Raw genomic sequence first — 217,738 nt, 5'->3', positions numbered from 1 at the left:
ACCGCCACCGAGCCCGAGTCGGCGAAGAAGACGCGGGTCAGGGGCGCGGGCGTGATCTCCACCAGGCGCCGCCCGAGGGCGACCGCGGGCGGGTGGGTGATGCCGCCGAACATGACGTGCGCCATGGCCTCGAGCTGCTCGCGCAGGGCGGCGTCGAGGACCGGGTGGCGGTAGCCGTGGATCACGCACCACCACGAGGCCATGCCGTCGATGAGCTCGCGCCCGTCGGCGAGGCGCAGCCGCACCCCCTCGGCCGCCACCACGGGGTAGACCGGCGGCGGGTCGGTCATGGTGGCGTAGGGGTGCCAGAGGTGTTCGCGGTCGAAGGCGAGGTCGTCGGCGTTCATGGGGGCGTCCCGTGCATCACAGGCGGGCACCATGCCCGCCGGGGCATTCTGCCATCTCCGCGGTGCGGTCAGTGGAAGTCCCGCGAGGCCACGGGCAGGGCGCCGAGGAGGGGGGAGAGGTCCTCGATGCGGCGTGCCAGCAGGTGGACGACCTCGCCCTCGCGCTGGATCTTGCCGGAGACGGCGAGGAGCCGGGCGCCGAGCACGGCGCGGCGCTCGCGCTCGACGAGCCGCGGCCGGAGGATGACGTTGGCCTGCCCGCTCTCGTCCTCGAGGGTGAGGAAGACGACGCCGGAGGCCGAGCCGGGGCGCTGGCGGGTGACCACGAGGCCGGCGATGCGGGCCGGGTCGCCGTCGCGGAGGAGGGCGAGGGCGGCGGTGCGGCGCCAGCCGAGCCGGCGCAGCCGTCCCCGCAGCAGGGCCAGGGGGTGGCGGCGCAGGCTGAGGCCGGTGGCGGCGTAGTCGGCCACGATCTCCTCGCCCTCGGGGGCGGGGGCGAGGGGGGGCGGGGGCGTCGCCCGAGGCGGCGCCATGGGGGGGGCGTCGGGGTCGGCGCCCAGGATCTGCCAGCGGGCGCGGCGGCGGTGGCCTGCGAGGCGGCGCAGGGCGTCGGCCTCGGCCAGGGCCGCGAGGGCCCGGCGGTCGAGGCGGGCGCGGCGGGCGAGGTCGTCGACGTCGGTGAAGGGGGCCTCGGCGCGGGCGGCCTCGATGCGGCGGGCGGCGGCCTCGCCGAGGCCCTTGACCAGGCGCAGGCCGAGGCGGAGCGCTGGGCCCCTCCCCGTCCCTCCCCGCGATGCGGGGAGGGGGGCGAAGGAACGGTGCTGGTTCTGAGGTTGGCCCCTCCCCGTCCCTCCCCGCGATGCGGGGAGGGGGAAGCCCCTCCCTGGCCCTCCCCGCGATGCGGGGAGGGGGGTGCCCTTCTCCGATCCTCCTCGTGGGGCGGGGAGGGAGGTGCCCCTCCCTGACGCTCCCTGCGATGCGGGGAGGACGGGGCTGTGCTCCGCCCTTTCCTCCGGCGCCGGGAGGGTGGGGTTCTGCTCCGCCCTTTCCTCCGGCGCGGGGGGGTCCTCCAGGGTGCAGTCCCAATGGCTGGCGGTGACGTCCACCGGGCGGACCTCGACGCCGTGGCGGCGGGCGTCGCGCACGAGCTGGGCGGGGGCGTAGAAGCCCATGGGCTGGCTGTTGAGGAGGGCGCAGAAGAAGGCCGCGGGGTGATGGCGCTTGAGCCAGGCGGAGGCGTAGGCGAGCAGGGCGAAGCTCGCGGCGTGGGACTCGGGGAAGCCGTACTCGCCGAAGCCCTGGATCTGGCGGAAGATGCGCTCGGCGAACTCCGGCGCGTAGCCGCGCTCGCGCATGCCGGCGAGCAGCCGCTCGCGGAAGGGGGCGAGCTCGCCCTTGCGCCGCCAGGCCGCCATCGCCCGGCGCAGCCGGTCGGCCTCGCCGGCGCTGAAGCCCGCGGCCACCATGGCGAGCCGGATCACCTGCTCCTGGAAGATGGGCACGCCGAGGGTGCGCCCCAGCACCCGGCGCACCGCCTCCGAGGGGTAGTCCACCGGCTCCAGTCCCTGCCGGCGCCGCAGGTAGGGGTGGACCATGTCGCCCTGGATCGGGCCCGGACGGACGATGGCGATCTGGATCACGAGGTCGTAGAAGCAGCGCGGTCGCAGCCGGGGCAGCATCGCCATCTGGGCGCGGGACTCGATCTGGAACACGCCCACGGTGTCGGCGCGGGCGATCATCTCGTAGGTGGCGGGGTCCTCCGGGGGGATGTCCTCGAGCCGCGCCGGTCCGCCGCGCGCCGCGGTGAGCGCCAGGGTCTTGCGCAGGGCGGTGAGCATGCCGAGGGCGAGGACGTCCACCTTGAGCAGCCCGAGGGCGTCGAGGTCGTCCTTGTCCCACTGGATGACGGTGCGCTGCGGCATGGCGGCGTTCTCCACCGGGACCAGCTCCGGGAGCGGGCCGCGGGAGATGACGAAGCCGCCCACGTGCTGGGAGAGGTGCCGGGGGAAGCCCACCAGCTCGTCCACCAGGGCCAGCAGCCGGCGCAGCACGGGGCTTGCGGGGTCGAGGCCCACCTCGGCGATGCGGGCCGTCATCCCGCGGCCCCGGTCCCACCAGGCGAGGTTCTTCGCGAGGCGGTCGATCTGGGCGCGGTCGATGCCGAGGGCGAAGCCGAGGTCGCGCACGGCGCTGCGCGGGCGGTAGGTGATGACGGAGGCGGCGAGCGCGGCCCGGTCGCGGCCGTACTTGCGGTAGATGTACTGGATCACCTCCTCGCGCCGCTCGTGCTCGAAGTCCACGTCGATGTCGGGGGGCTCGTCGCGCTCGCGCGAGACGAAGCGCTCGAACAGCGTCTCCATGCGCGCCGGGTCCACCTCGGTGATGCCGAGGCAGTAGCAGACCGCCGAGTTGGCCGCCGAGCCGCGTCCCTGGCAGAGGATGCCGCGGCCGCGGGCGAAGCGGACGATGTCGTGGACGGTGAGGAAGTAGGGCTCGTAGCGGAGCTCGGCGATGAGGGCGAGCTCGTGCTCGATCTGCCGCCGCACCCGCTCGGGGATGCCGTCGGGCCAGCGCCGGCGGGCGCCCGCCCAGGTCAGGCGGGCGAGGTGGCGCGAGGGCGTCTCGCCCGGCGGCACCAGCTCCTCGGGGTACTCGTAGCGCAGCGCATCGAGGGAGAAGCGGCAGCGGGCGGCGATGCGCACGGTCTCGGCCAGCAGGGGCGCCGGATAGAGCCGGGCGAGGACCTCGCGGCGGCGCAGGTGGCGCTCGCCGTTGGGGGCGAGGGCATGGCCGAGCTCCGGCAGCGGCCGGCGCAGCCGGATGGCGGTGAGGGCGTCGGCCAGCGCGCGGCGGGCGCGCACGTGCATGATCGCGCCGCCGGCGGCCACCAGCGGCAGGCCGGCCGCGGTGCCCAGCCGCTGGAGGGCGGCGAGGCGTGCCGCGTCGTCGCCGCCCAGGTGGAGCTCCACCGCGATCCAGGCCCTGCCCGGGAAGGTGGCGGCCACCCACGCCGCGTGCTCCGGCTCGGGCGGATCCTCCGGCAGCAGCAGGACGAGGCAGCCCGGCAGGCCGTCGGCGAGGTCGGCGCGGGCGAGGCGGTAGCGGCCCTTGGGGGCGCGGCGCCGGCCGCGGGTGACGAGGGCCGAGAGACGGCCGTAGCCTGCGCGATCGGTGGCCAGGATGACCAGGCTCGGGCCGTCCTCGAGGGCAATCTCGCTGCCGACGATCAGGTGCAGCCCGTGCTCGCGGGCGGCCCGGTGCGCCCGCACCACTCCGGCCAGGGAGCACTCGTCGGTGATCGCCAGCGCCGCGTAGCCCAGCGCCGCGGCGCGCGCCACCAGCTCCTCCGGATGGGAGGCGCCGCGCAGGAAGGTGAAGTTGCTGAGGCAGTGCAGCTCGGCGTAGGGCGGGGCCACGACCGCTCCCGGACGGGGTGGAACCTGTTCATTTGAACAGGCATCGGGCGGAGAGGGCAAGCCCGCGCCCTTGTGCCTGTGCCGGCGGGGGGCTAACGTCGGCGGGGCGGAAGGGAGGTCGGGATGTCCGCGATCCACGTCGATGCCGACGCCTGCCCGGCGCCGATCCGGGAGATCCTGCTGCGGGCGGCGGTGCGCAGCGGGGTGGCGCTGGTCTTCGTCGCCAACCGCCCCCTGCGCCTGCCGCGGGGGGTGGAGATGGTGGTGGTGCCGGGCGGCCCCGACGCCGCCGACCGCCACATCGCCGCCTCCGTGCAGCCGGGCGATCTCGTGGTCACCGCCGACATCCCGCTGGCGGCGCAGGCCGTGGCCCGGGGCGCGCTTGCCCTCGATCCCCGCGGGACCCTCTACACCGAGGACAACATCGGCGAGCGCCTGGCCACCCGCGACCTCCTTGCGGGCCTGCGCGAGCAGGGCACGATCCGCGGCGGCGGCAGCGCCCCCGGGCGGCGGGAGCGCCAGGCCTTCGCCGCCGCCCTGGACCGCTGGCTCGCCCGCCGCTCAGCCTGAGACGCGCCGCAGCCGGCTCTCGTCCGTGTGCTCGAAGCGCCGGCCGTAGATCGCCAGGTGCGTGGTCTCGCGGTAGTGCAGGCGGTCGCCGTGCACCGTGACCCGGTGCTCGAAGGCCACGGTCCGGGCCTGCTCGCGCATGAAGGGCGACTGCACGATGCCCCAGTCGGCATCGTCCAGTGCGGCGCGCACCTCGATCACCGTCGCCCCCTCCGGCGTGATCTCGAAGCGTCCGCCGGCGAGCAGGCACACCGCCCGCGGGATGGCGACGGACTGCATCACCAGCCCCCGCTCCGCATCCCACATCCAGTAGCCCACCTGGTCGTGGAAGACCTCGCCGTCGGCCTTGCGGCGCACCACCTGGTGATAACGCACCACGGCGAGGGTCTGCCGTTCGGCGTTGGTGACGGTGCCTGCGGCCTCGAAGGTGAGGGTCTCGAAGAACGGGTTTTCCTCCTGCCCGTCGGGCTCCGGGGCGACGTCGAGCCCCTCCTCGCCCTTCCAGGTGCCGATGAGCCCCGCCAGCGGTCCGTAGTCGATCTCGGCGTCCATGGCCACCTCCCCCGGGTCGGTCTCGTGACGAGGGAAAGGGTAGCACCGCGGGGCGGATGGGCGGGACGCCGCCCATCCGGGCGCCGGCCGCGCGCCGGGTCACCAGGCGGTGGGGATCTCGCCCATCAGGCGCAGGGACTCCTCGAACGGCTTCATGTAGCGCATGGCCGTGATCATGGAGCCCTTGAACTTGAGCCGCTTGGAGATCATCGCCGCGCGCGGCCCGATGCCGCCGGTGGCGAGCTGGCGCCAGTGCTCGGGGGTCGCCCACATCTCGAAGTCGTAGCGCGCGCGCCCGGCGGGGCCGGCGGAGATGGCGTTGCCCTCCTCGACCCCAGCTCCACCGCCTCGCCCTCGCGTCCTTCCACGTAATACTTGATGGCGGCGCTGAAGTCGCGGAGGCTGCCTGGGAGGCTGGGATGGCGGTTCCAGGCCTCCCGATAGGCCTCCATCCAGGCCGGGCTGAGAAACGGGTTCATGGGACATCCTCCTCTGCACCGCCGCCCGGCCCGCGGCGGGGCCGGGCGGCGGCGTTCAGGCCGCGCGCAGAGCGGCGAAGATCTCGTTGAACGACGTCTCGCTGTTGCGCACGAAGACGCCGACGTTGCCCATCACGCACACCGAGAACTGCGGGCCGGTCAGCGCCCAGCCCTGGAGCGGCGTCCACTCCTCGCCGGAGAACGCGGTGTAGCCGTCGCACTGCATGCGGGCCATGGCGTTGTTGGCGGCGCACATCTGCGCCGCCATCGCCGCCTGCTCGTCGGTGATCTCGCCCGCATAGGCCAGCAGCGTGCCGTCGTCGCCGAACTCCCCGGCGGCGAAGACGCCCTTGATCTTCAGCAGCTTCTCCAGATCGGCCATCTCTTCGTCCCCCTTCAGAGGTAGCGGGAAAGCGTCGCGAAGGTGCGGTCGAAATCCGCCTTCTCGGTCTCCAGGAAGACCCCGTACCGCCCCATGATGCAGGCGGTATAGCGGCCTCCGGAGACGGCGAAGCCGAGCACGGGATAGAAGCCGCCCTGGCCGGTGTAGGCGCTCCAGCCCTTGGCCTGCATGTTGCCCATGAGGCGGTTGGCGGCGCACATCATGGCAGCGATCTCGGCCGCCTGCTCGCTGATGTTGCCCTGGTAGCCGAGCAGCCGGCCGGTATCGCTGAACTCGCCCGCCGCGGTGGCGCCGGGCAGCGCCAGCAGCTCGTCGTATCTGCTCAAGGTCGGCATGGCTTCCTCCTTCCGTGTCGCTTCCACAGGATGTCCAAAGGCCGGCCCGGGGCCGGCATCGGAGGAAAGGCAGGAAGCGTGCCAACGCTTAAGTGACTGAAAATATTAGAATGTAATATGTGTCCAATGTTGCATCACCCCGAGGTGCATGCAACGCCTTGAGGAATTTTTCTCGGATCTCCCGTGCGTTATCTGCGCGCGTTGCGTGGTGCAACGTCAACGCAGGCCGAGCCGGCGCATGCGCCGCCACAAGGTGGTGCGATCGATGCCGAGCAGACGTGCCGCCTCGGCGCGACGGCCCCGGCAGCGGTGCAGGGCCTCGAGGATGCGGCGCCGCTCCGCCTCGGGGTCGGCGGCGGGCCGGGGGGGTGCGGGGGTGGAGGCCGCGGGCATGGGGGTGCGCAGATTCTGCGGCAGGTCCTCCGGGGTCACCTCGCCGCCGTCGGCGCAGATCAGGGCGTGTTCGACGGCGTTCTCCAGCTCGCGGATGTTGCCCGGCCACGGGTAGTCCAACATCCGGCGCAGCGCCGGGGCGGTGAACCGCGCCGGGGTGTAGCCCCGGGCGGCGAGGCGGCGGGTGAAATGCTCGATGAGCAGCGGAATATCGCCCTTGCGCTCGCGCAGGGGCGGAAGGGTGAGGGGGATGACGCTGATGCGGTAGTAGAGGTCGGCGCGAAAGCGGCCCCGGCGCACCGCCTCTCGCAGGTCGAGGTTCGTGGCGCAGATCACGCGGGCGTCGCTGCTGCGGCTGTGGCTCGATCCCACCGGCTCGTAGGTGCGATCCTGCAGGACCTTGAGCAGCTTGGCCTGGAGATGGAGCGGCAGCTCGCCGATCTCGTCGAGGAACAGGGTGCCGCCTTCGGCCGCGGCGAAGCGGCCCTCACGGTCGGTGACGGCGCCGGTGAAGGCCCCCCTGACGTGACCGAAGAGCTCCGCCTCGATGAGGGTCTCCGGGATGGCGGCGCAGTTAACCGCGACGAACGGGCCGCGTTTGCGCCGGCTGCGGGTGTGGATGAGCCGGGCGATCACCCCCTTGCCGGTGCCGGACTCCCCCTCCAGCAGCACCGTGGCCTCGGTGGGCGCGACCTGTTCGATGCGGCGAAGCAGAGCCAGCATCTGCGGGTCGCGGGAGATGGGGCCGTCCGTGCTCTCGCCGAGCACGCGTTCCATCCGTCGCACCGGAGAGCACCAGCCCTTCTTCGAGCTGCTCGGCGACGGCAGCAAGGAAGGGATCGATGCGCGGTCTGGCCATCCGCATCCCTCTCTGACGGCCGGCGCCCTATGGTAGCCCGTCCCGGCGGGCACCTGCCCCCTCCCGATGGGCGATGCGGCCCGGTGGCGAAAAGTGCTATGTTGACGCCGCAGTGGGGTGACTCAGGCGAGGCAGGCGATGACGGGCGAGGACGGACACTGGATCTGGGACCCGGCACTGGATACGGGGATCGCCGAGATCGACGCGCAGCACCGGCGCATCGTCGACTACATCAACGAGCTGGGCGATGCCATCGGCGCCGGTGACGGTGCCGCCATCGCGGCCACGCTCCACGATCTCGTCGACTACACGCTGACCCACTTCAGCTTCGAGGAGCGCCTCATGGCGCGCGCCCGCTATCCGGCCTTCGAGGAGCATAGGGCGCTGCACGAGCACTTTCAGCAGGAGGTGCGCGACTGGCGCGAGCGCTTCCAGCGCGGCGAGGACGTGGCCGCCGAGGTGCGGGCGGAGCTGCGCACGTGGCTGCTGCGCCACATCCAGGTGGAGGACCACAAGTACGCCCCCTGGGTGCGGGCGAGCCTCGAGCAGGGCCAGATCGAGAAGGGCTGGCTCGCCAAGACCCTCGACCGGCTGTTCGGCGAGGGGGCCTGAAGAAAGTTCGTGCAAGGCGGCGTCCTTTCCTGTACAGTCCGCCTTGCCTCTTGACGCGACCTTCCGTATCTCCCGCGCCGCCGCAGGCGGTGCCGGCCGACGAAAGCCCCCGCGCCTCGAGCAAGGGCCCCGCCCAGGGGCGAATCGTCCCGGCCGGTTCGAGGGCTGGCCGCCGGGATCACCGGATCAAGCAGCCCGCGAGAAAGAGAGATCGCATGAAACTGTATGTCGGCAACCTGCCCTATAGCACCACCGAGGATCAGCTTCGGGAGACCTTCAACGCCTACGGCGAGGTGGAGAGCGTCAGCCTCATCACCGACCGCTACACCGGCGAGTCCAAGGGCTTCGGCTTCGTCGAGATGCCCAACAACGCCGAGGCCGATCAGGCCATCAAGGCCCTGAACGAGACCTCCTACCAGGGCAGGACCATCAAGGTGAACCAGGCGCGCCCCCGCGCCGGCGGCGGCCGTCCCGCCCGCCGGGCGTTCTGAGCCGCCCGGAGCCGGCCGCGCCCTCGACGGCGCGGCCGCGCCCCGAGGGACCGCCGGCCCGCAGGCCGGCGGTCCCTTTTTGTGCCTGCGGGAATCAGTCGCGCTCCAGGCGCAGCAGCGGCGCACCCACGGTCACGCGCTCGCCGGGCCGCACCAGGATCTCGCGGACCACTCCGGGATCCGGGGTCGGGATGTCGTAGGCGGTCTTCTCCGCCTCCAGCACCACCACCGGTTCCCAGGCCTCCACGCGCTGGCCCGGGGCGACGAGGATCTCGGCCACCTCCAGGGCGTCGGCGGCGCAGTTGCCGCAGCTTTCCCAGCAGTCGGGCATTCCCGGCACCACCACGTCCACGATGGCCCCCACCACCGTCCCTCCGCTGCGCACGCGGCGCGCATTGTCCGCCCGGGCCGCGCCGCCCGCAAGCGCCCCGCTCAGTCCCCGCCGCGGACCTTCTGCAGCAGCCGCCGCAGGGCCAGGGGGGCGGCGAGGGTGGTGGCCGCGATCACGAGGACGAGGGCGGCGTAGTGGTCTGCGCCGAGCAGGCCGTGCACGCGCCCCAGCTCGGCGAAGACCAGCCCCACCTCGCCGCGCGGAACCATCGCCGTCCCCACCACGAGCCGTCGCCGCAGGTCGCCGCCCGCGAAGAGGCCGGCGGCGAGCTTGCCGGTCACGGCGACGGCGAGGAGGGCCGCGGTCAGGCCCCAGATCGTCGGATCCCCCCAGGGGACGGCACGCAGGTCCAGCTCGAGCCCCACCACGACGAAGAAGAGGGGGGTGAACAGACGCACCACCGGGCGCATCTCGTCCTCCACGTGCCGGGAGAAGCGGGGATCGGCGCGCAGGGCGGCGTGGAGCGCGGCCCCGAAGGGCAGGAAGAAGCGGCGCGAGAGGGCGAGGCCGGCGGCGAAGCCGCCGAGCAGTGCCGGCGCCCCGAGGACGTGGGCGAGCCAGCCGAACAGGAGCACCAGCGACACCATGGCGGTGGGGATCAGGCCGGGCAGCTCGCTGCGGCGCTCGAAGCGGTGCAGGAGCTCGGCCATGAGCTTGGCCGCGAGCGGGGCGAGGAGGAAGAAGGCGCCGATGAAGGCGAGGACACGCACGACGGCGGCGGGGGACATGGCGCCGCCGACGGCGTGCTGGTAGAGGAGGGCGAGGAGGACGACGCCGAGGATGTCGTCGAGCACCGCGGCGCCGAGGACGATCTGCCCTTCGCGTCCCTCCTGGGAGCGCAGGTCGCGCAGCACGCGCACCGTGACGCCGATGCTGGTGGCGGTGAGGGTGCCGCCGACGAGGGCCGCGGTGATGGGGGCGAGGCCGAAGAGCCGGGCGGCCACGAGATGGCCCAGGAGCAGCGGCACGAGGAAGCCCACCAGGGCCACCGCCGCGGCCCGCGGCCCGGCGTGGAGGAGGCGGCGGCCGTCGGTCTCGAGGCCCACCTCGAAGAGGAGGAGGATGACCCCGACCTCCGCCAGGACCTCCAGCAGGGGGGTGGGCTCGACGAGCCCGAGCAGGCTCGGCCCGAGGAGGACGCCGGCGGCGATCTCCCCGATCACGGGCGGGATGCCCAGGCGCAGCGCCGCCTCGGCGAGGGCGCGGGCGCTCGCGAGGATGAGGAGCATCTGGAGGAGGAAGGCGTGGCTTTCCATACCGGGACCCGCGGGTGTCGGCGGGCAGTGTATCAGGCGGGATCGCACGGGGCGTGCCGGCCGCTGTTGCAGACGCGGGGCTTGTGGGCGATGCTGGGGTGGGGGGAGAGGCCCGGATGGACGTGGGGATCGTGCGCAGCATCGACTTCAACGCCGCCGCCAACCTGGCGGCGGCGGTGTTCTTCCTCGCCGTTCCCGTGGTGGTGGTGCTGGGGTTGGCGTGGTGGGGCCGGCTGCGGGTGCGCCGGCCCGCCCTCGCGCTCGCGGCGGTGATGGTCTACGAGGCCCTGGTGCTCTACTCCGCCGTGTGGGGCCAGTTCCACCGCATCGACGTGGATGCCGAGGGGCGTTGGCTGCTGCACTACTGGCTGCCGGCGCGGACGGTGGTCCTCGGCCCCCGCAACGTCGCCGCCGTGCGGGCGGCACCCGGCGACCCCTGGACCTGGCGCACGGTGCGGGTGGTGGTGGAGACCCGGGACGGGCGCCGCCTGCGCAGCACCCAGTTCGGGCGGGAGCGGACCCAGGCGCTGGTGCGGGAGCTGCGCGCCCTGGTGCGCTGAGGGCCGGCGGCTCAGGCGAAGAGGCCGTGCAGGTACCAGCGGCCGCTGCGGCGGTCGCGGAAGACCCAGCCGCGGCTGCCGGCCCCGTTCTCGGCGAGGTAGTAGTCGCGGGCGATGTCGCCGCCGTCCCACCAGCCGCTCTCGATCCGCTCCGGGCCGCGCCGCAGGCGCCAGCCCCGAGGCAGGCGGTCGGCGCCGGCGGGAAGCGCCGCGGGCCGGGGCAGCAGCCACAGGGGACGGGGCGCCCGCGGGCGCGCCTCCTCCCCGTCATCCTCCGAAGGGCCGGCCTCCGGGGGCAGGAGCCGCCAGGCCCGCTCGGGGCGATGATCCGCCGCAGGCCCCAGGACCTGCACCGCCCCGGGGCCGAGGCGGGCGGTGAGGCGGTCGAGGAGGACGGGCCACCCGGCGTCCCCCCGCCGCGGCGGCGCGAGGAGATCGCCGCTGCGCTCCGGCAGCGGCTCCAGGGCGGTGCAGCCCAGCGCCAGGGCGCACACCGGACGGTCGAGGCGGAGCCGGTGCAGATGCGCGCGCACCACGCCCTCGAGGTGGGCGGGATCCCTCCCGGGGGTGGCGAGGCCGACGCGCAGGCGGGTCGGTTCACCCTCGCGGTGGCAGAGGGCGAGACCGATCTCGCGCACCCCGAGGGCGCGTCCGCGCAGCAGGCCGCAGAGCTCGCCCAGCAGGCGCCGCAGGGCGAAGCGCAGGGCCTCCACATCGGCCGTCTCGGCGGGCAGCTCGATCTCGCCGTGGTAGGCGGGCGGGGGCTCGTAGGGGGCGCGCGGGTCGGGGGCCCGCCCCAGGAGGCGGTCGAGATGGTGCACGGCCGCGGGGCCGATGCGGCGGGCAAGGCCGTCGCGCGGCAGCCGCAGGCAGCCGCGCAGGTCGCGCACGCCGAGCCCGCGCAGCGCCGCCACGGCCCCCTCCGGCAGGCCGAGGCAGCCCAGGGGGAGGGGGGCGAGGCGCGCAGGCAGGAGCCGCCGGTGCAGGACCGGGGGCTCGGTGCCGAGGCGGGCCAGGGCCTCGGCCGCCGCCGGCGTGGGGGCGACGCCGATGCGGACCCGGTAGCCGAGGGCGGCCGCGCCCCCGCGGACGCGCCCGAGCAGCCCCTCGAGACCGCCCCAGATGCGGAGGCAGCCGCCGATCTCCAGCAGCACCATGGCCGCCTCGGTCTCCAGGCTCACCCGGGGGGTGAACTGCAGGCACCAGGCGGCGAGGCGGCGGCGGGCGTCCGCCTCCGCCCGTGGATCGCGCGGGCGCACGAGGAGCCCGGGGGCGAGGGCCCAGGCCGCGGCCAGGGACATCCCGGGGCGGATCCCGGTGCGGGCGGCAGCGCGGTTGCGGGCGAGGACCCGGCCACGGCCGCCCTCGCCTTCCACCACCACCAGGGGGCCCTCCTCGCCGGCGCCGCGCGCGGCCACCTCGAGGGCGAGACGGGGCAGGTGGAGGCTAAGCCAGAGCACCGCGCCGCTCCAGCACCACGGGGCCTGCCGGCCAGCGGCCGCGGCAGCGCGCGATGCGCACCTCGAGCCCGTTGCCGGCGGGGCGCAGGAGCAGGCGCAGCGCCGCCGGCGTCGGCGGGTGGTCCGGGGGCAGATGCGTGAAGCAGGGGGTGCCCCCTTCCTCGGCGGCGAGCTGCAGCCGCCGCGCCTCGCGCGGCCCCACGCACCCCGGCCACAGGAGGACCGCGCCGCAGTCCTCGCAGCGCAGCGCCTGCTCCGCCGCCCACAGGGCCTCCCGCCCCTCGGCCCGGACGAGGAGGCTGCGCCCCGGGGCGATGCCGCAGGCCGCCAGGGCCGGGGGATAGGGGAGGCGGGGCGGTCCGATCCAGAGGAGGGGCCGGCCCCACGCCGCGATGGCGGCGAGCGCCGGCATCAGCAGGCCGAGCTCGCCGATGCCGGGGGCCGCGGGGAGGATCTCCACCACCCCGCCCTGCGGCCAGCCGCCGCCCGGCAGAAGGGCATCGAGGGGCGGCCAGCCGCTGGCCAGGGCACGCCCCGCCGGGAGGCCCTGCCGTCCCCGCCAGACCCGCCCCTCGGCGATGAGTCGCTCCACCGGCATACTGTTCATATAAACAGTTTCCGGCCCGAAGGCAACCATCCCCATGCCGACCGCGGGATGGGATCATCTTATGACAAAAGATGAGAAAGTCGCCGCAAGACTTTGTGATTTCGCGGCTTCAGCCTGCCTCCGAGGCCGGCCGGACCAGCCCCTCCTCGGCCAGCCGCCGCAGCAGGGCCGCCACGTCGCCCTCGATGCGCGCCCGCCCCGCCTCCGGGAAGGCCTCGGCCAGCACCGCCGCGATCTCGGCCGCGCCCACGGGCCTCTCCAGCAGCCGCCACACCGCCGCCCCCACGGGGTCGAGCCGGTGGATGCGCCCGCCGGCGTCGTCCACCAGATAGAGGGCCTCCCCCACCGCCTCCACGGCGATGTCCGCACGCCGTACCCACCGCTCAGCCGGCACGGTCCAGCACCTCCCGCGGCGCGAGGGGGGCGAACCGTTCGGCCAGCAGCGCCGCCCCCTCGGCCGCCTCCCCGTAGCGCAGGCGGTAGCAGGGCACCGCGGCCGCCAGCCGCCGCAGCCGCAGGAAGATCCGGCTCGGCAGCGGCCCGCGGGCGAAGTTGCGAAGCAGCAGATGCTGGAGGGCGTGGTCGGCGTCGCCCTCCATCAGGGCGGGCGCCGCCCCTTCCGCGCGCTCGAGGGTGACGATGGCCGCCACCGGCCGCCGCGTGCCCCGGGGGGCGAGCCCCGCCGCGTCCAGGGCCAGGTAGCGGTAGCGCGCGCTGGTCGGACCGGGATGCGCCGCCGTCAGCGCCTGCGCCGCGGCCCCGAGGCCGGCCGGCAGGGGCAGGCGCAGGCGCGGCAGCATCCCCAGCGCCTCCACCTCGCCCGCGGGGCCGAGCGGCGCCACGTCGTCGGAGAACAGCCGTGCCCCGCGCGCCGCGAGCGCCGTCGCCAGGGTGCTCTTGCCGCTGCGGTAGGTGCTGGGGATGAGGAGGATGCCGGAGGCGGTCTCCACCGCCGCGGCGTGAAGACAGAGCCGCTCCGGGCGGGCGGCGACGTAGGCATGGACGAGGTCCACCACCAGATCGCAGACCGCGTCCACCGGATCACGGAACCGCCGCGGGGCCTCGGTCCACGGCGAGCATCGCTCGTAGGCCCCCTCGCGGTGCCGGATGGCGATGCCGGGACCGGGCGGGGTCCCCTGCACGGGTACGACGGACCAGTCGCGAAGCACCGCCCGCAGGGGCGCGATGAGCGCCCCGGCACCCCGCAGGACGAGGTGCGCAGAGAGCTCCGGTACGGCCCAGGTCTCCGGCCCGGAAGGCCGCAGAGGGGCGCGCACGTCAGCCGCGGGAGGCGCCGCCGGCGGCCTCGCCCTCGGCGCCGGATCCCCCGGAGGAGCCGCCGCTCGCCGCCTCGTGCCGCGCCCCCGAGCCTGCCGACGAGGCGCCGCCGTCCTCGCCGCCCGTGCGCTTCTTGTTGCCGGTGGAGACCCACTCGCTCTTTTCGCCGCCGCTGGAGGCGCCGCTGGCGCGGGCGTCGCTCAGGGTCAGCAGGGTGGGGGTGACGTAGGCCGCGGCGACCCCGAGGCCGAGGCGGGCGAGGGCGCGGCGGCGGCGCAGGTCGGTGGTGCGGATGTCATTGCTGCTCATGGTGCGGTCTCTCCTTCCCCGTGTGGTTCGAGCCGTGCTCGAGATTAGGAATCGCTGAAGGCAGGGGGGGATGCTAATGCAAAACGGAATGATTCGCAATAGCTGTCCAACGCCCGGGGCGAGGGCGGTGGGGGTGGTCAGAGGGGGCGGCCGCCGCGGACGACGCCGACGCCGACGCCCTCGATCTCCAGCCGCTCCCGGCGGGGGTCGACGACGATGGGCGGGAAGTCGGGGTTCTCGGAGAGGAGCACGATGCGCCCGACCTCGCGCCGCAGGCGCTTGACCGTGACCTCGTCGCCGAGGCGGGCGACCACGATCTGGCCGTCGCGGGCTTCGGGGGTGCGGTGCACGGCGAGGAGGTCGCCGTCGAGGATGCCGGCGTCGCGCATGCTCATGCCGCGCACCCGCAGGAGATAGTCGGCACGGGGCTGGAAGAGGCGGGGGTCGAGCAGGACCCGGTCCTCCACGTGCTCGGCCGCGAGGATCGGCACGCCGGCGGCGACGCGGCCCACCACCGGGATGCCCGGCCCCTCGCGGAGGCGGATCCCGCGGGAGGCGCCGGCGACGAGCTCGATGGCGCCCTTGCGGGCGAGGGCCCGCAGGTGCTCGGCGGCGGCGTTGGCGGAGCGGAAGCCGAGGGCCTGCGCGATCTCGGCCCGCGTCGGCGGCATCCCCTCACGCTCGATGTGGGCGCGGATGTAGGCCAGGACCTCGCGCTGGCGGCGCGTGAGCGGCTCTGCAGGCATGCTCCTCCCCTCCGCCGCCGGCCATGATCACCGGGCGGGGCCGGCAACGCAAGGCGGCGGGCCCGCTGCACGGGCCCGCCGCCCGGCCTAGCCTTCGCCCCCGTTGCGGGGCGTGAGGGCCGCCGCGCGCTGCTGCAGCCTGCAGCCGAAGGCGAGAAGGAAGCGCAGCGCCGACTGGGCCTCGGGATTGGCGAGCATGCGCACGGTGCCGAGGAGGCCGCCTCCCGCCGGCACCTGCACGCACTCCTCCAGGGCCTCCTCCATGGCGCGGCGGGTCTGGTGCGCCAGCTCGGCCATCTCCTCGTTGGCGAGGTTGTTGACCATCTGCTCGATGAAGACGAAGCCGCGCTCCACCATGGAGTCGGTGGCGGCGTCGCGGGCGGCGTGGACGAGCCGCACGAGATCGAACAGGGTCTGGGTGGCGCCGAGCCGGTGGAGCTCGCCGAAGGCCTGGATGGCCTCCGCCATGGCCTTGCGGTTGACCTCGTCGTTGAGGAGGTCCGCGAGCTCGCCGAGGTTGCCGAGGGCCGTGACCAGCCGCTCCACCATGCTGTCGGTGAGGGCCTCGCGGGCCCCGTGCAGCAGCCGCACGAGGTCCAGCGCCCCCTGCAGGGCGCCGAGCCGGTGCAGCTCCGTGAGCCCGTCCAGGAGGGCGTGGATCGCGGCGCGGGTCTGCTCGTCGTTGAGGCGGTCGAGGACCTCCATGGCGTTGCCCGCCGCCACCGCGGCGCGCTCCACCATGGAGTCGGTGAGGGCGTCGGTGGTCGCCCGCGCCAGCCGCTCCAGCTCCTCGCCCATCGCCGGCGGGGCCTGGGTCGTGTCGTTCATGGCTTGCCCCCCGTCACAGCAGGCCGCGGGCCGAGAGCCAGTAGAGCCGGTTGTAGGCGAGCTTGAACCAGTGGATCATCCGCGAGGGCGGCCCCGGGTTCGGCGGGGTGGTGTAGTTGAACCAGACGTAGGTGCCGGTGTCGAGGCCGGTCTCCACGAAGCAGAAGACCTTGCCGTCGTAGTTGCGCGCCCAGCGCCCCTCCTTGATCAGGGAGGTGATGTTGTCGATGACGGTGTCGGCCTCGAAGTGGGCGGTGGAGCCGGCCTTGGAGATGGGGATGTTGGTGGTGTCGCCCACCACGAAGACGTCGGTGGAGCCCTCGCGGTGCAGGGTCTTCGGGTTGGTCGGGACCCAGCCGCCCTTGCCGAGACCGGAGTCGTCGATCACCTGCGCGCCCTGGTGGGGCGGGATGGTGATGAGCAGGTCGTAGGGCAGGGTGACCCCCTCCTCGGAGGTGATGGTCTTCTTCTCCGGATCCACCTCCTTGGTGTTGAAGAAGGTCTCGTACTTCACCCCGAGGCGGTCGAACTCGGGCTTGGCCCAGTTGGCGACGGGCTCGAGGGCGTGCAGCCGCCCGATGGGGTAGGTGTAGGTGATCTCGGTCTTGTCCAGCACCCCCTTGGCGGCCAGGAACTCGCGCAGCATGAAGACCACCTCCAGCGGCGCCACCGGGCACTTGTGGGGGGCGTTGACGTTGACCACCACCTTGCCGCCCTCGAATTCGGCCAGCGCATCACGCAGCTTGCGCGCACCGTCGAGGTCGTAGAACCAGTGCGCGCCCTCGGCCATGCCGGGGATGTTCTGGGGCATGATGCGCGAGCCGGTGGCGATGACCAGGTAGTCGTAGCCGTAGGTCTTGCCGGACTCGGTGGTGACCTTCTTGCCCTCGACGTCGATGCGGGTCGCGGGATCGACGAAGAAGTGCACGAGGCGGTTGAGGACCTCGCGCTCCGGACGGAAGAGCTCCGACTCGCGGATGCGGCCGAAGGGGACGTAGAGCAGCCCCGGCTGGTACATGTGGGTGTCGGTGGCGCCGAGGACGGTGATGTTGACCGCGCCCGAGCGCAGCTCCGGGGCGAGCTGGCGGGCGAGGCCGTTGGCGACGATGGTGCCGGCGAGTCCCCCGCCGACGATGAGGACGGTCTTGGCCATGCCGGTTCCTCCTCCCTTGTCGATGCCGGGCGCCTTGCGCGCCCCATCCTCCCGAGACGTGCAGGGGATCGCCTCCCCTGCGTACGGTCACCCCGCCGTCGAGCGGGGCGATGAACCTGGATTCTTGTCGTTTTCGTCGCCGGCGTCCCATGCGGCCGGGGGCATCGCATCCGCGGCCGTCCGGCGCGGCTACTTCGTCTTCTCGACCACGATGCTCCAGTAGCCGTCCTTCTCCTCGATGCCCACGAGCCTGTGGCCCACCTTGGCCACCCACTCGGGGATGTCGTTGGCCGAGCCCTTGTCGGAGGAGAGGACCTCGATCTCGTCACCCACCTCGGCCAGCTTGATGGCGGCGATGAGCTCCATCAGGGGACCGGGGCAGAAGGCCCCGCGGGCGTCGATGGTCTGTCGCTGTCCCATGGTGTCCGCATGCCTCCCGTCACAGGGTGATGAGCTCGCCCTGCTCGGCGTCGCTCAGGAACTTGGTCAGGCCCAGCGCGCCGTCGAACAGATCCGGCACCAGGCGGTCCAGCTCCCAGCCCAGCACGTCGAGGGCCATGGAGCAGGCATACATCTGCATCTCCCCGAGCATCTTGCCCTGCTGGAAGAGCTCGATGGCGTCCGGCGCCTTCTTCTCCAGCATCAGGCGCGAGAAGGTCCCGCCCTGGTAGCGCTCCTCGGGGCTGCGGTCGCGCTCGAAGACCGGGACCGCGTTCATGCTCACGAAGACCTGCGCGGGACGGCCGGAGACCGCGGCCACAGAGGCCATCATGGCGGCCATCTGCACCTTTTCGTGCTCGCCGGAGCAGAGGAGGATGTAGAGGGGCTTGCCGTCCATGCCGCTCACTCCCGGGTCATGTCCGTCTGGACAGCGAACCTACGGACCGGGTGTGTCTGACACAATATCCCTTCGGGTCAGGCAGGTGAAGCCCCGGCGCCGGCGAGGTGGCGGCTCCAGAGCAGCGCCGCCCCGGCCACACCGGCCGGCATGGCCACGATGTTGACCAGCGGCAGGGCGTAGAGGCCGTAGGCCACGAGCCCGAAGCCCCAGGCCGCGGCGCGATGGCGGCGGAGCACGTCCCGGATCTCGTCCACCCCCATGCCCTCGTTGGAGAGGGGGTAGTCCAGGTGCTCGAAGGCGCTCGCCCACCCGGCGTAGAGCAGCCACAGGAACGGTGCCGCCACCTGCAGCCCCGGGATCACGAACAGGAGCAGGAAGGGCAGCGCCCGCACGCCGAGGTAGAGCAGCTTGCGCGTCTCCTCCCAGGGGGCCTTGACCAGGCCGCGCAGGTCCGTCGGGCCCGCCGGCGGGGGGCGGCCGCAGGCGCGGGCCACCTCCGCGGCGAGCCGCGCGTTGAAGGGCGCACCCACCACGTTGGCGAGCACGCCGAAGCCGGCCGCCCCGAGGAGGAGGGCCGGGATCACCGCCAGCAGCCACACCAGCCACTCCACCGCGCCCGCGCCCCAGGCGAGCCAGGCGGGGAGCCAGGCGGATGCGGCCTCGGCCGCCGCCTGCGCCTGTGCGCCGATGACCCCGAACAGCCACCACATCCCCCCGCCCACCACGACGAGGGAGATGGCGAGGGGCGCCGCCACCCAGCGCCGCAGCCCCGGGCGTGCGATCCAGCGAAACCCGGCGAGGGCGCAGGAGGCCCCCGTCAGCATCCCTCCGGCGGCGGTCATGCCTCGCCGCCGCCAAGGTCCGCGTTTCGCCGGATCTGCTCGCGCACGGTGCCGACGTAGTCGGCGAGGGCCAGCAGAGCGGCGATGGCGAGCACGACCCAGAGCGGCACCGAGTGGACGCGGTAGGCGTAGTAGCCGACGAAGAGGAGGAAGAGTCCCACCCCCACCAGTCCGGCGATCACGTCCCGCATGGCGTCGTCTCCTCCGTCGTGGCGGCGAGCCGGCCCTCGAGCCAGCGCGCCGCGCGCAGCAGCCGCACGTCGTCGCCCCGCGGCGCGATGAGCTGCACCCCCATGGGCAGCCCATCGGGGCCCGTCATCGCCGGCAGCACCACCACTGGCATCCCGAGCAGGGTCCATGGTGCGGCGAAGGGGGCGTCGAGGGGCTGCTCCTGCCGCGGCGGCGCCTCGCCCGCCGCGGCCGGGGCCACGAGGACATCATACTCGTCGAAGGCCTCGCGCACGATGCGGTAGAGGGCGGCGGCCTCGCCCGCCGCCCGCAGGTAGTCCACGGCGGCGTGGCGGCGGCCGCGCGCGACGAGCTCGGCAAGCGCCGGCGAGACCCGGCCGCGGCCGACCTCCTCCTCGAGGCGCAGGGCGAGGTCGGCCTCGAGGACCAGGCGGGCCTGCGCCGCCGCCTCGCGGAAGCGGCCGCCGAGGCCGATGCGGCCGGCCTCCCCGCCGAGCATCTCGGCCAGCGCCGCGAGCCCCTCCGCCGCGGCGGGCCCGGGCCGCATCCACTCCGGCCCCTCCACGAGACCGAACCGGGGCGGCAGCGGGGGCGGGCGCAGCGCCTCCTCGGCCAGGGCCGGGCGGGCGAGGGGGCGGGTGTCCGGGTCCTCGGGGTCGTCGCCGAGGAGCGGCCCGGCGACGAGCGCGAGATCCTCCACCGCGGCGGCCAGCACCGCCACCCCATCGAGCAGCCGCGAGCGGCGCAGCATCCCGGGACGCGGGATCCAGCCGCGGCTCGGCCGGTAGGCGTGGACCCCGCACCAGGCCGCGGCGGGGACGACGGAGCCTGCGCAGTCGGCGACCAGCGCCGCCGGGGCCATGCCCGCGGCGAGCGCCGCGGCGGCGCCGCCGGGCCCCATGCCCACCGCCCGCGCCGCGTCCAGGGGGTGGCGGGTGGGCGGCGGCAGGCCGCAGCCGAGCTCGGCGGTGGCGGCCTTGCCGAGGAGCACGGCCCCCGCGGCACGCAGCGCCCGCACCGCCCAGGCGTCCTCGAGCGGGCGGCGCCCCTCGTGCAGGGGCGAGCCGTCGCCGGTGGGCATGTCGGCGGTGTCGAAGACGTCCTCCACCGCCACCGGCAGCCCGTGGAGGGGGCCGAGGGGGCGCCCCTCCCGGCGCAGCTCGTCGCAGATCGCCGCCTGCCGCCGCACGTGGCCGGGGTCGTGGAAGGCCCACGCGCCGATGGCGGCCTCCCGCGCGGCGACGGCCTCGAGGCACTGCCCGGCGAGCTCGGCGGCGTCCAGGGCGCCTTCCCGCAGGGCCGCGACGAGCACGGCGGCCGGGCCGCGGCGGTGCGGCGCGGTCTCAGCGTCCATAGACATAGTTCGGCAGCCAGAGGGCGATGTCGGGGAAGTTGTAGAGCAGCACCATCGCCAGGACGACGATGAAGAGGAAGGGGAACGAGCCCTTGAAGATGTCCACGAGCTGGACCTCGGGCGGCGAGACCCCCTTGAGGTAGTAGGCGGCCATGGCCATGGGCGGGGTCATGAAGGAGGTCTGCAGGTTCAGGGCCACGAGGATGCCGAAGAAGAGGGGATCGACGCCGAAGGGCTCCAACAGCGGCAGGAAGATGGGCACGAAGATGATGATGATCTCGCTCCACTCCAGCGGCCAGCCCAGGAGGAAGATGATCACCTGGGCGAGGATCAGGAACATCACCGGGGAGAGGTTCAGGCCGAGGACGAACTCCTTGATGATCTCGTGTCCGCCGAGGTAGGAGAAGACCGAGGAGAAGGTCCAGGAGCCGACGAAGAGCCAGCACACCATGGCGGAGGTGCGCACGGTGAGATAGACCGAGCTCTTGAGCATCTCCCAGTCGAGGGTGCGGTAGGCGGCGGCGAGGAGCAGGCCGCCGAAGGCGCCCAGCGAGGCCGCCTCCGTGGGCGTGGCGAGGCCGAAGAGGATCGCCCCCAGCACGGCCAGGATCAGCACCGCCAGCGGCACGAAGGAGGTGAGCATCATCCACAGGACCTGCCGCATGGGCATCTCCGTGGCCTCCTTCGGCGGCTTGGGGGCGAGCCTCGGATTGAGCAGGGCGCGGCCCATGACGTAGATCATGTAGAGACCGGCGAGCAGCAGCCCCGGGAAGAAGGCGGCGGCGTAGGCCTGGACGATGGAGACCCCGGCGGTGGCGGCGTAGAGGATCAGCATGATGCTCGGCGGGATGAGGATGCCGAGGCAGCCGCCGGCGCAGATCACGCCGGCCGCGAACTGGCGGTCATAGCCCGCCTTGAGGAGGGCGGGAAAGGCGAGCAGCCCCATCAGCGTCACCACGGCGCCGATGATGCCCACGGCGGTGGCGAAGATGGCGCAGGTGCCGAGGGCCGCCACGGCCATGGAGGCCGGGACCCTGCGCGCGGCGATGTTGAGGCTGAAGAAGAGCTTGTCGACGATGTTGGCGCGCTCGACGATGTAGCCCATGAAGAGGAACAGGGGCACGGCGACGAGGACGTCGTTGGAGATCACCGAGTAGGTCTGGTTGACGGTGAGGTCGAAGATGGTGTTCTCGAAGAAGGGGACGTCCGGGCTGTAGTAGGCGTAGAAGCCGAAGCCGATGCCCATCGCCAGCAGCGTGAAGGCGATGGGGAAGCCGAGCAGGATGGTGGCGACGAGGAGGGCGAGCATCAGCATCGCGACCTGCGGATCGCTCATCGCCGCGCCTCCCCGTCGGTGCCCTCCCCGGCGTCCAGGTGCAACCCGTGCTCGAGGGCCCGCTCGCGCTGGGCGAGCAGGGCCACCTCCGTCTCCTCCACGTCGTGCAGCCGCTCCGGCCAGCGCCCGCTGCGGATGCACATCAGGCAGCGGATCACCTCCGCGATCCCCTGCAGGAAGAGGAACATGGCCCCCACCGGGAGGACCGTCTTCAGGGGCGAGATGGGGACCCCGGCGGGGGAGTTGATGCTGACCTCGCCGCGCGGCCCCTGCGGCCCGTAGGGCATGTAGCTCCAGGACTCGCCCGCATAGTCCCACCCGGCCACCACCAGCGCCGCCACCGCCGGGAAGAAGAAGAGGAAGTAGAGGACGAGGTCGACGCCCGCCTGCACCCGCCGCGGCCACAGCCGGTAGATGACGTCGCCGCGGACGTGGGCGTTGCGCGCCAGGGTGTAGGCGCCGCCCATCATGATCAGCGCCCCGTAGGTGGTGTAGCTCATGTCGAACGCCCAGTCCGTGGGGTTGCGGAAGGCGTAGCGGACGAAGACGTCGTAGCTCGTGCCCAGGGTGCCGATCAGGAGCGACCAAGCGAAGGCCTTGCCCACCCAGGTGCTGAGGCCGTCGATGAAGAGCAGCAGGCGGTCCATGGATCCTCCGGTGCGGATCTGCGCGCGCGCTCGCACCGGGGCGGCGGCGCCCCGGTGCGCGGGCGGGCGGTGCGCCCGCCCGCTCGCCTCATCAGAAGCCGAGCTCGCCGGGGAAGTAGTGCTCGAAGGCGAGCTTGTAGTCGGCCTGGTTCATGAGGTCGTAGAAGGCCACGCGGTGGGCGAAGGCCCGCTGCGACTCCACCACCTTGCGGAAGAAGGGGTCCTGCATCAGCTGCTCGAGGACCCGGTCCCAGGCCTTGAGCTGCTCCTCCAGCACCGACTGCGGCGTGCGGTAGACCTTGACCCCGTGCTGCCGGATCAGGGTCTGCAGGTCGCGCGAGTAGCTGTCCATGGCGAGGTTGAAGTTGGCGGTGCTCGCCGCCTCCGCGGCATAGCGCAGGATGGCCTGGAACTCCTTGGGCAGCGACTCGAACTTGCGCTTGTTGAAGATGATCTCGAAGAACTCCGCGGCCTGGTGGTAGCTGCCCATCATGTAGACCTTGGACACGTCCTGCGCGCCGAAGCGCATGTCCGAGGTCGGGTTGTTGTACTCGAAGGCCTCGATCACGCCGCGCTCCAGGGCCGGGATGATCTCGCCGCCCGGAAGCTGCGTCACCTTCACCCCCATCGCCGCCATGATGTCGGTGGCCAGGCCCACGGTGCGGTACTTCAGGCCCCGCAGCTGCTCCGGCCCCGTGATCCGCTCCTTGAACCAGCCCAGCGGCTGCGTCGGCATGGGCATGGCGAAGAAGCCGACCAGATTGAGCTTGAGGACCTTCTGCAGGAGCTCGTGGTAGAGCTCGAGGCCGCCGCCGTTGTAGATCCAGGCCAGGGTGTGGTGGGCGTTCTGGCCGAAGACGGGACCGGTGCCGAAGAGGGAGGCGGCCTTGTGCTTGCCGTACCAGTAGGCCGCCACCTGATGGCCCGCGTCGAGGATGCCCTTGTGCACCGCGTCCTGCACCTGGAACGACTTCACCACCGCGCCGGAGACCAAGTAGTCGATCTTGAGCCGGCCGCCGGACATCTCGTTGACGCGGTCCACGTACTGCATGGCCATGTCGTTGAAGATGTCCTTCGCCCCCCAGGCCCCCTGCATCTTCAGGGTGACGGTCTGGGCGCGGGAGATCATGGGAAAGCCCAGGGTCGCCGCACCCGCGGTGGCGGCGCCCGCCTTGAGGAAGCGGCGCCGGCCGCCGTCGGTCCGCGCTTCCGCCTTGTTCGGGGTCTGCCCGCTGGTCATGGGTCCTCCTCCTTCTATTTGGTAGTGGCTCGCCGGTGCCCTTGTCCCTGGGCGCTGCGACGGGGCGCCGCAGCCTTCCACAAATCGGAAGTGTAGATCACCATGCGGTAGACGCGAGGGGCGAGGCTGGTGGTCGTCGCCGCCCGGTGCTACACCTGAGCAAGGGTAGACGACGTCCGGGGGAGCGCATGGAGCAGGTGGTCCCCGAGGCGCCGCTGGAGCCGGCCTGCGCCCTCGCGCCGGCCCTGGGGGCGGAGCTTGCCGCGTACGCCGCGTGGTGGCGCGAGGAGGGCGAGGCCCTCTCGTGCGCCGTCGACCGCGCCGGCACCCCTTGGCTTCGGACCTGGGACCGGCAGGGGCGGCGCGAGGACGGGGTGCTGTGGAGCGGCGGTCGTGACCGCCTCCTGCACCGCGGCTACGCCGCCGGTGTCGTCTCGCGGGCGCTCGCCGGCGCGGGGCTGGGGCCCTTCTTCGCCCTCGGCTGGATCACCGCCTATCATGACCCCGGCCTCTACTGCCCCTACACCGTCTCCCTCGCCACGGCCCTCGCCCTCGAGAAGTACGGCGATCCGGCATGGGCCGCACCGCTCCTCGATCCCTTCCGCGACCCCGCCTCGGGCTGGGAGGGGGCGACCTGGATGACGGAGCGGGCAGGGGGGTCGGACCTCGGCGCCGGGGTCGAGACCGTCGCTGCACCCGAGGGTGGGGCCTGGCGGCTCACGGGGGAGAAGTACTTCGCGAGCAACGTCGGCGCCGACGTCGCGGTGGTCGCGGCGCGTCCGGCCGGCGCCCCTCCGGGGGTGCGGGGGCTCGGCCTCTTCGCGGTGCCGCGCCGGCGCCCCGACGGCGGCCTCAACTACCGGGTGCGCCGCCTCAAGGACAAGATCGGGACGCGCTCCGTCGCCACCGGGGAGGTGCTGCTGGAGGGCGCCGTCGGCTGGTCCCTGGGCGGTCCGGGGGAGGGGATCTACCGCATCCTCGAGGTCCTGAACCTGTCCCGGGTGGCCAACGCGGTGGCCGCCGCCGCCCTCGCCCGCAGGGCCCTCGACGAGGCCACGGCCTATGCCCGCGTCCGGGTGGTCTTCGGCCGGCCGCTGGCCAGGCACCCCCTCTTCGCCGCCGAGGCGCGGAGCATGGCGGCGGCGGTGGACGGCGCCGTGGCCCTCGCCCTCGAGGCCGCGCGCTGCCTGGATGCGGTCTGGCGCGTGCGCCCGCCCTACGACGACGCCTATCACCGCTTCCGGCTCCTCGCCCACCTCGCCAAGTACCACACCGCGGAGGTCGCGGTGGCGGCGGCGCGCTGGGCCATGGAGGCCCACGGCGGCCTCGGCATGCTCGCCGAGCAGGGCGTCGAGCGCCTGCTGCGGGAGGCCCTGATCCTCGCCACCTGGGAGGGGACCCCCCACCGCCAGGCCCTCGACGGCATCGAGGTCTGCCAGCGCAAGGGCGCGCACCGCCTCCTCGCGGCCCACCTCGCCCCGCGGCTGCGGCGGGGCGAGGCGGAGCGCATCCTCCGCCCCGTCGAGCGGCTGCTGGCGGGGGCGGAGCCGGAGGCGCGGGCCCGTGCCGTGTTCGCGGCCCTGGCGCGGCGCGTCGCCGCGGTCCTCGCCCGCGGGGCCTGAGCCCGGCCGCGCCTCACGCGGCGAGGAAGGGGAGGAGGACCTCCGCCACCGCCTGCGGCCGTTCCATGTGCAGATGGTGCCCCCCGGGCAGGAGCTCGAGGCGCAGGTCGCGCAGGCACGCCATGCGCGCGCGGGTCGCGGCGCGGCCGGCGAGCAGGCCGTCGCGGCCGAGGATCAGGAGGGTGGGGGCGGCGATGGCGCGCAGAAAGGCGCGCACCTGCGCCTCCGTCAGATAGATCGGGGAGCGGAAGGTGAGGCGCGGGTCGGAGCGCCAGGTGACGCGCCCGTCGCGGTCGCGCCGCGTGCCGCGTGCGGCGAGCAGCCGCGCCGCCTGCAGTGAGAGACCGCCGGCGCGGGCGCGCGCCGCGGCCGCCTCGTCGAGGCTCGCATGGCGCGGCCTGCGCTCGGGGTCGTGGCGCCGCATCTGCGCCACCGCCGTGCGCAAGCGCCCGGGCTCCTCCCGCGGGCGGCCGCTGGTGGGCCCCAGGCCCTCGACGAGGGCGAGGCGGCGGACGCGTTCCGGTGCCGCGGCGGCGACGAAGGCCGCCACCGAGGCCCCGAGGGAGTGCCCGAGCAGCGCCACCTCCTCGAGCCCCAGTGCGTCCAGGGCGTCCACCACGTCCTGGACGAAGTCCACGAAGTGGTAGGGCAGGCCCGGCGGGCGGTGGGCCGAGTGGCCGTGGCCGGGAAGCTCCAGGGCCACCAGCCGCAGCCGTCCCGCGAGATGCCGCGCCAGCGGCTCGAACGAGGCCGCGTTGTCGAGCCAGCCGTGCACCGCCAGCACCACCGGCAGCCCGGGCTCGCCCCAGGCCAGTGCCGCAAGGCGCAGCCCCCGGGTCTCCACCCACAGCTCCTCGTGCGGCATGCCTCCTCCGTTTTTCCCGTCGCGACGGGCCGATATAGTATTCCGCCGGCCCCGGATCGGCCGCCGCCGACCGCAGAGAAGCACAAGAACCGCCCGGGTGAGGGGGCCGGCACCCGCACCAGGGGAGACCGTCCGCATGCTGCCGCTGCGCGAGCACCCCCAGCGCCGCGCCCTCGCGCGCGAGGCCCACGCCCGCCCGTACGAGAGCCTGCAGGCGCCGGTGCGCGTCTCCCACCTCGCCCTGGTCACGGGGGAGGGCGGGGCCGGCGCCGACCACGCCCACCTGAGCACCCTCTGCGAGGCCGAGGGCGTGCCCACGCCGCCGCGCGAGGCGAAGCACCACGCCGTGGATCTCGGCTGGGGGCGCCTGCGCTGGGAGCGCCACACCGAGTTCTCCACCTACACCTTCATCGTCCGCGGCGGCTTCCGCGATCCCTTCGGCGAGCCGCCCCTCGCCGCCGTGCCCCGGGACTGGCTCGCGGGCCTTCCGGGCGAGCTCCTGGTCGCCCTCCACCTCGCCATGCGCCCGCGCACGGCGCCGGTCCCCACCCTCGAGGAGCTCGGCGAGCATCTCGCCCCCACCGCCATCGCCGGCAGCCGCGTCGCCGGCGGTGCCGCCTACGTCTGGAGCGACTTCCGCCTCCATGCCGACGGCTTCGGCCGCATCCTGGTGCACGACCGCGGGCTGCGGGGCCGCCAGGCCGGGCGCCTCGTCCAGCGGCTGCTCGAGATCGAGACCTACCGCATGATGGCGCTGCTGGCCCTGCCGCTCGCCCGCACCCACGGCCCGGCCCTCGCCGAGCTCGACGGGCGCCTCGCCGAGGTCACCGCCCGGCTCGCCTCGCCGGGCAGTCTCGAGGACGAGCGGGCGCTGCTCACCGACCTCACCGCCATGGCCGCCGCGGTGGAACGGATCGGCGCCGAGACCGCCTACCGCTTCGGTGCCGCCGCCGCCTATCACGACCTCGTGCGCCGGCGCATCGCCGAGCTGCGCGAGGAGCGCATCCCGGGCCTGCAGACCATCGAGGAGTTCATGACCCGCCGCCTCGAGCCCGCCATGGCCACCTGCCGCTCGGTGAACGCGCGGCGCGAGGAGATCGCCGAGCGCATCGCCCGCGCCGCCAACCTCCTGCGCACCCGCATCGACATCGCGCTGGAGGAGCAGAACCGCGATCTGCTGGCCTCCATGGACCGGCGGGCGCGCCTGCAGCTCAGACTGCAGGAGACCGTCGAGGGGCTCTCCGTGGTGGTGCTCAGCTACTACCTCGTGAGCCTCGTGGGCTACGCCGCCAAGGCGGCCAAGGCCGCGGGCCTGCCCCTGGATCCCGCCCTCGCCACGGGGTTCGCGATCCCCGTGGTGGTGGGCGCCGTGGGGTGGGGCATCCAGCGCATGCGCAGGCGCCTCATGCGCGAGGAAGGCCGGCGCCATCCCTGAGCCGCCGCGCGGCCCCGGGCCTTCCGGGGTGCTTGCAGGGCCCCGGGGTGCTTGCAGGGCCGCGCGCGCCATCACCGGCGAACTTTACATAATTGACATTATGCGCAATGCACGGGATGCGCCCGGCGCCGTGCCTTCCGTTCCCGCGCCTAGCCGGCCTCGTCGCGCGGGCCGCCGCTCGCGTGGGCGAGCGCCTCGATCAGCGGGCACGCCGGGGAGCGGCCGGCGCGGCACTGGGCGAGCATGGCGTCGAGGACGGTCTCCATGCGCCGCAGGTCGGCGATGCGTCGGCGGACGTCGTGCAGGTGCCGCTCGGCGAGGGCCTGCACGGCGGCGCAGTCGGGCCGCGCCTCGTCGGCGATGGCGAGGAGCCCGCGGATCTCGTCGAGGGAGAAGCCGAGCTCGCGGGCGCGGCGGATGAAGGTCAGGCGCGCGCGCGCGGCGGCGTCGTAGAGGCGGTGCCCGCCCTCGGTGCGGCTGCGGGGCGCAAGCAGCCCGAGACGCTCGTAGTAGCGGATGGTCTCGACGCGGACGCCGGTGGCGCGGCCCAGCGCGCCGATGCTGAGGAGCCCGCGGGGATCTGCGCCCATGCCGCCCCCTTGAACCTGTAGTCGCTACAGGTCCTATCCTGCCTGCACGTGGGGTGAAGAGGCAAACCGGAGGCGGCGTTCATGGCGGCGACGAACGAAGGGCTCGAGGCGCGGCCGCAGGCCGCGGCCGGCGACCGCGGGGCGCGGGTGGCGGCGGCGGGCAGCGTCCTGGGGGCGGTGGCGGCCTCCTCCTGCTGCATCGTGCCGCTGGTGCTCTTCAGCCTCGGGGCGACCGGGGCCTGGATCGGCAACCTCACCGCGCTCGCACCCTATCAGCCGTATTTCGTCGCCGCCACGGTGCTGTTCCTGGGCCTCGGTTTCTGGCGTGTGTACCGGCGTCCGGCCTGTGCCGGCGGGGGCTGCGCGCCGGCGCGGCGCAGCCCCTGGGTGGTGGGGGCGCTGTGGGCGGCGACGGTGCTCACCGCGGCGGCCCTGGCCTTCCCCTACGTGGCGCCGCTGTGGCTGGAGGGCTGAGGAGATGGACGGACGGCGGAAACGGGTGGGACGGCTGGCGCTGGGGCTGTGCCTGGTCGTGGCGCTGGGGCTTGCGTGGAGCGCGCAGGCGGCGCTGCGGACGGTGACGCTGGCGGTGGAGGGCATGACCTGCCCGAGCTGCCCCTACATCGTGCGCAGGACGCTGGAGCGGGTGCCCGGCGTGCGGGAGGTGCGGGTCTCCTACGCGGAGCGCAAGGCGGTGGTGACCTACGACGACGCGAGGGCGCGGGTGGAGGATCTCACGGCGGCGACGGCGGCCATGGGCTACCCCGCCCGCCCCCTGACCGGGACGCGGCCCTGAGGGCCGGCAGGATGCGAGAAACGACCGCAATGAACGACCGCAAGCTACTGAAATGGGGTTCCGCAGGGACCATCATCGCGGCGATCTGCTGCTTCACCCCGGCCCTGCTGATCCTGCTGCCGGCGCTGGGCCTTGCGGCCTGGCTGGCCTGGGCGGACTACGTCCTGTGGCCGATGCTGATCGTCTCCGCGGGGGTGACGCTGTTTGCGTGGCTGCGGATGCGGCGGCGCCGGGCGTGTGGGGTGCCGGAGGCCGGGCGATGAGCGGCCCGACGGTGGCCGTCATCGGCTCGGGGGCGGCGGCCTTCGCCGCCGCCATCCGGGCCTCGGAGCGGGGTGCGCGGGTGGTGATGATCGAGCGCGGCACCCTCGGGGGCACCTGCGTCAACGTCGGCTGCGTGCCCTCCAAGATCCTGCTGCGGGCGGCGGAGGTGGCCCACCTGCAGGCGGCCCACCCCTTCGCGGGGCTCGGTCGGTACGCCCCGGCGCTGGACCGCAGGGCCCTGGCCGGGCAGATGGCCGCGCGCGTGGAGGCGCTGCGGGAGGCCAAGTACGAGGCGGTCCTCGCGTCGCTGCCGGGGGTGACCTTCCTGCAGGGCGAGGCCCGCTTCGAGGATGCCCACATTCTGCGCGTGGCGCGGGCGGACGGGGGCGTCGACCGCCTGCGTCCGGACGCGGTGCTGGTGGCCACGGGGGCGCGGCCCGCCCTGCCCCCCGTCGCGGGGCTCGCCGAGACCCCCTACTGGACCTCCACGGAGGCGCTCGCGAGCGAGGAGACGCCGCCGCGCCTGGCGGTGCTCGGGAGCTCCGCGGTCGCCCTGGAGCTTGCGCAGGCCTTCGCCCGCCTCGGCTCGCGGGTGACGGTGCTGGCACGGGGACGGCTGCTCTCGCGGGAGGCCGAGGACGTGGGCGCGGCGCTCGCCGAGGCCTTCCGGGCGGAGGGCATCGAGGTCCGCACCGGGGCCCGGATCGAGGCCGTGGCCTGGGACGACGGGCGGTTCCGCATCGTCGCCGGGGACGGCGTGGTGGAGGCCGAGCGCCTGCTGGTGGCCACCGGGCGCCGGCCCAACACCGACGGGTTGGGCCTCGAGGAGGCGGGAGTGGCGGTGGAGGCGAACGGCGCGATCCGGGTCGACGAGCGGCTGCGCACCACCCGGCCCCACGTCTTCGCCGCCGGCGACTGCACCCCCCTGCCCCAGCTCGTCTACGTGGCGGCGGCGGCGGGCAGCCGCGCGGGCGAGAACATGACCGGTGGCGACGCGGTGCTGGATCTCTCGGTGCTGCCGTGGGTGATCTTCACCGAGCCGCAGGTGGCGGCGGTGGGCCTCGACCAGGCCGCGGCGGAGCGGCGCGGGATCGCGGTGGAGGTGCGCACGCTGCCGCTCGCCGAGGTGCCGCGGGCGCTGGCGAACTTCGAGACCCACGGCTTCGTGCGCATCGTCGCCGAGGCGGGGAGCCTGCGCATCCTGGGCGTGCAGGCGGTGGCGCCGCACGCCGGCGAGCTCATCGAGGCGGCGGCGCTGGCGATCCGGGCCGGGATGACGGTGGACGCCCTCGCGGGCGAGCTCTTCCCCTACCTCACCTGGACCGAGGCGCTCAAGCTCTGCGCCCAGACCTTCCGCCGCGACGTGGCGAAGCTCTCCTGCTGCGCCGCCTGAGAGGGGTGCGGCCCGTTTGCGCGGGCCGCCGCGCCCGCCGATACTGGGCCCATGAGCTGGTGGGCGGAGGAGTTCGCGGACCTCGAGGTGGTGCACCTCAACCACGCCGCGGTGGCGCCGTGGCCGCGGCGCACGGCGCAGGCGGTGGCGCGCTTCGCGGCCGAGAACGCGCGCCGCGGCAGCCTCGCCTACCGCGAGTGGCTCGCCGTGGAGGCGCGCCTGCGCGCGCGCCTGGCGCGGCTCGTGGGCGCGCCGGACCCCGCCGACATCGCGCTGGTGAAGAACACCTCCGAGGCCCTCTCCTTCGTTGCCTGGGGGCTCGACTGGCGCCCGGGTGACCGCGTGGTCACGGCGCGCGAGGAGTTCCCTTCCAACCGGGTGGTATGGCAGTCCCTGGCGCGCCTCGGCGTCGAGACCGTGCTCGTGCCCCTCGCCGAGGCCGTGGATCCGGAGGCGGCGCTGCTTGCGGCCGCGGCCCACCCGCGGGTGCGGCTCCTCGCGGTGAGCGCGGTGCAGTACGCCGACGGGCTGCGCCTCGACCTCGGCCGCCTCGGCGCCTGGTGCCGCGCCCACGGGCGGCTGTTCTGCGTCGATGCGATCCAGGCCGTGGGCGCCGTGGCGGTGGACGTGGTCCGCGACGACATCGACTTCCTCGCCGCCGACGGGCACAAGTGGATGCTGGGTCCGGAGGGCATCGGGGTCTTCTACTGCCGGGCGGCGCTGCGCGAGGCCCTGGCGCTGCACGAGTACGGCTGGCACATGCTGGCCCGCCGCGACGACTTCGAGGCCCTCGCCTGGGAGGTCGCCGCCGACGCCACGCGCTTCGAGTGCGGCAGCCCCAACATGGTGGGCATCCACGGCCTCGAGGCCAGCCTGTCGCTGCTGGAGGCGGTGGGGATGGCGGAGGTGGAGCGGCGCATCCAGGAGGCGGTGGCGGTCCTGTGCGAGGGGGCGCGGCAGGCGGGCTGGCGGCCGGTGCGCGTCCCGCGCCCGGACCTGCCCTCGGGGATCCTCGCCCTGCGCCATCCGCGCGGCGACGAGGCGGCGCGGCTGCAGGCGCTGCGCGCACGCGGGGTGTTCGCGGCGCACCGCGCCGGGGCGCTGCGCCTCTCGCCCCACTTCCACCTGGACGAGGCGCGCCTGGGGCGGGCGGTCGCGGCGCTGGAGGCGACGGCCCGCCCGTGACCGCGGGCGCGATGTAAACCCGGGCCCGCTCCGGCCGGTCTATGTTTTCAGGGAAGGTGATGGGAGGCGTGCGAAATCGATGATCGGCTGGCTGCGCGTGCGCGTGATCCGCTGGCTCAACGAGGAGAGGCCCCCGCAGCCCTTCCCGCCCTGCGACTTCGAGCGCCTCTCCTACGAGATCCGCCCCGGCGACGTCCTGCTGGTGGAGGGGCGCACGCGCGTCGCCGAGGTGATCAAGGTCATCACCCAGAGCCGCTGGTCCCACGCCGCCCTCTACATCGGCCGGCTCTACGACATCGAGGATCCGGACGTGCGCGAGCGGCTGCTGCGTCACCATGCGTGCGATCCGGACGAGCAGCTCGTGGTGGAGGCGCTGCTCGGGCACGGCACGGTGGTCTCGCCGCTCGCCAAGTACCGTCACGACAACCTGCGCATCTGCCGGCCGCGGGGGCTGTCGCCCGCGGACGCGCAGAAGGTCATCGCCTTCGCGGTCTCGCGCCTCGGCACCGCCTACGACACCCGCCAGATCCTCGACCTCGCCCGCTTCCTCTTCCCGTGGACGCTGATGCCGCGGCGCTGGCGCTCGAGTCTGTTCCAGCACAACGCCGGCGGCGCCACGCGCACCGTGTGCTCGACCATGCTCGCCGAGGCCTTCGCCGAGGTGCAGTTCCCGGTCCTGCCCTTCGTCGCCCGCGACGCCGACGGGCGGCTGCGTCTGCTGCGGCGCAATCCGAAGCTCTTCACGCCCAGCGACTTCGACTACTCGCCCTACTTCGAGATCATCAAGTACCCGATGCTGGGGATCGACGACGTCGGCCTCTACCGGCGCCTGCCCTGGGGGGCCGAGGGCATCGTCTGCAACGAGGACGTGCTGGACTGCGCCGAGCTGCTGGACCCGGAGGACAGCGCCCGCCTCGCCCAGGCCACGGCCCAGGCCCTGGAGGCCGACCGCGGCGACGAGGCGGCCGGCTGAGCCGGCCCTCAGGCGCTGCGCCGCGCCGGATCCCCGCCCGCCGGCGGCTCCTCCACCTCCCCGGGCGTGTTGTGCTCCACCCAGCGCTCGCCGTCCGGGAGGCGCTCCTTCTTCCAGAACGGGGCGCGGGACTTGAGCTCCTCGATGAGGTGGCGGCAGGCGGCGAGGGCGTGGGCACGGTGCGCCGCCCACACCCCCACCACCACGATGGGATCGCCCGGGCGCAGCTCGCCCACACGATGGACGACGAGGGCGTCGTCGATGGCCCAGCGTGCCCGCGCCTCGGCCACCAGCCGCTCGAGGTAGCGCTCGGTCATGCCCGGGTAGTGCTCGAGGGTCATGGCCTGCACCGGGTCGCCCTCGTTGTGGTCGCGCATGGTGCCGATGAAGACCGCGGTCGCGCCGCAGGCGGCGCGCCGCCCGGCGCGCCGGGCCTCGTGCTCGGCGAGCAGCCGGTAGGGCTCGATGGGCTCGGCGGTGACCGCCACGTGCATGGTCAGCCCCCCGTCACGGGCGGGAAGAAGGCGACCTCGTCGCCGTCCTGGACCGTCCAGTCGAGCTCGGCGTGCTCAAGGTTGACGGCGGTGAGGAGGTTGGGGGGCAGCTCGCGCCCGTCGGTGGCGAGCGCCCAGAGCTCGCGCACGGTGAGCGGGCCGTCCACCCGCACCTGGACCTCCTCCTGTCCCATGCGCTCGCGCAGGCTGGCGAAGAAACGGACACGGACCGGCATGGGCGACTGACCTCCGGCGGCTTCCCGCCCCCTAGCCTACCACCGCCCGGCGGGCTGCGGGAGCGGCGCGGCTCAGGCGCCGGCGGCGGGCTCACCCTCCCCCTCCCCCGCCGCTTCCGGCTCTGGACCCCCGCCGCGGGTGATCTCCTCGTACCAGAGGAGGTGGTGCTGGCGCGCCCAGTTGACGTCCACACGGCCGTGCACCATGCCCTCGAGGGCCCCCTCGGTGCCGAGGGTGCCGATGTAGATGTGGCCCACGGCGAAGCCGAGCATGAAGATCGCGCTCGCGGCGTGCACGATCTGGGCGGTCTGCATGGTCTCGCGGGTCTGGCCGAGGCCGGGGAAGTCCAGGATGATCCCCGTGACCGAGACCGTCAGCCCGCCGAAGACGACGATCCAGAACCAGAGCTTCTCCCCCGCGTTCATGTTCCCGGCGGGCGGGTGGCGGTCGCGGAACAGGATCCCGCCCCCCTCGGCCAGCCAGCGCAGGTCCACCCGCGCCGGCAGGTTGTTGCGTGCCCACAGGGCGGCCATGAGGATCACCCCCACGGGGAAGAGGGGGCCGAGGTAGTTGTGCAGCACCTTCGCCCCCTGGGCGTAGAGACCGAAGACCTCCTTGCCGAAGAGCGGCAGCACCACGGCGCGGCCGTAGAGCAGGCTGAGCCCGGTGAGGGCGAGGATGAGGAAGAGGACCGCGGTGTACCAGTGCAGGACCCGGTGCGGCAGGCGCCAGCGCTCCACCGTCCGCCCGGATCGCCCGCCCTCGATGCGGATGCGCCCGCGCCAGAGGAAGATCAGCGCCACGCCGCCGGCGGCGGCGGCGAGCCAGTAGGCGCCCCAGGTGCGCAGCGGTCCGTTGCGCAGCCGCCGCCATTCCTCGCCGGCGCTGGCGATGAGGACGCCGGCCTCGGGCGCCTGCACCTGGGTCTGCCCCGCCGCACCCTGGCGCAGCTCGCGCCAGAGGCGGTTGGTGGGATCGATCCGCTGCGTCGACTTGGGGTCGCCGAGATAGGCCCAGCCCTGCGGGATCAGCGGCGCCGCCAGCACCGCCATGGTCAGCGCGGCGGCCAGGACCGTGCGCCACCCGCACCCGGGACGTGCTCGCATCATGGGACCTCCTCCGCCGGCGCGGGGCGGCGACGGCCGCCGCCCCGCCCCCGTTCACTGGCGATTGGCGTTCTGCCGCTGGCGCCGCCCGTAGGCGAGGTCCCAGCCCCACGCACCGGCCCCGGCGCCCCGCCAGACCACGCGCTGCCGGTAGATGTCGGCGATCTCGGCGCCGTCGCCGGCGAGTAGCGCCTTGGTGGAACACATCTCCGCGCACAGCGGCAGCTTCCCCTCGGCGAGGCGGTTCGATCCGTACTTGCGGTGCTCGGCCGTGGACAGGTCGGGCTCGGGGCCGCCGGCGCAGAAGGTGCACTTGTCCATCTTGCCGCGCGAGCCGAAGGCCGCCGCCGCCGGGAACTGCGGCGCCCCGAAGGGGCAGGCGAAGAAGCAGTAGCCGCAGCCGATGCAGATGTCCTTGTCGTGCAGGACCACGCCGTCCTCGGTCTGATAGATGGTGTCCACCGGGCAGACGGCGATGCAGGGGGCGTCCGAGCAGTGCATGCAGGCCACCGAGATGGAGCGCTCCCCCGGCTCGCCGTCGTTGATGGTCACCACCCGCCGGCGGTTGATCCCCCACGGGACGTCGTTCTCGTTCTTGCACGCGGTGACGCAGGCGTTGCACTCGATGCAGCGGTCGGCGTCGCAGAGGAACTTCATTCGTGCCATCGTTCGTCACTCCTCAGCGGTCGGCGCTCACGCAGCCCGGATCCGGCACAGGGAGACCTTGCTCTCCTGCATCTGCGTCACCGAGTCGTAGCCGTAGGTCATGGCCGTGTTGGCCGCCTCGCCGAGCACGTAGGGGTCGGCGCCCGGAGGGTACTTGGCGCGCAGGTCCTCGCCCTGGAAATGGCCGGCGAAGTGGAACGGGAGGAACGCCACCCCCGGCGCCACCCGCCGCGTCACCAGGGCCATGACCTTGATCCGCCCCTCCGGGGTCTCCACCCAGACCTGCTGCCCGTCGCGGATGCCGTTGTTGTTGGCGTCCACCGGGTGGATCTCCACGAACATGTGCTGCTGCAGCTCGGCAAGCCACGGGTTGGAGCGCGACTCGTCGCCGCCGCCCTCGTACTCCACCAGCCGCCCGCTGGTGAGGATGATGGGGAAGTCCCTGGAGAAGTCGGTCTCCTGGATCGAGCGGTAGCGCGTCGGCAGGCGGTAGAACCGCTTGCGGTCCTCGTAGGTGGGGTACTTCGCCACCAGGTCGCGCCGCGGGGTGTAGAGGGGCTCGCGGTGCACCGGGATGGGATCGGGGAAGTTCCATACCTCGCAGCGCGCCTTGGCATTGCCGAAGGGGGCGCAGCCGTGCTGGATGGCCACCCGCTGGATGCCGCCGGAGAGGTCGGTCTTCCAGTTCCTGCCCTCGGCCGCATTCTTCTCCTCGGGCGTGAGGTCGTCCCACCACCCGAGCTGCTTGAGCAGCTTGTCGGTGAACTCCGGGTAGCCGTCGCGGATCTCGGAGCCGACGCTGTAGACCCCGTCGGCAAGCAGCGAGACCCCGTTGCGCTCCACCCCGAAGCGGGCGCGGAAGGTCAGCCCGCCCTTGGCCACCGGCTTGCTCATGTCGTAGAGGATCGGCGTGCCGGGATGGCCCAGCTCGGGCGTGCCCCAGCACGGCCACGGCAGGCCGTAGTACTCGCCGTTGCAGGGGCCGCCCTCGGCCTGGAGCGTGGTGTAGTTGAAGGTGCCCCAGTTGCGCTGCTGCCGCTTCAGCCGCTCCGGGCTCTGCCCGGTGTAGCCGATGGTCCACATGCCGCGGTTGAGCTCGCGCAGGATGTCCTCCACCAGCGGCTCGTCGTTGCGGACCTCGATGTGCTTGGTCAGCTCCGCGGCGAAGCCGAGCTTCTTCGCCAGCTTGTACATGATGGTGTGGTCGGGCAGCGACTCGAACATGGGCTCGATGACGCGGTCGCGCCACTGCAGCGAGCGGTTCGAGGCCGTCACCGAGCCGTAGGTCTCGAACTGGGTCGCCGCCGGCAGCAGGTAGATCCCGTCCTTGCGGTCGGGCAGCACCGCAGTGAAGGTCGGATAGGGGTCGACCACGACGATGAGGTCGAGCCGCTCCATCGCCTTCTTCATCTCGACGCCGCGGGTCTGGCTGTTGGGGGCGTGGCCCCAGAAGATCATCGCCCGGATGTTGTCCCTCTGGCCGATGTTCTCCTTGTCCTCGAGCACGCCGTCGATCCAGCGCGAGACCGGGATGCCCTTGTAGAACATGGGCTTGACCGGCTTGCCGTTGTCGCCCGCATACTCGTTCTGGTCGAAGCGGGCGGCGATCCAGTCGAAGTCCAGGTCCCAGACCCGCGCCCAGTGCCGCCACGCCCCCTCTGAGAGGCCGTAGTAGCCGGGCAGGGTATGGCTGAGCACGCCGAGATCGGTGGCGCCCTGGACGTTGTCGTGGCCGCGGAAGATGTTGGCGCCGCCGCCCGCCGTGCCCATGTTGCCCAGCGCGAGCTGGAGGATGCAGTAGGCGCGGGTGTTGTTGTTGCCGATGGTGTGCTGGGTGCCGCCCATGCACCAGACGATGGTCCCCGGGCGGTTGTCGGCGAGCATCTTGGCGACCCGGCGCATCTGCTGCTCGGAGACGCCGACGACGTTCTCCACCTCGCGCGGGTGCCACTTCTTCACCTCGGCCCGCACCTTGTCCATGCCGTAGACGCGGGTGCGGATGAACTCCCGGTCCTCCCAGCCGTTCTCGAAGATGTGCCAGAGCAGCCCCCAGATGAAGGGCACGTCGGTGCCGGGACGGATGCGCACGTACTCGGTCGCCTTGGCCGCGGTGCGCGTGTAGCGCGGGTCCACCACGATGATGGCGGCGTTGTTGCGCTCCTTGGCGCGCAGGATGTGCTGCAGCGCCACGGGGTGGGCCTCGGCCGGGTTGGATCCGATCAGGAGCACCGCGCGCGAGTTGTGGATGTCGTTGTAGGAGTTGGTCATCGCGCCGTAGCCCCAGGTGTTGGCCACGCCCGCGACGGTGGTGGAATGGCAGATGCGTGCCTGGTGATCGACGTTGTTGGTTCCCCACAGCGCGGCCATCTTGCGGAAGAGGTAGGCCTGCTCGTTGCTGTGCTTGGCCGAGCCCAGCCAGTAGACGGCATCGGGTCCGGACTGCTGGCGGATCGCGAGCAGCCGCTCGCCCACCTCGTCGATGGCCTGCTCCCAGGAGATGCGCTTCCACTTGCCGTTCTCGAGCTTCATCGGATACTTGAGCCGGCGCTCGCCGATGCCGTGCTCGCGTACCGAGGCACCCTTGGCGCAGTGCGCGCCGCGGTTGAAGGGGTGGTCGAAGGCGGGCTCCTGGCCCACCCAGACGCCGTTCTGCACCTCGGCGATGATCCCGCAGCCCACCGAGCAGTGGGTGCAGACGGTGCGCACCGTCTCCACCTTGGCCCCGCCCTCGGCGGCCTCGGCGCGCCGCATCATCGCCCCCGGCGCGAGGCCGGCGAGGGCGGCGCCTCCCGCCGCCAGCCCCGAGGTCTTGAGGAAGGTGCGCCGGTCCATGCCGCCCGTCGCCGCCGAAGCGCCCGTCTTCTTGATCAGTCTCATGGCCCTCGCCTCGTCGCTGGGGACCGCGTCAGATGCGCGCGGTCTCGTAGTAGGTCCGCACGTGCTCGGTCTCGCGGTAGCCCGCGCCGCGCGCCGGTCGCGCCGCCTGCACCCCCGAGCCGGGCGGCACGAGGGCGGCCTGGGCGACGCGCACCGCCGCCACCGCGCCGGCCCCCGCCGCCATGCCCTTGAGGAACTCGCGCCGCGTCCTGCCGTCCCGCCTCTCTTCGCTGCTCATGGTCTCGCTCCTCCTTCCGCCCGCCGCGCGGGCGCGGTCACGACACGAGCGCCAGGTAGCGCTCCTCCAGCTCGAGAAAGCACCTGCCGAGCTCCCCGGCGGCGCGGTAGAGGCGCGCCGAGGGGGCCTGCCGCAGGTCGTCGAAGAGCCGTCCCATCCACGGCCCGATGTGGGCGTCGAAGAAGCGCCGCTGGGTCGCCTCGTCGGCGCCGTCGGCGATGAGCAGGGCCATGGTCTCGCACAGGGCCGCGGCATGGTCCTCCGGCTCGCGCACCTCCTCGCGGCGGGCGTAGCCGAGCCGGGCGAGGTCCTCGCGCAGCCGCGCCAGCGGCCGCTCCATCAGGGCGCCCGTGAGGTACCAGGAGGCGAAGGGCAGCACCTCGCCGCGGCCGAGGCCGATGAAGAGGGCGTGGTACTCCTCCTCGGCCGCCTCCGGATCGGTCGCCCGCGCCGCCGCCGCCAGCGCCTCCCAGGCCCGCGCCAGGGCGTCCTCCCCGGCCCCGCCGGCGCCACCGAGGCGCGCCAGCAGAGCCGCCTCCGGCGGGCGGGCAAGGAGCAGACCCAGCAGCCCCCAGGTCGCGCCGCGCAGCCGCGCCGCCTCGTCCATCGGCATCCCCGGCTCCCCCCGCGCCTCCATGGCTCAGCCCTCCAGCCGCCGCAGCTGCGCCTCCAGGGGCAGCGCGGCACTCCGTTCCAGCTCCTCGCGCGTGATGTCGCGCACGCGGCAGTCCTCGCACATCTCGAGCCTGCGGCCGGCGGCGCCCGCGAACATGGGATGGCCTGCGACCCGCTCGCGGATGCGGGCGATGACGCTCGCGGTGGCGAAGGGCTTGCCGCAGACGACACAGCAGAAGGGGGCCTCCTCGTGGAGCACGCGGGGCGCGTTGCACGCCGCCGGGTCGTAGAGGTAGCGCGCCCGCAGGGTGATCGCCTGCTCCGGGCAGGCGCCGGCGCAGATCCCGCACTGCACGCAATTGGCCTCGATGAAGCGCAGCACCGGGGTGTCGCCGCCGGCGACGAGGGCCGAGGTGGGGCAGACCGAGGTGCAGGCCATGCACAGCGTGCAGCGCCCCCGATCCACCCGGACCTCGCCGAAGGGGGCGTGGGCCGGCAGCACCGCCTCCGCCTCCCCCGGCGGCACCTGCACCCGCAGGTGGTCCACGGCGAGACGCAGCGCGGTGCGCTTGTCCTCCACCGCGGCGTAGGCCGCGGGGGCGAGCGCGGGCAGCACCGGGTCGGTGAGCGCGGCGGCCTCGGCCGCGCCCTCCAGCAGGCCGACCCGTTCCTCGCCGAGGCCGAGCCCGGCGAGGATCGCCGCCGCCACCGCCACCTCCCGGCGCAGCGCGTCGCGCACCGGCGCCGGGGCGCCCTCGGGCAGGGCCAGTGCGACCTGGCCTGCGCCGTAGGCGAGCGCGGCTAGCCAGGTCTCCATCCCCACCGCCCCCACCTCCTCCACCGGCAGCGGCAGCACGTGCGGCGGCAGCGCCTCGGCCTGCGGGGCCTCGCCCTCGGCCACCACGAGCAGCGTCGGGGCGACGCCGCCGGCCTCGCGGTGAGCCTTGAGCATGCGCCGGATCGCCTCGCGCAGCTCCTCGCTGCGGGGGCTCTCGTGGCGGATCGCGCCCCCCGGGCAGACGGCGGCGCAGGCGCCGGCGCCCTGGCAGCGGTAGGGATCGATGTCGACGCGCTCGGCGAGATCGGCGATGGCCCCCGTGGGGCAGGCCTCGAGGCAGCGCGTGCAGCCGCTCTGGCCGCTGCGGCCCCGGGCGCAGCGGTCCGGGTCGTAGAGGGTGTAGACCGGCTTCTCGAACGTGCCCACGAGCTCCGCCAGCGCCTGCACCGCATCGGCGAGGGCGGCCCCGTCCCCCGGGGGCAGGTGCCGGTAGCCCGGCGGCGGCAGCGGGTCGGAGACGCCGGGCCGCGCCTGGCGGTCGAGCACCAGATCCGCGCCCCCGTCGAGGCCCAGCTCGGCGGCGAGGTCGCGCCCCTCGGGCTCGGCGACGAGGGCGAAGCGCCCCAGGTGCCCCACCACCCGGACCCGCCCCGCCCGCGCGGCGTGCACCCCGGCGGGCGGTGTCCCCTCGGTGCACACGGCGCGCACCGCAAGGTCCGGCGCCGTCGCCGCCCAGACCCGGCAGACCTCGGCCACGGCCTCGCCCGGGCCGATCACCACCAGACGGCCGCGGCTCGTGTACGCCACCGTCGCAGGCGGCCGCGTCCCCGCCTGCGCCCATGCCGCAAGCGCCGCCTCGCGCGCCGCGCGCTGCACGGCCGGCTCGGGAAGCGCCACCGCCGGGGTCGCATCCGTCATGCCGCCCCCTCCCCCGCTCCGCCGCCCGGCGGCGCATCGGCCTGCCCCGCCCGAAGGGGCCCCTCCTCCTGCGCCACCGGCTCCGCCGCCTCCCGCCGCCGCACCGGTCCGGCGTCGTCGGCCGCCTGCCTCCCGTCGCCGCCGAGGCGCGCCAGCATGTGGCGCATCTCGTGGGTGACGAGCTCGCCCAGCGGGTCGAAGCCGGTGAAGTCCTCGCAGTAGTCGTCGAGGCCGTCGGCGACCTGGAACTGGGGCAGGTGGAAGAGACGGCGCAGGGCGCGGCGGCGCAGCGCCTCGCTCACCCGCGGCGAGAGGTAGTCGCGGAAGCGCTCCGAGTCCGGCGGCAGCGTCTCGGGGTCGGGAAGCTCCGTATCCGTCGGGGCCGGCCGCCTCGGCGCCTCCGCCGGCGGCGAGGCAGGCTGCGGCGCCGCGCCCTGCCGCGCCGCGCGCTTGCGGCGCGCCCAGCGGTGCAGGAAGGTCTCGTCGCCGCCGACGGGCGCGCCCCGCCCGGGGGCGTTGCCGTTCGATCTCATCCGCGTTCCCCCGCGTGCCAGGGCCGACGCCGGCGCTTGGCGCGCGGCGCCGGCCGGTAGTGATCGAGGACGTAGCGTTCGAGGCGCGCGCCGATCTCGGCCGGCATGGGGACGGCGAACACCTCGGCCTCGGCCTCCAGGTAGGCGCCCGCCTCGTCCTGGCTCGCCGAGACCAGGATCGGGCGCAGCGGCGGCAGCGCCGCCTCGTCGAGGTGGCAGACCACGAACAGGCTCGGCTGCGGCGAGCGCAGGTTGTGGTCGTAGCTCTCGGCCTCGTCGACGTGGAGCTCCAGGGCGAGGCCGCACCAGAGCACCTGCGTCACCTGGCCGCTGCCCTCCTCGCGGACCGCCGCGTGCGGTCCGGGGGCGTCCCGGGTCGCGGCCTCGCCGGTGACCACCCCGGTGGCCTCCCAGGTCTCGGTGCGCCACGGGCCCCGCCCCACCTCGCGCCGGCGCATGAGCACCGCCACCGGCATCGCTCGCTGCTCGGCCGTCCCGGTCATGGGCCGCCTCCCGTCGTGGCTCTGCGAGGAGGAGGCGAGCAAGCGGCGTGCCAGCCGCGGGGGCGCGCCGGCGCGGGCGCCGCCGCGGGCCCGGTGGGTCAAGATGACCCGGTGGGCGCCGCGGGCGGGTCAGGATGTCCCGGCTGGCGGTCCCGTCGTCCTCTGGGCTATGCTCGCCCCACGGTCGGGAGAGCCGTCCGTTTCCGGCACGCCTCTTGCAGAAGGCGGCCCCGAGGAGGAGAGGAGCGCATGCGACTGCTGCCCCCAGACCAGCCCCTGCCGGAGCGGCTCGTGGACCGCTTCGGGCGGCACGTGACCTATCTGCGCATCTCGGTCACGGACCGCTGCAACTTCCGCTGCCTCTATTGCATGAGCGAGGAGATGACGTTCCTGCCGCGGGCGCAGGTGCTCACCCTCGAGGAGATCCGCGAGATCGCCGCCGCCTTCGCCGAGCTCGGCGTGCGCAAGATCCGCATCACCGGCGGCGAGCCCCTGATCCGGCGCAACATCCTGTGGCTGTTCGAGGAGCTGGGGGCGCTTCCCGGCCTGCGCGAGCTGGTGCTGACCACCAACGGCGCGCTGCTGGCGCAGTACGCCGAGGGGCTGCGCCGCGCCGGCGTGCGCCGCATCAACATCAGCCTCGACAGCCTCGACCCCGAGCGCTTCCGCCGCATCTCGCGCACCGGCCGGCTCGCCGACGTCCTCGACGGCGTCGAGGCCGCGCGCCGGGCCGGGTTCGAGCGCATCAAGCTCAACGCCGTGATCCTGCGCGGCTTCAACGAAGACGAGATCCCCGCGCTGGTCCGCTACGCCCTCGCGCGCGACCTCGACATCACCTTCATCGAGGAGATGCCGCTCGGCGAGGTGGACGGCCATGACCGCCTCGGCAGCTACTGCTCCAGCGACGAGGTGCGCGCCGAGATCGAGCGCCACTGGCGGCTCCTGCCCACCACCGAGACCACGGGCGGTCCGGCCCGCTACTGGCGCATCGACGGCACCGGCTGCCGCGTCGGCTTCATCTCGCCGCACAGCCACAACTTCTGCGCCACGTGCAACCGCGTCCGCCTCACCGCCGAGGGCCGGCTGCTGCTCTGCCTCGGCCAGGAGCACTCGGTGGACCTGCGCCACGTGGTGCGGGCCCACCCGGGGGATCGCGACATCCTCAAGCGCGCCATCGTCGCGGCCATGGACATCAAGCCCCAGGGGCACGAGTTCGACCTCGCGGCGCGTCCGGCGATCCTGCGCCACATGAACGTCACCGGGGGATGAGATGGGCGGGCGCTACCGGCCCGAGATGACGCGCGCGGGGCTCGCCCCCACCCACACCGTCACCGCCGTGGACGAGACCGGCGCCCGGCGCGAGGTGCGCATCGCCGGCGAGCGGCCCCTCACCCTCTACGTGGACAAGCGCGAGATCGTCACCCTCATGACCCTCGGGGCCCACCCCGAGGCGCTGGTTCTCGGCTACCTGCGCAACCAGGGCTTCGTCGAGGACCTCGAGGAGATCGTCGCCGTCCAGGTGGACTGGGACGTGGAGGCCGCGGTGGTGGTCACCCGCGGCGGCACCCGCGGCTGGGACGAGCGTCTCGCGCGGCGCACGGTCACCACCGGCTGCGGCCAGGGCACGGTCTTCGGCGACCTGCTGGCGCGGCTGCGCCCCGTGCCCGAGGTCACCGTGCGCCAGTCGCGCATCTACGCCCTGCTCGAGCGGCTCGCCGGCCACAACGAGGTCTACCGCTCCGCCGGCGCCGTCCACGGCTGCGCCCTCTGCCGCGACGACGAGATCCTGCTCTTCATCGAGGACGTGGGCCGGCACAACGCCGTCGACGCCATCGCCGGCCACATGTGGCTGGAGGGGATCGGCGGCGCCGACAAGGTCTTCTACACCACCGGCCGGCTGACCTCGGAGATGGTGATCAAGGTGGCCCAGATGGGCATCCCGGTGCTGCTGTCGCGCTCGGGGATCACCCAGATGGGCCTGGAGCTCGCCCGCCGCACCGGCGTCACCCTCATCGGGCGCGCCAAGGGGCGGCACTTCCTCGTCTACCACGGCGCCGAACGGGTGATCCTCGACGCCCCGCCGGCGCGGGCCCGCAGCGCCTGAGCCCCGCCGGGGTCAGGCCCCGGCCTGCGCCCGCGGCACCCGCCCCGCCCCGTCCGCGGCCGGGAGCCAGACCGAGAAGGTGCTGCCCTGGCCCGGCGCCGACGCCACCGTGATCCGCCCGCCGTAGTGGCGGACGATGCCGTAGCTGATGGACAGCCCCAGCCCCGTGCCGTCGCGCCGCGTGGTGAAGAAGGGGTCGAAGATGCGGCCGAGGTGCTCGGGGGCGATGCCCTCGCCGCTGTCGCGCACGTGGACCACGGCACCGGCGCCCTCGCCCGGACGCGCCCAGTCCTCGGTGGCCACCTCCAGCACCCCGCCGCCCGGCATCGAGCGCAGGGCGTTGACCAGGAGGTTGACCAGCACCTGCTGCAGCTCCTGGCGGTTGCAGGCCACCGGCCGCGCCGCCGCCAGCCGCTGCCGCATCTCGATCCCGGCGCGCGGGCCCGCGTGCCGGACCAGGGGCAGCGTCTCGCGCACCACCTCGTTGAGGTCGAGGGTCTCGGGCTCGCCCACCACGCCCGAGGGGCGGGCGTAGCGCAGGAGGTTGCCGACGATGCCCTGGATGCGCCGGGCCTGCTCGCCGATGAGATCGAGCTCGGTGCGCACCGGTGCCGACGCCTCGCCGAGCTCGGCGAGGGCGACCTCGAGGTTGCCGAGGATCACCGCCACGGGGTTGTTGATCTCGTGGGCGATGCCGGCGGTGAGCTCGCCCAGCGCCGCGAGCTTCTCGGCCACCACGAGCTGGCGCCGGGTCTCGGCGAGGAGGGCGACGGTGCGCTCGAGGCTCGCGTTCTTGGCCTCCAGCTCGCGGGTGCGCCGCGCCACCTCGCGCTCGAGGTGCTCGGCGGCGTGGGAGATCTGGCGGTTGCGGCTCTCGAGCTGGTCGAGCAGGCGGTCGAGCCGCCGCGCCAGCTCGCCGATCTCGTCGCGCGCCCGCACCGGGCCGATGCGCCGGTCCTCGCCGCGCGCGTGGGCCCGCACCACGTCCGCCATCACCTCGATGGGGCGGAAGATGCTGCGCGCCCCCACCACCGCCACCGTCACCGCCAGCAGCAGCATCCCGAGCACCGCGAGCGCGAGCCACGCCACCGCCTGCCGCCCCGCGGCGCGGTAGGGGGCCTCGAGAAACCCCGCGTAGAGCATGCCGACGCGGTTGCCGTAGACGTCGAAGAGCGGCTCGTAGCCCGAGATGTACCAGTCGTTGACCACGAAGGCACGGTCGATCCAGGTCGCTCCGAGCCCGAGCACGCGGTCGCGCACCGCCTGCGAGACGCGCGTGCCCAGGGCCCGCTGGCCCGGACGCAGGGGGACGTTGGTGCTGATGCGCACGTCGTCGAGGAACACCGTCACCGTGCCGAGGCTCCCCTCCGGGAGGCTGCCCGGGCCGTAGACCAGGTCGCGGATGGCATCGACGAAGGCGAAGTTGCCGTTGAGCAGCACGCCGCCGTCGAGCAGGGCCACCACGCGCCCCTCGGCGTCGCGCAGCGGCTGCACGACCCGCACCACCAGCCCCCGGTCCTCCACCGTGCGCTCGGTGGGCGCCGCCTGCGGCGTCGGCACCAGGGGCAGGCGCACGCGTTCGGCCAGCGCCGGGCGCTCGCGGGCGAGGTCGGCGGCATCGAAGACCTCGATCCCGACCCCCGGGCGGCCGGCACGGGCGGCGGCGAGCAACGGGCTCGGCCGGCTGCGGCCGATGCCCGCCTCGTCCTCCTCCAGCAGCCACCGCCCGAGCGGATCCGTCAGGTGCAGGAAGGCGAAGCCCGCACGCATCCGCACCTCGGCCAGATGCGCGCGCACCGCCGTCACGTCGCCGCCGCGGAAGGCCGAGAGGAAGCCGTACGAGGCGGCGAGGGCCGCGAGCTCGCGCAGGTAGTCGGCCTGGAGGCGGCGGAAGACGGCATCGGCCACCGCAAGGTCGGTGCGCACCCGCATGAAGAGCTGGTCGTAGCTGAAGCGCTGCCCCCAGTAGACCGCGAGCCCCAGCAGCAGCGGCATCACCGCCACCGGCAGCAGGACCAGCACCAGGAGCTTGCGCCGCAGCGACGAGGTGACCGAGACCAGCGCCCGGCGCAGCACGCTCAGGCCTCCGCCGCCCCCTCGCCGCGACGCCGCCAGGCGGCGAGCTTGCGCTCCAGGGTCTTGCGCGAGATCCCGAGGCGCCGCGCCGCCTCCGACTTGTTCCCCCCGGCGGCCTCGAGCACGTGCAGGATGTGGCGCCGCTCCACCTCGCGCAGGGGCAGGCCGGCGTCGTAGCCCCCCTCCCCGGTCTGCGCCGCGCCCGCGCCGAGGGCCTGCGCCGGCAGGGTCCCGAGGAGCAGGCAGCGCTCGATGAGGTTGCGCAGCTCGCGCACGTTGCCCGGCCAGTCGTGGCGCTGCAGGGCCTCGAGGTCGGCGGCCGCGAAGGGGATGGGGTCGAGGCCCAGCTCGGCCGCGAGCCGGCGCGAGAAGTGCTCGGCGAGCAGCGGGATGTCCTCGCGCCGCTCCCGCAGCGCGGGCAGGGTCAGGGCGACGACGTTGAGGCGGTAGTAGAGGTCCTCGCGGAAGCGTCCGCGGTGCACCTCCTCGGCGAGGTTGCGGTTGGTGGCGGCGACGATGCGCACGTCCACCGGCACCTCGCGGTCCGCCCCCACCGGGCGGATGCGCCGCTCCTCGATCGCCCGCAGGAGCTTGGCCTGCATCGCCAGCGGCATCTCGCCGATCTCGTCGAGGAAGAGGGTGCCGCGGTCGGCGACGCTGAAGAGGCCCTCGCGCGCCTCGTGGGCGCCGGTGAAGGCCCCCTTGGCGTGGCCGAAGAGCTCGCTCTCGAGCAGTTCGGAGGCGATGGAGCCGCAGTTGACGGGGACGAAGCCGCCGCGCCGCCCGCTGGCGCGGTGGATGGCCCGTGCCACCAGCTCCTTGCCCGTGCCCGACTCCCCCTGCAGCAGCACCGTGGCCGGCGTCGGCGCAATGCGACGCACCAGGGTGTCCAGCTCGCGCACGGCCCGGCTCGTCCCCACCAGCTCCTCGAGCGCCCCGCGCCCGCCCTCGCGGCGCAGGACGAAGTTCTCCCGCGCCAGGCGCCGCCGCTCCAGGCAGCGCTCCACCGCCGCCAGCACCTGCTCGATGCGGAAGGGCTTGAGGATGAAGTCGGCCGCCCCCGCCCGCAGCGCCCGCACCGCGGTGTCGAGGTCGGCGTAGGCGGTCATGAAGATGATGTCGGCGCGCACCCCCTGCGCCCGCAGGCTCTCCGCCCACTCCACCCCGGAGCGGCCGGGCAGGCGGATATCGGCGAGGATGACGTCGAAGTGGCTGCGCGCCCGCAGGGCCTCGCCCTCCTCGGCGTCCACCGCCGTCTCGACCCGCACGCTGTGCCGCTCGAGGGCGCGGCGCAGGAAGTTGCAGATCCCGGGCTCGTCGTCCACCACCAGCAGCGCCGGCGCGCCGGCGGCCGCGGGCTCCATCATGCTCGCCATGGCCTCCTCCATCCGTGACCCGCTGGGTCGTTCTGTCCCACCGGAGCGCCCCGGCGGCGGGTCGTTTTGACGCAGTATAGTCGGCGGCGGGCGGCCCCCGCCGGGCCGGCCGCCGGCACGGGCGGTGCGCAAGCAAGGGCCGTGCCGGGGCCGTGCTTGAACGCCACCGCCGTGGGGGCGGACAATCGGTGGGGATGCGAACAAATGGGACCGGGGGCGCGATGATGCACAGGAGATCGGAGACGCTGCACGGGGCGCGCGGGGCCGCGCGGCGCCTGCTCGCCTTGCTTGCCGCCGCGCTCCTGCCCGCCCTCGTGGCGGCGGCCCCGCCGGGCGGCGAGGTGGTGCGCCTCGCCACCACCACCAGCACCGAGAACTCCGGGCTGCTGCGGGCGATCCTGCCCGCCTTCCAGGGCCTGACCGGCTATCGCGTCGACGTCGTCGCGGTGGGCACGGGCAAGGCGCTGCGCATGGGCCGCGACGGCGACGTGGACGTGGTCCTGGTGCACGCCCCGCCGGCCGAGGCCCGCTTCGTGGAGGCCGGCTACGGCGTCAACCGACGCGCCGTGATGTATAACGACTTCGTCCTCGTGGGACCGGCGCGGGATCCTGCGCGGGTGCGAGGCCTCATGGATGCCGCCGAGGCCCTGCGCCGCATCGCCGCGGCCGGGGCGCCGTTCCTCTCCCGCGGGGACGACTCCGGCACCCACAAGAAGGAGCGCGCGCTGTGGCGCGCGGCCGCGGTGGCGCCGCAGGGGCGCTGGTACCGCGAGACCGGCCAGGGCATGGGCCGGACGCTGCAGATGGCCTCCGAGCTCGGCGCCTACACCCTCGTCGACCGCGGCACCTGGCTGTCCCAGAGGGCGCGCCTGGCCCTGGAGGTCCTCGTGGAGGGCGATGCGCGCCTGCGCAACCCCTACAGCGTCATCGCGGTCAATCCCGCGCGCTGGCGTGATGTCAACTATCTGGGGGCGATGGCCCTCATCGCCTGGCTCACCTCGCCCGAGGGGCAGGCCCGGATCGGCGCCTACCGCATCGGCGGCGAGGTCCTGTTCCACCCGGTGGCGGTGCCGCCGAAGGAGTAAGGCCCATGGAGGAGACGAGCCTCGCGCAGGCGAGCCTCGAGGCCCTGCGCATGCTGGTGACGGGGGATCCGGGGCTGTGGGAGATCATCGGCGTCTCCTTCTCCGTCTCCCTGCGCGCCATCGCCGTCGCCGCCCCGCCCGCGGTGCTGCTGGCCTTCCTCCTCGCCTACGCCCGCTTTCCCGGGCGGCGCCTGCTCATCACCCTCTTCAACACGATGCTGGCGCTGCCGGCGGTGGTGGTGGGGCTGACCCTCTATCTGCTGCTCTCCCGCGCCGGGCCGCTGGGCGAGTGGCGCCTGCTCTTCACCCAGACCGCGATGGTGATCGGCCAGGTCGTCCTCGCCTTCCCCATCGTCGTCGCCATGGGCCACGCCGCCATCCAGGCCGCCGACCGCCGCGCCTGGGAGACCGCCCTCACCCTCGGCGCACCGCCCTGGCGGGCGATGCTGACGGTGCTCGGCGAGGTCCGCTTCGCCCTCGTCGCCGCCGTGGTGGCCGCCTTCGGGCGCATCATCGCGGAGGTGGGCTCCTCCATCATGGTGGGCGGCAACATCCTCCATTACACTCGCAACATCCCGACGGCGATCGCGCTGGAGACCAGCAAGGGCGCCTTCGCCGAAGGCATCGCGCTGGGACTGGTGCTGATGGTGCTCGCCCTCTCCCTCAACCTCGCCGTCACCCGCCTCCAGGGGCACGGGGAGCTCGGCGCGTGAGCGGCCTGGAGCTGCGCGGCCTGCGCCTGCGCCTGCACGGGCGGCTGCTGCTCGACATCGAGCGGCTGCAGCTGGAGCGCGGCGCCTGTCTCTACCTGAGCGGCGCCAACGGCGCCGGCAAGACGACGCTGCTGCGCATCCTCGCGGGCCTCCTGCCCCCGGACGAGGGGCTGCTGCTGGCGGACGGGGCGTCGCTGCGCTGGCCGCGGGCGGCGGCGCGGCTGCGCCGCGACGTCGTCTACTGCCATCAGGCGCCCTATCTCTTCCGTGGCACCGTCGCCGACAACGTCGCCTACGGGCTGCGCCGGCAGGGGGTTCCCGCCCCCGAGGTGGCGGCGCGGGTGGCGGAGGCGCTGGCCTGGGCGGGCATCGCCCATCTCGCCGGGCGCGATGCGCGGCGCCTCTCCGGCGGCGAGCAGCAGCGCGTGGCCCTGACCCGCGCCCGCGTGCTCGCCCCGCGCTACCTCCTCCTCGACGAGCCCACCGCGAACCTCGACGGCGAGGCCCGCGAGCAGACCTACTTCCTGCTGCGCCGTCTCCGCTTGGAGGGCATCGGGCTCGTCGTCACCAGCCACGAGCCCCGCGCCGTGTCCCGGCTCGCCGACCGCCACCTGCTGCTGGAGGGCGGGCGGCTGCGGGAGCTGCCGCTGCAGGGCCCGCGCAGCGGACCGGGGCTGGCCCGTCCCGGGGGCGGTCCGTGAGCGCCGCCGGCGTCACCGGCGCCGTGCTCGCCGGCGGACGGGGGCGGCGCATGGGGGGGCGCGACAAGGGCCTCCTGGAGCTCGCCGGGCGCCCCCTCGCGGCCCACATCCTCGACGCCCTGCGCCCGCAGTGCGAGGCGCTGCTCATCAACGCCAACCGCAACCGCGAGGCCTACGAGGCCCTGGGTGTGCCGGTGGTGGGCGACGCCCTCGCGGGCTTCCAGGGGCCCCTCGCCGGCTTCGCCGCCGCCCTCGCGGCGGCGACCACGCCGCTGGTGGCCACCGTGCCCTGCGACTCGCCGCTGGTGCCGCCGGACCTCGTGGCCCGGCTGCGCGCCGCCCTCGAGGCGGCCGGGGCCGAGATCGCGGTGGCCCACGACGGGCGGCGCCTGCAGCCGGTGTTCGCCCTCCTGCGCCGCGAGCTCCTGCCGAGCCTCGAGGCCTATCTGGCCGCCGGCGACCGCAAGATCGACCTCTGGTATCCTCGCCACCGCACCGTCGAGGTGGACTTCTCCGACCGGCCCGAGGCCTTCATGAACGCCAACGAGCCCGAGCAGCTCGCCGAGCTCGCCGCCCGCGTGGGCGCGGGGGGGCGCCCGTGACCGCCCCCGTGCTCGGCATCGCCGCCTACAGCGGCACCGGCAAGACCACCCTGCTGGTGCGGCTGGTGCCGCTGCTCAAGCGTCGCGGCCTGCGCCTCGGCGTGGTCAAGCACGCCCACCACGACTTCGAGATCGACTATCCGGGCAAGGACAGCTACGAGGTGCGCAAGGCGGGGGCCGAGCAGGTGCTGGTGGCCTCGCGCCACCGCTGGGCCCTGGTCACGGAGATGGGCGACACCGGGGAGCCGCCCCTGGATGCGCTGCTCGAGCGCCTCGACCGCCACCGCCTCGACCTGGTCCTGGTGGAGGGGTTCAAGCACGGGCGCTTCCCCAAGATCGAGCTGCACCGCCCGGTCCTCGGGCGGCCGCTGCTCTGCCTCGAGGACGAGACCGTGATCGCGCTCGCCACCGACGCCCCCCCGCAGCGGGCGGTGCCGGTGCCGGTCCTGGACCTCAACCGCCCCGAGGCGATCGCCGAGTTCATCTGCGGGCGGTTCCTGCCGGATCCGAAGGCCATTCTTCAGGAAAGGCGTGCAACATCTTGAAAGAACGAATGGAGTGACCCCATGAGCGAGCATGCGACCGGATCGCACGACTGCTGTGCCGGGCCCGCGCCCGGCGGGCTGCTCCCGGTGGAGGAGGCCCGCCGGCGCATCCTCGAGCAGGTCACGCCGGTGACCACGGTGGAGCGGGTCGCCCTGCGCGACGCCCTCGGCCGCGTCGCCGCGCGCGACATCCTCTCCCCCATCGACGTGCCCGCCCACACCAACTCGGCCATGGACGGCTACGCCGTGCGCGGCGCAGACCTGCCCGCCGAGGGGGAGAGGGCCCTGCGCGTGGTGGGGACGGCGCTCGCCGGCGCCCCCTTCGACGGCGTCGTGGGTCCCGGCGAGGCGGTGCGGATCATGACCGGGGCGGTGATGCCCGAGGGCGCCGACACCGTGGTGATGCAGGAGGCGGTGCGGCGCGAGGGGGAGACGGTCATCCTCGGCCCCGGCCACGAGCCCGGCGAGAACGTCCGCCATGCCGGCGAGGACCTCGCCCGCGGCGGGGTCGTGATCGGCGCCGGCACCGTCTTCCGTCCCGCCGAGCTGGGGGTGGCCGCCTCGGTGGGCCTCGCCGAGGTGCCGGTGCTGCGGCGGGTGCGGGTGGCCTTCTTCTCCACCGGCGACGAGCTGCGCGGCATCGGCGAGCCGCTGGGCCTCGGCGACGTCTACGACAGCAACCGCTACAGCCTCTACGGCATGCTGCGCCGGCTGGGGGTGGAGCTGCTCGACCTCGGGGTCATCCGCGACGACCCCGAGGCCATGCGCGAGGCCTTCTCCGAGGCCGCCGCCCAGGCCGACGTGGTGATCACCTCCGGCGGCGTCTCCGTGGGCGAGGCCGACTACGTCAAGCAGACCCTGGACGCGCTGGGCGAGGTGCGCATGTGGCGCATCGCCATGAAGCCGGGCAAGCCCCTCGCCTTCGGACGCCTGGGCGGGGCCTGGTTCTTCGGCCTGCCCGGCAACCCGGTCTCGGTGATGGTGACCTTCTACCAGTTCGTGCAGCCGGCGCTCTGGCGCATGGCGGGGGCGCGGGTGACGCGGCCGCCGGAGCTGCGCGTGCCGTGCGTGTCGCGGCTGCGCAAGGGCCGCGGCCGCACCGAGTTCCAGCGCGGCATCCTCGAGACCGACGCCGAGGGGCGCTGGGTGGTGCGCAGCACCGGGCCCCAGGGCTCGGGGATTCTGAGCTCCATGGCCGCGGCCAACTGCTTCATCGTCCTGCCCGCGGGGAGCGAGGGCGTGGAGCCGGGCGACGAGGTCACGGTGCAGCCCTTCCACGGTCTGGTCTGACGGCGGCCCCGCCTGCGCCGCGGGGTGCAAGCGGCTACAATGCGCCCCCCATGGCCCGCGAGCACGTGAGCATCCTCGACCCGGTCCTGCCGCGCGGGTCCGCGGGGCGCGTCGTCTGGGGCGGCCTGCACGGCAGCGCCGCGGCACTCGCGCTCGCCTCGGCGGCCCGCCGGGCCGACGCCCCGCTGCTGGTGCTGGCGCCGGACGGTGCGGAGCTGCAGCGGCTCGAGGCCGAGCTCGCGGTCTTCTGCGACGCGTCGCTGCCGCTGCTGGTCTACCCGGACTGGGAGACCCTGCCCTACGACGCCTTCTCCCCGGCGCCGGAGGTGGTCTCGCGCCGGCTCGAGGTCCTCGCGAGGCTGCCCGGGCTCGGGCGCGGCATCGTCCTCGCCGGGCTGACGGCGGCCATCCTGCGCACCCCGCCGCCGGACTACGTCGCCGCCCACAGCCTGCTCGTGGAGACCGGACAGCGCCTGTCGCTGGGCGCGGCCAGGGCGCGGCTGGCCGCCGCGGGCTACCGCGTCGTGCCCCAGGTGACCGAGCACGGCGAGATGGCCGTGCGCGGCTCCATCCTCGACCTCTTCCCCATGGGCAGCGAGCTGCCCTATCGCATCGACCTCTTCGACGAGGAGATCGAGTCGATCCGCACCTTCGACCCCGACAGCCAGCGCTCGCTGGATCGGGTGGAGCGGGTGCGGCTGCTGCCGGCGCGGGAGTTCCCGGCCGACGACGTCGCCATCACGCGCTTCCGCCAGCGCCACCGCGCCCTCATCGACGCCGATCCCACCCGCAGCCGGGTCTACCGCGAGGTCAGCGCCGGGCGCCTGCCCCAGGGCATCGAGCACTACCTGCCCCTCTTCTTCGAGGAGACGGCGACCCTGTTCGACTATCTGCCGGCGGAGGCGCCGGTGGTCACGCCGGCGGGGCTCGCGGAGGCGGCCGACCGCCTCTGGGCCGACATCGGCGCCCGCCACGCGCTGCGTGCCGCCGACCCGGAGTGGCCGCCGCTCGCGCCGGAGCACCTCTACCTGAGCCCCGGCGGCCTCACCGCGCGGCTCGCGCTCCATCCGCGCATCGAGCTCGGCGGGCTCGCCGACGACGCCGTGCGCTTCGCCACGCGGCCGCCGCCCGCGGTGCGGCTCGAGCCGCGCGCCGCCGACCCCGCCCGCGCCCTGCGCGCCTTCCTCGAGGGCTTCCCCGGGCGGGTGCTCTTCGCCGCCGACTCGCCGGGCCGGCGCGAGGTGCTGCGGGCGCAGCTCCGCGGGCACGGGATCGAGACCGTGCCGGTGGACGGCTGGGCGGCGTTCCGCGACGGCGAGGTCCGTTGCGCGCTGGCGGTGGCGCCGCTGGAGGAGGGGCTGGTGGCGGACGAGCCCGCCCTCGCCGTGATCACGGAGCGGCAGCTCTTCGGCGAGCGGGCGGCGCAGCCGCGCCCCCGCCGGCGCCGCGCCGCGCGCGACCCCGAGGCGGTGGTGCGGGACCTGGCGGAGCTGCGCCCGGGCACCCCGGTGGTGCACGAGGACCACGGTGTCGGCCGCTATCAGGGGCTCGAGCGGATGCAGGCCGGCGGCATCGAGGGCGAGTACCTGGTCATCGAGTACGCCGGCGGCGACCGCCTCTACGTCCCCGTCACCTCGCTGCACCTGGTCAGCCGCTACACCGGCGCGGCGCCGGAGAACGCGCCCCTGCACCGGCTCGGCGGCGAGCAGTGGAAACGGGCGCGGCGGCGGGCGGCGCAGAAGGTGCGCGACGTCGCCGCCGAGCTGCTCGAGATCTACGCCCGGCGCGCCGCCAGCGAGATCCCCCCGGTGACCGACCCGGGACCCGACTACGCCGCCTTCTGCGCCGCCTTCCCCTTCGAGGAGACGCCGGACCAGGCGGCGGCGATCGACGCGGTGCTCGCCGACCTGCGCTCGCCCACCCCCATGGACCGGGTGGTCTGCGGCGACGTGGGCTTCGGCAAGACCGAGGTCGCCATGCGCGCCGCTTTCGTCGCCGTGCAGGCGGGGCGGCAGGTGGCGATGCTGGTGCCGACGACCCTGCTGGCCCAGCAGCACTACCTCAACTTCTGCGACCGCTTCGCCGACTGGCCGGTGCGCATCGAGGTGCTGTCGCGCTTCCGCAGCGGCCGCGAAACCGCGCGGGTGCTGGATGCGCTGGCCGAGGGCCGGGTGGACATCGTCATCGGCACCCACAAGCTGCTCGAGCGCAGCGTCCGCTTCCGCAACCTCGGCCTCGTCATCATCGACGAGGAGCACCGCTTCGGCGTGCGTCAGAAGGAGCGCTTCAAGGCCCTGCGCGCCGAGGTGGACGTGCTCACGCTCACGGCGACGCCGATCCCGCGCACCCTCAACCTCGCCCTCTCGGGGCTGCGCGACCTCTCCATCATCACCACCCCGCCGGTGAACCGGCTCGCGGTGCAGACCTTCGTCACCGAGTGGAAGGACACCCTCGTCGCCGAGGCGATCCGCCGCGAGCTCCACCGCGGCGGCCAGGTCTACTTCGTCCACAACCGCGTCGAGAGCATCGAGGGGGTGGCCCGGCGGGTCCAGGCCCTGGTGCCCGAGGCGAGGCTGCGCATCGCCCACGGGCAGATGCGCGAGCGTGAGCTCGAGACCATCATGGTGGACTTCCACCACCACCGCTTCGACGTCCTGGTCTGCACCACCATCATCGAGAGCGGCATCGACATCCCGCGCGCCAACACCATCCTCATCGACCGTGCCGACCGCCTCGGCCTGGCGCAGCTGCACCAGCTGCGCGGCCGCGTCGGCCGCTCCCACCACCGCGCCTACGCCTACCTGCTGGTGCCGCCGCGCGCGGCCATGACCGCCGACGCGGTCAAGCGCCTGGAGGCCATCGAGTCGCTGGAGGCGCTGGGCTCGGGCTTCCTCCTCGCCAACCACGACCTGGAGATCCGCGGCGCCGGAGAGCTCCTGGGCGAGGAGCAGAGCGGCCAGATCCAGGAGGTGGGCTACAGCCTCTACATGGACATGCTGGCGCGCGCCGTCGCCGCCCTCAAGGCCGGCCGCGAGCCCGAGCTGCTGGAGGGGGGCGGCCGCGGCCCCGAGGTGGAGCTGCGCGTGCCGGCGGTGATCCCGGAGGACTACCTCCCCGACGTCCACACCCGCCTCGTCCTCTACAAGCGCATCGCCGGCGCCGCCGACGAGGCGGCCCTGCACGCCCTGGAGGTGGAGATGGTGGACCGCTTCGGGCTGCTGCCGCCCGAGGTCAAGAACCTCTTCCGCCTGACGCGGCTGCGCCGCCGCGCCGAGGCCATGGGCATCGCCCGCATCGAGGCCGGCCCCCGCGGCGGGCGCATCGAGTTCGGTCCCGCGCCGCGCATCGACCCCCTGAAGCTGGTCCAGCTGGTGCAGGGCGAACCCGGCCGCTACCGCCTGGAGGGGCAGGAGCGGCTGCGCTTCCAGGCCGAGCTGCCCGACCCCGAGGCGCGCTTCGCCCTGGTGGAGTCGCTGCTGGGGCGGCTCGCCCTCGCGGAGGCGGCCTGATGCGCGCGGCCCTCGCCCTCCTGTTCGCGCTTGCGCTGGCGCCCGCGGCACCGGCCCAGGAGGTCCCCACCGAGCGGTGGTACCAGGTGGAGGTGGTGGTCTTCGCCCGCGACCGCATCGAGGGCGGCGAGCGCTGGGCGGCCGATCCGGGGATGCCCGATCTCGACGGCGCCCGCAGCGTGCCCGAGGGGGCGCCGCCCGCGGCCGAGGACGGCGCCGGCGTGCCCGAGGCGGCACCCCCCGCGGCGGGGGATGGCGCGCCGGTGGATCTCGAACCCCTGCCCGGCGACGGCCTCGCCCTCGCCCCTCTGGCCGCGCGCCTGGCAGCGGCCCCGGGCTACCGCGTCCTCCTCCACACCGGCTGGGCGCAGCGGCGCGAGGTCACGGACCCCGTGCGCATCGCCTGGCCGCCGCCCGCGGCCCCGGAGGCGCCGGCCGAGGCGCTCGCGCAGGCGGCCCCGGGCGGTCCCGCCACGGGCGAGGCGGCGGCGGAGTCCGTCGCCGGGGACGGCCCCGAGCTCCTCGGCACGGTGCGCATCGACGCCACCGGCCTCTACCTCGTCGCCGGCGTGGACCTCCTCCTCACCGAGCCGGTCCCGGCGCAGCCCCTGCTGCCGCCCCTCGCCGCCGACGACCCCCTCGCCGGGCTCCTCGCGGTGCCGGCGCGGGAGCGCATGCGCATCCGCGAGGCACGGCGCGTGCGCATCGGCGAGCTGCACTACTTCGACCACCCCCGCTTCGGGATCCTGCTCCAGGTCCGCGCCGAGGACCGCCCCCTGCCGCCCCCGGAGGTCCCGGCGGCGGGCGCCGTCAGCCCTCCTCCGGCGCCTCCATCGCGCTGAGGAAGCCGTCCGGCAGGCGCCCGGCCTCGTCCAGGGCGGGATAGGGACGCCCGGTGCGCCGGCACCAGGCCGCCACCTGCGGATAGGCCCACTCCACCAGGAGGCGCTGATGCAGCGCGGGATCGAGCCGGGGGGCGTCGTAGAGACCCGCCGCCTCGCGCTGGCGCAGGGCCTCGTAGAGGATCACCGCGGTGGCCACGGAGACGTTGAGGGAGGCGGCCATGCCGTGGAGGGGGATGACGATGCGCCCGTCGGCCCCGCGCGAGGCCTCCTCGGAGATGCCGTCGAGCTCGGCCCCCACCACGATCGCGGTGGGCCGGGTGTAGTCCACCTCGCGGTAGTCGCGCGCATCCGCCGAGAGATCGGCGGCGAGGATGGCGAAGCCTGCGCCGCGCAGCGCCGCGTAGGCCTCGGCCACGCTGCGGTGGCTGCGTACCGGCACCCACTTGTGGGTGCCCATGGCCACCTTGCGGCTGAGGCTGACCGGGCCCTCGCGGCAGATGGCGTGCACCTCGAGGACGCCGACGGCGTCGCAGGTGCGCGCGATGGCGGCGAGGTTGTGGGGCTTGTGGACGTTGTCCATGACCACCGTGAGGTCCGGCTGGCGCCGGGCCAGGACCTCGCGGATGCGCGCCAGGCGCCGCTCGGTGGGCACGGGCCGCCTCAGAAGCGCTGCGCGGCCTCGGCGAGCCGCGCCTGCACCGCCGGCTCGAACCAGAAGTCGAGGAAGGCGCGATCGGCCTCGGCGCCGCCGCCGGCCTCGTAGGCGGCGAGCACGCCCGCCGTGCGCTGCGCCTTGAGCTGCGCCAGCGCCGCCGCGGGCAGCGCGGCGAGGGCCTCGGCGCGCTGGTGCGCACGGGCCACCGCCCCCTCCACCTCCGGCACCACCTCGTCCACGATCCCGGCGGCGCGCGCCGCCTCGGGGGTCAGGAACTCGCCGTGGTAGAGAAGCTCGGTGGCGCGGCGATCGCCCGCCACCTGGCGCAGCACGAGGTCGGCGAGCAGCGGCACCGGCAGGCCCAGCCGGACCTCGTTGAGGCCGATCAGGCGCCGGCCCGCGGCCATGACACGAAAGTCGCAGGCCAGCGCCAGCACCGCCCCGCCCGCGGTGGCGTGCCCCGTCACGGCGCACACCGTCGGCCGCGGAAAGGCGTAGAGGCGGCGCACGAGGGCGCAGAAGCGCATCCAGAAGGGCTCCATCTCGGCGCGCCCAAGCCCCAGCAGCTCCGGCAGCGCCAGACCGATGGAGAAGAACTTCTCGTTGCCGGCGAGGATCACGGCGCCGGCGTCGACGCAGCCGTCCAGCGCCTGCTCCAGCGCCTCCACGAGGGCCGGGCCGATGGCGTTGACGGTGCCGTGGGCGAGCCGGATCGCGGCGACGTCGCCGCGCCGTTGGATCTCCAGCATGGACATGGATCCGCTCCGTGGCGATGGGCCGGCGGGCGATTATACCGGGGCCGCGGCCTGCGACCCGGCCGCGGGGGCAGGCGCCGCGACGACCCGGTTCCGCCCCTCGGCCTTGGCCCGGTAGAGGGCCTCGTCGGCCCGCCGGATCGCCGCCTCCATGTCCTCCCCCGGCGCCCGCAGCGCCACCCCGGCGCTGACGGTGACCGCGATCTCGCCCTGCGGCGTCGCGATCCGCATCTGCTCCACGTGGCGACGCAGCCGCTCGGCGCATGCCACCGCACCCTCGAGGTTCGGCTCCGGCAGCCACACCACCATCTCCTCGCCGCCGAGTCGCACCTGCACATCGGTGGGCCGCGTGTCCTCGAGGATGACCCGCGCCACGGCCTTGAGCACCTCGTCGCCCGCGGCGTGGCCCCAGGTGTCGTTGACGCGCTTGAAGTGGTCGATGTCGAACAGGACCACGGCGAGGCCCTGGAGGCGCCGGCGCTCGCAGGCCTCGATGAGGACCTTCACCGCCTCTTCCATGTAGAGGCGTGTGTAGAGCCGCGTGAGGGGATCGCGGATCGCGCGCTCGTAGAGCTCGCGCAGGTAGCGGGCGCGCTGCACCAGGTAGAGGGTGCCGAGCACGATCACGCCCCAGAGCGGCAACGCGAAGCCGAGGCTCTGGACGAAGAGCGGCCAGCGCTCCGGCACCGGCTGCAGGGTGAGGGTCTGCCAGCGCGTGCCCGGGACCGGCGCCGCCGAGACCACGAGCCGGTGCCCATGGTCCGCCCCGCCCCCTGCGGCCGCGCCGCCGCCCTCCGCGGCGGCATCGTCGTGCGCCTCGGCGGCCCGTGCCCCGTCCGTGCCGTGCGCCTCCTCCGCATCGCCGGGCTCGGCTCCGTGCTCCGGCTCGTCGCCGTGGTCGTGGCCGTGGAGGGCGTCGAGCTCGGGCAGGCGCTGCGCGAGCTCGAGGATCACCGCGCCCTCGTGCTCGATGCGGCGGCGCACCGCCAGCGGGTCGGGCAGACGCCCGCCGTAGGGGGACTCGGAGAGGATGCGCGCGCGCACGGTGGGGTCCAGCGTCCCGAGGGTGTGCAGGCGCAGGCTGGACGCCGTTCCCGCCGCGACCACCCCGTACTCGTCCAGCAGGGCCAGCACGCTGCCCGGGTGGGTGGCCGCCAGCTCGGCGCCGGACAGCATCTCCACCGGGTACTCCAGCACCGCCAGCACCGCCTTCCCCGACCCGCCATCCAGGGCGGTGGCCATGTGGATGACGAGCTCGTCGCCGCCGTCCTCGGTGCCGATCCAGTTGGCGTGGCCGTGCTCGAGCGCCCGCCGCAGATAGGGACGGGGCGGATGGGTGGTGCCCGGCCGCACCCGCTCCGGGTCCGAGGAGGCGAGCACGAGGCCGTCCGCCGTCAGCAGTTCCGCCCCCTCGGCGCCCACCGTGGCCACGAAGCGCTGCAGATAGGCGACGGCGCGGATGCGCGCGCGCAGGTCGGTGGGCCGCGCGGCGAGCTCGCGCATGGGCTCGGCCAGCGCCATCGAGCGGGCGAGCGCATGCATCAGCCCGATGCGCCCGGAGACGTAGGCCTGGTAGGCGCCCGCGGCGTGGTGCTGCTGGTGGGCGGTCTCCTCGCGCAGGCGCTGCTCCGACCACAGCCACGCCCCGACGACGACGGCGACGCCGGCGACGGCGAACCAGAGCAGGAGGACCCATCGCGGCACGGGCAGCCCGCGCGGCTGGGCATGAAGCACGGCGATCTCCCCCTGTCGGTGCCCCGCGTCCGCGGGGCGGGCGACGGACCGGAGTCTACAGGCGCGGCATCAGCGCCTCAAGCAGCCGGCCCACGTGGCCCATGCCGGTCTCGAGGTTGCGGCGGATCTCGTCCATGCCGATGGGCCCCTCGCCGCGTCCCGCGGCCCAGTTGGCGACCACCGCGCAGGCGGCGTAGCAGAGGCCCGCCTCGCGGGCGAGGGCGGCCTCCGGCATCCCGGTCATGCCCACCATGTGGCAGCCGTCGCGCTCGAGGCGGTCGATCTCGGCCGCGGTCTCGAGGCGCGGGCCCTCGGTGGCGGCGTAGGTCCCGTGCGGGCTGAAGGGCACGCCGGCGGCCTCGGCGGCCTCGATCAGGCGTCGGCGCAGCGCCTCGCAGTAGGGCTCGGTGAAGTCGACGTGGACCACCTCCTCCAGGTCGTCCTCGAAGAAGGTCTGCGCCCGCCCGTGGGTGTAGTCGATGATCTGGTCCGGGATCGCGAGCCGCCCCGGCGCGAGGTCGCCGCGGATGCCGCCCACGGCGGCCACCGCCAGCACCCGCTCCACGCCCGCGTCCTTCAGGGCCTGGATGTTGGCGCGGTAGTTGACCCGATGCGGCGGGATGGTGTGGCGCTCGCCGTGGCGGGCGAGGAAGATCACCTCGCGCCCGTGCAGCCGCCCGAGGAGCAGCGCCGAGGAGGGGCTGCCCCAGCGGGTGTGCACCACCCGCCGCTCCGTGAGCTCGAGGCCGGCAAGCCGCGTCAGCCCGGTGCCGCCGATGATCGCCAGCGCGGCCACGGCTCAGTGCCCCCCGTCGATGGCGCGGATGCCGCCGAGCCCGCGCAGATAGCCCTGGTAGTCCATCCCCTCGCCGAAGACGTAGCGGTCGGGGACGTCGAGCCCCACGAAGTCGACCCGCATCCCGTGCTTGCGCTCGTGCCGCTTGTTGACCAGGACCGCGGTCAGGACCTGCGCCGCGCCGGCGGTGCGGCAGTGCTCGACGATGGCGCGCAGGGTCAGGCCCTCGTCGAAGATGTCGTCCACCACCAGCACCGTCTCCCCGGCGAGAGGGGTCGTCGGCTCGGCGAGCCAGTGCAGCTCGCCGCCGCGGGTGGCGCCGCGGTAGCGGGTCGCGTGCAGGTAGTCGAGGCGGTAGGGGAAGTCGAAGCGGGCGATGAGCTTGGCCGTCGGCACCAGCCCCCCCATCATGACGCACAGCACCAGCGGGTCGCTCGCGCCGATGCGCTCGCGGATCTCCGCCGCCATGCGGTCGTAGGCCGCCTCCACCGCGGCGGCGTCGTGGATGAGCTCGGCGCCGCCCAGCGTCGCCTCCAGCGCCTCTCGCGAAAGGTGCATGCCGGTCCCCCGCGTCGTGCCGAAGGCGGGGCATTATAGACGCAGATCGCCGACGCCGCCCGCCGCTTGCAGCAGGTGCGCGGGGCAGCCGCGGCGGCAGTCGCTGGCGCCGAAGCCCGCCACCGGCACCGCGAAGCCGCCCCGCGCGAGCAGGGCCTGCACCAGCGCGCACTCGTCGCCCTCCGGGACGAGCAGCGGCTCGTGCCAGCGGCAGGCCGGGTGCAGCAGCAGCGCGTCCACGTGCCAGTGCCGCCGCCCCGCGCCGGCGAGGGCGAGCCGGCGGTGCCGCGCGACGCGCGCGGCGAGCCCGCCCCGGGCGCTGCCGGCATAGACGTAGCCGCCCGCCGGCAGCCTGTGCCGCCCCAGCCGTCCCACCGCCACGGTCACCGGCACCGCAAGCTCCAGCCGCAGCAGGTAGGCGCCGCCGCTCACGGACGCAGCAGGTCCGCGATCGCCGCCCCGGCCCGGTCCACCGCCTCGCGCCCGGCCGCCACCGCCTCGGCGGCGCGGTGGAACTCCATCAGCGCGATGCCGCCGACGCGCGGGGCGAGCAGCAGGTCCGGCGGATCCCCGGCCATGCGGCTGCGGGTGATGCGGTACTGCATGATGTGGATGCTGCGCAGGACCACGTCGATCAGCGACGGCCCATCCTCCCGCTGCAGGCGCCGCCGCAGCTCCTCGGCGCCGAGGCGCAGCAGCGCCCGCAGCCGCCCGGTCTCGCCCTCCTCCTCGTCGTCCCCCTCCGCCGCCGGGCGCTGCGGCGGCCGGCGCATGAGGTCGGCGTTGAGGTCCACGGCGATGACGAGGTCGGCGCCGAGGGCCCGACAGAGGGAGACCGGCACCGGATCCACCAGCCCGCCGTCCACCAGCAGCCGCCCGTCGCGCGCCAGCGGCGTGAACAGCCCCGGCAGGGCGATGGAGGCGCGCACCGCCTCCAGCAGCGAGCCCTCGCGCAGCCACACCTCGCGTCCGCTCTCGATGTCGGTGGCGGTGGCCCCGAAGGGGCGCTCCAGCGCCTCGATGGGGCGGTCCTCGAAGTGGCGGCGGAAGAACTCGAACAGCCGCCGCCCGCCGATGAGGCCGCCGTTGAAGGCCGGGTCCAGATAGCCCACCACGTCCTGCCAGCGCAGGGTCTCCACCCAGCGGTGCAGCCGCTCCAGCTGGCCGGCGGCGAAGGCGCCCCCCACCAGCGCGCCGATGGAGGTCCCGGCGACGACGTCGGGGACGATGCCCCGCTCGGCGAGGGCCTCGAGGACGCCGATGTGGGACCAGCCGCGGGCCGCCCCGCCGCCGAGGGCGACGCCGATGCGGGGCCGGCGCCTCACCGCTGCGCCCCAAGGCCGAGCCCGGCCAGCTCCACCGGCTCGGGCACGTGCACGGTGGTGGTGGGGAAGGCCACCTCGGCGCCGTGGCGGCGGATGATGTCGTGGATCCGGAGCAGCACGTCCTCCTTGACCTCGTGGTAGCGCACCCACTGCGTGGTCCGGGTAAAGCAGTAGACGAAGAAGTCCAGCGATGAGGGTCCGAACTGGTTGAAGTGCACCATCAGGGTCTGGTCCTGCGCGATCTCGGGGTGCTCGCGCAGCATGCGCCGGATGTCCTCTAGGATCGCCGGCACCTTGTCCACGTCGTCGTAGCGCACGCCGATGGTCTCGTGGATGCGCCGGTGCGTCATGCGCGAGGGGTTGACCACGGCGATGCTGGTGAAGGTGGCGTTGGGGACGTAGATGGGCCGCTTGTCGAAGGTGCGGATCTGGGTCAGGCGCCAGCCGATGCGCTCCACCGTGCCCTCGATGTCGCGGTCGGGCGAGTAGATCCAGTCGCCCACGGCGAAGGGGCGGTCGAGATAGACCATGAGGCCGCCGAAGAAGTTGGCCAGCAGGTCGCGCGCGGCGAAGCCCACGGCGATGCCGCCGATGCCGCCGAAGGCGAGGACGCCCGAGATGCTGAAGCCCAGCGTCTGCAGCATCACCAGCGCCGCGGTGATCACCACCGAGACCCGCAGCAGCTTCGCCACCGCGTCTACCGTGGTGCGGTCCACGCCCTCGCCGCGGGCGAGCCAGGCTTGCTCGAGCCCGTTGACGAGCCGGATGAGGAACCAGGCGAGCGCGCCGATGACGCCGATCTCGCGCAGCGGCTCGGCGGCGTCGAAGATCACCGCGCCCGTGGCCTCGCGCACGATGCGCGCGGCGAAGGCGAGGCCCACGACCCAGATCGCCAGGCTCAGCGGCCGCCGCGCCGCCTCGATCATGGCGTCGTCCCAGAGGTTCTCGGTGCGCTCGAGGCGCGCGGCGAGCCGCGCCAGCAGCCGCCGCTGCACGAAGTTCACCACCATCACCGCGAGGACGACGACGAAGACCTGGCCGATCCAGCCCCACTGTCCCTCGAGCACGCGGAATCCCCGCAGGATCTCCATCGGGTCCATGGCCCCCCCTTTTCCGCCTCAGCCGTCGAGCTCCAGCTCCGGCGCCTCCACCAGCGCCGCCAGCGCCGCCCGCGCCGCCTCCCGATCGCCCGTCCACGGGCGCACCGGATGCCCGTGCAGGCGCGCAAGACGCAGCCGCGCCGCCGGATCCGCGTGCCCCTCGAGCGCCCGCGCCGCGGCCCACTGCGCCTCGCGGTCGTTGGCCACGATCACCAGGTCGCACCCCGCCGCCACCGCCGCCCGCGCCCGCGCCGCCGCATCCCCCGCCCACGCCGCCGCGGCCATGGAGAGGTCGTCGCTCACCACCGCCCCCTGGAAGCCGAGCCTCCCCCGCAGCACGCCGCCGATCCAGCGGCGCGAGAAGGTGGCGGGCGCATCGTCCACCGCCGGGTAGCGCACGTGCGCGGTCATCACCGCGGCGAGACCGTGGGCGGCCAGGCGCTCGAAGGGCACGAGGTCGGCAAGCGCGAGCTCGGCGAACGCGCGCCGGTCCTCGGGCAGCTCGCGGTGCGAGTCCGCGGTCACGCCGCCGTGTCCCGGGAAGTGCTTGGCGACCCCCTCCACCCCTGCGCCGCGCAGCCCGCGCAGGAAGTCGCCCGCGAGCAGCGCCACCGCCTCCGGATCGGCGGCGAAGGCGCGATCCCCGATCACCCCGCCGGCGTGGCGCCCGAGATCCAGCACCGGCGCGAAGTCGAGGCCGATCCCCACCGCGCGCAGTTCCTCGCCGGCGATGCGCCCGGCGGCCTCGGCGAGCCGCCGCGCCCGCGCCGGCTCGCGCCGCCACAGCGCCCCCAGCGCCGCCGCCGGCGGCAGCGCCGTGAAGCCGTGGCGGAAGCGCTGCACGCGCCCGCCCTCGTGGTCCACCGCCACCAGCAGCGGCGGGCGGCGCACCGACTTGATCTCGGCCACCAGCGCCGCGAGCTGCCCGCGGTCGACGTAGTTGCGCCCGAAGAGCAGCACCCCGCCCACCGCGGGATGGGCCAGCAGCTCGCGCTCCTCCGCCGCGAGCGCCGGCCCCGCCAGGTCCACCATCACCGGCCCGGGTCCCATGGCGGGGATTATGCGGGCCGGGCCGCGGCGCCACCAGCGCGCAGGCGCACGTCCAGCGCGTCGCGCAGGGCGTCGCCGAGGCGGTTCACCGCCAGCACCACGAGCGCGAGCGCCGCCCCCGGGGCGAGCACCAGGTGCGGCGCCACCAGCATGTAGCGCACGCCGTCGCGGATCATCGCCCCCCACGAGGCCTGCGGCGGCTGCACCCCGAGGCCGAGGAAGGACAGCCCCGCCTCCGCGATCACCACCGCGGCGACGCCGAAGCTCGCCTCCACCAGCAGCGGCGCCAGCGCCAGCGGCAGCACGTGCCGGAGCAGAATCCGGGCGTGCCCGGCGCCGAGGGCGCGCGCCGCGGCCACGTGTTCGCGGCTGCGCAGCGACATCGCCTGCGCCCGCACCAGCCGCGCGTAGCCCACCCAGCCGGTGGCCGCGAGGGCGACGACCACGTTGGCGAGCCCCGGCCCGAGGATCCCGGCCAGGGCGATCGCGAGGAGGATGCCCGGAAACGCGAGGAAGACGTCGATCAGCCGCGCCAGCACGAGATCGATCCAGCCGCCGGCGTAGCCCGCCACCAGCCCCACCGCGGCGCCGACGACGGCGGAGAGGGTCACCACCGCGGCGGCGGCGAGGAAGGAGGTCCGCGCCCCCGCGACGAGCCGGTCGAGCACCGGGCGGCCGAGCTCGTCGGCGCCGAGCAGCCCCGCCTCCCCGCCCGGCGGGGCGAGGATGCGCGCCAGCTCGATGCGGTCGGGCTCCAGCGGGAGCCACGGCGCCGCCAGCGCCGCCAGCGCCCACAGCAGCAGCACCGCGCCGGCGAGCGGGGCCTCGCGCAGGGCCGCGCCGGCGCCCCTCATCGCCCCTCCCGCACGCGGGGGTCGATCCAGGCGTAGGCGAGGTCGGTGAGCGTGTTCACCGCCACGTAGGCGAGGGCGATGACGAGGACGCAGCCCTGCACCAGCGGGTAGTCGCGCCGCCGGATCGCCTCCACCGTGAGGCTGCCGATCCCCGGCCAGGAGAAGACCGTCTCGGTGATCACCGCCCCCGCGAGCAGCGCACCGAGCTGCAGCCCGAGCAGCGTCGCCACCGGCAGGAGGGCGTTGCGCAGCCCGTGGCGCAGGATCACGGCCCGCTCGGGCAGCCCCTTGGCCCGCGCCGTGCGGATGTAGTCCTCGGCCAGCACCTCCAGGAGCGAGGCCCTGACCATGCGCGCCAGCACCGCGGCCAGCCCTGTCCCGAGGGTCAGGGCCGGAAGCACCAGCGAGGCCGGCCCCTCGCGTCCGCTCACCGGCAGCCACCCGAGCCGGAGCGAGAAGAGCAGCATCAGCAGCGGCCCGAGCCAGAAGTTGGGGATGGAGATCCCGGCGAGGGAGAAGGCCATCGCGGTGCGGTCCGGCCAGCCGCCGCGCCGCACCGCCGCCACCACCCCCAGCGGCAGGGCCAGCAGCAGCGCCACGGCGAGGCCCGCCGCGGCGAGCTCAAGGGTCGCGGGGAGCCGCTCGGCGACCAGCTCGGCGACGGGACGGCGGGCGTAGAGGGAGACGCCGAGATCGCCCCGCGCGAGCCCGCCCAGATAGGCCGCAAGCTGCTCCGCGAGCGGGCGGTCGAGGCCGAGGTCGCGGCGCAGCGCGGCGCGGTCGGCCGCCGTCGCGCCCTCGCCCAGCATCGCCTCCACGGGGTCGCCGGGCACCAGGTGGATGAGGAGAAAGACCACCAGCACCACGCCCGCCACCACCACCGCCGCGCTCCCAAGCCGCGCCGCGATCATCGCCCCTTCCCCCCGGCGTCCATGGGGCGGATTCTACCAGCGGGGCTCAGGCCGCCCGCGGCAGGCCCGGACCGGGCGCCCCGCCCGCGCCGCCCTGGCGGCGCAGCCAGTCGAGGACCGCCGGCCCCGCCCGCACCCCGAGCCGGCGCAGGCCCTCGTTGCCGAAGAGGACGTTGAACTCGAGCAGGAAGGGATGCCCGTCCACCCAGGCGACGTCGAAGCCCGCGTGGTCCACCCCGAGGGCCCCGGCCACCCGCGCCACCAGGGCGAGGGCCTCCTCCGGCACCCCCGTCCCATCCACCGCGGCGCCGCGGGCGACGTTGGTGGGCTGCCCGCGCTCGCCCACCCGCCAGTAGGCGGCGAGCACCCGGTCGCCCACCCACACCACGCGCAGATCCCGGTCGATGGGCAGGTACTCCTGGGCGTAGAGGGTCTCCTCCCCCTGCGCCCAGGCCAGGAGCTCGGCGCGACGCGCCACCACGCGCACGCCCTCGCCGCGTGCCGAGCGCGGCCGCTTCACCACCAGCGGCAGCCCCAGCACCTCCAGCGCCTCCTCCACCGCCTCCGGCCCCGCGGGGCGGATCAGGGTGCGCGGCACGTGGGCCGGGGCGACCAGCTGCAGGGCCCGCGTCTGCACCACCTTGCTCGCCCCGAGGCGGTAGGCCGCCGGAGCGGGGAAGACGCGCGCGCCGAGGGCGTGCACCAGCAGGTCCACCATCCACCCGGGCGGGAACAGCACCCAGTCCGCCCCGTCGAGGCAGGCGGGGTCGCGCAGCACCGCCTCCGGCTTGACCCAGCGCACGCCGGGAAGCTCCAGGGCGCGGAACGGATCCAGCGAGACCAGCTCCATGACCGGTGGCGCCGATGGCAGGCACGACGGCGCGCGCATTGTACCCGCCGCCGCGCGCGGGGGAAGCGGGACGGCCGCATCCGGGTATCATCCGCGCCATGCACCGGGAACCGGCGCTCCAGGACGCCCTCTGGTGGGCCACCGCCCCGCCCGCCCCCGCCGCTCCGCCCCTGGAGGGCGAGGCGGAGGCCGACGTGGCCGTGGTCGGGGCCGGCTACACCGGCTGCTCGGCGGCGTTGCACCTGGCCGGGGCCGGGTGCTCGGTGGTGCTCCTCGAGGCCCGCTGCATCGGCTGGGGCGGCTCCGGGCGCAACATCGGCCTCGTCAACGCCGGCCTCTGGCTCGACCCCGACGAGGTGGAGCGGCGCGCCGGGCCCCGCCACGGTCCGCGCCTGGTCGAGGCGCTGGGGGCGGCGCCGCGGCTCGTCTTCGCGCTCATCGAGCGGCACCGCATCGCCTGCGAGGCCGAGCGGCGGCCCGTCGCCCGCGCCGCCCACGACCGCCGGGCGCTCGCCCGCCTGCAGGCCCACGCGCGGCAGTGGCAGCGCCGCGGCGCGGCGGTGGAGGTGATCGACGCCCGCCGCACCGCCGAGCTCACGGGTGCCCGCGGCTACGCCGGCGGCATCCTCGATCACCGCAGCGGCACCGTGCAGCCGCTGGCCTACGCCCGGGGGCTCGCCGCCGCCGCGGCGCGCGCCGGCGCGCGCGTGCACGAGGCGACGCCGGTGCTGCGCCTCGCCCCCGCGGGCGACGGCTGGCGGCTGGAGACGCCGCGCGGCACGGTGCGCGCAGGGCGCGTCCTTCTCGCCGGCAACGCCTATGCCGAGGGCGCCCTGCCGGGGCTCGACCGGGCCACCGTCCCCGTGGGCTGCTTCGCCTGCGCCGGGCCGCTCCCGGCCGAGGCCGCGGGCATCGCCGCCCACGCCTTCTACGACACCCGCCCCGCGATGCTTTTCGCCCGCCGCGACGCCGCCGGCCACCTCCTCCTCGGCAGCCTCGGGCGGCTGCCCGCGGACGGGGCCGAGGCCTGGCTGCGGCGCGCCTGGCGCCTGCTCTTCCCGGGGCTTGCGCCGCCGCGCTGGCGCCACCGCTGGGCCGGCACCCTGGGCTTCACCCCCGGCAACCTCCCGCGCCTGCACCAGCCGGCGCCGGGGCTCTACGCCGTGCTGGGCTACAACGGCCGCGGCATCGGCCCCGGCACCCTCTGGGGCCGGCTCCTCGCGCAATGGATCCTCGGCGCGTGCGGGGCCGACGACCTGCCCCTGCCGGTGACGGCCCTGCGGCCGGTGCCGGCGCGCGCCCTGCGCGCCGCCGCCTGGGAGTTCGCCTTCCGCGCCGCGCGGCTCGCCCACCGGCCGCGCTAGGGCGCCGCGGGCGACGATCCCTTGCCCGCCGCGGGCCGGGGGCCTAGGCTTGGCCCATGCGGGGTGTGGTGGTGACGGCGGTGCTCCTTGCCTGTGCGCCCGCGGGGGCGGCACCCGGTGGCGAGCGCATCGCCGCGGCGCGCTATGCCGAGGTCCTCTGCCTCGAGGCCGCCGCCGAGGCGGAGCTGCTCTCGGCCCGCATCGCCCGGGACGCGGGCCTCGCCGGTGCCGACGCCGTGGCCCGCCCGGCCGAGCGCCGGCGCCGGCTCGGGCACCTCGAAGGCGCGCTGCGCCGGGCGCTGCCCGGCGCCGTCGCGCCGCTTCGTCCGTACCTCGAGCGCCGCGCGCGCAACCTCGGCCGCGCGGCCTGGATGGCGCACCTGCGCGGCGGGGAGGGGGCGGGCGCGCCTGCCGCGGCGTGCGGCTCGGATGCCCGCGCCCTCTACCGCAGCGGCCGGGCCTTCCGGCTCCTGGCCGAGGGCGGCCTCACGCCCCCGCCGGCGGTGACCCTGGAGGCGGTGCGCGCCGCCGCCGAGGCGCGCATCGGCCGGCGTCCCGGGCCGCCGCCGCGCGGTGCCGGGGGCCCGCCGTGATCCCGCGCCTGCGGCGCCTCGCCCTCGCCTCGGCGGGCGCGCTCCTTGCCGGTTGCACCGGCCTGCACGAGCGCTACGGCTACGGGCGCGTGGCCCCGGCCGACACCGACATCCCGGAGCAGGACATCGCGGTGGTGCTGCCGCCCGGGGCGCCCTCCATCAGCCAGCGCTACCGCCCCCTCGACCGCTACCCCGGCCTGCGCGAGGGCGGCGCGCCTCACGAGGGCATCGACCTCTTCGTCCTCGACGGCACGCCGGTGCTGGCGGCGGCCCCGGGGACGGTGGCCGACACCGGCCTCTCGCCCATGTACGGGCGGACCGTCGCCCTGGTCCACGGCCCCCTCGCCGAGGCCGGCGACGGCGGACACCTCTGCACCCGCTACTACCACCTCGGCCGCATCGACGTGCGCGCGGGCGAGGCGGTGCGGCGCGGCCAGCCCATCGGCCGCTCCGGCCGTTCCGGGCTGCTCGCGGGCGGCTTCCCGCACCTGCACTTCGAGGTCCGCCGCTGCGACGCCCGGGGCCACGACCGGGGCCATGTCAACCCGCAGCGCTTCTGGGTCGACGGCGTCGGGCGGGTGACCTGCTTCGATCCGCGCCGGCGGTGGCCCGAGGCCCCGGTGCGGCTCACCTATCCGGCCCCCTGCCGCGGCATCCCGTGGCCGCCGATCCCCTGAGGGCGGCGCTCAGGCCGCCTCCTCGCCCGCGTACTGCGGCATCCGGTCGAAGTTGAGGTAGCGGTAGATGGCCTCGGCGCGCTCGATCACCGGGCGGACCCGCTCCAGGTACTCCTCGGGGCTCGGCAGCCGCCCCAGCGCCGCCGCCACCGCCGCCAGCTCCGCCGAGGCGAGGAAGACCTTGGCCCCCCGGCCCATGCGGTTGGGGAAGTTGCGCGTGGAGGTGGAGACCACGGTGGCCTCGTCGGCCACGCGGGCCTGGTTGCCCATGCACAGCGAGCAGCCGGGCATCTCCATGCGCGCCCCGGCGCGGCCGAAGACGCTGTAGTAGCCCTCCTCCACCAGCTCGGCCTGGTCCATGCGCGTCGGCGGCGCGATCCAGAGCCGGACCGGCACCTGCCCCCCGGCCGCCTCGAGGACGTGGGCGGCGGCGCGGTAGTGGCCGATGTTGGTCATGCACGAGCCGATGAAGACCTCGTCGATCCGGGTGCCGGCCACCTCGGAGAGCGGGCGGACGTCGTCGGGGTCGTTGGGGCAGGCGAGCAGCGGCTCGGTGATCTCGGCGAGATCGATCTCGATCACCGCCGCGTACTCGGCGTCCGCGTCCGGCTCGAGCAGCTGCGGATCGGCGAGCCAGGCCTCCATGGCCTCGATGCGCCGGCGCAGGGCGTCGGCGTCGCGGTAGCCTTGCGCGATCATCCAGCGCAGCAGCGCCACGTTGGAGCGCAGGTACTCGATCACCGGCTCCTTGTCGAGCCGCACGGTGCAGGCCGCGGCGGAGCGCTCGGCGGAGGCGTCGGCGAGCTCGAAGGCCTGCTCCACCTTGAGCTGCGGCAGCCCCTCGATCTCCAGGATGCGGCCGGAGAAGACGTTCTTCTTGCCCTCCTTGGCCACCGTCAGCAGCCCCTGCTGCAGCGCGGCGTAGGGGATGGCGTTGACGAGGTCGCGCAGGGTGATGCCGGGGCGCATCTCGCCCTTGAAGCGGACCAGCACCGACTCCGGCATGTCCAGCGGCATCACGCCCATGGCGGCGGCGAAGGCCACCAGGCCCGAGCCCGCGGGGAAGCTGATCCCGAGCGGGAAGCGGGTGTGGGAGTCGCCGCCGGTGCCCACGGTGTCGGGCAGGAGCATGCGGTTGAGCCAGGAGTGGATGATGCCGTCGCCCGGGCGCAGGGCGACGCCGCCGCGCTCGACGATGAACTGCGGCAGCGTCTTGTGGGTCTGCACGTCCACCGGCCGGGGATAGGCCGCGGTGTGGCAGAAGCTCTGCATCACGAGGTCGGCCTGGAAGCGCATGCAGGCGAGCTCCTTGAGCTCGTCGCGGGTCATGGGGCCGGTGGTGTCCTGCGAGCCCACCGTGGTCATGCGCGGCTCGCAGTAGGTGCCCGGACGCACCCCCTCCACGCCGCAGGCCCGGCCCACGATCTTCTGCGCCAGGGTGTAGCCGCGGCCGGTGTCCGCGGGCTGGCGCGGCCTGCGGAAGACCTCGCTCTCCGGCAGCCCCAGGTGGCGGCGCGCCCGCGCCGTGAGGTTGCGGCCGATGATGAGCGGGATGCGCCCCCCGGCGCGCACCTCGTCCAGGAGCACCTCGGTCTTGAGGGCGAAGGTGGCGACGGTCTCGCCGGCCTCGTTCTCGATCCGGCCCGCGTAGGGCAGGATCGTGATCACGTCGCCGGTCTCGAGCCCCGAGACGTCGCACTCGATGGGCAGCGCCCCCGAGTCCTCGAGGGTGTTGAAGAAGATGGGCGCGATCTTGCCGCCCAGCACCACCCCGCCCTGGCGCTTGTTGGGCACGTAGGGGATGTCCTCGCCGATGTGCCAGAGCAGGGAGTTGGTGGCCGACTTGCGCGACGAGCCGGTGCCCACCACATCGCCGACGAAGGCCACCGGATGGCCCTTGCCGCGCAGCCCGGCGATGGTCTCCAGCGCCCCCGGCATGCGGTTCATGAGCATCGACTGCGCATGCAGCGGGATGTCGGGCCGGCTCCAGGCCTCGGAGGCCGGCGAGAGGTCGTCGGTGTTGGTCTCCCCCGGGACCTTGAACACCGTCACCGTGATCCGCTCCGGCACCGGCGGGCGCGAGGTGAACCACTCGGCCTCCGCCCAGGCGCGGATCACCGCCTCGGCGTGCGGGTTGTCCGCCGCCTTCGCCGCCACCGCATCGAAGGCGTCGAAGACCAGCAGCGTCCCCTTGAGGGCGCGCGCCGCGGCCTCGCCAAGCAAAGCATCGTCCAGCAGCGCCACCAGCGGCTCGATGTTGTAGCCGCCCAGCATGGTGCCCAGCAGCTCCACCGCCCGCTCGCGCGAGATCACCGGGCAGGTGCGCTCGCCCCGCGCCACCGCGGCGAGGAACTCGGCCTTGACCCGGGCGGCCTCGTCCACGCCGGGCGGCACCCGCTGCGTGAGCAGATCCAGGAGGAAGGCCTCCTCGCCCGCCGGCGGGTCGCAGAGCAGCTCCGTCAGGGCGCGGACCTGCGCGGCATCCAGGGGCAGCGGCGGCACGCCCTGCTCGGCGCGCTCCTCGACATGCTTGCGGTAGGCTTCGAGCACCGTCCAGACCTCCCTACGATGGCGACCGGGCGCCGCCCGGCGGCGGCGCGGGCATAATTATAAGTTAATCGTGCTTTATGCCAAGTTATGGCGAATCCCCGGCGGGAGCGCTGTTGTATCATGTTGCGCCCTTCGATCAAGCCCGTGCGGGCAGTCCCGGGAGGAGCCATGGACCGCGCCAGCCTCACCGCCCTCTCGCCGGTGGACGGCCGCTATGCCGCCGCCACCGAGGAGCTGCGGCCCCTGTTCAGCGAGTACGGCCTCATCCGCCACCGCGTCCTCGTGGAGGTGCGCTGGCTCCAGGCCCTCGCCGCCGAACCGGCCATCGCCGAGGTGCCCCCGCTCTCGGCCCACGCCCGGGAGCTGCTCGAGCGCCTCGCCCTCGGCTTCACCGAGGACGACGGCCGCCGGGTCAAGAACATCGAGGCGAGCATCAACCACGACGTCAAGGCGGTGGAGTACTTCATCAAGGAGCGCATCGCCGGCAACGACGAGCTCGCCCGCATCGCCGAGTTCGTCCACTTCGCCTGCACCTCCGAGGACGTCAACAACCTCGCCTACGCCCTCATCCTGCGCGAGGCCCGAAGCCAGGCCCTGCTGCCGGCCATGGACGAGCTCATCGCCGCCCTGCGCGAGCTCGCCCACGCCCTCGCCGAGCAGCCCATGCTCTCGCGCACCCACGGCCAGCCCGCCTCGCCCACGACCCTGGGCAAGGAGCTCGCCAACTTCGTCCACCGCCTGCGCCGCCAGCGCGCCCAGCTCGCCGCGGTGCCGGTGCTGGGCAAGATCAACGGCGCCGTCGGCAACTACAACGCCCACGTCGCGGCCTACCCCGAGGTGGACTGGCCGCGTCTCGCCGAGGGCTTCGTCGCCGGCCTCGGCCTCGAGTGGAACCCCTACACCACCCAGATCGAGCCCCACGACTGGATCGCCGAGTACCTGGACGCCCTCGCCCGCTTCAACACCGTGCTGGTGGACCTCTGCCGCGACCTCTGGGGCTACATCGCCCTCGGCTACTTCCGCCAGCGCGTGGTCGCCGGCGAGGTGGGCTCCTCCACCATGCCGCACAAGGTCAACCCCATCGACTTCGAGAACGCCGAGGGCAACCTGGGCATCGCCAACGCCCTCGCCGACCACCTCGCGCGCAAGCTGCCGGTCTCGCGCTGGCAGCGCGACCTGACCGACTCCACGGCGCTGCGCAACCTCGGGGTCGTGGTGGGCCACTCGCTGCTCGCCTACCGCGCCTGCCTGCGCGGGCTCGGCAAGCTCGAGGCCGACCCGGAGCGGCTCGAGGCCGACCTCGCCCAGGCCTGGGAGGTGCTCGCCGAGGCGATCCAGACCGTGATGCGCCGTCACGGCGTCGACCGCCCCTACGAGCGGCTCAAGGAGCTGACGCGCGGGCGGCGCATCGACGCCGGGGCGCTGCGCGAGTTCGTCCTCGGCCTGCCGATCCCGGAGGCGGCGCGGGCGCGGCTGCTCGCCCTGACCCCGCGCGACTACGTGGGGCTCGCCGCGGAGCAGGCCCGCGCCGTATGAGCGAGGCGGCGGCGCAGCCCGCGGCCATCGCCGCCGGGCGCCTCGGCGAGACCCGCGGCCCCATCGCCGTCACCACCCTCGAGGCCCACCGCCTGGCGGTGCTGCGCCTCGCCGCCCAGGCCCGCCGCGAGCTCGCGATCTTCAGCCCGGCCCTCGATCCGCGCGTCTTCGACCACGAGGGGCTGGCCGAGGCGGTGCGGGCGCTGCTGCTGCGCAGCCCCCGCGCCCGGGTGCGCGTGGTGGTGCAGGATGCGGCGCCCGTGGCGGCGCGCGGCCACCGCCTCCTGCGCCTCGCCTGGCGGCTGCCGAGCCGGATGGAGATCCGCCGCGCCGGCCCCGACCACCAGGGGCTCGACGAGGCCTTCGTCCTCGCCGACGAGACGGGCGTCCTGGAGACCGAGCACGCCGAGCGCTACGAGGCCGTGCTGGACTTCTGCAACCCGCCCCGGGCGCGGGCGCTGCGGCTGCGCTTCGAGGAGATCTGGGCGCAGGCGGAGCGCGACCCGAACCTGCTTCGCCTCGACCTCTGAGCGCGACCCTCAGCCGCCCTCGGCCCAGGCCGCGCGCACCCGCGTCCGGTGGAGGGCGAGCCACTGGAGCGCGATGATGCTGTAGGAGGCCTCGATCCAGCCGGCCTCGATGCCGGCCAGCGCTTCCGCGAGCGGCAGGACGTGGCTGCGGATGTCCTCGCCCTCCTCGGCGAGGCCGAACACCCCCCCTGCGGCGGGCGCCCGCACCCGCGCGAGATAGAGCAGGATCCGCTCCGAGCTCGCCCCGGGGCTCGTGTAGAACCGCCCCAGCGGCCACAGCGCCGTGGCCTCGCAGCCCGTCTCCTCGCGCACCTCGCGCCGCGCCACCGCTTCCGCCGACTCGCCGTGGTCGAAGACGCCGGCCACGATCTCCAGCAGCCAGGGACCGGCCGGATGCGCGAGGGCGCCGACCCGGAACTGCTCCACCAGGACCACGGCGTCGGCCGCAGGGTCGTAGGGCAGCACCGCCACCGCCTCGCCGCGAACGAAGAGCTCCCGCATCAGGGGCGGGCTCTCGCCGCCGCCGAAGAGGGCGTGGCGAAGGTGCAGGCGGTCGAGGCGGAAGAAGCCGTCGTGGCAGGTCTCGCGGGCGAGGACGCGGACGTCGCCCAGGCGGAAGCGGGGACGGAACACCGGCACCCCCCTCAGCGCACCACCGTTTCGATGCCGAGGCCGAGCCGGGCGGCGAGCTCGGCGAAGCCCGGGAACGAGGTCGCCACCGCGGCGCAGTCGCGCACCAGGACGGTGCCCTCGGCGCGCAGCGCCGCCACCGCCATGGCCATCGCCACGCGATGGTCGCCGTGGCTCCAGACGCTGCCGCCGCGGATGCGCCCGCCGCGGACGACGATGCCGTCCGGCAGCGGCCGGGCCTCGATCCCGACCCCCTGGAGGGCCTCGGCCATGGCGGCGATGCGGTCGCTCTCCTTGACCCGCAGCTCCGCGGCGCCGCGCAGCACGGTCTCGCCCTCGGCGCAGGCGGCGGCGACGAACACCGCCGGGAACTCGTCGATGGCGAGCGGCACCCACTCCGGCGGGATCTCGATCCCGCGCAGGGGGGCGTGGCGCACACGCAGGTCGGCCACCGGTTCGCCGCCCGCCTCGCGCGGGTCGAGGACCTCGATCTCGGCCCCCATGGCGCGCAGGATGTGGAGGACGCCGGTGCGCGTCGGGTTGACGCCGACGCCCCGCAGCTCCAGCTCCGAGCCCGGGGCGATGGTGGCGCCCACGAGGAGGAAGGCGGCCGAGGAGAGGTCCCCGGGCACCAGCACCCGCCGCCCGCGCAGCCGCGCCCCGCCCTCGACGCAGGCCGTGCCGTCGCCGAACCGGACGGGGGCGCCGAAGGCGGCCAGCATGCGCTCGGTGTGGTCGCGGGTCGGCGCCGGCTCCACCACGCAGGTGCGCCCCTCGGCGTAGAGCCCGGCGAGCAGCAGCGCCGACTTGACCTGGGCGCTGGCCACCGGCATCGGGTAGTGGATCCCGGCCAGCCGCCGGCGGCCGCGGATGACGAGGGGCGCCGTGCCCTCGGGGGTGGTCTCGATGCGCGCGCCCATGAGCTGCAGCGGCTGCGTCACCCGCCGCATGGGGCGGCGGCGCAGGGAGGCGTCGCCCGTGAGCACGGTGTCGAAGGGCTGGGCCGCGAGCAGGCCCGCGAGCAGGCGCATGGAGGTCCCGGAGTTGCCGAGGTCGAGGGGGCCCTCGGGCGGGCGCAGGCCGTGGAGGCCGACGCCGTGGACGCGGATGCACCCCTCGCGCGGCCCTTCGATCTCCACCCCCATGGCGCGGAAGGCGGCCACGGTGGCGAGCGCATCCTCGCCCTCGAGGAAGCCCTCGGCCTCGGTGGTGCCCTCGGCGATGGCGCCCAGCATCACCACGCGGTGGGAGACGGACTTGTCCCCGGGCACCTCGACGCTGCCGCGCAGGCGGCCGCCGGGGGCGACGCGGTAGTCGATGCGCGCCACCGTCACCCTCCCCCGCGGCCGAGGACGTGGGCGTCGCGCGCCGCCTTGGCGCGGCGGAAGGTGGCGAGGAGGGTCTCGCCGTCGCCGGCCTCGACCGCGTCGGCGAGCCGCGCCAGATCCGCCTGGAAGCGGCGCAGCATCCCCAGGAGCGCCTCGCGGTTGGCGAGGCAGATGTCGTGCCACATCACCGGGTCGCTGGAGGCGATGCGGGTGAAGTCGCGAAAGCCCCCGGCGGCGTAGCGGAAGATCTCCTCGTGCCCCTCGAGACGGGCGAGGGCGTCCACCAGGGCGTAGGCGAGCATGTGCGGCAGGTGGCTGGTGGCGGCGAGGACGGCGTCATGGTGCGCCACCTCCATGGTCTCCACCACGGCGCCTGCGGCCTCCCACATGCGCCGCACCCGCTCCACCGCCGCAGGGTCGGTCTCCGCGACCGGGGTGAGCAGCACGCGGTGATCCTCGAACAGCTCGGCGAAGGCCGCCTCGACGCCGCTGCGCTCGGTGCCGGCGATGGGGTGGCCGGGCACGAACCAGCGCGGGATCCGGCCGAAGACCGCGCGCGCGTCGGCGATCACGCTGGCCTTGGCGCTGCCCACGTCGGTCACCACCGCATCGGCCGCGAGCGCCGGCGCCGCCGCCGCCAGCACCGCCCGCATCGCCCCCAGGGGCACGGCGAGGACCACGAGGTCGGCGCCCGCCACCGCCGCCGCGGGGTCGGTCTCGGCGCGGTCCACCACGCCCAGCTCCACCGCACGCGCCAGATGGGCCGGATCGCGCCCGCAGCCGACGATCTCCCCCACCGCCTCGGCGCGGCGCAGGGCGCGCGCCAGCGAGCCGCCGATGAGGCCGACGCCGAGGACCGCGAGCCGCCGCGCCACCGCCATTCAGAGGCTCCTGCCCACGGCCTCGGCGATGGGCGCAAGCTCCTGCATCAGCCGCGCCATCTCCTCCGGCGAGAGGGCCTGGTCGGCGTCGGACCAGGCCTCGGCCGGACGCGGGTGCACCTCCACGAGCAGCCCGTCGGCACCGGCGGCGACGGCGGCGCGGGCGAGCGCCGGCACCATCCACGCCTTGCCGCCGGCGTGGCTGGGATCGACGATCACCGGCAGATGGGTCTCGCGCTTGAGCACCGGCACCGCGGTGACGTCCAGCATGTTGCGGTAGGCGTTCTCGAAGGTGCGCACGCCGCGCTCGCAGAAGATGATGTTGTGGTTGCCGGCGGCGGCGATGTACTCGGCCGCCATCAGCCACTCGCTCACCGTCGCCGACAGCCCCCGCTTGAGGATCACGGGCCGGTCGATGCGGCCCACCTCCTTGAGCAGGGTGAAGTTCTGCATGTTGCGGGTGCCGATCTGGATCACGTCGACCCCGTGCTCCAGGAAGACGTCGAGGTCGCGCGCGTCCATGAGCTCGGTGACCACCGGCAGGCCGTGCGCCCGCGCCGCCTCCACCAGCAGGCGCAGCCCCTCGACCCCGAGGCCCTGAAAGGTGTAGGGGCTGGTGCGGGGCTTGAAGGCGCCGCCGCGCATGAGGCGGCAGCCCGCCGCCGCCACCGCCGCCGCCGCGGCCTCCATCTGCTCGGCGCTCTCCACCGAGCACGGCCCGGCGATGACCTGGATCTGCCGCCCGCCGATGGGCACCCCGGCGACGTCGATGACGGTGTCCTGGGGCTGCCACTCGCGGGAGACGATCTTGTAGGGCTTGAGCACGGGGAGGACGCGCTCGACCCCGGGCAGGGCCTCGAGCTGCTCCACCTCCAGGCGGCGCTCGTCGCCGATGACGCCGATGATGGTCCGCTCGACGCCGCGCGAGATGTGCGGGCGCATCCCGAGCTGGTCCAGCTTGCGGGCGACGGTGTCGATCTCCTCGTCGCCCACCTGCGGCCGCATGATGATGATCACGTCTGCCTCCTCGCCCTGGTCGGGCCCGCGGTCCGGGCGCTCAGAGCACCCGGCCCAGCGCCTCCAGCGCGCGCCGGTTCTGCGCCTCGGTGCCCACGGTGATGCGCAGGTGCCCGGGCAGGCCGTACTCCTCCACCGGGCGCACGATCACCCCCTCGCGCAGCAGCGCCTGGAAGACCTCCGCCGCCGGCCGCCCCACGTCCACGGTGACGAAGTTGCCCACCGAGGGGATCCAGTGCAGGCCGAGGGCGCGCAGCCCCTCCTCCAGCTGGCGCATCCCGGCGCGGTTCATGGCCACCGAGCGGGCGACGTGGTCCGCGTCGCCGAGCGCGGCCACCGCCGCGGCCTGCGCCGGGTGGTTGACGTTGAAGGGCTGGCGCACGCGGTTGAGCAGGTCGGCCACGTCCGGGTGCGACAGCGCGTAGCCGACGCGCAGGGCGGCGAGCCCGTGGGCCTTGGAGAAGGTGCGCGTCACCACGAGGTTGGGGAAGCGCCCGAGCCAGCGGCTGGCGTCGGGATAGTCCGGCTCCTCCACGTACTCGAAGTAGGCCTCGTCCACCACCGCGATCACGTGCCGCGGCAGCTCCGCGAGGAAGCCCTCCAGTTCGGCCGCCCGCAGCCAGGTCCCGGTCGGGTTGTTGGGATTGGCCACGTAGACCACCCCCGTGGCCTCGCCCACCGCCGCCCGCATCGCCTCCAGGTCGTGGCCGCGGCGCGGCCCGCGGCTTCCGTCGTGGGCCGGCACCATGCGCGGGACGGCGTTGGCGGCGAGGGTGGACAGCCAGTAGACCACGAAGCCGTGCTCGGAGAAGACCGCCTCCCGCCCCGGGCCCAGGAAGACGCGGGCGACGAGGTCGAGGACGTCGTTGGAGCCGTTGCCCAGCGTGATGCAGGCCGGGTCCACGTCGTGACGGGCGGCGATGGCGGCCCTGAGCTCGAAGCCGTTGCCGTCGGGATAGAGGCCGGCCTCGGCCAGCGCCGCACGCGCGGCCTCCAGGGCGCGCGGGCTCGGCCCCAGGGGGTTCTCGTTGGAGGCGAGCTTGACCGCGTCGCGGATGCCGAGCTCCCGCTCGAGCTCCGAGAGCGGCTTGCCCGGCTGGTAGGGTCGCAGGCGGCGCACGCCCTCGTGGGCCAGTCGGAGAAAGGCGTTGTCGGTCATGACGGTTCCCTTGCCGCAGTCACAGGACGGCCCGCGGATACGAGCCGAGGACACGGAACAGCGAGGCCTCGCGCTCGAGCTCGGCCAGCGCCGCCGCGACCTTGTCCTCGCTGCGGTGCCCCTCGACGTCGACGAAGAAGACGTAGTCCCAGAGCCCCCGGCGCGAGGGCCGCGACTCGATCCGCGTCATGCTCACGCCGTGGCGCGCCAGCGGCTCGAGGAGCCGGAACAGGGCCCCGGGGCGGTTGGGCGCGGAGAGCAGCAGCGAGGTCTTGTCGTTGCCGCTCGGCGGCACCTGCTGGCGCCCGATGACGAGGAAGCGGGTGGTGTTCTCCGGCTCGTCCTCGATGTTGGAGGCGAGGATCCTGAGGCGGTAGATGTGGGCCGTGGCCTCGCCGGCGATGGCCGCGGCGCGGGTCTCGCGGCTTGCGCGGCGCGCGGCCTCGGCGTTGCTCTCCACCGCGATGCGCTCGGCCTGGGGCAGGTGGGCGTCGAGCCACTCGCGGCACTGGGCGAGCGACTGGCGGTGGGAGTAGACCCGCCGGATGTCCTCGATGCGGCCGCCCACCGCCATCAGGTAGTGATGGACGCGCAGTTCCACCTCGCCGCAGATGTAGAGCGGCGAGTTGAGGAAGCGGTCCAGGGTGTGGCTGACCATGCCCTCGGTGGAGTTCTCCACCGGGACCACGCCGTAGTGGACGCTGCCCGCCTCCACCTCGCGGAAGACCTCGTCGATGGTGGGCAGCGGGCGGCTGCGGATGGAGTGGCCGAAGTGCTTGAAGGCCGCAAGCTGCGTGAAGGTCCCCTCGGGCCCGAGGAAGGCGACGTTGAGGGGCTGCTCGAGGGCGAGGCAGGCCGACATGATCTCGCGGAAGAGCCGCGCCATCTCCTCGTCCGAGAGCGGGCCGCGGTTGCGCTCGAGGACGCGGCGCAGGATCTGCGCCTCGCGCTCGGGGCGGTAGAAGAAGGCCTCGGCGTCGCCGGCCTCCTTCTTGATCTCGGCGATGCGCCGGGCGCACTCGGCCCGGCGCGTGATGAGCGCCTGGATCTGCTCGTCCAGGCGGTCGATCTCCTCGCGGATGCGGCCGATCTCGGCCTCGCGCGCCGCCTCCCGCTCCTCGCCCATGCCCTTCCCCCTCAGGCCGCCGCCGGGATCAGCCGCACCGAGAGCACCCCGTCGATGGCGCCGATGCGCTCGATCACCTCGGGCGGGATCTCGCCCTCCACGTCCACCAGCGTCACCGCGATCTCGCCCCGCGACTTGTTGATCATGTCGGCGATGTTGAGCCCGGCCTCGGCGAGATCGGTGGAGATCTGCCCCAGCATGTTGGGGATGTTGGCGTTGACCACCACGAGGCGCGGGCAGCCCGCCGCGCGCGGCATCTGCACCTCGGGGAAGTTGACCGCGTTGCGCACCTGGCCGTTCTCGAGCCAGTCCCGCACCTGCTCGGCCACCATGACCGCGCAGTTCTCCTCCGCCTCCACGGTGGAGGCGCCGATGTGGGGCAGCGCCACCACCCGCGGGTGGTCCTTGATGCGCGGGCTCGGGAAGTCGCAGACGTAGGCGTGCAGGCGCCCCGCATCGAGGGCGGCGAGCACCGCCTCCTCGTCCACGATCTCGCGCCGCGCGAAGTTGAGCAGCACCGCCCCCGGGCGCATCAGCGCCAGGCGCTCGGCGTTGATCTTGTGCCGGGTGGTCTCGGTCAGGGGCACGTGCAGGGTGACGAAGTCGGAGCGGGCGACGAGGTCGTCCGGGCTGTGCGCCTGCGCCACCTCGGAGGAGAGCTGCCAGGCCCGCTCGACGGTGATCTGCGGGTCGTAGCCCAGGACCTTCATGCCCAGGCGCAGGGCGGTGTTGGCCACCTGCACGCCGATGGCGCCGAGGCCGATCACCCCCAGCGTCCGCCCCGGCAGCTCGAAGCCGCGGAAGCGCTTCTTGCCCGCCTCCACCTCCCGCTCCATGGCGGCCTCCTCCCCCTCGAGGCCGCGCACGTAGTGCCAGGCCTGGCAGATGTTGCGGGCGGCGAGGAGCATGCCGGCGAGGACCAGCTCCTTGACCGCGTTGGCGTTGGCGCCGGGGGCGTTGAAGACCGGGATGCCGCGCCGGGTGAGCTCCGCCACCGGGATGTTGTTGACCCCGGCGCCGGCGCGCGCCACCGCCTTCACCGTGGGCGGGATCTCCATCCCGTGCATGTCGGCCGAGCGCACCAGGATCACGTCCGGGTGCGCGATCTCGGAGGCCACCTCGTAGCGGTCCCGCGGCAGCCGCTCCAGCCCCTTGACAGAGATGTTGTTGAGCGTCAGTACCTTGTACACGATTCTTCGCGTCCTTTCGGAACACGGCACACCGCCGGACCTGCGGCGCGCGAGGGCGCGCCCGCCGCCGCGATTATACGCCCCGCCTCAGCCGTGCCGGCGCTCGAACTCCGCCATGTAGTCGATGAGGGCGTCCACCCCCGCCTCCGGCATGGCGTTGTACAGGCTCGCCCGCATCCCCCCCACCGAGCGGTGGCCCTTGAGGGTGCTGAGCCCGGCCTCGGCCGCCCCTTCCAGGAACGCGCCGTCGAGCTCGGGCCGGGCGAGGGTGAAGGGGACGTTCATCCAGGACCGGCAGGCCGGGTCCACCGGGTTGTGGTAGAAGTCGGAGCCGTCGATGAAGGCGTAGAGCTTCTCGGCCTTGCGCCGGTTGCGCTCGGCCATGGCCGCGAGCCCGCCCTGGTCGCGGATCCACTTGAAGACCAGCCCCGCCACGTACCAGGCGAAGGTGGGCGGGGTGTTGGCCATGGAGCCGGCCTCGGCGTGGGTGCGGTAGTCGAGCATGGAGGGGACGCCGGGCCCGGCATGGCCCACCAGGTCCTCGCGCACGATGACGAGGGTCAGCCCCGCCGGGCCGATGTTCTTCTGCGCCCCGGCGTAGATGAGCCCGAAGCGCTCCACCTCCAGCGGGCGCGAGAGGATGGTGGAGGACATGTCCGCCACCAGCGGCACGTCGCCCGTGTCGGGCACCCAGTGGAACTCCACGCCCCCGATGGTCTCGTTGGGGGTGTAGTGGACGTAGGCGGCATCGGGGTCGAGGCGCCACTCGGCCTGGGGCGGGATGGTGGTGAAGCGGCTCGCCTCGCTGCTCGCGGCGACGTTGACCTCGCAGAAGCGGCGCGCCTCCTTGATCGCCTTGGTGGACCAGGAGCCGGTGTTGACGTAGTCCGCCTTGCCCTTGCCGCGCAGGAGGTTGAGGGGCACCATGGCGAACTGCAGCGACGCCCCGCCCTGCAGGAACAGCACCTCGTAGTGCTCGGGGATCCCCGCCAGCGCGCGCAGCTCGGCCTCGGCCTCCTCGGCGATGGCGACGAAGGCCTTGCCCCGGTGGCTCATCTCCATCACCGACATGCCGGTGCCGCGCCAGTCCAGCAGCTCCTCGCGCACCTGCTCGAGCACCGGCTCCGGCAGCATCGCCGGGCCGGCGCTGAAGTTGTAGACGCGGCTCACGATCCGTCCTCCTCGTCCTCGGAATTGCCGTTCTCGGCCACGGGCTCGATCTCCACCAGCCGCTCGCCCTCGCCGAGCTGGATCAGGCGCACCCCCTGGGTGTTGCGGCCCAGGACGGGGATCTCGGCGACGCGGGTGCGCACCAGGGTGCCGCGGTCGCTGATGAGCATCACCTCGTCCTCGTCCTGGACCAGGGCGGCGCCGACGACGCGCCCGTTGCGCCCCTCGGTGCGGATGCTGATCACCCCCTTGCCGCCGCGCCCCTTGCGCGGGTAGTCCTCGGCCGGGGTGCGCTTGCCGTAGCCGCGCTCGGTGGCGGTGAGCACGGTCCCGGGACCGACGATGACCAGCGCCACCACCTGCTCGCCCTCGCCGAGGCGCAGGCCGATGACGCCCGAGGCGCCGCGCCCCATGGGCCGGACCTCGGACTCGTGGAAGCGGATGGCCTTGCCGGCGTCGCTCACCAGCAGGACCTCCCGGTCGCCGTCGGTGAGGGCCACGTCCACGAGGCGGTCGCCCTCGCGCAGGCCGATGGCGATGATGCCGGCGCTGCGCGGGCGCGAGAAGGCCTCCAGCGGCGTCTTCTTGACGAGGCCGGCGGCGGTGGCCATGAGCACGTAGCGCCCCTCGTCGAAACCGCGCACGGGCAGGACGGCGTGGATGCGCTCGCCCGCCTCCAGGGGCAGCAGGTTCACCAGCGGCCTGCCCCGCGACTGCCGCCCGCCGGCCGGGATCTGGTAGACCTTGAGCCAGTACATGCGCCCGCGGTTGCTGAAGCAGAGCAGCGTGTCGTGGGTGTTGGCGACGAAGAGGCGCTGGACGAAGTCCTCCTCCTTGACCCGCGTCGCCGCGCGCCCCCGGCCGCCGCGCCGCTGCGCCCGGTACTCGTCGAGGGGCTGGATCTTGGCGTAGCCCAGGTGCGAGACGGTCACCACCACGTCCTCGGGGGCGATGAGGTCCTCGATGTCGAGCTCCTGGTGGTCGGCCACGATCTCGCTGCGCCGGGCATCGCCGTAGCGCGCCTTGAGCTCCAGCAGCTCCTCGCGGATCACGGCCATGAGCCGGTCGGGGTCCTCGAGGATGGCGAGGAGGTCGCGGATGGTGTCGATGAGCCCCTTGTACTCGTCGACGATCTTCTCCTGCTCGAGGCCGGTGAGCCGGTGCAGGCGCAGGTCCAGGATCGCCTGCGCCTGGGCCTCGGAGAGGCGGTAGCCGTCGGCGCCGAGCCCGAGCCCGTCCTCGAGGTCGGCCGGGCGCGTCAGTTCCGCCCCCGCGCGCGCGAGCAGCGCGGTCACCACCCCCGGCGCCCAGCTCCGCGCAAGCAGCGCCGCCTTGGCCTCCGCAGGGCTCGGCGAGGCCTTGATGAGGGCGATGACCTCGTCGATGTTGGCGAGCGCCACCGCCAGCCCCTCGAGGATGTGGGCCCGCTCGCGCGCCTTGCGCAGCTCGAAGACGGTGCGCCGCGTCACCACCTCGCGGCGATGGCGCAGGAAGGCCTCGAGCAGCTCGCGCAGGTTGAGCAGCCGCGGCTGCCCGTCCACCAGCGCCACCATGTTGACGCCGAAGACGGTCTGGAGCTGGGTGTGGTGGTAGAGGTTGTTGAGCAGGACCTCGGCGTTCTCGCCCCGCTTGACCTCGATGACGACCCGCAGCCCCTCCTTGTCGGACTCGTCGCGCAGCTCGGCGATGCCCTCGATCCTCTTCTCCCGCACCAGCTCGGCGATGCGCTCGATCAGCCGCGCCTTGTTGACCTGGTACGGGATCTCGGTGACGACGATGGCCTCGCGCCCGGAGCGCGCCTCCTCGATGTGGCAGCGGGCGCGCACGACGATGCGGCCGCGGCCGGTGCGGTAGGCCTCCTCGATGCCCCGCCGGCCGCAGATGATGCCGGCGGTGGGGAAGTCCGGCCCGGGCACGTGCGCCATGAGGGCCTCGACGTCGGCCTCGGGGTCGTCGATGAGGGCGACGCAGGCGTCGACGATCTCGCCCAGGTTGTGGGGCGGGATGTTGGTGGCCATGCCGACGGCGATGCCCGCCGCGCCGTTGACCAGCAGGTTGGGCACCCGGCTCGGCAGCACCGAGGGCTCGGTCTCGGACTCGTCGTAGTTGGGGACGAAGTCCACCGTCTCCTTGTCGATGTCGGCGAGCAGCTCGTGGGCGATGCGCGCCATGCGCACCTCGGTGTAGCGCATCGCCGCAGGCGCATCGCCGTCGATGGAGCCGAAGTTGCCCTGCCCGTCGACCAGGGGGTAGCGCATGGAGAAGGGCTGGGCCATGCGCACGATGGTGTCGTAGACGGCGGCGTCGCCGTGGGGGTGGTACTTGCCGATGACGTCGCCGACGATGCGGGCCGACTTCTTGTAGGGCTTGTTCCAGTCGTTGCCGAGCTCGCTCATCGCGTAGAGGACGCGGCGATGAACGGGCTTGAGGCCGTCGCGGACGTCGGGCAGCGCCCGCCCCACGATCACGCTCATGGCGTAATCGAGGTAGGAGCGCTGCATCTCCTCCTCGAGATCGACGGGGACGATCTCGCGTGCGGTCTCGCTCATGCGGGTACCCGTGCTCGTGCGCGCGCCAGGGCGCGGAACCGGCCGAAAAAATCCGCCTCATTCTAGCACGGGAAGGCGCCCCTCCGCCGGTCGCGCGGGGGCGGACGGGCTCAGCCGAGCAGCCGCGCGATGCCCTCGCGGTCCGGGCGCTCGAGGGCGCCGCGCTCGGTCACGAGCACGTCCACCAGCCCCGCCGGGGTGACGTCGAAGACCGGATTCCAGGCCCCCGCCCCCTGCGGCGCCACGCGCCTGCCCGCGGCCGTGAGGACCTCGTCCGCGGCGCGGGTCTCGATCGGGATCGCGCCGCCGTCGGCGATCCCCGGGTCGATGGTGGAGGTGGGCGCCACCACCATGAAGCGCACGCCGTGATGGCGCGCCAGCACCGCCAGGCCGTAGGTGCCGATCTTGTTGGCGACGTCGCCGTTGGCGGCGATGCGGTCGGCGCCGACGACCACCCACCGAACCCGCCCCGCGGCCAGGAGCGCCGCCGCGGCGGCGTCGGCGATGAGCCGCACCGGGATGCCCTCGCGCACCAGCTCCCACGCCGTCAGCCGCGCCCCCTGAAGCCACGGCCGGGTCTCGTCGGCGAAGACCTCGCGGATGCGTCCCTGGCGCCAGGCGGTGCGGATCACGCCGAGCGCGGTGCCGTGCCCCCCGGTGGCCAGGGCGCCGGTGTTGCAGTGTGTGAGCACGGCGCTGCCCGGCTCGATGAAGGCCGCGCCCAGCTCGCCCATGCGCCGGTTGGCGGCGACGTCCTCCTCGTGGATGGCGCGGGCCTCTGCCTCGAGCCGCGCCGGCGCCTCGGCGTCGTCGGCCTGCGCGGCGACGCGGCGCATGCGCGCCAGGGCCCAGAAGAGGTTCACCGCCGTCGGCCGCGCCGCGGCCAGGCGGTCGAGATCGGCGGCGAAGCCCTCGCGCCAGCGCGCCGGATCCTGCGCCTGCCGCGCCCGCACCGCGAGCACCGCGCCGTAGGCCGCGGCGACCCCGATGGCGGGGGCCCCGCGCACCACCATGTCGCGGATCGCCGCCGCCGTCTCCTCCGCGGTGCGGCAGACCACGTAGCGCTCCTCGTGCGGCAGCAGCCGCTGATCCAGCAGCCGCAGCCCGTCGTCCGTCCATCGCACCGCCTGGACCGGCTCCGCCCCGGGGCTCGTCCCCATCGCGCGCACCCTCCTGCCGTGACCCGCGGATGATGGCAGATCCGCCCCGCCGCTGTCTCCCCGCCCTACCCCGGCGCCGCCCCTCTCCGCTATCCTTGACGATCCCGGCAGGCCAGCCCAGGAGGCCCCCGTGTCCGCCAACCCCGCCGCCCCGTCCCCGGTCGACTACCTCGTGCGCGCGCGCTGGATCGTGCCGGTGGAGCCGGAAGGGGCGGTGCTGGAGGACCACGCGGTGGCGGTGGGGGCGGGACGGATCGTCGCGGTGGAGCCGTGGTCGGCTCTGCGCCCGCGCCACCCGGAGGCGGCGGTGATCGAGCGCCCGCGCCACGTCCTCATCCCGGGCCTGGTCAACGCCCACACCCACGCCGCGATGACGCTGCTGCGCGGGCTCGCCGACGACCTGCCGCTCATGACCTGGCTGCAGGAGCACATCTGGCCGGCGGAGGCGCGCTGGGTGGGCGAGGCCTTCGTCCACGACGGCACCCTCCACGCCGTCGCCGAGATGCTGCGCGGCGGCGTCACCTGCTTCAACGACATGTACTTCTTCCCCGAGGTGACCGCGCGCGTCGCCGCCGAGGCCGGGCTGCGCGCGGTGGTGGGCCTGATCGTGATCGACTTCCCCTCGGCCTGGGCCCGCAACGCCGACGAGTACCTGGCCAAGGGGCTGGAGCTGCACGACGCCTGGCGCAACCACCCCCTGATCCGCACCGCGCTGGCGCCCCACGCCCCCTACACCGTGGCCGACGCCGCCCTGGAGCGCGTGCGCGTGCTCGCGGACGAGCTGGAGATCCCGGTCCACATCCACGTCCACGAGACCGCCGAGGAGGTGGCGCGCGCGGTGGCCGAGACCGGCGAGCGCCCCCTCGCCCGCCTCGACCGCCTGGGCCTGGTCTCGCCCGCGCTGCTCGCCGTCCATGCCACGCAACTGACGCCAGCCGAGATCGCGCGCCTGGCCGACGCCGGCGCCCACGTCGTCCACTGCCCCGAGTCCAACCTCAAGCTGGCGAGCGGCTTCTGCCCGGTGCAGGCGCTGGCGGAGGCGGGCGTCGGTCTCGCCCTCGGCACCGACGGCGCCGCCAGCAACAACGACCTCGACCTGCTCGGCGAGATGCGCACCGCGGCGCTGCTGGCGAAGGCGGTGGCGGGCCGCGCCGATGCCCTGCCCGCGGCGCGGGTGCTCGCCGCGGCCACCCTCGGCGGCGCCCGTGCCCTCGGCCTCGAGGCCGAGATCGGCTCGCTGGTTCCGGGCAAGGCCGCCGACCTGGTGGCGGTGGACCTCGGCGCCCCCGAGACCCAGCCGGTCTACGACGTCATCTCCCAGCTCGTCTACGCCGCCGGGCGCGAGCAGGTCACCGACGTCTGGGTCGCCGGCCGCCCGCTTCTGCGCGACCGCGTCCTGCTCACCGTGGACGAGGAGGCGATCCTCGTCCGCAGCGCCCAGTGGGCGCGGCGCATCGCCGCGCCGCCCGGGGAGGCCGCCCCATGAGCACGCCCAACCTCGATCCCGCCGAGATCGCCCGCTTCGACGGCTTCGCCGCCCGCTGGTGGGACCCGGACGGGGAGATGCGCGCCCTGCACGCCATGAACCCCGTGCGCCTGGCCTACATCGACCGCCACTGCGCGCTCGCGGGGCGGCGCGTGCTCGACGTGGGCTGCGGCGGCGGCATCCTCGCCGAGGCCATGGCCGGCCTCGGCGCGGAGGTGACGGGGATCGACGCCTCCGCCGAGGCCCTCGCCGTGGCCCGCAGCCACGCCGTCGCCACCGGCGTGCAGGTGCGCTACGAGGAGGCCACGGCCGAGGCCTGGGCGGAGACGCACGCGGGATCCTACGCCGCGGTCACCTGCATGGAGCTGCTCGAGCACGTGCCCGACCCCGCCGGCCTCGTCGCCGCCTGCGCGCGCCTCGCCGCCCCCGGCGGCTGGGTCTTCTTCTCCACCATCAACCGCACGTGGATGGCGCGGGCGCTGGCGATCGGGGCCGCCGAGCACCTCCTCGGCCTCGTTCCCCGCGGCACCCACCGCCACGACCGTTTCGTCCGCCCGTCGGAGCTCGCGGCCTGGGGCCGCGCCGCGGGCCTCGACGCGGTGGACGTCACCGGGGTGGTCTTCGACCCGCTGGCGTGGCGCTTCCGCGAGGCCGCCTGCGTGGAGGTCAACTACATGGCGGCCTTCCGCCGGGAGGCGGCGGCGTGAGGTGGCCGCGGCGCCGCGCGGCGGTGCTCTTCGACCTCGACGGGACCCTGCTGGACACGGCGCCCGACATGGCCCGCGCCCTCAACCGCGTGCTCGCGGAGGAAGGCCGCCCGCCGCTGCCCTTCCCGTGCATCCGCCCCGTGGTCTCCCACGGCGGCATGGCGCTGGTCCGCCTCGGCTTCGGCATCGGCCCCGAGGATCCCGCCTTCGAGCGGCTGCGCCGGCGCTTCCTGGACCACTACGCCGCGGGCCTCAGCCTCGAGACCCGTCTCTTCCCGGGCATGGAGCGCGTGCTCGCGGCGCTGGAGGCGGAGGGGATCCCCTGGGGCGTGGTCACCAACAAGCCGGCCTGGCTCACGGAGCCGCTGCTCGGCGACCTGGGGCTTGCCGGGCGCGCGGCGGTGGTGGTCAGCGGCGACACCCTCGCCGTGCGCAAGCCGGACCCGGCCCCGATCCTCCACGCCCTCGCCCGCGTCGGGGCGGATCCGGCGGCGGCGCTCTACGTCGGGGACGCCGAGCGCGACGTCGCCGCCGGCCGCGCCGCCGGGACCACCACCCTGGTGGCGCTCTTCGGCTACCTGGGTGCGTCGGACCGGCCCGAGACCTGGGGCGCCGACGCCCTCGTGGACGCGCCCGAGGCGATCCTGCCCTGGTGCGGGATCGCCCCCGCCCGCCGCGCCGCGCCCGCGGGCTGAACCCCGCGCTCAGCCGCCGAAGGCGGCGAGGCAGACCCCCATCAGCCCGCCCGGGACGATCCCCAGCACGAGCAGCGCCAGCGCATTGGCGCTCACCAGGAGGCGGGCGTCACCGGCGGCCTGCACGGGGCCGGTCTCCTCGCCCTCCGGGGCGTCGAAGTACATCACCTTCACCACCCGCAGGTAGTAGAAGGCGCCGACCACCGAGAACAGCACCGCCACCACGGCGAGCCACAACATGCCGGCGTCGATGACCGCGCGCAGCACCGTCAGCTTGGCGTAGAAGCCCACCAGGGGCGGCACCCCGGCGAGGGAGAACATCACCAGCAGCGTGAGCGCGGCAACCCAGGGGCTGCGCGCGTTGAGGCCCTTGAAGTCGTCGATGCGGTCGGCCTCGAAGCCCTTGCGGGCGAGCAGCGTGATGATGCCGAAGGCGGCCGCCGCCATGAGGGCGTAGGTGACGGTGTAGAACATGGCCGCGGCGTAGCCCACGCGGCTGCCGGCGAGGATGCCGAGGAGGATGAAGCCGACGTGGGAGATGGTGGAGTAGGCCAGCATGCGCTTGAGGTTGGTCTGCGCGATGGCGACCACGTTGCCCACCGCCATGGAGAGCACCGAGAGGATCACCAGCATCTGCTGCCACTGGGGCAGCATGTCGCCGAGCCCTTCGACGAGGATGCGCACGGTCATGGCGAAGGCGGCGAGCTTGGGCGCCGAACCGAGGTAGAGGGTCACCGCGGTGGGGGCGCCGTGGTAGACGTCGGGGATCCACATGTGGAAGGGCACCGCGCCGAACTTGAAGGCGAGCCCCACGAGGACGAAGGCGAGGCCGAAGGCGAGCACGGTGTCGCCCTCCCCCGCCGCGATCCGCCGCGCCACCTCCGCCAGCTCCAGCGACCCCGTCGCGCCGTAGATCATGGACATGCCGTAGAGGAGCATGCCCGAGGCGATGGCGCCGAGGACGAAGTACTTCATCGCCGCCTCGGAGGCGGCGGCGTCGTCGCGGGCGAAGGCGACCATGGCGTAGAGGCAGAGCGAGAGCAGCTCGAGCCCCAGGTAGAGGGCGAGGAAGCTCTGCCCCGAGATCATCACCATCATCCCCAGGACCCCGAACAGCCCGAGGACGTAGAACTCCCCCTTGAGGAGCTCGCGCCGCGCCAGGTAGTCGCGGGCGTAGAGGAAGGCCCCGGCGGTGACCACGTAGGCCGCCACCTTGAGCGCATCGCCCATGGCGTCGCGCACGAAGTGCCCGGAGAAGGTGACCGTGCGCGCGTCGCCCCCCTGCACCGTGAGCAGCAGCGCCCCCAGGAGCGTGATCTGGGCGAGCAGATAGGCCGGGCCCTGCCCGGTGCCGCGGCGGTAGACCTCGGCCATCAGGGTCACGCAGGCCATGGCGAGAACGAAGATCTCGGGCGCGGCGGGTGCGAGGTCGGGGATCTGGAACGCCATCTGTGCCCTCTCCCGGATGCGGTTCAGAGCTTGCTCGCGAGGATGTACTGGCTCAGGTGCTCGACCGAGGCCGCGAGCACGTCCACCAGCGGCTTCGGATAGACGCCGAGGGCGAGCACGGCCACGGCGAGGCTGCCGAGGACGACGAACTCGCGGGCGCTGAGGTCGCCGAGGGCGGCGACGCGCTCGTTGGCCACCGGCCCGAAGACCACGCGCTTGACCAGCCAGAGGCTGTAGGCCGCACCCAGCACCAGCGTCGTGGCGGCGAGGAAGGCGTACCAGAAGCTCGCCTTGAAGCTCGCCAGCACCACCATGAACTCGCCCACGAAGCCGGAGGTCCCGGGCAGGCCCGAGTTGGCCATGGCGAAGAAGACCATGAAGGTGGCGAAGACCGGCATCACGTTGGCGACCCCGCCGTAGTCGGCGATGCGGCGGCTGTGCATGCGGTCGTAGAGCACGCCGACGCAGAGGAACAGCGCCCCCGAGATGAAGCCGTGGGAGATCATCTGCACCATGGCGCCCTGGATGCCCATGGCCACGCCGCTGTCGAGGCCGCGGGCGACGATGTCGTAGACGATGAAGAAGCCCAGGGTGACGAAGCCCATGTGAGCGATGGAGGAATAGGCGATGAGCTTCTTCATGTCCTCCTGGACCAGCGCCACGAGGCCGATGTAGATCACCGCGATCAGCGACAGCGCGATGACCAGGGCGTCGAGCCGGGCCGCGGCGTCCGGCGCGATGGGCATGGCGAAGCGCAGGAAGCCGTAGCCGCCCATCTTGAGGAGGATCGCGGCGAGGATCACCGACCCCCCCGTGGGCGCCTCCACGTGGGCGTCCGGCAGCCAGGTGTGCACCGGCCACATGGGCACCTTCACCGCGAAGGCGATGAAGAAGGCGAGGAAGATGAGGATCTGCTCCTCGAGGTCCAGCGGCAGGGTGTAGAAACGGGCGATCTCGAAGCTGCCGGCCTTGCCGTAGAGGTAGATCAGGGCCACCAGCATGAAGACCGAGCCGAAGAAGGTGTAGAGGAAGAACTTCAGCGTCGCGTACACCCGGCGCGGCCCGCCCCAGACCCCGATGATGAGGAACATCGGGATCAGCATCGCCTCCCAGAAGACGTAGAAGAGCATCGCGTCCTGGGCCGCGAACACCCCCACCAGCAGCCCGTCCAGGATGAGGAAGGCGGCCATGTACTGCGCCGCCCGCTCGCGGATCACCTCCCAGCCCGCGAGCACCACCAGCACCGTGCTGAAGGTGGTGAGCAGGATCAGCGGCAGCGAGATGCCGTCGATTCCCAGGTAGTACTCGATGTCGAAGGCCTCGATCCACGGCGTGCGCTCGACGAACTGCATCAGGCCGTCGGCGCGGTCGAAGCCGGTCCACAGCGGGATGCCGAGGAGGAAGGTGGCGGCGGCGAAGGCGAACGCCGCGCGCCGCATCAGCGCCGGGCGCTCGTCGCCGATGGCGAGCACCACGCCGCCCCCGACGATGGGCAGCCACACCAGCAGGCTCAGCAACGGAAAGCTCCCCGTCATGCGCGATTCCCCTTGTCCCCTGCGGTCAGGCGAGCACGTACCAGGTCAGCAGCGCCAGCAGCCCGACGATCATGGCGAAGGCGTAGTGGTAGAGGTAGCCGGTCTGGATCCAGCGCAGGACGCCGGCGGCCCAGCCCACGGCACGCGCGCTGCCGTTGACCATCACCCCGTCGATGGTGGTGACGTCGGCGCGCTGCCACAGCCAGCGGCCGATGCCGCGCCCGCCGTCGGCGAAGACCGCCTGGTAGAAGTCGTCGAAGCCGTACTTGTTGACCAGCACCGTGTAGAGGAGCCGGAAGCGCCGGCGCATCGCCTCGGCGAGCCCGGGGTTGACGAGGTAGAGGTACCAGGCCGAGGCCACCCCCGCCATCGCGAGCCAGAACGGCGCCGCGCGGAAGCCGTGCAGGGCGAAGGCCGCCGGACCGTGGAACTCCTCGGCGAGCTCGCGCAGCGCGTCGTGCTCGGGCAGGACCCGGATGGCCTCGCCGAAGTAGCCGCCGAAGAGGATCGGCTCCACCGTCATCCAGCCCGCCACCACCGAGGGCACCGCCAGGGCGATCAGCGGCAGGGTCACCACCGCCGGGCTCTCGTGGAGGTGCTCGCGGGTGTGGGCGTCCATGCGCTCGCTGCCGTGGAAGACCAGGAAGAACATGCGGAAGGTGTAGAAGGCGGTGACGAAGACGCCGCCCAGCACCGCCGCGTAGGCGATCCCCGAGCCCGGCAGCTCCGAGGCCCCCACCGCGGCGATGATGGCGTCCTTGGAGAAGAAGCCGGAGAAGCCCGGAAAGCCGATCAGCGCCAGCGAGCCCACCAGCGCCGTGAGGTAGGTGACAGGCATGTAGCGACGCAGCCCCCCCATGGTGCGCATGTCCTGCTCGTGGTGCATGGCGATGATCACCGAGCCCGCGGCGAGGAAGAGCAGCGCCTTGAAGAAGGCGTGGGTCATGAGGTGGAAGATGGCGACCCCGTAGGCGGAGGCGCCGAGCGCGGTGGCCATGTAGCCGAGCTGCGACAGGGTCGAGTAGGCCACCACGCGCTTGATGTCGTTCTGCACGATGCCGAGCAGGCCCATGAAGAAGGCGGTGATGGCGCCGATGACGAGGATGACGCTGAGCGCGGTCTCGGACAGCTCGTAGAGCGGCGACATGCGCGCCACCATGAAGATGCCCGCGGTGACCATGGTGGCGGCGTGAATGAGGGCCGAGATGGGGGTCGGGCCCTCCATCGAGTCCGGCAGCCACACGTGCAGCGGCACCTGCGCCGACTTCCCCATGGCGCCGATGAAGAGCAGGATGCAGATGAGGGTGACGGCGCTCCAGGTGAATCCGGGCAGGACCTCCACCGTCTCGCCGGCGAGCGCCGGGGCCTTGGCGAAGACCTCCGCGTAGTCGAGGCTGCCGAACCAGTAGAGTACCCCGGCGATGCCGAGGAGGAAGCCGAAGTCGCCCACGCGGTTGACCAGGAAGGCCTTGAGGTTGGCGAAGATCGCCGACTCGCGCGTGTACCAGAAGCCGATGAGGAGATAGGAGACCAGGCCCACCGCCTCCCAGCCGAAGAAGAGCTGGAGGAAGTTGTTGGCCATCACCAGCATCAGCATGGAGAAGGTGAACAGGGCGATGTAGCTGAAGAAGCGGGTGTAGCCCGGGTCGTCGTGCATGTAGCCGATGGTGTAGACGTGCACGCACAGCGAGACGAAGGTCACCACCGCGATCATGAGCGCGGTGAGCCGGTCGACGAGGAAGCCCACCTGCAGCCGCACGCCGTCGGTGACCATCCACGTGTAGACCGTGCCGTCGAAGGCCGGGGCGCCGTCCACCACGTGGTGCTTGAGCACCACCAGCGAGAGGAGGAAGGAGATCGCCACGCCGAGGATGGTCACCGTGTGCGCGCCCGCGCGGCCGATGCGCCAGCCGAACAGCCCCGCGACGATGGCGCCGGCGAGCGGCGCGAGCACGATGCCGAGGTAGACGTTCTCCATCGCTCAGCCCTTCATCAGATCCATGTCTTCGACGTTGATGCTGCGCCGGTTGCGGAACAGCACCACCAGGATCGCCAGCCCGATCGCGGCCTCGGCCGCGGCCACCGTCAGGATGAAGAAGACGAAGACCTGCCCGGCGAGATCCTGGAGGAAGTGGGAGAAGGCGATGAAGTTCATGTTCACCGCCAGCAGCATGAGCTCGATGGACATCAGGAGCACGATCATGTTCTTGCGGTTGAGGAAGATCCCCGCCACCGCGAGCGAGAACAGGATCGCGCCGAGGATGAGGTAGTCGTTGAGGGTGATCATCGTCCGCGCCCCTCCCCCGTCACTGCCGCTTCTCGGCCGGCATGCTCACCAGCCGCACCCGCTCCTCGCGCCGCACCCGCACCTGCCAGGCCGGATCCTGGTAGCGCGTCTCCCCCGGACGCCGGCGCAGGGTGAGGAGGATGGCGGCGACGATGGCCACCAGCAGCACCGCCGAGGCGATCTCGAAGGGGTAGAAGTAGTCGGTGTAGAGCACCGCGCCGAGCTCGCGGGTGTTGGAGTAGTCGGGGCCGTGGCGCAGCGGCAGCTCGGCGGCGGCGCCGAAGCGGCGCGCCCCCACCACCAGGATCATCTCCGCCACCATCGCCGCCGCCACCGCCGCGCCCGCCGGCAGGTAGCGGATGAAGCCCTCGCGCAGCGGCACGAGGTTGATGTCGAGCATCATCACCACGAACAGGAACAGCACCATCACGGCGCCCACGTAGACCAGCACCAGCGTGATGGCGAGGAACTCCGCCTCCAGCAGCAGCCACAGCGCGGCGCTGGTGAAGAAGGCCAGCACCAGGAACATGGCCGCGTGCACGGGGTTGCGCACGGTGATGACCCGGAACGCCGCGAAGACCAGGATTGCGGCGAAGACGTAGAAGACCAGCTTCTCGAAGCCCATGGCGGTGTCCCCGTGCCTCGTTGCGGATCAGCGGTAGGGGGCGTCGGCGGCCTTGTCGGCCGCGATCATCTCCTCGTACTTCTCGCCGATGGCGAGCAGCTTCTCCTTGGTCATGACCTGCTCGCCGCGGCGCTCGAAGTGGTAGTCGAAGATGCGCGTCTCGACGATGGCGTCCACCGGGCACGCCTCCTCGCAGAAGCCGCAGTAGATGCACTTGAAGAGGTCGATGTCGTAGCGGGTGGTGCGCCGGCTGCCGTCGGCGCGCGGCTCGGCCTCGATGGTGATGGCGAGCGCCGGGCAGACCGCCTCGCAGAGCTTGCAGGCGATGCAGCGCTCCTCGCCGTTGGGATAGCGGCGCAGTGCGTGCAGGCCGCGGAAGCGCGGCGACTGCGGCGTCCTCTCGTCCGGGTACTGGACCGTGATCTTGGGCTTGAAGAGGTAGCGCCCGGTCAGGCGCAGCCCCATCCACAGCTCCCACAGGAGGAAGCTCTTGACCCAGTGACGCAGCGCTCCCATGGCCTCGCTCCTCAGTCGAACCAGGGCGGCATGCGCATCACCACCGCCAGGCCCACCACCACGAGCCAGACGATGGTCGCCGGCAGGAACACCTTCCAGCCCAGCCGCATGAGCTGGTCATAGCGGTAGCGCGGGAAGGTGGCGCGCAGCCAGAGGTAGAAGAAGAGGAAGATGCTCGCCTTGGCCAGCAGCCACACCAGCCCCGGCACCCAGGCGAACAGCCCCTCCAGCACCGGGATGCCCTCGAAGGGCGACAGCCAGCCGCCGAGGAACATCAGCGCCGCCAGCATCGAGATGAGGATCATGTTGGCGTACTCGGCGAGGAAGAAGATGGCGAAGGCCATGCCCGAGTACTCCACGTGGAAGCCGGCGACGATCTCCGACTCCCCCTCCGGCAGGTCGAAGGGGGCGCGGTTGGTCTCGGCCACCCCGGAGATGTAGTAGATGACGAACAGCGGCAGCAGCGGCAGCCAGAACCAGTGCCAGATCCCGCCCTGCTGGGCGAGCACGATCTCGCGCAGGTTGATGCTCTGGGCCGCGAGCAGCACCCCCACGAGAGCGAAGCCCATGGCGATCTCGTAGGAGACCATCTGCGCCCCCGAACGCATGGCGCCGAGGAAGGCGTACTTGGAGTTGGAGGCCCACCCCGCCACCAGCACCCCGTAGACCCCGATGGAGGTCAGGGCGAGGATGAAGAGGAGGCTTGCGTCGACGTCCGCGAGCACCAGGTCCTCGCCGAAGGGCACCACCGACCAGGCCGCCAGCGAGGGGCCGATGGAGAGCACCGGGGCGATGAGGAAGAGGTAGCGGTTGGCGTTGGCCGGGATCACCACCTCCTTGAGCAGGAGCTTGAGCGCGTCGGCGATGGGCTGCAGCCAGCCCCGCGGCCCCACCCGGTTGGGCCCGATGCGCACCTGGATGTAGCCGATGATCTTGCGCTCGGCGAAGGTGAGGTAGGCCACCGCCCCCATCAGCGGCAGCACGATGGCGACGATCTTCGCCACCGTCCAGAGCAGGTATTGCAGATCCGCCAGCGTCACCCTCGAGCCCCTCCTCTCACGCCCGCGCGACGCGCACCGGCCCGAACGCCGGGCCGAGCCCCGCCGCCGCCTCGAGCGCCGTCGGGATCCACACGCAGCCGGCCGGCACGCGCTCGTCCACGGCCACCTTCAGGCGCGCCTGCGCCCCGCCCTGCTCCACCGCCACGACCTCGCCCTCGGCCAGGCCCAGGGCCTGCGCCTGCGCCGGCGCCATCACCGCCGCCGCCTCGCGCCGCCCGTCCGGGGTGGCCTGCAGCGCCGCCGCCCGCCGCACCAGGGGGTCGCCGGCATAGGGCGGCACGTCGGCGACGCGCCAGAGCTCCGCCTCGGCGGGCCGCGCCGCCCGCTCCGCCCGCCAGGCCACGGGCCGCGCCTCCCCCGCCGCACGCTCGGCCTCGAGCGCCGCGCGCACCGCCTCCGCCGAGTCCAGCTCGAAGCCCTCGAGGTCGCAGAGGGTGCCCAGGACCCGCAGCACCTTCCAGCCCGGGCGCGCCTCCCCCTTCGGCGGCACGCAGCCGGCGAAGCCCTGCCAGCGCCCTTCGGCGTTGACGTAGGTCCCGGCGGTCTCGGTGTAGGGGGCGATGGGCAGCATCACGTCGGCCAGCCGCTCCAGGTCGGGGCAGCGGAAGGCGGTGAGCGCCACCACGTGCTCGGCCGCCTCCAGCGCCGCCGCCGCCAGCGCCGGGTCGGCGCAGTCGCGGGTCGGCTCCACCCCGAGCAGGAGGTAGCCCCGCCGCGGCTCGGCCAGCATGGCGCGGGCGTTGCGCCCGGGGGCGGCGAGGATCGCCCCCCGCGGCCCCCGGTGCGGCACCGCGCCCGCGATCCAGGCCCCGACCCCGTTGCCCCCCTCGGGGAGGAAGCCGAGGGTCGCCCCCGTGGCCTCGGCCACCACCGCCGCCAGCATGCGCAGCAGGCCGAAGTCGGGGTGCATGAAGGCGAGGGGGCCGAGCACCACGAGGGCACGCCCGGCCGCGGCGAGCGCCGCCGCCACCGCCCGCTCCGCCTCCCCGGGGGCGGCACCGCCCAGCAGCCCCGCAAGCCCCGCCGGAGGCTCCCGTCCTGCGGCCTCGCAGGCCGCCGCGGCCACCGCCGCAAGCCGCCGCACCATCCCCGCCGGGTCGGCCACCAGCCGATGGGCGAGGGGGAAGTGGAACTCGAAGTCGAGCGGGTTGAGCACCGCGATCCGCGCCCCGGCGAGCGCCGCCTTGCGCAGGCGCAGCCCCGCGATGGGCTGCTCCTTGCGGACCCAGGAGCCCACCAGCAGGGCCGCCTCGAGCCGCTCGAGATCGGCCACCCCCATCCCCAGGAGCGGGGCCTCGGGGTCGTCGCCGTCGCAGGAGAAGTCGAGCTGGCGCAGGCGGTGGTCGACGTTGCCGCAGCCGAGCCCGCGCGCGAGGCGCTGGGCCAGGTAGAGCTCCTCCAGGGTCGCCGTGGGCGAGACCAGCACCCCGAGGGCGTCCCCGCCGTGGGCCTCCACCGTCCCGCGCAGGGCGCGCGCCGCCCGCTCCAGGGCCTCCTCCCAGCCCGCGCGGCGCCAGACCCCGTCCTCCTTGACCATGGGCTCGGTGAGCCGGTCGGGGCTGTGGACGCCCTCGTAGCTGAAGCGGTCGCGGTCCGAGAGCCAGCACTCGTTGATGGCCTCGTTCTCGCGCGGCACCACGCGCAGGACCACGCCGCGGCGGCTGTGCACGTGCAGGTTCGAGCCGATGCAGTCGTGCGGCGCGACGGCGTCGTGCTCCACGAGCTCCCACGGGCGGGCGCGGAAGCGGAAGGGCTTGGAGGTGAGCGCCCCCACCGGGCAGAGGTCGATGACGTTGCCGGACAGCTCCGAGGCCACCGCGCGGGCGACGTAGGTGCCGATGCGGGTGTGCTCGCCGCGCCCGGTGGCGCCGAGTTCGCGCACGCCGGCGATCTCCTCGCCGAAGCGCACGCAGCGCGTGCAGTGGATGCAGCGCGTCATCTCGGTGGCGATGAGCGAGCCGAGATCGGGGTCCGGGACCACGCGCTTGGGCAGGTCGTAGCGCGAGTCGTCGAGGCCGTAGCCCATGGAGAGGTCCTGCAGCTCGCACTCGCCGCCCTGGTCGCAAATGGGGCAGTCCAGGGGATGGTTGATGAGGAGGAACTCGAGCACCGCGCGCTGCGCGGCAATGGCCTTGGGCGAGCGCGTGTGCACCTTCATGCCGTCGGTGATCGGCGTGGCGCAGGCCGGCACCGGCTTCGGCATGCGCTCCACCTCCACCAGGCACATGCGGCAGTTGGCCGCCACCGAAAGCTTCTTGTGGTAGCAGAAGCGCGGGATCACGATGCCCGCGGCGTCGGCGGCCTGGATCAGCATGGCGCCGCGCGGGGCCTCGATGCGCCGCCCGTCGATCTCGATCTCGACCCGGTCCGCGGGCCGCTGCTCAGGACTCGTCGCCATCTCCCCCGCCCCTATGCGTGGCCGTCGCCCACCGGACACCGCCCGTGCTCGATGTGGTAGGCGAACTCGTCGCGGAAGTGCTGGATGAAGCTGCGCACCGGCATCGCCGCGGCGTCGCCCAGGGCGCAGATGGTGCGGCCCTGGATGTTGGCGGCGACGCTGTCGAGAAGCTCCAGGTCCTCGGGCCGGCCCTCGCCGTGGAGGATGCGATGGACCACGCGGGCCAGCCAGCCCGTGCCCTCGCGGCACGGGGTGCACTGGCCGCAGGACTCCTCGTAGTAGAAATGCGAGATGCGCGCCAGCACGCGGACCATGCAGGTGGTCTCGTCCATGACGATGACCGAGCCGGCGCCGAGCATGGAGCCGGCCTTGGCGAGGCTGTCGTAGTCCATGGTGAGGTCCATCATGACCTCGCCCGGCAGCACCGGCGTCGACGATCCCCCCGGGATCACCGCCTTGAGCCTGCGCCCCTTCCAGACCCCGCCGGCCATCTCCAGCAGCTCGCGGAACGGGATCCCGAGCGGGACCTCGTAGTTGCCGGGACGCTCCACGTGGCCGGAGACGCTGAAGATCTTGGTGCCGCCCGCGTTCTCGGTGCCGAGGGCGAGGAACCACTCGGCCCCCTTCTCGAGGATCACCGGCACCGAGGCCAGCGACTCGGTGTTGTTGATGGTGGTGGGCCGGCCGTAGAGGCCGTACTGGGCCGGGAACGGCGGCTTGTAGCGGGGCTGGCCCTTCTTGCCCTCGATGGACTCGAGCAGCGCCGTCTCCTCGCCGCAGATGTAGGCGCCTGCGCCGAGATGGGTGTGGATCTCGAAGTCGAAGCCGGATCCCAGGATGTCGCGCCCGAGATAGCCCGCCTCGCGGGCCTCGGCGAGGGCCTGCTCGAAGCGCTCGTAGGGCTCCCAGAACTCGCCGCGGATGTAGTTGTAGCCGGCGGTCGCGCCCATGGCGTAGCCGGCGATGATCATGCCCTCGACGAGCTGGTGCGGGTTGAAGCGCAGGATGTCGCGGTCCTTGCAGGTGCCGGGCTCACCCTCGTCGGAGTTGCAGACCAGGTACTTCGGCCCGGGGGCGTTGCGCGGCATGAAGCTCCACTTGATGCCGGTGGGGAAGCCGGCGCCACCCCGCCCGCGCAGGGCCGACTTCTTCAGCTCCTCGATGATCTGCTCCGGCGGCGTCTTCTCGCGCAGGATGCGCTCGAGCACCTGATAGCCGCCGACGCTGCGGTAGGCCTCCAGCGTCCAGGGCCGCTCGAGATGGAGCGTGCGGTAGCAGACTTCGTTGGCCATCGGCCCCTACTCCAGCTCGTCCAGGATGCGGTCCACCTTCTCCGGCGTGAGGTGCTCCTCGTAGCGCCGGCCCACCTGCATCACCGGCGCGGCGGCGCAGGCGCCGAGGCACTCCACCTCCTTGAGGGTGATGCGCCCGTCGGGCGTCGTCTCGCCGAGGCCGATGCCGAGCCGCTCCTTGAGGCGCGCCACGATCTCGTCCGAGCCGCGCAGCATGCACGAGATGTTGGTGCAGACGCAGAGCTTGTGCCGCCCCACCGGCTCGAGCTCGTACATGGAGTAGAAGGTGGCCACCTCGTAGACGGCGATGGGCGGCATGTCCAGGTAGTCGGCGACGGCGTCCATGAGCTCGGTGGTCAGCCAGCCGCCGTTGGCGTCCTGGACGATGCGCAGCGCCGCCATCACCGCCGAGCGCTTCTGCTCCGGCGGATACTTGGCGATCCAGCGGTCGATCTCGGCCCGGGCCTCGGGCGGGATCCGCTCGCTCTTCCTCTGGGGCATCACCGGTCGATCTCCCCGAAGACGATGTCCATGGTGCCGATGATGGCGACGACGTCGGCCAGCATGTGCCCGCGGGCCATCTCGTCCATGGCCGCAAGATGGGCGAAGCCGGGGGCGCGGATCTTGAGCCGGTAGGGCTTGTTGGCGCCGTCGGAGACGAGGTAGATCCCGAACTCGCCCTTGGGGTGCTCCACCGCGGCATAGGCCTCGCCCTCGGGCACGCAGTAGCCCTCGGTGGCGAGCTTGAAGTGGTGGATCAGGGCCTCCATGCTGGTTTTCATCTCCGCCCGCGGCGGCGGCGCCACCTTGTGGTCGTGCAGCATCACCGGGCCGGGATTGCGGCGCAGCCAGTCCACGCACTGGCGGATGATGCGGTTGGACTGGCGCATCTCCTCGACGCGCACCAGGTAGCGGTCGTAGCAGTCGCCGTTGACCCCCACCGGGACGTCGAACTCGAGCCGGTCGTAGACCTCGTAGGGCTGCTTCTTGCGCAGGTCCCAGGCCACCCCCGAGCCGCGCAGCATCGGCCCCGAGAAGCCGAGCTCGATGGCGCGCTCGGGCTCCACCACGCCGATGCCCACCGTGCGCTGCTTCCAGATGCGGTTGTCGGTGAGCAGCGTCTCGTACTCGTCGACGTGCTTCGGGAAGCGCTCGGTGAAGTCCTCGATGAAGTCCAGGAGCGAGCCCTGGCGGTTGCGGTTGAGCCGCTCGCAATCCTTCTCGTCGTGCCACTTGGAGGGCCGGTACTGCGGCATGCGGTCGGGCAGGTCGCGGTAGACGCCGCCCGGGCGGAAGTAGGTGGCGTGCATGCGCGCGCCCGAGACCGCCTCGTAGGCGTCGACGAGATCCTCGCGCTCGCGGAAGCAGTAGAGGAAGACGGTCATCGCGCCGATGTCCAGCGCGTGCGCCCCGAGCCACAGCAGGTGGTTGAGGATGCGCGTGATCTCCGCGAACATCACGCGGATGTACTGGGCGCGGATGGGCGGCTCGATCCCCAGCAGCTTCTCGATGGCGAGCACGTAGGCGTGCTCGTTGCACATCATCGAGACGTAGTCGAGCCGGTCCATGTAGCCGATGCTCTGGTTGTAGACCTTCGTCTCGGCCAGCTTCTCGGTGGCGCGGTGCAGCAGCCCGATGTGGGGATCGGCGCGCTGCACCACCTCGCCGTCCATCTCCAGCACCAGGCGCAGCACGCCGTGCGCGGCCGGGTGCTGCGGGCCGAAGTTCACCGTGTAGTTGCGGATCTCTGCCATCGCCCTCTCCGCGCCCTCAGCCCTCGCCGCCCTCGCCCGCGGCCCGCCCGCGCCCGACGTAGCGGGCGTCGTGCCGGATCACCCGCGGCACCAGGATGCGGGGCTCGATGCTCACCGGCTCGTAGACCACGCGCCCCTTCTCGGCGTCGTAGCGCATCTCCACGTGCCCCCACAGCGGGAAGTCCTTGCGGAAGGGATGCCCCACGAAGCCGTAGTCGGTGAGGATGCGCCGCAGGTCCGGATGGCCCTCGAAGACGATGCCGTAGAGGTCGAAGGCCTCGCGCTCGTACCAGTTGGCCGAGGGCCAGACGTCCACCACCGAGGGCATGCGCGGGAAGTCGTCGTCGCGGCAGAAGGCGCGCATGCGCAGCCTGCGGTTGTGCTCGTGGGAGAGCAGGTGATAGACCACCGCGAAGCGCCCGGGAAACCGCGCCTGCCGCTCGGCGAAGCCGGCGCCGTCGCGGCGCGCGCCGCGGCTGAAGCCGCCCCGCCGCTCGGTGTGCGCATCCCATTCCGCCCGCCCGTAGGCGCCGTAGTCCACGCCGCACAGATCCACCAGCTGGTGAAAGCCCAGGGCCTCGCGCAGCCGCCGCCCCGTCTCCGGCACCCGCTCCGGGGCGACCTCGAGGGTGACCTCGCCGAGGCGCACCGTGCAGCCCTCGATGGCCTCGCCCAGCACCTCGCGAAGCTCCGCCGCCAATGCCTCTGCCCTCTCCGCCATCGGTCGCGCCCTCACCTCGCGATGGTGTTGGTGTTGCGGATCTTGTTCTGGAGCTGGATGATCCCGTAGAGCAGCGCCTCGGCCGTCGGCGGGCAGCCCGGCACGTAGATGTCCACCGGCACGATGCGGTCGCAGCCCCGCACCACCGCGTAGGAGTAGTGGTAGTAGCCGCCGCCGTTGGCGCACGAGCCCATGGAGATCACCCAGCGCGGCTCCGCCATCTGGTCGTAGACCTTGCGCAGCGCCGGGGCCATCTTGTTGGTCAGGGTGCCGGCGACGATCATCACGTCCGACTGGCGCGGGCTCGGCCGGAAGATGACGCCGAAGCGGTCGAGGTCGTAGCGCGAGGCGCCGGCGTGCATCATCTCCACCGCGCAGCAGGCGAGCCCGAAGGTCATGGGCCAGAGCGACCCGGTGCGCGCCCAGTTGATGACCTTGTCCGCGGTGGTGGTGATCACCCCGCGCTCGAGGATGCCTTCGATGCCCATTGCCTCAGCCTCTCTGCGGCCGCACGCCGCGCCCGCTCACTCCCACTCCAGCGCCCCCTTCCTCCACTCGTAGAGGAAGCCGATCACGAGGACGCCGAGGAAGACCATCATGGCGAGGAAGCCGAACATGCCGATCTTCTGGAGCACCACCGCCCACGGGAAGAGGAAGGCGATCTCCAGGTCGAAGATGATGAAGAGGATGGCCACGAGGTAGTAGCGCACGTCGAACCTCATGCGCGAGTCCTCGAAGGCCTCGAAGCCGCACTCGTAGGGGGAGAGCTTCTCGGGATCCGGGCGGTGGGGGCCGAGCATGGCGCCCATGGCCAGGGGCACCACGCCCACGGCGATGCCCACGAGGACGAAGATCAGGACCGGCAGGTACTCTTGCAGCATCGTCCCCCCCTGTTCCCGGCGCGAAGGCGGCCGCGGTTATAGGCTTCTAAAATCTGGTTATCCAGCCCGCCGCCCGCGTCCGCCGCCTGGCGCGCAAAAGCAAGAGGGCGGCACCGCCTCGCGCGGCGCCGCCCTCTCGCGTTCCGGAAGATGGTGCCGAAGGCCGGACTCGAACCGGCACGGCTTGCGCCACCGCCCCCTCAAGACGGCGTGTCTACCAATTCCACCACTTCGGCAGCAACGGGCGCGTATGTTACCCGAGCCGGCGCCGATCGCAAGTCCCGGCATGGGCACCTTCGGTCACTCCGCCGGCGGCAGCTGCGGCTGCCCGGGCGCGGCGGGCGCCTGCGGCGCCGGCTGCACCCGCTCCACCACACTCGCCGGTGCCCGCTGCCCCGAGGAGAGGTAGGCGAGGGCGAGGCTGTTGATGAAGAAGAGCGTCGCCAGCACCGCCGTGGTGCGGGTCAGGAACGAGGCCGAGCCCCGCGCCCCGAAGACCGTGGCCGACGCGCCGGCGCCGAAGGCCGCGCCCGCGTCCGCCCCCCGACCGTGCTGGAGCAGCACCAGCGCGATGATCCCGATCGAGAGCAGCACCTGGGCGACGAGGAGGATGGTCTGCAGCATCAGCGCTCCACCTTGGCCGCGGCGGCCTCCGCGGCCGCCCGCGCGATCGCGAGGAAGTCGTCCACCTTGAGCGAGGCCCCGCCGATGAGGCCGCCGTCGATGTCGGGCTGGGCGAAGAGCTCCGCCGCGTTGCCCGGCTTGACGCTGCCGCCGTAGAGGATGCGCAGGGCGGCGGCGATTGTAGCATCCTGTTGGGCGATGCGCGCGCGCAGGAAGGCGTGCACCTCCTGGGCCTGCCCGGGGGTGGCGGTGTGCCCGGTGCCGATGGCCCACACCGGCTCGTAGGCGATGACCGCCCCGGCCAGCCCCTGCACCCCCTCCAGGGCAAGGACCGCATCCAGCTGCCGCGCCACCACCGCCTCGGTCTCGCCGCGCTCGCGCTCCTCCAGGGTCTCGCCCACGCACAGCACCGGCACGAGACCGTGGCGGCGGGCGGCGGCGAACTTGCGCGCGGTGAGGGCGTCGTCCTCGCCGTAGATGTGGCGCCGCTCCGAGTGGCCGACGATGACGTAGCGGCAGCCCACCTCCGCGAGCATCGCCCCCGAGACCTCGCCGGTGAAGGCGCCCTCGTCCTGGTCGCAGACGTCCTGGGCGCCGAGGGCGACCCCGCCGCCGGCGAGCAGGGTGTGCGCCTGCTCCAGGTAGACGTAGGGCGGGCAGACCGCGAGCTCCACCGGCCCCACCGCCGCCGCCCCCTCGCGCACCCCGGTGCAGAGGGTGCGCACCAGCTCGCGGCTGCCGTGCATCTTCCAGTTGCCCGCCACCAGCATCCTTCTCATGCCCGCCTCCTTCGCAAACCCGTGCCGGCCCCCGCGTCCCGGCGGCCCCAAAGCCTAGCGACAAGCCCCTTGCCGATCAACGCGTTCCCCATACCGATGCGCAAGCCCCCCCATAGAAACGGCTGATGGAAACCGCAGATGCGGCCCCGCCGCGCTGACAGCGGCCCCGCCCTCGGGTAGGCTTGCGCCTTCGCGTCGATCGGGAGGTCCCAGGCCCCATGGGCGCCAGACGCCTGCGCCGGGAGGAGGTGCGGCCCGAGGTCCCGGAGCACCTCCTCCCCTTCGAGGACACCGGCGAGCTCGCGCCGCAGCCCCACCCGCCCGGGGTGGAGCGGGCCGCGGCCGCCCTCGACCTCGCCCTCGCCCTGCCCGGCGGCGGCCACGCCGTCGTCCTCGGCGCGCCCGGCAGCGGCCGCCGCGCCCTCGCCCTCGCCCGGGCGCGGGCCTGGGCTCAGGCCCGCCCGGCGCCCCCCGACCGCATCTACCTCGCCGATCCCGAGGACCCCTGGCAGCTGCGCGCCTTCACCCTCGCCCCGGGCCGCGCCCCGGCGCTCGCGGCCGACCTCGCCGCCCTCGCCGCCCGCCTCGACGAGCTCGGCGCCGACGCCGCCGCCGAGGCCGCGCGCATCGGCCTCGCCCACGGGGGCGATGAGCCCCTCGCCCGTCATCTCGCGGCGCTCGCCCGCGCCGCGCGCACGGCCGAGGAGCCCGCGCGGCTGCTGCGTCCGGCGGTGCTCGCCAGCGGCACCGCCGCACCGGTGGTGCTGGAGCCCGACCCCGCGCCCGGCGCCCTCCTCGGCGAGCTGCGCTGCACGCTGCTCGGCGGCAGCCTCGTCGCCGGCCCCGCGCTGGTGCGCCCGGGCGCGCTCCATCGCGCCAACGGCGGCTGCCTGGTCGTCGACGCCGGCCGCGTCCGCGCGGCCGGCGCCTGGGAGGCGCTGCTCGCGGCCCTCGACGACGGCGCCGTGCGCCCCCTGCCGCCGCAGACCCCGGGGGCGCCGCCCGTGGCCGCCGAGCCGGTTCCGCTGGCGCTGCGGGTGATCCTGGTGGCCGAGCGGGACCTCTACCACGAGCTCGCCGCGTCGGACCCCGTGTTCGCGCGCCTCTTCGGTATCGTCGCCGACATCCGGGAGCGGCTGCCCCTGGCCGAGGCGGCGCTGCCGGCGGCCCGCCATCTCGCCCACATCGCCCGCAGCCGCGGCATGCCGCCGCTGCACCGCGGCGCCGTGGCGCGCATCCTCGAGGAGGGCCTGCGGGCGGCGGAGGACGCCGGCCGCGTCTGGCTCGAGGCCGCGGCCCTCGCCCAGCTCGCCGCCGAGGCGGGCCATGCCGCCATCGGCCGCGGCGCGCCGCGCGTCGAGGCCGGCGACGTGGAGGCGGCGCTCGCGGCGCGCCGCGCGCGCACCGCCCGCTACGCCGAGGAGGTCCGCGACGACATCGCCAGCGGCGTGGTGCGCATCGAGACCGAGGGCAGACGCGTCGGCCAGGTCAACGGGCTCACCGTGGTGGAGCTCGGCCCCTTCGGCTTCGCCCAGCCGGTCCGCATCACCGCCACCGCCCGCGTCGGCGAGGGCGAGGTCATCGACATCGAGCGCGAGGCCGACCTCGGCGGCCCCGGCCACACCAAGGGCGTGCTCATCCTCGCCCACTTCCTCGCCCAGCGCTATGCGACCGAGCGGCCCCTGTCGCTGCACGCCAGCATCGCCTCGGAGCAGAGCCACGCCTGGATCGACGGCGACTCGGCCTCGCTCGCCGAGCTCTGCGCCCTGCTCTCGGCGCTCGCCGACCTGCCCCTGCGCCAGGACCTCGCGGTCACCGGCGCCGTCGACCAGCTCGGCTGGGTCCAGGCGGTGGGCGGCGTCAACGACAAGGTGGAGGCCTTCTTCGAGGTCTGCGCCCTGCGCGGGCTCAGCGGCGGCCAGGGCGTGGTGCTGCCGGCCGCCAACGCCGCCCACCTGGTGCTGCGCCGGGAGGTGGCCGAGGCGGTGGCGGCGGGGCGCTTCCACGTCCATGCGGTGGAGACCGTGGACGACGCCATGGAGCTCCTCACCGGCGTGCGCGCCGGGCGCCGCCGGCGCAACGGCCGCTTCCCGGAGGGCAGCATCAACCGCCGCGTGGAGGACCGCCTGCTGGAGCTCGCCCGCCGCCGCCAGGCCGCAGGCGAGGCCGCCGAGCGGGGCGGCCGCGACGGGCGCTGAGGCGGCCCCCCGCGGGGGCGTGCTAGAATCGGCCGCCCCATGGACGCCACCGCTCACAGCGACCTGCCGCCCGACCTGCTCGCCGGTCGCGTCGTCCTCGTCACCGGCGCCGGCGGCGCCCTGGGCGGCGCCGTCGCCCGCTGCGCGGCGGCCTGCGGCGCCACCGTGATCCTCACCGACCGGCGCATCCGCCCCCTCGAGCGGGTCTACGACGAGATCACCGCCGCCGGCCACCCCGAGCCCGTGATCCACGGCTTCGACCTCGAGGGCGCCGGCCCCGACGACTACACGGGCTTCGCCGCCGCCGTCGCGGAGAACCTGGGCCGGCTCGACGCCCTCGTCCACATCGCCGCCCTCCTCGGCGCCATCTGCCCGGTGGAGCATTTCAACGTCGAGCTCTGGCACCGGGTGATGCAGGTCAACCTCAACGGCCCCTTCCTCCTCACGCGGGCGTGCCTGCCGCTGCTGCGCCGGGCCCCGGAGGGGCGCCTGCTCTTCGTCGGCGACGCCACCGGACGCCACGGCAAGGCCTACTGGGGGGCCTACGCCGTGAGCAAGGCCGGCCTCGAGGGGCTCATGCAGGTGCTCGCCGACGAGCTCGAGAACAGCACCGTGCGGGTGGCCAGCATCGATCCCGGCGTCTTCCGCAGCGGCCTGCGCCAGCAGGTCTTCCCCTTCGAGGACCCGGCCGCGCTGCGTCCGCCGCAGGAGGTGGCGCCGGCCATCGTCCGCCTCCTGGGCCCTGCCGGGGCGGAGGCCCACGGCCGCGCCCTCGCCCTCTGAGCCCTGCGGCCGCCCGGCGACGGCTTGCCGCCGCGGCGGCGTCGGCCTGCCGGCGCCCGCCGGCGCAGGAACTTCGGATGGGCGCGCAAGTCCTTGTTTCACGGATCCTACAGCGGATGGCACGTATTTCGCATAAGGAAGGGGACAGGACGGACAGGAACGAGACCCATGGCGTCGATCCTCCAGTTCGATCCCGCCTCCTCCGCCGCCCGCCGCCCGGAGCGGCCGGCCCCCGGCCCCGACGCCCTGCGGGCGCTGCAGCTCGCCTCGACGCTGCAGGTCTGGCTCGATCCGGGGCGGGTGATCCAGCGCTTCGCGGCGGATCTGCTCGAGCACGGCGAGGCCGACGGCATCGCCTACCGGGACCCGGAGGAGGACCGCACCCTGCTGCACGGCACCCGCGCCGCGCACCGTGTCGCCTACCGCCTGGTGGTGGACGACGAGGACCTCGGCGAGGTGACCCTGATGTGCCGGCGCCGCTACGAGCCGGCGGAGCTGGAGGGGATCGAGACCCTGCTCGCGGCGCTGGTCTACCCGCTGCGCAACGCGTTGCGCTTCCGCCGCCTCGAGCGCTGCGCCCGTCTCGACGCCCTCACCGGCGCCGGCAACCGCGCCGCCCTCGACGAGGAGCTGCGCCGCCAGATGGATCTCGCCCGCCGCGGTGGACACAGCCTCGGGCTGCTCATGCTCGATCTCGATCACTTCAAGGAGATCAACGACCGCCTCGGCCACGCCGCCGGCGACGAGGTGCTGCGCGAGTGCGCGGCCCGCATCCGCGGGGCGATGCGGCGCAGCGATCTCCTCTTCCGCTACGGCGGCGAGGAGTTCGTGATCCTGCTGCCCGACGCCGGCTGCGAGGCCGCCGTGGCGCTGGCCGAGCGCATCCGCCGCGCCGTCTCCGCGCGCCCCTTCCGCCTGCGCGAGGAGACGGTGCGCGTGACGGTGAGCGTGGGCATCGCCTGCCACCGCCCGGGCGAGCCGCAGGCGGCGCTGCTCGAGCGCGCCGACCGCGCCCTCTACGCGGCCAAGCGCGCCGGGCGCAACCGCGTCGAGGTGCATCCGCCGGCGGGTGCGTGACCGCTAGGCTCCCGCTCCCGTGGAGCAGTCGCCGCGCAGGACGCAGCCGGCGCAGGCCGGCCGCTTGCGGCACGCCGCCTTGGCGTGGCGCACGATGAGGGCGTGGTACTCGCCGAAGAGGTCGGGATCGGGTTCGAGGGCGGCCTCGAACCAGGCCCGCAGCCGCTCGTAGCCCCACCCCGCCTCCGCCAGCCCCAGGCGGGAGAAGATGCGCCGCGTGTAAGCGTCGATCACGAACACCGGCCGCCCGAAGGCGTAGAGGAGGATGTCGTCGGCGGTCTCGGGACCGACGCCGTGGACCGCGAGGAGCGCCCGCCGCAGCGCCTCCGTGGGCCGCCGCGCCAGCCCCTCCAGCCCCCCCGCGGCCAGGTACCACCGGCAGTAGGCGGCGAGCCGGCGCGCCTTGACGTTGAAGTAGCCGGCGGGGCGGATGTGGGGCGCGATGGCCTCCGGCGGCAGCGCGGCGAGGGCCTCGGGGGCGAGCAGCCCCGCCGCGCGCAGCCGGGCGATGGCCCGCTCCACGTTCGCCCAGGCCGCGTTCTGGGTCAGGATCGCCCCCACCATGACCTCGAAGGGGGTCTCCGCGGGCCACCAGCCCTGCGGCCCGTAGCCCTCGAGGAGGCGGGCGTAGACCGCCCGCACGGCGGCGGCGTGCGGCGCCCTCACGGCCGCGGCAGCCCCACGAGCTCGCACAGGTGCGCCACCTCGCCGGGGGTGAGCTCGCGCCAGCGCCCCGCGGGCAGGCCCGGCGGCAGCACGACCGGGCCGTAGCGGACGCGGATGAGACGGCTGACCTGGACCCCCTGCGAGGCCCACAGCCTGCGCACCTCGCGGTTGCGGCCCTCGCGCAGGGTGACGTGGTACCACTGGTTGGCCCCGCCGCCGCCTGCGTACTCGATGCGCTCGAAGCGGGCGGGGCCGTCCTCGAGCCGCACCCCGCGCTGGAGGCGCTCGAGGACGAGGCCGTCCACCTCCCCGAAGACGCGCACCGCGTACTCGCGCTCGATCCTGCGCGACGGGTGCATGAGGCGGTGGGCGAGCTCGCCGTGGGTGGTCACCAGGAGCAGCCCCGAGGTGGCCACATCGAGCCGGCCCACCGCGATCCAGCGCCCCTCGCGCAGGCGCGGCAGGTGGCGGAACACGGTGTCGCGGCCCTCGGGGTCGCGCCGCGCCACCACCTGCCCGGCGGGCTTGTGGTAGGCGAGCACCCGCGGCGGCGGCGCCGCGCGCAGCCGGCTGCGCGGCACCGGCCGCCCGTCGACGACGATGCGCTCGCGCCCGCGCACGCGGGTGCCGGGCACCGCCGGCACGCCGTCCACGGTGACCCGGCCCTCGGCAATGAGGCGGTCGATCTCGCGCCGCGAACCGAGGCCGGCGCGGGCGAGGACCTTCTGCAGCCGCTCGCCCCCGCCGCCGCCCTGCCTAGCCGCCGTCATGGTCGGCGGGGGCCGGCCCCGCGAGCGGCAGCTCGGGCTCCACGGCATCGAGGTCCCGCAGCTCCGCCAGGGTCGGCAGCTCGTCGAGGCTGCGCAGGTTGAAGTGGTCCAGGAAGGCCCGGGTGGTGCCGAACAGGGCCGGCCGGCCGGGGGCGTCGCGGTGGCCGACGACGCGGATCCAGCCGCGATCGAGCAGGGTGCGGATGATGTTCGAGCTCACCGCGACCCCGCGGATGGCCTCGATCTCGCCGCGGGTGATGGGCTGGCGGTAGGCGATGAGGGCCAGGGTCTCGAGCAGGGCCCGCGAGTAGCGCGCCGGGCGCTCCTCCCACAGCCGCTGCACCCACGGGGCGTAGTCGGCGCGCACCTGCACCCGCCAGCCGCTCGCCACCTCCTTGAGCTCGACCGCACGTCCGGCATACTCCTCGGCCAGGGCCTCGAGGCAGGCCCGAAGCTGCCCGCGCGGCGGCCGCTCGTGTTCGGCGAAGAGCGCCGCGAGGGCGTCCAGCGACAGCGGCCGCCCCGCCGCGAGCAGAGCCGCCTCGAGGATGTTGCGAAGCCGCGCCGCGTCCACGCCTCAGCCCCCCTCCGCCGCGGCCCCGGTGCCGGCGCCGGCGCGGCGCACGTGGATCGGCCCGTAGGGCTCGGCCTGCACCAGCTCCACCAGGCTCTCGCGCACCAGCTCGAGGAGCGCGAGCAGCGTTACCACCACCCCCAGCCGCCCCTCCTCGGGACGGAAGAGGGCGGTGAAGTCCACGAAGCGGCCCTCGCCGAGGCGGGCGAGCACCGCCGCCATGCGCTCGCGCACCGAGAGCGGCTCGCGCCGCACCTGATGATGCGAGAACATCTCGGCGCGCCGCAGCACGTCCCGCAGGGCCAGCAGCAGCTCCTGCAGGGTCACCCGCGGCGGCACCTGCACCACCTGCCGCCCCCCGGCGTCGGCGCACGCCGGGAAGACGTCGCGCCCCACCCGGGGGAGGGCGTCGAGATCCTCGGCCGCGCGCCGGTAGCGCTCGTACTCCTGCAGCCGCCGCACCAGCTCCGCGCGCGGGTCCTCCTCCTCGCCCTCCTCGTCGGCCGCCGGCCGCGGCAGCAGCATGCGCGACTTGATCTCCGCCAGCGTCGCCGCCATCACCAGGTACTCCCCCGCCAGCTCCAGGCGCAGCCCCCGCATCATGTCGATGTACTCCATGTACTGGCGGGTGATCTCGGCGATGGGGATGTCGAGGATGTCGATGTTCTGGCGCCGGATGAGGTAGAGCAGCAGGTCCAGCGGCCCCTCGAAGGCCTCGAGGAAGACCCGCAGCGCATCGGGCGGGATGTAGAGGTCCTGGGGCAGCGCCGTCAGCGGCTCGCCCAGCACCACCGCGAAGGGCATCTCGCCCTGGCGGCCCGCCTGCTCCCCCTGCCGCCGCTGCGCGGTCATCTCAGCGGTAGCCGAGCCCCATCGCGCGCCGCACCTCGTCCAGCGTCTCCCGCGCCACCTCCCGCGCCGCCTCGCAGCCCTCGGCGACGATGCTGCGCACGAGGTCCGGGTCCGCCTCGTACTCCCGCGCCCGCGCCCGGATCGGCTCCAGCTCGGCGAGCAGCGCCTCGGTCACCCGCCGCTTGCAGTCGATGCAGCCGATCCCGGCGCTGGCACAGCCGTCGCGCACCCAGGCGCGGGTCTCGTCGTCGGAGTAGACGAGGTGGAACTGCCAGACCGGGCACTTGTCGGGGTCCCCGGGGTCGGTGCGGCGCACCCGGGCCGGATCCGTAGGCATGGTCCGCAGCTTGCGCTCCACCTCGGCCGGGTCCTCGCGCAGGGCGATGGTGTTGCCGTAGCTCTTGGACATCTTCCGCCCGTCGAGGCCGGGCATGCGCGGCGCCTCCGTGAGCAGGGCCCGCGGCTCGGGCAGGATGCGCTTGCCGCCGCCTTCCAGGTAGCCCAGCAGCCGCTCGCGGTCGGCCAGGGTCAGGTTCTGCTGCTCCTGCACCAGCGCCCGCGCCACCCCCAGCGCCTCCTCGTCGCCCTGCTCCTGGTAGCGGCGGCGCAGCTCGCGGTAGAGGCGCGCCTGCTTCTTGCCCATGCGCTCGACGGCGGCCTCGGCCTTCTCGGCGAAGCCGGGCTCGCGGCCGTAGATGTGATTGAAGCGGCGGGCCACCTCGCGCGTCAGCTCCACGTGCGCCACCTGGTCCTCGCCCACCGGCACGAGACCCGCCTTGTAGATCAGGATGTCCGCCGCCTGCAGGAGCGGATACCCGAGAAATCCGTAAGTTGCGAGGTCCTTCTCACGCAGGTTCTCCTGCTGGTCCTTGTAGCTCGGCACGCGCTCGAGCCAGCCCAGCGGCGTGATCATGGACAGCAGCAGGTGGAGCTCGGCGTGCTCGGGCACCCGCGACTGGATGAACAGCCGCGCCATGCCCGGATTGACCCCGGCGGCGAGCCAGTCCACGACCATGTCCCAGACGTTCTCCGCCACCACCTGCGGCTCCTCGTAGTGGGTGGTGAGGGCGTGCCAGTCGGCGACGAAGAAGTAGCAGTCGTACTCCTCCTGCAGCCGCACCCAGTTCTTGAGCACGCCGTGATAGTGGCCGAGATGCAGCCGGCCGGTCGGGCGCATCCCCGACAGCACCCGACGTTCCTGGGCGTCGATGGCGTTCAAGGCTCCTCCCTCCCGTCGGCACCCCCGGGCGGGGCGGGGGCATCATAGCAGAGGCCCGCTCAGACCCCGGCGAGCGCGAAGATCGCCCCCTGCAGGGCGTGCACCGGCGGTCCCAGGATGCGTCCCAGCAGCCCGGTGGCGATGAGCCCCAGGAGGATGAAGAAGCCGTAGGGCTCGACGCGCGCGAGCCGCCAGGCCCACGGCCCCGGCAGCACCCCGGTGGCGATGCGGCCGCCGTCGAGGGGCGGCAGCGGCAGCAGGTTGAGCACCATCAGCAGGACGTTGATGGCGATGCCCGCCCCGCCCATGTAGATGAGCGGCACCGCCGCCCAGGCGAGGTCGTCGCCGAGGGCGATGGCGAGGCGCATCACCAGCGCCCAGCCGAGGGCCATGAGGAAGTTGGCCGCCGGCCCCGCGGCCGCCACCAGGGCCATGTCCCGCTTCGGGTGGCGCAGGTTCTCCCAGGTCACCGGCACGGGCCGCGCCCAGCCGAAGACGAAGCCGCCGAGGAACAGCAGCAGCAGCGGCACCAGCACCGTCCCCACGGGGTCGATGTGGCGCAGCGGGTTCAGGGTCAGCCGCCCCATCATCATGGCGGTGGGGTCGCCGAGCCGCCGCGCCACCCAGCCGTGGGCGACCTCGTGGACGGTGATGGCGAAGAGGATCGGCAGCGCCCAGACCGCCACGCGCTGCGCCAGGGTGAGTTCTTCCATCGCGCGATTATACCCGTCCCGTCACGCCAGCAGCGGCGCGGGGTCGCCCGCGCCCACGCGGACCACCTCCGGCACCGGCCCGGTCATGTCCACCACCGTGGTGGGCTCGATGCCGCCGGCGCCGGCGTCGAGGACGAGGTCGAGGGCGTGGCCGAGGCGCTCGCGGATCTCGCACGGCTCGGTGAGGGGGCGGTCCTCGCCTGGAAGCTGCGCCGTGGTGCTCATGAGGGGCTCGCCGAGGGCCTCCACGAGCGCCTGCACCACGGGGTGGTCCGGCACCCGCAGCCCGACGGTGCGCCGGCGCGGATCGAGGAGGCGGCGCGGCACCTCGCGCGTGCCCCTGAGGATGAACGTGTAGGGGCCGGGGGTCAGCGCGCGCAGGATCCGGAAGGCGGTGTTGTCCACCTTGGCGTAGGTGGCGAGGTGGCCGAGATCACGGCACACCAGGGTCAGCTCGTGATGGCTGTCGAGGCGGCGGATGGCGCGGATCCGCTCCACCGCCGCCTTGTCCGCGACCCGGCAGCCGAGGGCGTAGGTGGCGTCGGTTGGATAGGCGATGACGCCCCCGCGGCGCAGGATCTCCGCCGCCTGGCGGATGAGCCGCGGCTGCGGGTTGCGCGGATGGACCTCGAAGTACTGGCTCATGCCGCCCCTGACATCGCCCGCCAGGCCGCCCACACCGGCGGGATGCCCTCGGGCAGGGGCGGCGTGCCGCCGAGGAGGGGGGTCATGCCCGGCTCGTGGAAGTCGCTGCCCACCGAGCCCGCGAGCCCGAGGCGGCGCACGATGGCGGCAAGGTCGGCGAGATCCGCCCCCTTGCGCGGTCCCGGCACGATCTCCGCCGCCTCGCCGCCGGCGGCCGCGAACTCCCGCAGGAGCGCCTCCAGGAGCGGGCGCGAGAGCCGGTAGCGCAGCGGATGGGCCAGCACCGCGCGCCCGCCCGCGGCGCGGATCACGGCCACGGTCTCGGCCAGATCCGGCCAGCGCCAGGCGACGTAGCCCGGCCGCCCGCGCCCGAGGAAGCGCCGCAGCGCCTGCCCGACGTCGCGGGCACGGCCGCGGCGGATCAGGACCCGGGCGAAGTGGGTGCGCGTCAGCACCGCCCCCGCCGCAAGCCCCCTCGCCTCCTCCAGGGTGCCGGTCTCGCCGAGCCGGGCAAGGCGCCCCGCCATCCGCTCGGCGCGGGCCTCGCGCGCCTCGCGAAGGGCCGCCAGCGCCCCCTGCAGGGTCGCCTCGGCGGGGTCGATGCCGAGCCCCACCACGTGCACCGTCCGCCCCGCCCAGGTGGCCGAGAGCTCCACCCCCGTCACCAGGACGGGACCCGCCTGCGCCGCCGCGCGCGCCTCGGCGAGGCCGGCCACGGTGTCGTGGTCGGTCACCGCCAGCAGCCCGACCCCGCTGCTGCGGGCAAGCGTCACCACGGCCGCCGGCGGCAGGGTGCCGTCGGAGGCGGTGGTGTGGGTGTGGAGATCGACGCGCACGGCAGGCATCGGTGCATTCTAACCGGGATCCTTTCCGCGCGCGCCCGGGACAACCGCGGCGGGCTGTGCCAGAATGGGCCTCATCCCGGCCTCGAAGACGCCCCGAATGAAGCTGCTCGTCGACTTCCTGCCCGTCCTCCTCTTCTTCGCCGCCTACCAGCTCTGGGACATCTACGTCGCCACCGCCGCCGCCATCGTCGCCGGCGCCCTCCAGGTGGCGTGGGCGTGGCTGCGCCATGGCCGCGTCGAGCCCATGCCGCTGGTCACCCTCGCGGTGCTGGTCCTCTTCGGCGGCGCCACCCTGCTCCTGCACGACGAGCGCTTCATCAAGTGGAAGCCGACGCTGGTCAACTGGCTCTTCGCCGCCGGGTTCCTCGCCAGCCACTTCGTCGGCCGCCGCCCGCTGATCCAGCGGCTGCTGGCCGCCAACATCGAGCTTCCGCCACCGGTGTGGCGGCGCCTGAGCTGGATGTGGATCGCCTTCTTCGCCGCCATGGGGGTGATCAACCTCTTCGTCGCCTACCGCTTCTCCACCGACGTCTGGGTCGACTTCAAGCTCTTCGGGATGCTGGGGCTGACCCTGGTCTTCGTCCTCGTCCAGGGCCTCTATCTCGCCCGCCACATCGCCCCCGAGCAGCACGAGGAGGGCAGCCGCTGATGCTCTACGCCATCATCGCCGAGGACCACCCGGAAAGCCTCGCGCGGCGCCGCAGCGCGCGGCCCGCGCATCTCGCCCGCCTCGAGGCGCTGCAGGCCGAGGGCCGGCTGGTGCTGGCCGGGCCCTTCCCCGCCATCGACGCCCCGGACCCGGGTCCTGCGGGCTTCTCGGGCAGCCTCATCGTCGCCGAGTTCGAATCCCAGGAGGCGGCCGAGCGGTGGGCGGCCGAGGATCCCTACCAGGCCGCAGGGGTCTACGCCCGTGTGACCGTGCGGCCCTTCCTCAAGGTGCTGCCGCGATGAGCCGGGCCGAGCGGATCGAGGCCCGCCTGCGCGAGGCCCTGGGCGCCGAGCACGTGGAGGTGGTGGACGAGAGCCATCGCCACGCGGGCCACGCCGGCGCCCGCGACGGGCGCGGCCACTTCGCCGTCACCGTGATCGCGCCGGCCTTCGCCGGGCGCGGCCTGCTGGAGCGCCACCGCATGGTCTACGACGCCCTCGGGACGCTGATGCAGACCGACATCCACGCCCTCTCCATCCGCGCCCTCGCCCCCGGGGAGACCGGCGCATGAGGCCGGCCGCCCTCCTCCTCGCCGCCGCCCTCGCCGCGCCCGCCGCCGCCCCCGCGGCCGAGGACGCCGAGGCGGTCGCCCGCGTCGACGGCACCGAGATCACCGTCCCCATGCTCGACGCCTACGTGCGCGAGCGCACCCAGGGCCGCGCGGGCTACGCCCAGCTCCCTCCGGCGCAGCGCCGCCAGGCCCTCGACGACCTCGTCAACCTCGTGCTCCTCGCCGCGGAGGCGCGCGCCCAGGGGCTCGACCGCGCCCCCGGGACCGCGGCGCGGCTCTTCGTGCGCGAGGCCGACACCCTCGCCCGCGCCATGCTCGCGCGGGTGATCGCCGCCTCGCCCGTGAGCGAGGAGGCGCTGCGCCGCGCCTACGAGGAGCGCTTCGCCGGGCGCGGCGAGACCGAGTACCGCCTGCGCCACATCCTCGTCGCCGACGAGGCGCGGGCCCGCGAGGCCCTGCGCCGGCTCGACGCGGGGGAGGACTTCGCCGCGGTGGCGCGCGCCCTCTCCCTGGATCCCAGCGGCGAGCAGGGCGGCGACCTCGGCTGGCTCTCGCCCGCCGCCCTCGAGCCGGCGCTGCGTGCCGCGGTGGAGCGGCTGGCGCCGGGGGGCCGCACCACCGAACCCGTGCGCACCCGCTTCGGCCTCCACATCGTCCGGCTCGAGGGACGCCGCACGGCCCCCCCGCCCCCCTTCGAGGCCGTGCGCAGCCGGCTCGCCGCCGAGCTTCAGACCGAGCGCCTCAAGGCCCACGTCGCGGAGCTGCGCAGCAAGGCGCGGATCGAGGAGCGCGGCGCCGGGCGCTGAGCGCCGCCCGCCTCAGCCGCCCTCGAGCCGCGCCAGCAGGTCGAGGAAGGCCGCCTCGTCGAGGATCTCGATCCCGAGCTCGCGGGCGCGCGCGAGCTTCGAGCCGGGCTCGGCGCCGACCACCAAGGCGTCGGTGCGGCGCGAGACGCTGCCGCTGACCCTCGCCCCGAGGGCCTCGAGCCGCGCCTTCGCCTCCTCCCGGGTCATGGAGGTCAGGGTCCCGGTGAGGACGAAGGTCCGGCCGGCGAGGGGGGCCTCGCGGCGCGCGGCCGGCGCCTCCCGCGGCCAGCGGACCCCGGCCCGCCGCAGGGCCTCGATGACCTCGCGGTTGTGCGCCTCGCGGAAGAAGTCGTGGATCGCCGTCGCCACCACCGGCCCCACGTCCGGGACCTGCTGCAGCGCCTCCACGTCGGCCGCCATGACCGCGTCGAGGTCGCCGAAGTGGCGCGCCAGCGCCGCCGCCGTGGCCTCGCCCACCTGCGGGATGCCGAGGGCGTAGAGGAAACGGGCGAGGGTCGTCTCCTTGCTCGCCTCGATGGCCCGCAGCAGGTTCTGCGCCGACTTCTCCCCCATGCGCTCGAGACCCACCAGGTCCTCCCGGCGCAGCCGGTAGAGGTCGGCCGGGCTGCGCACCAGCCCGCGGCCCACCAGCTGCTCCACCAGCTTCTCGCCGAGGCCGTCGATGTCCATGGCCCGGCGCGAGGCGAAGTGCAGGATCGCCCCCTTGCGCTGGGCCGGGCAGTAGAGTCCGCCCATGCAGCGGTGGGCGGCCTCGCCCGGCAGGCGCTCGACGCGCGAGCCGCACACCGGGCAGCGCTCGGGCATCCGCCAGGGCCGCGTCCCGGGCGGGCGGCGGTCGCGGACCACCGCCACCACCTCCGGGATCACCTCACCGGCGCGGCGCACGATCACGGTGTCGCCGACGCGCACGTCCTTGCGCTCCACCTCGTCCTGGTTGTGGAGGCTGGCACGGCTGACCGTGACCCCGCCCACCTGCACCGGGCGCAGGACCGCCACCGGCGTGATGACCCCGGTGCGCCCCACCGAGGGCTCGATCGCCTCCACCACGGTGGCGGCCTCCTCCGCCGGGAACTTGTGCGCCACCGCCCAGCGCGGGGCGCGCGCGGTGGCGCCGAGGGCCTCGCAGGCGGCGAGGTCGTCCACCTTGTAGACCACGCCGTCCATCTCGAAGGGGAAGGCCGCGCGCTGCGCCAGGATGCGCCGGTAGTAGGCGAGGCAGCCCTCGACCCCCTCCGCGGTCTCGAGCTGCCCGCTGAGGCGGAAGCCCCACGCTGCAAGCCGCCGCAGCGACGCCGAGTGCGTCGGCGCCAGCGGCTCCGACAGCTCGCCGAAGCCCCAGGGGACGAAGACCAGGGGGCGGGCGGCGGTGACCCCGGGGTCGAGCTGGCGCAGGCTCCCAGCGGCGGCGTTGCGCGGGTTGGCGAAGGGCGGCTCGCCCGCGGCGCGCCTCGCCTCGTTGAGGCGGGCGAAGGCCTCGCGCGGGATCACCACCTCGCCCCGCACCTCCAGCACCCGCGGCCAGCCCGCACCCAGCAGGCGCAGCGGCACGGTGCGGATGGTGCGGGCGTTGGGGGTGACGTCCTCGCCCCGCCGGCCGTCGCCGCGGGTCGCCGCCCGCACCAGGACTCCGTCCTCGTAGCGCAGGCTCACCGAGGCGCCGTCGAACTTGGGCTCGCAGGCGTAGGCCACCCGCGCCACCCCCAGGCGCTCGCGCACGCGGCGGTCGAACTCTGCCACCTCGCCCTCGTCGAAGGCGTTGTCCAGCGACAGCATGGGGACGGCGTGGGGGACCTCGCCGAAGTCCGCGCGCGGCGGCGCCCCCACCCGCTGCGTGGGCGAGTCGGGGGTCACCAGCTCCGGGTGCATGGCCTCGATCTGCTGCAGCTCCCGCAACAGGCGGTCGTACTCGGCGTCCGGGATCACCGGATCGTCGAGGACGTAGTAGCGGTAGTTGTGATACTCGATCTCGCGCCGCAGGGCCTCGGCCCGCGCGCGCACCGCCTCCGGCACCGCCATCAGCCCGCCTCCGCGGCCCGCGCCCGCAGCAGCGCCCGCCCCGCCTCGTCCAGCGGCCGGCGGTCGCGGTCGCGAAGCTCCCCCCCGAGCCGCGCCGCGAGCCGGTCCGCCGCCGCGAGCAGGGCCTCCACGCCTGCCGCCGCGTCCGGGTGCCCGGGCAGGGTCAGGAACAGCGTCAGCGCCGGGGTGCGGAAGCCCTCCGTGAGCGCCTCGGGGAAGGTGCCGGGCTCGCGGGCGTTGGCGACGCTGTAGAGCAGCCGCCCCTCGGCGTCGCGGTGGTGGAAGATCTCCATCGCGCCCCAGGCGAGGCCCAGCTCGTCGAAGGCGCGGGCAAGCTCCGGCCCCTCGAAGGCGCCCTCGCGCGCGCGCACGTGCACCACCACGAGGTCGGCCCAGCCCGCCGGACGCGGCCCCGCCTCGGCCTGCGCCGCGCCCGCACCGGGGCCGTCCCCGCCGGCCGGCCCGGCATCCGCCGGCGCCTCCCCGCCCTCCGCGGGCGGCGCCTCGACCGCCAGCACCGGCTCGCTGCGCGGGCGCGCCGCCGCCGCCCGGCGCCGCGCCAGCCACTCGCGCAGATAGACCCCGCCGATCACGGCGATCCCCGCCACCAGCAGGGCCAGGCGCAGCTCGTCCATGGCCTCACCCCGCCGCCATCTGGACCGCGTCCTCCACGTCCACGGCCACCAGCCGCGACACCCCGGGCTCGTTCATGGTCACGCCGATGAGCTGCTCGGCGATCTCCATGGTGGTCTTGTTGTGGGTGATGATGATGAACTGGACCCGCTCGCTCATCTCCCGCACCAGCTCGCAGTAGCGCCCGACGTTGGCCTCGTCCAGGGGCGCGTCCACCTCGTCGAGCATGCAGAAGGGCGAGGGGTTGAGCTCGAAGATGGCGAACACCAGCGCCACCGCGGTGAGCGCCTTCTCCCCGCCGGAGAGGAGATGGATGTTGCTGATGCGCTTGCCGGGCGGGCGCGCCATCACCGTCACTCCCGTGTCCAGGAGGTCCTCGCCGGTCATCTGCAGGTAGGCGTGGCCGCCGCCGAACAGCCGCGGGAAGAGGGCCTGGAGGCTGGCGTTGACGCGGTCGAAGGTGTCGCGGAAGCGCTCCCGCGTCTCGCGGTCGATGCGGCGGATGGCCGCCTCCAGGGTCTGCAGCGAGGTGGTGAGGTCCTCGTGCTGGGCGTCGAGGTAGCGCTTGCGCTCCTCCTGCTGGGCGTGCTCCTCGATGGCGGCGAGGTTGACCGGGCCGAGGCGGCGGATGCGCTCCTCCACCGCCGTCAGGGCCTCGGCGCAGGCGGCCTCGTCCTCCTGCGGCGCGAGCGCCGCGGCCTCCGCCTCCAGGTCCACGCCGTCGAGCCGCGCGAGCTGCTCGTCCACCCCCTGCAGGCGCGCCGCCAGCCCCTCGCGCTCGGCCCGCAGCGCGGCGACGGCGTCGCGCCGCGCCTGCAGGCGCCGCTCCGCCTCGCCGCGTGCCGACTCCAGCTCGCGGATCTCCGCCTCCACCGCCTCGAGGGCCTGCCGGGCCTGCCCCAGCGCCTGCTCCACCTCGACCCGCGCCGCGAGCGCCGCCTCCAGCCGCCGCGCCAGGTCCTCGATGGGCGCCTCGGCCTCGCGCAGCGCCGCCTCCAGCGCCTCCTGGCGCTGCCCGAGCTGCCCCGCCCGCGCCTCGGCGCGCTCGAGGTTGCGCCGGGTCGAGGCCTCCTCGGCTCGCTGCGCCTCGAGCCGCACCTCCAGGCCGTGGGCCTGCTCGCGCTCGCCCCGCGCCCGCTCCCGCGCCTCTGCCACGGCCTCCTCGAGCCCGCGCCGCTGCGCCTCGATCTCCCGCTGCTGCGCCTCCAGGGTCGCGAGATGGCCCAGCGCCGCCTCCAGGCGCCCGCGGGCCTCGCGCACCGCGACCTCGTCGCGCTCGCGCTGGGCCGCAAGCTCGGCGAGCTCCGCCTCCAGCCGCGCCCGGCGCCCCTCCACGTGCTCGAGCCGCGCCCGCCGCCCGCCGAGCTCCGCCTCCACCCGCGCCAGCGCGCGCTGGGCCTCGTGCCGCGCCCGCGCCGCCTCCTCGCGCGCCTCCTCCAGGGTCCGCACCGCAGCGGCGGCCTCGGCCACCTCGCCCTCGAGCGCCGCCACCCGCGCCTCGGCCTGCGAGACCTCCGCGCGCAGGCTCCGGATCTCGCGCTCGCGGGCGAGCACGCCGCTGCGCTCGTCGCGCGCCCGCGCCACCCGCAGCCAGCCGCGCCCGAGCCAGATCCCGTCCGCGGTGACCACCGACTCGCCGGGCGCCAGCGCGGCCCGGGCGGCGAGCGCGGTCGCAAGATCCGGGGCGGCGAGGATCCCCGCGAGGAGCTCCGCGGCATGCCCGCCGCGCACGCGCGCGGCGAGGGGCTCGAGGCCCGCGCGCGCCCCACCCGCTGCGGCCTCCGCCGGCTCCACGAGGGTCAGGTGCCCCCCCTCGAGGGCCGCCGCGGCCTCGGCGAAGCGCTCCACCGCCTCGACGCAGACCGCCTCCAGCGCGGGGCCGAGGACCGTCTCCACCGCCTGCTCCCAGCCCGGATCCACCTCCAGGGCCTCGGCCAGGCGCGGCGCCTCGGCGAGCCCCGCCCGCTCCACCCAGCCCCGCACGGCGCCGTCCCCGCGACCCAGCGCCGCCTGCTGCAGCGCCTCCAGCGAGGCCAGCCGGCCGCGCAGCCGCTGCAGCTCGCTGCGGGCCCGGTGCAGCGCCTCGGCGGCCTCGTCCCCGCGCCGCCGCGCCGCGGCAAGCCCGCGCCCGCTCTCCTCGAGGCGGGCCTCGGCCGTCGCCAGCACCTCCCGCAGCCTCGCCCCCTCCTCCGTCAGCCGCGCGATCTCCGCCTGCAGCGGGCCGCCGTCGAGGGCGGCGCGCTCCTCCTCGGCCGCGGCCTGGCGGCGGGCCAGCCGCTCCAGGTCGCGGTCCAGGTGCTGGATCCGGGTGCGCTCCACCTCGGCGGCGCGCCGCGCCTCGTGGAGGGCCTGCTGCTGCTCCTCCCGCCGCCGCCGCCAGGCGGCGAGCCGCGCCTCCGCCTCCCGCAGCCGCTCGGCGGCCTGCTCCGCCCGCGCCCGCGCGGCCTCCACCGCAGGCACCGCGGCCTCGATCTCGCCCCCCAGGGCCTCGAGGCGGGCGCGGTCGGCCTCCATGTGGCCGCGCGCCTCGGCGAGCGCGGACCGCGCCTCCTCCAGCTCGCGTGCAAGCCGCGCCGCGAGTTCGCGCTGGTGGGCGAGCCCCTGCTCGAGGCGGGCCACCTCGGCCCCGTGGGCGTAGTAGCGGCCCTGCTCGGCGCCGAAGCGCTCCGCCGCGCCCTCGCGGGCCTCGCGGGCGCGGTCGAGGCGGGCCTCGATCCCGCGCAGGTCGGCCGCCGCCGCCTCCACCGCGGTCTCGGCGGCGCCGATGCGGGCCTCCAGCGCGCCCAGTGCCTCCTGCAGGCGGCGCCGCCGCACCAGCCACAGCCGCGCCTCCAGCCGCCGCGCCTCCGCCCGCAGCGCGCGGTAGCGTTCGGCCGCCCGGGCCTGGCGCTGCAGCTGCTCGAGCCGGCGCCCGATCTCCTCGCGCAGGTCCTGGAGCCGCTCGAGGTTCTCGCGGGTCTGGCGGATGCGCGTCTCGGTCTCGCGCCGCCGCTCCTTGTAGCGGGAGATCCCCGCGGCCTCCTCGAGGTAGGCGCGCAGCTCCTCCGGGCGGGCCTCGATCAGGCGCGAGATCATGCCCTGCTCGATGATGGAGTAGCTGCGCGGCCCGAGCCCGGTGCCGAGGAAGACGTCCATGATGTCGCGCCGCCGGCAGCGGGTGCCGTTGAGGTAGTAGGCGGACTGGCCGTCGCGGGTGACGGTGCGGCGGATGGAGATCTCGGCGAAGCGCGCGTACTGCCCGCCGAGGCCGCCGTCGGCGTTGTCGAAGACCAGCTCCACCGAGGCCTGCCCTACCGGCTTGCGGGAGGTGGAGCCGTTGAAGATGACGTCGGCCATGGAGTCGCCGCGCAGGGTCTTGGCCGAGCTCTCGCCCATGACCCAGCGCACGGCGTCGATGACGTTGGACTTGCCGCAGCCGTTGGGGCCGACGATGCCGATCAGCCGGCCGGGCAGCTGGATGGTGGTGGGGTCGACGAAGGACTTGAAGCCGGCGAGCCGGATGCGCTTGAGCCGCACGGGCGTTCCCCTGTCCCCCGCTGGGGAGTCAGCGTCCGCGATCCCTGCCCCGCAGCGGCCGTTCCCGCCCCGGGGCGCCTGTGGTATGGTGCCGCGCCTCCCGTTGGGGTGTGAAGCGCCGCGCCGCGGCGGCGAGGAGGAGGCCCGTGAGCACGCGACCGAGCAAGAACCTGGAGACCTTCCCCAACCCCGAGCCGGGCCGCGATTATACCATCCGGATCCGGGCGCCCGAGTTCACCTGCCTGTGCCCCAAGACGGGCCAGCCGGACTTCGCCACCCTGCTCATCGAGTACGTCCCCGACCGCCTCTGCGTCGAGCTCAAGTCCCTCAAGCTCTACATCTGGTCCTACCGCGACGAGGGCCACTTCCACGAGGCGGTCACCAACCGCATCCTCGACGACCTCGTGGCCGCGGTGCAGCCGCGCTTCATGCGCCTGACCGCCGAGTTCAACGTCCGCGGCGGCATCTGGACCACGGTGGTGGCCGAGCACCGCGCCGAGGGCTGGCGCCCCCCCGAGCCCGTGACGCTGCCCGGCTGAGCCGCCCCGATGGAGGCCTTCCTCGGCCTCGATCTCGGCACCTCGGGGGTGCGCGCCTGTGCCGTCGACGCCCGGGGCCGGCTCCTCGCCCGCGCCGGCGTGCCCCTGCCCCCGCCGCGGCGCCTCGGCACCGCCAGCGAGCAGGACCCGCGGGCGTGGTGGCGGGGGATCGCGGCGGCGCTGGCGCGGCTGCGCCGCACGCTCCCGGCGGGGACGCGGCCGCGCCGGCTCGCGGTGGCGGCCACCTCGGGCACGGTGCTCGCCTGCGACGAGGCCCTGTGCCCGCTCGGCCCCGCCCTCCTCTACGACGACGCCCGCTGCGCCGAGGAGGCCGCCTGCATCGCCGCCGCGGCCCCGCCCGAAAGCCCCGCCCGCGGCGCCGCCTCGGGGCTCGCCAAGTGGCTGCACCTGCACCGCCGCGGCGCCCCCCTCGTCCTCCACCAGGCGGACTGGATCAACGCCCGCCTCCTCGGCCGCCCGCCGCCCACCGACGCCAACAACGCCCTCAAGACCGGCTACGACCCCGGCGCGGGGCGGTGGCCGGCGTGGCTCGCCGGGCTGGGACTCGATCCCGCCGCGATGCCCGCCGTGGTGGTGCCCGGGACGCCCCTCGGCACCATCGCCGCCGACGCCGCCGCGGCGCTCGGCCTGCCCCCGGACCTGGTGGTGGTCGCCGGGACCACCGACAGCACCGCCGCGGTGGTCGCGGCCGGCGCCCGCGCCCCGGGGGACGCCGTCACCAGCCTCGGCTCCACCCTGGTGGTCAAGGTGGTCTCGGCGCGCCCGGTGGCGGACGCCCGCCACGGCGTCTACAGCCATCCCCTGGGCCGGCTGTGGCTCGCGGGCGGCGCCTCCAACACCGGCGGCGCGGTCCTCGCCCGCTGGTTCACCCCGGCGCGCATCGAGGCCCTGTGCCGCGAGATCGATCCCGAGCGCGACAGCGGCCTCGACTACTACCCGCTCGCCCGCCCGGGCGAGCGCTTTCCCGTCGCCGACCCCGCGCTGGCGCCGCGCCTCGCGCCCCGCCCCGCCGATCCCGTCCGCTTCCTGCACGGGCTGCTGGAGGGCATCGCCCGCATCGAGGCCGCAGGCTACCGCCGCCTCGCCGAGCTCGGCGCGCCCTTCCCGCGCCGCGTCCTCACCACCGGGGGCGGCGCCGCCAACGTGGTCTGGACGCGGATGCGGCGGCGCATCCTCGGCGTTGCCGTGAGCGCCGTGCCCGAGGCCGAACCGGCCCTGGGGGCGGCGCGGCTCGCCCTCGGCGGCCCCCCTCAGCCCTGAGCGAGGAGGCGCCGGATGCGCTCGACGGCGCGCTCCAGGCGGTCGATCCCGGTGGTGTAGGCGAAGCGGACGTGGCCTCGGGCCTCGTGGCGCCCGAAGTCGGTGCCGGGGGTGACGGCGACGTGGGCCTCCTCCAGCAGGCGCCGGCACAGGCGCTCGCAGTCGTCGTCGAAGGCCCGGGAGTCGGCGTAGACGTAGAAGGCGCCCTGCGGCGTGACCGGGACCGAGAAGCCGAGCCCGCGCAGGGCCGGAACCAGGAACTCGCGCCGCGCGCGGAAGGCGGCCCGCCGCTCCTCGGCGATCTCGAGGGTGGCGGGCGTGAAGGCGGCGAGGGCGGCGTGCTGGGCCGGGGTGGGGGCGGCGATGAAGAGGTTCTGGGCCAGCCGCTCGAGGGCGCGCACCAGCCCCTCGGGGGCCACCAGCCAGCCCAGGCGCCAGCCGGTCATCCCGAAGTACTTGGAGAAGCTGTTGATGACGAGGACGTCCTCGCCGAGGGCGAGCGCGGTGGGCGCCTCGCCCTCGTAGACGAGGCCGTGGTAGATCTCGTCCACCACCAGGGCGGCCCCGGTGCGGCGGCACCAGGCATGGATGGCGGCGAGCTCCGCCGGCGCGATGAGCGTCCCCGTGGGGTTGGCGGGGCTCGCCACGAGGACCAGGCGCGGCGGCGGATCGAGGGCGGCGAGGGCCGCGGCGGTGGGCTGGTAGCCGTGCTCCGCCGCCCCCGGCAGCGCCACCGCGCGCCCCTCCACGGCGCGGGCGAAATGGCGGTTGCAGGGATAGCCGGGATCGGCGAGGGCCACGGTCTCGTCGCGTCCGAGCAGCGCCGCCAGCACCAGGAGCAGCGCGCCCGAGGCCCCGGGCGTCACGACGATGCGCTGCGGCGCCACGGCGAGGCCGTGCCGTTCCCGGTAGTGGCGGGCGATGGCCTCGCGCAGCTCCGGAATCCCCAGCGCCGGGGTGTAGCCGGTGCGCCCCTCGGCGAGCGCCCGCCGCCCGGCCTCGACGATGGGCCGCGGGGTGGGGAAGTCCGGCTCGCCCACCTCCATGTGGATGACGTCGGCGCCGGCCGCCTCCAGCGCCCGGGCGCGCGCCAGCACGTCCATGACGCGGAAGGGCTCGATGGCCTCGGCACGGGCGGCCAGGCGCAGCGGGTCGCGGTTCAGATGCTGTCCTCCGACAGCCCCTGCCGGCGCAGGATCTCGCGCAGCCTGCGCAGGGCGTCCATCTGGATCTGGCGCACCCGCTCGCGGGTGACGCCGATCTCCGCCCCCACCTGCTCCAGGGTCGCCTTCTCGTGGCCGTGCAGCCCGAAGCGGCGCTCCACCACCGCGCGCTGCTTGTCGCTGAGCTCGGCGAGCCAGCGCTCGATGCAGGCGTAGAGGTCGGCCTCCTGGAGCTGGTCGGCGGGGTCGGGATTGCTCTCGTCCGGGATCGCGTCGAGCAGGACCTTGTCGTCGTCGTGGCCGATGGGGGTGTCCACCGAGGCGATGCGCTCGTTGAGGCCCAGCATGCGCTTGACCTCCTCGGCCGGGCGGTCGAGCATCTCGGCGATCTCGTCGGCGGTGGGCTCGTGATCCAGCTCCTGCGCCAGCTTGCGCGCCGCGCGCAGGTAGCTGTTGATCTCCTTGACCACGTGGATCGGCAGCCGGATGGTGCGCGTCTGGTTCATGATCGCGCGCTCGATGGTCTGGCGGATCCACCACGTGGCGTAGGTGGAGAAGCGGAACCCGAGCTCCGGGTCGAACTTGTCCACCGCCCGGATCAGCCCGAGGTTGCCCTCCTCGATGAGGTCCAGCAGAGGCAGGCCGCGGTTCATGTAGCGGCGCGCGATCTTGACCACGAGGCGGAGGTTGCTCTCGATCATCCGCCGGCGCGCGGCCTCGTCGCCGCGCTGCGCCCGCCGCGCGTAGTAGACCTCCTCCTCCGCGGTCAGGAGCGGCGAGGCGCCGATCTCGCTGAGGTACATGCGGGTGGCGTCTAGCTCGCTGGAGCGCATCTCCCCGGGCGCGAAGCGCCGGGGCACACCCCGCGCCGCCGGTTCCTCCTCCGCCTCGTCCTCGGGAAGCGGCTCGTTGGCCGCCTCCTCCTCTCCTTCGATCCCGTCGTCGGCCTCGATCTCGGGCTCCTCGGCCATGCTCCGACTCCTCCATTGCCGCCGATGAGGCCCCTCCCCGGTCAGCGCCGCGGCAGCAGGGTCAGCGGATCGACGGGCTCGCCGAAGCGGCGGATCTCGAAGTGCAGCTTCGGCCGGTCGGCCCCGCTCGCCCCGAGCTCGGCGATGACCTGCCCAGCGCGCACGTGCTCCCCTTCCCTGACCAACAGCCGCCGGTTGTGGCCGTAGGCGCTGAGCCATTCCGCATTGTGCTTGACGATGATAAGGCGGCCGTATCCGACGAGTCCACTTCCGGCGTAGACCACCCGCCCGGCGGCCGCGGCGCGCACCGGCTGACCCGGCCTGCCGCCGATGTCGATGCCCCGCTTGGCGCCGTCCCGGAAGCCGGCAAGGAGCGGGCCCTCCGTGGGCCAGGAAAAGACCGGGCGCCCCGCGGGGCCGGCGGCGGCGGGCGGCGCCTCCCGCGCTGCCGGCACCGCCGGCCGCTCCGCCTCGGGCGTGGGCTGCGCCCTCGGCGCCGGCGGCCGCCGCCCGGGCGAAGCCGTGGCTTTCGGCGCGCCGGCCCGCGCGGTCGCGGCCTGCGGCGGCCGCAGCCGGATCCGCTGGCCCGGGTGGATGCGGTAGGGCGGCGCAATCCCGTTCCAGGCCGCGAGGCGGCGGTAGTCGAGGCCGTGCCGCCAGGCGATGGCGTAGAGCGTCTCTCCCCGGCGCACCACGTGCACGCCGGGGGGATCCGGCGGCGGGTGGTTGAGCCAGGCGCGGGGGCTGCACGCCGCGAGCAGGATCGCGGCGAGCACGGCGGCCGCCGCCCTGCCCGCCTGCCCCATCATCCCCCCCGCAGCACCAGCCAGAGCACCGCCGCCGCCGCCACCATGCCCCAGCCCAGCCCGTCGACCCAGCGATGCAGCGCCGCCTCCATGCGCGCCCCGCCGAGGCGCATGAGGCCGGCGACGAGGAAGAAGCGGCCGCCGCGACCGGCGACGGAGCCGGCGACGAAGGGCACCAGCGGCATCCCGGCCACGCCCGCGGCGATGGTGAAGACCTTGTACGGGATGGGGGAGAACCCGGCCAGCAGGATCACCCACAGGCCGTGGCGCGCGAACCAGGTCCGCGCCTGCAGGTAGGCCTCCCAGTAGCCGGCCCGCTCGAGCCACGGCGCCACGAGGTCGAAGGCGAGCGCACCGATGGCGTAGCCCGCGATCCCGCCGGCGACCGAGGCCGCGGTGGTGAGCGCCGCAAGCCGCCAGGCCCGCTGCGGGCGCGCCAGCGCCATCGGCGCCAGCATCACGTCCGGCGGCACCGGGAAGAAGGACGATTCGGCGAAGCTCAGCAGCCCCAGCAGCCACGGCGCGCGCGGGTGGCGCGACCAGGCCATGACGCGGGCGTAGAGCCGGCGGAAGGGGCGCATCCTCAGCCCCGCCCCGCCTGGAAGGGCACGAAGCTGACCTCGGCCAGGGCCTCGCGCACCCAGCCGCCGCCCTCGCGCCGCAGCCGCACCAGCACCTGCCCGCCCCCCGGCGGCCCCACCGGCCCGACGATGCAGCCGGCGGCGGCGAGCTGGCCCGGCAGCGCCGGCGGGATCTCCTCGGGCGCCGCGGTGAGCACGATGGCGTCGAAGGGGGCGCGGTCGGGCCAGCCGTGGGCGCCGTCGCCGTGGCGGACGACGACGTTGCCGACCCCCGCCTCGCGCAGGCGCTGGCGGGCGCGGGCGGCCAGGGCGCCGATCCGCTCCACCGAGAAGACCTGCCCCGCGACCGCCGCCAGCACCGCCGCCTGGTAGCCCGATCCGGTGCCGATCTCGAGCACCCGCTGCGGGCGCGCGACCACCTCCAGCACCGCCTCCGCGAGCCGCGCCACCACCCAGGGCTGCGAGATGGTCTGGCCGAAGCCGATGGGCAGGGCCGTGTCCTCGTAGGCCCGGCTCGCGAGGGCCTCGTCCACGAAGAGATGGCGCGGCACCTCGCGCATCGCCGCGAGCACCGCCGGCGCCCGGATCCCCGCCGCGCGCAGCCGCTCCACCATGCGCTCGCGCACCCGCGGCGAGGTCATGCCGACACCACGCCGAAGCCGCAGGTCCATCACGGGCGCAGCGCCTCCGCCCACGCCCGCAGCCGACCCAGCGCCTCGTGGTGGGTGAGGTCGACGTGGATCGGCGTCAGCGCCACCCGCCCCGCGGCGACGGCGTGGAAGTCGGTGCCGGGGCCGGCGTCCTCCTCCGGCCCCGCCGGCCCGATCCAGTAGATGGGGCGCCCGCGGGGATCGGTGGTGCGCACCACCGGCTCGGCGCGGTGGCGGTGCCCGAGGCGGGTGACCTCGATCCCCGCCACGGCCTCCATGGGCAGGTCGGGGACGTTGACGTTGAGGATGGTGTCCGGCGGCAGGGGGTCGCTCAGCAGCCGCTCGACGATGGCCCGTGCCACCCGCGCCGCGGTGGGGAAGTGCTGCGGGTCGTGGGCGGCCAGCGACACCGCCACCGCCGGGTAGCCGAGGAAGCGCCCTTCCATCGCCGCCGCCACCGTCCCCGAGTAGAGGACGTCGTCGCCGAGGTTGGCGCCGGCGTTGATGCCCGAGACCACCATGTCGGGCTCCCGCTCCAGCAGCCCCGTGATGGCGAGATGGACGCAGTCGGTGGGGGTGCCGTCCACGTAGATGTAGCCGTTGTCGGCGCGGTGCGCGCGCAACGGACGGTCGAGGGTGAGCGAGTTGCTGGCGCCGCTGCGGTTGCGCTCGGGGGCGACCACCGTCACCTCGCCGAGCGTCGCCAGCGCATCGGCGAGCACCTGCAGCCCGGGCGCGCGGTAGCCGTCGTCGTTGGTCACGAGGATGCGCATGGGTCCTCCGGCAGCGTTGCCGCGTAACTATACCCGAAGGCGCCACCGCCCCCGGGCTATACTGGCGGCGCGAGATCCCGGGGGCCGCCATGCCCGTCGACGACGAGGACCGTGCGCTGTTCCGCCGCGCCGTCCGCGGCGCCCGCCGCCTCACCCCCGAGCGGGCGGAGGTGCGCGGACCGCGCCCGCCGCCGCGCGCCCTGCAGAGCGCCGCCGAGCGCGAGGCGGTGCTGCGCGCCTCGCTCTCGCACTCGCCCCTCGCCCTCGAGGTGGAGACCGGCGAGGAGGTGGTCTTCCTGCGGCCGGGGCTCGACCGGCGCATCCTGCGCCGCCTGCGCCGCGGCCACTACGCCGTGGGCGACCAGATCGACCTCCACGGGCTGCGCGCGGACGAGGCCCGCGAGGCCCTCGCCGCCTTCCTCCGCCGCTCGCTCGGACGCGGCGTGCGCTGCGTGCGGGTGATCCACGGCAAGGGGCTGCGCTCGCCCGGCGGCGAGCCGGTGCTTCGCCGCGCCGTCCCGCGCTGGCTCGCCCGCCGCGACGAGGTCCTGGCCTTCTGTTCGGCGCCGCCCGCCGACGGCGGCCTCGGCGCCCTCTACGTCCTCCTGCGCGGCGGCTGAGCGGCGGGATCCAGCGGGCGCGGCCGGTCCCGCCGGCGGTCGACGATGCAGTAGAAGCCGAAGGGCTCGCCGCCCTCGTTGCGCAGCTGGTGCGCCCCCAGCGGGGCCACGTAGGCCACGTCGTGGGGCCCGATCTCGAACTCCTCCTCCCCGATGCGCACCCGGCCCCGGCCGCGGGCGCCGATGATGGCATGCTCGTGCACGTGCGCCTCCAGGGTCGTGTAGCCACCGGGACCGATCTCGAAGTAGCGCAGCTCGAAGGCGGTGGACTCGCCGTGCTGGCCCACGAGCTCGAAACGCTGCACGTCGCGGAAGCGCCCCTGGCCGTCCTCCTTGTAGCGGCGTGCGCGCCGCGCCGCCCAGCGGAAGGGCGCCTCCTGGGCGAGGAACGCCCCCGCCGGCGCCGCACCGCCGCGGGAAGGCGCCGGTGACGGGGTCCGGGCGCCGCCCGCCGCCGCCTGCGCCCCCAGGGCCTCGGCGAAGCGGGCGGCGCTGCGGCGCACCTCGTCCGGGCTCCCCAGCACCGCACCGCCGATGAGCAGGATCGCGTCCTCGCCGTAGCGCCGCACGAGCGCCGGCACGTCCTCCAGCGCCATGCCCCCGGCCGGCACCGGCATCGCCGCACGCACCGGACCCAGCGGCTCGCGCAGGGCCCCGGCGATGCGCTCGCACTGGGCCGGCGTGAACCCGAAGCGCCCCCCGGCGTCGGGGAAGACGGCGGCATCGGCGCCGAAGAGCCGGAACAGCGTCCCGAGGAGGAGACCGTGCTCGATGCCGTGCCCCGCCCGCGCCAGCCAGCCCCCGGTCATGGCCGGATGGGCCAGGACCACGAGGGGGAAGCTGGCGGCGATCCAGCGCATGCGCTCGAGCCCCAGGATCGCGGGCGAGACCAGGACGCCGCGCACCCCGGCCCGCACCGCGTACTCCAGCTGTGCCTCCAAGCGCGTCCCCGCGGCGTTGATGGCCGGAAGGTAGAGGGCGCGCCGGCCGGTGCGGGCCGCCGCCCGCTCCACCGCCTCCTGGCAGCGCGCCACGCGCTCCTCGAAGGGCGCCGTGGCCTGGTCGGCCAGGCCGTGGTCGTCCTTGACCAGGTCGCCACCGCCCTCCACGAAGGCCTCGGCGATCGCCGCCAGCGACACCGCGTCGAGCCCCACGGGCTTGAGGGCGGTGGCGGCGAGGGGGCGGCCGTACACGCCGGTGAGCTGGCGCAGCCCCTCGATGCCGTAGCGGGGCCCGCCGAGCCCCCGCAGAACCCCCTCCGGCAGCGCGAGCCCCGCCAGCACCACGCCCTCCAGGAGCGAGACGTTGCCCCACAGGAGGTTGAGGAGCTGGGGCGGATCCGAGCCCACCACCTCCGCCGGGTAGGCGACGGTGACCCGCCAGCGCCCCGGGCCCGCCGCATGCGGCCCGTCGACGCGGCCGCCCACCATCCCGCGCGCCGCGGGGAAGCGCCCCAGCACCCGCGGCGAGAGCTCCACGGTCTGCTCGTGGGCGATGGCGTCCGCCCGCGCCGCCGCCTCCTCCGCGTCCCCGGCGGCGAGCTCGTAGGTGACGAGGATCTCTCTCGACAACGGATTTCCCGGAAGATGCAGGATCTCAGGCGTGGTCCGCCACCCCGCGCGCCGGCGGCGCCGGCTCCGGTGCCGGCCAGCGGACCTCGACGCGCAGGCCATTATAGCGGGACTCCTCGAGCCGGATGCGGGCGCCGTGCAGCTCGGCGATGCGCCGCACGATGGAAAGGCCCAGGCCGCAGCCCGCGCCGGCGCTGCCCGGCCGGCGGTAGAAGCGCTCGAAGACGCGCTGCCGCTCCTCCGGCGGGATCCCCGGGCCGCTGTCCTCCACCGTGAGCACCGCAGCCCCCCGCTCCGCCACCGCCACCCGCACCGCCACCCGCCCGCCCGCGGGCGTGTACCGCACGGCGTTGTCGACGAGGTTGCGGGTGAGGACGGCGAGGGTCTCCTCGCCCGCCTCCACCGGCGCCGGCACCGCCTCCAAGGAGAGGTCGATGCCGCGGGCGATGGCGAGCGGGGCGAGCTGCGCCGTCACCTCCTCCACCACCTGCGCGAGGTCGGCGCGGCCGCCCCCCGCGGTCTGCCCCGGCTCCATGCGCGCCAGGGTCAGGAGCTGGCCCACCAGGTGGGTCATGCGGTCGACCCCCTCCACCACCCGCCGCAGCGCACGCTGGCGGTCGCCGCCCTCCCGGGCCCGCATCGCCACCTGCGCCTGCGTGCGCAGCGCCGCCAGCGGCGTGCGCAGCTCGTGGGCCGCGTCGGCGGTGAAGCGCCGCTCGCGCTCGAGCGCCAGACGCAGCCGCACCAGCAGGGCGTTGAGGGCCTCCACCAGCGGCCGGACCTCCGCCGGCAGGCCCTCGGGCTCCAGCGCATCGAGCCGGTCCGGGGCACGCCGGGCGAGCTGACCCTGCAGCGCCCTGAGGGGGCGGAGCCCGACCCCCACCCACCACCAGATGAAGAGCCCCAGCACCGGCACCAGCACAATGCTGGGCGCCAGCATGCCCCAGGCCACCTGGCGCGCCAGGCCGCCGCGCAGGTCCAGCCGCTCGGCCACCTGGGCCTCGATCTCGCCCGCCGGATGGACCACCGCGTAGACGCGCCAGCGCGCGCCGCCGATCTCCCGCTCCGAGAAGCCGGCCACCTCCGCCAGCCGTGCGCCCGCCGGCGCGTTGGGCGAGCGCAGCACGAGACGGTCGCCGAGGACCCAGACCTGGAAGGCCACGGGGGCCTCGTAGTCGTGCACCATGGGCAAGTCGAGGACGCGCGGGTGCGCCAGGAGCGAGTCCGGCGACGGCGCCGCCCCGGACTGGAAGGCGAGCTCCTCGCCCAGCTCGTGGTGACTCAACGAGAGCAGCACCCGCGCCGTCTGCGCCAGTTGCGCGTCGTGGAAGGCCGCCACCTCGCGGGTGGCGCGCCAGTAGCTGAACGCAGCCCCGACACCCCACAGCAGCAGCGTGCCGCCGAGCAGGGGCAGCAGCAGCCGCGCCCGCAGCGAACCCTTCATGCCGGCGCGTCGATGACGTAGCCGACGCCGCGCACGGTGCGGATGAGCCCGCTGCCGAGCTTGCGCCGCAGGTGATGGATGTGGACCTCGACGGCGTTGCTCTCGATCCGGTCGGCGTCGTCGTAGAGGCTGCGCTCGAGCCGGCTGCGCGAGAGCACGCGCCCGCGATGCTCCAGGAGCAGGACCAGGATCTCGAACTCCCGCGGGGTGAGCGGTACCGGCTCGCCGTCCCGCCAGACCCGGTGCGCCGCCGTGTCCACCGCGATCTCCCCGTGGCGCAGGAGCGCCCCCACCTGCCCCGCCCGCCGCCGCCGGATCGCCCGCAGGCGCGCGCACAGCTCGTCGAGGTCGAAGGGCTTGACGAGGTAGTCGTCGGCCCCCTCGTCGAGCCCCCGCACCCGCGCCTCCACCGCGTCGCACGCCGTCAGCACCAGCACCGGCGTGTCGTCCCCGCGCCGGCGCATCTCCCGCAGCAGCGTCCACCCGTCCGGCGGCGGCAGCAGGAGGTCGAGGACGACGGCGTCGTAGCCGCCGGCCTCCAGCATGCCCCGCGCCTCGCGGCCGCCCGTGACCCAGTCCACCACGTAGCCCTGCAGGCGGAGCCCCTCGGCCACGCCCTCCCCCAGCGGATGATCGTCCTCCACCAGCAGCACCCGCATCGCCGTGTTCCCTCTGCCCCGCCTCCTCGCCGCCGGGCCTCCAGCGCGAAGCGTAGCCCATGCGGGGTTAATGCCACGTTAACCACATGCGTCCTGCGGGCATGCCAGCAGCTCGCGTACCAGGGCGGTGGCATAGGCCCCGGACGGCAGGGCGAAGCGCAGCACCAGCGCGTCGCCCTCCAGGCGCCAGCGCAGCCCCTGTGGCAGCACCCGCAGCGCCCGCCGCTCGTGGGCGAGCCCTGCCGCCTCGAGGCCCCGGCACCAGGCCGCCCACGGCGCCAGCACCGCCGCCTCGAGGGCGGCGCAGGCGCCGCAGGCCAGCGACGGCCCGGCACCCCAGAGGGGGCCGCTCGGGTGGAGGTCGCCGCGCCGGCAGCGCCGCGCCAGGGCCTCGTCCGCCTGCGGCGCGGCGAAGACCGAGCGCGAGCCGGCGAGCGCCACCGCCTCCCCCGGCAGCAGCCGCGCCCAGGAGCCGTCGGCGATGCGCGCCGCCGCCACCCGGTTGAAGAGGTGGGCGCGGGCGGCCGAGAGCACCATGCCGCGCCGGAAGCGCCCGGTGGGGGCGGGGCCGCCGCCGAACCAGACCGCGGCGGCCTCCAGGTTGCTCCCCCCCTGCCCGAAGCGCTGCGGCCCGAAGAGGTTCGGCACCCCCGCCTCGGCGATGCGCCCGAGACGCGCGGCGAGCGCCCGCGGATCGGCGCTCAGCTCCCGCACCACGAGGCGGAAGCGGTTGCCGGCGAGCCCGCCCCGGCGCAGCGCGCGCCGGTGCCGGGTCTCGGCGAGGACGCGGAAACGGCCCTCGGCGTGCCGTTCCCAGTCCACCGGCAGCGCACGCGGCAGGTGGACGGAGAACCACTGGCGGGCGACGGCGCGGCGGTCCTTGAGGCCGGCCCAGGCCACCCGCGCCGCGCCCATGCCGGCGGCCCGCGCGAGCCGCTGCGCCACCCACGCGGTGTCCGCATCCACCTTCTCCACCTGCAGGTAGACGTGCTCGCCGCGGCCTTCTGGGGCGAAGCGCAGGACCTCCTCGACCACGAAGTCCTCGGGCCGCACCCGCAGCCGCCCGCGCCCCACCGGCCCCCCGTGGGCGAAAGGGATCGCCGCCAGGGGATCCCCCACGGCGCCCGGCGCCACGCCCTCCTCAGCCACGGGGCAGGAGCAGGACCACGGCGTGGGCGGCGATGCCCTCCCCGCGGCCCACGGCACCGAGCCCCTCGGAGGTGGTGGCCTTGATGCTCACCGCCCCCACCTCGACGCCGAGGTCGGCGGCGAGGCGGGCGCGCATGACCTCGACGTGGGGGGCGAGCCGCGGGGCCTGGGCGATGACGGTGACGTCGGCGTTGCCGGGCCTCAGCCCCGCCGCCGCCACCCTCGCCACCACCTCGCGCAGGAGCACGCGGCTGTCGGCCCCCGCCCACGCCGGATCGCGGTCGGGGAAGTGGCGGCCGATGTCGCCGAGGGCGGCGGCCCCGAGGAGGGCGTCGCAGAGGGCGTGGATGACGACGTCGCCGTCGGAGTGGGCGATGAGCCCGTGGGTGTGCGGGATGCGCACGCCGCCCAGCACCACGCCGTCGCCGGGCCCGAAGCGGTGGACGTCGAAGCCGTGGCCGATGCGCGGGATCATGCCCCCTCCTCCTCCAGCAGGCGCAGGGCCGCCGCCGCCAGCGCCAGGTCGCCCGGATGGGTGATCTTGAGATTGAGGGGGCTGCCCGCCACCAGCCGCGGCCGCCGCCCGAGCCGCTCCACCGCCGCCGCCTCGTCGGTGACCGGCGCCCCGGCGGCGCCCTCGAGGGCCTCGCGCAGGAGCCCGTAGCGGAAGACCTGCGGCGTGAGCGCGCGCCACAGCCCCTCCCGCGGCACCGTCTCCGCGACCCGGCCCTCGGCCTCGCGCTTGAGGGTGTCGCCCACCGGCAGCGCGAGCAGCGCGCCGTCCGCGTCGGCGGCGGCCGCCGCCACCACCGCCTCCAGGTCCCGCCGCGGCAGGCACGGGCGCGCCGCGTCGTGCACCGCCACGAGGTCCTCCGCCCGGGCCCGTCCCGCGAGGGCGGCGAGCGCCGCCCGCACGGAATCGCAGCGCTCGGCACCGCCGGTCACGGTGGCCACCGCGACCCCCTCCGGCGGCCGCACCTCGCCCCAGCCGCCGTCGTCCGCGGCCAGCGCCACCACCGCGCCCGCCGCCGCCGGGTGGGCGCAGGCCCGATGCAGCGCGTGCTCGAGCACGGGCCGCCCCGCCAGGCGCAGGTACTGCTTGGGCCGGTCCGCCCCCATGCGGGTGCCGCGCCCCGCCGCCGGCACCACCACCCACAGCCGCTCAGCGGCCATCCTCCGCCTCCGGCGCCACCACCTGGAAGAAGGTCTCGCCGGGCCCGATCATGCCCAGCTCGCTGCGCGCCCGCTCCTCGATCGCCTCCACCCCCTCCTTGAGATCCATGACCTCGGCGGCGAGGCGGCGGTTGCGCTCGGCCAGGCGCGCGTTCTCCTCCGCCTGCGCGGCGATCGCCCGCTGCAGCGCGGCCACGCTGCGCAGCCCGCCCTCCCCCAGCCACAGGCGGTACTGCAGCACCGCCAGCAGGACGGCGAGGAGGAGCAGCAGCCAGCGCACCCGCGCTCAGCCCTCCGCGCGCGGGAAGGCGGCAAGCCCCGGGTAGCGGCCCGCATCCCCCAGCTCGCGGGCGATGGCGAGGAGCCGGTTGTACTTGGCGACGCGGTCGGTGCGGCAGAGCGACCCGGTCTTGATCTGGGTCGCGGCCGAGCCCACCGCGAGATCGGCGATGGTGGTGTCCTCGGTCTCGCCGGAGCGGTGCGAGACGATGCTGGCGTAGCCGGCCTCGGTGGCGAGGCGGATCGCCTCCAGGGTCTCGGTCAGGGTGCCGATCTGGTTGAGCTTGATCAGGATCGCGTTGGCTACGCCCTCGTCGATGCCGCGCCGGAGGATGGCCGGGTTGGTGACGAAGACGTCGTCGCCCACGAGCTGGACCCGCCCGCCGAGACGGCGCGTCAGCTCCTGCCAGCCGGCCCAGTCGTCCTCGGCGAGGCCGTCCTCGATGGTGACGATGGGGTAGCGCTCGACCCACGCCGCGAGCAGATCGATCATGCCGCCGGCGTCGAGCTCGCGTCCCTCGGAGGCGAGGCGGTAGCGCCCGCCCTCGCGCAGCTCGCTGGCGGCCACATCGAGGCCCAGGTGGATGTCGCGCCCGGCGGTGAAGCCGGCGCGCCCGATGGCCTCCATGAGGACCTCCAGCGCCGCCTCGTTGGAGGGCAGGTCGGGGGCGAAGCCCCCCTCGTCGCCCACCCCGGTGGCGAGCCCGCGCCCACGCAGCACCGCCTTGAGGGCGTGGAAGATCTCGGCCCCGTAGCGGATCGCCTCGGCCATGTCCGGCGCGCCCGTGGGCAGGATCATGAACTCCTGCACGTCGACGCTGTTGTCGGCGTGGGCGCCGCCGTTGAGGACGTTCATCATCGGCACCGGCATGGTGAAGGCCTCGGCGCCGCCCCCGAGCCGGCGGTAGAGGGGCTCGCCGGCCTCGGCCGCGGCCGCCCTGGCCACCGCCAGCGACACCCCGAGGATGGCGTTGGCGCCGAGGCGGGCCTTGTTGGGGGTGCCGTCGAGCTCGATCAGGCGCCGGTCCAGGGCCTCCTGCTCCGCGGCCTCCATGCCCCGCACCGCGGCGAGGATCTCCCCCTCGACATGGGCCACCGCCCGGCGCACCCCCTTGCCGCCGTAGCGGGCGTCGCCGTCGCGCAGCTCCACCGCCTCCCGCGTGCCGGTGGACGCCCCGGATGGCACCGCGGCCCAGCCCCGCGCCCCCGAGGCCAGGTGCGCCTCCACCGCCACCGTGGGGTTGCCGCGCGAATCGAGGATCTCCAGGGCCTTGAGGTCGACGATCTCCGACATGAACGTTCCTTTCCTTCCGGGATGTTACGTTGCCTTTCTCATGGTCTGTCGAGATCCTGCGGCAGCCCTCGGACGCAGCCCCGCAGGGCCACGAGGGTCTCCAGCAGGGCCTCCACCCGGTCCAGGGGCCAGGAGTTGGGCCCGTCGCTGAGGGCCCGGTCCGGATCCGGGTGGGTCTCCATGAAGATGCCGTCGGCGCCGGCCGCCACCGCCGCCCGCGCCAGCACCGGCACGAAGCGGCGGTCGCCTCCGGAGCGCCCCCCGAGCCCGCCCGGCTGCTGCACCGAGTGGGTGGCGTCGAAGACCACCGGGCAGCCGGTGGTGCGCAGCACCGCCAGCGAGCGCATGTCCGCCACCAGGTTCTGGTAGCCGAAGCTGTAGCCGCGCTCGCACACGAGGAGGGCGTCGTTGCCCGCAGCGCGCGCCTTGGCCACCACGTGGACCATCTCCCAGGGGGAGAGGAACTGGCCCTTCTTGAGGTTGACGGGGCGCCCCTGGCGGGCCACCGCCTGGATGAAGTCGGTCTGGCGGCAGAGGAAGGCCGGCGTCTGCAGCACGTCCACCACCGCCGCCACCTCGGCCAGGGGCGTGTGCTCGTGGACGTCGGTGAGCACCGGCACGCCCACCTCCCGCCGCACCCGCTCCAGCGCCGCCAGCCCCCGCTCCAGCCCCGGGCCGCGGAAGCTCTCGTGGGAGCTGCGGTTGGCCTTGTCGAAGGAGGCCTTGAAGACGAACGGGACGCCCAGGCGGGCGGTGATCCCGCGCAGCCGCTCGGCCACCTCCAGCACCAACGCCTCGCTCTCGATGACGCAGGGGCCGGCGATCAGGAGCAGGGGGGCGCCGGGTCCGACCTCGAACCCGCACAGCCTCATGCGCTCGCCGCCCCCGGCAGCTCGCGCTCGCGGTGCATCCGCGCGGCGCGGATGAAGCCGGCGAAGAGCGGGTGGCCGTCGCGCGGGGTGGAGGTGAACTCGGGGTGGAACTGGCAGGCCAGGAACCACGGGTGATCCGGCAGCTCCACCACCTCCACCAGGCGCCCGTCGTGGGAGCGTCCGGACACCACCAGCCCCGCCCCCTGCAGGCGCTCGAGGTAGTTGTTGTTGAACTCGTAGCGGTGGCGGTGGCGCTCGACGATGACGTCGCGCCCGTAGAGGTCGTGGGCCAGGGTCCCCGGCACCAGGCGGCAGGGCTGGCCGCCCAGGCGCATGGTGCCGCCGAGGTCGGAGTCCTTGTCGCGCCGCTCGAGCCGCCCGTCGCGGTTCTGCCACTCCGTGATGAGGGCGATGACCGGGTGCTCGCAGGCCGGATCGAACTCCGTGCTGTGGGCCCCGGCGAGGCCCGCCACGTGGCGTGCGAACTCGATCACCGCCACCTGCATGCCGAGGCAGATGCCGAGATAGGGGATGCCGTTCTCGCGCGCATAGCGGGCGGCGGCGATCTTGCCCTCGACCCCGCGCTCGCCGAAGCCGCCGGGGACGAGGATGGCGTCGGCGCCGGCGAGCAGCCCCGTGCCCTCCGTCTCGAGCCGCTCGGAGTCGACGTAGCGGATGTCCACCCGGGTGCGGGTGTGGATGCCGGCGTGCACGAGGGCCTCGTTGAGGGACTTGTAGGAATCCACCAGCTCCACGTACTTGCCCACCAGGGCCACCTGGACGGTGCCCTCCGGGTGCTCCATGGCCTCCACCACCCGGTCCCACTCGGACAGGTCCGCCTCGGGGGCGTCGATGCGCAGCTTCTCGCAGACGATGCGGTCGAGGCCCTGCTCGTGGAGCAGGCGCGGGATCTTGTAGATGTTGTCCACGTCGCGGGCGGAGATGACGGCGCGCTCCTCGACGTTGGTGAAGAGCGCGATCTTGCGCCGCTCCTCCGCCGGCAGCGCGCGGTCGGCCCGGCACAGGAGGATGTCGGGCTGGATGCCGATGGAGCGCAGCTCCTTGACCGAGTGCTGCGTCGGCTTGGTCTTGATCTCCCCCGCGGTGGCGACGTACGGCAGCAGCGTGAGGTGGATGAAGATCGCCCGCTCGTGCCCGAGCTCCACCCCCATCTGCCGGATCGCCTCGAGGAAAGGCAGCGACTCGATGTCGCCCACGGTGCCGCCGATCTCCACGAGGGCGACGTCGGCATCGCCCGCCCCCAGCCAGATGCACTCCTTGATCTCGTCGGTGATGTGCGGGATCACCTGCACCGTGCCGCCCAGGTAGTCGCCGCGCCGCTCCTTGCGGATGACGCGCTCGTAGATCTGGCCGGTGGTGTAGTTGTTGCGCTTGCTCGTGGTGATGCGCACGAAGCGCTCGTAGTGGCCGAGATCGAGGTCGGTCTCGGCGCCGTCCTCGGTGACGAAGACCTCGCCGTGCTGGAACGGGCTCATGGTGCCCGGATCGACGTTGATGTAGGGATCCAGCTTGGACAGGCTCACCTTGAGCCCCCGGGCCTCGAGGATGGCGCCCAGGGAGGCCGCCGCGATGCCCTTGCCCAGCGAGGAGACGACGCCGCCGGTGATGAAGATGAACTTGGTCATTGGGAGAAGCGCGGGAAGCCGGCCGCAGCCGCGACGGCGCTAAAGGGTACCAGAGCCCCCGGGGGCGAACAACGGCGCGCACCCGCTCCAGGCCGCAAGCCGCGGCGCCTCCCACACCGGCGCAAGGCCCCCCGCCGCCGTGGCCTCGGCCGCCGTCCACCAGCCGCCCACCGCCACCAGCCCCCCTGCGGCATAGAGCAGCGGCGCCCGCGCCCGCACCCATGGCGGCACCCCCGCCTCCTGCAGCAGCGCCTTGAGGCTGCGCCGCCGCCCCGCGCCGGCCGGCCGCAGCCGCTCGCCGCCCACGCGCCAGCGCACCTCGAGCCCCCCCGCGAGCCGCGCCGGATCGATCCCCACCGCCGCCGGCACGAGGCGCAGCCGGCCGCACCCGGCCGGCAGCGTCAGCGTCCCCCGCCCGTCCCAGGACAGCGGACGGCGCGGCGGCGGCGAAAGCGCCGGACCCGCGTACAGGGCGTCGCGCCAGCGGCGAAGCTCGCCGCCGGCCCAGCGAAGCTCGGGCAGCCGGTCCCGCGCCGCCCCGCAGAGGGCGGCCAGGGCCGCCTCCAGGCGCGCCTCGTCGGGGGGGCGCAGACCGAGATCGCCGAGCCAGCGCCGCAGCAGGTTGGCGCCCCGCGCAGGGGGCAGCGCGGCCAGGCGCGACACCGGAAGCGGCCGCCCCCGGTAAGCCTCCGCCCCGTCCAGGTCGGCGAGCGCATCCAGGAGCGAGAGCGCCCGCGCGCACCGCCCGGCGCTTCGCACCGCGGCCTGCGCCGCCCGCGGCCAGCGCCCGGCGAGCACCGGCAGCAGGTGTCGGCGCAGCCAGGCGCGGTCGAAGCGCGCATCCTCGTTCATGGGGTCGGCGACCCAGCTCAGCCCCTCCGCCTCCGCCCACGCCGCAAGCTCGGCCCGACTCCACGCCAGCAGCGGCCGCGCCTGCCAGCCCGCGCCGAGGGGGGCGAGCGGCGCCATCGCCGCAAGCCCCCGCACCCCCGCCCCGCGCAGCAGCTGCATCAGCACCGTCTCCAGCTGGTCGTCGGCATGGTGGGCGGTGAGCAGCACCTCGCCCGGGCCGAGCCGAGCCGCCAGCGCCGCCCGCCGCGCCCTGCGCGCGGCGGCCTCGACGCCGCCCGCCCGCCCCTGCACCGCCACCCGCAGCAGCTCGAAGGGGACGCCGAGCGCCCCGCAGCGCGCGGCGCAGTGCGCCGCCCAGCGCTCGGCCTCGGGCCGCAGACCGTGGTGGACGTGGACCGCCGCCAGCCCGCGGCGCGGGCGCAGCCGCGCCGCCGCATGCAGCAGCACGGTGGAGTCGAGGCCGCCGCTGAAGGCGATCCAGAGCCGGCCGTCGCCGGGCAGGCCCTCCAGCACGGCGGCGAGGGCGGGCGGGGAGAAGGCCCTCACGTGGCTGCCCCTGCCGCGCCGGGGCCCGGCGCTACTCGCGGAAGCGGCCGATGGCGCGCAGGCGGCGGTAGCGCGCCTCCACGAGGGCGTCCACGGGCTCGGCGCAGAGCGCCTCGAGGGCCTCCACCAGGCGCGCCTTGAGGGTCGCCGCCATGGCGTCGGGGTCGCGGTGGGCGCCGCCGAGGGGCTCGGGGACCACCTCGTCGACGAGCCCGAGGGCGTGCAGGCGCGCGGCCGTGATCCCCATCGCCTCGGCCGCCTCCGGCGCCTTCTCGGCGCTGCGCCAGAGGATGGAGGCGCAGCCCTCGGGGGAGATGACCGAATAGGTGGCGTACTGGAGCATGAGGAGGCGGTCGCCGACGCCGATGGCCAGCGCCCCCCCGGAGCCGCCCTCGCCGATGACGGTGCAGAGGATGGGCACGCGCAGCCCGGCCATCCGCATCAGGTTGCCGGCGATGGCCTCGCTCTGGCCGCGCTCCTCGGCGTCGATCCCGGGATAGGCCCCGGGGGTGTCGATGAAGGTGAGCACCGGCAGGCCGAACTTCTCCGCCAGGCCCATGAGCCGGCGCGCCTTGCGGTAGCCCTCGGGACGCGGCATGCCGAAGTTGCGGCGCAGCTTCTCCTTGGTGTCGCGCCCCTTCTGGTGGCCGAGGACCAGCACCGGCCGGCCCTCCAGGCGGGCCAGCCCCCCGACGATGGCGGGGTCGTCGGCGAAGGCGCGGTCGCCGTGCAGCTCCTGGAAGTCGGTGAAGATGCGCGCCACGTAGTCGAGGGTGTAGGGGCGGTCCGGGTGCCGCGCCACCTGCGCCACCTGCCACGGGGTGAGCGAGGAGAAGATGGACTCGGTGAGGCTGCGGCTCTTGGCCTCGAGGCGCGCGATCTCGTCGCTGATGTTGAGCTCGGCGTCGCTGCCGACGTAGCGCAGCTCCTCGATCTTGGCCTCGAGCTCGGCGATGGGCTGTTCGAAGTCCAGGAAGTTGCGGGTCATCGCGCCGGTCCGCCGCGGTTGCGAGGGACGGGCATTATCCCGCCCTCGCCGCGGCGTTGTCACGGCCGGCGGCGTAGCGCACGGTGCAGCCGGCGCAGCCCGCCAGGGCGCGCAGCCGCGCAAGCAGCGCCTCCTCCGGGCGCACCCGCCAGGCCTCGCCGAGGACGAGGGCGGCCTCGGCGCGGCGGTTGCGGTAGCGCACCCGCACGCGGCAGCCGCCGCCGCGGAAGGCCTCCAGCACCGCCGCCAGGGCGGCGGGCTCGAGCCCGGGCCCGGCCTCGATCTCCACCGCGCGGGCGTAGGCGGCGCGCGCCGCCGCCATGTCCATGACCCGCTCCGCCACCAGCCGCATCCGCCCGGTGTAGTCGTCGACCCCGAGGCTGCCCTCCACCACCAGCACCCGGTCGCGCACCACCAGCTCCCGCGCCGGCTCGTAGACCTCCGGGAAGAGGGTGGCCTCGATCCGCCCGGAGCGGTCGTCGAGGAGGACGAAGGCCATGCGCCCGCCGCGCTGGCTGGCCTTGGTGCGTAGCCCCACCACGAGCCCGGCGAGCACCACCTTCTGCTCGCCCCGCCCCTCCGCCTCGCCGGCGAACTGGCCGATGCGCCCGCTCGTGAACTGCCCGAGCTCGGGCAGGAAACGCTCGATGGGATGCCCCGTGAGATAGAGCCCGAGGGTCTCCTTCTCGCCGGTCAGGCGCGTCTCCTCGTCCCACTCCGGCTCCACCGCCGCGAGCACGGGCGCCGCCGGCGCGCTCACCTCGCCGCCGCCGAGGCCGAAGAGGTCGTGCTGGCCCGCCGCCTGCATCGCCGAGTGCTGCTCGGCCGCCGCCAGCGCGTGCGGCAGCTGCGCCATGAGGGTGGCGCGGTTGGGCCCCAGGGCGTCCATCGCCCCGGCGCGGATCAGGGCCTCGATGACGCGGCGGTTGACCCGCCGCAGGTCCACCCGGCGGCAGAACTCGGCGAGATCCCGGAAGGGCCCGGCGGCCTCGCGCTCGCCCAGCACGGCGTCGAGGGCCGAGCGCCCCACCCCCTTCACCGCGCCGAGCCCGTAGCGGATCGCCGCCTCGCCGCACACCGTGAAGGCGTAGTCCGACTGGTTGATGTCGGGCGGCAGGACCTCGATCCCGAGCTGGCGCGCCTCCTCGATGAACTCCACCACCTTGTCGGTGTTGTCCATGTCGGAGGAGAGCACCGCGGCCATGAAGGCCGCCGGATGATGGGCCTTGAGCCAGGCGGTCTGGTAGGAGACGAGGGCGTAGGCGGCCGAGTGCGACTTGTTGAAGCCGTAGCCGGCGAACTTCTCCATGAGGTCGAAGATGTGGTTCGCCAGCCCCTCCTCCACCCCCCGCTCCCGCGCCCCGCGCAGGAAGATCTCGCGCTGCTTCGCCATCTCCTCGGGCTTCTTCTTGCCCATGGCCCGGCGCAGCAGGTCGGCCCCGCCCAGGGTGTAGCCCGCCAGCACCTGGGCGATCTGCATCACCTGTTCCTGGTAGAGGATGACGCCGTAGGTGGGCCGGAGGATGGGCTCGAGGTCCGGGTGCGGGTACTCCACCCGGGCGCGCCCGTGCTTGCGGTTGATGAAGTCGTCCACCATGCCCGACTGCAGCGGCCCCGGGCGGAACAGCGCCACCAGGGCCACGATGTCCTCGAAGCAGTCGGGCTGGAGCCTGCGGATGAGGTCCTTCATGCCCCGCGACTCCAGCTGGAAGACGGCCGTGGTCTGGCAGCGCTTGAGCAGGTCGTAGGTGGCGGGGTCGTCGAGGGGGATGGCGTCGATGTCCAGCGGCGGCTCGCCGCGGCCGGCGCGCTCGGCGTTGATGGTGCGCAGCGCCCAGTCGATGATGGTCAGGGTGCGCAGCCCCAGGAAATCGAACTTGACCAGCCCCACCGCCTCCACGTCGTCCTTGTCGAACTGCGTCACCAGGCCCTCGCCGCCCGGCTCGCAGTAGAGCGGGGTGAAGTCCGTGAGCGGCGCGGGGGCGATGACCACGCCGCCGGCATGCTTGCCCGGGTTGCGCGCGAGCCCCTCCAGGGCGCGGGCGAGGTCGAGGATGGCGCGGACCTCCTCCTCCTGCTCGTAGCGGGCACGCAGCTCCTCGCTCTCGGCGAGGGCCTTCTCCAGCGTCATCCCCACCTCGAAGGGGATCAGCTTCGCCAGCTTGTCCACGAAGCCGTAGGGATGGCCGAGGACGCGGCCGACGTCGCGCACCACCGCGCGCGCCGCCATGCTGCCGTAGGTGATGATCTGGGAGACGCGGTCGCGCCCGTAGCGCTCGGCCACGTACTCGATGACGCGGTCGCGCCGCTCCATGCAGAAGTCGATGTCGAAGTCCGGCATCGAGACCCGCTCCGGATTGAGAAAACGCTCGAAGAGCAGGTCGTAACGTATTGGATCCAAATTGGTGATCCCGAGGGCGTAGGCCACCAGGGAGCCCGCTCCGGAGCCGCGCCCCGGGCCCACCGGGACCCCGTGCTCGCGCGCCCAGCGGATGAAGTCGGCGACGATCAGGAAGTAGCCGGCAAAGCCCATGCCGGTGATGACCTCGAGCTCGCGCTCGAGCCGTTCCCGGTACGCCGCCTCGTCGTGGCCCGGCGCCGGCCCGTGGGCGGCGAGCCGCCGCGCCAGCCCCTCGCGGGCCTGCCGGGCGAGGAAGCCCGGCGCGTCCTCCCCCGGCGGCAGTGGGAAGTCGGGCAGCACCGAACGGCCGAGGGTCAGCTCCAGGTTGCAGCGGCGCGCGATCTCCACCGCGTTGGCCAGGGCCTCGGGCAGGTCGGCGAAGAGCTCGGCCATCTCCTGCGGCCCGCGCAGGTACTGCGCCTCGGTGTAGCGGCGCGGCCGCGCGGGATCGTCCAGCGTCCGCCCCTCGTGGATGCAGACCCGCGCCTCGTGGGCCTCGAAGTCCTCGCGCAGCAGGAAGCGCACGTCGTTGGTGGCCACCACCGGCAGCCCGTGCGCGGCCGCGAAGCCCACCGCGGCGTGGAGGTGCGCCTCGTCGTGGGGGCGCCCGAGCCGGTGCACCTCGAGGTAGAACCGCCCCGGGAAGCAGCGACCGAAGAACCCGAGCCAGCGCTCCGCCTCGTCGGCGCGCTCCTGCAGCAGGGCGCGCCCGAGCACCCCCTCGGCCCCTCCCGAGAGCGCGATGAGCCCGCCCGAGGCCTCCTCCAGCCAGGCCGGCTCCAGCACCGGCCGCCCGCCGTGCTGACCCTCGATGTAGCTGCGCGAGACCAGCCGCGTCAGATTGCGGTAGCCGGCGCCGTCCTGGCACAGCAGCACCACCCGCCCGGGCTCCCCCGCGGGGTCGGCGAGCCAGGCGTCCACGCCCACCACCGGCTTGACCCCCCGCGCCAGCGCCGCGCGGTAGAACTTCACCATCGCGAAGAGGTTGCACTGGTCGGTGACCGCCACCGCCGGCATCCCCAGCTCCGCCGCCCGCGCCACCAGCTGCGGGATGCGCACGATGCCGTCCACCAGCGAGTACTCGCTGTGCACGCGCAGGTGCACGAAGGTCGCCGGCGCCTTCACCGTCCTGCCCCCAGGAGCCGCGCCACGGGCGCGAAGCCGCGCCGGTGCTGCGGGCACGGGCCGAGGCGCGCCAGGGCCTCCAGATGCTCGCGGGTGGGATAGCCCTTGTGGCGGGCGAAGCCGTAGCCGGGGTAGCACCGCTCCAGCTCCTGCATGTGCGCGTCACGGGCCACCTTGGCGAGGATCGAGGCCGCGGCGATGGCCGCCACGGTGCGATCGCCCCGCACCACCGCCCGCGCCGGCACCGCCAGCGGCGGACAGCGGTCGCCGTCCACGAGGACCGCCTCAGGCGCCACCGCCAGCGCCTCCACCGCCCGGCGCATGGCGAGCAGCGTGGCGCCGAGGATGTTGAGCCGCTCGATCTCCTCCACCCCCGCCTCGGCCACCGCCCACGCCAGCGCGCGCTCGCGGATCCGCGCCGCCAGCGCCTCGCGCCGCCGCGCCGCGAGGGTCTTGGAGTCGGCGAGCCCGTCCACCGGACGGGCCGGATCGAGGATCACCGCCGCCGCCACCACCGGACCGGCCAGCGGCCCGCGGCCGGCCTCGTCCACCCCGGCGACGCGCTCCACCGCGGCGGTCACGACGGCGCCCCCCGGGCGGCCAGCAGCGACGCCACCGCCTCCGCGGCCCGCTCGTCGGCGCCGCAGCGCAGGGCGTAGTGGATCTCGGCGAAGGTCTCCTGCAGGCGCGCCCCGGCCTCGGGGTCCTCCAGATAGGCCAGGAGCGCGCGCCCCAGCCGCTCCCCCGTCACCGCCTCCTGGGCCAGCTCCGGCACCAGCGCCCGCCCGGCGAGGAGGTTGGGGAGCGAGAAGTGCGGCACCTCCATGAGCCGGCGCACGAGCCAGTAGCTTGCGCGCGAGAGCCGGTAGGCGACCACCATCGGCCGCTTGAGGAGCAGCGCCTCCAGGGTCGCCGTCCCCGAGGCCGTGAGGACCACGTCCGCCGCCTCCATCACCTCCCGCGACCGCCCCTCCACCAGGGTCAACGCCAGCCCCGCCCCGCGCAGCCGCCGCGCCTCCTCGAAAAGGGCGCGGGTGGCCGCGCTCGCCAGCGGCACCGCGGCGCGAAGCCCCGGCCGGCGCGCCGCGCACCAGCGTAGCGCATCCAGGAAGGGTCCGGCGAGGCTTCGCACCTCGCTCGGGCGCGAACCCGGCAGCAGCGCCACCAGCTCCCCCTCGGCGGCGAGCCCCAGCCGGCGGCGGGCGGCGAGGCGGTCGGGCACCAGCGGCACGCGGTCGGCGAGGGGGTGGCCGACGAAGCGCACCGACACCCCGTGGGCCTCGTAGAAGCGGGCCTCGAAGGGGAAGAGGGTGAGCATGAGATCCACCGCGGCGGCGATCCTGCGCACCCGTCCCCGCCGCCAGGCCCACACCGTGGGACTGACGTAGTGCACGGTGGGGATCCCCGCGGCGCGCAGGCGGGCCTCCAGGCCGAGGTTGAAGTCCGGGGCATCGACCCCGATGAAGAGCGCCGGCGGCCGGGCGAGGAAGTGCCGGGCGAGCCGCCGGCGCAGCCGCAGCAGCCGCGGCAGGTGGCGCACCACCTCGGCGAGACCGATCAGCCCCAGCTCCTCGGCGTCGGCGAGGGCCTCGCAGCCCGCCTCCCGCATCAGGGGGCCGGCCACCCCCTCGAAGCGCACCCCGGGCAGGCGCTCGGCCAGGGCCCGCATCAGGCCTGCCGCGAGCAGGTCCCCGGAGGCCTCGCCGGCGACGATGCCGATCCGCATCGGGCGCCGTCAGCGCACGATGCTGCGCCGCGCGCCGGCGATGAAGGCGGCCATCACCCCCGCCTCCGGCAGCTCGGCGGCCATGGCCTGAAGCCGCGCCTGGGCCTGCGCCAGCGTCAGCCCCTCCTTGTAGAGGACCTTGTAGGCGCGGCGCAGGCCCTCCAGGGTCGCGGGGGCGAAGCCGCGCCGCCGCAGGCCCGGGGTGTTGAGCCCGTAGGGGCGCGCCGGATTGCCGGCCACGCGCACGAAGGGCGGGACGTCCTTGGCTACGCCGCAGCCCATGGCGAGAAAGGCGTGGCGCCCGATGCGGCAGAACTGGTGGACGAGGGCGAAGCCGCCGAAGACCACGTGGTCCTCCACCACGACGTGGCCGGCGAGGGAGGCGCCGTTGGCGAAGACGGTGCCGTCGCCCACCTGGCAGTCGTGGGCGATGTGGGCGTAGGCCATGATGAAGTTGCCGCTGCCGATGCGGGTGACGCCGCCGCCGGCGGCGGTGCCGCGATGGATGGTGACGTACTCGCGGATGACGTTGTCGTCGCCGATCTCGAGGCGCGTCTCCTCGCCGCCGTAGCCCTTGTCCTGGGGGGCGCCCCCGAGGGCGGCGAAGGCGTGGATGCGGTTGCGCCGCCCGATCCGGGTCGGCCCCTCGATCACCGCGTGGGGCCCGATCACGCAGCCGGCGCCGATCTCCACCTCCGGCCCGATCACCGCGAACGGGCCCACTTCCACGTCCGCGGCGAGCCGCGCCGCCGGATCCACCACCGCGCGCGGGTCGATCATGCGCGCTCCGTCTCCGCCGTGGCCATGAGCTCGCCCTCGGCCACCACCTCCTCGCCCACCCGCGCCTCCACCGCGAAGCGCCAGATCCCGCGCACCGCACGCAGGATGCGCGCCTCGATGCGCACCTGGTCGCCCGGGCCCACCGGCCGGCGGAAGCGCACCTTGTCCATGCCCACGAAGTAGAAGATCGAGCCCACCGCCTGCGGGCGCGTGCGGAAGGCGAGCAGGGCCGTGGCCTGGGCCATGGCCTCCACCATCATGACCCCCGGCATCACCGGCCGGCCGGGGAAGTGGCCGGGGAAGAACGGCTCGTTCACGGTGACGTTCTTCAGGGCCAGGATGCGCTCGCCGGGCACGCACTCGAGCACCCGGTCGATGAGCAGGAAGGGGTAGCGGTGCGGCAGCAGCCGCTGGATCTCCTCGATGCCGAATCCGGTCTCCACGATGCTCTCCCCGTTGCCGAGCGGAAACGAACCTCGCCCTAGCGCCGGCGCCCGCCCAGCGCCCGCTCCAGCGCCTGCACGCGCCGCGCCAGCTCGTCGAGGCGGGTGAAACGGGCGGCGTTGCGCCGCCAGCGCGGGTTGGCCTCGAGCGGCGTGCCCGAGGAGTAGACCCCGGGCTCGCGGATGCTCCCCGTGACCATGGACATGGCGGTGATCTGGACGTCGTCGGCGATCTCCAGGTGGCCGGTGATGCCGACCCCGCCGCCGATGCGGCAGCGCCGCCCGATGCGGGTGCTGCCCGCGATGCCGACGCAGCCGGCGATGGCGGTGTGGGCGCCGATGTGGCAGTTGTGCGCCACCTGGATCTGGTTGTCCAGCTTGCACCCCTCCTCGATCACCGTGTCCTCGAGGGCGCCGCGGTCGATGGTGGTGTTGGCGCCGATCTCCACGTCGTCGCCGATGCGCACCGTGCCGAGCTGCGGGATGCGCACCCAGCGCTCGCCGTCCCGGGCGAAACCGAAGCCGTCGGCGCCGATCACCGCCCCCGGATGGACCAGCACCCGCGCCCCGAGGATCACCCCCGGCCCGAGGGTGACGTTGGCGACCAGGCGGCTGCCGGGACCGATGCGCGCCTCGCGCCCCACCACGCAGCCGGGGCCCACCACCACGCCGTCGCCGAGCTCCGCCCCCGCCTCCACCACCGCACACGGCCCCACGGAGACGCCGGCACCGAGGCGCGCCCCCTCGGCCACCACCGCCCGCGGGTGCACGCCGGGCCGCGGCGGCGGCTCCGGATGCAGCAGCGCCAGCGCCCGCGCCCAGGCGAGGTAGGGGTTGGCGGTGAGCAGCGCCGCCACCGGGCAGTCGCCGGCGTGCTCGGGGGCGAGGATCACCGCCGCGGCCCGGGTCGCCGCCAGGTGGCGGCGGAAGCGCGGGTGGCCCAGGAAGGCCAGGTCCCGCGGACCCGCCCGGTCCAGCGGCGCGGCGGCCTCCACGCGCCGCCCCGGGTCGCCGCGAAGCTCGGCCCCGACGTGCGCCGCCAGCTCGCCGAGGGTCCGCCCCGCCACGGGCTAGCGCCCGGCGTCGGGCCGCTGCCGGGCCTTGAGCGCCTCGATGACGCGGGCGGTGAGATCGACGCGCTCGCTGGCGTAGAGGACCCCGTCGGTGAGGACGAGGTCGTAGCCGCCCTCGGCGGCGAGACGGCGGATGGTCTCGGCCACCAGCCGCTGCAGCTTGGCGAGCTCCTCGTTGCGGCGGATGTTGAGGTCCTCGCGGAACTCGTCGCCCTCGCGCTTGAGCTCGCGCTGGCGGCTGCGGATCTCCTGCTCGAGGCGGCCGCGCTCGGCCTCGCTCATGATCGCCCCGTCGCGCGCCAGGCGCTCCTCCAGCCCCCGCAGCTCCTTCTGCTTCGCCACCAGCTCGCGCTGGCGCGGCGAGAACTCCTCCTCGAGCCGGGCCTCGGCGGCGGCGCGCTGCGGCGCCGCCTCCAGCACCTTGGCCGGGTTGACGTATCCGATGCGAAGCTCGGCGGCGCCGGCGCCCCCCGCGGCGAGCAACGCCGCCAGGACCCACGCCGCCACGCCAAGGAAACGGCGGCTCATCGTGACCCCTTCTCTCCTCGCCCGATGCCAGGCCGGCGCACAGCTTAGCACGCGCCCCCGCTCCTCAGAAGGCGAAGCCGAGGGAGAACTGGAAGCTCTGCGTCTCGTCCCCGGGCTCGGAGCGCAGCGGCGTCGCCCAGCTGAAGATCAGCGGACCGATGGGCGAGAACCAGTTCAGGGCCACACCGGCCGAGGCGCGCAGCGCGTCGGGGTCGAAGCCGGCGCCGTCGGTGTCGAAGACGTTGCCCACATCGACGAAGCCCGCCACGCGCACGGCGTCGTTGTCCGCCATCCCCGGCAGGGGCAGCACCAGCTCGAGGTTGGTCACTACGCGCAGGTTGCCGCCGAAGGGGTCGCCGGTGCTGTCGCGCGGGCCGAGGGAGTTGCCGTCGAAGCCCCGCACGGAGCGCACGCCGCCGGCGAAGAAGTGCTCGAAGAACGGCAGCGAGGCGGTGTCCCCGTAGCCGTCGCCGAAGGCGACCCCCAGCTTGCCCACGAAGGTCAGCTGCCGCGTCAGCGGACGGTACCAGCGCAGGTCGTAGGCGAGCTTGTAGAAGGTGAGATCGCTGCCCGGCACCGCCAGCTCCAGCCCCACCCGCTGGTAGAGTCCCGTGGTGGCGAAGAAGGCCCGGTCGCGGCTGTCGTGGGTCCAGGCCAGCTCCAGCCGGTAGGTGGTGAAGGACGAGCCCGTGGCGGCGGCGAAGTCGAGGATCTCCTGGGGGCTGGTGGAGAAGGTGTGCAGCCGCGTCGCCTCGGCGCCGATGCCGAACCGGAGGCGGTCCTCCTCGGTCACCGGGACCCCCCAGTGGATCTCCGCGCCGTCGACGTCGGTGCTGTAGTCGGAGACGTTGGCCTCGGCGGCGTCGGTGCGCCGCGAGTTGAGGCTGAAGCCGCGGCTGACGCCGTCCAGGGTGTAGTAGGGGTTGTCGTAGGCCAGGCTGTAGATGCGGTTGGAGCTGCTGTTGTCGATCTGCAGCTTCAGGCGCGTGCCGCGCCCGAAGAGGTTGTCCTCGGAGACGCTGCCCGAGAAGATCACCCCCTGGGTGTCGGAGTAGCCGACGCTGGCGATGAGGTTGCCGGTGGGGCGCTCCTTCACCGTCAGGCGCACGTCCACGAGGTCGGGCGAGCCGGGCACGCGCGGCGTCTCGACGTTGACCTCCTCGAAGAAGCCGAGGCGCTGCAGGCGCGTGCGCGACAGCCGCACCGCCTCCGTCGACAGCGGCGCCCCCTCGGGCTGGCGCAGCTCGCGCCGGATGACGGCGTCGCGGGTGAGGGTGTTGCCGGAGATCTCCACCCGGCGCACGTAGACGCGCTTGCCCGGGTCGACGAAGAAGGTCAGGTCCACGGTGCCGGCCTCGCGGTGCAGCTCCGGCACGGGGTTGACATTGGCGAAGGCGAACCCCTCGACCCCCAGCCGCTCGGCGATGGCGTCGGCGCTCTCCGTCACCGCGCGTTGGGAGAAGACCTCGCCCTGGGCCACCGTGAGCAGGGCCTCGAGCTCCTCGCGCGGCACCACCGTCTCGCCCACCACCCGTACGCGGCCGACCCGGTAGCGTCCGCCCTCGCGGACGCGGATGGTGATGAAGACCGAGCCCCGGTCCGGGGTCAGGGTGACCACGGTGGAGTCCACGGCGAACTCCACGTAGCCCCGGTCCATGTAGTAGGCGCGCAAGGTCTCGAGATCGCCGGCGAGGCGCTGGCGCGAGTACTGGTCGCGCTTGGAGAACCACGCGAAGGGCCCCTTGGGGCCGAGCTGGAAGCGGTCCAGGAGCGCCTCGTCCGTGAACGCCCGGTTGCCGAGGATGCGGATGGCCCGGATGCGCGCCGCCTCGCCCTCGCGGATCCTGAGCCGCACCGCGACGCGGTTGCGCTCCAGCGGCTCGACCTCGGTCTCGATCCGCGCCGCGTACTTGCCCTGGCTGAGGTACTGCCGCTCCAGCTCGCGCCGGATGCGCTCGAGCAGCGAGCGGTCGAACACCCGGCCCTCGGCGAGCCCCAGATCCTTCAGCGACTTCTTCAGCTCGTCGGTGGGGATCGCCCGGTTGCCCTCGATCTCCACCGCGCCGATGGCCGGGCGTTCCCGCACCACCACGACCAGGGTCGCACCGTCGCGCTCGAGGCGCACGTCCTCGAAGAAGCCCGTGCGGAAGAGGGCGCGGATTGCACCCGCGGCCGCCTCCTCGTCGAGGCGGTCCCCCACCTGCACGGGGAGGTAGCTGAAGACCGTGCCCTCGGTGATGCGGACGTTGCCCTCGACGCGGATGGCCTCGACGCGGAAGGGCTCGAAGGCGCCGGCCGCCGCACTCGCAACGAGCAGCACCACCGCGGCGAGCCAGCCGAGCGACCGGCGGATGCTCCCCCCCCGCATACCCTGCATCGGCGCCCCCTGACCCTCCTCCCGGCCGCAGCACGGCCCCGCCGGGCGGCACGCCCCCGGCAGCGGCCCTTCAGCCGAGGAGCCTGGCGAGATCGTTGTAGAACGCCAGCCCCATAAGGGCCAGCAGCACGGCGATCCCCACGCGCTGCCCGAGCATCTGCGCCTGCTCCGAGAGCGGGCTGCCCTTGACCGCCTCGATGAGGTAGTAGAGGAGATGCCCCCCGTCGAGCAGCGGGATCGGCGCGAGGTTGATTATACCCAGACTGATGCTCACCACGGCGAGGAAGGACAGGAAGGGCACCAGCCCCACCGCCGCCGACTGGCCCGCGTACTGGGCGATGCTGATGGGGCCGCTGAGGTTCTCCACCGAGGCCTGTCCCAGCGCCATCCGCCCGAGCAGCCGCACCATGAGCCCGATCATGCGGCCGGTCTTGGCCGCCGCCTCCCGCGCCGCCGCCACGGGGCCGTAGCGCACCTCCACCCGCATGGCCTCGAAGACGCCCTCCGGGATGCGCACATAGGCCCCGATGCGCCCGACGCCGTCCTCCCCCGCCTCCGGCGTCACCTCCAGCTCCACCACCGCCTCGCCCCGGCGCACCCGGACGCGGATCGGCTGCCCGGGCCGGGCGCGCACGTAGTCCACCCAGGCCTGCCAGGTGGGCATGGGGACGCCGTCGGCGGCCAGCACCTCGTCGCCGGGCTCGAGCCCCGCGGCCTCGGCCGCCCCGCCCGGGACCACGCGGTCGATCACCGGCGCCATCCGCGGCTGCCACGGCACGAGGCCCAGGGTGGCGGGATCGAGCTCCCCCTCGGCCGCCCCCGCGAGCCCCGGCAGCGCCAGCTCCAGCGCCGTCTCGCCGCCGCCGGCCCGCCGCACCCTGAGCCGCACCGCCTCACCCGCGAGGGCGCGATCCAGCAGCGCCAGCATGGCCGCGTCCCAGGTCGGGGTCCGCCGCCCCCCCACGGCGACGATCTCGTCGCCCTCGGCCAGCCCCGCCTGCGCCGCCGGCGTGCCCTCCGGCACCGGCCCCAGCACCGGCCGCAGCCCCGTCACCCCCGCCATGTGGATGACCCAGTAGGCGACGAGGGCGAAGAGCAGATTGAAGACGGGCCCGGCGAGGACGATGGCGCTGCGCCGCCACAGGGGCTGGTTGTTGAAGGCGCGGTGGCGCTCGGCCGGCGGCACCGGCCCCTCGTGCTCGTCGAGCATCTTGACGTAGCCGCCGAGGGGCAGAACCGCCACCACGTACTCGGTGCCGTCGGCGCCCTGCCGCCGCCACAGCGGGCGGCCGAAGCCGATGGAGAAGCGCAGGACCCGCACCCCGAGCCTGCGTGCGACCCAGAAATGGCCGAACTCGTGCACGGCGATGAGGATCGCGAGGGCGACCGTGAAGGAGGCCAGCGTGAAGAGGATCCCGCCCATGGCTCAGGCCGCCGCCCGCCGCGCGGCGTGCTCTCGTGCCCGGCGGTCGGCCTCGAGCACCGCCTCGAGGCTGTCGGCCGGCCCCGCCGGCACTGCCGCCAGGGTGTCCTCGATCACCTCGGCGATGGCCGTAAAGGGCAGCCGCCCGCCGAGGAAGGCCGCCACCGCCACCTCGTTGGCGGCGTTGAGGATCGCCGGCGCCGTCCCCCCCGCGCGCTGGGCCGCGTAGGCGAGGCCCAGGCAGGGATAGCGCCCAGGGTCGGGGGCGCGGAAGTCGAGCCGGCCGGCGCGCACCAGATCCAACGCCTCGACGCCCGCCTCGATCCGCTCCGGCCAGCCCAGGGCCTGGGCGATGGGCGTGCGCATGTCCGGATTGCCGAGCTGCGCCAGCACCGAGCCGTCCACGTACTCCACCAGGGAGTGGACGATGCTCTGCGGGTGCAGCACCACCTCCACGCGCTCCGCCGGCAGCCCGAAGAGCCAGCAGGCCTCCATCACTTCCAGGCCCTTGTTCATCATGGTCGCCGAGTCCACCGAGATCTTGCGCCCCATGGACCAGTTGGGATGGGCGCAGGCCTCCTCGGGCGTGACCGCCGCCAGCCGCTCCAGCGGCGCGTCGCGGAACGGCCCGCCGGAGGCGGTGAGGATGATCCGCCGCACGCCGGCCGGGGCCTGCCCCGGCCGGCTGCCCGGCGGCAGGCACTGGAAGACGGCGTTGTGCTCGCTGTCGATGGGGACGAGCTCCGCCCCCCCCTCGCGCACCGCCTCCATGAACAGGGCGCCGGCCATCACCAGCGACTCCTTGTTCGCCAGCAGCACGCGCTTGCCCGCGCGCGCCGCCGCGAGCGCCGGGCGCAGCCCCGCCGCACCGACGATGGCCGCCATGACGAAGGCGGCCTCGGGCAGCGCCGCCACCGCCTCGACGCCCTCGGCGCCGGCGAGGACCTCGATCCCCAGGCCCTCCTCGCGCAGGCCCTGCGCCAGGCGGCGCGCCGCGGCGGGCTCGGCCATGGCCACCACCGCCGGGCGGAAGCGCCCGCACAGCGCCCGCATCCCCTCGACGTCGCGCGCGCCGGCCAGGGCGACGACGCGGAAGCGGTCGGGATGGCGCGCGGCCACGTCCAGGGTACTGCGCCCGATGGAGCCCGTGGCCCCCAGCACGGCGAGCCCGATCACGCCCCGCCCCCCGCCGCGCCGAGCCCCACGAGATAGACCGGCGCCGCCGCCGTGATGCTGTCGATCCGGTCCAACAGCCCGCCGTGTCCGGGCAGCAGTCCGCCGCTGTCCTTCACGCCGCGCTCCCGCTTGACGAGACTCTCGAGCAGATCGCCGACCACCGAGGATAGGGCGACGGCGAGGGTGAGGGCAAACCAGGACGGACCGCCGCCAAGCCCCGCGGCGGCGGCCGCGAGCGCCGCCGCCATCGCCGCCAGCACCCCCCCCGCGAGCCCCTCCCAGGTCTTGCCCGGGCTCACCCGCGGGATGAGGCGGTGCCGACCCCAGCGCCGGCCGACGAGATAGGCCCCGCTGTCCGCCGCCCACACCACCACGAGGAGGTAGAGCAGCAACCCCGCACCGCCGGGGCGGCCGTGCACGGCGAGGGCCGCGGCGCAGGCCGGCACCAGCACCAGCAGACCGGCCGCGCGCCAGCCCCACACCGCCCGGCGCATCCGCCCCGGCCCCGGATAGCGCACCACGAGCACCGCCGCCGCAAGCCACCATGCCAGGGCGAGCCAGGCCACGAGCCGCACCGCCCCCTCGCCGGCGACGAGCAGCGCCGCCACCCCCGCCGCCACCGCCGCCGCGTAGGCCGCCGCGGCGGCCCCGGCGAGCCCCGTCAGGCGCGCCCACTCCCAGCCCGCACCCGCGGTCACGAGGACGAAGGGCAGCGCGAGCCAGACCGTGGGCAGCCCCAGGATGGCGGCGACCGTCAGTGGGAGCAGGACGGCGGCGGTCAGCAGGCGTCGCAGCATGGCCCCGGGTGCGGCGGCCGAGGCCGCCTCAGCCCCCCGCCCCCGGCGCCCCGCTAGGCACCCTGCGCCTTCTCCAGCGCCTCGGCCTGCTCGCCGGTGCGCCCGAAGCGCCGCTGCCTGCCGGCGTAGTCGGCGAGGGCCGCCTCGAGGTCGCCCTCGTCGAAGTCGGGCCAGAGGGTGTCCGTGAAGTGGAGCTCGGTGTAGGCCAGGTGCCAGAGGAGGAAGTTGCTGATCCGGCGCTCCCCCCCGGTGCGGATGAAGAGATCCGGGTCCGGCAGCCCGGCCAGCGACAGCCGCCCCGCCACCGCCTCCTCGTCCACCGCGGACGGATCGAGCCGCCCGTCGGCGGCCTCGGCGGCGATGCGCCGCGCCGCCTGGGCGATGTCCCAGCGCCCACCGTAGCCCACCGCCAGCACCAGGTCCATGGCCCGGTTGTCCCGCGTCAGCTCCTCCGCCTCGGCCATGCGCCGGTGCAGGGCGGGGCCGAAGTCGCGCCGCTCGCCGACGAAGCGGACGCGGATCCCGTGCTCGTGCAGCCGCGCCACCTCGCTGCCGAGGGTCTGCGTGAAGAGGTCCATCAGCACCCGCACCTCGGCGCGCGGGCGCCGCCAGTTCTCGCTGGAGAAGGCGAAGAGGGTCAGCACCGCGATGCCGCGGCGGCGGCAGCCCTCCACCGTGCGGCGCACGGCCTCGACACCGGCGCGGTGGCCCGCCGTGCGCGGCAGCCCCCGGCGCTGCGCCCAGCGGCCGTTGCCGTCCATGACGATGGCGATGTGTCGCGGCAGCCGCGCGCCGGCCCCCATGGCGATGCCTCCCCGGCCCTCAGACGCTGAGGAGCTCCTTCTCCTTGGCCTCGAGGATCTCGTCCACCTGGGCGATGAAGCGGTCGGTGAGCTTCTGGATCTCCTCCTCGGCGCGCCGCTCCTCGTCCTGCGAGATCTCCTTCTCCTTGACCAGCTCCTTGAGATGGTGGTTGGCGTCGCGGCGGATGTTGCGGATCGCCACCCGCGCCTGCTCGGCCTCTTGGCGCACGACACGCACCAGCTCCTTGCGCCGCTCCTCGGTCAGCGGCGGCAGCGGCACGCGGATGACGTTGCCCGCGGTGGCCGGGTTGAGCCCGAGGTCGGACTCGCGGATGGCCTTCTCCACCACCGGCACCATGTTGCGCTCCCACGGCGTCACGGTGAGGGTGCGGGCGTCCTCCACCGCGACGTTGGCCACCTGGTTGATGGGCACCTCGGTGCCGTAGTAGGTCACCCGGATGTGGTCGAGGAGGCTGGTGTGGGCGCGCCCGGTGCGCAGCTTCGCAAGCTCCTGCCTCAGGGCCTCGACGCTCTTCTTCATGCGCGACTGCGCGTCCTTCCGGATGTCCTCGATCATCGCTCGCCCCCTACTCCACCAGGGTCCCCAGCGGCTCGCCCCGCATCACCCGCTCCAGATTCCCGGGCACGGTCACGTCGAAGACGCGCACCGGCATCCCGTGCTGCCGGCACAGCTCCATGGCGGTGAGGTCCATGACCCCGAGGCGCCGCTCGAGGGCCTCGTCGAAGCCGAGCCGCTCGTAGCGGCGCGCCTGCGGGTTGCGCACGGGATCGTCGGAGTATACCCCATCGACCTTGGTCGCCTTCAGCAGCAGCCCGGCCGAGATCTCGATCGCCCGCAGCGCCGCCGCCGAGTCCGTGGTGAAGAACGGGTTGCCGGTGCCGGCGGCGAAGAAGACCACCCGGCCCTTGGCGAGGTGCCGCAGGGCGCGGTCGGGGCTGGCGGGTTCGGTCAGGTGCTCCACCTGGAGGGCCGACAGCACCCGCCCCTCGACGCCGTGGCGGCGCAGCGCCGCGCGCATGGCGAGGGCGTTCATCACCGTGGCGAGCATGCCCATGTGGTCGCCCGTGACGCGGTCGACCCCCGCCGCCGCGAGACCGGCGGCCTCCAGCCCCGCCCCCCGCAGGAGGTTGCCGCCGCCGACCACCACCCCCACCTGGGCCCCCAGGCGGGCCACCGCCGCGATCTCCCCCGCGAGGCGGGAGAGCTCGGCCGGGTCGATGCCGACCCCGCCCCCGCCCGCGAGAGCCTCGCCGCTCAGCTTGAGCAGGACCCGCCGCGGGGCGGGCCCGCCGGGCTCGGACCCCGCCACGGCCTCAGCCCTGGCCGCGGGCCTGGGCCATGACCTCGGCCGCGAAGTCCTCCTGCCTCTTCTCGATCCCCTCGCCCACCTCCAGGCGGACGAAGCGGCGGACCTCGGCACCGGCCTTGCGCACCAGCTCGCCCACCGTCTGGTCGGGATCCTTGACGAAGGGCTGGCCGAGCAGGGTGACCTCCGCCAGCCACTTGCGCAGCCGCCCCTCCACCATCTTCTCGACGATGTGCGCCGGCTTGCCGCTGTCGGCGGCCTGGGCGGCATAGATCTCGCGCTCCTTGGCCAGCACGGCCTCCGGCACCTCCTCGTCGCGCACCCACTGCGGACGGCTGGCGGCCACGTGCATGGCGAGATCCCGCGCCAGCGTCTCGTCGCCGCCGGCGAGCTCCACCACGACCCCGATGCGGGTGCCGTGGCGGTAGACGCCGAGCACGCCGTCGCTGTCGATGCGGGCGAAGCGGCGCACCTGGATGTTCTCCCCCACCTTGGCCACCAGCTCGCGGCGGGCCTCCTCGACGCTGCCCCCGTCCAGGGGCAGGGCCAGGAGCGCCTCGAGATCCGCGGGCGCCTTCTCCAGCGCCGCCTGCGCCACGGCCTCGGCGAAGCGCACGAAGTGCTCGTCCTTGGCCACGAAGTCGGTCTCGCTGTTGACCTCCACCAGCGCCACGGCGCCGCCGTCGCGGGCGACGGCGATGATGCCCTCCGCGGCCACCCGCCCGGCCTTCTTGTCGGCCTTGGCCTGGCCGCTCTTGCGCATCAGCTCGATGGCGGCCTCGATGTCCCCGCCGGTCTCCACCAGCGCCTTCTTGCACTCCATCATCCCGGCGCCGGTGCGCTCGCGAAGCTCCTTCACCAGTGCGGCTGTGATCTGCATCGGTCTCGCTCTCCCGTCACGGGCGCGGCCTCACTCGGCCGCGGCGCCCTGATCCCCACCCGCCGGCGTGTCCCCGTCCGCCACCACCGCGGCGGCCTCCGGCACCTCGTCCACCGGCACGAACTCGTCCTCGCCCCCGGTGGCCTCGGCCCGGCTGAGGCGCCCCTCGAGCACGGCGTCGGCGGCCGCCGAACAGTAGAGACGGATCGCCCGCATGGCGTCGTCGTTGCCCGGGATCGGGTAGTCGACCCCCTCGGGCGAGTTGTTGGTGTCCACCACCCCCACCACCGGGATGCGCAGCTTGTTGGCCTCCTTGACGGCGATGTCCTCGTGGCCGACGTCGATCACGAACAGGGCGTCGGGCAGCCCGTCCATGTCCTTGATGCCCCCGAGGGCGCGCTCGAGCTTGGCCATCTCGCGGCGCAGCCGCAGCACCTCCTTCTTGCTGAAGCGCTCGAAGCCGCCCTCCTGCTCCATCGCCTCCAGCTCCTTGAGGCGCTGGATGGAGCGGCGGATGGTGCGGTAGTTGGTGAGCATGCCGCCGAGCCAGCGGTAGTTGACATAGGGCATGCCGCAGCGCTCGGCCTGCTCCCGGACGATGTCCTGGGCGGCGCGCTTGGTGCCCACGAAGAGGACGGTGCCGCGGTCGGCGGCGATGCGGCTGATGAAGCCCATCGCCTCCTCGAACAGGGGCAGGGTCTTCTCGAGGTTGATGATGTGGATCCGGTTGCGGGCCCCGAAGATGTATGGTTCCATCTTCGGGTTCCAGTAGCGGGTCTGATGCCCGAAGTGGACGCCCGCCTCGAGCATCTGGCGCATCGAAACGCTCGGCATATCGGGAAGCCTCCTTCCTCGTCAGGGTTGAGCCTCCATGCGCCCCATACGGAAACCCGCCCTCGCGGGCGGGCACCCTGCCGCATGTGACGGCGCATGTGCGGATTTCGCGGCCGGGCCGCGTCTTTGGGCGGGCGCTTTATACCACAATCGGCGACCCCCACCAAGGCGGGGGCGGGAGGCGAGGCGAGCCGTGCTCATGTCCGTGATCATCAAGACCCCGGAGGAGATCGAGAAGATGCGCGTGGCCGGGCGGCTCGCCGCGGAGGTCCTCGACATGATCGAGGAGCACGTCCGCCCGGGGGTCACCACCGAGCAGCTCGACCGCATCTGCCACGACTACATCGTGGAGGTCCAGGGCGCCGTCCCCGCCCCCCTCAACTACCACGGCTTCCCCAAATCCATCTGCACCTCGGTCAACCACGTCGTCTGCCACGGCATCCCGGGCCCGCGGAAGCTGCGCGACGGCGACATCGTCAACATCGACGTCACCGTCATCAAGGACGGCTACCACGGCGACACCAGCCGCATGTTCTTCGTGGGCGAGCCGTCGGTGCTCGCCCGCCGCCTCGTGCGCGTCGCCCGCGAGTGCCTCGAGATCGGCATCTCCCTGGTGCGCCCCGGCGCCCGCCTCGGCGACATCGGCCACGCCATCCAGCGCCACGCCGAGCGCCACGGCTACTCGGTGGTGCGCGAGTACTGCGGCCACGGCATCGGGCGGCGCTTCCACGAGGAGCCGCAGGTGCTGCACTACGGCGCCCCGGGCACCGGGCTCGTGCTCGCCCCGGGCATGACCTTCACCATCGAACCCATGGTCAACGCCGGGCGGCGGCACGTGAAGGTGCTCGGCGACGGCTGGACCGTGGTCACCAAGGACCGCAGCCTCTCGGCCCAGTGGGAGCACACGGTGCTCGTGACCGAGGACGGCCACGAGGTGCTCACGCTGAGCCCGCGCCACGGCACCTGACCGCCATGGACGCCACTCCGCCGCCGGGGATGCGCAGCCGGCGGGTGGTGCGGGACCCCGGCCCCGTGCGCACCCGCAGCGGCCCGCCGCGGCCCGCCGGCCCGCTCCTGGACCCCGCCGCCCTCGACCAGGCCCTCGCCGCCGGCGCCGATCCCCTCGAGGCCTTCCGGCGCGCCCTCGCCGAGGGGACCGACGCCCTCGCCGAGCGCTTCCGCAGCGGGGTGCCCGCGGCGATGCTGGTGGGGGAGCGGGCGCGCCTCATCGACCAGCTGCTGCGCCGCGCCTGGGATCGGCTCGTGGCGGCCGAGGCCGGTGCCACCATGGCCCTGGTGGCGGTGGGCGGCTACGGCCGCGGCGAGCTCCACCCGCACTCCGACATCGACCTCCTGATCCTCCTCGAGGCCGAGCCCGACCCCTGCCAGCGGGGCGTCATCGAGTCCTTCCTCGCCTTCCTCTGGGACATCGGCCTGGAGGTGGGCCAGAGCGTGCGCACGGTGGAGGCCTGCGCCGAGCTCGCCCGCGCCGACATCACGGTGGCCACCAGCCTCATGGAGGCGCGGCTGCTGGCCGGGCCGCGGCCGCTGTTCGAGCGCATGGCCGAGGCCGTGGGGCCGGACCGGATGTGGCCCAGCCGCGCCTTCTTCGAGGCCAAGCTCGCCGAGCAGCAGGCCCGCCACGCCAAGTTCCACGACACCGCCTACAACCTCGAACCCAACGTCAAGGAGGGCCCGGGCGGCCTGCGCGATCTGCAGACCGTGGCCTGGGTGGCCAAGCGGCACTTCCGCGCCCGCGACCTCCACGACCTCGTGGCGCGGGGCTTTCTCACCGAGGACGAGCACCACGACCTCGTCGCCGCCCAGGGCTTCCTGTGGGACGTGCGCTTCGCCCTCCACCTCCACGCCGGCCGCCGCGAGGACCGGCTCCTTCTCGACCACCAGCAGGCGCTCGCCCGCGCCTTCGGCTTCCGCGACGACGACCAGCGCCTGGCGGTGGAGAAGTTCATGAAGCGCTACTACCGCACGGTGATGGAGCTGCAGCGGCTGACCGAGATGCTCCTGCAGCTCTTCTCCGAGCGCATCCTGCACGCCGACGAGCCGGGCGAGCCCGTGCCCCTCAACCGCCGCTTCCAGGCCCGCCACGGCTACATCGAGGCGGTCTCGGAGGAGATCTTCCGCCGCTATCCCTTCGCCCTGCTGGAGATCTTCCTCCTGCTCGCGCAGCACCCCGAGCTCAAGGGCGTGCGCGCCACCACCATCCGCCTCATCCGCGCCCACCGCCACCTCATCGACGGCGCCTTCCGCCGCGATCTGCGCAACCGGGCGCTCTTCATGGAGATCCTGCGCCAGCCCCAGGGCATCACCAAGGTGCTGCGGCGGATGAACCGCTACGGCGTGCTCGCCGCCTACATCCCCGCCTTCGGCCGCATCGTCGGCCAGATGCAGTACGACCTCTTCCACGTCTACACCGTGGACGAGCACACGCTGTTCGTGCTGCGCAACCTGCGCCGCTTCACCGTGCCCGAGCACCGCCACGAGTTCCCCCACTGCAGCGAGATCATCGAGCGCATCCCGAAGCTGGAGCTGCTCTACCTGGCGGCGCTGTTCCACGACATCGGCAAGGGGCGCGGCGGCGACCACAGCGAGATCGGGGCGGAGGAGGCGGAGCGCTTCTGCCGCGAGCACCTGCTGAGCGCCTACGACACCGAGCTGGTGACCTGGCTCGTGCGCCACCACCTGCTGCTGTCCACCACCGCCCAGCGGCGCGACATCGGCGACCCCGAGGTGGTCAACGAGTTCGCCCGCCGGGTGGGCGACCAGACCCGCCTCGACTATCTCTACCTCCTCACCGTCGCCGACGTGCGCGCCACCAACCCGGCGATCTGGAACTCCTGGAAGGACGCCCTCTTCCACGAGCTCTACGCGCTGGCCCGGCGTGCCCTGCGCCGCGGCCTCGAAAACCCGGTGGACCGCGCCGAGCGGGTGCGCGGCGTGCGCGCGCTGGCGCGGGCCCAGCTGCGCCTGCGCGGCCTGCCCGCCGAGGCCGTCGAAGCCCTCTGGCGCACCCTCCCGGAGGAGTACTTCCTGCGCACCGCACCCGACGAGGTGGCCTGGCACACCGAGACCGTGATCCACGCCGGCACGCCGCCCGTGGTCGCGCTGCGCCGCCACCGCGGCCACGCCGGCACCGCCGTCCTCGTCTACTGCCGCGACGAGGAGCACGTCTTCGCGCTCACCACCTCGATGCTGGACCGCCTGGGGCTCAACGTCGCCGACGCGCGCATCATCCCCACCCTCGACGGCCACACCGTGGACGTCTATCTGGTGCTGGAGGACGACGGCGGGCCGGTGGCCGAGGCGGGGCGCGAGGAGGAGGTCCGGATGGCGCTGCTCGAGGCCCTGCGCTCGCCGCCGCGGCCGATCCCCCTCACCCCGCGGCGGGCCTCACGGCAGCTGCGCCACTTCCGCGTGCCCACGGTGGTGGAGTTCTCCCAAGACGAGCGCAACGGGCGCACCGTGGTGGGGCTCGTCTGCGCCGACCGCCCGGGCCTGCTCTCGCGGGTCGGGCGCGCCTTCGCCGACTGCGGGGTGCGGCTGCGCAACGCCAAGGTGGCCACGGTGGGCGAGCGCGCCGAGGACTTCTTCTACGTCACCGACCGCGAGGGGCGTCCGCTGGATGCGCCCGAGCGGCAGGCCTGCGTGCGCGAGGCCCTCCTGCGCTACCTGGAGAGCGGCTGAACCCGCCGCGGCTCAGCCGCCGCGGCGCGCGGCCGCCACGGCGGCGGCGACGATGAGGCCCCCGCCCGCCCACTCCGCGGGCCGCAGCGCCTCGCCGGCGAGGAGGTAGGACGAGACCGCCCCCGCCACCAGCTCGAAGAGCAGGATCACCGCCGAGCGGCCCACCGGCAGGCGCGTCACCCCGTACTGGACCGAGAGGGTCATCACCGTCATCAGCAGCGCCCCCACGGCGAGGGCGCCGGCGATGCCGACGGGGTCGGCCGGGGCGGGGGCGCCCTCGACGGCAAGCATCGCCGCCGCCACCGCCAGCACCCCCACCCAGGAGAGGGCCGTCTTGGCCGCCAGCGGCATCGCCTGGAGCCGGCGCACGGCGACGTTGGTGACGGCGAAGGCCATCCCCGAGGTCAGGGCCAGCCAGTCCGCCCGCCCCGCGGGCCAGGGCATGCCGAGCTCGGGCGACCACAGCATGGCCCCGGCCCCGGCCATGGCGAGGGCGAGCACCGCGAGCGCCCCCCGGGTCACCGGCTCGCCCAGCAGCAGCCGCGCCAGCACCACCGCCCACACCGGCGAGAGATAGAAGAGGAGGAGCACCCGCATCACCGTGCCCTCCAGCACGGCGAGGACGAAGGCGACGTTGGTCCAGCCGGCGGCGAGCGCCATGAGCAGCCCCCAGCGCCCGCCCGCGCCCCTGCGCAGGGCGCGCACCGCCGGGGCGGCGAGGATCGCCAGCGCCGCGGCGTAGATGAGCAGCGTCGACCACAGCCCCGCGACCCCCCGCGCCTCCAGCAGGCGCAGCGGGTACCAGAGCACCCCCCAGAGGGTGGCGCCGAGCAGCAGCGCCGCCACCGCGGCCCCCTCGCCGGGCGCCCGCGCCGGTTTATACTCCCCCATCCCGGCCTCCACGGAAGCCCCGGTGAATCCCGATCTCGACCGCCTCCACCCCTACCCCTTCGAGCGGCTGCGGGCGCTGCTCGCCGGCTGCGCGCCGCCGGCCGGGCTGCCGCCCTTGGATCTGGCCATCGGCGAGCCGCGCCACCCGCCGCCCCCCTTCGTCCTCGAGGCGCTCGGTGCCGCCCTCGAGGGCCTCGGCCGCTACCCGGCGACCCGCGGCGAGGCGCCGCTGCGGCAGGCCATCGCCGCCTGGCTCGAGCGTCGCTTCGGCCTGCCGGCGGGTGCCGTGGACCCCGAGACCCACGTGCTCCCCGTCAACGGCACCCGGGAGGCCCTCTTCGCCTTCGCCCAGGCCGTGGTGGACCGCACCGCCCGCCCCCTGGTGGCGATGCCGAACCCCTTTTACCAGATCTACGAGGGGGCGGCACTTCTCGCCGGCGCCGAGCCCTACTACCTGGACGCCACCGAGGCCAGCGGCCACCTGCCGGACCTCGACGCCGTGCCGGAGCCGGTGTGGCGGCGCTGCCAGCTCCTCTACCTCTGCTCGCCCGCCAACCCCGCGGGCGCGGTGGCCGATGCCGCCTACCTGCACCGGGCGCTGGAGCTCGCCGAGCGGCACGACTTCGTCATCGCGGCCGACGAGTGCTACTCCGAGATCTACCTCGACGAGGACCGCCCCCCGCCGGGCCTCCTCCAGGCCGCCCACGCGGCGGGCAACGAGGCCTTCCGCCGCTGCGTCGTCTTCCACAGCCTGTCCAAGCGCTCCAACCTGCCGGGGCTGCGCTCGGGCTTCGTCGCGGGAGATGCCGAGATCCTCGCCCGCTTCCTGCGCTACCGCACCTACCACGGCTGCGCGATGCCGCCGCCGGTGCAGGCGGCGAGCCTCGCCGCCTGGGGCGACGAGGCGCACGTGGCCGCAAACCGCGCCGCCTACCGGGCCAAGTTCGACGCCGTGCTCGCCGAGCTCGCGCCGGTGCTGCCCCTCGAGCGCCCCCCCGCCGGCTTCTACCTCTGGCCGCGGGTGGGCGACGACGAGGCCTTCGTGCGCCGGCTCTACGCCCGATACAATGTTCGGCTCCTGCCCGGCCGCTACCTCTCGCGCGAGACGGCCGCCGGCAACCCGGGCGCCGGCCGCGTGCGCATCGCCCTCGTGGGCACGCGCGAGGCATGCCTCGAGGCCGCGCGCCGCATCCGCGCGTGCCTCGCCGAAGGACGCTAGCACCAGGAGGATCGCCATGTACGACCTGCAGCAGACCATCGAGGAGGCCTGGGCGGCGCGCGCCGAGCTCGGCCCGGACAAGGCCCCGGAGCTGTTCCGCGAGGCCGTCGACGAGGTCCTCGACCGCCTCGACCGCGGCGAGCTGCGCGTGGCTGAGCGCATCGACGGCGCCTGGGTGGTGCACGAGTGGCTCAAGAAGGCGGTGCTGCTCTCCTTCCGCCTCTACCCCAACCAGGTCATCGAGGGCGGCCACACCCGCTTCTACGACAAGGTCCCCCTCAAGCACGCGGGCTACGACGCCGAGCGCTTCGCCGCCGAGGGGGTGCGCGTGGTGCCGCCGGCGACCGTGCGGCGCGGCGCCTACGTCGCCCCCAACTGCGTGCTCATGCCGAGCTACGTCAACATCGGCGCCTACGTCGACAGCGGCACCATGGTGGACACCTGGGCCACCGTCGGCTCCTGCGCCCAGATCGGCAAGAACGTCCACCTCTCCGGCGGCGTCGGCATCGGCGGCGTCCTCGAGCCGCTCCAGGCCCGCCCCACCATCATCGAGGACGACTGCTTCATCGGCGCCCGCTCCGAGATCGTCGAGGGCGTCATCGTCGAGCGCGGCTCGGTGATCTCCATGGGCGTCTACATCGGCCAGAGCACCAAGATCTACAACCGCCTCACCGGCGAGATCAGCTACGGCCGCGTGCCCGCGGGCTCGGTGGTGGTCCCCGGGAGCCTGCCCTCCAAGGACGGCCGCTACGCCCTCTACTGCGCCGTCATCGTCAAGCAGGTGGACGCCCAGACGCGCGCCAAGGTGGGCATCAACGAGCTGCTGCGGGACGTGGACTGAGCCGGTGTCGGCGGTCCTCGACCTCGCCTGCGAGCTGATCCGGCGCCCCTCGGTCACGCCGGAGGACGCCGGCTGCCAGGCCCTCGTCGCCGAGCGCCTGGCGGCGGCCGGCTTCGCCATCGAGCACCACCCCCACGGGCCCGTGGCCAACCTCTGGGCGCGCCTCGGCGCGCGCCGCCCGCTCCTGGTGCTCGCCGGCCACACCGACGTGGTGCCCCCGGGACCCGCCGCGGCCTGGCACACCCCGCCCTTCGAGCCCACGGTGCGCGACGGCTTCCTGCACGGGCGCGGGGCCGCGGACATGAAGGGCGCGGTGGCGGCGATGGTGGTGGCCGCCGAGCGCTTCGCCGCCCGCCACCCCCGCCCTGCGGGCTCGCTGGCGCTGCTGCTCACCAGCGACGAGGAGGGGCCGGCGGTGGACGGCACCGCCCGCGTAGTGGAGACGCTGCGGGCGCGCGGCGAGGCCGTCGACTGGTGCCTGGTGGGCGAGCCGAGCAGCGAGCAGCGCCTCGGCGACGTGGTCAAGCACGGGCGGCGCGGCTCCCTCAACGGCACCCTCACCGTTGTCGGCGTCCAGGGCCATGTCGCCTACCCCGAGCGCGCCGACAACCCCGTGCACCGGGCGGCGCCCGCGCTGGCCGAGCTCTGCGCCGCCCGCTGGGACGAGGGCGACGAGGACTTCCCGCCCACCAGCTTCCAGATCTCCAACCTGCACGCCGGCACCGGCGCCGACAACGTCATCCCGGGGGAGCTCACGGTGCGCTTCAACTTCCGCTACGCCCCCGGCCAGGATCCGGCCTCCCTGGAGCGCGCTGTGCGCGCGATCCTCGACCGCCACCGCCTGCGCTACCGCCTCGCCTGGGATCCGCCGTCGCAGCCCTTCATCACCCGCGGCGGGCCCTTGCTCGCGGCGGTGCTGGACGCGGTGGAGGCGGTCTGCGGCCTGCGCCCGCGCTGCTCCACCGGGGGCGGCACCTCGGACGGGCGCTTCCTCGCCGCGGCCGGGGCCCAGGTCGTGGAGCTCGGCCCGCTCAACGCCACCATCCATCAGGTGGACGAGCGCGTGGCGGTGGCGGATCTCGAGCGCCTGGCCGAGGTCTACGGGCGCATCATCGAGACCCTGCTCGCCCCCGGCTGAGGCGGCCGAACCGGCCGCGCCGCGGGGGGTCGAAGATCACAGCAGCGCGAAGGCAGGGGACGCCACCATGGAGGCGACGAAGAGGCTCGACGCGACGGCAAGACCCGCGCGCTGCTTCTGCGAGGTGGAGGCGGCGGCCCTGCGGGAGGTCCTGCGCCGCCGCCATCTGGAGGGCCGCTCCACCGTTGAGCTGTTGCAGGCGGCGCGCAACGAGCGCGAGCGCACGCTGGTGGCGCTGGTGGCGCTGCTCGACGTCGAGGAGGAGACCCTGCGCACCCTGCTTGCGCCCCGGCTTCGCCCGGGCTGCGACCCCGTGGTCTGCCGCCGCCGCGTGCGCGCCTGGCTCGAGGAGATGCTCGCGGCGCCGGCGTCCTGAGCCCGCCGCTCAGGGGCCTGCGGCGAAGCGCCGGGCGCGGGCGATCTTGCCCGCCTGCGGCAGGCGGTAGAAGCGGCGCAGCTCGTTGGCGAGGGGCGGCAGCCGCGGCCCCTGCCGGAGCACCCGCTCGATCCCGGCACAGTAGAGATCGGCGTAGCGGTTGGCCCACCAGTAGCGGCGCAGCTCCTCCGCCGGCATCCCGGCGGCGAAGCGCACGTGATGGAACAGGCGCCGGCGCAGGGCCCGGGGCGGCAGCCGGCGGCGCTGGCGCACCATGAGCGCCGCCGCGGTCACGTACTTGTCCACCTCGGCCTGCAGCTCCAGCTCCAGGCGCGTCACCGGCCGGTCGTGGCCGGCGTGGAAGGCCAGGTAGACGAAATGGCTCACCCCCTCGAGGGCGGTACAGAAGTCGGCGAGGTTGCCGGGGTGCAGCTCGCGGAGCGGATCGTCGCGCCGCAGCCGGGCGAGCACGGCCTCGTCGATGTAGAGCGACAGCGCCACCTCACCCGCCTCGCAGCGCACCAGCAGCCGCTCCGGCGACTCGCGCCCGCCACCGAGGATCCGGGCGAGACGCGCGTCGGTGATCACGAAGCGGCGCACGTCGTGCCCGGGATCGACGTCGTAGATCTGCTGCAGGGTCTCCTGAAGAGAGGCGAGGTCCATCAGCGCCCTCCCGTCGCCCGTGGCTGCGGTGCTCCGCCCGGCCGCTCGTGCATCGTCCGCTCCTCGTGCCGACAGCCTCCGCCAGTATGGACCAGCGACACCGCCCCGGGGTGCCCGCCTTGCCCGCCCTTCCCGACGCGGCTACCCTTGCCCGCCGCCGTCCCGGGAGCCGCACCGCCATGGATCCGACCCTGGCCCTTTCCTCCTTCGCCCTGATCTTCGCCGCCGAGATGGGGGACAAGACCCAGCTCATGGCGATGGCGCTCGCCCACCGCTACCCGGTGCGGCCGGTGCTCGCCGGGGTCTTCGCCGCCTTCGCCGTCCTCAACGCCCTGGCCGTGCTCGCAGGCGCCGCCCTCGACCGCCTCCTCCCCGAACGGGCGGTGCTCACCGCCGCGGGCCTGCTCTTTTTGGTCTTCGCCTGGCGCACCTGGCGCGAGGCGGGCGGGGACGGGGCGGAGCGGCCCGCCGGCACCGCCGCGCGCAGCGCCTTCCTCGCCAGCTTCGGCCTCATCCTGCTCGCGGAGCTTGGCGACAAGACCCAGCTCGCCATGGTGGCCCTCGCCGCAGGCGGCGGCGACCCCGCGGCCGTCTTCACCGGCGGCACCCTCGCCCTGTGGGCGGTCTCCGGCCTCGGCATCGCCGTCGGCGGCACGCTGCTGCGCCGCCTTCCGCCGGGCTGGATGCATCGGGGTGCGGCCGCCCTCTTCGCCGTCTTCGGGCTGGCCGCCCTCGCCCGCGCCTGGCTGCTGCCGGCCTGAACGGGCGCGCCACCCCTCAGGGCCGCCGCGCCCGCACCACCGCCAGCCGCTCACCCCAGCGCCCCGCCACCTCCCGGGTCACCGCCGCCCACCGCACGGCCTGCGCCCGCGGGGCGGCGAGCAGGAAGAAGGCGTGCGCACCGGCAAAGACCAGGTGGTCGCCGCCCGGGGTCAGCGCCTGGATCTGCGCCGACCGCCGCGCGATCTCCACCTCCCGTCGCCGCCGCGCGAAGTGCTGGAACACGAGCACCGCCCGCCCCGCCGCCCACAGCCCGGCCACGGTCTCCGGGTAGACGTAGCGCGCGGAGGCCGCGCGCCCGGGCGGCACCGAGGGGACGGCGAGGCCGTTGTCGGGATCGAGGAAGACGAGGTCGGCATCCGCCGCGGCCGCGAGCAGCCGCCTGCGCCAGGCGGCCCGCGCCGCCCGCCCCGCCGGGACCGCGTCGCCGAAGAAGCGGGCGCCGGGCAGCAGCCCCGAGCCCTCGACCCACGCGAGGGACGGCGCGGTGGCGGCGGCCAGGGCGTCGAAGAGCGGCGGGTCGGCGTCGCGCCAAGCCTCGGGGCGCCTCAGATAGCCGCGCCGCCGCCCGTGCGTGCCCCCGTCCGGCGGGGTGCGCATCCACGCCACCAGCAGGCGCGTTCCCGCCCGGGCGGCCGCCCGCAGCAGCCCGTACTTGAGGTAGTCGTTGACGTCGCCGACGTACTGGTCCTTCACCCCTGCCCGGACGCGCGGATCGCCCTCGACTCGACTACCCTTCCGGCATACCCACGTCAACCCGATGGAGGAGCCAGGCCATGCCTCGAGCCTTCGTTGCCGCCCTCGCCGCCCTGCTTCTGGCCCTTGCCGCCGACCGCGCCGCCGCCGGCGAGACGCTGGTGGTGCGCACGGTGCAGGCCTCCTTCGACGAGGTGGCCGCCTTCCTGCAGGAGGCCATCCAGGGCAAGGGGCTCGTGATCGACAACATCTCGCGGGTGGGCGAGATGCTGGCGCGCACCGCAGGCGACGTCGGCGCCACCCGCAAGGTCTACCGTCGCGCCGAGGTCTACCAGTTCTGCTCCGCGCGCTACTCGCGCGCCATGGTGGAGGCCGACCCGCGCAACCTCGCCTTCTGCCCCTACCGCATCGCCCTCTACGAGCTGGCCGACCGCCCCGGCCTCGTCCATGTGGCCTACTGGCGCCTCGCCCCCCTCGCGCCGCCGGGCTCCGGGAAGGCCCTGGCCGACGTGGACGCCCTCGTGGAGTCCATCGTCGGCGATGCCCTGGGGCTCTTCTGAGGCCGCCCCGGGGGGGCAGGGCCGCGTCGCGGGCGGACCCTTTTCCCGAGCGCCCTGCTCAACTATCGCCGAAGGGAGATTGCCAGGACCCCACGCGGCGTCCATGCTGGCAGCATGCACGCGAGCAGCCGGCATCCCACCCCGCCCCCCACCGCCGAGCTCCTGGTGGCCCCGGGCTGCCCCCACTGCGCCCACATGGAGCGCCTCCTGACCGCGCTGCAGCGCGAGGGCCTGATCGCGCGCCTGGAGGTGGTGGACCTCGCCCGCCACCCCGAACGGGCCGAGGCCCTCGGCCTGCGCGGCGTGCCGTGGCTGCGCCTCGGCCCCTTTGAGCTCGAGGGCCTGCACGGACCCGATGCCCTGCGCCGTTGGATCGAGCGCACGGGCACGGTGGAAGGTCACGCCGAATACGTGCGAAGCGAGCTCGCCGGCGGCCGCCTGAGCCTCATGGAGCGGCGCGTGCTCCAGGCCCCCGGCCGCTGGACCCCGGCGCTGCTGCACCTGCTGGCGCGGGAGGACCTGGACCTCAAGGTCCGCCTCGGCCTCGACGCGCTGCTGGAGATGCTGGCGCGGGAGGGGCTGCTGGAGGGATGGATCGAGGCCCTGGCGGAGCTCGCCCGGGGCGAGGGCCCGGCCCGCCGCGCCGACGCCGCCCACTACCTCGGGCTCACCGGCTCCCCGGCCGCGGTGGGGCCGGTGGAGGCCCTTCTCGAGGACCCCGATCCGCAGGTCCGGGACATCGCGCGGGAGGCGCGCGCCAACCTGCCCACCGCCCACTGACCCGGACACGGGCGAATGGCGTCCCCAAGGGGATTCGAACCCCTGTTACAGCCTTGAAAGGGCTGGGTCCTAGGCCGGCTAGACGATGGGGACGAAGACCGGGCGCCGGATGAACGAAGGGGGCTGATGCATCAGCCCCCCGGCGTGGCTGGTGGAGCTAGGCGGGATCGAACCGCCGACCTCTTGCATGCCATGCAAGCGCTCTCCCAGCTGAGCTATAGCCCCGTCGTGTGAGCGCGGAAATCTACGCAAACCTGCCCGGGCTGTCAACCCGCCTGCGTCTGCCCCGCGATCCAGCCCAGCGCCCGCTCGATGCGCGCAAGCGTCCGCTCCCGCCCGAGCAGGGCCAGGGTCTGGTCGATGGGCGGGGAGACCGCGGTCCCCGTCACCGCGACCCGGATCGGCTGCGCCACCTTCCCGAGCTTCAGGCCCAGCGCCTCGGCGGTGGCCACCACCTGCTCGTGGATGCGCTCCGGGGTCCAGGGCGAGAGCCCGGCGAGCCGGACGCGCACCGCCTCGAGCACCGGCGCCGCCTCGGCGGTGAGGTGCTTGGCCGCCGCCTTCTCGTCGTAGCCCGCGGGCTCGCGGTAGAAGAAGGCGCTGCGCTCGGCCATCTCGCGCAGCGTCTTGGTGCGCTCGCGCTGCGCCAGCACCACGTCGGCGAGCTCCGGCCCCGCGGCGGGGTCGATGCCGAGCCGCCCCATGTGCCAGCTCAGGTGATGGGCCACGTGCTGCGGGTCCAGGGCCTTGATGTAGTGGTGATTGAGCCAGAGGAGCTTCTCCTCGTTGAAGCTCGAGGGCGCCTTGTTGACGTCGGCGATGTCGAAGAGCCGGATCATCTCGTCGAGGGAGAAGATCTCCTGGTCGCCGTGGGACCAGCCGAGGCGCACCAGGTAGTTGAGCAGCGCCTCGGGCAGGTAGCCCCGCTCGCGGTACTCCATGACGCTCACCGCGCCGTGGCGCTTGGACAGGCGCTGCCCGTCCGGACCGAGGATCATGGGGACGTGGGCGTAGGCCGGCGGCGTCGCCCCCAGCGCGCGCAGGATGTTGATCTGGCGCGGGGTGTTGGCGAGGTGGTCGTCGCCGCGGATGACGTGGGTGATGGCCATGTCGAGGTCGTCCACCACCACCGTGAAGTTGTACGTGGGGGTGCCGTCGGAGCGGGCGATGATGAGGTCGTCGAGCTCGCGGTTGTCGAACACCACCCGCCCGCGCACCAGGTCCTCCACCACCACCGCGCCCTCGCGCGGGTTGCGGAAGCGCACCACGTAGGCCTGCCCCTCCGGGTGGTCGGTGCGATCGCGGCAGAGCCCGTCGTAGCGCGGCTTCTCCTTGCGCGCGAGCTGCTCGGCCCGGAGCGCCTCCAGCCGCTCCCTGGAGCAGTAGCAGCGGTAGGCCTTGCCCTCGGCGAGGAGGCGCTCGATGACCTCGCGGTAGCGCTCCATCCTGCGGGTCTGGAAGAAGGGGCCCTCGTCCCACTCCAGGCCGAGCCAGGCCATGCCCTCGAGGATGGCGTTGACCGACTCGGCGGTGGAGCGCTCGAGGTCGGTGTCCTCGATACGCAGGATGAAGGTGCCGCCGTGGCGCCGCGCGTAGAGCCAGGAGAAGAGCGCGGTGCGGGCCCCGCCCACGTGCAGATAGCCCGTCGGGCTGGGCGCGAAGCGGGTACGGACCGTCATGGGCTGTCCTCGCGGTGCTCTCGAAAGGCGCGGATTCTAGCACCCGCCCCCGCCCCTTGCCTGCCCGCGCGGCGCGCGCTAGCCTTCGCGCCCCACGCAACCCGCGAGGCAGCGCCAGCCCTCATGGCCCCGCTCCGTCCGGAACAGCGCATCGTGCTCAAGCGCGAGGTCGGCCGCGACGACCCGCGCGAGGCCTGCACCTTCCTCGCGCGCCACACCGGCCTGTCCAAGAGCGCGGTCAAAGAGGCCATGTCCAAGGGCGCGGCATGGCTCCGCAGGGCCCGCCGGGACGGACTCGGGCCGCGCCGGCGGCTGCGCCGGGCCAAGACCGAGCTCCGGGTCGGCGACCGCCTCGAGCTCTTCTACGACCCCGCGGTGCTCGCCCTCGAGCCGCCGCGGGCCCGTCTGTTCCAGGACCTCGGCGAGTACGGCGTCTGGTACAAGCCGGCGGGGCTTCTCGCCCAGGGCACCGACTACGGCGACCACTGCGCCCTCCTGCGGCAGGTGGAGAAGGCCACACGGCGCCCGGTCTTCCTCGTCCACCGCCTGGACCGCGAGGCCGCCGGGCTCATGCTGGTGGCCCATTCGCGGCGGGCGGCGGCGGGGCTGTCCCGCCTCTTCCAGCAGCAGCGCATCGAGAAGCGCTACCGCGCCCTCCTCCACGGCGATCTCGCCGCCGCCCACGGCGCCCGTGGGCGCATCGACCTGCCCCTCGACGGCAAGCCCGCGGTCACCGACTACGAGGTCCTGGACCACGACGCCGAGCACGACCGCACCCTCGTCGACGTCCTCATCACCACCGGCCGGCTGCACCAGATCCGGCGCCACTTCGCGGCCCTCGGCCACCCCGTGGTGGGGGACTCCCGCTACGGCGCCGGTGCGCCGGCGGCGCCGGGCATGCGCCTCGTGGCCTACGGCCTCGCCTTCCGCTGCCCCCTCAGCGGGCGCGAGATCCGCCTCGCCCTGCCGGAGGCGCGCATCGGCCTCGGCGCCGCCCCACCCGCCGGGGACGACGCCGCAGCCCGGGCAGCCGACTGAGCCTGGATCGACCGCGGCCCCGGGCGCCGCTACAATGCCGCCCCATGGCCAAGCCGACCCAGACAGCCGTCGCCGAGGAGGCCCACGCGCCCGGCACGCTCTCCCTCGGTATGCTCCCAGACCTGCTGGGCTTCCAGCTCCGCATGGCCCAGCTCGCCACCTTCCGCGACTTCCTCGAGACCTTCGCCGACCTCGGCCTGACCCCCACCCTCTTCGGCGCCCTGGTGCTCGTCGAGGCCAACCCCGGGGCCAAGCAGTCGGAGCTTGCGCGCACCCTCGGCCTCGACCGCTCCACCATGGTCTCCATCATCGACCGCCTCGAGCGCGAGGGCTGGGTTCGCCGCCGCCGTGCGGCCACCGACCGCCGCTCCAACGCCATCGAGCTCACCGCCGCCGGCCGTCGCATCCTGCCCGAGTTCAAGCGCCGGGTCGCCGAGCACGAGGCGCGCCTCACGGCGCACCTGGGCGCCGACGAGCAGGCCCGGCTGCGCGACCTGCTGGGACGGATCTTCCCGGACCGCCGCTGAGGCCCGCAGCGGGCGGGGAGAACTTCGGCGCCTATTGTTTGATCTCCACCATTTTGCTACCCTACCATCCGCAGGGAACCGAAGATCGTGGTGGAGGTGGCCCATGGGCATCCGCGAGCGCGTCGCACGGCTTCTGGACCGGATGCACGACCAGCCCCAGTACCCGGGCCAGGGGGCGGTCCTCTTCGTCGACCTGGAGCGGGCGCAGACCCGCCGCGCCTACCTGCCGCGCGAGGTCTTCACCACCTTCCTCGGCGGCCGCGGCGCCAACATGTACCTGCTCTACAACCTGATGGAGGACGGGCGGGAGGCGCTCGATCCGGAGATCCCGCTGATCTTCGGCGTCGGCCTCCTCACTGGCCACGTCCCCGGCGCCACCCGGGGCAACTTCACCAGCCTCTCCCCGGACAGCGACGCCCTCATGGACTCCAGCGCCGGAGACTACTTCCCCTCCTTCGTCCGCCGCCACGGCTACGACCATCTCGTCCTCTACGGGCGCGCCCCGCGGTGGACCCTGCTGCGCATCCGCGGCCCCGAGGTGGACTTCCTCGACGCCGCCCCCTACGTCGGCCTGGACAACATCGACCTGACCGCCGCCCTCGAGCGCGACCTCGGCGGCACCGAGCGCAAGGACCTCGCCATGGCCCGGATCACCACCGCGGGCGAGAACGAGGTCCTGTGCGCCGGGATCATGGGCGGGCCCAAGTCCATCTGGGCGCGCGGCGGCCCCGGGGCCAAGATGGGGTCGCTTCGGCTCAAGGCCATCGTCGTCCAGGGCGCGCCCCCCGAGCCCGCGCTGGATCGCGAGTCCAAGCTCGCCAACAAGGCCATCGGCAGGAAGATCCTCTCCACCAGCGTCATCCGCAACGCCCTCAAGCAGGTGGGCACGCCCTTCCTCTACAAGCCGAGCCGCGTGCTGGGCGCCATGGGCACCAAGAACCACCAGGAGACCACCTGGACCGACGCCCTCGACGCCGACAACATCGACCCCTACCGCCCGGGCATGGACGGCTGCTTCAAGTGCCCGGTCCACTGCCGCGCCCGCAACGACATGACCCCGGAGGGCAAGGGGGGCTGGGGCAGCCAGGCCCTGCGCGGGCTACGCGGCAACGCCAGCTACGACCCCGCCCAGGCCGAGCAGGTGCACCTGCGCCCCAAGACCTGGCGCGGCCGCAACGGCGACGACGTCTACGACCGCTACGACCGGGGCGACGGCCCCGAGTACGTAACCCTGGGCAAGTTCGGGCCGGACATCGGCATCGAGCGCGTCGAGCACGTCCTGCGCCTGAACAACATCCTCAACGACCTCGGCCTCGACTCGGCGAGCACCGGCAGCGCCATCGCCTGGGCCATGGAGCTCTACCAGCGCGGCATCCTCACGCGCGAGGACACCGGCGGGCTGGAGCTCACCTGGGGCAACTTCGAGGTGGTGGAGCGGCTGCTCTTCATGACCGCCCGGCGCGAGGGCTTCGGCAACGTGATCGCCGACTCGGCGCGCGCCGTCGAGCGCGGCCACTACCCCCCGGAGGCGCTGCGCTACCGCATGGCGGTCAAGGGGCTGTTCCAGTCCGACCCGCACGATGCGCGCATCCTCAAGGCCTTCGCCCTCGGCCTGGCGGTGGCCACGCGCGGCATGGACCACCTGCGCAACCGGGTCACCCTCGAGATCAACGCCCGCATCAACGACGACCGCGCCTTCAAGACCGCCCTCTACGGCGGCCCGGTCTCACCCGAACCCAACAGCTACGAGGGCAAGGAGTACGCCGTGCGCCGCTGCGAGAACACCTTCGCCGTGGGCGACGCGCTGGGCATGTGCCGCTTCAACACCCGCCTCTTCAACTCCCCCTCCCTGCCGGGCTACGAGGAGTTCGCGACCCAGATCCGCAACCTCACGGGGATCGAGCTGGACCCCGACGCCCTCGACGAGATCGGGCGCAACATCACCGGCCTCGAGCGCATGATCAACTTCCGCCGCGGCCTGCGCGGGCGCGACGACACCCTGCCGGAGCGCTGGTTCGAGGAGCCCAACACCGCCGGACCCTTCCGCGGCGAGCGCATCGACCGCGAGGCCTTCGAGGCCCTCAAGCGGCGCTTCTACCGTCTCACCGGCCTCAACGCCGAGGGCGTGCCCGAGCCCGACTGGGCCGAGCGCCTGGCGCAGGTCACCACCGGCTTCGCCCTGCGCCTGGAGCTGCCCCGTCCGGTGCCGGGCGCCCCGGACGGCGTGGTGGTGGTGGACGAGCCGGTGGACAACGTCGAGGAGCTGCGCCGGTTCCTGCGCCGGCGCCTGCCCGAGGCGGCCGAGCTCGTCGACGACGAGCTCGCCAACCTCGCCGTCAACGGCGACCTGCACCTGTCCGGCACCGGCGCCCTGCGCCTCTCGAGCGGCGACCGGCTCACCGTGGTGCCCATGATCGGCGGGGGATGAGGGGGGCGGGGGGCGCGCCCCCGCCCGCGCTCAGTTGTTGCCGCTGTTCTCGAACGTCGCCGCCGAGGCCGCGCGCTTCTTCCGGGGCGGCTCGAAGGCGGCCGCGAACTGAAGCGGCGCCGGCGCGCGCGTGGCCACCACCATGTCGCCCCGCTTGATGGCGGCCGAATCCCCTGCCGCCACCTCGGCGATGCTGAAGCGCTTCTTCACCTGGACGACGCGCAGCCGCCCGATCTCCTCGGTCTCGGCGCCCAGCGAGATGCCGGTCTCGGGATCGACCAGCTCCTCGCCCTTGGAGAGCACGCGGAGCTCGTCCCCGGGCCGCACCACCCCCTCGCCGAGGTTGAGGTAGACGCGGGTGCCGGCGACCTTGATCACGGAGCCCGTGGGCGGCTTGGCCCCCACCTGCTTGACCAGCTCGTAGACCCCCTTGTGGATGGCCGCGATCACCGCCTGGCCGATGGGGGTCTGGCTGTACTTGGAGAGGAAGCCGCCGAGGGCGCCGCCGCCCCCGATCCCCAGCCCGCCGAAGCTCAGGCCCGACTTCTTGACCTCCACCTCCACCTGCTTGCTGAACACCACCTCCGTGGTGGCGGCGTCGATGAGACGGAAGTTCATGCCCACGACGCCCTTGCTCGACCGGATGCTCAGCCCGCCGAGCAGCGCGCCGCCCGGGCCGCCCACGATCCCGCCGAGCCCGCCGCCCTTCTGCTCGACCCCGGACTCGTAGTTGGTGATCACGGCCTGGATCAGGTACTCCGCCCCCAGCACCTTGCCGATCTTCGCCGCCGAGGGCTTGGCCACGCGGCCCGAGGCGCCGAGGTCCTGCTCGCGCAGCGCGGCATCGAGCTGCTGGCGCTCCACGAGCCGGAAGCGGCCGGTCTTGAGGAGGGCGTCGGTGAGCATGGCCTCGATCCCCTGCACGGGGACCCCTCCGCCGCCGCGCTCGAAGGCCTCGAAGGTCACGGCCCGGCCGCCGGGCCCCTGGATCGTGATGGAGGAGGCCTTGGAGTTGTTCTCCAGCGGCAGCACCGCGACCCGCGCCTTGGGACCCTGGTACGCGCCCCATTCCAGACGAAGCAGGTACTCGACGTCGAGGTCGTCGATGGACTCCGGAAGCGGCACGCGCTGCCCGTCCGCCACCGTGTAGGCGACGTAGTCCGCGGCCGCCGTGACGGCGAGCGCGGTGAGCGCCGCCGCCATCCCCGCCCGCATGCGCCAGGATCGCATGATCGCCCCTCCCTTCGTCGTCTTCGCGTTCCCTCCCGCGCCGCCCCACCGGTGCGCGGTGCCGACCACGGTCGGTAAAGGGCCCCGCCCGGGTCAAGCCAGCGGTTCGCGAGGGGCATGCCCCATGATAGCCTAGCCTCGCCCCGCAGGCCTCCCACTGCGGCCGCGCGGGGGTCGGATGTTCGCCATAACAACAAAAAGCCCCGCCCCGGGGCACGGATGGAGGAGCCCGCCATGCGCCCGATCCGGCCTCTCGCCCTCCTGCTCGGCCTCCTCGTCGCCGTCGGCCCGGCCGGCGCCGCCGAGGTGGTGCTCAGGCTGCACCACTTCCTGCCGCCGCCCTCGACCGCGCACAGCAAGCTCCTCAAGCCCTGGGCCGAGCGGATCGAACAGGCCTCGGGGGGGCGCATCGAGGTCCAGATCTACCCCGCGATGCAGCTCGGCGGCAAGCCGCCGCAGCTCTACGACCAGGTGCGCGAGGGCGTGGTGGACGTGGTCTGGACCCTGACCGGCTACACCCCCGGTCGCTTCCCCATCAGCGAGGTCTTCGAGCTGCCCTTCATGGCGGCGAGCGCGAAGGCCACGAGCCAGGCGGCCTGGGCCTTCTACGAGCGGTACATGCGCGAGGAGTTCCGGGGCGTGCACCCGCTCCTCATCCACGTCCACGCCCCGGGGCAGTTCCACCTGCGCGACCGCCTCGTGCGCCGGCTGGAGGATCTCCAGGGCCTCAAGATCCGCACCCCCACGCGGGCGATGCGCGACGGCCTCGCCGCCCTCGGCGCCACCCCCGTGGGGATGCCGGTGCCCCAGGTGCCCCAGGCGCTCGCCCGCGGGGTCATCGACGGCGCGCTCCTGCCCTACGAGGTGACGCGCCCGCTCAAGGTCCACGAGCTCGTCTGCTGCCACACCGAGGTGGGCGGCGCCCGCGGCCTCTACACCGCGGTCTTCCTCCTCGCCATGAACCGGCAGCGCTACGAGGCCCTGCCCCCCGACCTGCGCCGGGTGATCGACGAGCACTCGGGCATGGCCCTCGCCCGCGAGGCCGGGGAGATGTGGGACCGCGCGGAGGCGCCGGGACGCGAGGCGGCGCGGATGCGCGGCAACCGCATCCACGCGCTCCCGCCCGAGGAGGTGGCGCGCTGGGAGGCGGCGACGCGGCCGGTGGTGCGGGCCTGGGTCGAGCGCATGAACGCGATGGGCCTCGACGGCGAGGCGATGCTGCGCGAGGCGCGCGCCCTCATCGAACGCTACAGCCGCTGAGGGGACGGTGGGCGGGGAGCCGGCGCCGCCTGCCGCCCGCGGACCCGGCCCCGGCGGCTGGCTCGCCGGGCTGTGCCGGGGCTTCGCCATCGCCGGCGGCGTCCTGATCCTCGCCGCCGCCGCCCTCACCGTGGTCAGCGTCGGCACCCGCTACGTCCTCGGCCGGCCGATCCCGGGGGACTTCGAGCTGGTGGAGATCGCATGCGCGGTGGCGGTCTTCGCCTTCCTGCCCTGGTGTCAGCTCCAGCGCGGCAACGTCCTCGTGGACGTCTTCACGCTGCGCGCGCCGCGGCGGCTGCGCGCCCGCCTCGATGCCCTGTGGTCGGCGCTCTACGGGGCCCTCGCCCTCCTGCTCGCCTGGCGCATGGCCCTCGGCGGCCTGGACATGCGCCGCTACGGCGAGCAGACCATGGTCCTCGGCGTGCCCCTGTGGTGGGGCTTCATCCCCATCGTCGCCAGCCTGCTGCTCCTCGCCGCGACCTGCCTCGCCACCGCCTGGCACGATCTTCGCGGAGGGTCCCGATGAGCCCGGTCGCCTTCGGGCTCGCGATGCTCGGCCTCCTCCTCGTGCTCCTCGCCGCCCGCATGCCCATCGGCGTCGCCATGATGGCCGTGGGCATGGCCGGCTACGTCGCGCTCTCGGGCTGGGGGCCCCTGCTCGCCTACCTCAAGACCGCGGCCTACTGGCGCTTCGGCACCTACGACCTCTCGGTGATCCCCCTCTTCCTGCTCATGGGCCAGTTCGCCACCCGCGCCGGCATGAGCCGGGCCCTCTTCGACGCCGCCAGCGCCTGGCTGGGACGGCGCCCCGGGGGGCTCGCCATGGCCGCCGTCGGTGCCTGCGCGGGCTTCGGCGCCATCTGCGGCTCGTCGCTGGCCACCGCCGCCACCATGGGCCAGGTGGCGCTGCCGGAGCTGCGCCGCCACCGCTACGCCCCCGCGCTGGCCACCGGTGCGCTCGCCGCCGGCGGCACCCTCGGCATCCTGATCCCGCCGTCGGTGGTGCTGGTGATCTACGCCATCCTCACCGAGGGCAACATCGTCACCATGTTCGAGGCCGCCCTGATCCCGGGGATCGTCGCCGCCCTGGGCTACATGGCCGCGGTCTCGCTCTACGTGCGCCTCCATCCCGGGGCCGGGCCGCCCGCCGACGCCGCCCTGCGCCGCCGACGCTGGCGCACCCTGGCGGAGGTGTGGCCCGTCGGCACCATCTTCCTGCTCGTGATCGGGGGCATCTACGCGGGCCTGTTCACGCCCACGGAGGGGGCCGCGGTGGGCGCCGCGGCGACGGCGCTCCTTGCGCTGGCGCGCGGGCGCCTCGACCGGCGGGGCCTTGCCGCGTGCCTGCTGGGCGCGGCCTCGGCGACGGCCATGATCTACCTCATCCTCCTCGGCGCCGAGGTCCTCAACGCCTTCCTCGCCCTCACCCGCCTGCCCGCCGAGGCGGCGCGCCTCATCGGCGGCAGCGGCCTGCCGCCCCACCTGGTGCTGGCGGCGATGCTGCTCCTCTACCTCGCCCTCGGCTGCGTCATGGACTCCCTGTCCATGATCCTGCTCACGGTGCCCATCTTCTGGCCGGTGGTGGCGGCGCTGGACTTCGGCCTGCCGGTGGAGGACCTCAAGATCTGGTTCGGCATCCTCGCCCTCGTGGTGGTGGAGGTGGGGCTCATCACGCCGCCGGTGGGCATGAACGTCTTCGTCATCCACGGCATGGCCCCCGACGTCCGCCTCGGCGAGATCTATCGCGGCGTCGTGCCCTTCCTGCTCTCCGACGCCCTGCGGGTGCTGCTGCTCGTCGCCTTCCCAGCGCTGACCCTGTGGCTGCCGCACGCCCTCGCCCGCTGAGGGGCGCGGCGCCTCAGCCGGCGATGCGGCGCAGAAGCTCGATCAGCTCTGCCGGGTCGCGCCCGCCGAGGCGGCGGGCGATGCGCGCCTCGTGCTCGCGCACCCGCGGCTTGAGCTCCGCGAGCAGCGCGCGCCCGCGGGCGGTGAGCTCCAGGGCATAGGAGCGGCGGTCCGCCGGCGAGGGCCGCCGCGCCACCAGCCCGCGCCGCTCCAGGTTGTCCATCACCGAGACCATGGTGGAGCGCTCCACCCCCACCGCCCGCGCCAGGGCGGACTGCGACAGCCCCTCGTTGGCGCCGATCAGGACCAGGATGCCGAACTGGCCGGGCGTGATCTGGAACTCCGCCATGCTGCGCATGAAGTCGTTGAACACCGCCACCTGGGCCCGGCGCAGGTGATAGCCCAGCAGCTCCGGAAGCAGATCGAAGTCCATCTCCAACGCGTGCCCTCCCCCTCGTCTCCTGACCCGGCGCTCACGCCCAGCCGCGCTCCCGCTCCATCCGCGCCGCGCGCTCGCGAAGGAGCGCCCGCCGCACCTTGCCCGTGGCCGTGCGCGGCAGCGCCTCGAGCAGCCCGATCCGGCGCGGGCACTTGAAGCGCGCAAGACGCGCCCCCATCCAGGCGACGAGCCCGGCGGCGAAGGCGGCCTCGTCGTCCACCCGGCCGGACGGCACCACGAACAGGGCGAGCCGGGTCAGACCGTCGCCGTCCTCCACCCCCACCGCGGCGGCCTCGGCCACCCCCGGCGCGGCCTGGGCCGCCGCCTCGATCTCCTCCGGGCTCACCCACTGGCCCGAGATCTTGAGCATGTCGTCGGCCCGTCCGAGGTAGCGGAAGGCCCCGTCCTCCTCGCGCACGAACATGTCCCCGGTGCAGTACCAGCCGTCGCGCAGCACCGCCGCGCCGCGCTCGGGCTCGCCGCGGTAGCCGAGGGCCACGCTGGGCATGCGCACCCAGAGCACGCCGGGTCGGCCGGCCCCGGCCGCCGCCCCGTCCTCGCCTTGCAGCATCACCTCCGTGCCCGGCGTCGGCCACCCGGTCACCCCGGGCCGCGTCCGCCCCGGCCGCTGCGCCAGGAACAGGAACAGCGTCTCCGAGGCGCCGATGCCCTCCACCGGCGCCCGCCCCGTGGCCGCCGCCCAGCCCCTGTAGACCGGCTCCGGAAGCCGCTCGCCCGCGGCCACGCAGTGGCGCACCCGACGCCAGGCCGGATCCTCCGCAAGCCCCGCGCGCAGGAGGCTGCGATAGAGCGCCGGGACGCTGAAGACCACCTCGGGGGCCGCCGCCCGCACCACCTCGGTCACCGCCTCCGGCTCGGGCCAGGCGGCCGCGAGCACCGCCGTGGCCCGCACCGCCAGGGTGGCGAAGAGGGCGTGCCCCAGGGCATAGGCGAAGAAGAGCTTCGAGGTGCAGAACACCCGCGCGCCCGCCCCCACACCGAGGATCTCGCCCATGAAGCGGCGGGCGGCGCGCACCGCGCGGTGGGCGTGCACCACGCACTTGGGCCGGCCCGTGGTGCCGGAGGTGAAGATGGCGAAGGCGGGATCGTCCTCGCCCATGTCCTCGGGCGGCCGGGGTGCGGTCGTGCGCGCGGCCTCCACCGCCGCGGGAAGCCCTCGCGCCGGGCGGTCCAGCGCCATGCACGGCAGCCCCGGGGGCAGGGCGCGCCCCGCCGCGCCCGCCAGCAGGTCGGCGTCGGCCACCAGCAGCCGTGCCCCGGACCCGGCCAGCAGCGGCGCGAGCTCCTCCTCCGTCATGCGCAGGCTCAGGGCCGCCGGGACGGCCCCGGCCAGGATCGCGCCCAGGTAGGCCTGATAGAGGGCGGGGCCGTCCCGCCCGAGGAACAGGACGAGGTCGCCGCGGCCCACCCCGTGGCGCCGCCAGAGCGCGGCGAAGCGGAGGCTGCCCTCGTGCAGCTCCGCGTAGCTCACGGTTCGGCCCTCGAACCAGATCGCCGCGCGCCCGCCCGCCCCGTCGCGCAGCGGCGGACGCAACAGCTCCTCGGCGGCGTTCACGGCCGGCGCCTCCACCCTCCGGGGGCGCTTGCGCCCTCGCGGCCGCGCCCCTTCTCGTGGTCACGGCGGGATGCCTCCCGCCCTCGACGCCAAGCTGCCAGCGCCGAGTCCGAAGGTCAACCCGCCGCGCGCCGGTTACGCCGCCCGTGCCGCGGGGGCGGGACGGTCGCCCAGGCGCGCCATGAGCGCCTCGCGGCGGCGGCGCGCCTCGGCCAGACGGGCCCGCCGCACCGCCCCGAAGCCCCGCACGTGGTCGGCATACGCGAGGAGCTCGGCCACCGTCTCGGCGTTGTCCGGCGAGAGCCGCTCCAGGGCCCAGCGCACGGTGGTCTCGTACTCGGCGGCAAGGGCCCGCGCCTCACGCGCCTCCCGGGTCCAGCGCAGCGGATCCAGCGCCCCGCCGCGCAGCCGCCGCATCGCCGCCAGAAGCCGAAGCAGCGGCCGGACCCAGGGACCCCACGCCCGCTTGCGCGGCCGCCCCGTGACCGCGTCGCGCCCGGCCAGCGGGGGCCAGGCGAAGTGGTAGCGGACCCGCGGCCGGCCCTCGAAGACCTCCGCCAGGGCGGCCTCCAGGCGCCCGTCGGTGTAGAGGCGCGCCACCTCGTAGGCGTCCTTGGGCGCGAGCACCCGGAACCAGGTCCTCGCCACCGCCCGCTCCAGCCGCGGCGCGGCCTCCGGCGCCCGCGCCCGCGCCGCCGCGCGCACCGCGCCCACCAGCGCCCGGTAGCGCCGCGCGAGGGCCTCGCCCTGGTAGCCCACCAGCGCCTCGGCGCGGGCCGCCGCCTCGGCCTCGGGGTCCGCCTCGGACCGCGGCCGCACCCCGGCCAGCCGCGCGAGACGCTCAGGGTCGTGGGCGGCGAGGCGGCCCCAGTGGAAGGCGCGCCGGTTGCGCTCGGCGGCCGGCCCGAGCGCCGCCAGCGCCCGCTCCACGGCCTCGAGGCTCAGCGGCACGAGCCCCTGCTGCCAGGCGAAGCCGAGCAGCAGCACGTTGGCCACCGCCGTCTCGCCGTCGAGGCGCCTCGCCAGCTCGGTGGCATCCACCGCCCCCCGGAGCCCAACCCCGAGCACCCCCCGCAGCCGCGCGAGGAGGGCCTCGCCGTCGAGCCGCACCGCGGGATCCACCACCGAGGCGCCGGTCTGCGCCTCGTGCAGGTTCAGCACCGCGCGCGTGCTGTCGCCGCGCACGGTGCGCACCGCCTCGGGCGAGGCCGCCACCACCAGGTCGCAGCCGATGAGGAGGTCGGCCCGCGCCGCGCCGATGCGCGGCGTGGGCGGCGTGCGCCCCGCCGGGGCGAGGGTGACGTGGCTCAGCACCGCCCCGCCCTTCTGCGCCATGCCGGTGTAGTCGAGGGTGGTGGCGACGAGGCCGTCGTGGGCCGCGGCCTCGGCGAGGATGGAGGCCGCCGTCACGACCCCGGTGCCGCCGACCCCGGCGAGCAGGATGCGCACCGGCTCAGACACCGGCGCCCGCACCGGGGCCGGCAGCAGCTCCTTCGCCGGGTCGTGGTCGCGGCCGGCGACCCGCGGGCGCACCCCCTCCACCGTCACGAGGCTGGGGCAGAGGCCCTCGAGGCAGGTGTAGTCCCGGTTGCAGGCCGACTGGTCGATGGCGCGGTGGCGGCGGCCGTGAGGGCCGCGCACCGGCACCACCGCGATGCAGTTGCTCTGGACCACGCAGTCGCCGCAGTCCTCGCACACGTCGGGGTGGATGAAGACCCGCCGCGGGAAAGTCTCGAGCCGGCCGCGGCGGCGACGACGGCGCTTCTCGGCGGCGCAGGTCTGGACGTAGACCAGGACCGTGACGCCCTCCACCGCGCGCAGCCGCGCCTGCTCGGCGGCGAGCCGCCCGCGCGCCAGGACGCGAGCGCGCAGACCCGGCTCGGCCCGGCGCAGGGCCGCGGGGTCCTCCGCCACCACCGACACCGCCGCCACCCCCTCGGCCTCGAGCTGGGCGACGAGGGCGGTCACGCTCAGGGGGCCGTCCACCGGCTGGCCCCCGGTCATGGCCACGGCGTCGTTGTAGAGCAGCTTGAAGGTCATGGTCACCCCGGCCGCCACTGCCTGCCGGATCGCGAGCAGCCCCGAGTGGTAGTAGGTCCCCTCGCCCATGTTCTGGAAGGCGTGGGGCAGCCCGCTGAAGGGGGCGGCGCCGACCCAGTTGGCGCCCTCGCAGCCCATGGCGGTGAGCCCCACGGTGCGCCTCTGCATGCGGGCGGCGAGGTAGTGGCAGCCGACCCCGGCGAGGCCGATGCCGTCCTCGGGCACGCAGGTGGAGCGGTTGTGCGGGCAGCCCGGGCAGAAGAAGGGGGTGCGGCGCGGACCGTCGACGCGCGCCGCTGCCTCGGCGGCCTGGCGCAGGGCCTGCAGCCGGGCCCTCGCCATCGGCTCCCCCGCGATCCCCAGCCAGTCCGCGAGCACGGGCGCGAGCAGCTCCTCGGGCAGCTCCCCGTGGCGGGGCAGGAGCGGGCGGCCGGCGGCGTCGCGCTTGCCGAGGATGCGCGGGCGCCGCGCCGCCGGCAGGTCGTAGAGGAGGTCGCGCAGCTGCCCCTCCACCAGGGGCTGCTTCTCCTCCACCACCAGGATCTCCTCCAGGCCCTCGGCGAAGCGCCGCGCGGCGGCGCCGTCCAGCGGCCACGGCATCGCCACCTTGAGGATGCGCAGACCCAGCGCCCGCGCCCGCTCCGGATCGACCCCGAGCCCCTCGAGCGCCGCGCGCAGCGCGCCGTAGGCCTTGCCCACGACGACGATGCCCCGTCGCGCCGCCGGCGCATCCACCACCACCCGGTCGATGGGATTGGCGGCGACGAAGGCGGCCACCGCCTGCAGCCGCGCCATCATCCGCGCCTCCACCGGCGGGCCGAAGTCCTGCGCCCCGATGTGCAGCCCGCCCGGCGGCGGCTCGAAGCCCTCCGGGCGGCGGAACGCCCGCGGCAGCGCCCCCACGTCCACCGGCGCCGCGCTCTCCACCACCTCCGAGACCGCCTTCATGCCGACCCAGCAGCCGGCGAAGCGCGACAGCGCCCAGCCCCACAGCCCGCAGGCGATGAGCTCGCCGACGTCCGCCGGATGGAGCACCGGCATCAGGAACGACTGGAAGGCGAGGTCGCTCTGGTGCGGGTAGGAGGAGGAGACCCCGCCGTGGTCGTCGCCCACCACCACCAGCACCCCGCCGCGGGGCGAGGCGCCCAGGTGGTTGCCGTGCTTGATGGCGTCGCCTGCGCGGTCGAGGCCGGGGCCCTTGCCGTACCACATGCCGAAGACGCCCCGGTGGCGCGGGCGCGGCAGCACGGCGGCCTGCTGCGTGCCGGTCACGGCGGTGGCCGCGAGCTCCTCGTTGACCGCGGCGAGATGACGGATGCGCCGGCGCGCGAGTAGCGGTGCCGCCGCCCACAGCGCCTGGTCGAACCCGCCCAGGGGCGAGCCGCGGTAGCCGGCGACGAAGCCCGCCGTATCCAGCCCGGCCGCCTCGTCCAGCCGCCGCTGGGTCAGCAGCAGCCGCACCAGGGCCTGGGTGCCGGTGAGGTGGACGGTGCCGGAATCGGCGAGATACAGGGCCTCGAGACGGGCCGCGCGGGGGTCTGCGGACGCCATGATCGCCTCCTCCCTCCTCCGGGCCCGGCCCCGCGGTCCGGCCTGCGGCTCTTCTCCCGCGCGGGGCCGGGATCCTGAGATGCTATCCGCGTCCCCACAAAATGTGCTTTCCTTTTCCTGCCACAGGGCGGTATCTCAGAAATCCGTTTTCATTCCTCCCCGTGCAGAGAAAGGATCTTCCCCATGACCCCCATCGACGAGACCGACCGCCGCATCCTCCGCCTCCTCCAGGCCAACGCCCGCATCACCAACGCCGAGCTGGCCGAGCGCGTCGCCCTCTCGCCCTCGCCCTGCTGGCGGCGCGTGCGGCGGCTGGAGGCGAGCGGACTGATCCGCGCCTACGTCACCCTCCTCGACCCCCACGCCCTGGGGCTCGACGTCAGCGTCTTCGTGCGGGTGCGCATCGAGAGCCACCGCGAGGAGGTGGTCCAGGCCTTCGAGGCCGCGGTGCAGGCGCGGCCGGAGATCGTGGAGTGCTACCGCATGACCGGCGGCACCGACTACCTGCTGCGGGTGGTGACCTCCGACATCGCCGCCTACGACCGCTTCCTCGGCGAGGTGCTGATGCACCTGCCCGGGGTCGCGAGCATGGACTCGGGCTTCGCCCTGCGGCAGGTCAAGTACACCACCGCCATGCCCCTGTGAGGACGGCGTCAGCTCACGATGTAGGTGCCGGTGCCCACGGCGATGAGGGTGCCGGCCTCGTTGCCGAGCTCCATGCGGGTGACGGCGACGCGGCGCCCGGCGCGCAGGATGTGGCCGCGCACGCTGAACACCTCCCCGAGCCCCGGCCGGAGGTAGTCCACCCGCAGGTCGATGGTGCCGAGCCGCGCGAAGCGCGCCAGGCGCTCCTCGTCGGACAGCCCCTCCATGTGACGCAGCGCGCCGAGGAAGGCCACGAGCCCGCCCGCCACGTCCAGGGTCGCCGAGATCACCCCGCCGTGCAGGGTCCCGCGGAGGATGTTGCCCACCAGCTCCTCGCGCATACGGAAGCGCAGCTCCGCCGCCTCCTCGCCCACCGCGACCACGTGCAGGCCGAGCAGACGGTTGAAGGGGATACGCTCGGCGAAGACCTCCTCGGCCAGGCGCACGAAGTCCGCCGCCGGGCCCGCCACCTCAGCGGCCCTCCAGCAATTCGATGGCGTAGCCGTCCGGATCCTTGACGAAGGCCATGGCGGTGCGCCCGTCCGGCGTCCGCCCAGGTCCCCAGCTGAAGTCCAGGCCCCGCGCGCGCAGCCGCTCCCCGATGGCGTCGATGGAGTCCACCGCGAAGGCCATGTGGCCGTAGCCGTTGCCGAGCTCGTAGCGCTCCACGCCCCAGTTGTAGGTGAGCTCGAGTTCGGGCCCGCCCTCGGCCTCGCCGGGCGCGCGCAGGAACACCAGGGTGAACTTCCCCTCCGGATAGTCCCGCCGCCGCACCTCTTTGAAACCAAGCACTTCCGTGTAGAACTTCACGGAACGCTCCAGATCACCGACCCGGATCATGGTGTGCAGGTAGCGCATCGTCCGCCCTCCTCTCGTTTTCGGTGACCGACGCCGGCGTTGCGCGCCTCCCCCCGCGGCCGCTATGTTCGCACCCCCGACAAAGCGGGAGGAAGGGCCCCATGCGCGACGGCGGAACCCTGGTGGCGGAGCAGCTTGCGGCCTTCGGCTGCCGCGCCGTCTTCTGCGTCCCCGGAGAGTCCTTCCTCCCGGTGCTGGAGGGCCTGCGCCGCCAGGACGGCATCGAGACCGTGGTCTGCCGCCAGGAGGGCGGCGCGGCGATGATGGCCGAGGCCTGGGGGCGGCTCACCGGCGAGCCCGGCGTGTGCATCGTCACCCGCGCCCCGGGCGCCACCAACGCCGCCTCCGGGGTCTACGTCGCGACCCACGACGGCACCCCCATGCTCCTGCTGGTGGGACAGGTGCCCCGCCGCCACCGCGGCCGGGGGGTGTTCCAGGAGCTCGACTATACGGCCTTCTTCGGCGGCATCGCCAAGTGGGTCGCGGAGGCCGACGACCCCGAGCGGCTGCCGGAGCTGCTCGCCCGCGCCTGGGCCGTGGCCCGCAACGGCCGTCCCGGGCCGGTGGTGCTGGCGCTCCCGGAAGACGTACTGGAGGCGCCAGCGCGCGCCGCGGTGGTGCCCGCGCCGGCCCCCGCGCCGGCGCGGCCGGATGAGGCCGCCCTGGGGCGGGTGCTCGACGCGCTCGCCCGCGCCCGCCGGCCGCTGCTGCTGGCGGGCGGCCAGGCCTGGTCGGCGCGGGCCTCGGAACGCCTGGCCGAGGTCGCCGGGCGGCTCGACCTCCCGGTGGTGGTGGAGTTCCGCTGCCAGCATCACCTGGACAACGACCACCCCTGCTACGCCGGGGTCGCAGGCCTCGGAATGGATCCGGCGCTCGCCCGGCGCATCGCCGAGTCCGACCTCGTCCTCGCCGTCGGCGCCCGCCTCGACGACATCACCACCGCCGGCTTCCGCCTCCTGGAGCCGCCGCGGCCGCGCCCGCGCCTCATCCACGTGCTCCCGGAGCCCGCCGCCCTCAACCGCGTCTTCCACGCCGACCCCGCGCTCTGCGCCCACCCGGAGCCCTTCCTCGAGGCCCTCGCCCGCGCGCCGCTGCGCCCCGGCCCCTGGGCCGCCTGGCGCGAAGCCGCCCGCGCCGATGCCCTCGCCTGGCGCGCCGTGCCGGCCGCGGGCGAGGCGGGCAGCACCCTCGCCGCCATGATGGCCTCCCTGCGCGCGTGCCTGCCCGCGGATGCCATCGTCACCAACGGCGCCGGCAACTACGCCATCTGGCTGCACCGCCACCACCGCTACGGGCCCTTCCCGTCGCAGCTCGCCCCCGCCAGCGGCTCCATGGGCTACGGACTGCCCGCCGCCATCGCCGCGCGCCTCGCCCACCCCGAGCGGGCGGTGCTCTGCCTCGCCGGCGACGGCTGCCTGCTCATGACCGGCCAGGAGCTCGCCACCGCGGTGCGCCATCGCCTCGCCCTCGTCGTCGTGGTGGTGGACAACGGCCGCTACGGCACCATCCGCATGCACCAGATGCGCCGCTACGGCGGCGCCCCCTTCGCCACCACGCTGGCCAACCCCGACTTCGTGGCCTGGGCCCGGGCCTTCGGCGCCCGCGCCGAGCGCGCCACCGACGCCGAGACCTTCCGCGCCGCCCTGGGCCGCGCCCTCGCCCATCCGGGCCCCAGCCTCATCCACGTCCCCGTGCCCCCCGAGGTGCTCGCCCCCGGGCTCGAGGACCCGGCGCCGCAACCTCACCCGGAGGATGCACTTCCCAATGCAACACCTTGAGCCGACGGGGTTCGTGACATGCCGTCCATGACCGGCGGGCAGTGGGGCCTGCTGCTGCTCCTCTCCGTGCTCTGGGGCGGCTCCTTCTTCTTCGTGGAGGTGGGGCTCGCCGCCTTCCCGCTGCTGACGCTGGTGGTGCTGCGGGTGGGTCTCGCCGCCCTCGCCCTCCACCTGGTGCTGCGCCTGCAGGGCCGGCCGCCGCCCGCCCACCGGCGCGCCCTCGCCGCCTACCTCGGCATGGGTCTGCTCAACAACGCCCTGCCCTTCAGCCTCATCGTCTGGGGGCAGACGCAGATCACCGGCGGCCTCGCCTCCATCCTCAACGCGACCACCCCCCTCTTCGGGGTGCTGGTGGCACATCGGCTCACCCGCGACGAGCGGCTGCGCCCGCACCGCCTCGCCGGCGTGGCGGCGGGCTTCCTCGGGGTGGTGCTGGTGGTGGGCCCGGAGGCCCTGGGCGGCCTCGACGCCCATCTCCTGGGGGAGCTTGCGGTCCTCGCCGCCTCCCTCTGCTACGCCTTCGCGAGCCTCTTCGGGCGGCGCTTCCACCGCCTCGGCATCGCCCCCGCGGCGGCCGCAGCGGGTCAGGTGAGCGCCTCGGCGCTGCTCCTCGCCCCCCTCGCCCTCGTCCTCGAGCGGCCCTGGACCCTCCCCGCGCCGCCCGCGACCGCCTGGGCCGCGGTAGCGGGGCTCGCGCTGCTCTCCACCGCCCTCGCCTTCATCCTCTACTTCCGCATCCTGGCGAGCGCCGGGGCGACCAACATCCTGCTCGTCACCTTCCTCATCCCGGTGACCGCGATCCTGCTGGGGGCCGCCTTCCTCGGCGAGGCCCTGGCGCCGCACCAGCTCGCCGGCATGGCGGTGATCGCCGCCGGGCTCGCGGTCATGGACGGGCGGCTGCTCGCCCGCCTGCGCGCGGCCGCCGCCGGCGGCGCCTGAGGGCCGCCGCGGCGCAGGGAGTGCCCGGGGCCGGACTCGAACCGGCACGGCCGTGGCCGGGGGATTTTAAGTCCCCTGCGTCTACCTGTTTCGCCACCCGGGCGCAGAGCGGCGCGCCACCGGCAGGGGACCGCCGGCGCGGTGCGGGGAGGGGGTTGGAGGCTGGGCCCGGAATCGAACCGAGGTACACGGCTTTGCAGGCCGCTGCATAACCACTCTGCCACCCAGCCCGGGGGAACTTGAAAGGCACCGCCGCGGCCGCGGACGGTGCCTGCAGGTCCGTGGTGCAGATCTGGAGCGGGAAACGAGACTCGAACTCGCGACCCCGACCTTGGCAAGGTCGTGCTCTACCAACTGAGCTATTCCCGCTTGGACGGCGCCTATTCTATGCGCGCGCCCAAGCCTGTCAAGGACTCCCCGCGCCCCGACCGGCCCCGGGCGCGGACAGCGCAGGCCACGCCGCGCGCAGGTACACGGCCATGGACCAGAGGGTCAGGGCGGCGGCGAGGTAGAGGAAGATCACGCCGACGATCCAGGTCGGGAACTGCCCCACCGGCTCGCCGTAGAGCAGCAGCACCAGGGCCACCATCTGGGCGATGGTCTTGAGCTTGCCGATGATGGAGACCGCCACCCGCGCCCGCTCGCCCACCTCCGCCATCCACTCGCGCAGGGCCGAGACCGCGATCTCGCGCCCGATGATGATGGCCGCCGGCGCCGCCAGCCAACCGCCGGGGTCGCGCGCCACCAGCGCCACCAGCGCCACCGCCACCATCAGCTTGTCCGCCACGGGATCGAGGAAGGCGCCGAAGCGCGAACTCTGCCCCAGCCGGCGGGCGAGCCACCCGTCGAGGCCGTCGGTCACCGCGGCGAGCCCGAACAGCGCTGTGCACACCTCGTTGGCCCAGGCCACGGGCAGGAAGAAGACGACGAAGAACACGGGCACCAGCCCGATGCGCACCAGGGTCAGCACGTTGGGCACGTTCATCGCGGCGCGCACGGCTCCTCGTCCCCATGCAGGGCCTCGTAGATGCGGCGGGCGAGCACGCGGTCGATCCCGGGAACCCGCGCCAGCTCCTCCACCCCCGCCCGCGCCACCTCGCGCAGGCCGCCGAAGGTGCGCAGCAGGCGCCGGCGCCGCTCCGGCCCGACCCCGGGGATCGCCTCCAGCACCGAGACTTGGCGGCTGCGGGCCCGGCGCCGGCGGTGGCCCGTGACCGCGAAGCGGTGGGCCTCGTCGCGCACGCTCTGCACCAGGTGCAGCGCGGGCGAGGTGGCGGGCAGTATAAGAGGCGCCTCCCGCCCCACCAAGAAGAGCCGCTCCTCCCCCGGCCGCCGCTCCGGGCCCTTGGCCACGCCCACCAGCACCGGCCCCTCCACCTGCAGCTCGCGCAGGGCCTCGACGGCGGCGGCGAGCTGGCCGCGGCCGCCGTCGATGAGGACGAGGTCGGGCAGCGGCGCCCCCTCCTCGCTCAGCCGGCGGTAGCGGCGCGCCACCGCCTGCCGGATGGCGGCGTAGTCGTCGCCGGGGGCGATGCCGCGGAGGTTGTAGCGGCGGTAGTCGGCGCTTCGCGCTCCCTCGCGGTCGAAGACCACGCAGGCCGCCACCGCCGCCTCCCCCGCCGTGTGGCTGATGTCGAAGCACTCGATGCGCTGCAGGGGACCCTCCAGCTCCAGCGCCTCCTCCAGCGCGGCGAGCCGCGCCGCCAGCCCGGCGCGGCTCGAGACGCGGGCCCGCAGGGCCTCGCGGGCGTTGGCCTCGGCCATCTCGAGCCAGCGCCGGCGCACCCCGCGCACGCCGCTGCGGATACGCACGGCGCCGCCGAGGGCCTCCTCCAGGGCCTCGCACCCGGGCGGGCGGCGCGCCACGACGATCTCCGGCGGCGCCGGCCGGCCGAGGTAGTGCTGGGCGAGGAAGGCGGCGAGGACCTCCTCGCCAGCGCCGCCCTCGGGCAGCCGCGGGAAGTGGCTGCGGCTGCCCAGGACGCGGCCGCCACGCACGGCCAGCAGCTCCACGCAGGCGGCGCCACCCTCCACGTGGCAGGCCACCACGTCCAGGTCGCCGCCGCCGGTGGCGACGTACTGCCGCCCGCGCACCTGCTGCAGGGCGCGGATGAGGTCGCGCAGCCGCGCCGCCTCCTCGAAGTCGAGCCGCTCGGCCGCCGCCTCCATCCGCCGCCCCAGCGCCTCCACCACCTCGGCGTCGCGCCCCTCAAGCACCATCACCGTGTGGGCCACGTCGCGGGCGTAGTCCTCGGGGCTGATCAGGCCCACGCACGGGGCCGAGCAGCGCCCGATCTGGTGCTGCAGACAGGGCCGCGTGCGGTTGCGGAAGAAGCCGTCCTCGCACTGGCGCACCCGGAACAGGCGCTGCAGCAGCTGCAGGCTCTCGCGCACCGCGGCGGCGCTGGGGTAGGGGCCGAAGTAGCGCCCGTCGCGGCGGCGCGGGCCGCGGTAGAAGGACAGGCGCGGGTAGCGGGGGTGGTCCGAGAGGTGGATGTAGGGATAGCTCTTGTCGTCGCGCAGGAGGACGTTGAAGCGGGGGCGGTGGTGCTTGATGAGCTCGTTCTCGAGGATCAGCGCCTCGGCCTCGGTGCGGGTCACCGTCACCTCGATGCGCCGCATCCGCGCCAGCAGGAGCTGGCGCCGCCGGTCGTGGACCCCCCCGCGGAAGTAGCTGGTGACGCGGTTGCGGAGGCTGCGCGCCTTGCCCACGTAGAGCACCCGCCCCTCGGCGTCGAGGAAGCGGTAGACGCCGGGGCGGCGCGTCAGGCCCCGGAGGAAGGCCTCGAGATCGAAGGGTTCCTGCTCGCCCATGGGCCCCTGCGCCGCGGCGGGCGCGGCCCCGCTGTCAGACGCCGGCGCTCTGATCGATGACGCCGTGCTGGATCGCCAGGCGCGTCAGCTCCACGTCGTTGTCGACGCCGAGCTTCTCGTGCAGGCGGTAGCGGTAGGTGCTCACGGTCTTGGGGCTGAGGCAGAGCCGGTCCGAGATCTCGCGGATGCTCTGCCCCTGCGCCACCATCAGCAGCACCTGCATCTCCCGCGCCGAGAGCTTCTCGAAGGGCGAGGTCTGCTCGCCCGTGACCGCGGCGATGGCCAGCTGCTGGGCGATGTCCGCGCTGACGTAGCGCTCGCCCCGGTGGACCTGGCGGATCGCCCTCAGCATCTCCTCCGCCTCGCAGCCCTTGGTGAGAAAACCCATGGCCCCGGCGCGCAGGAACTGGACCGGAAACGAGTTGCCGCCGTGCACCGTGAGGACCAGGATGCGGATGCCGCGCACGTAGTGGAGGAGCTTGCGGGTGGCCTCCAGCCCCCCGACGCCGGGCATGTGGATGTCCATGAGGACCACATCCGGCGGGTCGCGCCGCGCGATCTCCACCGCCTCCTCGCCGCTGCCCGCCTCGGCCACCACCTCCATGTCCGGCGCCGACTCGACGATGCGGCGGATGCCGGTGCGCACCAGCGCGTGATCGTCCACCAGCATCACCTTGATCATGGCCGCCCCCCTTGCCCTCGCCGCCCTCGCCGCCCGCGGGCCCCGGCGACCGCCGACACGACCGCGCCCGAAGCCGCGGCGGAAGGCGGGATCCGCGCAGATTAGCGCGCCACGCGGCAAGGCGGCAAGCCGCGGCCGGATCGCGGCGGGCGCCGCCGCGGGAGCGGCGCCGGGCGAGCTGGCGGGGAGGGAGGGATTCGAACCCCCGGACGGGCGGCGCCCGCCAACGGATTTCAAGTCCGCCGCTTTCGACCGCTCAGCCACCTCCCCGGCGCCGCTAGGATAGCGCGCCGCCGGGCCCCGGCAAGGCTTGCCGGCCCCGGGCGGGCCGCTACACTGTGCGCGCAGGAACCGCCGCCGGCGGCGGCGGTCCAAGGCGAAGTCTGGCTACGCCCAACGAGGAGGTACGCATGGCACAGGTCCGACCGATTCCGAGCACGCGCGCCACCGCGGCGGCGACCCCCGTCAACAAGGTGGTGCGCAACACCTATCTGCTGCTGTCGATGACGCTGCTCTTCAGCGCCGCCACCGCGGGGGCGTCCATGGCCCTGGGGCTGCCCCACCCGGGCCTGCTCATCACGCTGGTGGGCTACTTCGGGCTGCTGTTCCTGATCCAGCGCTTCCGCAACAGCGCCCTCGGGATCCTCTTCGTCTTCGCCCTGACCGGCTTCATGGGCCTGACCCTGGGGCCGATCCTCAGCGCCTATCTCCGGCTGCCCAACGGCCCCCAGCTCGTCATGACCGCCCTCGGCGGCACCGGGGCGATCTTCCTGGGGCTCTCGGCCTACGCACTGGTCACCCGCAAGGACTTCAGCTTCGTCGGCGGCTTCCTCTTCGCCGGCATCCTGGTCGCCTTCCTCGCGGGCATCGGGGCGGTGATCTTCTCCCTGCCGGGGCTCGCGCTGGCGGTCTCGGCCCTGTTCGTGCTGCTGATGGCGGGGATGATCCTCTACGAGACGAGCCAGATCGTCCACGGCGGCGAGACCAACTACATCCTCGCCACCGTCTCGCTCTACGTGAGCCTCTTCAACCTGTTCACGAGCCTGCTGCACCTGCTGGGGGCCTTCCGCGGCGACGACTGACGTCCCCGCCGGCTCGAAGCCCCCGCCCCGCGGGGGCTTCCCTTCGCCGTCCCGCCCCTCAGCAGACCTGCACCGCGAGCAGGTTCGCCAGCGCCCGCCGGAAGGCGCGCACCGCCTCCGGCGCCTCCACCTCCATCACCTGCTCCTTGAGCCAGCGCCGGTCCCAGTCGCCGGCGTGCTCGCACACCACCTCGCCGAGGTAGCGGATGCTGCTGAAGCCCGGCTCCTCGCCGACGAAGCTCAGCTCCGCGTACTCCTGCAGGCGGCGGTTGAGGTGGTCGATGAAGGCGGCGCGGTAGTCGCCCGGCCCGAGGCGCTCGCGCTGGTTCTCCTCCATGACCTCGGCCATGCGGCGCCCGGCGGCCACGATCATGCGCCGGCGCTGCTCGTCCTCCAGCCGCCCATAGGCGTAGCGGTCCGCCATCTGCAGGAGGAAGGCGGCGAACTCGCCCAGGATGGCGAAGCGGCGCGGGTCGCTCTCCAGCTCGTAGCCCGCCCCGAGCAGACGCCTGACCCCCTCCAGGGCCACCTTCCAGGCCGAGAAGGCCACCGCCGAGCCCACCTCCTCGGCACGCCTCGGCGCATCCTTGCGGTGCCAGCGCGACTTCAGACGGACCACGCCCCACCTCCGTCCCCGCGGGCTGCTATCATTTTGATCATATTACCATGTGCTGAACGCTTGGCCGCCATCGATCTCGACACCCTGCGCCGCACGGTGCAGCACAACTGCGACGTCTCCGACGCGCGCCACGCGCGCGACGCCTCCATCTGCACCTATCTGCTGCGCATGCGCGCCCAGTATCGCTGGGCGCACGGCCGTGCCCTCGCCGACCCGCTGCCGGGCGACGAGGTGGGCGCCTGGATCGAGGCCCAGGAGCGGCGCTGGGCGCGGCTCGCCGGGAAGGACTACCGCCCCCTGCCCCTCGGCGGGCCGGTGGACCCCTTCGACATCGAGACCGCCAACCGCCGCCTCGCCGCCACCGGCCTCGCCTATGCCGCCGGGGTCGGCGTCGGCGGCAAGCCGAGCTTCCTCCTCGCGGAGCTGGACGCGGCCGAGGCGCGCGAGGGGCTGCGCATCCTGCGCCTGGGGCGCGAGCACGCCCGGGACGTCGCCGGCGCCCCCGCCATGACCCGCTCCGGCTACGTCTTCCTGCGCCGCGAGCAGATCCGCGCCATGGTGTGGGACGAGCTGGGCCTGGCCGGGCGGCGGCCGGCGGCGACCCCCATGGCGCGGGCCGCGGCGGCGGCGGGGTCGGGGGACGCCCTCGCGACCCTCGCCGAGGCCCAGGAGGAGCTCGCGCTGCTGCACGAGCTGGGCGAGGCGGCGGCGGGACGGCTTCTGGGGCCGGGTTGGGAGGCGCATCTCGCGGCCCTCGCCGGCACCCCCGCCGAGCACGTCCTGCGCGCGGTGCGCGACCTCCTCGCCGACTGCCTGCGGGTGCTTCCGGTGCTGATCGGGGACCGCCGCCCCCTCCACCTGCACCTCTACGCGGCGCGTCTCGAGGGGCCACGGCGCACGCTCTTCGCGCGGTTCGAGGCCGCCTACCGGCGCTGGCTCGCCGACCCCGGCGACTGGCGCCCCCTGCACGAGGCCGCCGCCGCGGGACGGGCACACTGGCTGGCCACGGCCAGAGGGCTCCTCGCCGAGCCCGCCTCCGCGCTCGCCTCGCACCTTCGCGGACCCGCCGCCCTCGCCGCCCTGCGGCTGCCGGCCCCTCAGCCCTCGGCCCCGCCCCCGCCCACCTCCTTGTAGGGCAGGAAGAGGCCGAAGCCGTAGGCGCGCAGCGGTCCCAGCCCCTCCTCCTGAAGCCGCAGGGACGCCTCCGGAGCGAGGTCGGTGACGAGCAGGCTGCGCGCCGCCACCGCCCCCTCCGGGCCCGTGAAGGCATGCTCGCGCCCGCCCAGCATGCGCCGCGGCCGGATGCCCATGCCCGCGAGCCGCGCCGCCGCCTCGCGGAGGAAGGCCGGCTCGTCCGCGGCCGCGGTGGCGAGGTAGCGGCAGTAGAGGGTGCGGGCCGGACGCAGGGGCCGGGCCTCGACCCGCCCGAGCCGCACCGCATGGCCGCAAAGCGTCAGCCGGCGACCCGCGAGCCCCTCGGCCGCGGTGCGCGTCGCCGCCGACACCCGCAGCCTCAGGCGCGCCCGGCGCGGCAGGTAGATCCACTCCACGCCCCCGTCCTGGGGGCTCGTCCAGCCGTTGCCCGAGGCCGCCGGATGGATCAGATGGGGCCCGGCGAGGGGGTCGTCCGCGAGCGCCGGACAGGCCTCGCGCAGCGCCCGTCCCAGGGCGAGTGCGTGGTCCACCGGCAGCATCCGCCCCTCGAGGGCGAAGAGCAGGTCGAGGGCGCGCGTGCTCGCCGCCGGGGCCGCCTGGGGCGGCGCCTCCTCGGCCCAGAAGAGCTCCTCCCCGCTCACTTCGGCTGCGCCTCCGTCCAGCGCTGCAGCAGCGCCGCCCACGCCCGGGCCGAGACCGGGTCGAGATCCACCGTGGTGAAGCGCCGCCCCTCCCGGATGATCAGGCGCAGCATCCGGAAGCCGTTGTCGTAGACCAGCTCGCGCACCTGCACCTCGCGCCCGTACGGCGCCTGCAGCCGCCCGAGGTCCCGGATCTCCTGCTCCGCGCTCACGGGTGCACCCCTGTAGCCGGTGGCGTTGCCGCTCGCCCCGTGCGCGCGATCACGCCGCCTTTCTCGTGCCTCACGCCGTCCCTCCGCCGGGGGTCGCCGCCCCCCAGTATAGGCGCCCCGCCCCCCTATCCCACCCGGGCGGTGCCGACCCCCCATCGGCGGGATACGCCCCACCCTCGGAGGCGCCTAGGATGACCCACGGGGCCGATGTTGACCATCACCCTCGGGTATTAGCCCGGATCTATCCCGAACGGGATAGTCCGGATCGAAACCCGTTACCCCTTCGGGGGCATGGTCTCCACCCGGCACGCTGATTATCGTAGCCGGAGAGCATTTCAGCATATTCTAAACCTTTAGCTGCCTTGCCGGTTCGGGGGAGGCGCCGGCGCAGCGAAGAGGAAGAGGAGAGAGCGCGATGGCCAAGCCGATGCATCCGACGCCGCTGCTCGACGAGCTCGAGAAGGGACCCTGGCCCAGCTTCGTCAAGGGCCTCAAGCGTCTCGCCCAGAACAACGACATGATGGTCGACCTGCTGGGCCAGCTCGAGACCTCCTACGAGACCCGGCTCGGCTACTGGAAGGGGGGCACCGTGGGCGTCTTCGGCTACGGCGGCGGCGTCATCCCCCGCTTCACCGAGCTCCTCGACGAGAACGGCAAGCCCAAGTTCCCGGAGGCGGCCGAGTTCCACACCCTGCGCGTGATGCCCCCGCCGGGCTGGCACTACGACACCGCCACCCTGCGCAAGTTCTGCGACATCTGGGAGCAGTACGGCTCCGGCCTCATCGCCCTGCACGGCCAGACCGGCGACATCATGTTCCAGGGCTGCCGCACGGAGAACGTGCAGAAGGCCTTCGACGCCATCAACGAGATGGGCTTCGACCTGGGCGGTGCGGGCCCGGCCCTGCGCACCGGCATGTCCTGCGTCGGCCCGGCGCGCTGCGAGCAGGCCTGCTACGACACCCACCGCGCCAACCGGCAGCTCATCAACGCCTTCCTCGACGACATGCACCGCCCGAGCCTGCCCTACAAGTTCAAGTTCAAGTTCTCGGGCTGCCCCAACGACTGCATGAACTCGATCCAGCGCTCGGACTTCGCCGTCATCGGCACCTGGCGCGACGACATCCAGATCGACCAGGCCGAGGTCAAGAACTACATCGCCTCCAAGGGGCGGCAGTACGTCATCGACAACGTCGTCAACCGCTGCCCCACCAAGGCCATCAGCCTGCGCGACGACGACACCCTCGAGATCCGCAACAAGGACTGCGTGCGCTGCATGCACTGCATCAACGTCATGACCAAGGCCCTCTCCCCGGGCAAGGACCGCGGCGTCACGATCCTCATCGGCGGCAAGCGCACGCTCAAGATCGGCGACCTCATGGGCACGGTCATCATCCCCTTCATGAAGCTGGAGACCGAGGAGGACTGGCAGCGCCTCGAGGAGTTCGCCGGCCGCGTCATCGAGTTCTTCGCCGAGAACGCCCTCGAGCACGAGCGCACCGGCGAGATGATCGAGCGCATCGGGCTCGCCAACTTCCTCGAGGGGGTCGGGGTCGACCCGGATCCGAACATGATCAACCACCCCCGCACCAACCCCTACGTGCGCCTCGACGGCTGGGCCGAGGAGGCGAAGAAGTGGGAGGAGCGCAAGGCCAAGGCCGCCGGCTGAGGCCGCACCGGGGTCAGCAACAGCGACGTCACGGGAGATCGATCCATGGCCGAGGCAGCAAAACCCCGTCCGCCGGTGGAGAGCGGCGTCGTCGACGTGATGCCCTTCCTCCACCCGGTGATGAAGAAGAACTACGGCAAGTGGAAGTGGCACGAACGCCCGCGGCCGGGCGTCCTCCATCACGTCGCCGAGAGCGGCGACGAGATCTGGACCGTGCGCGCCGGCACGCAGCGGCAGATGGACGTCCACACCATCCGCAAGCTGTGCGACATCGCCGACGAGTACGCCGAGGGCTACGTCCGCTTCACCATCCGCAGCAACATCGAGTTCTTGGTGAGCGACGAGGCCAAGGTCCAGCCCCTCATCGAGAAGCTGGAGGCCGAGGGCTTCCCCGTGGGCGGCACCGGCAACTCGGTGTCCATGATCGCCCACACCCAGGGCTGGCTCCACTGCGACATCCCGGGCACCGACGCCTCCGGCGTCGTCAAGGCCCTCATGGACGAGCTCTACGAGGAGTTCATCCGCGAGGAGATGCCCAACCGCGTGCGCATCACCACCTCCTGCTGCGAGATCAACTGCGGCGGCCAGGGCGACATCGCCATCAACGTCCAGCACACCAAGCCGCCGCGGATCAACCACGACCTCGTGGCCAACGTCTGCGAGCGCCCGGCGGTGGTGGCCCGCTGCCCGGTGGCGGCGATCCGCCCGGCGCTGGTCAACGGCAAGCCCTCGCTGGAGGTGGACGAGAAGAAGTGCGTCTGCTGCGGCGCCTGCTTCCCGCCCTGCCCGCCGATGCAGATCAACGACCCCGTGCACACCAAGCTCGCGGTCTGGGTGGGCGGCAAGAACTCCAACGCCCGCAGCAAGCCCACCTTCCACAAGCTGGTGGCGGCGGACCTGCCCAACAATCCGCCGCGCTGGCCGGAGGTCGCCGAGGTGGTGAAGAAGATCCTCCGCGCCTACAAGGAGGATGCGCGCGACTGGGAGCGCATGGGCGAGTGGATCGAGCGCATCGGCTGGCCGCGCTTCTTCGAGCTCACCGGCCTGCCGTTCACCAAGTACCACATCGACGACTGGCGCGGCGCGCGGGCGAGCCTCAACGCCTCGGCGCACCTGCGCTTCTGACCGCACGCGGGGCCGGCCCGCGGGCCGGCCCCCGCAACGAGGGGTGAGGGGAATCGGATGAAGTTCGGCATCCTCGTCAACGAGGGCCCCTATCAGCATCAGGCCGCCGACACCGCCTACCAGTTCTGCAAGGCGGCGCTGGCCAAGGGGCACCGGATCCACCGCGTGTTCTTCTACCACGACGGCGTCCACAACGCGTCCAAGCTCACCGAGCCGCCGCAGGACGACCGTCACATCGTCAACCGCTGGATCAAGCTCGCCGAGGAGCACGACATCGACCTCGTGGTCTGCGTCGCCGCGGGCCTGCGCCGGGGGCTGGTCGAGGAGAACCTCGCCCCGCGCTTCCGCATCTCGGGCCTCGGCCAGCTCATCGAGTCCGGGATCCAGGCCGACCGCCTGGTGGTGTTCGGGGACTGAGGAGGATCACCGATGGTGGAGACCACGGGCGGCGTGGACTTCGAGGAGGAGGTGGGGGGCAAGGTCAAGCGGTTCATGTACGTCAACCGCAAGGCCCCCTACGGCACCATCTATGCCCTCGAGGCCCTGGAGGTGGTCCTGATCGCGGCCGCCTTCGACCAGGACGTCAGCCTCGTCTTCGTCGACGACGGCGTCTACCAGCTCAAGAAGGGGCAGAACACCAAGGGCATCGACGTCAAGAACTTCTCCCCCACCTACCGCGCCCTCGAGGGCTACGACATCGAGAAGCTCTACGTCGAGCGCGAGTCGCTGGAGGCCCGGGGGCTGACCGAGGAGGACCTGCTGGTCCCGGTCGAGGTCCTGAGCTCCGAGGAGCTGCGCGAGCTCATGGAGCAGCAGGACGTGGTCCTGAGCTTCTGAGGCGGGGGATGCCATGCCGATGCTGCACACCGTGAACAAGTCGCCCTTCGAGCGCAACACCCTCGACTCCTGCCTGCGCCTGGCCAAGAAGGGCAGCACCATCCTGCTCATCGAGGACGGGGTCTACGCCGCCCTCGAGGGCACCCGCGTCAGCGACCGCATCCGCCAGGCGATGCAGGAGTTCCGCATCTGCGTGCTGGAGCCCGACCTGGAGGCGCGCGGCGTCGCCGATCGGGTCATCGAGGGCATCGAGCGCGTCGACTACGGCGGCTTCGTGGACCTGGTGGCCGAGCACGACGCCTTCCAGGCCTGGCTGTGAAGGCTTCTTCAACCCGAGACGACGAGCGAGAGGAGAGAGCACCATGGCGATCGAGGTCAACGGCAAGGTCATCGAGACCGACGAGGAGGGCTACATCGTCAACCTGTCGGACTGGAACGAGGACGTGGCCAAGAAGCTGGCCGCGGACGAGGGCATCGAGCTGACCGACGCCCACTGGGAGGTGATCAACTTCCTGCGCGAGTACTACGAGGAGTACCAGATCGCGCCGGCGATCCGCGTCCTCACCAAGGCCATCGGCAAGAAGCTCGGCCCCGACAAGGGCAACAGCAAGTACCTCTACGAGCTGTTCCCCTACGGCCCGGCCAAGCAGGCCTGCAAGATCGCCGGCCTGCCCAAGCCGACCGGCTGCATCTGAGCCCGGTCCCCCGGCGGGATCGGTTTCGGGCCATCGTGCGGCGGGGTGCCCCCGGCGCCCCGCCGCACCGGAGCACGGGAGCGCGCGCATGGGTGCCGTGGACCTTCTGTTCGTGATCCTGTCCTACGCCGCCACCCTCCTCTTCCTGGGTGGGCTCGCCTGGCGGATCTACCGCTACGCCCGCGTCCCCGCGCCGCTCAAGATCCCCACCATGCCGGCGCCCACCAGCCGCGCCGGTGTGGTGGCGCGCATGGCGCGCGAGGTGGTCCTCTTCGAGAGCCTCTTCAAGGGCCAGAAGTGGACCTGGCTCTTCGGCTGGGTGTTTCACGCCGCCCTGGCGCTGGTCCTTGCGCGGCACCTGCGCTACTTCACCGAGCCCGTCTGGGGCTGGGTGGTCCTGATCCAGCCCTTCGGCAAGTATGCGGGGCTGGCCATGCTCGCGGGGCTGGCCGGCCTCTGGATCCGGCGCCTTGCGGTGGAGCGTGTGCGCTACATCACCGGGCCGAGCGACCACCTCATCCTGGCGCTGCTGGTGGCGATCGGCCTCACCGGCGCCGCCACCCGCTTCGCCGCCCGGACCGACATCGTCGCCTTCAAGGCCTTCGTCCTCGGCCTGCTGCGCCTCGACCCGCAGCCCATCCCGCACGATCCGCTGGTGATGGCGCATCTGCTGCTGGTCCTGGTGCTGATGGCCGTCTTCCCCTTCAGCAAGCTCCTGCATGCCCCGGGCGTCTTCTTCAGCCCCACCCGCAACCAGGTGGACGACGCCCGCGAGCGGCGCCACCTGGCGCCCTGGGCGGCGGCGCTGGAGCAGAGCCGGTAAGGGGCAGGAGGTAGCCGTGGCCGACTTCGAGACCCCCGCACTGCGCGAGTATCCGGACGAGATCCCGCCCCTGCGGCCGGGCGCGACCGCCCACGTCCGCCCCTTCCCCGCCGCGCCGGCGCACCAGGAGCCGCTGGGCTTCCCGGGCGAACTGGTGGAGGACTGGCAGGCGCGGGCGCTGGAGAAGATGGGCGACCTGCTGGGCAAGTACCGCTCGCTGCAGGTCTTCCTCGACGCCTGCGTGCGCTGCGGCGCCTGCACGGACAAGTGCCACTACTTCCTCGGCACCCAGGACCCGCGCAACATGCCGGTGGCGCGGCAGGATCTGATGCGCAGCGTCTACCGGCGCCACTTCACCCTCGGCGGCAAGATCGCCCCCGCCCTCGTGGGCGCGCGCGAGCTCGACCGCGAGATGCTGGACCAGTGGTACACCTATTTCCACCAGTGCTCGCAGTGCCGCCGCTGTTCGGTCTTCTGCCCCTACGGCATCGACACCGCCGAGATCTCCATGGCCGCGCGCGAGATCATGGACCACGTCGGCCAGGGGCAGAAGTACTGCAACGAGATCATCGCCAAGGTCCACAAGATCGGGAACAACCTGGGGCTGCCCGGCCCCGCGCTGGAGGACACCCTCGAGGGGCTCGAGGAGGAGGTCAAGGAGGACACCGGCGTCGACGTCCGCTTCCCGCTCGACGTGGAGGGGGCGGAGGTGCTGCTGGTCACCCCGTCGGCCGACTTCTTCGCCGAACCGCATGTGGAGGGCCTGATCGGCTACGCCAAGGTCTTCCACCAGGCCGGCATCTCCTGGACCCTCAGCACCTACGCCTCCGAGGCGGCCAACTTCGGCATGTTCATCGGCAGCTACGAGAACATGCGCCGGATCGCCCTGCGCATCCGCAAGGCGGCGCAGGACCTCGGGGTCAAGCGCATCGTCTTCGGCGAGTGCGGCCACGCCTGGCGCGTCGCCTACAGCTTCCTCAACACGCTGGCCGGCCCCTGGGATTTCCTGGACAAGCGCTACCCGGTGCCGCAGCACATGTGCGAGGTCACCTACGACCTCATCCGGCGCGGCGCGCTCAACCTCGACCCCTCGGCCAACGACCACATGACGGTCACCTTCCACGACTCGTGCAACGTGGCCCGCGCCTCCCGTATGGGCGACATGCCGGGCGGGCAGTTCCACATCCCGCGCGAGGTCATCAAGGCCAGCGTCAACAAGTTCGTCGAGATGGACCCGGCCACCACCATGGAGCGCACCTTCTGCTGCGGCGGCGGCGGCGGGCTGCTCACGGACGACCTCATGGAGATCCGGGTCAAGGGGGCGCTGCCGCGGATGCAGGCCCTCAAGGAGGTCGTGGAGCGCGAGGGCGTCACCCACATGGCGGCCATCTGCGCCATCTGCAAGAGCCAGTTCACCAAGGTGCTGCCCTACTACGACCTCCCCATGGACATGATCGTGAGCGTCCATCAGCTGGTGAGCAACGCCATCCAGCTCGGGACCAAGGAATGAGCCATCAGAGGAGAGCGAGGCATGGCCACGGCACGTGACAACGCGAGCCCCGCAGCGCCGGCGAAGAGCCCCGAGGAGCGCACCTTCCGCCGCTTCCGGGAGGGCGACAGCCGCTATCGCCGGCTCAGCGAGAAGATCTTCCAGTCCGGCTGGTCCCACAAGTGCCCCACCTACGTGCTGCGGACGCCGCCCTGCTCGGCATCCTGCCCCTCCGGGCACGACATCCGCGGCTGGCTCAACATCGTCCGCGGCATGGAGAAGCCGGCCGAGGGGATGAGCTGGCAGGAGTACGCCTTCCGCCGCGCCACCGCGGCCAACCCCTTCCCCGCCATCATGGGGCGGGTCTGCCCGGCCCCCTGCGAGTCGGGCTGCAACCGCAACCAGGTGGAGGACCACGTCGGCATCAACGCCGTCGAGCACTACATCGGCGACTACGCCATCGCCGCCGGCTACCGCTTCGATCCCCCGGCGAAGGAGACGGGCAAGAAGGTGGCCATCATCGGCGGCGGCCCGGCGGGGCTCGCCGCCGCCTACCACCTGCGCCGCATGGGCCATGCCTGCACCATCTTCGACGAGCACGAGAAGCTCGGCGGCATGATGCGCTACGGCATCCCGGGCTTCCGCACGCCGCGCACGGTGCTCGACGCCGAGATCCAGCGCATCCTCGACATGGGCGTCGAGGTGCGCACCCGGACCCGCGTCGGCACCGACGTCAGCGTCGCCGAGCTCGAGCGCGAGTTCGACGCCATCTTCTGGGCCATCGGCGCCCAGAGCGGCCGCGCCCTGGACGTCCCGGGCGGCGACGCCCCCAACGTCATCACCGGCGTGGCCTTCCTCAACGCCTACAACGATGGCCGCATGCGCGCCATCCAGGGGCGCGTCGTGGTGATCGGCGGCGGCGACACCTCCATCGACGTCGCCACCGTCGCCCGCCGCCTCGGCCACATCACCAAGGAGAACCCGGTGGACCACCCGGAGCGCTCCGCCTTCGGCCAGATGGCCCACGACGTCGCCGAGACCGCACGCGCCGAGGGCGCCGACGTCGTCCTCATCACGCGCCGCCCGGTGGACAAGATGGCGGCCCAGCGCCACGAGGTGGAGGAGGCGCTGCGCATCGGCGTCGAGATCCGCGACCGGCTCCAGCCGGTGGCCGTGGTGGTGGGCGAGGACGGCCGGGCCAAGGCGCTGCGCGTGGTGCGCACCGAGCTCAAGGACGGCCAGGTGGTGCCGGTGGAGGGCAGCGAGGAGGAGATCGAGGCCGACCTCATCGTCGCCGCCATCGGCCAGCAGGGCGACTTCACCGGGTACGAGGACCTCAACAACGGCCGCGGCTTCATCGACCCCGACCGCAACTTCCAGGTCAAGGGCAAGCCCGGCCACTTCGTCGCCGGCGACATCATCCGCCCGCATCTGCTCACCACCGCCATCGGCCAGGCCCGCATCGCCGCCGAGAGCATCGACCACTACCTGCGCGGCGAGCCCATGGCGAAGCGGCCGAAGGTGGACGTGCACCACTTCAACCTCCTCAACAAGCTCGCCGAGACCGGCCACGCCCCGGCCGAGGTCCACGAGCCGGTGCGCGGCACCTCGGAGAGCGACTTCGCGGTGCACAACTTCGAGGACCGCTCCCAGTTCGAGGTCATCACCCACGAGGAGCTCTTCCTCGGGCACTTCCCCTACACCCCGCGCATCCGGCGCCGGGAGCTGGAGCTGCCGCCGGAGGTGGTGCTCAAGGAGGAGGGGGCCGACCGCCTCGAGCGCTACACCGACGAGGAGGCGCAGAAGGAGGCGAGCCGCTGCATGAGCTGCGGGCTGTGCTTCGAGTGCGACAACTGCGTCGTCTTCTGCCCGCAGGATGCGGTGCACCGGGTGCCGAAGTCGCAGCGCACCACGGGCCGCTACGTCTACACCGACTACACCCGCTGCATCGGCTGCCACATCTGCCACGACGTCTGCCCCACGGGCTACATCCAGATGGGGCTGGGGGAGTGACCGGACCATGGCCAGGCTGCTCGCCGCGCTGCTGACCGGCCTCGCCGCCCTGGCGGCCTCGACCGCCGCCCGGGCGGTGCCGCTGCCCGAGATCGTCGCCCCGGCCGTGGGTCCGCGCTGCGTCCTCCCCGCGGAGCAGATGCGGCGCGAGCACATGGAGCTGCTGCGCCACCAGCGCGCGCGCACGGTGCGGCAGGGCATCCGCGGCGAGCGCTTCAGCCTCCGGCTGTGCATCGCCTGCCATGCCGGCCGCGACGAGCGCGGGCAGCCGGTGAGCGTGGCCGCGCCCGGGCAGTTCTGCGAGAGCTGCCACCGCTACGCCGCGGTGCGCATCGACTGCTTCCAGTGCCACTCGGGGCGTCCGGATCCCGAGGCCGAGGCGGCGGCGCGGCGCATCGCCGGTGAGCTCGCCGCGGGCCGTTGAGAAGGAGGGTTCACGAGGTGGCCGAGCAAGCTGCGACACGACGGGACTTCCTGCGGGCGGGCGGCGCCCTCGCGGCGGGCGTGCTGCTCGCGCCCGGCGTCTTCCTCCTCGGGCCGGCGGCGGCCCGCCCCGCCGGCGAGCCCGCCTCGTCCCGGCAGCGCTGGGGCCTGCTGGTGGACACCCGCCGCTGCGCGGACGGCTGCGACGCCTGCGTCAGCGCCTGCCGCGAGGAAAACGGCTGGGGCGGGCGCGGCCGGCCCGAGACCGACCCGCAGTGGATCCGCAAGGTGCGCGTGCGCGACCCGCGCAGCGGCCGCAGCTTCTCCCTGCCGGTCATGTGCCAGCACTGCGCGCACCCGCCCTGCGTCGACGTCTGCCCCACCGGGGCCTCCATGCGCCGCGCCGACGGCATCGTCCTGGTGGACCGCCACCGCTGCATCGGCTGCCGCTACTGCATGATGGCCTGCCCCTACAAGGCGCGCTCGCTCGAGCACGAGGCGGTGGAGGACCCGCGCCCCTGGGCGCCGCGCGGCAAGGGCACGGTGGAGTCCTGCACCCTGTGCGTGCACCGCGTGGACGCAGGCCGCGAGCCGGCCTGCGTCGAGGCCTGCCGTCGCACGGGCAACGCCGCCCTCGTCTTCGGCGACCTCGCGGACCCGGCGAGCGAGATCGCGCGAAGCGTGCGCGAGCTCGGGGGCGAGGCGCTGCGCGCCGACCTCGGTCTCGATCCCGGTGTGCGCTACCTCGGTCTCAACGTCTGACCGCTCGGGGGAAGGGAGCCCATGAAGGAACCGCGCCTGCAAGCCATCGAGGGCCGCTCCGGCGGCTTCTACGCCCTCGCCGCCCTGCTCGGGGCGCTGGTCGCCGCGGGGCTGTGGGCGGCCTGGCAGATGGAGCACCACGGCCACGCCATCACCGGCATGACCAACCAGATCGTCTGGGGCCTGCCGCACGTCTTCGCCGTCTTCCTCATCGTCACCGCCTCGGGCGCCCTCAACGTGGCCTCGGTGGCCTCGGTCTTCGGCCGCAAGGCGTACAAGCCGCTCGCCCCGCTCTCGGCGGTGCTCGCCATCGCCTGCCTGGTGGGGGGGCTTGCGGTCCTCGTGCTGGACCTGGGGCGGCCGGACCGCCTCGTCGTGGCCATGACGCGGTACAACTTCCGCTCCATCTTCGCCTGGAACATCTACCTCTACACCGGCTTCCTCGCCATCGCCGCGGTCTATCTCTGGCTCATGCTGGAGCGGCGGATGAACCGCTACAGCCGCGTCGCCGGCACCGTCGCCTTCCTCTGGCGGCTGATCCTGACCACCGGCACGGGCTCCATCTTCGGCTTCCTCGTGGCGCGGCAGGCCTACGACGCGGCGATCATGGCGCCGCTCTTCATCGCCATGTCGCTCGCCTTCGGCACCGCGCTCTTCCTGCTCGTCCTCATCGGGGCCTTCCGCGCCACCGGGCGCCCCCTCGGCGACCATCTGCTGCACCGCCTGAAGAACCTGCTCGGCGTCTTCGTCGCCGTGGTGCTCTACTTCACGGCGGTGCAGCACCTGACCAACCTCTACGCCGCCGAGCATCACGGCGTGGAGCGCTACATCCTCGTGGAAGGCGGCGCGGTCACGGCGCTGTTCTGGGTCGGTCAGGTGCTGGTGGGCGGCCTGGTGCCGCTGGGCCTCGTCTACCACCCCACCCTCGGGCGGCAGCGCGGCGCCATCGCCCTCGCGGGGCTTGCCGTCCTCCTGGGCGGGCTCGCCCAGATCTACGTCATCATCATCGGCGGACAGAGCTACCCGCTGATCCTCTTCCCCGGCATGGAGGTCTCGAGCAGCTTCTTCGACGGCGTGATCCACACCTACCGGCCCACCGGGGTGGAGCTCCTGCTGGGGCTGTCGGGCCTCGGCATCACCGGGCTGATCACCTTGCTGGCCCTGCGGGTGCTGGCCATCCTCCCCGCCGCCCTCGGGGACGAGCAGGCCCCGGCGCCCGCGGCGGGGGCCACGGAGGCGGTGCGTGCCTGAGCCCACCCGGCTCGTCTACCTCTCCGCCGCCCACAAGTCCTCGGGCAAGACCGTCGTCGCCGTCGGCCTCGTGCGCGCCCTGCGCCGGCGCGGCCTGAGCGTGCAGCCCCTCAAGAAGGGTCCGGACTACATCGACCCCATGTGGCTCGGCCGCGCCGCGGGCCGGCCCTGCCGCAACCTCGACTTCCACACCCAGGCGCCGGACGAGATCCGCACCGCCGCCGGCACCGACGCCGACGTCGCCCTCGTCGAGGGCACCAAGGGGCTGCACGACGGGGTGGCCGCCGACGGCGCCGACAGCAACGCCGCGCTCGCCCGCCTCCTGGGGGCGCCGGTGGTGCTGGTCCTCGACACCCGCGGCATGACCCGCGGCGTCGCCCCCCTGGTGCAGGGGCTCGCCGGCTTCGAGCCCGACGTGCCCGTCGCGGGGGTCATCCTCAACCGCGTCGCCGGCGCCCGCCACGAGGCCAAGCTGCGCCGCGCCCTCGAGACCTACACCGCGGTGCCCGTGCTGGGCGCGGTGGCCGAGGACCCCCGCCTCAGGATCCCGGAGCGCCACCTCGGCCTCGTCCCCGCGGAGGAGCACGGTGCGGCCGAGGACGCGGTGCAGCGCATGGCCGATGCCGTCGAGCGCGGCGTCGATCTGGAGGCGCTCCTTGCGGCGGCAGCGCCGGTGCCGCGCCGCGCCCCGCCGCCGCGCCCCCTGCCCTCCTGCAGCGCGGTGCGCATCGGCGTGGCACGGGACGCCGCCTTCGGCTTCTACTACCCGGACGATCTCGAGGCCCTCGAGCGGGCCGGTGCGCGCATCGTCCCCTTCAGCCCCCTGCGCGATGCGCGCCTGCCCGAGGTGGACGCGCTCTTCATCGGCGGCGGCTTTCCCGAGACCCATCTCGAGGCCCTGGCCGCCAACGCGCCCCTGCGCCACGAGATCCGCACCGCCATCCTCGAGCGCGGGCTGCCGGCCTATGCCGAGTGCGGCGGCCTCATGTATCTCGCCCGTGCCATCGCGTGGCGGGGCACCCGCGCCCCCATGTGCGGCGTCATCCCGGCCACCGCCCGCATGCATGGGCGCCCCGTGGGGCGCGGCTACGGCCGCCTGCGCGAGACCGCCGCGGCGCCCTGGCCGCGCCTGGGTGACGGTCCCGGCGAGATCCCGGTGCACGAGTTCCACTACTCCGCCCTCGTGGACCTGCCGCCGGCGACGCTCTGCGCCTACGAGGTCGTCCGCGGCACCGGCATCGGCGGAGGACGCGACGGCATCGTGGTGCGCAACCTCCTGGCCTGCTACGCCCACCAGCGGCACACCCGCGCCAATCCCTGGGTGCAGCGCTTCCTCGCCTTCGTGCGCGCCCGCGCCGCCGCCGCCAGCAGGAGGAGCGCGCCATGATCCAGCTCACCGAACGCGCCGCCGCGCAGATCCGCAGCGAGGCGGACCGCCAGGGCCTGCCTGCGGTGCTGCGCCTGGCGGTCAAGGTGGGCCCCCAGGGGCTCATGGACTACGCCATCGGCTTCGACGAGCCGCGCGAGACCGACCACCTAATCGAGCTTCACGGGGTCACCGTGCTGGTCACCCGCGACACCGAGGACATCGTCGAGGGCATGGTGATCGACTACGTGGAGTACGCGCCGGGCGAGCACCGCTTCATCTTCTACAACCCCAACGACCCGCGCCACGAGCCCCCGGCGGAGGACTGACGCAATGGCAGGCCGCCGCCGCATCGGCGACAGGGGGGACGCGGCGGCGGCCGCCCTCGCCGCCGCGGTGGTAAACTCGGGGCCAGGTCCCACCTGCGCCCCGGCCGCGGGGCGGATCGCCATGGCCGCGATCGGCGAGGATGCGCATCACCGGCACCCGACGCAGGCCGCGCGCCCGGGAAGGCCCGGTGTCGCCGCCTTCCTCCTGCGCGAGGGGCTGCTGCTGCCGTTCCTTCTCCTCGCGGCCCTGCTCGGTGCCCTCCTGATCGCGACCCTTGCGACCGGCGCGGGTCCCTGGATCCCCGCCCTTGCGGGCGCGGCCCTCGCCCTGCTCGCCTACCTCGGCCATCGTGCCCACGCAAGGCTTGCGCGCAGCCTGGGCGAGGTGGCGGCGTGGGCGGCGCGCGTGCGTGCCGGCGACCTCGGCGCGCGCATGGCCGGCGACAGCCCCCTGGCGGCCGAGATCAACGCCATCGGCGAGGACCTCGAGCGCGTCAGCCGCGCCGTGGACGAGGAGATCTGCCGCCACACCGACACCCTCGCCCAGAAGACGCGCTCGCTCCAGGTTCTCTACGACGTCGCCGCCAGCATCAACGCCTCGCGCGACCTGGACGACCTGCTGGGCCGCTTCCTCGACACCCTGATCCGGGTGGTGCGCGCCCGCGCCGCCACCGTGCGGCTGCGCGGCGAGGACGGAACCCTGCGACTCGTGGCCAGCCGCGGGCTCGACCCCGAGCTCGAGGAGCGCGAGCGCCACGTGGACGTGCGCAACTGCCTCTGCGGCGCCGCCGCCGCCGACGGCGCCCTCCTCTGCCGCACCGACCTGCAGGCGTGCGAGCAGGCCCTCGCCGGTCCCCTCCTCGGGGGCGAGCAGGCGACCCTCGTCGTGGTGCCGCTGCACTACCGCGGCCGCACGCTGGGGATCTACAACCTCTTCGTGGACCGCCCCGGCTTCCGCCTCGACGACGACGAGCGCGAGCTGCTGACCAGCATCGGCCGCCACCTCGGGATGGCCATCGAGAAGGCCCGTCTCGACGAGAAGGCGCGCCGCTTCAGCGTCATGCGCGAGCGCACCATGCTCGCCCACGAGCTCCACGACTCCCTCGCCCAGACCCTGGCGAGCCTGCGCTACCAGGTGCGGATGCTGGCCGAGATGATGGAGCAGGGCGATGCCACGGCGGGGCGGCGCGAGCTGGAGCGCATCCGCAACGGCCTCGACGAGGCCCACACGGAGCTGCGCGAGCTCCTCGTCCACTTCCGTGCGCCGCTGGACGATCGGGGCCTGCTGCCGGCGATCGAGGAAACCGTGGAGCGCTTCCGGCGCGAGACCGGCATCGCCACCTTCCTCCAGAAGGAATGCGGCGCGGCGCGCCTGCCCGCCCTCTACGAGCTGCAGGTGCTGCGCATCGTCCAGGAGGCCCTCGCCAACATCCGCAAGCACAGCAGGGCCCATGCCGTGCGCATCCTCATGCGCTGCCGCGACGGCGAGTACCACGTCCTGGTGGAGGACGACGGGGTCGGCTTCGAGGGGCGCCATCTCGAAGGCCGCCCGGGCGAACACGTGGGGCTCAGCATCATGCAGGAGCGGGCGCGCCGCCTCGGCGGGGAGCTGCGCATCGAGAGCGAGCCGGGCGAGGGCACGCGGGTGGACCTGCGCTTCCGCGACCCCGGCGAGGTCGTCCCCGAGCCCGTGCGCATCCAGTGAGGCCGAGCCCCGGGCGACGAGGAGGTGAGGACGCCATGCGGGTGCTGATCATCGACGACCACGCCCTCTTCCGCGTCGGCCTGCAGGAGCTGCTGGAGCGGCGCGGCATCGAGGTGGTGGGGGCCGTCGGCGACGGCGTGGAGGGGATGGAGCTCGCCGAGCGGCTGCGCCCCGACATCGTCCTGCTGGATCTGCGCATGCCGCGCATGGACGGGCTGCAGGTCCTGCACGCCATGCGCCAGCGCGGGCTGGAGATGCCGGTGGTGATGCTCACCACCAGCGCCGAGGAGCAGGACCTCGTGGAGTCCCTGCGCTCCGGCGCCCAGGGCTACCTGATCAAGGACATGGAGCCCGACGAGGTGGTCCGAGCCCTGCGCGATGCGGTGCGCGGCGAGACCGTCATCGCCCCCGAGCTCTCGAGGCTGCTGGCGCGCGTGGTGCGCGGCGAGCAGCCCGAGCCGGGCCACGGCGCGACACCCTTCGACGGGCTCACGCCCCGCGAACGCGAGATCCTCTGCCATCTCGCCGAGGGCGAGTCCAACAAGGTCATCGCCCGCCACCTGGGCATCTCCGACGGCACCGTCAAGCTCCACGTCAAGGCGATCCTGCGCAAGCTCGGGGTCCACTCCCGCGTCGAGGCGGCGGTGATGGCGGTGGAGCACGGCCTGCACCGGCCGCGCATCGCCGACAAGGGCTGACGGCATGGCCCGGCGCTACAGCGAGCTGGTGGAGGCCTGCCGGGAACGCGTGGGCGAGCTCTTCCCGTGGGAGCTGCAGGAGGAGCTCGACGCCGGGCGTCCGATCCTGCTCCTGGACGTGCGCGAGCCCTACGAGTTCGAGGCGATGCACATCGCCGGCTCCCTCAACGTCCCCCGCGGCATCCTTGAGCCGGCCTGCGAGTGGGGCTACGAGGAGACGGTGCCGGAGCTGGTGGAGGCGCGCGAGCGTCCGGTGGTGGTCGTCTGCCGCTCCGGCAACCGCAGCCTGCTCGCCGCGGCGGTGATGCGCGAGCTGGGCTACCGCGACGTGCGCTCCCTGCGATCCGGGCTCAAGGGCTGGAACGACTTCGAGCTGCCGCTGGTGGACGGGCGCGGCGAGCACGTCCCCCTCGCCGCCGCCGACGCCTACTTCACCCCGCGCATCGCGCCGGAGCAGCTCGGCCCCCGCCCCGCCCGCTGAACCCCGTCAGCGGACGTAGACCCGCGCCTCGATGAAGACCCCCACCAGCGCGGCGTCCAGGGCGCCGGCGCGCGCCTGCGCCTCGAGCAGCTCCAGCGCCTGCTCCTGGGGCAGGCCCCGCCGGTAGGGCCGGTCGCCTGCGGTGACGGCGTCGTAGATGTCGGCGATGGTGAGGATGCGCGTCTGCACCGGGATGTCCTCGCCCCGAAGCCCCCGCGGGTAGCCCGAGCCGTCCAGCTTCTCGTGATGGCCGTAGGCGATCTCCGGCACGCGCGCGAGATCCCCGCGCCAGGGGATGAGGCTGAGGAAGGCGTAGGTGTGGCTGACGTGGGACTCGATCTGCAGCCGCTCGTCGGGACTGAGGCTGCCCTGCGCCGTGCGCAGATCCAGCAGCTCCCCCGGCGTCAGCAGCGCCTCCTCGGCCCCGTCGAGCCCGGGGAAGCGGTAGGCCTCGGCCTCCTCCAGCCCCGGCGCCAGGGCATGGGCGGGGACGTCCGGCCGGTTGGCCTCCTCCACCGCCGCCAGCATGCGCTCGAACCGCTCCGCCTCCTCACGCAGCATCCGCTCCAGCTCGCCCCGCATGCGCCGCCGCGCGCCGGCGTCGATCTCGCCCTGCGCCCACAGATCCAGCAGCCGCCGGTAGGCATCCCGCTCGAAGGCGGCCCGCGCATAGCGGAAGCGCATCCGCACCAGCTCCATCTGGTGCGGGTAGAGCTTGGTGGGCTTGGTCAGGACGTGCTCGCGCACCCCCACCTTGCCGAAGTCGTGCAGCAGCGCCGCATAGCGCAGCTCCCGCACCGCCTCCCGCCCGAGCCCCGCCACCCCGGCCCGATCGGCCGCCTCCGCCAGCCGCTCGGCGAACTCCGCGACGCGGAAGGAATGGCCCGCGGTGACCGGATCGCGCGCCTCGATGGCCTGCACCGAGGCGCGGATGAAGCTCTCGAACAGGGCCTCGATCTCGCCGTAGAGGCGGGCGTTGTGGACCGCGACCGCGATCTGCGCCGCCACCCCGGCGAGCACCCGCAGGTCGTCCTCGTCGAAGGCGCCCTCGACGGCGCCGCCCTCGACCTGGACCAGGCCCACGACCCGCTCCTCCACCAGGAGCGGCGCGCACATGAGGCTCTGCAGCGACAGCCGCGCCACCGACTCCCCGGCCCGGAAGCGCGGATCGCTGCGGGCGTCCAGCGTGAGCACCGCGCGGCGGTTGTTCAGCACCTCGCGCACCACGGTGGAGGACAGCGCAAGCCTGCCCGCCCCGCCGCCGTCGCGCCCGCGCACGGCAAGGGGCCGCACCTGCCCCCCCTCGCCCACGAGGGCGATCAGCGCCCGTCGGGCGGTGGGAAAGATCTCGAAGATCCGCTCGAGCACCCCCTCGGCGAGGCGGCGCAGGTCCTGCACCTCGCCGAGGCTGCGGGAGACCGCCGAGACCGCCTGCAGGCGCCGCATCACCGCCTCCGCCGCCCCGGACGGCGGGGCCAGCTCGCGCGGGTCGATCACCACCGACCGCTCGCCCGAGGTCTCCTCGCGCACCTCGACGCCGGTGTCGGCGCCGACGCCCGCCGGTCTCGCCATGATGGCCGAGCCGTAGCGCGGCATCCCCGCCTCCTCCGCCGGCCCGCCGAGGCGGAAGCGGAGCACGGTGCCGCCGAGGCGCAGCTCGTCGCCCTCGCGCAGCAGATACGGGACGTGGGGCTTGATGCGCTCGCCGCGCAGCCAGGTGCCGTTGGTGGAGTCGAGATCCTCCACCACGTAGCCGCGCCCGAGGCGGCGGATGCGGGCGTGCACCCGGCTCACCTCGGCGTCCGAAAGGGGGAGGAAGGTGCGCGGATCCGGCGCCGCGCCCGGATTGCGCCCGAGGTGGAGCTCGTCCCCCAGGGCGAAGCGGGTGCCCGTGTGCGCCCCCACCACCACCTCCAGGTAGGCCATGCCGCCCTCCTTTCCGCGCCGTCCTTGATCCCGCCCGATTCTACGCCACCCCTCGCGGCCCGGGCGCACTGGCC

Annotated in this window: 217 protein-coding genes and 7 tRNA genes (1 of these 224 running past the window's edge); 77 read left to right on the top strand and 147 right to left on the bottom strand. The window is 74.2% G+C overall.

Going from position 1 to position 217,738, the window contains the following annotated elements:
• Together bioA and EDC57_RS07835 are read right to left on the bottom strand one after the other, a co-directional pair.
• On the bottom strand, positions 1–347 hold the 5' end (the start) of the coding sequence (gene bioA, locus EDC57_RS07840) for an adenosylmethionine--8-amino-7-oxononanoate transaminase (RefSeq protein ID WP_123401320.1). It extends 949 nt beyond the left edge of the window; only the first 347 of its 1,296 coding nucleotides appear in the window; it begins with the start codon at positions 345–347; the stop codon falls past the left edge of the window.
• A 68-nt stretch (positions 348–415) separates the two neighbouring features.
• Entirely contained in the window at positions 416–3,763 is a 3,348-nt protein-coding gene (locus tag EDC57_RS07835) for an error-prone DNA polymerase (protein WP_123401319.1), read from the bottom strand.
• Positions 3,764–3,886: 123 nt separating this feature from the next.
• Here EDC57_RS07835 and EDC57_RS07830 point away from each other — a divergent pair, with 123 nt between their 5' ends.
• The gene (locus EDC57_RS07830) at positions 3,887–4,333 is read left to right on the top strand and encodes a YaiI/YqxD family protein (protein ID WP_123401318.1); all 447 of its coding nucleotides are present in this window, start codon (positions 3,887–3,889) and stop codon (positions 4,331–4,333) included.
• On the opposite strand, the gene EDC57_RS07825 is transcribed toward EDC57_RS07830, so the two are convergent.
• From EDC57_RS07825 to EDC57_RS07805, 5 genes are all read right to left on the bottom strand, one after another.
• Entirely contained in the window at positions 4,325–4,885 is a 561-nt protein-coding gene (locus tag EDC57_RS07825; RefSeq protein ID WP_123401317.1) for a heme-binding beta-barrel domain-containing protein, read from the bottom strand. The genes EDC57_RS07830 and EDC57_RS07825 overlap by 9 nt on opposite strands.
• Before the next feature lie 99 nt (positions 4,886–4,984).
• Positions 4,985–5,371, bottom strand: coding sequence for an SCP2 sterol-binding domain-containing protein (locus tag EDC57_RS13320; RefSeq protein WP_211331930.1), 387 nt, complete (start codon positions 5,369–5,371; stop codon positions 4,985–4,987).
• Between the two features lie 48 nt (positions 5,372–5,419).
• Entirely contained in the window at positions 5,420–5,746 is a 327-nt protein-coding gene (locus EDC57_RS07815) for a DUF2173 family protein (protein ID WP_123401316.1), read from the bottom strand.
• A gap of 14 nt (positions 5,747–5,760) precedes the next feature.
• Positions 5,761–6,093 carry a DUF2173 family protein gene (locus EDC57_RS07810; protein WP_211331929.1) on the bottom strand — a complete coding sequence of 111 codons (333 nt, stop codon included), beginning with the start codon at positions 6,091–6,093 and terminating at the stop codon, positions 5,761–5,763.
• A gap of 225 nt (positions 6,094–6,318) precedes the next feature.
• Entirely contained in the window at positions 6,319–7,272 is a 954-nt protein-coding gene (locus tag EDC57_RS07805; RefSeq protein WP_123401314.1) for a sigma-54 interaction domain-containing protein, read from the bottom strand.
• 220 nt (positions 7,273–7,492) lie between these two features.
• On the opposite strand from EDC57_RS07805, the gene EDC57_RS07800 reads away from it, so the two are divergent.
• On the top strand, positions 7,493–7,966 hold the full coding sequence (locus EDC57_RS07800; protein WP_123401313.1) for a bacteriohemerythrin: 474 nt from the start codon (positions 7,493–7,495) through the stop codon (positions 7,964–7,966).
• Positions 7,967–8,181: 215 nt separating this feature from the next.
• Entirely contained in the window at positions 8,182–8,457 is a 276-nt protein-coding gene (locus EDC57_RS07795; protein WP_123401312.1) for an RNA recognition motif domain-containing protein, read from the top strand.
• 94 nt (positions 8,458–8,551) lie between these two features.
• Here EDC57_RS07795 and EDC57_RS07790 read toward each other — a convergent pair whose 3' ends face one another.
• A complete protein-coding gene (locus tag EDC57_RS07790; RefSeq protein WP_148051440.1) occupies positions 8,552–8,842 on the bottom strand; it encodes a lipoyl domain-containing protein in 291 nt (96 codons plus the stop codon).
• 47 nt (positions 8,843–8,889) lie between these two features.
• The gene (locus EDC57_RS07785) at positions 8,890–10,104 is read right to left on the bottom strand and encodes a cation:proton antiporter (RefSeq protein ID WP_123401310.1); all 1,215 of its coding nucleotides are present in this window, start codon (positions 10,102–10,104) and stop codon (positions 8,890–8,892) included.
• Positions 10,105–10,220: 116 nt separating this feature from the next.
• Here EDC57_RS07785 and EDC57_RS07780 point away from each other — a divergent pair, with 116 nt between their 5' ends.
• On the top strand, positions 10,221–10,664 hold the full coding sequence (locus tag EDC57_RS07780; RefSeq protein WP_123401309.1) for a hypothetical protein: 444 nt from the start codon (positions 10,221–10,223) through the stop codon (positions 10,662–10,664).
• Positions 10,665–10,675: 11 nt separating this feature from the next.
• On the opposite strand, the gene EDC57_RS13315 is transcribed toward EDC57_RS07780, so the two are convergent.
• From EDC57_RS13315 to EDC57_RS07710, 16 genes are all read right to left on the bottom strand, one after another.
• A complete protein-coding gene (locus EDC57_RS13315; protein WP_123401308.1) occupies positions 10,676–12,124 on the bottom strand; it encodes a Y-family DNA polymerase in 1,449 nt (482 codons plus the stop codon).
• Complete coding sequence (imuA, locus tag EDC57_RS07770; protein WP_170165073.1) at positions 12,111–12,731, bottom strand: translesion DNA synthesis-associated protein ImuA; 621 nt, start codon at positions 12,729–12,731, stop codon at positions 12,111–12,113. The genes EDC57_RS13315 and imuA overlap by 14 nt, the downstream gene beginning before the upstream one ends.
• Positions 12,732–12,840: 109 nt before the next feature.
• Entirely contained in the window at positions 12,841–13,125 is a 285-nt protein-coding gene (locus tag EDC57_RS12785; RefSeq protein WP_170165072.1) for a PqqD family protein, read from the bottom strand.
• The gene (locus tag EDC57_RS12780; protein ID WP_170165071.1) at positions 13,115–13,768 is read right to left on the bottom strand and encodes a hypothetical protein; all 654 of its coding nucleotides are present in this window, start codon (positions 13,766–13,768) and stop codon (positions 13,115–13,117) included. The genes EDC57_RS12785 and EDC57_RS12780 overlap by 11 nt, the downstream gene beginning before the upstream one ends.
• Before the next feature lie 241 nt (positions 13,769–14,009).
• Positions 14,010–14,318: a hypothetical protein gene (locus tag EDC57_RS07760; protein ID WP_123401305.1), complete on the bottom strand. Its 309-nt coding sequence runs from the start codon at positions 14,316–14,318 to the stop codon at positions 14,010–14,012.
• Between the two features lie 137 nt (positions 14,319–14,455).
• Entirely contained in the window at positions 14,456–15,064 is a 609-nt protein-coding gene (lexA, locus tag EDC57_RS07755; RefSeq protein ID WP_123401304.1) for a transcriptional repressor LexA, read from the bottom strand.
• An 87-nt stretch (positions 15,065–15,151) separates the two neighbouring features.
• On the bottom strand, positions 15,152–15,892 hold the full coding sequence (locus EDC57_RS07750; protein ID WP_211331928.1) for a helical membrane plugin domain-containing protein: 741 nt from the start codon (positions 15,890–15,892) through the stop codon (positions 15,152–15,154).
• Positions 15,893–15,905: 13 nt separating this feature from the next.
• A complete protein-coding gene (locus tag EDC57_RS07745) occupies positions 15,906–17,045 on the bottom strand; it encodes an NAD(P)/FAD-dependent oxidoreductase (protein WP_123401303.1) in 1,140 nt (379 codons plus the stop codon).
• 189 nt (positions 17,046–17,234) lie between these two features.
• Entirely contained in the window at positions 17,235–17,465 is a 231-nt protein-coding gene (locus tag EDC57_RS07740; RefSeq protein WP_123401302.1) for a sulfurtransferase TusA family protein, read from the bottom strand.
• Positions 17,466–17,484: 19 nt separating this feature from the next.
• The gene (locus tag EDC57_RS07735; RefSeq protein WP_123401301.1) at positions 17,485–17,883 is read right to left on the bottom strand and encodes a DsrE/DsrF/DrsH-like family protein; all 399 of its coding nucleotides are present in this window, start codon (positions 17,881–17,883) and stop codon (positions 17,485–17,487) included.
• Positions 17,884–17,960: 77 nt separating this feature from the next.
• Positions 17,961–18,728: a sulfate transporter CysZ gene (gene cysZ / locus EDC57_RS07730; protein ID WP_170165070.1), complete on the bottom strand. Its 768-nt coding sequence runs from the start codon at positions 18,726–18,728 to the stop codon at positions 17,961–17,963.
• Positions 18,725–18,919 (bottom strand): hypothetical protein, encoded by a 195-nt coding sequence (locus tag EDC57_RS12775; protein WP_170165069.1) that lies wholly within the window; start codon positions 18,917–18,919, stop codon positions 18,725–18,727. Before EDC57_RS12775 ends, cysZ begins: the two co-directional genes overlap by 4 nt.
• Entirely contained in the window at positions 18,907–20,271 is a 1,365-nt protein-coding gene (locus EDC57_RS07725; RefSeq protein WP_170165068.1) for an amidase, read from the bottom strand. Before EDC57_RS07725 ends, EDC57_RS12775 begins: the two co-directional genes overlap by 13 nt.
• Positions 20,261–21,607, bottom strand: coding sequence for a TRAP transporter large permease (locus tag EDC57_RS07720; protein WP_123401298.1), 1,347 nt, complete (start codon positions 21,605–21,607; stop codon positions 20,261–20,263). The genes EDC57_RS07725 and EDC57_RS07720 overlap by 11 nt, the downstream gene beginning before the upstream one ends.
• Positions 21,604–22,254 (bottom strand): TRAP transporter small permease subunit, encoded by a 651-nt coding sequence (locus EDC57_RS07715; RefSeq protein WP_123401297.1) that lies wholly within the window; start codon positions 22,252–22,254, stop codon positions 21,604–21,606. Before EDC57_RS07715 ends, EDC57_RS07720 begins: the two co-directional genes overlap by 4 nt.
• 91 nt (positions 22,255–22,345) lie before the next feature.
• Entirely contained in the window at positions 22,346–23,494 is a 1,149-nt protein-coding gene (locus EDC57_RS07710) for a TRAP transporter substrate-binding protein (protein WP_123401296.1), read from the bottom strand.
• Positions 23,495–23,682: 188 nt separating this feature from the next.
• Here EDC57_RS07710 and EDC57_RS07705 point away from each other — a divergent pair, with 188 nt between their 5' ends.
• Positions 23,683–25,116 carry an acyl-CoA dehydrogenase family protein gene (locus tag EDC57_RS07705; protein WP_123401295.1) on the top strand — a complete coding sequence of 478 codons (1,434 nt, stop codon included), beginning with the start codon at positions 23,683–23,685 and terminating at the stop codon, positions 25,114–25,116.
• A gap of 13 nt (positions 25,117–25,129) precedes the next feature.
• Here EDC57_RS07705 and EDC57_RS07700 read toward each other — a convergent pair whose 3' ends face one another.
• Positions 25,130–25,981 (bottom strand): alpha/beta fold hydrolase, encoded by an 852-nt coding sequence (locus tag EDC57_RS07700; protein ID WP_123401294.1) that lies wholly within the window; start codon positions 25,979–25,981, stop codon positions 25,130–25,132.
• Between the two features lie 136 nt (positions 25,982–26,117).
• Between EDC57_RS07700 and EDC57_RS07695 the strand changes: the two genes are divergently transcribed.
• On the top strand, positions 26,118–27,416 hold the full coding sequence (locus EDC57_RS07695) for a DUF3422 family protein (protein WP_123401293.1): 1,299 nt from the start codon (positions 26,118–26,120) through the stop codon (positions 27,414–27,416).
• Positions 27,417–27,565: 149 nt separating this feature from the next.
• Here the strand turns inward: EDC57_RS07695 and EDC57_RS07690 are convergent, their stop codons facing one another.
• On the bottom strand, positions 27,566–28,006 hold the full coding sequence (locus EDC57_RS07690; RefSeq protein WP_123401292.1) for a MerR family transcriptional regulator: 441 nt from the start codon (positions 28,004–28,006) through the stop codon (positions 27,566–27,568).
• Between the two features lie 81 nt (positions 28,007–28,087).
• Between EDC57_RS07690 and EDC57_RS07685 the strand changes: the two genes are divergently transcribed.
• From EDC57_RS07685 to EDC57_RS07660, 6 genes are all read left to right on the top strand, one after another.
• Positions 28,088–28,480, top strand: coding sequence for a mercuric transporter MerT family protein (locus tag EDC57_RS07685; protein ID WP_123401291.1), 393 nt, complete (start codon positions 28,088–28,090; stop codon positions 28,478–28,480).
• Between the two features lie 4 nt (positions 28,481–28,484).
• A complete protein-coding gene (locus tag EDC57_RS07680; RefSeq protein ID WP_123401290.1) occupies positions 28,485–28,802 on the top strand; it encodes a cation transporter in 318 nt (105 codons plus the stop codon).
• An 11-nt stretch (positions 28,803–28,813) separates the two neighbouring features.
• Positions 28,814–29,065, top strand: a complete 252-nt coding sequence (gene merF, locus EDC57_RS07675) for a mercury resistance system transport protein MerF (protein ID WP_245995178.1) — start codon at positions 28,814–28,816, stop codon at positions 29,063–29,065.
• Positions 29,062–30,459, top strand: a complete 1,398-nt coding sequence (merA, locus tag EDC57_RS07670) for a mercury(II) reductase (protein WP_123401288.1) — start codon at positions 29,062–29,064, stop codon at positions 30,457–30,459. The genes merF and merA overlap by 4 nt, the downstream gene beginning before the upstream one ends.
• Before the next feature lie 51 nt (positions 30,460–30,510).
• Complete coding sequence (locus EDC57_RS07665) at positions 30,511–31,644, top strand: aminotransferase class V-fold PLP-dependent enzyme (protein ID WP_123401287.1); 1,134 nt, start codon at positions 30,511–30,513, stop codon at positions 31,642–31,644.
• Between the two features lie 79 nt (positions 31,645–31,723).
• Complete coding sequence (locus EDC57_RS07660; RefSeq protein ID WP_123401286.1) at positions 31,724–32,617, top strand: YiiX/YebB-like N1pC/P60 family cysteine hydrolase; 894 nt, start codon at positions 31,724–31,726, stop codon at positions 32,615–32,617.
• A gap of 8 nt (positions 32,618–32,625) precedes the next feature.
• On the opposite strand, the gene EDC57_RS07655 is transcribed toward EDC57_RS07660, so the two are convergent.
• From EDC57_RS07655 to EDC57_RS07610, 10 genes are all read right to left on the bottom strand, one after another.
• Positions 32,626–33,111 (bottom strand): molybdenum cofactor biosynthesis protein MoaE, encoded by a 486-nt coding sequence (locus tag EDC57_RS07655; RefSeq protein WP_123401285.1) that lies wholly within the window; start codon positions 33,109–33,111, stop codon positions 32,626–32,628.
• Positions 33,112–33,113: 2 nt separating this feature from the next.
• Positions 33,114–33,347: a MoaD/ThiS family protein gene (locus EDC57_RS07650; RefSeq protein WP_123401284.1), complete on the bottom strand. Its 234-nt coding sequence runs from the start codon at positions 33,345–33,347 to the stop codon at positions 33,114–33,116.
• A gap of 72 nt (positions 33,348–33,419) precedes the next feature.
• Positions 33,420–34,457, bottom strand: coding sequence for a formate dehydrogenase subunit gamma (locus EDC57_RS07645; protein WP_123401283.1), 1,038 nt, complete (start codon positions 34,455–34,457; stop codon positions 33,420–33,422).
• A 51-nt stretch (positions 34,458–34,508) separates the two neighbouring features.
• On the bottom strand, positions 34,509–35,120 hold the full coding sequence (fdh3B, locus tag EDC57_RS07640; RefSeq protein WP_123401282.1) for a formate dehydrogenase FDH3 subunit beta: 612 nt from the start codon (positions 35,118–35,120) through the stop codon (positions 34,509–34,511).
• 27 nt (positions 35,121–35,147) lie between these two features.
• Positions 35,148–37,997 (bottom strand): formate dehydrogenase subunit alpha, encoded by a 2,850-nt coding sequence (locus tag EDC57_RS07635; protein ID WP_123401281.1) that lies wholly within the window; start codon positions 37,995–37,997, stop codon positions 35,148–35,150.
• 28 nt (positions 37,998–38,025) lie between these two features.
• The gene (locus EDC57_RS07630) at positions 38,026–38,235 is read right to left on the bottom strand and encodes a twin-arginine translocation signal domain-containing protein (RefSeq protein WP_123401280.1); all 210 of its coding nucleotides are present in this window, start codon (positions 38,233–38,235) and stop codon (positions 38,026–38,028) included.
• A 37-nt stretch (positions 38,236–38,272) separates the two neighbouring features.
• Positions 38,273–38,872, bottom strand: coding sequence for a TorD/DmsD family molecular chaperone (locus EDC57_RS07625; RefSeq protein ID WP_211331927.1), 600 nt, complete (start codon positions 38,870–38,872; stop codon positions 38,273–38,275).
• A 3-nt stretch (positions 38,873–38,875) separates the two neighbouring features.
• On the bottom strand, positions 38,876–40,546 hold the full coding sequence (locus EDC57_RS07620) for a 4Fe-4S dicluster domain-containing protein (protein ID WP_123401279.1): 1,671 nt from the start codon (positions 40,544–40,546) through the stop codon (positions 38,876–38,878).
• Positions 40,543–41,079, bottom strand: a complete 537-nt coding sequence (locus EDC57_RS07615; RefSeq protein WP_123401278.1) for a DUF3306 domain-containing protein — start codon at positions 41,077–41,079, stop codon at positions 40,543–40,545. The genes EDC57_RS07620 and EDC57_RS07615 overlap by 4 nt, the downstream gene beginning before the upstream one ends.
• Positions 41,076–41,582, bottom strand: coding sequence for a DUF3305 domain-containing protein (locus EDC57_RS07610; RefSeq protein ID WP_123401277.1), 507 nt, complete (start codon positions 41,580–41,582; stop codon positions 41,076–41,078). The genes EDC57_RS07615 and EDC57_RS07610 overlap by 4 nt, the downstream gene beginning before the upstream one ends.
• Before the next feature lie 249 nt (positions 41,583–41,831).
• On the opposite strand from EDC57_RS07610, the gene moaA reads away from it, so the two are divergent.
• Both moaA and fdhD read left to right on the top strand, forming a co-directional pair.
• Complete coding sequence (gene moaA / locus EDC57_RS07605; protein WP_123401276.1) at positions 41,832–42,851, top strand: GTP 3',8-cyclase MoaA; 1,020 nt, start codon at positions 41,832–41,834, stop codon at positions 42,849–42,851.
• 1 nt (position 42,852) lies between these two features.
• Positions 42,853–43,686: a formate dehydrogenase accessory sulfurtransferase FdhD gene (gene fdhD / locus EDC57_RS07600; RefSeq protein ID WP_123401275.1), complete on the top strand. Its 834-nt coding sequence runs from the start codon at positions 42,853–42,855 to the stop codon at positions 43,684–43,686.
• Positions 43,687–43,698: 12 nt separating this feature from the next.
• Here the strand turns inward: fdhD and EDC57_RS07595 are convergent, their stop codons facing one another.
• Both EDC57_RS07595 and EDC57_RS07590 read right to left on the bottom strand, forming a co-directional pair.
• Complete coding sequence (locus EDC57_RS07595; protein WP_211331926.1) at positions 43,699–45,762, bottom strand: cache domain-containing protein; 2,064 nt, start codon at positions 45,760–45,762, stop codon at positions 43,699–43,701.
• Between the two features lie 2 nt (positions 45,763–45,764).
• Positions 45,765–47,138: a sigma-54-dependent transcriptional regulator gene (locus EDC57_RS07590; protein WP_245995175.1), complete on the bottom strand. Its 1,374-nt coding sequence runs from the start codon at positions 47,136–47,138 to the stop codon at positions 45,765–45,767.
• Between the two features lie 224 nt (positions 47,139–47,362).
• Here EDC57_RS07590 and EDC57_RS07585 point away from each other — a divergent pair, with 224 nt between their 5' ends.
• The 8 genes from EDC57_RS07585 to EDC57_RS07550 are packed head-to-tail and all read left to right on the top strand — an operon-like array spanning position 47,363 to position 56,425.
• Positions 47,363–48,223, top strand: a complete 861-nt coding sequence (locus EDC57_RS07585; protein ID WP_123401850.1) for an ABC transporter substrate-binding protein — start codon at positions 47,363–47,365, stop codon at positions 48,221–48,223.
• A gap of 5 nt (positions 48,224–48,228) precedes the next feature.
• Positions 48,229–48,936, top strand: coding sequence for an ABC transporter permease (locus tag EDC57_RS07580; RefSeq protein ID WP_123401274.1), 708 nt, complete (start codon positions 48,229–48,231; stop codon positions 48,934–48,936).
• Positions 48,933–49,637 carry an energy-coupling factor ABC transporter ATP-binding protein gene (locus EDC57_RS07575; RefSeq protein WP_123401273.1) on the top strand — a complete coding sequence of 235 codons (705 nt, stop codon included), beginning with the start codon at positions 48,933–48,935 and terminating at the stop codon, positions 49,635–49,637. The genes EDC57_RS07580 and EDC57_RS07575 overlap by 4 nt, the downstream gene beginning before the upstream one ends.
• Complete coding sequence (mobA, locus tag EDC57_RS07570) at positions 49,634–50,239, top strand: molybdenum cofactor guanylyltransferase MobA (protein ID WP_245995174.1); 606 nt, start codon at positions 49,634–49,636, stop codon at positions 50,237–50,239. The genes EDC57_RS07575 and mobA overlap by 4 nt, the downstream gene beginning before the upstream one ends.
• The gene (gene mobB / locus EDC57_RS07565) at positions 50,236–50,784 is read left to right on the top strand and encodes a molybdopterin-guanine dinucleotide biosynthesis protein MobB (RefSeq protein ID WP_123401272.1); all 549 of its coding nucleotides are present in this window, start codon (positions 50,236–50,238) and stop codon (positions 50,782–50,784) included. The genes mobA and mobB overlap by 4 nt, the downstream gene beginning before the upstream one ends.
• A 21-nt stretch (positions 50,785–50,805) precedes the next feature.
• Positions 50,806–52,074 carry a molybdopterin molybdotransferase MoeA gene (gene moeA / locus EDC57_RS07560; protein WP_123401271.1) on the top strand — a complete coding sequence of 423 codons (1,269 nt, stop codon included), beginning with the start codon at positions 50,806–50,808 and terminating at the stop codon, positions 52,072–52,074.
• A 50-nt stretch (positions 52,075–52,124) separates the two neighbouring features.
• Positions 52,125–55,583 carry a transcription-repair coupling factor gene (gene mfd / locus EDC57_RS07555; protein ID WP_123401270.1) on the top strand — a complete coding sequence of 1,153 codons (3,459 nt, stop codon included), beginning with the start codon at positions 52,125–52,127 and terminating at the stop codon, positions 55,581–55,583.
• Entirely contained in the window at positions 55,583–56,425 is an 843-nt protein-coding gene (locus tag EDC57_RS07550) for a CsiV family protein (protein ID WP_123401269.1), read from the top strand. The genes mfd and EDC57_RS07550 overlap by 1 nt, the downstream gene beginning before the upstream one ends.
• Here EDC57_RS07550 and trmH read toward each other — a convergent pair.
• The 12 genes from trmH to EDC57_RS07490 all read right to left on the bottom strand — a co-directional run bounded on the left by trmH (position 56,394) and on the right by EDC57_RS07490 (position 67,016).
• Entirely contained in the window at positions 56,394–57,080 is a 687-nt protein-coding gene (gene trmH, locus EDC57_RS07545) for a tRNA (guanosine(18)-2'-O)-methyltransferase TrmH (protein WP_123401268.1), read from the bottom strand. The two genes, EDC57_RS07550 and trmH, sit on opposite strands and share 32 nt — an antisense overlap.
• A gap of 8 nt (positions 57,081–57,088) precedes the next feature.
• Positions 57,089–57,832 (bottom strand): enoyl-CoA hydratase/isomerase family protein, encoded by a 744-nt coding sequence (locus tag EDC57_RS07540; protein WP_170165067.1) that lies wholly within the window; start codon positions 57,830–57,832, stop codon positions 57,089–57,091.
• Positions 57,833–57,871: 39 nt separating this feature from the next.
• Positions 57,872–59,542 carry a GGDEF domain-containing protein gene (locus EDC57_RS07535; RefSeq protein WP_170165066.1) on the bottom strand — a complete coding sequence of 557 codons (1,671 nt, stop codon included), beginning with the start codon at positions 59,540–59,542 and terminating at the stop codon, positions 57,872–57,874.
• A gap of 85 nt (positions 59,543–59,627) precedes the next feature.
• The gene (locus EDC57_RS07530) at positions 59,628–60,368 is read right to left on the bottom strand and encodes an S-methyl-5'-thioinosine phosphorylase (protein WP_123401265.1); all 741 of its coding nucleotides are present in this window, start codon (positions 60,366–60,368) and stop codon (positions 59,628–59,630) included.
• A gap of 3 nt (positions 60,369–60,371) precedes the next feature.
• Positions 60,372–60,926, bottom strand: a complete 555-nt coding sequence (locus EDC57_RS07525) for a hypoxanthine-guanine phosphoribosyltransferase (protein ID WP_123401264.1) — start codon at positions 60,924–60,926, stop codon at positions 60,372–60,374.
• 33 nt (positions 60,927–60,959) lie between these two features.
• Positions 60,960–61,358 (bottom strand): GIY-YIG nuclease family protein, encoded by a 399-nt coding sequence (locus tag EDC57_RS07520; protein ID WP_123401263.1) that lies wholly within the window; start codon positions 61,356–61,358, stop codon positions 60,960–60,962.
• A complete protein-coding gene (gene rssA, locus EDC57_RS07515) occupies positions 61,355–62,251 on the bottom strand; it encodes a patatin-like phospholipase RssA (RefSeq protein WP_123401262.1) in 897 nt (298 codons plus the stop codon). The genes EDC57_RS07520 and rssA overlap by 4 nt, the downstream gene beginning before the upstream one ends.
• Positions 62,248–63,351, bottom strand: coding sequence for a mechanosensitive ion channel family protein (locus EDC57_RS07510; protein ID WP_211331924.1), 1,104 nt, complete (start codon positions 63,349–63,351; stop codon positions 62,248–62,250). Before EDC57_RS07510 ends, rssA begins: the two co-directional genes overlap by 4 nt.
• 18 nt (positions 63,352–63,369) lie before the next feature.
• On the bottom strand, positions 63,370–64,401 hold the full coding sequence (gene nagZ / locus EDC57_RS07505; protein ID WP_123401261.1) for a beta-N-acetylhexosaminidase: 1,032 nt from the start codon (positions 64,399–64,401) through the stop codon (positions 63,370–63,372).
• Positions 64,402–64,409: 8 nt separating this feature from the next.
• Positions 64,410–65,255, bottom strand: a complete 846-nt coding sequence (locus tag EDC57_RS07500; RefSeq protein WP_123401260.1) for an ABC transporter permease — start codon at positions 65,253–65,255, stop codon at positions 64,410–64,412.
• Positions 65,252–66,166: a nickel ABC transporter permease gene (gene nikB / locus EDC57_RS07495; RefSeq protein WP_123401259.1), complete on the bottom strand. Its 915-nt coding sequence runs from the start codon at positions 66,164–66,166 to the stop codon at positions 65,252–65,254. The genes EDC57_RS07500 and nikB overlap by 4 nt, the downstream gene beginning before the upstream one ends.
• A gap of 46 nt (positions 66,167–66,212) precedes the next feature.
• Positions 66,213–67,016, bottom strand: coding sequence for an ATP-grasp domain-containing protein (locus EDC57_RS07490; protein ID WP_123401258.1), 804 nt, complete (start codon positions 67,014–67,016; stop codon positions 66,213–66,215).
• 98 nt (positions 67,017–67,114) lie between these two features.
• Between EDC57_RS07490 and EDC57_RS07485 the strand changes: the two genes are divergently transcribed.
• Genes EDC57_RS07485 through EDC57_RS07475 form a run of 3 tightly spaced genes read left to right on the top strand, consistent with a single transcriptional unit; the run spans position 67,115 to position 69,650 of the window.
• Positions 67,115–68,380, top strand: a complete 1,266-nt coding sequence (locus EDC57_RS07485; protein WP_123401257.1) for an NAD(P)/FAD-dependent oxidoreductase — start codon at positions 67,115–67,117, stop codon at positions 68,378–68,380.
• Between the two features lie 56 nt (positions 68,381–68,436).
• Positions 68,437–68,973, top strand: a complete 537-nt coding sequence (locus tag EDC57_RS07480; RefSeq protein ID WP_148051439.1) for a hypothetical protein — start codon at positions 68,437–68,439, stop codon at positions 68,971–68,973.
• Complete coding sequence (locus tag EDC57_RS07475) at positions 68,970–69,650, top strand: M23 family metallopeptidase (protein ID WP_123401255.1); 681 nt, start codon at positions 68,970–68,972, stop codon at positions 69,648–69,650. Before EDC57_RS07480 ends, EDC57_RS07475 begins: the two co-directional genes overlap by 4 nt.
• A gap of 9 nt (positions 69,651–69,659) precedes the next feature.
• Here EDC57_RS07475 and acnB read toward each other — a convergent pair whose 3' ends face one another.
• Positions 69,660–72,200: a bifunctional aconitate hydratase 2/2-methylisocitrate dehydratase gene (gene acnB / locus EDC57_RS07470; RefSeq protein WP_123401254.1), complete on the bottom strand. Its 2,541-nt coding sequence runs from the start codon at positions 72,198–72,200 to the stop codon at positions 69,660–69,662.
• A 168-nt stretch (positions 72,201–72,368) separates the two neighbouring features.
• On the opposite strand from acnB, the gene purB reads away from it, so the two are divergent.
• Positions 72,369–73,736 carry an adenylosuccinate lyase gene (purB, locus tag EDC57_RS07465; RefSeq protein WP_123401253.1) on the top strand — a complete coding sequence of 456 codons (1,368 nt, stop codon included), beginning with the start codon at positions 72,369–72,371 and terminating at the stop codon, positions 73,734–73,736.
• Positions 73,733–74,266, top strand: coding sequence for a DUF7931 domain-containing protein (locus EDC57_RS07460; protein WP_123401252.1), 534 nt, complete (start codon positions 73,733–73,735; stop codon positions 74,264–74,266). The genes purB and EDC57_RS07460 overlap by 4 nt, the downstream gene beginning before the upstream one ends.
• A 9-nt stretch (positions 74,267–74,275) precedes the next feature.
• Here EDC57_RS07460 and EDC57_RS07455 read toward each other — a convergent pair whose 3' ends face one another.
• The 10 genes from EDC57_RS07455 to mtnA form a co-directional block, all read right to left on the bottom strand.
• On the bottom strand, positions 74,276–74,899 hold the full coding sequence (locus EDC57_RS07455) for an NUDIX domain-containing protein (RefSeq protein ID WP_245995173.1): 624 nt from the start codon (positions 74,897–74,899) through the stop codon (positions 74,276–74,278).
• A gap of 11 nt (positions 74,900–74,910) precedes the next feature.
• On the bottom strand, positions 74,911–76,224 hold the full coding sequence (gene aroA / locus EDC57_RS07450; RefSeq protein ID WP_211331923.1) for a 3-phosphoshikimate 1-carboxyvinyltransferase: 1,314 nt from the start codon (positions 76,222–76,224) through the stop codon (positions 74,911–74,913).
• 2 nt (positions 76,225–76,226) lie between these two features.
• Positions 76,227–77,099 (bottom strand): prephenate dehydrogenase/arogenate dehydrogenase family protein, encoded by an 873-nt coding sequence (locus EDC57_RS07445; protein WP_123401846.1) that lies wholly within the window; start codon positions 77,097–77,099, stop codon positions 76,227–76,229.
• A gap of 6 nt (positions 77,100–77,105) precedes the next feature.
• On the bottom strand, positions 77,106–78,122 hold the full coding sequence (gene aroF / locus EDC57_RS07440) for a 3-deoxy-7-phosphoheptulonate synthase (protein ID WP_123401251.1): 1,017 nt from the start codon (positions 78,120–78,122) through the stop codon (positions 77,106–77,108).
• 40 nt (positions 78,123–78,162) lie between these two features.
• Positions 78,163–79,281: a histidinol-phosphate transaminase gene (gene hisC / locus EDC57_RS07435; protein WP_123401250.1), complete on the bottom strand. Its 1,119-nt coding sequence runs from the start codon at positions 79,279–79,281 to the stop codon at positions 78,163–78,165.
• A gap of 19 nt (positions 79,282–79,300) precedes the next feature.
• The gene (gene pheA, locus EDC57_RS07430; protein WP_123401249.1) at positions 79,301–80,407 is read right to left on the bottom strand and encodes a prephenate dehydratase; all 1,107 of its coding nucleotides are present in this window, start codon (positions 80,405–80,407) and stop codon (positions 79,301–79,303) included.
• An 11-nt stretch (positions 80,408–80,418) separates the two neighbouring features.
• Entirely contained in the window at positions 80,419–81,597 is a 1,179-nt protein-coding gene (locus tag EDC57_RS07425; RefSeq protein WP_123401248.1) for a phosphoglycerate dehydrogenase, read from the bottom strand.
• Positions 81,598–81,684: 87 nt separating this feature from the next.
• The gene (gene serC / locus EDC57_RS07420; RefSeq protein ID WP_123401247.1) at positions 81,685–82,767 is read right to left on the bottom strand and encodes a 3-phosphoserine/phosphohydroxythreonine transaminase; all 1,083 of its coding nucleotides are present in this window, start codon (positions 82,765–82,767) and stop codon (positions 81,685–81,687) included.
• Positions 82,764–85,316: a DNA gyrase subunit A gene (gene gyrA, locus EDC57_RS07415; protein WP_123401246.1), complete on the bottom strand. Its 2,553-nt coding sequence runs from the start codon at positions 85,314–85,316 to the stop codon at positions 82,764–82,766. Before gyrA ends, serC begins: the two co-directional genes overlap by 4 nt.
• 110 nt (positions 85,317–85,426) lie before the next feature.
• Positions 85,427–86,476, bottom strand: coding sequence for an S-methyl-5-thioribose-1-phosphate isomerase (mtnA, locus tag EDC57_RS07410; RefSeq protein ID WP_123401245.1), 1,050 nt, complete (start codon positions 86,474–86,476; stop codon positions 85,427–85,429).
• 130 nt (positions 86,477–86,606) lie between these two features.
• Here mtnA and EDC57_RS07405 point away from each other — a divergent pair, with 130 nt between their 5' ends.
• The 3 genes from EDC57_RS07405 to gph are packed head-to-tail and all read left to right on the top strand — an operon-like array spanning position 86,607 to position 89,364.
• On the top strand, positions 86,607–87,962 hold the full coding sequence (locus tag EDC57_RS07405) for a TRZ/ATZ family hydrolase (protein WP_123401244.1): 1,356 nt from the start codon (positions 86,607–86,609) through the stop codon (positions 87,960–87,962).
• A complete protein-coding gene (gene ubiG, locus EDC57_RS07400; RefSeq protein WP_123401844.1) occupies positions 87,959–88,669 on the top strand; it encodes a bifunctional 2-polyprenyl-6-hydroxyphenol methylase/3-demethylubiquinol 3-O-methyltransferase UbiG in 711 nt (236 codons plus the stop codon). Before EDC57_RS07405 ends, ubiG begins: the two co-directional genes overlap by 4 nt.
• Positions 88,666–89,364 (top strand): phosphoglycolate phosphatase, encoded by a 699-nt coding sequence (gene gph, locus EDC57_RS07395; protein ID WP_281272255.1) that lies wholly within the window; start codon positions 88,666–88,668, stop codon positions 89,362–89,364. The genes ubiG and gph overlap by 4 nt, the downstream gene beginning before the upstream one ends.
• A 9-nt stretch (positions 89,365–89,373) precedes the next feature.
• Here the strand turns inward: gph and nuoN are convergent, their stop codons facing one another.
• From nuoN to tpiA, 17 genes are all read right to left on the bottom strand, one after another.
• On the bottom strand, positions 89,374–90,813 hold the full coding sequence (gene nuoN, locus EDC57_RS07390) for an NADH-quinone oxidoreductase subunit NuoN (protein WP_123401243.1): 1,440 nt from the start codon (positions 90,811–90,813) through the stop codon (positions 89,374–89,376).
• Between the two features lie 23 nt (positions 90,814–90,836).
• Positions 90,837–92,348, bottom strand: a complete 1,512-nt coding sequence (locus tag EDC57_RS07385; RefSeq protein ID WP_123401242.1) for an NADH-quinone oxidoreductase subunit M — start codon at positions 92,346–92,348, stop codon at positions 90,837–90,839.
• 25 nt (positions 92,349–92,373) lie between these two features.
• Complete coding sequence (gene nuoL / locus EDC57_RS07380) at positions 92,374–94,326, bottom strand: NADH-quinone oxidoreductase subunit L (RefSeq protein WP_123401241.1); 1,953 nt, start codon at positions 94,324–94,326, stop codon at positions 92,374–92,376.
• A 3-nt stretch (positions 94,327–94,329) separates the two neighbouring features.
• Positions 94,330–94,635 carry an NADH-quinone oxidoreductase subunit NuoK gene (nuoK, locus tag EDC57_RS07375; RefSeq protein WP_123401240.1) on the bottom strand — a complete coding sequence of 102 codons (306 nt, stop codon included), beginning with the start codon at positions 94,633–94,635 and terminating at the stop codon, positions 94,330–94,332.
• Positions 94,636–94,654: 19 nt separating this feature from the next.
• On the bottom strand, positions 94,655–95,260 hold the full coding sequence (locus tag EDC57_RS07370; protein WP_123401239.1) for an NADH-quinone oxidoreductase subunit J: 606 nt from the start codon (positions 95,258–95,260) through the stop codon (positions 94,655–94,657).
• A 27-nt stretch (positions 95,261–95,287) separates the two neighbouring features.
• A complete protein-coding gene (nuoI, locus tag EDC57_RS07365; RefSeq protein WP_123401238.1) occupies positions 95,288–95,776 on the bottom strand; it encodes an NADH-quinone oxidoreductase subunit NuoI in 489 nt (162 codons plus the stop codon).
• An 11-nt stretch (positions 95,777–95,787) separates the two neighbouring features.
• Positions 95,788–96,810: an NADH-quinone oxidoreductase subunit NuoH gene (gene nuoH / locus EDC57_RS07360; protein WP_123401842.1), complete on the bottom strand. Its 1,023-nt coding sequence runs from the start codon at positions 96,808–96,810 to the stop codon at positions 95,788–95,790.
• Positions 96,811–96,832: 22 nt separating this feature from the next.
• Positions 96,833–99,235, bottom strand: coding sequence for an NADH-quinone oxidoreductase subunit NuoG (gene nuoG / locus EDC57_RS07355; RefSeq protein WP_123401237.1), 2,403 nt, complete (start codon positions 99,233–99,235; stop codon positions 96,833–96,835).
• Between the two features lie 11 nt (positions 99,236–99,246).
• A complete protein-coding gene (gene nuoF / locus EDC57_RS07350) occupies positions 99,247–100,527 on the bottom strand; it encodes an NADH-quinone oxidoreductase subunit NuoF (protein WP_123401236.1) in 1,281 nt (426 codons plus the stop codon).
• A 6-nt stretch (positions 100,528–100,533) separates the two neighbouring features.
• Entirely contained in the window at positions 100,534–101,028 is a 495-nt protein-coding gene (nuoE, locus tag EDC57_RS07345; RefSeq protein WP_123401841.1) for an NADH-quinone oxidoreductase subunit NuoE, read from the bottom strand.
• Positions 101,028–102,281, bottom strand: coding sequence for an NADH-quinone oxidoreductase subunit D (locus EDC57_RS07340; protein ID WP_123401235.1), 1,254 nt, complete (start codon positions 102,279–102,281; stop codon positions 101,028–101,030). The genes nuoE and EDC57_RS07340 overlap by 1 nt, the downstream gene beginning before the upstream one ends.
• A 16-nt stretch (positions 102,282–102,297) precedes the next feature.
• A complete protein-coding gene (locus tag EDC57_RS07335) occupies positions 102,298–103,002 on the bottom strand; it encodes an NADH-quinone oxidoreductase subunit C (protein WP_123401234.1) in 705 nt (234 codons plus the stop codon).
• A gap of 11 nt (positions 103,003–103,013) precedes the next feature.
• Positions 103,014–103,490 (bottom strand): NuoB/complex I 20 kDa subunit family protein, encoded by a 477-nt coding sequence (locus EDC57_RS07330; RefSeq protein ID WP_123401233.1) that lies wholly within the window; start codon positions 103,488–103,490, stop codon positions 103,014–103,016.
• 36 nt (positions 103,491–103,526) lie between these two features.
• Positions 103,527–103,883 carry an NADH-quinone oxidoreductase subunit A gene (locus EDC57_RS07325; protein WP_123401232.1) on the bottom strand — a complete coding sequence of 119 codons (357 nt, stop codon included), beginning with the start codon at positions 103,881–103,883 and terminating at the stop codon, positions 103,527–103,529.
• Between the two features lie 151 nt (positions 103,884–104,034).
• A tRNA-Leu gene (locus EDC57_RS07320) sits at positions 104,035–104,119 on the bottom strand.
• Between the two features lie 64 nt (positions 104,120–104,183).
• The gene (secG, locus tag EDC57_RS07315; protein WP_123401231.1) at positions 104,184–104,507 is read right to left on the bottom strand and encodes a preprotein translocase subunit SecG; all 324 of its coding nucleotides are present in this window, start codon (positions 104,505–104,507) and stop codon (positions 104,184–104,186) included.
• Positions 104,507–105,286, bottom strand: coding sequence for a triose-phosphate isomerase (gene tpiA / locus EDC57_RS07310; RefSeq protein ID WP_123401230.1), 780 nt, complete (start codon positions 105,284–105,286; stop codon positions 104,507–104,509). Before tpiA ends, secG begins: the two co-directional genes overlap by 1 nt.
• Positions 105,287–105,504: 218 nt before the next feature.
• Here tpiA and EDC57_RS07300 point away from each other — a divergent pair, with 218 nt between their 5' ends.
• The 3 genes from EDC57_RS07300 (at position 105,505) to EDC57_RS07290 (ending at position 109,344) form a co-directional block, all read left to right on the top strand.
• Positions 105,505–107,484 (top strand): AAA family ATPase, encoded by a 1,980-nt coding sequence (locus EDC57_RS07300; RefSeq protein ID WP_123401228.1) that lies wholly within the window; start codon positions 105,505–105,507, stop codon positions 107,482–107,484.
• A gap of 39 nt (positions 107,485–107,523) precedes the next feature.
• Positions 107,524–108,267 carry an SDR family NAD(P)-dependent oxidoreductase gene (locus tag EDC57_RS07295; protein ID WP_123401227.1) on the top strand — a complete coding sequence of 248 codons (744 nt, stop codon included), beginning with the start codon at positions 107,524–107,526 and terminating at the stop codon, positions 108,265–108,267.
• Between the two features lie 168 nt (positions 108,268–108,435).
• Positions 108,436–109,344, top strand: a complete 909-nt coding sequence (locus EDC57_RS07290; RefSeq protein WP_123401226.1) for a GGDEF domain-containing protein — start codon at positions 108,436–108,438, stop codon at positions 109,342–109,344.
• A 3-nt stretch (positions 109,345–109,347) separates the two neighbouring features.
• On the opposite strand, the gene EDC57_RS07285 is transcribed toward EDC57_RS07290, so the two are convergent.
• The 8 genes from EDC57_RS07285 to EDC57_RS07250 are packed head-to-tail and all read right to left on the bottom strand — an operon-like array spanning position 109,348 to position 115,628.
• Positions 109,348–110,010 carry an endonuclease III domain-containing protein gene (locus tag EDC57_RS07285; RefSeq protein ID WP_425454794.1) on the bottom strand — a complete coding sequence of 221 codons (663 nt, stop codon included), beginning with the start codon at positions 110,008–110,010 and terminating at the stop codon, positions 109,348–109,350.
• Positions 110,007–110,780 carry a 23S rRNA pseudouridine(2605) synthase RluB gene (gene rluB, locus EDC57_RS07280; RefSeq protein WP_123401225.1) on the bottom strand — a complete coding sequence of 258 codons (774 nt, stop codon included), beginning with the start codon at positions 110,778–110,780 and terminating at the stop codon, positions 110,007–110,009. Before rluB ends, EDC57_RS07285 begins: the two co-directional genes overlap by 4 nt.
• Positions 110,767–111,354 carry an SMC-Scp complex subunit ScpB gene (gene scpB, locus EDC57_RS07275; protein WP_123401224.1) on the bottom strand — a complete coding sequence of 196 codons (588 nt, stop codon included), beginning with the start codon at positions 111,352–111,354 and terminating at the stop codon, positions 110,767–110,769. The genes rluB and scpB overlap by 14 nt, the downstream gene beginning before the upstream one ends.
• A gap of 3 nt (positions 111,355–111,357) precedes the next feature.
• Positions 111,358–112,206, bottom strand: coding sequence for a segregation and condensation protein A (locus EDC57_RS07270; RefSeq protein ID WP_123401223.1), 849 nt, complete (start codon positions 112,204–112,206; stop codon positions 111,358–111,360).
• Position 112,207: 1 nt separating this feature from the next.
• Positions 112,208–113,425, bottom strand: a complete 1,218-nt coding sequence (locus EDC57_RS07265) for a tryptophan--tRNA ligase (RefSeq protein WP_211331922.1) — start codon at positions 113,423–113,425, stop codon at positions 112,208–112,210.
• 59 nt (positions 113,426–113,484) lie between these two features.
• Positions 113,485–114,138: a site-2 protease family protein gene (locus EDC57_RS07260; protein WP_123401222.1), complete on the bottom strand. Its 654-nt coding sequence runs from the start codon at positions 114,136–114,138 to the stop codon at positions 113,485–113,487.
• Between the two features lie 21 nt (positions 114,139–114,159).
• Positions 114,160–114,783, bottom strand: a complete 624-nt coding sequence (locus EDC57_RS07255) for an L-threonylcarbamoyladenylate synthase (RefSeq protein WP_123401838.1) — start codon at positions 114,781–114,783, stop codon at positions 114,160–114,162.
• The gene (locus EDC57_RS07250) at positions 114,780–115,628 is read right to left on the bottom strand and encodes a PHP domain-containing protein (protein ID WP_123401221.1); all 849 of its coding nucleotides are present in this window, start codon (positions 115,626–115,628) and stop codon (positions 114,780–114,782) included. Before EDC57_RS07250 ends, EDC57_RS07255 begins: the two co-directional genes overlap by 4 nt.
• 97 nt (positions 115,629–115,725) lie before the next feature.
• Between EDC57_RS07250 and EDC57_RS07245 the strand changes: the two genes are divergently transcribed.
• The 4 genes from EDC57_RS07245 to EDC57_RS07230 are packed head-to-tail and all read left to right on the top strand — an operon-like array spanning position 115,726 to position 117,654.
• Positions 115,726–116,277 carry a septation protein A gene (locus tag EDC57_RS07245; RefSeq protein ID WP_123401220.1) on the top strand — a complete coding sequence of 184 codons (552 nt, stop codon included), beginning with the start codon at positions 115,726–115,728 and terminating at the stop codon, positions 116,275–116,277.
• Positions 116,277–116,579: a YciI family protein gene (locus EDC57_RS07240; protein WP_123401219.1), complete on the top strand. Its 303-nt coding sequence runs from the start codon at positions 116,277–116,279 to the stop codon at positions 116,577–116,579. Before EDC57_RS07245 ends, EDC57_RS07240 begins: the two co-directional genes overlap by 1 nt.
• On the top strand, positions 116,576–116,848 hold the full coding sequence (locus tag EDC57_RS07235; protein WP_123401218.1) for a BolA family protein: 273 nt from the start codon (positions 116,576–116,578) through the stop codon (positions 116,846–116,848). Before EDC57_RS07240 ends, EDC57_RS07235 begins: the two co-directional genes overlap by 4 nt.
• A complete protein-coding gene (locus EDC57_RS07230) occupies positions 116,845–117,654 on the top strand; it encodes a peptidylprolyl isomerase (RefSeq protein ID WP_123401217.1) in 810 nt (269 codons plus the stop codon). The genes EDC57_RS07235 and EDC57_RS07230 overlap by 4 nt, the downstream gene beginning before the upstream one ends.
• A 12-nt stretch (positions 117,655–117,666) precedes the next feature.
• Here EDC57_RS07230 and ligA read toward each other — a convergent pair whose 3' ends face one another.
• From ligA to smc, 3 genes are read right to left on the bottom strand one after another with little or no spacing between them, the layout of a single operon-like run.
• Positions 117,667–119,691, bottom strand: coding sequence for an NAD-dependent DNA ligase LigA (gene ligA, locus EDC57_RS07225; protein WP_123401216.1), 2,025 nt, complete (start codon positions 119,689–119,691; stop codon positions 117,667–117,669).
• On the bottom strand, positions 119,691–120,326 hold the full coding sequence (locus EDC57_RS07220; RefSeq protein WP_123401215.1) for a cell division protein ZipA C-terminal FtsZ-binding domain-containing protein: 636 nt from the start codon (positions 120,324–120,326) through the stop codon (positions 119,691–119,693). The genes ligA and EDC57_RS07220 overlap by 1 nt, the downstream gene beginning before the upstream one ends.
• Positions 120,327–120,330: 4 nt before the next feature.
• Positions 120,331–123,840 carry a chromosome segregation protein SMC gene (gene smc, locus EDC57_RS07215; RefSeq protein ID WP_123401214.1) on the bottom strand — a complete coding sequence of 1,170 codons (3,510 nt, stop codon included), beginning with the start codon at positions 123,838–123,840 and terminating at the stop codon, positions 120,331–120,333.
• A gap of 146 nt (positions 123,841–123,986) precedes the next feature.
• Between smc and queF the strand changes: the two genes are divergently transcribed.
• Together queF and EDC57_RS07205 are read left to right on the top strand one after the other, a co-directional pair.
• On the top strand, positions 123,987–124,379 hold the full coding sequence (gene queF, locus EDC57_RS07210; RefSeq protein WP_123401213.1) for a preQ(1) synthase: 393 nt from the start codon (positions 123,987–123,989) through the stop codon (positions 124,377–124,379).
• A 9-nt stretch (positions 124,380–124,388) separates the two neighbouring features.
• A complete protein-coding gene (locus EDC57_RS07205; protein WP_123401212.1) occupies positions 124,389–125,660 on the top strand; it encodes an FGGY-family carbohydrate kinase in 1,272 nt (423 codons plus the stop codon).
• Here EDC57_RS07205 and EDC57_RS07200 read toward each other — a convergent pair.
• From EDC57_RS07200 to surE, 6 genes are read right to left on the bottom strand one after another with little or no spacing between them, the layout of a single operon-like run.
• A complete protein-coding gene (locus EDC57_RS07200; protein ID WP_425454797.1) occupies positions 125,651–126,823 on the bottom strand; it encodes a pyridoxal phosphate-dependent aminotransferase in 1,173 nt (390 codons plus the stop codon). The genes EDC57_RS07205 and EDC57_RS07200 overlap by 10 nt on opposite strands.
• On the bottom strand, positions 126,820–127,794 hold the full coding sequence (gene rpoS, locus EDC57_RS07195) for an RNA polymerase sigma factor RpoS (protein WP_123401211.1): 975 nt from the start codon (positions 127,792–127,794) through the stop codon (positions 126,820–126,822). The genes EDC57_RS07200 and rpoS overlap by 4 nt, the downstream gene beginning before the upstream one ends.
• 41 nt (positions 127,795–127,835) lie before the next feature.
• Positions 127,836–128,603 carry a peptidoglycan DD-metalloendopeptidase family protein gene (locus EDC57_RS07190; protein ID WP_211331921.1) on the bottom strand — a complete coding sequence of 256 codons (768 nt, stop codon included), beginning with the start codon at positions 128,601–128,603 and terminating at the stop codon, positions 127,836–127,838.
• Positions 128,600–129,181, bottom strand: coding sequence for a YqaA family protein (locus tag EDC57_RS07185; protein WP_123401209.1), 582 nt, complete (start codon positions 129,179–129,181; stop codon positions 128,600–128,602). The genes EDC57_RS07190 and EDC57_RS07185 overlap by 4 nt, the downstream gene beginning before the upstream one ends.
• A gap of 2 nt (positions 129,182–129,183) precedes the next feature.
• Entirely contained in the window at positions 129,184–129,852 is a 669-nt protein-coding gene (locus tag EDC57_RS07180; RefSeq protein WP_123401208.1) for a protein-L-isoaspartate(D-aspartate) O-methyltransferase, read from the bottom strand.
• Positions 129,852–130,604: a 5'/3'-nucleotidase SurE gene (surE, locus tag EDC57_RS07175; RefSeq protein ID WP_123401207.1), complete on the bottom strand. Its 753-nt coding sequence runs from the start codon at positions 130,602–130,604 to the stop codon at positions 129,852–129,854. Before surE ends, EDC57_RS07180 begins: the two co-directional genes overlap by 1 nt.
• Before the next feature lie 89 nt (positions 130,605–130,693).
• Here surE and EDC57_RS07170 point away from each other — a divergent pair, with 89 nt between their 5' ends.
• Entirely contained in the window at positions 130,694–131,224 is a 531-nt protein-coding gene (locus EDC57_RS07170; RefSeq protein WP_123401206.1) for a Smr/MutS family protein, read from the top strand.
• Here the strand turns inward: EDC57_RS07170 and EDC57_RS07165 are convergent.
• The 28 genes from EDC57_RS07165 to rpsB form a co-directional block, all read right to left on the bottom strand.
• The gene (locus EDC57_RS07165) at positions 131,200–132,795 is read right to left on the bottom strand and encodes a RuBisCO large subunit C-terminal-like domain-containing protein (protein WP_123401205.1); all 1,596 of its coding nucleotides are present in this window, start codon (positions 132,793–132,795) and stop codon (positions 131,200–131,202) included. The genes EDC57_RS07170 and EDC57_RS07165 overlap by 25 nt on opposite strands.
• A gap of 25 nt (positions 132,796–132,820) precedes the next feature.
• Entirely contained in the window at positions 132,821–134,239 is a 1,419-nt protein-coding gene (locus EDC57_RS07160) for a sensor histidine kinase (protein WP_123401204.1), read from the bottom strand.
• Entirely contained in the window at positions 134,236–134,898 is a 663-nt protein-coding gene (locus EDC57_RS07155) for a response regulator (RefSeq protein ID WP_123401203.1), read from the bottom strand. Before EDC57_RS07155 ends, EDC57_RS07160 begins: the two co-directional genes overlap by 4 nt.
• Before the next feature lie 78 nt (positions 134,899–134,976).
• Positions 134,977–136,032, bottom strand: a complete 1,056-nt coding sequence (truD, locus tag EDC57_RS07150; RefSeq protein ID WP_245995171.1) for a tRNA pseudouridine(13) synthase TruD — start codon at positions 136,030–136,032, stop codon at positions 134,977–134,979.
• Between the two features lie 7 nt (positions 136,033–136,039).
• Positions 136,040–136,522, bottom strand: a complete 483-nt coding sequence (gene ispF / locus EDC57_RS07145) for a 2-C-methyl-D-erythritol 2,4-cyclodiphosphate synthase (protein ID WP_123401202.1) — start codon at positions 136,520–136,522, stop codon at positions 136,040–136,042.
• Positions 136,519–137,220 carry a 2-C-methyl-D-erythritol 4-phosphate cytidylyltransferase gene (gene ispD, locus EDC57_RS07140; protein ID WP_123401201.1) on the bottom strand — a complete coding sequence of 234 codons (702 nt, stop codon included), beginning with the start codon at positions 137,218–137,220 and terminating at the stop codon, positions 136,519–136,521. Before ispD ends, ispF begins: the two co-directional genes overlap by 4 nt.
• Positions 137,210–137,500, bottom strand: coding sequence for a cell division protein FtsB (gene ftsB / locus EDC57_RS07135; protein ID WP_123401200.1), 291 nt, complete (start codon positions 137,498–137,500; stop codon positions 137,210–137,212). The genes ispD and ftsB overlap by 11 nt, the downstream gene beginning before the upstream one ends.
• Positions 137,501–137,506: 6 nt before the next feature.
• Entirely contained in the window at positions 137,507–138,793 is a 1,287-nt protein-coding gene (gene eno / locus EDC57_RS07130; RefSeq protein WP_123401199.1) for a phosphopyruvate hydratase, read from the bottom strand.
• A 38-nt stretch (positions 138,794–138,831) separates the two neighbouring features.
• Positions 138,832–139,665 (bottom strand): 3-deoxy-8-phosphooctulonate synthase, encoded by an 834-nt coding sequence (gene kdsA / locus EDC57_RS07125; RefSeq protein ID WP_123401198.1) that lies wholly within the window; start codon positions 139,663–139,665, stop codon positions 138,832–138,834.
• Positions 139,662–141,311 (bottom strand): CTP synthase, encoded by a 1,650-nt coding sequence (locus tag EDC57_RS07120; protein ID WP_123401197.1) that lies wholly within the window; start codon positions 141,309–141,311, stop codon positions 139,662–139,664. Before EDC57_RS07120 ends, kdsA begins: the two co-directional genes overlap by 4 nt.
• Before the next feature lie 39 nt (positions 141,312–141,350).
• The gene (gene tilS / locus EDC57_RS07115; protein ID WP_245995170.1) at positions 141,351–142,709 is read right to left on the bottom strand and encodes a tRNA lysidine(34) synthetase TilS; all 1,359 of its coding nucleotides are present in this window, start codon (positions 142,707–142,709) and stop codon (positions 141,351–141,353) included.
• A 31-nt stretch (positions 142,710–142,740) separates the two neighbouring features.
• Positions 142,741–143,697 carry an acetyl-CoA carboxylase carboxyltransferase subunit alpha gene (locus EDC57_RS07110; RefSeq protein WP_123401196.1) on the bottom strand — a complete coding sequence of 319 codons (957 nt, stop codon included), beginning with the start codon at positions 143,695–143,697 and terminating at the stop codon, positions 142,741–142,743.
• 34 nt (positions 143,698–143,731) lie between these two features.
• Positions 143,732–147,223, bottom strand: coding sequence for a DNA polymerase III subunit alpha (dnaE, locus tag EDC57_RS07105; protein WP_123401195.1), 3,492 nt, complete (start codon positions 147,221–147,223; stop codon positions 143,732–143,734).
• Positions 147,220–147,804, bottom strand: a complete 585-nt coding sequence (rnhB, locus tag EDC57_RS07100) for a ribonuclease HII (RefSeq protein WP_123401194.1) — start codon at positions 147,802–147,804, stop codon at positions 147,220–147,222. The genes dnaE and rnhB overlap by 4 nt, the downstream gene beginning before the upstream one ends.
• Complete coding sequence (gene lpxB / locus EDC57_RS07095) at positions 147,801–148,949, bottom strand: lipid-A-disaccharide synthase (protein ID WP_123401193.1); 1,149 nt, start codon at positions 148,947–148,949, stop codon at positions 147,801–147,803. The genes rnhB and lpxB overlap by 4 nt, the downstream gene beginning before the upstream one ends.
• A 9-nt stretch (positions 148,950–148,958) precedes the next feature.
• Positions 148,959–149,729, bottom strand: coding sequence for an acyl-ACP--UDP-N-acetylglucosamine O-acyltransferase (gene lpxA, locus EDC57_RS07090; RefSeq protein WP_123401192.1), 771 nt, complete (start codon positions 149,727–149,729; stop codon positions 148,959–148,961).
• Positions 149,726–150,172 carry a 3-hydroxyacyl-ACP dehydratase FabZ gene (gene fabZ, locus EDC57_RS07085; RefSeq protein WP_211331920.1) on the bottom strand — a complete coding sequence of 149 codons (447 nt, stop codon included), beginning with the start codon at positions 150,170–150,172 and terminating at the stop codon, positions 149,726–149,728. The genes lpxA and fabZ overlap by 4 nt, the downstream gene beginning before the upstream one ends.
• A gap of 38 nt (positions 150,173–150,210) precedes the next feature.
• Positions 150,211–151,239, bottom strand: coding sequence for a UDP-3-O-(3-hydroxymyristoyl)glucosamine N-acyltransferase (gene lpxD / locus EDC57_RS07080; RefSeq protein ID WP_123401191.1), 1,029 nt, complete (start codon positions 151,237–151,239; stop codon positions 150,211–150,213).
• A 3-nt stretch (positions 151,240–151,242) separates the two neighbouring features.
• Complete coding sequence (locus EDC57_RS07075; protein WP_123401190.1) at positions 151,243–151,773, bottom strand: OmpH/Skp family outer membrane protein; 531 nt, start codon at positions 151,771–151,773, stop codon at positions 151,243–151,245.
• 64 nt (positions 151,774–151,837) lie between these two features.
• Positions 151,838–154,141, bottom strand: coding sequence for an outer membrane protein assembly factor BamA (gene bamA / locus EDC57_RS07070; protein WP_245995169.1), 2,304 nt, complete (start codon positions 154,139–154,141; stop codon positions 151,838–151,840).
• A gap of 79 nt (positions 154,142–154,220) precedes the next feature.
• On the bottom strand, positions 154,221–155,573 hold the full coding sequence (gene rseP, locus EDC57_RS07065) for an RIP metalloprotease RseP (protein ID WP_123401188.1): 1,353 nt from the start codon (positions 155,571–155,573) through the stop codon (positions 154,221–154,223).
• Between the two features lie 3 nt (positions 155,574–155,576).
• Complete coding sequence (gene ispC / locus EDC57_RS07060; protein WP_123401187.1) at positions 155,577–156,749, bottom strand: 1-deoxy-D-xylulose-5-phosphate reductoisomerase; 1,173 nt, start codon at positions 156,747–156,749, stop codon at positions 155,577–155,579.
• On the bottom strand, positions 156,746–157,546 hold the full coding sequence (locus EDC57_RS07055) for a phosphatidate cytidylyltransferase (protein WP_123401186.1): 801 nt from the start codon (positions 157,544–157,546) through the stop codon (positions 156,746–156,748). The genes ispC and EDC57_RS07055 overlap by 4 nt, the downstream gene beginning before the upstream one ends.
• Positions 157,547–157,599: 53 nt before the next feature.
• Entirely contained in the window at positions 157,600–158,349 is a 750-nt protein-coding gene (gene uppS / locus EDC57_RS07050) for a polyprenyl diphosphate synthase (protein ID WP_123401185.1), read from the bottom strand.
• 19 nt (positions 158,350–158,368) lie between these two features.
• Positions 158,369–158,926, bottom strand: a complete 558-nt coding sequence (gene frr / locus EDC57_RS07045; RefSeq protein WP_123401184.1) for a ribosome recycling factor — start codon at positions 158,924–158,926, stop codon at positions 158,369–158,371.
• A 10-nt stretch (positions 158,927–158,936) separates the two neighbouring features.
• Positions 158,937–159,680: a UMP kinase gene (gene pyrH, locus EDC57_RS07040; RefSeq protein ID WP_123401183.1), complete on the bottom strand. Its 744-nt coding sequence runs from the start codon at positions 159,678–159,680 to the stop codon at positions 158,937–158,939.
• Positions 159,681–159,684: 4 nt separating this feature from the next.
• Positions 159,685–160,557: a translation elongation factor Ts gene (gene tsf / locus EDC57_RS07035; protein WP_123401182.1), complete on the bottom strand. Its 873-nt coding sequence runs from the start codon at positions 160,555–160,557 to the stop codon at positions 159,685–159,687.
• 30 nt (positions 160,558–160,587) lie between these two features.
• Positions 160,588–161,391 carry a 30S ribosomal protein S2 gene (rpsB, locus tag EDC57_RS07030; protein ID WP_123401181.1) on the bottom strand — a complete coding sequence of 268 codons (804 nt, stop codon included), beginning with the start codon at positions 161,389–161,391 and terminating at the stop codon, positions 160,588–160,590.
• A 199-nt stretch (positions 161,392–161,590) separates the two neighbouring features.
• Here rpsB and map point away from each other — a divergent pair, with 199 nt between their 5' ends.
• On the top strand, positions 161,591–162,358 hold the full coding sequence (gene map / locus EDC57_RS07025) for a type I methionyl aminopeptidase (protein ID WP_123401833.1): 768 nt from the start codon (positions 161,591–161,593) through the stop codon (positions 162,356–162,358).
• A gap of 5 nt (positions 162,359–162,363) precedes the next feature.
• The gene (gene glnD / locus EDC57_RS07020) at positions 162,364–165,093 is read left to right on the top strand and encodes a [protein-PII] uridylyltransferase (protein WP_245995168.1); all 2,730 of its coding nucleotides are present in this window, start codon (positions 162,364–162,366) and stop codon (positions 165,091–165,093) included.
• A gap of 12 nt (positions 165,094–165,105) precedes the next feature.
• Here the strand turns inward: glnD and EDC57_RS07015 are convergent, their stop codons facing one another.
• On the bottom strand, positions 165,106–165,984 hold the full coding sequence (locus EDC57_RS07015; RefSeq protein WP_123401179.1) for a DMT family transporter: 879 nt from the start codon (positions 165,982–165,984) through the stop codon (positions 165,106–165,108).
• Positions 165,985–166,006: 22 nt separating this feature from the next.
• On the opposite strand from EDC57_RS07015, the gene dapC reads away from it, so the two are divergent.
• The 4 genes from dapC to EDC57_RS06995 all read left to right on the top strand — a co-directional run bounded on the left by dapC (position 166,007) and on the right by EDC57_RS06995 (position 169,558).
• A complete protein-coding gene (dapC, locus tag EDC57_RS07010) occupies positions 166,007–167,203 on the top strand; it encodes a succinyldiaminopimelate transaminase (protein WP_123401178.1) in 1,197 nt (398 codons plus the stop codon).
• A 16-nt stretch (positions 167,204–167,219) separates the two neighbouring features.
• Complete coding sequence (gene dapD, locus EDC57_RS07005) at positions 167,220–168,044, top strand: 2,3,4,5-tetrahydropyridine-2,6-dicarboxylate N-succinyltransferase (RefSeq protein ID WP_123401177.1); 825 nt, start codon at positions 167,220–167,222, stop codon at positions 168,042–168,044.
• 4 nt (positions 168,045–168,048) lie between these two features.
• Entirely contained in the window at positions 168,049–169,182 is a 1,134-nt protein-coding gene (gene dapE / locus EDC57_RS07000; RefSeq protein ID WP_123401176.1) for a succinyl-diaminopimelate desuccinylase, read from the top strand.
• A 67-nt stretch (positions 169,183–169,249) separates the two neighbouring features.
• Positions 169,250–169,558 carry a hypothetical protein gene (locus EDC57_RS06995; protein WP_123401175.1) on the top strand — a complete coding sequence of 103 codons (309 nt, stop codon included), beginning with the start codon at positions 169,250–169,252 and terminating at the stop codon, positions 169,556–169,558.
• A gap of 9 nt (positions 169,559–169,567) precedes the next feature.
• On the opposite strand, the gene EDC57_RS06990 is transcribed toward EDC57_RS06995, so the two are convergent.
• Entirely contained in the window at positions 169,568–170,221 is a 654-nt protein-coding gene (locus tag EDC57_RS06990; RefSeq protein WP_123401174.1) for a hypothetical protein, read from the bottom strand.
• A 179-nt stretch (positions 170,222–170,400) separates the two neighbouring features.
• Here EDC57_RS06990 and EDC57_RS06985 point away from each other — a divergent pair, with 179 nt between their 5' ends.
• The gene (locus tag EDC57_RS06985; RefSeq protein WP_123401173.1) at positions 170,401–170,982 is read left to right on the top strand and encodes a TMEM165/GDT1 family protein; all 582 of its coding nucleotides are present in this window, start codon (positions 170,401–170,403) and stop codon (positions 170,980–170,982) included.
• Between the two features lie 16 nt (positions 170,983–170,998).
• Here the strand turns inward: EDC57_RS06985 and EDC57_RS06980 are convergent, their stop codons facing one another.
• Complete coding sequence (locus EDC57_RS06980; RefSeq protein ID WP_123401172.1) at positions 170,999–171,697, bottom strand: hypothetical protein; 699 nt, start codon at positions 171,695–171,697, stop codon at positions 170,999–171,001.
• Positions 171,698–171,777: 80 nt separating this feature from the next.
• Here EDC57_RS06980 and EDC57_RS06975 point away from each other — a divergent pair, with 80 nt between their 5' ends.
• Together EDC57_RS06975 and EDC57_RS06970 are read left to right on the top strand one after the other, a co-directional pair.
• Positions 171,778–172,257, top strand: coding sequence for a DUF302 domain-containing protein (locus EDC57_RS06975; RefSeq protein ID WP_123401171.1), 480 nt, complete (start codon positions 171,778–171,780; stop codon positions 172,255–172,257).
• A gap of 114 nt (positions 172,258–172,371) precedes the next feature.
• A complete protein-coding gene (locus EDC57_RS06970; RefSeq protein ID WP_123401170.1) occupies positions 172,372–173,037 on the top strand; it encodes a HEAT repeat domain-containing protein in 666 nt (221 codons plus the stop codon).
• A gap of 16 nt (positions 173,038–173,053) precedes the next feature.
• On the opposite strand, the gene EDC57_RS06965 is transcribed toward EDC57_RS06970, so the two are convergent.
• The 3 genes from EDC57_RS06965 to gltX form a co-directional block, all read right to left on the bottom strand.
• A tRNA-Glu gene (locus tag EDC57_RS06965) sits at positions 173,054–173,130 on the bottom strand.
• A gap of 56 nt (positions 173,131–173,186) precedes the next feature.
• Positions 173,187–173,262 (bottom strand) — tRNA-Ala (locus tag EDC57_RS06960).
• A 41-nt stretch (positions 173,263–173,303) separates the two neighbouring features.
• The gene (gene gltX, locus EDC57_RS06955; RefSeq protein ID WP_123401169.1) at positions 173,304–174,716 is read right to left on the bottom strand and encodes a glutamate--tRNA ligase; all 1,413 of its coding nucleotides are present in this window, start codon (positions 174,714–174,716) and stop codon (positions 173,304–173,306) included.
• A gap of 123 nt (positions 174,717–174,839) precedes the next feature.
• On the opposite strand from gltX, the gene EDC57_RS06950 reads away from it, so the two are divergent.
• The 3 genes from EDC57_RS06950 (at position 174,840) to EDC57_RS06940 (ending at position 178,709) form a co-directional block, all read left to right on the top strand.
• The gene (locus EDC57_RS06950; protein WP_123401168.1) at positions 174,840–175,754 is read left to right on the top strand and encodes an RluA family pseudouridine synthase; all 915 of its coding nucleotides are present in this window, start codon (positions 174,840–174,842) and stop codon (positions 175,752–175,754) included.
• Between the two features lie 44 nt (positions 175,755–175,798).
• On the top strand, positions 175,799–176,281 hold the full coding sequence (locus EDC57_RS06945) for a MarR family winged helix-turn-helix transcriptional regulator (RefSeq protein WP_123401167.1): 483 nt from the start codon (positions 175,799–175,801) through the stop codon (positions 176,279–176,281).
• 103 nt (positions 176,282–176,384) lie between these two features.
• Positions 176,385–178,709 carry an aldehyde ferredoxin oxidoreductase C-terminal domain-containing protein gene (locus EDC57_RS06940; protein ID WP_123401166.1) on the top strand — a complete coding sequence of 775 codons (2,325 nt, stop codon included), beginning with the start codon at positions 176,385–176,387 and terminating at the stop codon, positions 178,707–178,709.
• A 30-nt stretch (positions 178,710–178,739) separates the two neighbouring features.
• On the opposite strand, the gene EDC57_RS06935 is transcribed toward EDC57_RS06940, so the two are convergent.
• Entirely contained in the window at positions 178,740–179,939 is a 1,200-nt protein-coding gene (locus tag EDC57_RS06935; RefSeq protein ID WP_123401165.1) for a CsgG/HfaB family protein, read from the bottom strand.
• A gap of 234 nt (positions 179,940–180,173) precedes the next feature.
• Here EDC57_RS06935 and EDC57_RS06930 point away from each other — a divergent pair, with 234 nt between their 5' ends.
• The 3 genes from EDC57_RS06930 to EDC57_RS06920 are packed head-to-tail and all read left to right on the top strand — an operon-like array spanning position 180,174 to position 183,044.
• Positions 180,174–181,199, top strand: coding sequence for a TRAP transporter substrate-binding protein (locus tag EDC57_RS06930; protein ID WP_123401164.1), 1,026 nt, complete (start codon positions 180,174–180,176; stop codon positions 181,197–181,199).
• Positions 181,200–181,206: 7 nt separating this feature from the next.
• Complete coding sequence (locus EDC57_RS06925; RefSeq protein ID WP_123401163.1) at positions 181,207–181,725, top strand: TRAP transporter small permease; 519 nt, start codon at positions 181,207–181,209, stop codon at positions 181,723–181,725.
• Positions 181,722–183,044 (top strand): TRAP transporter large permease, encoded by a 1,323-nt coding sequence (locus EDC57_RS06920; protein WP_123401162.1) that lies wholly within the window; start codon positions 181,722–181,724, stop codon positions 183,042–183,044. Before EDC57_RS06925 ends, EDC57_RS06920 begins: the two co-directional genes overlap by 4 nt.
• A 13-nt stretch (positions 183,045–183,057) precedes the next feature.
• On the opposite strand, the gene EDC57_RS06915 is transcribed toward EDC57_RS06920, so the two are convergent.
• The 3 genes from EDC57_RS06915 to EDC57_RS06905 all read right to left on the bottom strand — a co-directional run bounded on the left by EDC57_RS06915 (position 183,058) and on the right by EDC57_RS06905 (position 188,650).
• Positions 183,058–183,477 carry a MarR family winged helix-turn-helix transcriptional regulator gene (locus EDC57_RS06915; protein ID WP_123401832.1) on the bottom strand — a complete coding sequence of 140 codons (420 nt, stop codon included), beginning with the start codon at positions 183,475–183,477 and terminating at the stop codon, positions 183,058–183,060.
• Between the two features lie 40 nt (positions 183,478–183,517).
• Positions 183,518–185,059 carry an AMP-binding protein gene (locus tag EDC57_RS06910; RefSeq protein WP_170165065.1) on the bottom strand — a complete coding sequence of 514 codons (1,542 nt, stop codon included), beginning with the start codon at positions 185,057–185,059 and terminating at the stop codon, positions 183,518–183,520.
• Between the two features lie 135 nt (positions 185,060–185,194).
• Positions 185,195–188,650 (bottom strand): indolepyruvate ferredoxin oxidoreductase family protein, encoded by a 3,456-nt coding sequence (locus EDC57_RS06905; protein ID WP_123401160.1) that lies wholly within the window; start codon positions 188,648–188,650, stop codon positions 185,195–185,197.
• A gap of 183 nt (positions 188,651–188,833) precedes the next feature.
• Here EDC57_RS06905 and EDC57_RS06900 point away from each other — a divergent pair, with 183 nt between their 5' ends.
• Positions 188,834–189,295, top strand: coding sequence for an Lrp/AsnC family transcriptional regulator (locus EDC57_RS06900; protein ID WP_123401159.1), 462 nt, complete (start codon positions 188,834–188,836; stop codon positions 189,293–189,295).
• An 8-nt stretch (positions 189,296–189,303) separates the two neighbouring features.
• Here the strand turns inward: EDC57_RS06900 and EDC57_RS06895 are convergent, their stop codons facing one another.
• The gene (locus tag EDC57_RS06895; protein WP_123401158.1) at positions 189,304–189,765 is read right to left on the bottom strand and encodes a thioesterase family protein; all 462 of its coding nucleotides are present in this window, start codon (positions 189,763–189,765) and stop codon (positions 189,304–189,306) included.
• 1 nt (position 189,766) lies between these two features.
• Positions 189,767–190,153, bottom strand: a complete 387-nt coding sequence (gene gloA, locus EDC57_RS06890) for a lactoylglutathione lyase (protein ID WP_123401157.1) — start codon at positions 190,151–190,153, stop codon at positions 189,767–189,769.
• 101 nt (positions 190,154–190,254) lie between these two features.
• Between gloA and EDC57_RS06885 the strand changes: the two genes are divergently transcribed.
• Both EDC57_RS06885 and EDC57_RS06880 read left to right on the top strand, forming a co-directional pair.
• On the top strand, positions 190,255–191,931 hold the full coding sequence (locus EDC57_RS06885; RefSeq protein WP_123401156.1) for a thiamine pyrophosphate-dependent enzyme: 1,677 nt from the start codon (positions 190,255–190,257) through the stop codon (positions 191,929–191,931).
• An 18-nt stretch (positions 191,932–191,949) separates the two neighbouring features.
• Positions 191,950–192,870, top strand: coding sequence for a DMT family transporter (locus EDC57_RS06880; protein WP_123401155.1), 921 nt, complete (start codon positions 191,950–191,952; stop codon positions 192,868–192,870).
• Between the two features lie 21 nt (positions 192,871–192,891).
• On the opposite strand, the gene EDC57_RS06875 is transcribed toward EDC57_RS06880, so the two are convergent.
• From EDC57_RS06875 to EDC57_RS06845, 7 genes are all read right to left on the bottom strand, one after another.
• Positions 192,892–192,973: transfer RNA gene (locus EDC57_RS06875), tRNA-Leu, on the bottom strand.
• 53 nt (positions 192,974–193,026) lie between these two features.
• A tRNA-Cys gene (locus tag EDC57_RS06870) sits at positions 193,027–193,100 on the bottom strand.
• 63 nt (positions 193,101–193,163) lie between these two features.
• Positions 193,164–193,239, bottom strand: a tRNA-Gly gene (locus tag EDC57_RS06865).
• 37 nt (positions 193,240–193,276) lie between these two features.
• The gene (pgsA, locus tag EDC57_RS06860) at positions 193,277–193,855 is read right to left on the bottom strand and encodes a CDP-diacylglycerol--glycerol-3-phosphate 3-phosphatidyltransferase (protein WP_123401831.1); all 579 of its coding nucleotides are present in this window, start codon (positions 193,853–193,855) and stop codon (positions 193,277–193,279) included.
• Positions 193,852–195,684: an excinuclease ABC subunit UvrC gene (gene uvrC / locus EDC57_RS06855; protein WP_123401154.1), complete on the bottom strand. Its 1,833-nt coding sequence runs from the start codon at positions 195,682–195,684 to the stop codon at positions 193,852–193,854. The genes pgsA and uvrC overlap by 4 nt, the downstream gene beginning before the upstream one ends.
• 34 nt (positions 195,685–195,718) lie before the next feature.
• On the bottom strand, positions 195,719–196,366 hold the full coding sequence (gene uvrY / locus EDC57_RS06850) for a UvrY/SirA/GacA family response regulator transcription factor (protein WP_123401153.1): 648 nt from the start codon (positions 196,364–196,366) through the stop codon (positions 195,719–195,721).
• A 179-nt stretch (positions 196,367–196,545) separates the two neighbouring features.
• A tRNA-Ser gene (locus tag EDC57_RS06845) sits at positions 196,546–196,636 on the bottom strand.
• Positions 196,637–196,776: 140 nt separating this feature from the next.
• Here EDC57_RS06845 and EDC57_RS06840 point away from each other — a divergent pair.
• A complete protein-coding gene (locus EDC57_RS06840) occupies positions 196,777–197,448 on the top strand; it encodes a Bax inhibitor-1/YccA family protein (RefSeq protein ID WP_123401152.1) in 672 nt (223 codons plus the stop codon).
• A gap of 58 nt (positions 197,449–197,506) precedes the next feature.
• Here the strand turns inward: EDC57_RS06840 and EDC57_RS06835 are convergent, their stop codons facing one another.
• A complete protein-coding gene (locus tag EDC57_RS06835) occupies positions 197,507–198,067 on the bottom strand; it encodes a hypothetical protein (protein ID WP_123401151.1) in 561 nt (186 codons plus the stop codon).
• 60 nt (positions 198,068–198,127) lie between these two features.
• Here EDC57_RS06835 and EDC57_RS06830 point away from each other — a divergent pair, with 60 nt between their 5' ends.
• On the top strand, positions 198,128–199,201 hold the full coding sequence (locus EDC57_RS06830) for an Sfum_1244 family protein (RefSeq protein ID WP_123401150.1): 1,074 nt from the start codon (positions 198,128–198,130) through the stop codon (positions 199,199–199,201).
• Here the strand turns inward: EDC57_RS06830 and cas6 are convergent.
• The gene (cas6, locus tag EDC57_RS06825) at positions 199,165–199,863 is read right to left on the bottom strand and encodes a type I-MYXAN CRISPR-associated protein Cas6/Cmx6 (protein WP_123401149.1); all 699 of its coding nucleotides are present in this window, start codon (positions 199,861–199,863) and stop codon (positions 199,165–199,167) included. The two genes, EDC57_RS06830 and cas6, sit on opposite strands and share 37 nt — an antisense overlap.
• Complete coding sequence (locus tag EDC57_RS06820) at positions 199,860–200,075, bottom strand: DUF6967 family protein (protein ID WP_123401148.1); 216 nt, start codon at positions 200,073–200,075, stop codon at positions 199,860–199,862. The genes cas6 and EDC57_RS06820 overlap by 4 nt, the downstream gene beginning before the upstream one ends.
• Positions 200,076–200,490: 415 nt before the next feature.
• Here EDC57_RS06820 and dsrA point away from each other — a divergent pair, with 415 nt between their 5' ends.
• From dsrA to EDC57_RS06735, 17 genes are all read left to right on the top strand, one after another.
• The gene (gene dsrA, locus EDC57_RS06815; RefSeq protein WP_123401147.1) at positions 200,491–201,741 is read left to right on the top strand and encodes a dissimilatory-type sulfite reductase subunit alpha; all 1,251 of its coding nucleotides are present in this window, start codon (positions 200,491–200,493) and stop codon (positions 201,739–201,741) included.
• Positions 201,742–201,786: 45 nt separating this feature from the next.
• Complete coding sequence (gene dsrB, locus EDC57_RS06810) at positions 201,787–202,866, top strand: dissimilatory-type sulfite reductase subunit beta (RefSeq protein WP_123401146.1); 1,080 nt, start codon at positions 201,787–201,789, stop codon at positions 202,864–202,866.
• A 57-nt stretch (positions 202,867–202,923) separates the two neighbouring features.
• Positions 202,924–203,283, top strand: a complete 360-nt coding sequence (gene tusD, locus EDC57_RS06805) for a sulfurtransferase complex subunit TusD (protein ID WP_123401145.1) — start codon at positions 202,924–202,926, stop codon at positions 203,281–203,283.
• Positions 203,284–203,334: 51 nt separating this feature from the next.
• Entirely contained in the window at positions 203,335–203,703 is a 369-nt protein-coding gene (gene tusC, locus EDC57_RS06800) for a sulfurtransferase complex subunit TusC (RefSeq protein ID WP_211331963.1), read from the top strand.
• A gap of 13 nt (positions 203,704–203,716) precedes the next feature.
• Positions 203,717–204,022, top strand: coding sequence for a sulfurtransferase complex subunit TusB (gene tusB, locus EDC57_RS06795; RefSeq protein ID WP_123401143.1), 306 nt, complete (start codon positions 203,717–203,719; stop codon positions 204,020–204,022).
• A gap of 43 nt (positions 204,023–204,065) precedes the next feature.
• A complete protein-coding gene (locus EDC57_RS06790; protein ID WP_123401142.1) occupies positions 204,066–204,398 on the top strand; it encodes a TusE/DsrC/DsvC family sulfur relay protein in 333 nt (110 codons plus the stop codon).
• 88 nt (positions 204,399–204,486) lie between these two features.
• Complete coding sequence (locus EDC57_RS06785; RefSeq protein ID WP_123401141.1) at positions 204,487–205,221, top strand: respiratory nitrate reductase subunit gamma; 735 nt, start codon at positions 204,487–204,489, stop codon at positions 205,219–205,221.
• Positions 205,222–205,237: 16 nt separating this feature from the next.
• The gene (dsrK, locus tag EDC57_RS06780) at positions 205,238–206,731 is read left to right on the top strand and encodes a sulfate reduction electron transfer complex DsrMKJOP subunit DsrK (RefSeq protein ID WP_211331919.1); all 1,494 of its coding nucleotides are present in this window, start codon (positions 205,238–205,240) and stop codon (positions 206,729–206,731) included.
• A 21-nt stretch (positions 206,732–206,752) separates the two neighbouring features.
• Positions 206,753–208,723 carry an NAD(P)-binding protein gene (locus EDC57_RS06775; RefSeq protein WP_123401139.1) on the top strand — a complete coding sequence of 657 codons (1,971 nt, stop codon included), beginning with the start codon at positions 206,753–206,755 and terminating at the stop codon, positions 208,721–208,723.
• A gap of 7 nt (positions 208,724–208,730) precedes the next feature.
• Entirely contained in the window at positions 208,731–209,147 is a 417-nt protein-coding gene (locus EDC57_RS06770; protein ID WP_211331918.1) for a sulfur reduction protein DsrJ, read from the top strand.
• Between the two features lie 17 nt (positions 209,148–209,164).
• On the top strand, positions 209,165–209,908 hold the full coding sequence (dsrO, locus tag EDC57_RS06765; protein WP_123401138.1) for a sulfate reduction electron transfer complex DsrMKJOP subunit DsrO: 744 nt from the start codon (positions 209,165–209,167) through the stop codon (positions 209,906–209,908).
• 21 nt (positions 209,909–209,929) lie between these two features.
• The gene (nrfD, locus tag EDC57_RS06760) at positions 209,930–211,159 is read left to right on the top strand and encodes an NrfD/PsrC family molybdoenzyme membrane anchor subunit (RefSeq protein WP_123401137.1); all 1,230 of its coding nucleotides are present in this window, start codon (positions 209,930–209,932) and stop codon (positions 211,157–211,159) included.
• Positions 211,152–212,546, top strand: coding sequence for a cobyrinic acid a,c-diamide synthase CobB (locus EDC57_RS06755; protein ID WP_123401136.1), 1,395 nt, complete (start codon positions 211,152–211,154; stop codon positions 212,544–212,546). Before nrfD ends, EDC57_RS06755 begins: the two co-directional genes overlap by 8 nt.
• The gene (locus tag EDC57_RS06750; RefSeq protein WP_123401135.1) at positions 212,543–212,854 is read left to right on the top strand and encodes a HesB/IscA family protein; all 312 of its coding nucleotides are present in this window, start codon (positions 212,543–212,545) and stop codon (positions 212,852–212,854) included. Before EDC57_RS06755 ends, EDC57_RS06750 begins: the two co-directional genes overlap by 4 nt.
• Before the next feature lie 4 nt (positions 212,855–212,858).
• On the top strand, positions 212,859–214,559 hold the full coding sequence (locus EDC57_RS06745; RefSeq protein WP_123401134.1) for a GAF domain-containing sensor histidine kinase: 1,701 nt from the start codon (positions 212,859–212,861) through the stop codon (positions 214,557–214,559).
• Positions 214,560–214,594: 35 nt separating this feature from the next.
• A complete protein-coding gene (locus tag EDC57_RS06740) occupies positions 214,595–215,257 on the top strand; it encodes a response regulator (RefSeq protein WP_123401133.1) in 663 nt (220 codons plus the stop codon).
• A 4-nt stretch (positions 215,258–215,261) separates the two neighbouring features.
• Positions 215,262–215,738: a rhodanese-like domain-containing protein gene (locus EDC57_RS06735; protein WP_123401132.1), complete on the top strand. Its 477-nt coding sequence runs from the start codon at positions 215,262–215,264 to the stop codon at positions 215,736–215,738.
• A 6-nt stretch (positions 215,739–215,744) separates the two neighbouring features.
• Here EDC57_RS06735 and EDC57_RS12935 read toward each other — a convergent pair whose 3' ends face one another.
• Positions 215,745–217,664 carry an HD domain-containing phosphohydrolase gene (locus EDC57_RS12935; RefSeq protein WP_211331917.1) on the bottom strand — a complete coding sequence of 640 codons (1,920 nt, stop codon included), beginning with the start codon at positions 217,662–217,664 and terminating at the stop codon, positions 215,745–215,747.
• Between the last annotated feature and the right edge of the window lie 74 nt (positions 217,665–217,738).

The sequence above is a fragment of the Inmirania thermothiophila genome, from assembly GCF_003751635.1.
In the GTDB taxonomy this organism is placed as follows: Bacteria; Pseudomonadota; Gammaproteobacteria; order DSM-100275; family DSM-100275; genus Inmirania; species Inmirania thermothiophila.
Note: the sequence above shows the minus strand (reverse complement) of the source record. Positions and strands in the feature narration are given on the sequence as shown.

Excerpts from the sequence above, each read along its gene's own strand:
- kdsA (WP_123401198.1), bottom strand. The coding sequence starts at position 139,665 with ATGAGGCTGTGCGGGTTCGAGGTCGGACCCGGCGCCCCCCTGCTCCTG.
- EDC57_RS07340 (WP_123401235.1), bottom strand. The coding sequence starts at position 102,281 with ATGGCAGAGATCCGCAACTACACGGTGAACTTCGGCCCGCAGCACCCG.
- nuoI (WP_123401238.1), bottom strand. The coding sequence starts at position 95,776 with ATGGGAGCGCTGCGTCACTGGGTCAAGAGCTTCCTCCTGTGGGAGCTG.
- EDC57_RS06840 (WP_123401152.1), top strand. The coding sequence starts at position 196,777 with ATGGCACAGGTCCGACCGATTCCGAGCACGCGCGCCACCGCGGCGGCG.
- EDC57_RS06945 (WP_123401167.1), top strand. The coding sequence starts at position 175,799 with ATGGCCAAGCCGACCCAGACAGCCGTCGCCGAGGAGGCCCACGCGCCC.
- EDC57_RS06990 (WP_123401174.1), bottom strand. The coding sequence starts at position 170,221 with ATGGACCTCGCCTCTCTTCAGGAGACCCTGCAGCAGATCTACGACGTC.
- fdhD (WP_123401275.1), top strand. The coding sequence starts at position 42,853 with ATGGGCGGGCGCTACCGGCCCGAGATGACGCGCGCGGGGCTCGCCCCC.
- ispD (WP_123401201.1), bottom strand. The coding sequence starts at position 137,220 with ATGGCCGCTGAGCGGCTGTGGGTGGTGGTGCCGGCGGCGGGGCGCGGC.
- EDC57_RS07255 (WP_123401838.1), bottom strand. The coding sequence starts at position 114,783 with ATGAGCCAGTACTTCGAGGTCCATCCGCGCAACCCGCAGCCGCGGCTC.
- EDC57_RS07785 (WP_123401310.1), bottom strand. The coding sequence starts at position 10,104 with ATGGAAAGCCACGCCTTCCTCCTCCAGATGCTCCTCATCCTCGCGAGC.
- mfd (WP_123401270.1), top strand. The coding sequence starts at position 52,125 with ATGGCCCGCGAGCACGTGAGCATCCTCGACCCGGTCCTGCCGCGCGGG.
- EDC57_RS13320 (WP_211331930.1), bottom strand. The coding sequence starts at position 5,371 with ATGTCCCATGAACCCGTTTCTCAGCCCGGCCTGGATGGAGGCCTATCG.
- EDC57_RS07780 (WP_123401309.1), top strand. The coding sequence starts at position 10,221 with ATGGACGTGGGGATCGTGCGCAGCATCGACTTCAACGCCGCCGCCAAC.
- EDC57_RS07235 (WP_123401218.1), top strand. The coding sequence starts at position 116,576 with ATGAGCCGGGCCGAGCGGATCGAGGCCCGCCTGCGCGAGGCCCTGGGC.
- EDC57_RS07460 (WP_123401252.1), top strand. The coding sequence starts at position 73,733 with ATGAGCGAGGCGGCGGCGCAGCCCGCGGCCATCGCCGCCGGGCGCCTC.
- map (WP_123401833.1), top strand. The coding sequence starts at position 161,591 with ATGTCCGTGATCATCAAGACCCCGGAGGAGATCGAGAAGATGCGCGTG.
- nuoL (WP_123401241.1), bottom strand. The coding sequence starts at position 94,326 with ATGGAGAACGTCTACCTCGGCATCGTGCTCGCGCCGCTCGCCGGCGCC.
- frr (WP_123401184.1), bottom strand. The coding sequence starts at position 158,926 with ATGATCGAGGACATCCGGAAGGACGCGCAGTCGCGCATGAAGAAGAGC.
- EDC57_RS06880 (WP_123401155.1), top strand. The coding sequence starts at position 191,950 with ATGCCGTCCATGACCGGCGGGCAGTGGGGCCTGCTGCTGCTCCTCTCC.
- ispF (WP_123401202.1), bottom strand. The coding sequence starts at position 136,522 with ATGATCCCGCGCATCGGCCACGGCTTCGACGTCCACCGCTTCGGGCCC.
- hisC (WP_123401250.1), bottom strand. The coding sequence starts at position 79,281 with ATGACCGACAACGCCTTTCTCCGACTGGCCCACGAGGGCGTGCGCCGC.
- EDC57_RS07190 (WP_211331921.1), bottom strand. The coding sequence starts at position 128,603 with ATGATGGGGCAGGCGGGCAGGGCGGCGGCCGCCGTGCTCGCCGCGATC.
- rseP (WP_123401188.1), bottom strand. The coding sequence starts at position 155,573 with ATGGGCGGGATCCTCTTCACGCTGGCCTCCTTCACGGTCGCCCTCGCG.
- EDC57_RS07760 (WP_123401305.1), bottom strand. The coding sequence starts at position 14,318 with ATGAGCAGCAATGACATCCGCACCACCGACCTGCGCCGCCGCCGCGCC.
- EDC57_RS07725 (WP_170165068.1), bottom strand. The coding sequence starts at position 20,271 with ATGGACGCTGAGACCGCGCCGCACCGCCGCGGCCCGGCCGCCGTGCTC.
- nuoG (WP_123401237.1), bottom strand. The coding sequence starts at position 99,235 with ATGGCGACGAGTCCTGAGCAGCGGCCCGCGGACCGGGTCGAGATCGAG.
- EDC57_RS07160 (WP_123401204.1), bottom strand. The coding sequence starts at position 134,239 with ATGAAGGGTTCGCTGCGGGCGCGGCTGCTGCTGCCCCTGCTCGGCGGC.
- EDC57_RS06905 (WP_123401160.1), bottom strand. The coding sequence starts at position 188,650 with ATGGCGTCCGCAGACCCCCGCGCGGCCCGTCTCGAGGCCCTGTATCTC.
- EDC57_RS07685 (WP_123401291.1), top strand. The coding sequence starts at position 28,088 with ATGGCGGCGACGAACGAAGGGCTCGAGGCGCGGCCGCAGGCCGCGGCC.
- EDC57_RS06735 (WP_123401132.1), top strand. The coding sequence starts at position 215,262 with ATGGCCCGGCGCTACAGCGAGCTGGTGGAGGCCTGCCGGGAACGCGTG.
- EDC57_RS07615 (WP_123401278.1), bottom strand. The coding sequence starts at position 41,079 with ATGAGATCGAACGGCAACGCCCCCGGGCGGGGCGCGCCCGTCGGCGGC.
- EDC57_RS07205 (WP_123401212.1), top strand. The coding sequence starts at position 124,389 with ATGGAGGCCTTCCTCGGCCTCGATCTCGGCACCTCGGGGGTGCGCGCC.
- moaA (WP_123401276.1), top strand. The coding sequence starts at position 41,832 with ATGCGACTGCTGCCCCCAGACCAGCCCCTGCCGGAGCGGCTCGTGGAC.
- lpxA (WP_123401192.1), bottom strand. The coding sequence starts at position 149,729 with ATGATCGACCCGCGCGCGGTGGTGGATCCGGCGGCGCGGCTCGCCGCG.
- gyrA (WP_123401246.1), bottom strand. The coding sequence starts at position 85,316 with ATGAGCGAGACCGCACGCGAGATCGTCCCCGTCGATCTCGAGGAGGAG.
- EDC57_RS07645 (WP_123401283.1), bottom strand. The coding sequence starts at position 34,457 with ATGATGCGAGCACGTCCCGGGTGCGGGTGGCGCACGGTCCTGGCCGCC.
- EDC57_RS07540 (WP_170165067.1), bottom strand. The coding sequence starts at position 57,832 with ATGCTGGAGATCCAACGGCGCGGCGACGTCGCCGCGATCCGGCTCGCC.
- dsrA (WP_123401147.1), top strand. The coding sequence starts at position 200,491 with ATGGCCAAGCCGATGCATCCGACGCCGCTGCTCGACGAGCTCGAGAAG.
- EDC57_RS07580 (WP_123401274.1), top strand. The coding sequence starts at position 48,229 with ATGGAGGAGACGAGCCTCGCGCAGGCGAGCCTCGAGGCCCTGCGCATG.
- EDC57_RS06770 (WP_211331918.1), top strand. The coding sequence starts at position 208,731 with ATGGCCAGGCTGCTCGCCGCGCTGCTGACCGGCCTCGCCGCCCTGGCG.
- EDC57_RS07490 (WP_123401258.1), bottom strand. The coding sequence starts at position 67,016 with ATGGAGCTGGTCTCGCTGGATCCGTTCCGCGCCCTGGAGCTTCCCGGC.
- EDC57_RS06750 (WP_123401135.1), top strand. The coding sequence starts at position 212,543 with ATGATCCAGCTCACCGAACGCGCCGCCGCGCAGATCCGCAGCGAGGCG.
- EDC57_RS07525 (WP_123401264.1), bottom strand. The coding sequence starts at position 60,926 with ATGCACCTTTCGCGAGAGGCGCTGGAGGCGACGCTGGGCGGCGCCGAG.
- EDC57_RS06985 (WP_123401173.1), top strand. The coding sequence starts at position 170,401 with ATGGATCCGACCCTGGCCCTTTCCTCCTTCGCCCTGATCTTCGCCGCC.
- EDC57_RS07325 (WP_123401232.1), bottom strand. The coding sequence starts at position 103,883 with ATGCTGCAAGAGTACCTGCCGGTCCTGATCTTCGTCCTCGTGGGCATC.
- moeA (WP_123401271.1), top strand. The coding sequence starts at position 50,806 with ATGAGCGAGCATGCGACCGGATCGCACGACTGCTGTGCCGGGCCCGCG.
- EDC57_RS07260 (WP_123401222.1), bottom strand. The coding sequence starts at position 114,138 with ATGGAAGAACTCACCCTGGCGCAGCGCGTGGCGGTCTGGGCGCTGCCG.
- EDC57_RS07120 (WP_123401197.1), bottom strand. The coding sequence starts at position 141,311 with ATGACCAAGTTCATCTTCATCACCGGCGGCGTCGTCTCCTCGCTGGGC.
- uppS (WP_123401185.1), bottom strand. The coding sequence starts at position 158,349 with ATGGGGGCCGGCGCGCGGCTGCCGCGACACATCGCCATCGTCATGGAC.
- EDC57_RS07185 (WP_123401209.1), bottom strand. The coding sequence starts at position 129,181 with ATGCGCCCCTTCCGCCGGCTCTACGCCCGCGTCATGGCCTGGTCGCGC.
- EDC57_RS07500 (WP_123401260.1), bottom strand. The coding sequence starts at position 65,255 with ATGAGGGGCGCCGGCGCGGCCCTGCGCGAGGCCCCGCTCGCCGGCGCG.
- EDC57_RS12935 (WP_211331917.1), bottom strand. The coding sequence starts at position 217,664 with ATGGCCTACCTGGAGGTGGTGGTGGGGGCGCACACGGGCACCCGCTTC.
- EDC57_RS07620 (WP_123401279.1), bottom strand. The coding sequence starts at position 40,546 with ATGACGGATGCGACCCCGGCGGTGGCGCTTCCCGAGCCGGCCGTGCAG.
- lexA (WP_123401304.1), bottom strand. The coding sequence starts at position 15,064 with ATGCCTGCAGAGCCGCTCACGCGCCGCCAGCGCGAGGTCCTGGCCTAC.
- EDC57_RS06900 (WP_123401159.1), top strand. The coding sequence starts at position 188,834 with ATGACCCCCATCGACGAGACCGACCGCCGCATCCTCCGCCTCCTCCAG.
- EDC57_RS06775 (WP_123401139.1), top strand. The coding sequence starts at position 206,753 with ATGGCCACGGCACGTGACAACGCGAGCCCCGCAGCGCCGGCGAAGAGC.
- pgsA (WP_123401831.1), bottom strand. The coding sequence starts at position 193,855 with ATGAACGTGCCCAACGTGCTGACCCTGGTGCGCATCGGGCTGGTGCCC.
- tpiA (WP_123401230.1), bottom strand. The coding sequence starts at position 105,286 with ATGAGAAGGATGCTGGTGGCGGGCAACTGGAAGATGCACGGCAGCCGC.
- ubiG (WP_123401844.1), top strand. The coding sequence starts at position 87,959 with ATGAGCACGCCCAACCTCGATCCCGCCGAGATCGCCCGCTTCGACGGC.
- EDC57_RS07290 (WP_123401226.1), top strand. The coding sequence starts at position 108,436 with ATGGCGTCGATCCTCCAGTTCGATCCCGCCTCCTCCGCCGCCCGCCGC.
- nagZ (WP_123401261.1), bottom strand. The coding sequence starts at position 64,401 with ATGGGACCCGGGCCGGTGATGGTGGACCTGGCGGGGCCGGCGCTCGCG.
- EDC57_RS07750 (WP_211331928.1), bottom strand. The coding sequence starts at position 15,892 with ATGAACGACACGACCCAGGCCCCGCCGGCGATGGGCGAGGAGCTGGAG.
- EDC57_RS07330 (WP_123401233.1), bottom strand. The coding sequence starts at position 103,490 with ATGGGCATCGAAGGCATCCTCGAGCGCGGGGTGATCACCACCACCGCG.
- gltX (WP_123401169.1), bottom strand. The coding sequence starts at position 174,716 with ATGACGGTCCGTACCCGCTTCGCGCCCAGCCCGACGGGCTATCTGCAC.
- EDC57_RS07220 (WP_123401215.1), bottom strand. The coding sequence starts at position 120,326 with ATGGACGAGCTGCGCCTGGCCCTGCTGGTGGCGGGGATCGCCGTGATC.
- EDC57_RS07625 (WP_211331927.1), bottom strand. The coding sequence starts at position 38,872 with ATGGAGGCGCGGGGGGAGCCGGGGATGCCGATGGACGAGGCGGCGCGG.
- tsf (WP_123401182.1), bottom strand. The coding sequence starts at position 160,557 with ATGCAGATCACAGCCGCACTGGTGAAGGAGCTTCGCGAGCGCACCGGC.
- glnD (WP_245995168.1), top strand. The coding sequence starts at position 162,364 with ATGGACGCCACTCCGCCGCCGGGGATGCGCAGCCGGCGGGTGGTGCGG.
- fdh3B (WP_123401282.1), bottom strand. The coding sequence starts at position 35,120 with ATGGCACGAATGAAGTTCCTCTGCGACGCCGACCGCTGCATCGAGTGC.
- lpxB (WP_123401193.1), bottom strand. The coding sequence starts at position 148,949 with ATGCGGATCGGCATCGTCGCCGGCGAGGCCTCCGGGGACCTGCTCGCG.
- EDC57_RS06920 (WP_123401162.1), top strand. The coding sequence starts at position 181,722 with ATGAGCCCGGTCGCCTTCGGGCTCGCGATGCTCGGCCTCCTCCTCGTG.
- EDC57_RS06740 (WP_123401133.1), top strand. The coding sequence starts at position 214,595 with ATGCGGGTGCTGATCATCGACGACCACGCCCTCTTCCGCGTCGGCCTG.
- EDC57_RS07635 (WP_123401281.1), bottom strand. The coding sequence starts at position 37,997 with ATGAGACTGATCAAGAAGACGGGCGCTTCGGCGGCGACGGGCGGCATG.
- rpsB (WP_123401181.1), bottom strand. The coding sequence starts at position 161,391 with ATGCCGAGCGTTTCGATGCGCCAGATGCTCGAGGCGGGCGTCCACTTC.
- ligA (WP_123401216.1), bottom strand. The coding sequence starts at position 119,691 with ATGGCGGTGCCGGAGGCGGTGCGCGCGCGGGCCGAGGCCCTGCGGCGC.
- EDC57_RS07745 (WP_123401303.1), bottom strand. The coding sequence starts at position 17,045 with ATGGCCAAGACCGTCCTCATCGTCGGCGGGGGACTCGCCGGCACCATC.
- imuA (WP_170165073.1), bottom strand. The coding sequence starts at position 12,731 with ATGAACAGTATGCCGGTGGAGCGACTCATCGCCGAGGGGCGGGTCTGG.
- tusD (WP_123401145.1), top strand. The coding sequence starts at position 202,924 with ATGAAGTTCGGCATCCTCGTCAACGAGGGCCCCTATCAGCATCAGGCC.
- EDC57_RS07550 (WP_123401269.1), top strand. The coding sequence starts at position 55,583 with ATGCGCGCGGCCCTCGCCCTCCTGTTCGCGCTTGCGCTGGCGCCCGCG.
- EDC57_RS07590 (WP_245995175.1), bottom strand. The coding sequence starts at position 47,138 with ATGGCGAGCATGATGGAGCCCGCGGCCGCCGGCGCGCCGGCGCTGCTG.
- EDC57_RS06885 (WP_123401156.1), top strand. The coding sequence starts at position 190,255 with ATGCGCGACGGCGGAACCCTGGTGGCGGAGCAGCTTGCGGCCTTCGGC.
- EDC57_RS07830 (WP_123401318.1), top strand. The coding sequence starts at position 3,887 with ATGTCCGCGATCCACGTCGATGCCGACGCCTGCCCGGCGCCGATCCGG.
- EDC57_RS07180 (WP_123401208.1), bottom strand. The coding sequence starts at position 129,852 with ATGGACCTGCGGCTTCGGCGTGGTGTCGGCATGACCTCGCCGCGGGTG.
- EDC57_RS07385 (WP_123401242.1), bottom strand. The coding sequence starts at position 92,348 with ATGACGGGGAGCTTTCCGTTGCTGAGCCTGCTGGTGTGGCTGCCCATC.
- EDC57_RS07630 (WP_123401280.1), bottom strand. The coding sequence starts at position 38,235 with ATGAGCAGCGAAGAGAGGCGGGACGGCAGGACGCGGCGCGAGTTCCTC.
- EDC57_RS07055 (WP_123401186.1), bottom strand. The coding sequence starts at position 157,546 with ATGCTGCGACGCCTGCTGACCGCCGCCGTCCTGCTCCCACTGACGGTC.
- EDC57_RS06970 (WP_123401170.1), top strand. The coding sequence starts at position 172,372 with ATGCACGCGAGCAGCCGGCATCCCACCCCGCCCCCCACCGCCGAGCTC.
- mtnA (WP_123401245.1), bottom strand. The coding sequence starts at position 86,476 with ATGGGGACGAGCCCCGGGGCGGAGCCGGTCCAGGCGGTGCGATGGACG.
- nuoN (WP_123401243.1), bottom strand. The coding sequence starts at position 90,813 with ATGGCGTTCCAGATCCCCGACCTCGCACCCGCCGCGCCCGAGATCTTC.
- EDC57_RS07690 (WP_123401292.1), bottom strand. The coding sequence starts at position 28,006 with ATGGGCGCAGATCCCCGCGGGCTCCTCAGCATCGGCGCGCTGGGCCGC.
- cysZ (WP_170165070.1), bottom strand. The coding sequence starts at position 18,728 with ATGACCGCCGCCGGAGGGATGCTGACGGGGGCCTCCTGCGCCCTCGCC.
- EDC57_RS07815 (WP_123401316.1), bottom strand. The coding sequence starts at position 5,746 with ATGGCCGATCTGGAGAAGCTGCTGAAGATCAAGGGCGTCTTCGCCGCC.
- bamA (WP_245995169.1), bottom strand. The coding sequence starts at position 154,141 with ATGCGGGGGGGGAGCATCCGCCGGTCGCTCGGCTGGCTCGCCGCGGTG.
- uvrC (WP_123401154.1), bottom strand. The coding sequence starts at position 195,684 with ATGGGCGAGCAGGAACCCTTCGATCTCGAGGCCTTCCTCCGGGGCCTG.
- merF (WP_245995178.1), top strand. The coding sequence starts at position 28,814 with ATGCGAGAAACGACCGCAATGAACGACCGCAAGCTACTGAAATGGGGT.
- EDC57_RS07015 (WP_123401179.1), bottom strand. The coding sequence starts at position 165,984 with ATGGGGGAGTATAAACCGGCGCGGGCGCCCGGCGAGGGGGCCGCGGTG.
- EDC57_RS07585 (WP_123401850.1), top strand. The coding sequence starts at position 47,363 with ATGCACAGGAGATCGGAGACGCTGCACGGGGCGCGCGGGGCCGCGCGG.
- dapD (WP_123401177.1), top strand. The coding sequence starts at position 167,220 with ATGTACGACCTGCAGCAGACCATCGAGGAGGCCTGGGCGGCGCGCGCC.
- nuoK (WP_123401240.1), bottom strand. The coding sequence starts at position 94,635 with ATGATCACCCTCAACGACTACCTCATCCTCGGCGCGATCCTGTTCTCG.
- EDC57_RS07720 (WP_123401298.1), bottom strand. The coding sequence starts at position 21,607 with ATGAGCGATCCGCAGGTCGCGATGCTGATGCTCGCCCTCCTCGTCGCC.
- EDC57_RS07610 (WP_123401277.1), bottom strand. The coding sequence starts at position 41,582 with ATGACCGGGACGGCCGAGCAGCGAGCGATGCCGGTGGCGGTGCTCATG.
- eno (WP_123401199.1), bottom strand. The coding sequence starts at position 138,793 with ATGTCGGAGATCGTCGACCTCAAGGCCCTGGAGATCCTCGATTCGCGC.
- EDC57_RS07370 (WP_123401239.1), bottom strand. The coding sequence starts at position 95,260 with ATGGGCTTCGAGAAGCTGGTCTTCTACGTCTTCGCCGCAATCCTGGTC.
- uvrY (WP_123401153.1), bottom strand. The coding sequence starts at position 196,366 with ATGATCAAGGTGATGCTGGTGGACGATCACGCGCTGGTGCGCACCGGC.
- EDC57_RS07695 (WP_123401293.1), top strand. The coding sequence starts at position 26,118 with ATGCTGCCGCTGCGCGAGCACCCCCAGCGCCGCGCCCTCGCGCGCGAG.
- secG (WP_123401231.1), bottom strand. The coding sequence starts at position 104,507 with ATGCTGCAGACCATCCTCCTCGTCGCCCAGGTGCTGCTCTCGATCGGG.
- merA (WP_123401288.1), top strand. The coding sequence starts at position 29,062 with ATGAGCGGCCCGACGGTGGCCGTCATCGGCTCGGGGGCGGCGGCCTTC.
- EDC57_RS07510 (WP_211331924.1), bottom strand. The coding sequence starts at position 63,351 with ATGGACCCGATGGAGATCCTGCGGGGATTCCGCGTGCTCGAGGGACAG.
- gloA (WP_123401157.1), bottom strand. The coding sequence starts at position 190,153 with ATGCGCTACCTGCACACCATGATCCGGGTCGGTGATCTGGAGCGTTCC.
- surE (WP_123401207.1), bottom strand. The coding sequence starts at position 130,604 with ATGCGCATCCTCGTGACCAACGACGACGGCTACCGCGCGCCCGGGCTG.
- EDC57_RS06745 (WP_123401134.1), top strand. The coding sequence starts at position 212,859 with ATGGCAGGCCGCCGCCGCATCGGCGACAGGGGGGACGCGGCGGCGGCC.
- EDC57_RS06995 (WP_123401175.1), top strand. The coding sequence starts at position 169,250 with ATGGAGGCGACGAAGAGGCTCGACGCGACGGCAAGACCCGCGCGCTGC.
- EDC57_RS07705 (WP_123401295.1), top strand. The coding sequence starts at position 23,683 with ATGGAGCAGGTGGTCCCCGAGGCGCCGCTGGAGCCGGCCTGCGCCCTC.
- EDC57_RS07230 (WP_123401217.1), top strand. The coding sequence starts at position 116,845 with ATGAGGCCGGCCGCCCTCCTCCTCGCCGCCGCCCTCGCCGCGCCCGCC.
- rluB (WP_123401225.1), bottom strand. The coding sequence starts at position 110,780 with ATGACGGCGGCTAGGCAGGGCGGCGGCGGGGGCGAGCGGCTGCAGAAG.
- EDC57_RS07485 (WP_123401257.1), top strand. The coding sequence starts at position 67,115 with ATGCACCGGGAACCGGCGCTCCAGGACGCCCTCTGGTGGGCCACCGCC.
- EDC57_RS06975 (WP_123401171.1), top strand. The coding sequence starts at position 171,778 with ATGCCTCGAGCCTTCGTTGCCGCCCTCGCCGCCCTGCTTCTGGCCCTT.
- EDC57_RS07800 (WP_123401313.1), top strand. The coding sequence starts at position 7,493 with ATGACGGGCGAGGACGGACACTGGATCTGGGACCCGGCACTGGATACG.
- EDC57_RS07655 (WP_123401285.1), bottom strand. The coding sequence starts at position 33,111 with ATGCACGTGGCGGTCACCGCCGAGCCCATCGAGCCCTACCGGCTGCTC.
- EDC57_RS07335 (WP_123401234.1), bottom strand. The coding sequence starts at position 103,002 with ATGGCGGAGAGGGCAGAGGCATTGGCGGCGGAGCTTCGCGAGGTGCTG.
- EDC57_RS07650 (WP_123401284.1), bottom strand. The coding sequence starts at position 33,347 with ATGCCGGTCCGTGTCCGTTTCTTCGCCAGCCTGCGCGAGCGCATGGGA.
- EDC57_RS07735 (WP_123401301.1), bottom strand. The coding sequence starts at position 17,883 with ATGGACGGCAAGCCCCTCTACATCCTCCTCTGCTCCGGCGAGCACGAA.
- purB (WP_123401253.1), top strand. The coding sequence starts at position 72,369 with ATGGACCGCGCCAGCCTCACCGCCCTCTCGCCGGTGGACGGCCGCTAT.
- EDC57_RS12775 (WP_170165069.1), bottom strand. The coding sequence starts at position 18,919 with ATGCGGGACGTGATCGCCGGACTGGTGGGGGTGGGACTCTTCCTCCTC.
- EDC57_RS06950 (WP_123401168.1), top strand. The coding sequence starts at position 174,840 with ATGGCCCCGCTCCGTCCGGAACAGCGCATCGTGCTCAAGCGCGAGGTC.
- EDC57_RS06790 (WP_123401142.1), top strand. The coding sequence starts at position 204,066 with ATGGCGATCGAGGTCAACGGCAAGGTCATCGAGACCGACGAGGAGGGC.
- EDC57_RS07295 (WP_123401227.1), top strand. The coding sequence starts at position 107,524 with ATGGACGCCACCGCTCACAGCGACCTGCCGCCCGACCTGCTCGCCGGT.
- tusB (WP_123401143.1), top strand. The coding sequence starts at position 203,717 with ATGCCGATGCTGCACACCGTGAACAAGTCGCCCTTCGAGCGCAACACC.
- EDC57_RS07825 (WP_123401317.1), bottom strand. The coding sequence starts at position 4,885 with ATGGACGCCGAGATCGACTACGGACCGCTGGCGGGGCTCATCGGCACC.
- rpoS (WP_123401211.1), bottom strand. The coding sequence starts at position 127,794 with ATGGCCGAGGAGCCCGAGATCGAGGCCGACGACGGGATCGAAGGAGAG.
- EDC57_RS07715 (WP_123401297.1), bottom strand. The coding sequence starts at position 22,254 with ATGGACCGCCTGCTGCTCTTCATCGACGGCCTCAGCACCTGGGTGGGC.
- EDC57_RS07680 (WP_123401290.1), top strand. The coding sequence starts at position 28,485 with ATGGACGGACGGCGGAAACGGGTGGGACGGCTGGCGCTGGGGCTGTGC.
- EDC57_RS07665 (WP_123401287.1), top strand. The coding sequence starts at position 30,511 with ATGAGCTGGTGGGCGGAGGAGTTCGCGGACCTCGAGGTGGTGCACCTC.
- EDC57_RS07480 (WP_148051439.1), top strand. The coding sequence starts at position 68,437 with ATGCGGGGTGTGGTGGTGACGGCGGTGCTCCTTGCCTGTGCGCCCGCG.
- EDC57_RS07270 (WP_123401223.1), bottom strand. The coding sequence starts at position 112,206 with ATGACCGCGCAGCGGCGGCAGGGGGAGCAGGCGGGCCGCCAGGGCGAG.
- EDC57_RS07795 (WP_123401312.1), top strand. The coding sequence starts at position 8,182 with ATGAAACTGTATGTCGGCAACCTGCCCTATAGCACCACCGAGGATCAG.
- EDC57_RS07805 (WP_123401314.1), bottom strand. The coding sequence starts at position 7,272 with ATGGAACGCGTGCTCGGCGAGAGCACGGACGGCCCCATCTCCCGCGAC.
- EDC57_RS06785 (WP_123401141.1), top strand. The coding sequence starts at position 204,487 with ATGGGTGCCGTGGACCTTCTGTTCGTGATCCTGTCCTACGCCGCCACC.
- EDC57_RS07740 (WP_123401302.1), bottom strand. The coding sequence starts at position 17,465 with ATGGGACAGCGACAGACCATCGACGCCCGCGGGGCCTTCTGCCCCGGT.
- dsrB (WP_123401146.1), top strand. The coding sequence starts at position 201,787 with ATGGCCGAGGCAGCAAAACCCCGTCCGCCGGTGGAGAGCGGCGTCGTC.
- EDC57_RS06915 (WP_123401832.1), bottom strand. The coding sequence starts at position 183,477 with ATGGACTTCGATCTGCTTCCGGAGCTGCTGGGCTATCACCTGCGCCGG.
- EDC57_RS07710 (WP_123401296.1), bottom strand. The coding sequence starts at position 23,494 with ATGACCAGCGGGCAGACCCCGAACAAGGCGGAAGCGCGGACCGACGGC.
- EDC57_RS07240 (WP_123401219.1), top strand. The coding sequence starts at position 116,277 with ATGCTCTACGCCATCATCGCCGAGGACCACCCGGAAAGCCTCGCGCGG.
- pheA (WP_123401249.1), bottom strand. The coding sequence starts at position 80,407 with ATGGGCGAGGAGCGGGAGGCGGCGCGCGAGGCCGAGATCGGCCGCATC.
- nuoE (WP_123401841.1), bottom strand. The coding sequence starts at position 101,028 with ATGCCCCAGAGGAAGAGCGAGCGGATCCCGCCCGAGGCCCGGGCCGAG.
- EDC57_RS07250 (WP_123401221.1), bottom strand. The coding sequence starts at position 115,628 with ATGCCTGCCGTGCGCGTCGATCTCCACACCCACACCACCGCCTCCGAC.
- EDC57_RS07155 (WP_123401203.1), bottom strand. The coding sequence starts at position 134,898 with ATGCGGGTGCTGCTGGTGGAGGACGATCATCCGCTGGGGGAGGGCGTG.
- EDC57_RS07170 (WP_123401206.1), top strand. The coding sequence starts at position 130,694 with ATGCCCGTCGACGACGAGGACCGTGCGCTGTTCCGCCGCGCCGTCCGC.
- EDC57_RS07075 (WP_123401190.1), bottom strand. The coding sequence starts at position 151,773 with ATGAGCCGCCGTTTCCTTGGCGTGGCGGCGTGGGTCCTGGCGGCGTTG.
- EDC57_RS07660 (WP_123401286.1), top strand. The coding sequence starts at position 31,724 with ATGATCGGCTGGCTGCGCGTGCGCGTGATCCGCTGGCTCAACGAGGAG.
- EDC57_RS07300 (WP_123401228.1), top strand. The coding sequence starts at position 105,505 with ATGGGCGCCAGACGCCTGCGCCGGGAGGAGGTGCGGCCCGAGGTCCCG.
- EDC57_RS07700 (WP_123401294.1), bottom strand. The coding sequence starts at position 25,981 with ATGCCGCACGAGGAGCTGTGGGTGGAGACCCGGGGGCTGCGCCTTGCG.
- EDC57_RS07245 (WP_123401220.1), top strand. The coding sequence starts at position 115,726 with ATGAAGCTGCTCGTCGACTTCCTGCCCGTCCTCCTCTTCTTCGCCGCC.
- EDC57_RS06940 (WP_123401166.1), top strand. The coding sequence starts at position 176,385 with ATGGGCATCCGCGAGCGCGTCGCACGGCTTCTGGACCGGATGCACGAC.
- EDC57_RS06935 (WP_123401165.1), bottom strand. The coding sequence starts at position 179,939 with ATGCGATCCTGGCGCATGCGGGCGGGGATGGCGGCGGCGCTCACCGCG.
- nikB (WP_123401259.1), bottom strand. The coding sequence starts at position 66,166 with ATGATCGCGGCGCGGCTTGGGAGCGCGGCGGTGGTGGTGGCGGGCGTG.
- nrfD (WP_123401137.1), top strand. The coding sequence starts at position 209,930 with ATGAAGGAACCGCGCCTGCAAGCCATCGAGGGCCGCTCCGGCGGCTTC.
- EDC57_RS06930 (WP_123401164.1), top strand. The coding sequence starts at position 180,174 with ATGCGCCCGATCCGGCCTCTCGCCCTCCTGCTCGGCCTCCTCGTCGCC.
- EDC57_RS07110 (WP_123401196.1), bottom strand. The coding sequence starts at position 143,697 with ATGACCCGCAACTTCCTGGACTTCGAACAGCCCATCGCCGAGCTCGAG.
- nuoF (WP_123401236.1), bottom strand. The coding sequence starts at position 100,527 with ATGGCCAACGAAGTCTGCTACCGCACGCTCCATCTCGAGCGGCCCTGG.